Raw genomic sequence first — 222,001 nt, 5'->3', positions numbered from 1 at the left:
ACTCGAGACGATGCGCAAGCGGCTCGATGCCCTGGTTGCGGAACATCATGAGGAACGCGACCGGGCCTGATGGGGACGGTCACGCCCTTTCCAAGCCCGCGCGGCGTTCCGACGCAAATCGGGTTCGAGCGGATCGAACTGACGCGGATCCTCGATTTGTACGGGCGGATGGTTTCGGCGGGGCTGTGGCGCGATTACGCGATCGAGCTTGGGCAGGATGCCGCGATCTTCGCCGCATTCCGCCGCGCCGCCGAACGCCCCGAATTCCGCATCGAAAAGCGCCCCGCCTTGCGCAACCGCCAGGGCATGTGGGCTTTGGTCAACGAAGCGGGGGTGGTGCTGAAGCGCGGCCATGAACTGGGCCCGGTGCTGGCCCCGGTCGAGCGGCGGCTGATGAAGCTGGTCGACTAACGTCCAAGCCCCGCTCGCGGCCGAGCGGGGCTTGGATCAGGGTTAGGCGGCGACCAGCGTGCCGACCGGGGGCAAGCGCTCGCCCAACTGGCCGAGCGTGCCGATCACCATCCGCCGCATGGTGGGCCAGAATGCCGATAGCGTCAGCAGGGCCGAGCCGATCGCGAGCCCGGTGAACGCCCAGGCAAGCTCGATTGCGCCCGCATTCTGGAACAGCGCGTACATCGCGTAGAGGACATAGACGAGGCTCGACACCAGCAGCGCGCGCCGGTCGACTGCAAGCGCGACGAAAGCGAACGCGAGGTACAGGCCCAAAACGATCAGCGCGGTGCCGATGTCGATATTCGCGCCGAACACGCCGAGCATGTGGAAGATCGGATGCGCGATCATCGGCGCGGCGGCGAGGTGCAGCCAGAAGGCGACATCGGCGCGGCGGGTGCGCCGTTCGCGGTCGGACATGTCCCACCACATGGCGAGGGCGAACACCGCGATGCCGCACAGCAAGACCAGCGGGTAGACGAGATCCTGCATCGCCGGGAAGGCTGCATAGGTCAGCCCTACCACGACACCCACGCCCGCCGCTGCCCCCGCGGCGACGGTGATCGGCACCATGAAGCGCCGCCAATGCGTCCATGCCGCCGCTGTGGCGGTGAGCGCTATGCCCGCGCCGATTGCGGCGTTGACCTGGTTGGAGAGGTCAGGATGGAGTTCGACCATCACGCCGATCAAGCTCGCCGCAACCCCGCCGACAAAGGCGAGCAGCAAAAGGATGCTCGGCAACGCCATGCGGCGCACGCGCGTGAAATATTCGGCGAGCGCCCAGGCGGCAACCGCGACCAGCGCGCCCGCCAGCGGCGTGGTGATCGACTTGCCGATCCACGCCACCGCAACCAGCACCAGCGCCAGCGCGATCGATACGAAAATGTCGTTGAACCCGGTCAGCAGTCGGAAATGCTCTTCATCGACCGCAGGCACCGCGCTGCGTGCCGCCACGTGGTTGCGCAGGGCGGCCGCGGCATCGCGCGAGATCGCGCCTGCCGTCACCGCACCGTCAATGTCGCTTTCGCTATACATGATAAGCCTCCTGTTGCTGGCAGGAGGCTATCATGAGTGTATCGCTGTAGCAATACAGCGAGTCTCTGGGCCGATCAGCCGCCCTGGAGCTTCTTGAGGATGCTCATCGACTGTTCCGCGCCATTCTGCGGGGTCAATTCGCCAGTGCGGTCGGTGATCTCCGCCCAATGCGCCGCGATGCCCTCCGGCGACAGATCATCGCCGGTCAGCAGCTTGCCTTGCGTGAGCGTGACATAGGCCGCCTGAAATACGCCTGCGCCCGCGCCGACGATCATGTTGGTCGGGGCTTCTTCGGACACGAGATAGAGCGCGGCGGGGGCGACCTTCTCGGGCGCGAAGGCGGCGAACGCTTCGGCCGGGAACAGATCCTCGGTCATCCGCGTGCCTGCGGTCGGCGCGATCGTGTTGACCTTGATGTTGTTCTTAGCCCCCTCGATCGCCAGCGTCTTGGTGAGACCGGCAAGGCCGAGCTTGGCCGCGCCATAATTGGCCTGGCCGAAATTGCCGTAGAGCCCGGTCGACGATGCGGTCATCAGGATGCGGCCGTAATTTTGCGCGCGCATCGTTTCCCACACCGCCTTGGTGCAGTTGGCCGATCCGTTCAGGTGCACGTCGATGACGAACTTGAAGTCGGCGGGCTCCATCTTGGCAAAGCTCTTGTCGCGCAGCACGCCGGCATTGTTGATCAGGATATGGACGCCGCCCCAGGCTTCCTTGGCCTTGGCGACCATTTCGACCATCTGCTCATATTCGGTGACGCTGCCGCCATTCGAGATGGCTTCGCCACCGGCCGCCTTGATTTCCTCGACCACCTTCAGCGCGGCGTCGGAATGGCCCGTGCCATCGCGCGCGCCACCGAGATCGTTGACCACGACCTTCGCGCCGCGCCGCGCCAGCTCAAGCGCATAAGCACGGCCCAGACCACCGCCAGCGCCGGTAACGATGGCGACCTTATCGTCGAAACGAATGGACATAGCAGGACTCCTCCAAGTGATTTGAGGCGCGTCCTAGGCGATTGCGCGCGCGGTGCAAGCCACGATCGCCATACTGAACTTACGAAACGGCCGACGTGCGGGAGCTGTGCACGTCGGCCGTAACGGAAAGGCTAGGGGTACTTTAGCGCTTCGGGCGCGGGGTGGAATGCAGCCGCGCACCCGCCGCGTTGGAGCGTTCGCGGCAGCCATCGGTGACAGTCCGCGAGCACATCGGATAGCTCTCGGGCGGTGGCGGAGCCGGGTTCGCGGCGGGCGGTGCCATCATCGGAGCAGCCGGGGGCGGGGGAGGCGGCGGCGTCGGTGCGCCGGGCGGCGGCGGCGGCGGCGGAGGGGGCGCGGGCTGCGCCATGGCGGGATCGGGTGCCGGCATCGGCGCTGGCGTGGTCTGGGCCAGAGTCGGCGTCGCGACGGCGGCGGCGAGCGCCGCGATCATCATGAGCTTCATGCGGGGTCTCCTGCAAACGGGCAGCAATCTGTGCTGCTCGTCCGGTCCAACGCACATTCCCCCGCATGGCTCCCGATTTTCTTTACGCTCCCGAATCGAGCGCGTAACCCGCCGATCGCACGGTGCGGATGATGTCGGGCCGGTCGCCGCGATTGATCGCCTTGCGCAGGCGGCGGATGTGGACGTCGACCGTGCGGCTTTCGATGTCGCTGTCATGCCCCCATACCGCATCGAGCAAACGCTCGCGCGAGAACACCCAGCCCGGATGCTCGAGGAAATGCTTGAGCAAGCGGAATTCGGTCGGCCCCAGCGGAATGACCTCACCCGAGCGGCGCACCTTGTGGCCGACGGTATCCATCTCGATGTCGGAATAGGTCAGTTGCTCGCCCGCCAGGGCAGGGCGCACGCGCCGCAGCACCGCCCCGACCCGCGCGACCAGTTCGCGCGGGGAGAAGGGCTTGGTGACATAATCGTCGGCACCCGTCTCCAGCCCGCGCACCCGGTCTTCTTCCTCGCCACGGGCCGTAAGCATGATGATCGGCACGTTCGCCGTCTCGGGCATTCGGCGCAGGCGGCGGCACACTTCGATGCCCGACAGCCCCTCGACCATCCAGTCGAGCAGGACGATATCGGGGGTATTCTCCTTGGCGAGCAGCAGCGCTTCCTCGCCATCGGGGGTCTGCGCGATTTCGAAATCCTCGCGCTTGAAATGCCAGATCAGCAGCTCGGCGAGCGCGGCATCGTCTTCTACCAGCAACATCTTGGCGCGGGCCATATCGTTTACTCCGTTACGAGGTAGGGATGTCGCCGCGGTCGCGTTCGGCCATGTGCGTGCCGGTTGCGGCGAAATAGATCATCTCGGCGATGTTGGTGGCATGGTCACCGACACGTTCGAGATTTTTGGCGATGAACAGCAATTGCGCGACCTGACCGATCGTCTTGGGGTTTTCCATCATGTGCGTCACCAGCACGCGGAACAGGCTGTTGTAGAAATCATCGACTTGCCGATCGCGGTCGCACACTTCGACCGCCGCCGTCGCATCGCGCGCGGCGAAGGCATCAAGCGCGTCATGCACCATCTGCACCGCCAGCGCCGACATGGCGGGCAACACCGAAAGCGGCTCGATCTCGCCATGGCTTTCGATCATCGGAACGCGCTTGGCGATATTCTTGGCGTAATCGCCGATCCGTTCGACCACACCGGCGATCTTCAGCGCAGCGACGACTTCGCGCAGATCATCGGCGAGCGGCGCGCGCAAGGCGATGATCCGCACCGCGAGCTGTTCGACTTCGATCTGCAGCGCGTCGATGCGTTTGTCACCCGCGACAATCTCGCGCGCGCTTTCCAGGTCGTGACGGCGCAGCGCCTCCATCGCAGCCGCGATGGCGTGCTCCGCCAGCCCGCCCATTTGCGCGATCAACCCGCGCAATTGGCCAATATCTTCGTCGAAGGCTTTCACCGTATGATCGTTCAAGGGCATGGTCCTGCGTTCAGCCGTAGCGGCCAGTGATGTAATCCTTGGTGCGCTCCTGCCGAGGATTGGTGAAGATGTCCGAGGTCGCGCCATATTCGACCAGCGTGCCCAGGTGGAAAAAGGCGGTGCGCTGCGACACGCGGGCCGCTTGCTGCATGTTGTGCGTGACGATCACGATGGCGTAGCGCCCCTTGAGCTCGTGGATCAGCTCCTCGATCTTGGCGGTCGCGATCGGGTCGAGTGCCGAGCAGGGCTCGTCCATCAGGATCACTTCGGGATCGACCGCAATTGCGCGTGCGATGCACAGCCGTTGCTGCTGGCCGCCGGACAGCGCGGTGCCGCTTTCGGTCAGGCGATCCTTGACCTCGTCCCACAAGCCGGCACGGCGCAGCGATTTCTCGACGATCTCGGCCAGCTGCGGTTTGTTGGCGGCAAGGCCGTGAATGCGCGGACCATAGGCCACGTTTTCGAAGATCGATTTGGGGAAGGGGTTGGGCTTCTGGAACACCATGCCGACGCGCGCGCGGAGTTGCACCACGTCCATGTCGGGTGAATAGATATTCTCGCCATCGAGCGTGATGTCGCCTTCGACCTTTGCCCCGGCAATCGTGTCGTTCATGCGGTTCAGCGTGCGCAAAAAGGTCGACTTGCCACACCCCGACGGGCCGATCAGCGCGGTGACGTGATCCTGCCCGAAGTCGAGCGACACGTCGGCAATCGCTTGTTTCGCGCCATACCAGACGTTGACGTGCTGCGCGGAGATTTTGGATTGGTTGGGGATGCTCACCAGCGGGTCTCGAATTTGTTGCGGAGGTAAATCGCGAAGCTGTTCATCGCGAGCAGGAAGACGAGCAGCACGATGATCGCGGCGCTGGTCTTTTCGACAAAGCCGCGGTCGATCTGGTCGGACCACAGGAAGATCTGCACGGGCAGGACGGTGGCGGGGTCGGTCAGCCGCGCGGGCGGCGAGGCGATGAAGGCGCGCATCCCGATCATCAGCAGCGGGGCCGTTTCACCGAGCGCGCGCGCCATGCCGATGATCGTGCCGGTCAGGATGCCGGGCAAGGCAAGCGGCAGGACATGGTGGAACACCACCTGGATCGGGCTTGCGCCAATCCCCAATGCGGCATCGCGGATCGACGGCGGCACCGCCTTGATCGCGTTGCGTCCGGCGATGACGATGACCGGCATCGTCATCAACGCGAGCGTCAGCCCGCCGACGATCGAGGCCGAACGCGGCATTCCAAAGGTTCCGAGGAACACCGCCAGCCCGAGCAGACCGAAGATGATCGAGGGCACCGCCGCGAGGTTGTTGATCGACACCTCGATCAAATCGGTCCAGCGGTTCCGTGGGGCATATTCCTCGAGATAGAGCGCGGAGAGCACGCCGATCGGAAAGGCGATCAGCAGCGTCACCAGCATGGTGAACAGCGATCCCTTGAACGCCCCCCAGATCCCCGCCCGGGTCGGATCAGTGGAATCGGACGCGGTGAGGAAGGGGAGGTTGAACCCGGTCGAAATCGCGCCGCGTGCCTGCAATTTGGTGACGATCGCTTCGGCGGCGGGGCCCCCCTGTCGCTTGGCGGCGACATCGATCGTGTCGGCAGCGGGCACCCACACGATGCTGCGCCCGCGCAGGATCGCGGGGTCGCGTTTCACCGCCTCGCGGACGTTGAGCCAGGCACCGTCGGACAGCCACTTGTCCCCGTCTTTGCCAAAGGCGGTGATCGCGGCGGCGTCGGTCGCACGCTCGATCCCGGCACCAGCCAGCGCCAGGTCCGCACCCGGCCCATGCAGGCGGGCCGGATCGAGCATCAGCCCGGCGCTTGGAAAGTCGATGGGCAGCGCGATCCGCGTTTGCAGGAAGCCGCTGGCACCGTTCATCACCATCGTCACGAGCAGCACGGCCAGAAACCCGGCGGAGAGGATCACCGCTGCCAGGCCGAGCAGCCGAAAGCGTTGCTCGGCCCCGTAGCGGCGGCGGATGCGCCGCTGCATCTCTGGGGTACGCCAATCCGTCGGCACGCGGTCAGGGGTGGAGGATGTCGGCGGGGCGACGGCGATGTCACTCATAAGCTTCGCGATACCGTTTCACGACCGTCAGCGCGACGATGTTGAGGAGCAGGGTGATGATGAACAGCGTCAGCCCGAGCGCGAAGGCGGCGAGCGTCTTCGGGCTGTCAAACTCGGCTTCGCCGGTGAGCAAGTCGACGATTTGCTTGGTCACCGTGGTCGCGCTGGCAAAGGGGTTGAGCGTCAGCGTGGCGACGCCCGAGGCGGCCATCACCACGATCATCGTTTCGCCGACCGCGCGGCTGACCGCGAGCAACACGCCGCCGACCACGCCGGGCAGCGCCGCCGGGAGCAACACCCGCTGGATCGTTTCCGACGCGGTCGCGCCCATCGCCAGGCTGCCGTCGCGCATCGCGTCGGGCACGGCGGCAAGCGAATCGTCGGCCATGGAGGAGACGAACGGGATGATCATCACCCCCATCACCAGCCCGGCGGCGAGCGCGCTTTCCGAACTCGCCCAGGTGATCCCGATCGACACCGCGAAATCGCGCACCGCCGGGGCCACCGTCAGCGCGGCGAAATAGCCGTAGACCACGGTCGGAACGCCCGCCAGCACCTCAAGGATCGGCTTCATCCAGCGGCGCGCGGTGGGGGTGGCATATTGGGTGAGGTAGACCGCACTCATCAGCCCGAACGGGATCGCCACCAGCATCGCGATCACCGCGCCGATGAAGAATGTGCCCCAGAACAGCGGCACCGCCCCCAGCGTCTTGCCCGGATCGGCGGGGTCGATCACCTGCGGGCTCCAATGCGTGCCGAACAGGAAGTCCCCGATCGGTACGATATTGAAAAAGCGCCAGGATTCGAACAGGAGCGAGGCGACAATGCCCATCGTCGTCAGGATTGCGATCAGCGAGGCGGCCAGCAGCCCCGCCATCATCAACCGTTCGATCTTGGTGCGCGCGCGAAAATCCGGGCGCACGCGGGTATACGCAAAACCGCCGGTGGCGAAGCTCAGCAACAAGGCAATGGCAGCGCCAATCCAGTCATTGCGCGTCTGCGCCGCCGCGTAAGCCGGGGCGAGCTTCTTCGACAAGGGATTGAACGCGCCAAAGCTGTTTCCGGAGGCGAGGCTACGCGCCTCCGACAAAATGGCCGCGCGGTTGAAGCCCTGTGGCGGCAATTGCGCAGCCGCGGGGTCGTGCAGCACACGGTCGGTAACCAAGGCCGGCGACGTTGCCGACCACACGCAGAGAAACAAGGCAGCGGGGAGGACCGTCCATAAGGCGACGTATCCGCCGAAATGCGAAGGCAGCGAGCTGAAGCGCGCGGTACTGCCACGGCGAAAGCTGACGGCGCGCAACCGCGCCGTCAGCCAGCCGATGAGGCCGAGCCCGGCGATGACCAGGAAAAGAGCGAGCATGGACAAAGCGAGGGTTCGACTTCGCGTAAGAGTGTTGGACTAGAGCAGCTTCTTCGGGTCGAGCAGGGTCTCGTCCTTCAGGATTTGCGCGCTGCGCTTGCGGACGTCGTCTGGAGCCGCAATCAGGCCCTTGGCGACGAGCGGACCCTTGGGATCCCACGAGGTTGCATAGAGCGCGAGGAAATCGCGCAGGCCCTTGATCGCGCTGAGATGGGCTTGCTTGATATACAGGAACAGCGGACGCGATCCCGGATAGGCCCCGCGTGCGATCGTCTCATAGGTCGGCTCGACCCCGTTGATCGGAACGCCGTTCAGCTTGTCCTTATTCTCTTCGAGATAGGAATAGCCGAAGATGCCGATCGCATTGGGGTTGGACTGCAATTTCTGCACGATCAGATTGTCATTCTCGCCCGCATCGACATAGGCACCGTCTTCGCGGATTGCGGTGCAGCCCTTGGCATAGGCCGCCGGATCCTTGTCCTTATGATCGGCCAGTGACGGATTGATCGCGTCGCAGCCCTTGGCCAGGATCAGTTCGGCCAGCGCATCGCGCGTGCCGCTGGTCGAGGGCGGACCATAGACCTGGATCGGCACCGCCGGCAGCGACGGATTGACATCCTTCCACGTCTTGGCGGTGTTCTTCTGGCCCATCGGCGAGGCGGCGAGCGCCTTGTAGATGTCGACGGCCGTCAGTTGCAGCTTGGGGCCGGATTTGGATTCGGCGAAGGCGATACCATCAAGGCCGATCTGCACCTCGATGATGTCGCTGACGCCATTGTCCTTGCAAGTGTTGTATTCGCTGGCCTTCATCCGGCGCGACGCGTCCTCGATGTCGGGATGCGCCGCACCGACGCCGGCGCAAAACAGCTTCATGCCGGCACCCGTACCGGTCGACTCGATCGCAGGAGACTTGGTGCCCGGCGTCTTGTTGACGAACTGTTCAGCAACAATCGTCGTGAACGGAAAGACCGTTGACGACCCGACCACCGTGATGTGGTCGCGCGAGCCCGCGCCGCCGCCATTCGCCTGATCCTGACAGCCCGCCAGCGTCAGCGCTGCAGCACTCGTGGCAAGAGCGAGTATCGCACATTTCCTGATCATGGAATCTCCCCTCGGGCACTGGACGGCCCCGGACTCGGGCTACCACGGCGACCGGCTGCCTGTGTGACATTGACGTTACCGTTTGATGACAGTGGCTTTCGGGTCGGACGTCGATGCTGTTTTGGCCTGATAGGTCTGAACGTGCGCGGGCAGCATGACGGTGACCGTCGTGCCTTTGCCCAAGGTGCTGGTGACGTCGAACCGGCCGCGATGGCGTTCGATGATGTGCTTGACGATGGCGAGACCAAGTCCGGTGCCACCCGCGGCGCGACTGCGGCCCGGATCGACGCGGTAAAACCGTTCGGTCAACCGCGGAAGATGCTCGGGGGCGATCCCGTCGCCTTCGTCGCCGACACTGATGCGCACCGTGCCCGCCGCATCGCGCCACAATTTTACGGTGATCGGCGACCCTGGCCGCCCATATTTCATGGCATTGCCGATCAGATTGTGGAGCACCTGGCTCAATTGGGCACGGTCGCCCGCGACCGGGGGGACGCCAAGGTCGATATCGGTGACAATGTCGCCGCTGCGTTTGTCCTGCGCATCCAGCAATTCGGAGCGGACCTCGCTGATCAACGCGCCCAGATCGACCGCCCGATCGGGCAAGCGGTATTTTTCGGCCTCGATCCGGCTGAGCGAAATGAGATCCTCGACCAGGCGCTGCATACGGCGCGCTTCGTCGAACATGATCTTCAGGAACCGACCGCGAACCTGCGCATCCTCGCCCGCTTTGTCGTCGCCCAGCGTCTCGATATAGCCGAGGATCGACGCGAGCGGGGTGCGCAGTTCGTGGCTGGCATTGGCCACGAAGTCGACTCGCATCCGCTCGGCGGCATAGTTGCCGGTCTGGTCGACCAGTTGGACGATCCGTTGCCCACCGCTGGCGCGGGTGACGTGCATTTCCCAATGCTGGTCCTTCGTGCCCAGCCCGACCAGGTTGATCGGCCCTTGCGGAACCCCGGTGGTGGGGCTGGCCAGACGCTCTGCCGCACCGGGGTGGCGGATGGCGACGCGGACATCCTCGCCGACAATATGCTTGCCGAGCAGCGCCAGGGCGACCGTGTTGGCGTGGGTGACGCGCCCGTCCGCCACGATCAGCACGGGTTGCACGATCGCCTGGATAATCTCCTGCACGTCCGGGGGGCTGGGCTGGCGCACGCTTTCGACCGGACGCAGCATTTCGATCGGTCCGTCGCCGGTGCCCGTTGCCGCCAACGCCGCGGCGATGCCACCGACCAGCGTGATGATCGCGGGCTGCAGATCCCAATCGAGCAAAAAGACCGCGATCGCCGCCACGACCACGAGGGCGATGGCAGTAATCGTTCGAGAGCCGAAACCTTGGAGCATGCGCCGCGCCTTAGCCTAAAGATCGTTAACCCCGATAGCCTTGCTTGCCAGCCTTTTGCGAATGTGAAAGGGCTAGTGCAATGAACGACGATACGCCTGAACTTCCGAACACCACGCGCCGCCGGGCGTTGATGCTTGGCGCGGTCGGTGCAGCGGCGGTGGTGTCGATCCGCCCGGCGCTGGCGTCGACAGCGGCATCGATTTCGACCTGTGAGATTCCGGTGCCGGATTCGGGGCGCGCGGGCAGCTATATCGCCGCCGACGGTACGGTGGTGCCCGCCGGCACGCGGGGTGCGTTCGCGCCGCCTGGCCGACCGTTCAAAGGCGAAGAGGTCAAGACCGCGCTGGCGGGCGGTCAATTGCCCGGCACCAATTACGAGCAGAGCCGCGCCTACACCAATTATATCCGGCGGCTGCAATCGGGGACGAGTGGGTTCACCTGCTTCGCATCGCTGCAAATGCCGCGCGGCTGACGCCGTGGACGATTCCCGTGGCGATATCGTGTATCGCATGGCGCGGCCGGAAACGCTGAAGATCACGCACCTCGACAGCTTCACCGCAGTGTTTCACCGCGCGTCGGGCATCACGCATTTGGTCACGTCGCCCGTACCGGAGATTCTCGCGGCCTTGGGCGAAGCAGGGATGCGGCGGGTCGATTTGATGGCGCGCTTGTCGGTCGATTATCTGCTGGGCGATGCCGACGAAGCGGCGTTGGACGCGCGGCTCGACGAATTGGTGGCAGCCGGTCTGGTCGCGGTCGCATGAGGCATGTGTTTCAGGTACGGATCGGCCCGGTCGGTTTTCGCATCGGCTCCGATTGGCGCGCGCCGATCGCGCAGCTCGAAGCGCTCTATGCCGCTTATCCCAAGCCTGTGGACGGTGTGCCCGATTTCACTGTGCGCCTGTTCGCGGCGCGGTCGTGGCGGCGGGTCGTGCGGCCAGCGGTGATGATTGGCGGCGATTATGTTCTGCCCGAGGCGGCACCGCTTCCGCTCGCGCAAGGGCTGCTCGCCGCCGAAATGGGGATGAATTTGCAGATGGCGCTGGGCCAGCGGCATTTTCTGCTGCTCCACGCTGCCGTGGTCGAGCGCGACGGGCAGGCGCTGATCCTCACCGGCGTGTCGGGCGCGGGCAAATCGACCTTGGCGGCGTTGCTGTCGCTGCGCGGCTGGCGCTTGATGGGCGACGAGTTCGCCTTGCTCGATCCCGCGACAGGCTTGCTGCACGCCTTTCCCCGGCTGGTGAGCCTCAAGAACGCCAGCGTCGCAACCGTCGCTGCCGAAGTGCCGGTCGATCGGCTCGGGCCGGTGCTGGAAGGCACGCCCAAGGGCACTATCCGCCATCTTGTTCCCGATGCGGCGGCGCTGGCGGGGATGGATGTTCCGGCCAGACCCGCGCTGATCCTGTTCCCAAGCTTTGGCTATGAATCGGCGACGCGCGATGTGGCGCAAAGCGAAGTGTTCGTGCGCCTCACCCAGGCCTCGACCAACTATGTCGCAATGGGCGAGCGCGGCTTCGATGCGCTGACCGGGCTGGTGCAAGGCGTACCTGCGCGCGCGATTGACTATCCCGATACCGATGGCGCGATCGCGCTGGTGGAGGCGGCATGGGCCGCGCGCTAGACGGCTGGCTGCTGGCACAGACGCTGCGCGATCCTGGTGGCACGGTGGCGCTGGGTGCGGAGGCATGGACTGCCTTGCTCGCCATTGCCCGCGCCGAACAGATGATCGGGACGCTGGCATGGCGGCTCAATGGCCTGACGGTGCCGCCATCGGTCGCGCATATCCTCGCCGACGCGCGGGCGTCCGCCGAACAAGGGCGGGTGGCGGCTTTGTGGGAGGCGGAGGCGGCGCGGCGCGTGCTGGTGCCGCTCGGCGTGCGTGTCGTTCTGCTCAAGGGCACCGCTTTTGTCGCGGCGGGCTTGCACGCGGGGCAGGGGCGCTCGATCGGCGATCTCGACATTCTCGTGCCGCGCGCGGCGCTGGATGCGGTCGAGGCGGCGCTGCTCGAGGCTGGCTGGGAATGGGTAAAGCCCGATCCCTATGACGATGCCTATTACCGGCAATGGATGCACGAACTGCCACCGCTTATTCACCGCGACCGTGACCGGATGATCGACGTCCACCACACCATCCTGCCGCTGACCGCGCGGATTACCCCGGATGCGGGCGCGCTGCTGGCGGACGCGGTGGAGCTGAAGCCCGGTCTGTGGGCGCTGTCGCCCAATGATATGCTGGCCCATGCAGCAGCGCACCTGTTCGCCGATGGCGATCTGGCGGGCGGCATGCGCAATCTGTGGGACGTGCACTGCCTGATCGCCGAGTTTGGCACCGATGGCCTCGCCGGACGGGCGGCGCAGCATGGCCTGTCGCGCGAAGTGGGGCGGGCGCTGCGGTTGGCGGCGGCGCTGTATGGCGAGGGCGCGCGATTGACTCCGGCTGACCGTCTCTATCTCCGCCGCCTCACCGCGCGCGATGGTTGGGGCAGGGCGACGCGGCCCTTTACGCGCATGGCCTTCTACATCCGTTCGCACTGGCTGCGCATGCCACCCGCGATGCTGGCGCGGCACTTGTGGACCAAGTGGCGCAAAGGCTAGGCTCGCCGGGCGGGGCTGACATAGACCGCCCGCAATTGGGGGATAACGGCATGAAGATGTGGCGTTCTTTGGGTTTCGGCCTCGCTTTGGCGGTCGGGGCGTGCTCGACCGGTAAGGATGTCCCCGCGGCAGAGGCGAGCGTGAAGGCCTTTCACGACCGTTTGGGGGCGGGCCGGATCGACGCGATCGTCGCCAGTTCCGGCCCGGAACTCTCGGCTCCCGAGACCAAGCCACGCTTCACGCAATTGCTGGCGGTGGTCGTCAAAAAACTGGGCCAGCCCAAGGCGGCCAAGCAAGTCGGCTGGAACGACCAGGTGACGACGGGCGGGCATTTCATCACCCTCAACTATGCATCTGACTATGCGCGCGGCAAAGCGGCCGAAACCTTCGCGTTTCGTGTGGTGGACGGCAAGCCGGTGCTGATTGGCTATAACATCAATTCGGACGCGCTTATCCTCAACTGAGGCTGAGTTTTTCGAGCGTCGGCACCAGCGCGTCGAACGAATCGATCACCGCGTCGGCACCCATCTCCTCGACCGGGTGGAGCAGGAAGCCGAAGCTGACCGCGATCCCGGGGATTTCGGCATTCCTCGCGGCCATGATGTCGTAAATCGAATCGCCGACGAAGGCAGCAGTTCCCCCACCGCAGCGCCGGATCATTTCGTCGATCGGGGCGCGGTTGGGCTTGGACAGGCCGGGGCCCAGCGTGTCGCCTCCGATGATCGTCGCGAACCGCTCGCGCAGGCCGAGATCGTCGAGCAGTCGCAACGCGAAGCTTTCGAACTTGTTGGTGACGATCGCCACCGTCACGCCCATCGCGTCAAGCTGGTCCAGAGCGTCGATCACGCCGGGGAAGGGCCGCGTGTGGACCGACAGATGCTCCCCATAATAAGCGAGCATGCGCTTGTAGAGCGGACGGAAGGTGTCGGGCGTACAGCCGCCGGTCGCCTCCAGCCCCTGGGTCAACATGTGCTTGGCCCCGCCGCCGACCATCGTCTTGACTTGCTCGACGCTCAGTAACGGTCGCCCGGCAAAAGCGAGCGTGTGGTTGACCGCGTCGGTCAGATCGCCGCTGCTATCGACCAGGGTGCCGTCGAGATCGAACCCGACGATGGCGAAGGAATTCTTTGTCATGAGCGATTGCCTGACAGCGTTGCTCTGGAAATGGCAAGAGCGTCGTGGCAGGGCAGTCCGCATGGCCACTGCACCCGCACCGAATATCGCCGCCGTCATCCTCGCTGCCGGCAAGGGCACGCGCATGAAATCGGATCTGCACAAGGTGCTGCATCCAATCGCCGGGCACCCGATGTTGCTGCATCTGGCGGAGAGCGTCGCCGCGCTGAAGCCGGAGCGCACCGTCGTCGTGACCGGCGCGGGGCGCGAGCAAGTCGAGGCAGCCGTCGCGCCGCTGGGCATCGTCACGGCATTGCAGGCCGAACAGCTCGGCACCGGCCATGCGGTCGCGCAAGCCGAAGCTGCGCTGGCGGGGTTCGAAGGCGATGTGCTGGTTCTTTATGGCGATGTGCCTTTGGTGTCCTCGGCGACGATGCAGGCGATGGTCGCGCGGCTCCACGCGCCCGATTCGCCCGCCGTGGTGGTGCTCGGCTTCCGCCCTGCCGATCCCGCCGCTTATGGCCGGATCATCGCAGACGAAGCCGGCGTCATCGCCAAGATGGTCGAATATAAGGATGCAAGCGAGGCCGAACGCGCGATTAACCTGTGCAATTCCGGGCTGATGGCGGTGCGCAGCGCCGATCTGTTCGCGCTGCTGGCGCGCGTCGGCAATGATAATGCGGCGGGCGAATATTATCTGCCCGACGTGGTCATGCTCGCCGCCGCCGATGGGCGCGCCTCGGCGGTGATCGAAACGAGCGCGGCGGAAGTCGCCGGAGTCAACAGCCGCGCCGAACTCGCGGGCGTCGAACTGTCCTGGCAACAGGCGCGGCGCACACAGGCGATGGCCGATGGCGCGACGCTGATCGCGCCTGAAACCGTCTGGTTCGCCTTTGATACCGTGCTGGGGCGTGATGTCGTAATCGAGCCCAATGTCGTGTTCGGCCCCGGCGTCAGCGTCGCCGATGGCGTGGTAATCCACGCCTTCTCGCATATCGAAGGCGCGACGATTGGTGCGGGTGCGGAGGTCGGTCCGTTCGCGCGGTTGCGGCCGGGCGCGGTGCTGGGCGAGCATTCCAAGATCGGCAATTTCGTCGAGATGAAGAAGGCTGTGCTTGGCGTGGGTGCAAAGGCCAACCACCTGACCTATCTTGGCGATGCCGAGGTCGGGCCCGGCGTCAATATCGGCGCAGGCACGATCACCTGCAATTATGATGGCTTTTTCAAATACAAAACGGTTATCGGCGCGGGCGCGTTCATCGGGTCTAACTCGGCGCTGGTCGCCCCGGTCACCATCGGTGCGGGCGCGATCGTCGGGGCAGGGTCGGTGATCACCGGCGATGTCGAGGCCGACGCGCTCGCGCTCGCGCGCGGCAAGCAGGAAGCGCGGCCCGGCTGGGGCAAGCGGTTCCGCGACGCAATGATGGCGAAGAAAGCCGCCACCAAGAAATAGCCCGGTCCGGGCAACGGAGAGACGAAACTATGTGCGGTATCGTAGGGATTCTCGGCAAGGGCGCGGTCGCGGACCGGCTGCTCGACGGGCTCAAGCGGCTCGAATATCGCGGCTACGATTCGGCAGGCATGTGCACCGTGCACGATGGCGAATTCGATCGTCGTCGCGCGCCGGGCAAGCTCGTCAATCTCGCCGCCGAACTGGCCAGGGATCCGCTGCCCGGCGACAGCGGCATCGCCCACACCCGCTGGGCGACGCACGGCGCGCCGACCGTCGACAACGCCCACCCGCATATCGTGGGCGACGTGGTGCTGGTCCACAACGGCATCATCGAGAATTTCAAGCCGCTGCGCGATGAGTTGATCGCCGAGGGGCGGCAGTTCAAGTCGCAGACCGACACCGAAGTCGTCGCCCACCTAATCGACCGCGAATTGTCGCGCGGGTTCAAGCCACGTGAAGCGGTCGCCAACGTCCTCCCGCGCCTGCACGGCGCGTTCGCGCTGGGCGTGATGTTCAAATCCGAGCCGGATCTGCTGATCGGCGCGCGGCTCGGCGCGCCGCTCACCGTCGGGTACGGCGATGGCGAGAATTTCATCGGTTCGGACGCGCTCGCGCTTGCACCGCTGACCCAGCGTATCGCCTATCTCGAAGAGGGCGATTGGGCGGTCGTTAAGCGCGAAGCGGTGCAGGTCTATGACAAGGACAACAATCCGGTCACGCGCCCGATCGTCAATTCAGGTGCCTCGGGCCAGTTGATGGACAAGGGCAACCACCGCCACTTCATGCTCAAGGAAATTTACGAGCAACCGGTGGTCGTCGCTCAAACGCTGCGCAGCTATTTACGGCCCTTGGAAGAGCGCGTGGCGTTGCCTGACATGGAGTTCGATCTCGCCTCGGTCGAGCGCGTCGCGATCGTCGCGTGCGGCACCGCGTCTTATGTCGGCATGATCGGCAAATATTGGATCGAGCAGCTCGCGCGCGTGCAGGTCGAAGTCGATGTCGCTTCCGAATTCCGCTATCGTGATCCGGTGCTCACCCCCAACATGCTGGGCGTGGTCATCTCGCAATCGGGCGAGACCGCCGACACCCTGGCGGCGCTGCGCCACATGAAGGCGGCGGGGTTGACCACGGCGGGCATCATCAACGTTCCGACCAGCTCGATGGCGCGCGAAGTCGATCTGCTTTTGCCGACCCATGCCGGCCCCGAAATCGGCGTCGCCTCGACCAAAGCGTTCACCTGCCAGCTTGCCGTCATGGCGGCGCTTGCGGTCAACCTCGCCCGCGCCAAGGGGCAACTGACGCCCGAGGCCGAGCGCGACATCGTCCACCACCTGCAGGAAGTGCCGGAGGCGATGAGCCGCGCGATTGCGCATGACGAAGAAATCGCCGCGATGGCCCCCAAGATCGCGGCGGCGCGCGACGTGCTCTATCTGGGGCGTGGTCCTGATTATCCTCTGGCGCTGGAAGGTGCGCTGAAGCTGAAGGAAATCAGCTACATCCATGCTGAAGGCTATGCCTCGGGCGAGATGAAGCACGGGCCGATCGCCTTGATCGACGATACCGTGCCGCTGATCGTGCTCGCGCCCTCCGGCCCGTTGTTCGACAAGACCGTCAGCAACATGCAGGAAGCCCAGGCGCGCGGCGCGCTGGTCGTGCTCATCTCGGATGCGGACGGGATTGCGCAGGCAGGCGAAAACACTATTGCGACGATCGAAATGCCCAAGGTTCATCCCATCATCGCCCCGCTCGTCTACGCCGTGCCGGTGCAATTGCTCGCTTACCATGTCGCCGTTGCCAAAGGCACCGACGTCGATCAGCCCCGCAACCTCGCCAAGTCGGTGACCGTGGAATGACGGCACCGTTGATTGCCGGGGTCGAACTGGGCGGGACCAAGTGCATTTGCGTGCTCGCCAGCGGCCCCGATGATGTGCGCGATCGCGTCCAGATCCCGACCACCACGCCCGAGGAAACACTTGGTGCTGTGGAAACCGTACTGCGCGGCTGGTCGCACTATGATGCGCTCGGCATTGCCAGTTTCGGCCCGGTCTCGCTCGATCGCACCGCGCCCGATTACGGCTCGATTACCGCGACCACCAAACCGGGCTGGTCGAACACCGATGTCGGCAAACGGCTCGCCAGCATTGGCCTGGTGCCGACCGGTTTCGACAGCGACGTCAACGGCGCGGCCCTGGGGGAGGGGCGTTGGGGCGCGGCGCAAGATGTCGCCGACCATGCCTATATCACTGTCGGCACCGGGGTCGGCGTCGGCCTGGTGCTGGGCAACGCGCCCGTTGCCGGGCTGACCCATGCTGAACTCGGCCATATCCGCCCGGTTCGTCTGGCAGGCGATAGCTGGGGCGGGAGTTGCCCGTTCCACGGCGATTGTATTGAAGGGCTCGTCTCAGGCACCGCGATCCGCGCCCGTACCGGTGCGGGCGCGGAGACGCTGGCCGAGGATGATCCGGTGTGGGAGGGCGTCGCCCATACGCTCGCGCAATTGTGCCACACGCTGGTGCTGACCGGCATCCCGCGGCGGATCGTGATGGGCGGCGGCGTGATCGTCGGCATTCCGCATTTGCTCCCGATGATCCGCACCCGACTGGAAGCGAGCCTTGGGGGCTATGTGGCGGCGCGCGGGCTGCTGCCGATCGACGCCTATGTCGTGCCGGCCGCGCTTGGCGGCATGGCCGGGCCGCTCGGCGCGATCGAACTGGGCGCGCGCGCCCTCGCTGGGGCCTGATGTCGGTAACGTCGTTTACGGCCCTTTAACCGTGTCCGCTTAGGTCGTTGCAGCGGGCTGTTATGCCCGGTGATTTTGCGACTGGCGGTGCTTACATGCGAATTCTGATCGTCGATGACGAACCGGCCATGCACGATAGCTACCGGCGCAGCTTCGCGCCGGTCGCCGCTGCCACGGGCCTGCTCGATGCAATGGCGGCGGAATTGTTCGGCGACGATGAGGATGCGACCGCGCCGGACGAGGCCGGGCCCGATTTCACGCTGGCGCACTGCATGCAGGGGCTGGATGCCGTCGCGGCGGTCGAGGCCGCGATCCGCGACGGGGATCCGTTTGCGGTCGCCTTTATCGACGTACGGATGCCGCCGGGCATCGACGGCAAGGAAACCGCCGTGCGCATCCGCGCGCTCGACCCTAATATCAATCTCGTCATCGTGACCGGCTATTCCGACTTTTCGCCGGTCGAAATCTCCAAGGCGGCGGGGCCGGCCGACAAGATCTTCTACATCGCCAAGCCGTTCGAAGTCGCCGAGGTGACGCAAATGGCGAGCGCGCTGGCGCATCGCTGGCAGGGCGACCGCGAACTGGCCGAAGCGCGCGAAGTGCTCGCGGCGCAAGTCGTGCAGTTGCAGGAGCAGGGCCACGAACTCGCCGCGAATGAAAGCCGTGCGATCCATATGGCGAACCACGATTCGCTGACCGAAGCCCCCAATAGGCTGGCGTTCCGCCGGGCGCTGACCGACCGCGCGCGCACCGATTCGCGCTTTGCGGTGGCGATGGTCGATCTCGATCGTTTTAAGCTGGTCAACGACACGCTCGGCCACCTGGCTGGCGACGAACTGATCCGCAAAATCTGTTCGGTATTGCAGGCCAATGTGCCAGCGGGCGGCATGGTCGCGCGGCTTGGCGGGGACGAATTCGGGCTGATGTTCGATACGCCCGGTGTCCAGGCGGCGGAAATGGATTGTACGCGCGTGCTGAAGGCCTGTTCGGGCACGTTCAAGGTGCTGGGCAATACGGTGCAGGGTGGTGCGTCGATCGGCTTGATCGTGACCGAGGCCGGCGAATCGCGCGACCCGACCGATCTCATGCGCCGCGCCGATTTGGCGCTCAACGACGCCAAGCGCGACGGGCGCGGCGTGGTGCGCGTGTTCGATGAAAGCATGGATGAAAACATCCGCCTCCGCCGCGCGATCGAGGGTGGTCTTTCGCAAGCGATTGCCAAGGGCGAACTGAGCCTCGTTTACCAGCCGATCGTTGGGCGCGAAGCGTTCGAGGTGGTCGGCTTCGAGGCGCTGCTGCGCTGGAACACCGAGGATCACGGGCCGATTTCGCCCGCCGTGTTCATCCCGATCGCCGAGGAATCGAACCTCATTCACGAACTGGGCGATTGGGTGCTGGCCGAATCGCTCAAGGTGCTCGCTGAATGGCCGGGCCAATATGTCTCGGTGAACTTTTCACCGCGTCAGTTCCGCCGCCATAATTTCGTTGGACGGCTGGTCGAGAGCGTACAGCACGCCGGGATCGACCCGCGTCGCGTGCAGATCGAAATTACCGAGACCGCGATTTTCGACGATGCCGATCGCGCTGCCGATACGCTCTACAAGCTGCGCCAGATGGGCTTTCGCATCGCGCTGGATGACTTCGGAACGGGCTATTCGAGCCTGTACAATATCCGCAAATTCGCGCTCGATTGCCTCAAGATCGACCGCAGTTTCATCGACGGCATGGGCCGCGAGCGCGAGAGCGCCGCGATCGTCCATTCGATCATCCACCTGGGCCGCGCGCTCGGGCTTGGTGTGGTTGCCGAAGGCGTCGAGACCGAAACCCAGTTGCAGGCACTGCGGGTTGCGGGCTGCAGCCATATGCAGGGCTATTTCTTCTCGCGTCCGGTCGCGCAAGAGCGCGCGAAAGAGATTGCCGAGGCGCGCTTCATCGCGGTTCCCGGCGTGCTCGACGTGCCGGCCGACATACCCGAGCTGGGTAACGGGACGCACGGATGACGGGCAGCATGATCCGTGCCGCGCGCGGCCGGATCGGACGATGGCGCGGGCGCGGCTCGCTCGGTGTCAAGCTCGTCCTGATCCTGACTGCGGTCGGCCTCGCCGGTTCGCTGGCGCTTACCTTGCTGCTCGCCAGCGTTATTGTCCCGAGCTTCAACCAGCTTGAGGCGAAGTCGATCGATGCCCAAGTCGAGCGCACGCACGCCGCGCTGGGCGATTTCGCGACCAAGGTCGAGAATGCGGTGCGCGATTATGGCGATTGGACCGCAAGCTACACCTATATGGCGCATCCGACGCCGGAATTTGAGCGCGAGAGTTTCTCGACGCTGGCGATGGCCAATCTCAATGTCGATGGCATGGCCTATATCGGGAATGACGGGCGGATCGTGATCGCGCGCTGGCGCGATCTCGCGCGCGGGCTGGACCGGCTCGATCGCCGCGATGCCTTTGCGGCGGCGCTGGTCCGTACCGATTTCAAACGGTTCCTGGGGGCGAAAAGCTCAGGCCATTATTACCTCCGCCTGGGCGATGAACTGGCGGCGATCGGCGTGGCCAAGGTGCGACGCAGCGACGGCACTGGCGATCCGCACGGCTATGTGGTGATGGCGCGGCGCATCACGTCGCGGGCGCTGTCGGAGGTGCTGCAATTGCGCGCCACGATCGATCTGGCCAATACGCCCGACGCCAACCGGATCGTCGCCGCCAACGCGACGATGCGCATCGCCGTGCCAATCCAGGGCGCGGACGGGCATGCCGTCGCCAGCGCCGCCTTCACCGTGCCGCGCGATGTGTCGGTGCTGGGACAGCGGATGCTGCTGCTCGCGGTGACCGGCGCGATCGTCTTGCTGCTGGGCGTGTTGGTGATGCTGCGGCGCATGATCACCCGTTTGGTGCTGCGCCCGCTCGCGCGGGTCGAGGGGCACATGCAGATGGTGCGGTCCTCGGGCACGTTGGGATTGCTGCCCGATGAGGCGCGCCGCGACGAGATCGGCTCGCTTGGCAAGAGTTTCAACGCGATGCTGCAGCAATTGAAGGATCTGCGCGAGCAGTTGGAAGTGCAGAGCTTCGCTCTGGGCAAGAGCGAGAGCGCGGTGGCGGTGATGCACAATGTCCGCAACGCGCTCAATCCGATCAGCACGATCCTGAGCCAGGGCATGGCGCAACCGGCCCCGGTCGATCGCGCGGTGCTGGAGCGCGCGGTGGCGGAACTGGCCAAGGACGATCTGCCCGCGCCGCGCCGCGCGAAGCTGATCGCCTTCGTCTCGGCGGCGATCGAAGCGGAAAGCGCGGATCGCGCGCACCGCCGCGACCAACTCCAGATCGGGCGCGAGGCGATGAGCCATGTGCTGGAAATCATCGGCGAACAGCAAAGCGCCGCGCACGAGCGCCCGGCGGTCGAGCCGTGCGACGTCACCGAAATCATCGCCAAGAACGCGACCATCGCGCGCTATTCGGGCAGCGTCTCGATCGCATTCAGCTTTCCGGCGCAGCCCTGTTACGTGCTCGCCAGCCGCATCATCTTGAGCCAGGTGATCGGCAACCTGTTCTCCAACGCCGCCGATGCGATTGCCGCCAAAGGCACCGCCAGCGGTTCGATCTCGGTTTCGATCGAGGAGCAAGGCGACACCGCGCGAATCGCGATTTGCGACGATGGCGAGGGTTTTGCCGCAGATGCGACGCCGACGCTGTTCCAGCGCGGATTTTCGACGCGCCGCCACAAATCGGGGGGGCTTGGCCTGCATTGGTGTGCCAATTCGATGGCGGCAATGCACGGCACGCTCCGGCTGGAGAGCGAAGGTCCGGGCCGGGGGGCTGTCGCCGTGCTCACGCTGGGGCTCGCCCCGCGCGCTGCGAGCGAGATCGCGGCGTAAGGGCTGACTGCGACGCTGAAGGCCGCAAGGTCACGCGGAACATGGATCGTTTTTGATACCGGTTCCGGGCCGTCAGCGGGTTAGCTCGGAGAAAGTCCGGTCGCCTTTCCTGCAAAGTCGAGTATCGTTGGCAATGCACCGGCCAGTGTCGGGGCGAGAACCACCAATACTTTGCCGAGGGCGGGAAGCAAGCCCGCGTCGAGCAGGGGTGCCGTCTTCCCGTCGCTCGGCGTTTGCGGCGTGCCCGTTGCCCGTGCATCCAGAATCGTGGCTGCGGGGATCGCAAAGAGGGCAATCACGATGGAACCGCTGACTCCAGTAAAGACCGCCCAGGCATCGACCTGATGACTCATTGCGTCCGCCACGGCTGGCGTCGCCGCGATGAGCGTCCAGCGCATCCACGCAATCTGGAACAGGAGCGAAATGACCAGCAGTCCCGCCGCCGCGTTGACATAACTGCGCAAGCGAAGGCGCTGGTGGAGGAGAAACGCATACGCTTCTTCTCCCGTTAGCGGCTTGATGGATTCCACCAGCGAGGAGATGCCGCCGGTCACGACAATACCGGCAGCGACCATGAAGGCTATTCTATCGCACACCGCCAAAACCTGGAACTTGTAAAGCAGACTATTATCGGGGACGCCCTGCATTGACCCGAACAAGCCAACAGCTTTCGGCAAAAGGTCACCTCCCGGCTGGGCGCTGGTTGGCACCAGCAGGTAGCCGCCGGTTACCCAGAGCGCGCCCACCAAGATACCACCGCCATACCAACGCAAAATCCAGCCGAGCATTTCTGGGCCGAACTCGGTGCGGAGATCTTCAATAAAACGCAGCACAATCAGGTAGGACAGGCCAAACCCTGCCAGGGCCGCAGCGATTACGAACAGGCGGCTCGTGGCTTCGGTTTGCTGTCCTGCGGAGTCAAGGGCAGCTAATATCGGTACCTCTCCCTGCCACGCGAAGATCCATCCCAGCATATCGCTAAGAAAGAATACGCCAATCGAAGGCAGTGCCAGTAGCGTTACTGCCAAAGAGATGCGGGTATCGTCGATTTCTTTCATCATGCCCCCCCTGCAGTCAATATTACAGGTTGTCGGGCTGCGGGCAATTATTTCAAAACGGCAAAATACTCTCATAGGTCGCCAGCGGGAGCGCCCCGCGCACGAAGCCGCCGTGGCGCAGCACGAAGGTGTGCCGCACGATCTCCGCCTGCTGCTCGATACCGTAGCGGTGCAGCGGCAGGCCTGGCTGGATGGCATAGTGGTAGCGACAGAAGGGATGACGGCGCAGCGGCAGGAAAATCCCGCACTGGCTTTGCCAGATATGCGTCAATTCGTGGATCAGGAGCCCCTGATCGTCGAGGTCCCCGCACGAGAAGTCCGCACGGTAGCGTGTGCCTGCCGGATGAAAGTGGATCGTGCCGGTCGGGGCCATCACCGTTTCGCGCGGCTGAAAGAACGCCCATTTGCGTTGCTCCAGCCGTATCGGCGCATAGTCGATCGCATCGCCAAACACGCTACGGGCGAGCGCGACCTCGCCCGCCGTCAAGGTACGGCTGGTCACTCGGTCGGGGCAGGGGCCCCTGCGGCGATGGTCGGTGCGTCGTATAGCACGCGCTGGTTGTTGGAGAAGGTGAAGGTCAGCGTGACCGCGCGGCCCGGTTTGATCCCCGGATTCATATCGAACAACATCACATGCTTGCCGCCGGGTTTGAACACGGTGGTGGAGGCAGCGGGGATCGCCAGGTCGCCGATCGGCTTCATCGTCGCCATGTTTCCCGACGTCATCGATTCGTGCAGTTCGCTCTTCACCGAGACATCGCTGCTGACCGAAAGGAGCGTGGTGTCGGCGGGGCCGCCATGGATGGTGAAATAGGCGGCAGCGGGACGGCTGGGAATCGCCGCGAGCCGCACATACCCCTTATCGACCGACAGCACCGGCGGCTGGCTGCAGCCCCCCATGGCAAGCGCGGTCAACACCAGAATTTTTCGCATTTGCAACCACCTTCTCCCGCTTTGGGAACTTATCGCGCCACTCTACGTGCGGCGAAATCTTGCGACAAGCGAAAGCCCCCCTATATCGCCGGAGTGAAGTGTCGCGTCGCTTATCCTAAGGGCGCGGCGGAACGGCAATTTTTTTGACAGACGGGGGCCCCAGAGGACCAATGGCAAAAGTAATCGGAATCGATCTCGGCACCACCAACAGCTGCGTCTCGGTGATGGAGGGCGGCAAGCCCAAGGTCATCGAAAACGCCGAGGGCGCGCGCACCACGCCGTCGATCGTCGCCTTCGCCAAGGATGGCGAGCGACTGGTCGGCCAGCCTGCGAAGCGCCAGGCGGTGACCAACCCTGAAAACACCATCTTCGCGGTGAAGCGCTTGATCGGTCGTCGCTTCGACGATCCCATCACCAAGAAGGATACCGAACTGGTCCCGTACAAGATCGTGCGCGGCAACAATGGCGACGCATGGGTCGGTGCTGGCGGCAAGGAATATTCGCCGTCGCAGATCTCGGCCTTCACGCTCCAGAAGATGAAGGAAACCGCCGAGGCCTATCTCGGAGAGACGGTCACCCAGGCGGTCATCACCGTTCCGGCCTATTTCAACGACGCGCAGCGCCAGGCGACCAAGGACGCCGGGCAGATCGCCGGTCTCGAAGTGCTCCGCATCATCAACGAGCCGACGGCAGCCGCGCTCGCTTATGGGCTCGACAAGGACACTAACAAGACGATCGCGGTCTATGACCTTGGCGGCGGCACCTTCGACATCTCGATCCTCGAGATTGGCGATGGCGTGTTCGAAGTGAAGGCCACCAACGGCGATACCTTCCTCGGCGGCGAAGATTTCGACAACAAGCTGCTGAATTTCCTGTCGGATGACTTCAAGAAGGCTGAAGGAATCGATCTCACCAAGGACAAATTGGCGCTCCAGCGTCTGAAGGAAGCCGCCGAAAAGGCGAAGATCGAGCTGTCCTCGGCCGCCACGACCGAAGTCAATTTGCCGTTCATCACGGCTGACGCGACGGGCCCCAAGCATCTCGTCAAGTCGATCTCGCGCGCCGATCTGGAGCGTCTGGTCGATGACCTCATCCAGCGCACGCTCGAGCCGTGCCGCAAGGCGATGGCCGATGCCGGCGTCAAGGCGGCGGACATCAGCGAAGTGGTGCTGGTCGGCGGCATGACCCGCATGCCCAAGGTGCGCCAGGTGGTGAAGGACTTTTTCGGCAAGGAACCGCATTCGGGCGTCAACCCCGATGAGGTCGTGGCGATGGGTGCCGCCATCCAGGCAGGCGTGCTGCAGGGTGACGTCAAGGACGTGCTGCTGCTCGACGTGACGCCGCTGTCGCTCGGCATTGAGACGCTGGGTGGCGTGTTCACCCGCATGATCGACCGCAACACCACGATCCCGACCAAGAAGTCGCAAACCTATTCGACCGCAGACGACAACCAGCAGGCGGTTACCATCCGCGTGTTCCAGGGCGAGCGCGAAATGGCGGCGGACAACAAGATGCTCGGCCAGTTCGACCTGGTCGGCATTCCGCCGGCACCGCGCGGCGTGCCGCAGATCGAAGTCACCTTCGACATCGACGCTAACGGTCTGGTCAATGTGTCGGCCAAGGACAAGGGCACCGGCAAGGAGCAGCAGATCCGCATCCAGGCCTCGGGTGGTCTGTCGGAGCGCGACATCGAGCAGATGGTGCGCGATGCCGAGCAGTTCGCCGAGGACGACAAGAAGCGCCGCGATGCCGCCGAAGCGAAGAACAACGCCGAGAGCCTGGTTCACACGACCGAGCGCCAGCTCGCCGAAAATGGGGACAAGGTCGACGCCGCGCTGAAGGGCGAGATCGAGGCCGCGATCGCCGCGACCAAGACCGCCGTCGAAGGTGGCGATCCCGAAGCGATGAAGGAAAAGGCAGGCGCACTCGCGCAGGTCGCGATGAAGCTGGGCCAAGCGATCTACGAGAAGCAGGCGCAAGCCGAAGCTTCGCCAAGCGCTGACGCAGCCGAAGCGCCCAAGGAAGACGTGGTCGACGCGGAATTCTCCGAAGTCGACGATCACAAGGCGTAAGATACTATCTCCCTCTCCCCTTATGTGGGGAGAGGGTCGGGGAGAGGGGCCGTGCTGCGATGCAGATCGCACTGCGGCTTCCTCATAATTCCCTCTCCCAAACCCTCTCCCGCTCGGGACAGGGCCTAGAGGCGCAAGATGAGCACTGAAGTCGATTTCTACGAATTGCTGGAATGCGAGCGCGATGCCGATGAAGGCACGCTCAAATCCTCGTATCGTCGCTTGGCAATGCGCTATCACCCCGACAAGAATCCGGGATGCAACGATTCCGAGGCGCGCTTCAAGGCGATCAGCGAAGCCTATGACTGCCTGAAGGACCCGCAAAAGCGCGCGGCCTATGATCGCTATGGCCATGCCGCGTTCAAACAGGGCGGCGGTGGCGGCGGCGGCCCGCAGGATTTCAGCGCCTTTTCGGATATCTTCGAGAATATCTTCGGCGAATTCATGGGTGGCCAGCGTGGCGGTGCCAGCGGCCCAAGGCGTGGTGCCGATTTGCGCTACGACATGGAAATCACGCTGGAGGAAGCGTTCCACGGCAAATCCACCGACATCACCATCGACGTCACCGGTGTGTGCGACGTGTGCAACGGCACCGGCGCGACCAAGGGTACGGCGGCTAAGACCTGCAATACCTGTCACGGCCACGGCAAAGTGCGCGCGCAGCAAGGTTTCTTTGTGGTCGAGCGCACCTGCCCGACCTGCCACGGTGCCGGCCAGACCATTTCCGATCCGTGCGGCAATTGCCGGGGCGAAGGCCGCGTCGAAAAGACCAAGACGCGCACGGTCAACATTCCGCCCGGCGTCGATGAGGGTACGCGCGTGCGCCTCACCGGCGAAGGCGAGGCCGGGATGCGGGGTGCTCCTCCGGGCGACCTCTATATCTTCCTGCACGTCGCGCGGCATCCGCTGTTCCAGCGCGAGGGCACGACGTTGTTTGCGCGTGCGCCGATCAGCTTCACCACGGCAGCACTGGGCGGGGATATCACCATTCCCGGGCCCGATGGTGTGGAGCACACGATCAAGATTCCAGCCGGCACGCAGTCGGGGCGCGAATTGCGGCAGCGTGGTGCCGGGATGCCGGTGCTGCAAGGGCGTGGGCGCGGTGATCTGGTGATTCGCATCGAGGTGGAAACCCCGACCGGCCTGAGCTCGCGTCAGCGCGAATTGCTCGAGGAATTCCGCGCGACCGAAACCGGCAAGGAATGCCCGCAGACCAGCGGCTTCTTCAAGAAGATGAAAAGCGCCTGGGGTTAAGGGGCGAACCCGGCGCTATCACCCGTCACCCCGGGCTTGTCCCGGGGTCCGCCGGGAACACTAACCGCACGCGCAGGATTTGCGGCACGGTGGACCCCGGCACAGGGCCGGGGTGACGGTGGGATGTTTGGCGGACGCCTTCCGCTAAAGATGTGAAAATCTGCTCTCAACCCCACAGCCCTGGCCGCCCCGTCAAGAAGAAGGGGCGGGTGGGCCGATGGGTTAGAGGCTAAGAACCTCAACCACCAGCGCGACGCCTGCAACGGCGATGAGGCCGCTCGCGAGGCTTTGCAGAATGCGCATGGTAGGATCTCCGTGCCGGACCGTTCCGGCAGGGAGGCGTTTGGAGATTGTTACTTATGCGCGCAATATTATTACGCGCATTCGCAAGTGCAGCATTTGCACGTTGAAGCGTGCAAATCTGTCGATCAGTCGTTGTCGAACACCCGCGCAAAGATCGTGTCGACATGCTTCAGGTGGTAGCCAAGGTCGAACTTGTCCTCGATCTCCGCAACCGACAGCGCCGCCGTCACTTCCGGGTCGGCCTTGAGCAATTCCATCAGCGACAATGCGCCGTCCGAATCCCACACCTTCATCGCGTTGCGCTGGACCAGGCGATAGGCGTCCTCGCGGCTGACGCCTGCTTGCGTCAGCGCCAGCAGCACGCGCTGCGAATGGACCAGGCCACCCATCTTGTTGAGGTTCTTGTCCATCCGCGCAGGATAGACGACGAGCTTGTCCATGACCCCGGTCAGCCGCGCCAGCGCGAAGTCGAGCGTGATCGTGGCGTCGGGGCCGATATAGCGCTCGACCGAGGAGTGCGAGATATCGCGCTCATGCCACAGCGCCACATTCTCCAGCGCTGGCGTCACATAACCGCGCACCATCCGCGCAAGGCCGGTCAGGTTTTCGGTCAGCACCGGGTTGCGCTTGTGCGGCATTGCCGAGGAGCCCTTTTGGCCCGGCGAGAAGAACTCTTCGGCCTCCAGCACTTCGGTGCGCTGCAAATGGCGGATCTCGGTCGCGAGCCGCTCGATCGACGAGGCGATCACGCCGAGCGTCGCGAAGAACATCGCGTGGCGGTCGCGCGGGATGACTTGGGTCGAAACCGGCTCGACGGTCAGGCCGAGCTTCTCGGCGACATGCGCTTCCACGAACGGATCGATATTGGCGAAGGTGCCGACCGCGCCCGAAATCGCGCAGGTTGCGATGTCGGCCCGCGCCGCGACCAGACGCGCGCGGTTACGGGCGAATTCGGCATAGGCTTGCGCCAGCTTGAGCCCGAACGTGACCGGCTCGGCGTGAATGCCATGGCTGCGGCCGATCGTCGGGGTCAATTTATGCTCGATCGCCCGGCGCTTGAGCACCGCCAGCAACGCATCGAGATCGGCGATCAGCAAGTCGCTCGCGCGCGCCAGCTGCACCGCAAGGCAGGTATCAAGCACGTCGGACGAGGTCATGCCCTGGTGCATGAAGCGCGCTTCGGGGCCGACATGTTCGGCGACATTGGTCAGGAAGGCGATCACGTCATGCTTGGTCTCGCGCTCGATCTCGTCGATGCGCTCGACCTCGAACGCGCCCTTCGCCCAGATCGCGGCGGCGGCTTCCTTGGGGACGACACCCAGCTCGGCCAGCGCATCGGTCGCATGCGCCTCGATCTCGAACCAGATCTGAAAACGCGCTTCGGGCGTCCAGATCGCGACCATGTCGGGGCGGGAATAGCGGGGGACCATCGGATTTCCTTGAATGCGGCAGAGTCGGGCCATCGCGGAATCGCAACGGGTCCGCGATGACACGCGCGTTAGCAGGGACAAGCCGATGGTTCAAATCGGCGATAAAGGGACCGATCCGGAAGCAAGCGTGTTGATACCGTGAACGCCATTGACGATGCAAAGCGTTGCGTTCGACGAGATTGATGAACACGCTGAAGGAGAAATCCGATGTTGAAATATGCTTTACTTGCTGGCGCAATGACGTTGGCGGCCCCGGCATTTGCCCAGGACGCCCAGATCACTCCGGTTAGCCCGCAAACGTCGCAATCTGTGCCAACGACGACTGATCAAGCGCTTCCCGCTCAGCCTGCTCCGGCGACTCCGCAGAGCGCAGCGCCCGCCGATTCGCCTAATGCCCCAGCCCCAGATTCGGCGGTGGCAGCCCAGCCAGCGACGGGTCCGCAGGTGGCGCAAGTGGTGAACCAGGAATTTGCCACCTATGACAAGGATGGTGACGGCGTGCTGAGCGCCAAGGAGTTCGACACGTGGATGGTTGCGCTGAAAAGCGCGAGCGATCCTTCGGCCAAGGCAACGTCGCCCGCCACCAAGGCATGGCTGAACAAGGCCTTCGCTCAGGCCGATACCGACAAGAACAAGAAGGTCAGCAAATCGGAGCTGACCGGCTTCCTGTCGCAGCAGGGCTAATTCCGCGCCTGCCGCACGCGCCCGCCGCTCTCCACCCCGGAGCGGCCGGGCGCTCCGCGTTTTACAACAGCCCCATCGCGCGCAGGCTGGAATGCCCGCTCGCCCCGATGATGATGTGGTCGTGCACGGCAATGCCGAGGCGCTTGCCCGTTTCGGCGACCTTGCGGGTGACTTCGATGTCGGCGCGGCTGGGGGCGGGGTCTCCGCTCGGGTGATTGTGCACCAGAATGATCGCGGCCGAACCCAGGTCGATCGCGCGGCGAATGACTTCGCGCACATAGAGGGCCGCCTCGTCGATCGAGCCCTCGCTCATCGCCTCGTCGCGAATCAGCATATTGCGGGTGTTGAGATGCAGCACGCGGACCCGTTCGTTGGTGCGGTGCGCCATGTCGGCGTGGAGATAGTCGATCAACGCTTGCCAGCTCGCCAGCACCGGTTGCGCGCTGGCGTGTACGCGCAGCAGCCGAAGCGCGGTCGCTTGCACGATCTTGATCGCCGCGACCGAGGTCTCGCCCATGCCGGGGACGCGCAGCAATGCCTCCGGATCGGCGCTGAACAACCCGCCAACCCCGCCGAATTCGGCAAGCAGGGCCTTGGCCAGCGGTTTGGTGTCGCGCCGGGGAATCGCCAATGCCAGAAGATATTCCACCAATTCATGGTCTAGCAGCGCGTCGCCGCCCTGTTCGATCAAGCGCTGGCGCAGTCGTGCGCGATGTCCGGCATGATCGGGGAGGGGCGTGTTCATCGAAGTAAAGGAGTATCGCGCGCCGAGACGATAGGCAACGCAGAGGGCTGGGCAGAGGGCTGGGCAGCGGTCCGGATCGGCCACAAGAGTTGACACCCCCCGGTCACCTTCCTAAACGGCGCGTGAACGGGGCTCTTTCCCCACGATCCCCGATGTTCACCGTCGCGGTGCCAAAGGCACGGCGGCGTTTTCTTATCAGGATAAGCGCCCCTTGGCCGACGTACACCAGAAGAACGACCTGGATGCCCGCATCGCTTCGGCGAAGGCGGCTGGCCAGGTGCGTGCTGGTGGGGTGGTGCCGCCGGCGAAAGGCTATTCGCAGGGCGCGCGCGTGCTGACTCTGCTGCTGGGTGCCTTGTTTGGCGGTGGGGTCATGGGCTGGGCACTCGACCATTGGTTGGGAACCTCGCCCTGGGCGTTGCTGATCGTCTTGACGCTCGCGGTGATCGGGGCGTTCCTTAACATCATCAAGATTTCGAAGGAGCGCGCGGAGTGAGCGCCGGCAAAATCGATCCGATGGAACAGTTCAAGGTCGAGCCCGTATTGGGTCGGCATCTGGATCTGTTCGGCTATGACGTATCTTTCACCAACTCGGCGCTGTTCATGATCGTCGTGTTCGTGCTGCTCGCTGTGTTCATGGCCGGTGGCCTGAAGCGCCAGCTCGTGCCCGGCCGCTGGCAGGTTGCGGCAGAAGATGCGGTCAGCTTCATCGACAATATGGTGACGGTGAACATCGGCTCGGGCGGCAAGAAATTCGCGCCCTACATCTTCTCGCTGTTCTTCTTCATCCTGTTCGCCAATCTCATCGGCGTGCTGCCGCTCGCGATCCTGCCGGGTCTGCACACCTTCGCGGTCACCAGCCACATCACCGTCACGGCGGTGCTGGCGTTCCTGTCTTTCGGCATCGTGCTGGTGGTCGGATTTGCGACGCATGGCCTGAAGTTCTTCAGCCTGTTCGTGCCGCACGGTGCGCCTGCCTGGCTGATGCCGGTGATCATCCCGGTCGAATTCGTCTCCTTCATGGTGCGCCCGTTCTCGCTCGGTCTGCGACTGTTCGTCGCGATGACGGCGGGGCACATCCTGCTCGAAGTGTTCGGCAGCTTTGTTGTGCAGGGCCTCAATGCGGGCGGCGCGCTTGGGCCCGTCGTCAGCGTGCTCAGCTTTGTGATGATCGTCGGGGTCAGCGCACTGGAGTTGCTGGTGTGTGCGATCCAGGCCTATGTGTTTGCGCTGTTGACGTCGCTGTACCTGCACGACGCGGTGCACCTGCACTAATCTTTTCAATACCCTCACTACGTAATTCTCAAGGAGCCTATCATGGATCATACTTCTGCAATGTACATCGGTGCCGGCCTCGCGGCGATCGGCGTTGGTCTGGCCGCGCTCGGCGTGGGCAACGTGTTCGGTTCGTTCCTCGAAGGCGCGCTGCGCAACCCGGGTGCCGCAGACGGCCAGCAGGGCCGCCTGTTCATTGGCTTCGCGGCTTCGGAACTTCTGGGTCTGATCGCGTTCGTCGTCGCGATCCTCATCCTCTTCGTCGTCAAGTAAGCAAGAGCGAGCGCACCCGATGCCGCAGATTTCCCAGATTGGCGAGATTTACGCCTCGCAGCTGTTCTGGCTCGCGATCGTATTCGCGCTGATCTATGTCGGGATCGGCAAGGCGATGGTCCCCAAGATCGAGGCGACGATCGAAGATCGTAACGGCCGGATCGCGGGGGACATCGCCGCGGCGGAGGCGGCGCGCGCTGCTGCGCTCGCGTCCGAGCGCGATTATCAAACGGGGCTCGAATCCGCGCGTGCCAAGGCGACCGTCGCCCTCGGCGAAGCCAAGGCGCGGGCGGTTGCCGGCACCGAGGCCAAGCTGAAGACCAGCGACGCCGCGCTGGCCGCGCAACTCGATGCCGCCACCGGTCGCATCGGGGCCGCAAAGGTGCAGGCGCTCGCCGAGATCGAGACCAATACGGTCGACGCGGTCGAACAGATCGTGGCTAAGCTTTCGGGCGTGGCGGTCGACCGCGTGACCATCGAAACGCAGGTTAAGGCAGAGCTGGCACATGGCTGACGGTCAAGCAGTCAAGACGATGGAGCATACCGGGGCCACCGAGCTGCATCACGAAATGGCGTTCATGGGCATCACCCCGCCGATGTTCGTCGCGCTGTCGATGCTGGTCGTCATCGCGATCATGATCTGGCAAAAAGTGCCAAAGATGGTGGCGGGCATGCTCGACAGCCGTATTGCCACCATCCGTGGCCAGTTGGAGGAAGCCTCCAAGCTGCGCGCGGAAGCCGAGGCACAGCTTGCCGAGGCCAAGGCGCGTAACGCGGCGAGCGCCGGCGATGCCGCCGCTATCGTCGCCCATGCCGAAGCCGAAGCAGCCGCGATGCTGGCCAAGGCCGAGGCCGATCTCGCCGATTTGATCGCACGCCGCCAGACAATGGCCGAAGACAAGATTGCCGGTGCCGAACGCACCGCCATCGCCGAGGTCCGCGCCCGCGCCGCTGACGCGGCCACCCGCGCCGCCGCGACGATCATCGCGCAGCGTCACGGTGCCGATGCCGACAAGGCGCTGGTCGACCGGACCATTGCCGGGCTGGGCAAGCTCAACTGACGGAAATGGGCCCAGTATCGCGGGTGCATTTCGTTTCGCCACTGATCGGGGTATCGTCGGCCTTGCGGTGATTCGCGCCGCTTACCTTTCGAAAGAGGCTGTCCCCATGAAGTCTGTCGTTATCGCCGCGGCCGTCGCCTTTATTGCAGCGCCGCTCGCCGCCCAGACGGCGCCTGCGCCGGCCGCCGCCTCGGCTCCCGCCGTCGCTGCACCCGCAACGACCACAACCGCAACCGGCGCGGCAAAGTTCGATCTCGACACGCCGATCGAGACGATTGCCGCCAACGCGGCCGGCAAGACCGTGCTCGACACCGACCTGCAGAACATCACCGCGCACCCGATGTACGAATCGTTCAAGGGCATGTCGCTCAACCAGGTCGCACCGCTGTCGCAGGGCGCGCTGACCGACGCGGCGCTGGCCAAGGTCAAGGCTGACCTCGCCGCGATCAAGTAACCTTCTCTAACGCCTCTATCAGCGGCGGTGGGGAAACCCACCGCCGCTTTTTCGTGTGTGGTGGCGTGCGCAGCAACGAAGCCGTGGCGTCCCGGCGCGCGAATGCCTAGATCATCGACAATGTCCGATCCCAACGCCCCGACGCGCTTCAACGAAGACAAGGCCACCTTCACCGTTCGCGGCAGCGATACGCCCGATCTCGATGCCGGGGTCGCCGCGATCCGCAATGTGCTGGCGACGCTGCCGGCGCGGCCTGGCGTCTATCGTATGCTCGATGCGCGCGGGGACGTGCTGTACGTCGGCAAGGCGCGCGCGCTCAAAAATCGCGTCACCAATTATACGCAGGTCGAGCGCCTTTCGCGGCGTTTGCAGCGCATGGTGGCGCAAACGCGCGCGATGACGATCGTTACGACCAATAATGAGGCCGAAGCGCTGCTGCTCGAGGCGCAACTGATCAAACGCTACCGCCCGGCCTATAACGTGTTGCTGCGTGACGATAAATCGTTTCCGTTCATCCTGTTACGCGCCGATCATGACTTTCCGCGGATCCAGAAACATCGCGGTGCGCGCCGTGCCAAGGGCAATTATTACGGCCCCTTCGCCAGCGCGGGCGCGGTCAACAACACCTTGAATGCACTGCAAAAACTGTTCCTGCTGCGCAGCTGCACCGACGGCTTTTTCAAGAACCGCGACCGTCCGTGCCTGCTCTACCAGATCAAGCGCTGCTCCGCCCCCTGTGTCGGTCGGATCGACGCGGCGGGTTATGCCGAACTCGTCGCCGATGCGAAGGCGTTCCTGGCCGGCAAATCGACCGAGGTGCAGGCCAAGCTCGGTGGCCAGATGCAGGAAGCCGCCGAGGCGATGGACTTCGAACTCGCCGCGATCCTCCGCGATCGGCTGCGCGCGCTGACCTTCATCCAGGGCAGCCAGGCGATCAATGCCGAGGGGCTGGGCGATGCCGATATCTTTGCGATGGCCAATAAGAATGGCGTGATCGGCATCCAAGCCTTCTTCATTCGCGGTGGCCAGAATTGGGGGCATCGCAGCTTCTTCCCGGCGCACACGGCCGATGTGCCCGAGGATGAAATTCTGGCGGGTTTCCTCGCGCAATTTTACGAGGAAGTCCCACCGCCGCGCACCGTATTGCTCGACCGCGAGCTGGACGAGGCGGTTCTGCTCGGCGAGGCGCTGGGCGGGCAGGCGGGGTTCAAGGTCACGCTGTCGATGCCGCAGCGCGGCACGCGCCGCAAATTGCTCGATCAGGCCAAGCGCAATGCCGAGGAAGCGCTCGACCGGCGTCTGGCCGAGAGCACCACGCAGGCGAAGCTGCTGCGCGAAGTGGCAGACTTGTTCGATTTGCCCGAACCACCCGACCGCATCGAGATTTACGACAACAGCCATATCCAAGGCACCAATGCGCTGGGCGCGATGGTGGTCGCCGGGCCCGAGGGCTTCCGCAAGGGCCAGTATCGCAAGTTCAATATCAAGAACCCCGACACCATTCCGGGCGACGATTTCGGCATGATGCGCGAGGTGTTCGCCCGTCGCTTTGCGCGCGCGCAGAATGAGGATCCCGATCGCGATGCGGGCGACTGGCCCGATCTGGTGTTGATCGACGGCGGACGCGGGCAGCTTAACGCGGTGAAGGGCGTGCTCGAGGAATTGGGGATCGAGGATGTGTGCCTGGTCGGCATCGCCAAGGGCCCGCACCACGGGCGCGACGGGCGCGAAGTGTTCCACATGCTCGACGGGCGCGAGTTTCAGCTGCCGGTCAACGCGCCGGTGCTGTTCTATCTCCAGCGGTTGCGCGACGAAGTCCACCGCTTCGCGATCGGCGCGCACCGCGCCAAGCGCGCCAAGGCGATCGGCGCGTCACCGCTCGATGACGTGCCCGGCATCGGCCCGGCGCGGAAGAAGGCATTGCTGATGCACTTCGGCACCGCGCGCGCGGTGCGCAACGCCAGCTTGGAGGATCTGCAAAAGGCCCCCGGTGTCAGCGCGGCGGTCGCGCAACAGCTTTACGACTTCTTTCACGCGCGCTGAGAGCGGCCTCAGGGTACTTCTGCCCGTTCGTTTCGACCGAAGGCGATAAACCGGGCACAACGCGTGTGGCTGTTTCTCGACTTCGGTCGAAACGAACGGAGCGGGGGGGCTCGCGTGACGCGATCCCGATCAGCCCTCGGCAGGCGGTGCGAACGACAGCTCTTCGTCGGCGAGCGTCGCGGCGATGCTGCGGTTGGTGACGAGGCGGAAGATCCCGTAAAGCAGTACCAGAGCCGGGAGGATATTGAGATAATCGGGTGCACTCACGATGTGCAAAGCCGAAAACAAGACAAGCGCGGCACCAACGATAAACGACCCAGCACGGTCCATCATCACTCTCCTCGATTTTTTATTCTTGACGACAAGCTGCAATGCACCGTGACGGCCGTCAATCGGAAAGTTGACGGGCGGCGCGCGCTGATGTCGAGCGGTGATGGACATGTCGACCGCGATCCCTTGCGCAGCGTTGCGCACAACCGCAACATCGGTCGAGCGTCGCGATTGGCTTGTCCGCTATTTCGGCTGGGCCACCCATAAGGACCAAGCGATGTCGAAGCGCCCAACCCATCCAGCACACTATCATTCGCGGATGCAGCGCGTGCTGGCCTATATCGACCGTCATCTCGACGAAGATGTGGGATTGGAGACGTTGAGCGCCGTGGCGGCGTTCTCACCCTATCATTTCCATCGGCAGTTCAGTGCCATTTTCGGGTTGTCGCTGCATCGCTACGTGCAATTGGCGCGGATGAAACGGGCGTCTTGGCGGCTCGCCTATCGCAGCGCGGATTCGGTCACGGATATCGCGTTGGATGCTGGCTATGAGGCACCGGACAGCTTTGCCCGCGCCTTTCGCCAGCGGTTGGGGCAAGCGCCGACGGCATTTCGCGAGGATCCGGACTGGGCGGCATGGGCAGCGGCAATGGTGCCGCTGGCCGAAGCACGGAGCCTGATGATGACGCAGAATTTCTCGATCGACGATGTGGTGGTGCAAGAACAAGCCGACATTCCCGTCGCGTTCCTGTCGCATAAGGGGGCACCGGAGCGGCTGGGCGAGACGATCCGTCGTTTCATCGATTGGCGCAAGGCGAGCGGCGTGCGCGCGGCCACCCATGCCACCTATACCATCTTCCATAACGACCCAGACAGCGTAGCGCCCGAGGACTATCAGGTGGACGTGGCCGCTGCCACCGACCGGACGATCACCGCTGCCGACGGTGGTATCGAGGCCGGGCTTATTCCGGCCGGGCGGTGTGCGGTGTTGCGCATCGTTGGCGGGAGCGATGATCTGCGGCCCGCCGCTGCGTTTCTCTATGGCACCTGGCTACCGGCGAGCGGGGAAGAGCTGCGTGATTTTCCGCTTTATGCCCAGCGCGTAAGGTTCTTCCCCGATGTGCCCGAGCACGAAGCGATCACCGATCTGTTCCTGCCGCTGCAGTAAAGCGTCACGCCCACCCTTCCAGCACCTGGTCGGGTGGGCGGTGGCCGTCGGCCCACATGCGGATGTTGGTGATGACCTTTTCGCCCGTCGCGAGGCGGCCTTCGAAGGTGGCGGAGCCCATGTGCGGGGTCATCACGACATTGGGCAAGGCCAGCAGGCGCGGGTCGATTTGCGGTTCGTGCTGCCACACATCGAGGCCAGCCCCGGCCAGTCGCCCACCTTCCAGCGCAGCGATCAACGCCGCTTCGTCGACAATCCCGCCGCGCGAAGTGTTGATGACATAGACATGCGGTCGCAGCAGCGCGATCCGCCCTGCGTCGATCAGCCCTTCGCTATCGGGGTTGCGCGGGGTGTGGATTGTCAGAATGTCGATCGCCGACAGCATCTCGTCAAGATTGGGGTGCCACTGCGCCTGCAGTTCGGCCTCGACCACCTTCGGCAGGCGGTGGCGGTTGTGATAATGGATCGTCAGCCCAAAGGCGCGCGCGCGCCGCGCGACCGCCTGGCCGATCCGCCCCATGCCGAGAATGCCGAGCGCCTTGCCGCCGATGCGGTGGCCGAGCATCCCGCCCGGTGTCCAGCCCTTCCATTCGCCTGACCGCACCAGCTTTTCGCCCTCGGCCAGGCGGCGCGGGACCGACAGGATCAGCGCCATCGTCATGTCGGCGGTGTCCTCGGTCAGCACGCCCGGCGTATTGGTGACGATGATGCCGCGTGCCCGCGCCGCCTTCAGGTCGATATGGTTCACGCCCGCGCCGAAATTGGCGATCAGCTTCAGCGCGGGGCCAGCCCCGGCGATCAGATCGGCATCGATTTCGTCGGTGACGGTCGGCACCAGCACATCGCATTCCGCCATCGCGGCGGCGAGCTCATCGCGCGTGAGCGCGGCGGGGCCGCGGTGGATGCTGGTGTGGAACAATTGCTCCATGCGATCCATTACCGCAGCGGGCAATTCGCGAGTCACCCAAACCTTTGGGTTGGGCACTCTGGGGTTCGCGGCACGTGTCATTTCGGGCATGGTGAAGGCTTGGCGGAGGTGTTTGGCGGCGTCAACGGGTGTTGAAGCGCGCCGCGCTTCCACTGTAAACGACGATGGATTTTGTGGGGGACTGAGATGCGGTTTCGAGCCAGAATTTTGCTGGCGGTGATGGGGATTGCGCTGGCGGTGCCGTCGGTGGCGGGGCTGGTGCAGAAGAAGCCGCCCTTTTTCGCCTCGATCGGCGCGGGCAAGGCCCGGATGCGGACCGGGCCGGCGCGTAGCTATCCCTCAAGCTGGCTGTACCAGCGTGCCGATCTGCCGGTGAAGGTGCTCGACATCTATGGTCGTGGGCAATGGTATAAGGTGGAAGATCCGGACGGCACGCAAGGCTGGATGATGGGCACGCTGATCCGCGAGACGCGGACGGCGCTGGTGATGGGCACGGTGGCCGAGTTACGCGATTCCCCGCGCGATGCCGGGCGGGTGCTGTGGCGTGCAGCGCCGGGCGTGGTCGGTCGGATCAGCAAATGCGCGCAGGGCTGGTGCTATTTCGACGTGCGCGGCCGCGGTGGCTTTGTCGAGGCGGTGCATTTGTGGGGCGTGGAGCCGGGCGAGACGCTGAATTGAGCGAGACCGGGTCAACGTGGCGGATCGTCCAGGATGATCTGACGCATCCCGCTGTGATCGCGCTGATCGAACTGCATTTGCGCGCGGCGCACGAAAATTCACCGCCCGGCAGCGTGTTCGCGCTCGATCTCAGCGGTCTGCGGCATCCTGATGTGACGCTGTGGACGGCATGGGAACAGGACGACCTGCTTGGCATGGCGGCGCTGAAGGAACTCGATATCGAGCATGGCGAGGTTAAGTCGATGCGCACCGCACCGGGACAGGAGCGCCGTGGCGTTGCGGCCACGCTGCTCGATCATGTCATCGCGGCGGCGCGGCAGCGCGGTTATCAGCGGCTGAGTCTGGAAACGGGCTCAAACGCGCCATTCGCGGCGGCACGGGCGCTCTATGCACGCGCTGGCTTTACCGTGTGCGGGCCGTTTAACGGCTATAGCGACGTCGCCTTCTCCACCTATTTCACCCGAGCGTTGTGAGCATGGAGCCAGCCAAGCAGCGGGCGTGGCGGTGCAGGACCGCTATGCCCGGATCCGACGCGATCCCATGACCGACTGGCTTTGGCCGCTTTCATTGGGCGTCCTGGGCGCGCTCGTCGGGAGCTTTCTGGCCACGATCGTCGTGCGCTGGCCGGAGGGGCGATCGGTTGCGCGCGGGCGGTCGCAGTGCGACGCCTGCGGAGTCACGCTGGCCCCGCGCGATTTGGTCCCATTGCTGAGCGCGGCGCTCGCGCGCGGACGGTGTCGCGCCTGCGGTGCCCCGATCGACTCGCGGCACTGGCAAATCGAGCTTGGCTGCGTCGTGATCGGCGTGTTGGCGGGGCTTGCCGTGCCGGGGCCGGAGGGGCTGGCCGGAGCGGTGTTTGGCTGGTTGCTTCTGACGCTGGCGGCGCTCGACATTGCCGCCTTCTGGTTGCCCGATGCGCTGACCGCGACGCTGGCGGGGGCGGGGCTGGCCACCGGGCTGTTGGGGGTTGCGCCGTCTTTGGCCGATCGGCTGATCGGTGGGCTCGGCGGGTTCGCGGCTCTGTGGATGGTCGGGGCTGGGTACAAGGCGATGCGCCACCGCGACGGGCTGGGTGGGGGCGACCCAAAGCTGCTTGGCGCGATCGGGCTGTGGCTCGGCTGGCGGATGTTGCCGGTGGTGGTGTTGCTGGCGGCGCTGACCGGGCTGACGGTGGTGCTGTTGGGGATGATGCGCGGGCGCACCGCCGCGCTTGGCGATCGGTTGCCGTTCGGTGCGCTGCTGGCGATCGCGGCTTACCCGGCGTGGCTGTTCCTGTTAGGCTCTGCTCTATGAAAGCGCTTCTCCCGTTCGCGCCGTTGCTGCTCGCCGCCGCCCCGCAAAGCGCCCCGACACCGACTCCGCTGCCGTCGTCGATCGATGGCCTGCCGCTGGGCGCGATCCCTCGGCAGGATCTCCCGGCCAAGGGCTGTGCCGCCTATCTGTGGACCGTCAGCGGCACGCGCGCCCTGGTGGCGATGGCGCAGGCCGATCCAGGGCGGCTGCGGCTGTCGATTGGCGGGACGATGACCGATCTCGACCGCAGCGGCCAGAGCGGGGCCGGCGGCTTCGGCTTTGGCGAGAGCAATGACTATGGTGCCGCGGGCATATCTGCCAAGCTGACGATGAAGATCGAGACGCGCGAGTCGATCAGCAGTGGCGCGGTGGTAACCGAAGGCTTGCTGCAACTGGATCGCGCCGGGCAGGATACGGTGGTGGTTCCGGTCGGAGGTTTGATCGGCTGCGCGACGTGACACGATAATACTCCAAAAGGGGGATGAGGATGACGATGCAAGATGTGCTGGCGCGGCAACGCGCGGGGTTCATGGCCGAACTCCCGGTTGGGCTGGCGGTGCGCAAGGATCGCCTCGCGCGCGCGGCGGCGATGATCGCCGACAATGCCGATGCCTTTTGCGACGCGCTGAGCGAGGATTTCGGGCATCGCAGCCGCGAACAATCGATGCTGACCGACATCGCTTCGTCGATCGCGCCGATCAAGCACGCCATCAAATCGCTGGATCGCTGGACGCGGCGCGACAATCGCGCCGTGCAATTTCCGCTCGGGCTGCTCGGTGCACGCGCCTGGGTCGAATATCAGCCCAAGGGCGTCGTCGGCGTGATCGCGCCGTGGAATTTCCCGGTCAATCTGGTGATGGGGCCGATCGCGGGCATCTTCGCGGCGGGCAACCGCGCGATGGTCAAGACCAGCGAATTCACCGCGCGCACGGCGGCGTTGTTCGAAGAAGTGAGCCCCAAATATTTCGCAACCGAGGAACTGGCGTTCTTCAGCGGCGGGCCGGAGGTGGGCAAGGCCTTTTCCGAATTGCCCTTCGACCATCTGATCTTCACCGGCGCGACCGGGATCGGGCGGCATATCCTCCACGCCGCGGCCGACAATCTGACACCGGTGACGCTGGAACTCGGCGGCAAGTCGCCCGTCATCATCGGCAAGGACGCCGATATCGCGCGCGCGACCGAGCGCGTTGCGATCGGCAAGATGCTCAACGCCGGGCAAATCTGCTTGGCACCCGATTACATGCTGGTGCCGGAAGCACAGGAACAGGCGGTGGTCGACGGACTGAAAGCCGCGGTGTCGAGCATGTACCCGACTTTGCTCGCCAATCCCGATTACACCGCCATCATCAACGATCGCCACCATCAGCGCCTGCAGGACTGGGTCGCCGATGCGCGCGCCAAGGGCGCGACGGTCGAAACGGTCAACCCGGCGGGCGAGGATTTCGCCGGGTCCAACGCCCGCAAGATGCCGCTCCACATCGTCCGCAACGCGACCGACGACATGATCGTGATGCAGGAGGAACTGTTCGGACCGATCCTGCCGGTGCGGCGCTACACCGGCATCGACAGCGCGATCGCCGAGGTCAATCGCCGCGACCGCCCGCTCGGCCTCTATTATTTCGGGCCGGACGAGACGGAGCGCCGCAAGGTTCTCGATCGCACGATTTCCGGCGGGGTGACGCTCGACGACGTGGTGTTCCATGTCTCGATGGAAGAGCTACCCTTTGGCGGCATCGGGCCATCGGGCATGGGCTCGTATCACGGCTTTGACGGCTTCAAGACCTTCAGCCACGGCAAGGCGGTGTTCAAGCAAGCCAAGCTCGATGTCGCGAAACTGGCAGGCCTCAAGCCGCCTTATGGCAAGGCAACAATGGCGAGCGTGAAGCGGCAAATGAAGTAAGCGGCTCGCCACCGACGCTTGGGCGTCGGCTGGGGTGGGACTGGGAGGGGGCACTCTCCATCCGTTCGTCTCGAGCGAAGTCGAGAAACCAGCGCTGTGACGGGTTTGTAGACTTCGTTCGAAACGAACGGTTGGGGGGACGGCCACTAACTCGGACCCGGGGGTAGCAGGCCCCGGCCACGCCAGTCACTATTCTCGCCCCCCTCAATCCACCCGATAATGGATCGGCTTGAAACTTCCGCCATTGCTTGCCGGGGCCGAGCAGGCGGTGAGGCCGATCACCAGATCCATCGCCGCGCGAAACACGATGTGGTCACCCGCCTGGCTGATCGGCGGCAGCACTTCGAGCTTCCCCGTCGTGCCGTCCACCGGCACATTCATGAAGCAATTGAACGCGACCGGGATCCGATCCTCGGTCACGCCATACGGTGCCAGCGCCTCCGCCAAATTGCCGAAGCACCCGCGATGCGTCGGCAGATCAGGATAGAAATGACGGAAGGTGTCGTGCGAGCAGGGGGTCAGCAGGAAATCGTGCCGCCCGACCGTGTCCGAGATGATCTCGAGCAGCGGGTTCGACCGATTGGAATAGAGCGTGTGCCCGGTGGTGAGGTAGATCGTCTCGGCATAATCGAGCGTCCGGCCCGAGGAGATTACCTCGTCAACATCGGCTGCGTTGAACGCCAGCAAATCGGCGACTTGGCACCCACGCGGGTCGATCACCGTCAGCGTTTGGCCTTCGGCGATGCGGAAGGCCGTTCCGCTGCGCTCGGGAATTTCGATCGTCGCGCTCATTCGGGCGATCCCGAATACTGAAACGGGCATTTCCAGCCGTCTTCGACGGCGCGCCCGCTATATTGCCGCGCTTCGCTGCTATTGCCGTGCCGCGCGAGCATCGGGTTGCGCGATCCGGCCAGGGCTTCGTCGCGCACCAGAATCTTCTCGCGCATGCCTTCATAGCGGCCTTGCGCGCGCAGTGTCTCGAACTGATCGTGCAGGTTGAACACCATGGTCGGTCGCGCAAAGCGGCGCGCCGGGCGGCTGGCGCGCGGGTGCAGCCCGACGATAAAGAAAGCCTCGCCACCAAAGCTCAGCGAAAAATGCGCGCTTTCCGGGTCGGCGCTGACCGCAGTGTCATAGCCCTGGCCGCGCCATACATCCTTGTCGGACAAGGATTGCGCGCGCTCCCACAGCGCCGCTTCGAACGCTTCCTCGGACAAGGCGTCGGGCCCGTCGAAAATCACCGCAAAGCTGCGGAACAGCCCAGGCTCCTCGCGATACGCCTTGGCGAAATGGAGCAACCCGTCATGGATGCGCAGATCGTCCCAAGCACTGTCGATCCGGTCGCAGGCTAGCACGGAGAGTGTGCCCTTAGCGAGCGCCGCCTTGGCACCGACACAGGGAAAGTCCGCCGCCGCGACATGCGCGTCGAGCAGGGCCTGAAAATCTCCCTGCGCGCGGTGCTGCCAGGGGAATAAGGGGGTGATGGGCGTTGGCATGCCCGTCAAGACGAGCAAACCTCCCGCTAAGTTCCCGAAAATCCTACTGATCGGGATCAAGCCATCAGGGAAGGATCGCTTTGGGAAAGCCGCCCCACGCCGCATCGTAATCGGCGTCCAGTGCCCCCGTCTCCAGCGCAAAATCGGTCGGCCGGAACACCCAGCGACTTTCGATCATGAAGGCCATTGTGTCGTTCAGCTTGTGCGGGGCGAGATCAACTGCGCTTGCGCCCTGCCAGCTGGCGACATCCGGCCCGTGCCCGCTCATCTGATTGTGCAGCGACAGCGCGCCCGGAACGAAGCCGCCAACCTTGGCATCATACGCGCCCTGCAACAGCCCCATGCACTCGCTCATCGTGTTGCGGTGGAACCAGGGCGGACGGAACGTGTCTTCCGCCACCAGCCAGCGCGGCGGGAAGATCACGAAATCGACGTTCGCGGTGCCGGGCATGTCGCTGGGCGAGGTCAGCACGGTGAAGATCGAGGGATCGGGGTGATCGAAGCTGATGCTGCCGATCGTGTTGAAGGTCGCCAGATCATATTTCCACGGCGCGTAATTGCCGTGCCAGGCAACGACGTCGAGCGGGGAGCGCCCGAGATCGGTCTGCCAGAGCGTGCCGAGGAATTTCTGGACGAGCTGATAGTCGCCCTCGACATCCTCATACCAGGCGACCGGCGTCTCGAAATCACGCGGATTGGCAAGGCCGTTGGCCCCGATTGGCCCTAGATCGGGCAAGCGGAACGGGGCCCCGAAATTCTCGGCGACATAGCCGCGCGCCGGGCCATCGGGCAGGGTGACGCGGAAGCGCACGCCGCGCGGGATCAGCGCGATCTCGCCCGGCTTGACGTCGATCCGGCCGAGTTCGGTGAGCAGCGTCAGCGCGCCTTGCTCGGGCAGGATCAGCAATTCGCCATCGGCCGACACGAAGGCGCGGTCCACCATGTCCTTGGCGCAGCGATAGAGGTGCATGCCGACGCCGGTCTGCGCGCGCGGGCCATCGCCCGCCACCATCATCGTGGTGAGCGAATCGAGCCAGTCGGCATCCACGCTGTCGAGCGGCCCCCAGCGCAAGCGATTGGGTGCGAGCGGGGCGTCCGAAGGAGCCGTCGCGAACAGCGGGGCACCGTTATAGCGGGTGAAAGCGGGATGCGCGGCGGAAGGCCACAGGCGATAGAACCACGACCGGCGATTTTCGTGGCGCGGCGCGGTGAAGGCGGTGCCGCTCAGTTGCTCGGCATAGAGCCCGAACGCCGGGCGCTGCGGCGAATTGCGCCCGATGGGGAGGGCACCGGGCACCGCCTCGGTGGCGAAATGGTTGCCGAAGCCGGTCATGTAGTGGGTCATCATCTCCCTTTCTCCCTCGCCCCGGCGGGGAGAGGGTAGCGCAGCTTGGCAGCTTGCTGCCTAGCGAAGCTGGGGAGAGGGGCGGCAAAGTGTGCGGCCTCGCGCGATCGACCCCTCTCCCAACCTCCGCTAGGCCCCGCTGAAGAAGCGGGGCCAAGCTGCGGTATCCCTCTCCCCTGTCCAGGGGCGAGGGAGAAGATTTTACGCTTCGACCTTGCCCGGCACCACGCCGCGGCGGATCTGGTCGAGTTCGATGCTCTCGAACAGCGCCTTGAAATTACCCTCGCCAAAGCCATCATTGCCCTTGCGCTGGATGATCTCGAAGAAAATCGGCCCGACCATATTCTCGGTGAAGATCTGCAGCAGCAGGCCTCCGCCTGTCTCAGGCGCGCCGTCGATCAGAATGTCGCGCTTGCGCATTTCGGCGACGTCATGGCCGTGGCCGGGCAAGCGCTTGTCGATCAAGTCGAAATAGGTTTGTGGCGTCGTCTGGAAGCGAATGCCGTTGGCGCGCAGCGCGTCGACCGTGGCGAAGATGTCGTCGGTCGACAGCGCAAGGTGCTGGATGCCTTCGCCCTTATAATCCTTGATGAACTCCTCGATCTGCGAATGCTCGTCCTGGCTTTCGTTGAGCGGGATGCGGATCTTGTCGTCGGGCGCGGTCATCGCCTTGGAGAACAAGCCGGTCGACTGCCCCTCAATGTCGAAATAGCGGATCTGGCGGAAATTGAAGATGCGCTCGTAATAATCCGCCCAATAGTCCATCCGTCCGCGCTGGAGATTGTGCGTCAGATGGTCGAGCGTGTGCAGGCCGACGCTATGGTCTTCAGCGGTCGCGCCGGTCGGCACGAAATCGGTGTCGTAGATCGTCTCGTCGCCATGCTTGTCGACCAGATAGAGGTTGGCCCCGCCAATCCCCTCAATCGCCGGAATGTCGAGTTCGCCCGGACCATGCGCGCCCGACACGGCCGTCGCACCGCGCTCCAGCGCGAGCTTCAACGCAGCCTCGGCATTGGCGACGCGGAACGCCATCGCATTGGCCGAGGGGCCGTGCGCGTTGCGAAAGCCCGCGACCTGGCCGGCCTCGTCCATGTTGAGCAGGAAGTTGATGTCGCCCTGCGCATAGCGGCGGACATTCTTCGATTTGTGCGTGCCGGTGTGGGTGAAGCCCATCTTCACGAACAGATCGGCGAGCGCCTCCGGATCGGGCGAGGTGAATTCGACGAATTCGAAGCCGTTAAGGCCCATCGGGTTTTCGGGCTTGGTCGCAGTGATCGTCATCGGCTTTGCTCCGGGGAAACTGGTAACAAATGAAACTATACCGATGATCGGAAGCGAGGTCCAGCGGGGGATGACGGGGCCGCGCCGGACCGATACACAAAGCCGGTGATCCGTTACGATGCCCGCCAACGCAGCTTTGCCGTCTGCCTGTCCGCCCTGGCGGGCTTTGTCGATGCGATCGGCTTCATTGCGACCGGCGGTTTTTTCGTGTCGTTTATGAGCGGCAACTCGACCCGGCTCGCGGTCGGGGTTGCGCAGCATCACGCGGCGGCGTTGCTGGCGCTGCAATTGATCGCGACCTTTGTCGGCGGCGTGGTGATCGGATCGATGATCGGGCGGATAGCGGGGCGGTATCGTCACCCGCTGATCCTGGCGTGGATGGCGGTGCTGCTCGCGCTGGCGGGAACGGCGGGGGAATCCGGCGCAGTGTGGGCGGCGGCGAGCCTGATGGCGCTGGCGATGGGCGCGGAAAACACCGTGTTCGAGGAGGATGGCGAGGTGCGGCTCGGTTTGACGTATATGACCGGGACGCTGGTCAAATTGGGGCAAAGGCTGGCACTGGCGTTACAGGGCGGTCCCCGCTGGGCATGGCTTCCGCATTTCTATCTGTGGATCGGATTGGTCGGGGGTGCCATCACGGGCGCGGCGACCTTCCCGCTGCTCGGCTTTGGCGGATTGTGGATCGCATCGGCGGTTCTGGTCGCGCTGGCGGTGTTTACGATTTTTCGCGGTGAAGTGCTGTTCGGTGTGGCGACCGCCAAGGACCCGGCATGACCGGCCTGAAGCTCGATCACTTCCTGCCCTATCGCTTGTCGATCGCGTCGAACCGTGTGTCGGCGGCGATCGCCAGCACTTACCAGGCACTGTTCGGACTGAAGATTCCCGAGTGGCGGCTGATCGCGATCATCGCCGAGCATGACGGGATCACGCAGCAGGCGCTGGGCGTGGCGACGCGCATGGACAAGGTGACGGTGAGCCGCGCCGCGACCGCGCTGGTCGAGCGCGGGCTGGTCGCGCGGCGGCCCAATCCGGGCGACCAGCGCTCGCATCTGCTGATGCTGACCAGCACCGGGCGGGCGCTGTACGAGGATGTCGCGCCCAAGGCGCTCGAACTGGAAGCGCAGGTTTTCGAGGGTTTCACGGCGGAGGAAATTGCCAGCTTTCGCGAGATGCTCGACCGGATCGAGGCGTCGGCGGCACCCTTCGATGCGGATCGCGGGTGAACGATGGGGGTTGAAGGGCGGGGGGCTGGTGGCCTAAGCGCAGCATAGCCCTCCCCAGGCCGAGACGCTTTTCAGGAGGATGTTCCCATGACCGCTACGCCTGTCCCCGCCATGCTCGACCGCGCTGGACTCTCGGTTGCAGCGCCGCTGGCTGGTTTCATCGAGGAGCGGGTGTTGCCGGGGCTCGGCATCGAGCCGGGCGGCTGGTGGCAGGGCGTTGCCGCGATCTACGACGCGTTCGCGCCGCAAAACCGTGCGTTGCTGGGCGTGCGCGATGCGCTGCAGGCGCAGATCGACGCGCGCTATCAGGCAGGCGGAGCGGTGGACGAGACGTTTCTGCGCGAGATCGGCTATCTTGTGCCCGAGCCTGCCCCATTCACCATCGGCACCGAAAATGTCGATGCCGAGGTGGCGACGATGGCCGGGCCGCAACTGGTGGTGCCGATCCTCAACGCACGCTTCCTGCTCAACGCCGCCAATGCCCGCTGGGGCAGCCTGTACGATGCCTTTTACGGCACCGATGCGTTGCCGGGCATGGCGGTGCCGGGCGGCTATGATCCGGTGCGCGGTCGCCAAGTGGTCGCAGCGGCAAAGGCGTTTCTCGATGAGGCGGTGCCGCTGGCGGCGGGCTCTTGGGCGGATCTGCACGGTGCGGAGCCTGTGTTGCGCGATCCTGCGCAATTGGTGGGGCGCAAGGGCGCGTCGTGGCTGTTCGTCAATCACGGGCTGCATATCGAGGTGGTGGTCGACCGCGATCATCCGATCGGGCGCGAGGATCGGGCTGGCATCGCCGATGTCATTCTTGAATCCGCGCTGACCACAATTTGCGATCTGGAGGATTCGGTCGCGGCGGTGGATGCGGACGACAAGGTTGCGGCCTATGCCAATTGGCTCGGGCTGATGAAGGGCGATCTGTCCGACACGTTCGAGAAGGGCGGCAAGTCGGTGACGCGGCGGCTCAACCCCGACCGCGTCTATGACGATGGGCTGACGCTGCCCGGGCGCAGCCTGTTGTTCGTGCGCAATGTCGGGCATTTGATGACGACCCCGGCGATCCGCCTCGCCGATGGTAGCGATGCGCACGAGGGGATCCTCGACGCGATCGTCACCAGCACGATCGCGCTGTACGATTTGCGCGGGCTGGGTACCTTCCGCAACAGCCGCACGGGATCGGTCTATATCGTCAAGCCCAAGATGCACGGGCCGACCGAGTGCAGCTTCACCAACGCCGTGTTCGATGCGGTCGAGGATCTGCTGGGTCTGACCCGGCACACGATCAAGGTTGGCGTGATGGATGAGGAGCGCCGTACCTCGGCGAACCTCGCCGCTTGCATCGCGGCGGTGAAGGACCGCATCGTCTTCATCAACACCGGTTTCCTCGATCGCACCGGCGACGAGATGCACACCGCGATGCGTGCGGGCCCGATGATCCCCAAAGCCGAGATGAAGTCGAGCGATTGGATCAAGGCCTATGAGGATCGCAATGTCCGCATCGGTCTGGCGGCGGGGCTGAGCGGCAAGGCGCAGATCGGCAAGGGCATGTGGGCCGCACCCGATCGGATGGCCGACATGATGGCGCAGAAGATCGGCCATCCCATGGCGGGCGCGAACACCGCCTGGGTGCCATCGCCGACGGCGGCTACGCTGCACGCGATCCACTATCACAAGGTCGATGTGTTCGCGCGGCAGCGCGAAATCGCCAAGGAGCCTGTCCCAGGGCTGGGGCCGCTACTGACCGTGCCGGTCGCGGTCGGCCGCAACTGGACGCCTGAGGAAGTGCGCGCTGAACTCGACAATAATGCACAGGGCATTCTCGGCTATGTCGTGCGCTGGATCGATCAGGGAGTGGGGTGTTCGAAAGTGCCCGACATCCACGATATCGGCCTGATGGAGGATCGCGCGACATTGCGGATTTCCTCGCAACATATCGCCAACTGGCTGCTGCACGGTGTCGCGACAACCGAAGACGTCGATGGAGCCTTTGCGCGCATGGCGGCGAAGGTCGATGCGCAAAATGCCGGTGATCCGCTGTACCGGCCGATGAGCGGGCACCCCGAAAGCCTCGCCTGGCAGGCGGCGCGCGCGTTGGTGTTTGAAGGGATTGCCCAGCCCAATGGCTATACGGAGCCGTTGCTGCACGCCTATCGATTGCGGGCGAAGGCGGTTTAGGGAAACCTATTCGCCGTTGCGCGTTAGACAGTAAGGCGGGGGCTGGGATCGCGAGACCCTCTGACATGAAGCGGGGAAGCGCGGGTTTTGGGTTTGCTGCTATTTTCAACGGGACTGATCGCTGTGGCCGCTGGCGGCGTGCAGCAAGCGCCGTCCGCTGTTCCCGTCCCGATGCCGAAGGTGGGGGATCCGCAAACCGCCGAACCGCCGATCGTCCCGGATGACACGTTCAACAAGGCGCTGCCGCCGTTGTCGAACGACATCAACGCCCCGCTGGAACCACTTTCACCCATCGCCATGCCCACTCCGGCTGCTCCAGCGGAAGCGGTGCCGCCCGAATTAACGCAGCCGCTACCGGCGTTGCAGGCATTCGATTCGACGCCGCTTGTGGATGTCACCGTCAAGGACGCGAAGTCCCCGGACATTCGCTACGACACTGTCATACGCGGGCTGGATACGCTGGGGTTGACCGGCAAGTTCAACGGCCTGTCGGCGCTCAGGGGCGGCGACGGCAAGGCGGCCAATGCAACCGTGGTCTCGGCACGCGGGCATGAGGATGAAGATCTGGCGATCCGCCTGATGAAGTCGCTCGGTTATTATGATGGCACCGCCATCTCGACGATCGAACAGATCCCCGGCGACACCGCACGCGTCCGCGCGATCGTCTCCGCCACGCCGGGTAAACAGTATAAGCTCGGCACGATTATGGTGCAGGCGGCACCGACTCTTCCCGCTGGACTGGTCCAAAGCCTGCTCCCGCTGCGCACCGGCGAAGCGATCGAGGCCGAGCGAGTGCAGGGCGCGGAAGCTAATGTTGCGCTGGTGCTGCCGCAGCGCGGCTATCCCTTCGCCAAGGTCGGGCAGCGCGACATCCTGCTCGATGACGTTGCGGGAACGGGCGATTATACCTTGCCGGTCGATGTCGGCCCGCGATCCTCGTTCGGCACCTTCACTACCGAGGGGCGGCTGGCGTTCGGCGCGGCGCATGTCGGCGTGCTGACGCGCTTCAAGCCTGGCGATCTGTATGACAATCGCAAGGTCGACGACCTGCGCGCGGCGTTGGTCGCGACGGGGTTGTTCTCGACCGTGTCGGTGGAGCCGGTCCGCACCGGCAATATCGGTCCCGATGGCACCGAGCAGGTCAATCTGTTGGTCGAGCAAGAGCGCGGGCCGGCGCGGTCGGTGGCGGTCAGCGGCGGGTACAGCACCGGACAGGGCATCCGGCTGGAAGGATCGTTCACCCATCGCAACCTGTTCCCGCCCGAAGGCGCGCTGATCGTGACGGCGGTAGCGGGCACGCAGGAGCAAGGGGCCACTGCCACCTTCCGCCGCTCCAATGCCGGGCGGCGCGACCGGACGGTGACCTTCACGGCTGGGGCCGACCATTCCAATTACGACGCCTTCGACGCCTTCACGACCACGTTTTCGGGGCGGATTTCGTATGACTCCACGCCGATCTGGCAGAAGAAGTTCACCTACGCTTATGGGTTCGAGCTGACCGGCACCAACGAAAGCGTCTATGATTTCGGGCGTGGCGCGCGGCGGCGCGCGACCTATTTTATCGCGGCATTACCCGGGCAGGTGGAATTCGACCGATCGGACAGCCTGCTTAATCCGACCAAGGGCTATCGCCTGAAGCTCAGCCTCAGCCCCGAAACTTCGGTACGCGGCGCGGTGCGCCCCTATGCGCGAACGCTGGTCGAAGCGAGCGGCTATTACCCGATCGGCGACAGTATCGTGCTGGCTGGGCGGGTGCGCGCCGGGTCGATTGCTGGCACCGATCGCGACGATCTCGCCCCGTCGCGGCGTTATTATGGCGGCGGTGGCGGATCGGTGCGTGGCTATGGCTATCAGCGGCTCGGGCCGCTCGATCCCAATGGTGATCCGGTCGGCGGCCGCTCGATCAACGAATTCGCGCTTGAGGCGCGCTACCGCTTCGGCAATTTCGGGATCGTGCCCTTCCTCGATGGCGGCAATGCCTATGAGAGCGTCTTGCCCAAGGCGACGGACTTGCGCTTCGGGGCCGGGATTGGCGGGCGCTTCTATACCAATTTCGGGCCGCTGCGCTTTGACGTCGCGACGCCGCTCAACCCGCGCAAGGGCGACGGCAAGATCGCGCTCTACATTTCCATTGGGCAGGCCTTTTGATGACCGAACAGACTGTCGTCATCGCGCGTGCACCCTTCTGGCAGCGGGCGCTGAAATGGGTTGGGCTCACGCTGTTGGGGCTGATCGTTGTGGCCGGGCTCCTGGTGCTTGGCCTCAACACCGCGCCGGGCCGCCGGATCATCGCCAATTCACTGGGCGGGTACACCACGGCGTCCGGCCTCAACATCAAGGTCGGGCGGATCGAAGGTTCGCTGTACGGCGCAATGGTGTTGACCGATGTGCGCGTCAGCGATCCCAAGGGCGTGTTCCTGACCGCGCCGCGCATCGCGGTGGATTGGCGGCCGTTCGCCTATCTGAACAACCATATTGACGTGCGCTCGGCGCAAGCGGCGCTGGTGACGATGCAACGCTCCCCGGCGTTCAAGGCGGTGCCGACCGACCCCAATGCGCCGATTCTGCCCGATCTGGACATTGATATCGGGCGGTTGACGGTCGCGCGGATGGTGCTCGCGCAACCGGTGACGGGGGCGGTCCACATCCTCAAGATCGACGGCGCGACCCATATTGCCGAGCGGCGCGCGCAAGTGACCGCCAGCGTCTCGGCGCTGGCCGGGCGCGGTATTGCGGGCGGCGATCGGCTGATCTTCAAGCTCGACGCCGTGCCCGATGCGAACCGGCTGGACCTCGATGCGCATCTGGTTGCCCCGGCAACCGGCGTGGTTGCCAGCATGAGCGGGCTGAAGGCCCCGCTCGATTTCAGCATTGGCGGCAAGGGCAGTTGGAAAGCGTGGCAGGGCAAGGCGGCCGGCACGCTGGGCGGCGCGTCCTTCACCGATCTGGCGCTGACCGCGAACAGCGGCACCTTCACCGTGCGCGGCTTCGCCAATCCGGGCCTGTATCCCGGCGGCGCGCCCAAGACGGAGGCGAGTGCGGCCAATCCGCTCGCCCGGCTGACCGCGCCGCGCGTGCAGGTCGCGCTCACCGCCACGCTCGACCAGCGGCGCGTGACGCTGTCGGGGGCGCTGCGCTCCGATGCGCTGGCGCTGAATGCCAAGGGCCTGCTCGACCTTGCCGAGAGCCGTTTCGGGCAGTTCGCGGTCGATGCGAAGTTGCTGACCCCCGGCGCGATCGCCCCCAATTTGCGCGGGCGCGATGTGGCGGCGCGCGTCGTGCTCGACGGCAAATTCGCGACGCCAACCGTCAATTATGTCGTGACCGCCGCCGTGCTGGGCTTTGGCGAGACGCAGGTTGAGAAGCTCTACGCGTCGGGGCTGGCGCGGGTGAATGCCGACCATATCATCGTCCCGCTCGCCGCCCGCGCTGCGCGCGTGACCGGGCTCAATGCGGCGGCAGGTGGCTTGCTCGACACTGTCGCGATCAATGGCGATATTGCCATCACCGGCAATACGCTGCTGTCGGACAATCTGCGGATCCGTTCGAACAAGATCGACGCGACCGCCTTGGTCGTCGCCAATTTGAAGACCGGCCTCTATCGTGGCGCGCTCAACGGGCGAGTGAATGATTACCGGATCGATGGCGTCGGCATCGTTTCGCTGCGCACCGATGCCAAAGTGGTGACGGTGGCGAGCGGCGGCTTCGGCATTACCGGCCATGTTGCGGCCAGGACATCGCAAATCTTCAATGACGGCGCGCGCAGCTTTCTTGGCGGAAATGCGGTGGTGACGGCGGATGTCGGCTATGACCCGAACGGCATCGTCACCTTCCGCAACCTGCATTTGGCCGCGCCTCAATTCCGCGTGACGCGCGGGCAGGGGCGTTATGATCCAAAGGGCCCGTTGCTGGTCGAAGCGGACGCCTATTCGACGCAATATGGCCCGCTCTTTGCCCGCGTCACGGGCACCGCGACCAAGCCGGTCGTGCTGCTGCGCGCGCCGCGCCCCGGCGTTGGGGTGGGGCTGGTCGATCTGGAAGCGACGGTGCGCGGCACGGGGTCGTCTTATGCCGTGCTCGCCAAGGGCGGGACGCAATATGGCCCGTTCACCGCCGACCTAAACGTCACGCCCGGTACGCAATTGGCGGTCGACATCCGCAAAGCGCGTTTCGCCGGGGTCGATTTCACCGGGAAGCTCCAGCAGCTTCCCGCCGGGCCTTTCGCCGGGCGTGTTCAGTTCGCCGGATCGGGCATTAACGGTGCCGCGCTGCTCGCCGCGCAGGGCAAGGTGCAGCGCGTCGATGTCGCCGCCCGCGCGAGCAACGCCAAGGTTCCGGGCGCGGTCGACTTCACGATCGGACGCGCGATCGTCAATGCACAGGCGATCCTCTACCCCAACGCGCCGCAGATCGTTGCCGACGCGCAAGTTGCCGATCTGCGCTACGGCGCGGCAGTGCTGTCGAGCGCGCGCGCGAAGGTCAATTACGTCAATGGCAATGGCACCGCGCAGGCGGTTGCGTCGGGCTCGAACGGCGTGCCGTTCCATATCGCCGCCAATGCGCGGCTGAGCCCAACCTTGTGGCTGGTCGCGGCGCAGGGGCAGGCCAACGGCATCGGCTTCAAGACCGGCACGCCTGCGCGGATCGCGATCGAGCGGGGGACCTATCATCTTCAGCCGACGCGGATCGATTTTGACAAGGGCAGTGCGCGCATTGCCGCCGATTATGGTGCGGGGCTCGTTGCCAAGCTCCGCCTCGATGCGCTCGACCTCTCGGTCGCCAACGCAATCGTTCCGGATCTCGGTCTTGGCGGATCGGCCACCGGCTCGCTCGATTATACCCAGCCGCGCGGGGCTGCTGTGCCGACCATCGCCGGGCAATTCCGCGTCACGCGGTTCACCCGATCGAGCCTGGCGAGCGTCTCCGAACCCGTGGATTTGGTCACGCAGATCGGCTTGAACGCCAATGGCGGCGATCTGCGCGCGTTGGTGCAGCGTGGCGGCACCACGATCGGGCGGTTGGTAGTCACGCTGGGGTCGCTCGGCGGCGGTAGCGATTGGACGCAGCGGCTGATGACGGCCCCCTTGTCGGGCGGCATTCGTTATAATGGTCCGTCGGGCGTGCTGTTCTCCTTTGCGGGCCTGTCGCGGCAGCAACTGTCGGGGCCAATCGCGGTGGCGGCCGATTTTGCAGGCAGGGTCGATGCTCCACAACTGACCGGCCTGCTCCGGGCGGATTCGCTGACCTATGACAATGAAGTTTATGGCACGCGGCTGACCCAGATGAAGCTCGCCGGGCGCTTCACCAATGACCGGCTGGAGATCACGCAGCTGTCGGCGCGGGCGGGCGAGGGGACCGTGCAGGGGCAGGGATCGGTCGGCTTCTCGGCGGCAGCGGGCTTCCCGATTGATGTCCGCGCGACGCTCAACAATGCGCGCCTCGCCAGCAGCGACGCGCTCGGCGCGACTGCGACCGGCACGATCGCGATCACCAACAGCAAGGCCAATGGCGGCCTGATCACGGGGGATTTGCGCATCCCCAATGCGCGCTATGAGATCATTCGCCAGGGCCAGGCCGATGTTGCGGAACTGACCGGCGTGCGCCGCAAGAGCGACCTCATCAAGGCCAATGCGCAGGCGACCGCGCCCGCCGAACCGGTCGGGCTGTTCAAGCTCGACCTGCGCGTGCGTGCGGACAATCAGTTGTTCGTGTCGGGCATGGGGCTCGAATCCGAATGGCAAGCGGATTTGCGCGTCGTCGGCACTTCGCTCGCCCCGCGCGTAACCGGCAATCTCGAGATCGTGCGCGGCACCTACTCCTTCGCCGGCAAGCGCTTCGACGTGACCAAGGGCGACGTCCGGTTCGACGGCGGCGCTTTGGTCGATCCGCAAATCGCGCTGAGTGCCACGACCACCACCAACGGCATCACCGTGGTGATCGATGTCTCGGGCACGGGGCAGAAGCCGCAAATCGCGTTCAACTCCACCCCCGCTTTGCCGCAGGACGAGGTGCTTAGCCGGTTGCTGTTCGGCAGTTCGGTCACCAATCTATCGGCAATCCAGGCGATCCAGCTCGCCGCCGCGCTCAACTCGTTGCGCGGCTCCGGCGGCGGGCTCAACCCGCTTGGCAAATTGCGCTCGGTCGCCGGGATCGATCGCCTGCGCATTCTCGGGGCGGACAGCGCCACCGGGCGCAGCACGTCCCTGGCGGCGGGCAAATACATCACCAACAACATCTACGTGGAGGTGATCACCGATGCGCGCGGCTTCACCGCCACACAGTTGGAGGTTTCGCTGACGAAGGCGCTCAGTGTGCTGTCACAAGCCGGGTCGTTCGGTGGGTCCAACGTCACGGTGCGCTACAAGAAAGATTTCTAATCGCAACGGATCGCTTCCCGTGAGCCCGAAAATCGAATATCGGGTATCCTACGGAGAGCGATTATGAGCATGGAACATTTCGACGTCGTCGTTGTCGGTGCGGGGATTTCCGGGATCGGCGCGGGCTATCATCTGCAAACCCAATGCCCCGACCGAAGCTATGTGATTCTCGAAGGGCGAGCGGCATTGGGCGGGACGTGGGACCTGTTCCGCTATCCCGGCATCCGTTCGGATTCGGACATGTTCACGCTGGGCTATGCGTTCAAGCCGTGGACCGAGGCGAAAGCGATCGCCGATGGTCCCTCGATTTTGAAGTATGTTAGCGACACCGCGCGCGACTATGGTATCGATCGCCACATCCGCTTTGGCCATCACGTCAAGCGCGCGGCCTGGTCGACGGCAGAGGCGCGCTGGACGGTGGAAGCGGAGGGGCCGGACGGGCCCGTCGCTTTCACCTGCAATTTCCTCTTCATGTGCAGCGGCTATTACAATTACGCGCGCGGCCATGCGCCGGAATGGCCGGGCATGGAGGATTTCGGCGGCCGGATCGTCCATCCGCAATTCTGGCCCGCCGATCTCGATTATGCGGCCAAGACCGTGGTGGTGATCGGCAGCGGAGCGACCGCGGTGACGCTGGTGCCCGCCATGGCCGAGAGCGCGGCGCATGTCACGATGCTGCAACGCTCGCCAACCTATGTCGTGTCGCGACCGGCGGAGGATGCGACGGCCAATTGGCTGCGATCCAAATTGCCCGCGAAACTGGCCTATAGCCTCGTGCGCTGGCGCAACGTGCTGTTCCAGATGTTCTTCTTCAACCTTGCCCGCAAGCGCCCGGAAAAGACCAAGGAGCGGCTCATCGAAATGGTGCGGGGCGAGCTTGGTGCCGATTACGACGTCGCGACGCATTTTACCCCACGCTACAACCCGTGGGATCAGCGGCTATGCCTGGTGCCCGATGCCGATCTGTTCGCGGTGATCAAGAGCGGGAAGGCTTCGGTGGTGACCGACACGATCGCGCATTTCACCCGCGACGGCATTACGTTGCAATCGGGCGCGGAGCTGCCCGCCGACCTAGTGGTGACCGCGACCGGGCTGGAATTGCAATTGCTGAGCGACGTCGCGTTCAGCGTGGACGGTGCCCCGGTCGATTTGTCGAAAACCTTCAATTACAAAGGCATGATGTTTTCGGACGTGCCGAACATGGCGACCTCGTTCGGCTATACCAATGCCTCGTGGACGCTGAAGGCGGATCTGACCTGCGCCTATGTGTGTCGGCTGCTCAACACCATGAAGAAGCGCGGGTTGCGACAGGCAACCCCGCGCGTTGGCGATGCCGCGCTAACGCCAGCGCCGTTCCTGGACTTCAGTTCGGGCTATGTGACTCGCGCGATGGAGAAATTCCCGAAGCAGGGCAGCAAGACGCCGTGGCGCGTCCATCAAAATTATGCGCGGGACTTGCTCGCGCTGCGCTACGGATCGGTCGATGACGGGATGGAGTTTTCCAATCCCGCAATTCCCGAAGCCGCCCAAGCGACGCAGCACACGATAGACGCCTGAGCCACGCAACCTAACCGCAGGAGCGGCGTTTTTGCGGCGTTGCACAATTTGCAGATTGCCTTGTTCGTTCGAACGAATTATCGGCGTCACGTGGTCCAGCAACGACTCCTTGAAATCGCGATCGCGGAATTTGCCAGCAAGGGGCTGGACGGCGCGAGCACGCGCAGCATCGCCGCTGCGGCAGGCACGGCGATGTCCTCGATCACCTATCATTTTGGTGGCAAGGAAGGGCTATACCTTGCCGCCGCCGGCCATATCGCCGCGCAAATGGGCGGTACGCTCTCGCCTCTGATTGACGGCGGCGTTCCCGAAGGCATGACGCCAGCGGCCGCCCGCACGCTGATCCACGCCATCCTGGCCAGTCTGGTCGAGAAGATGACGGGTCAAAAAAACACGTCCTACTCGCTGTTCATCATGCGCGAGCAGATGGAGCCGACCGCTGCGTTCGAGCGCATTTATGGCGGTATGCTGGGAACCATGCTCCGCACGCTTGCGCATCTGGTCCAGATCGCAACCGGGCGCGACGATGGCGATACGGCACGCGTTGCCGTTGTCACCTTGATTGGGCAGGTCGTCACGCTGCGGGCTTCGCGCGCGACGGTTCTTAAGCTGATGCAGCGTCCCGACCTTGATGCCTCCGCGATCTCCGCGCTTGGGGGCCGGATCGCCGCCAATACCGATGCCATTCTCGACCGACTGATCGCCGAACGACAGGAGCTTTCATGAGCGACACGCCCCAGCCCGAAGCGAAATCCGGGGAGGCTCCCTCGGCAGCCGAAGAACCCTCAAAGCCGTCGATCTTCAGCAAGCCGCTGTTCTGGATCATTTTCGTCCTGGTGGTCGGCGCGATCGCGATCGCAGCGGTGCTATATTATCTGGACGCACGGCAATATGAGTCGACCGACGATGCCTTTGTCGATGCCCATATCGTGCGGATCGCGCCGAAAGTCGCCGGCACGCTGAAGTCGGTCGCGGACATCGATAACCGCCATGTCGAAGCAGGTCAGGTGCTGGCCGTGATCGAGCCGTCAGGGCCCGAAGCGCAGGTCGCCGAGGCCGACGCCAATGTGAAGCAGGCGCAAGCCCAGTTCGAGCAGGCGCGGGCGCAAGTTCTGGCCTCGGAGGCAACGCGCGATCAGGCGGTCGCACAAGCGCGGGCACCGATCGCCACCGCCGCCAAGGCGCAGCAGGATCTCGCGCGTTACGAAGCGCTACGCCGGATCGACCCTGCCGCCGTTGCCGGGCAGCAGCTTGATGCGGCGCGTGCAACCGCGCGCTCCACTGCGGCAGAGGCGGCGGCGGCACGACAGCAAATCGATAGCGCCGCTGCCAATATCGCCGTCGCGCGCCGCCAGGTTGCGGCTGCACGTGCGGTGATTGAGGCGCGGCAGGCCTCGGTGCGGCAGGCCAATGTAACGCTCGGCGACAACCGGCTGGTCGCGCCGGTCGCGGGGCAAGTGGTCAATCGTCAGGTCAATATCGGATCGTATGTCGGGCCGGGCACGCAGTTGATGGCGATTGTGCCCGATCACATCTGGGTGACCGCCAATTTCAAGGAAACCCAGCTGCGCGACATGACCGCGGGCAAGCCGGTCGACATCAAGGTCGATGCTTATCCCAACGTCAAGTTCAAGGGCCATGTCGACTCGATTCAGCGCGGCGCGGGCCAGGCGTTTGCCTTGCTGCCCCCGCAGAACGCGACCGGAAACTATGTCAAAGTGGTGCAGCGCGTGCCGGTGCGGATCGAGTTCGATACCAAAAATGCGCCCGATCCCCGCAAATATCCGCTGGGGCCTGGCATGTCGGTAATCCCCACGGTCAAGGTTCGCTAAGATGGCGAGCGCCGCAGCGCGCGCGGACGGATGGGATCCGACCCGGTCCGCAGCGGGCAGTTTCAGCCCGTGGCTGATTGTCGCGATCATCTCGATCCCGACCTTCATGGAGGTGCTCGACACGTCGATCGCCAACGTCGCGCTCGATCATATCGCGGGCGGCCTGTCGGTTTCGAACGATCAGGCGACGTGGGTGCTGACCAGTTATCTGGTCGCCAACGCGATCATCATCCCGATCAGCGGCTGGCTGTCCGATGTTATCGGGCGGAAGCGCTATTTCATGATCTCGATCGCGCTGTTCACGCTGTCTTCGCTCATGTGTGGTCTTGCCCCCAATCTCTCGACGCTCGTCATAGCGCGCGTTTTGCAGGGAATTGGCGGCGGGGGACTGGCCCCGGTCGAGCAATCGATGCTCGCCGATACCTTCCCGCCGCGATTGCGCGGGATGGCGTTTGCGGCATTTGCGATTGTGGTGGTGGTGGGGCCAGTGCTCGGGCCGACGCTGGGCGGCTATATCACCGAGAATTCGAGCTGGCATTGGGTGTTTCTCATCAACGTGCCGATCGGCATCGTGTCGCTATTCCTCGTCAACCTGTTCGTCGACGAACCCAAGGCGATCAAGGATGACCGCGCGAAGCTGCTCAAGCGCGGCATTCGGGTCGATTATATCGGCATCATCCTGATCGCATTGGGGCTGGGGTTCTTCGAACTTACGCTCGATCGCGGCGAGCGGGAGGACTGGTTTGCGAGCGGCTTGATTATCGCGACCACAACGATTTCGGCCGTGTCGCTGATCGCGCTCGGCTTCTGGGAAACCCGGCATCCCGAGCCCGTGCTCGATCTCAAGCTCCTGAAAAGCCGGAATTTCTCGCTGACGCTGCTGGTGATGGGCGTGACCGGCATGATCCTGTTCGGCACCACCCAATTGATCCCGCAAATGTTGCAGCAGGTGCTTGGCTATACCTCGTTCCAGGCCGGGTTGGCGCTGACCTTTGGCGGGGTGGCGACGCTGGTGGCGGTGCCGTTTGCCGGGCGGCTGTCGGGCGTCGTCGACGTGCGGTTGCTGCTGTTTCCGGCCTTGCTCGTCCAGGCATTCGCCTTGTGGAACATGACGCATCTGAACGCCGACATCACCTTCCTCGATGCGGGCGTGGCGCGGCTGTATCAGGCGATGGGGCTGCCGTTTCTGTTCGTGCCGATCAGCGCGGTCGCCTATGTCGGCTTGCCGCAGAACAAGACCGCGCAGGCGTCGAGCATGTTGAACGTGGCGCGGAATCTTGGCGGATCGATCGGTATTTCTGCCTCGCAAACGATGCTGGCATCGGGCCTGCAGCGGCATCAGTCGGATCTGGTCAATGGGCTCAATCCGCTCAACCCCAATTATAACGACTGGCTGGCCAAGGCCGGAAGCACCTTTGGCGGGCCGGGCGACACCATCACGCCGCTCGCCGTGCTCTACAGCCAGGTGCAGCGGCAGGCGGCGATGCTTGCCTTTCTCGACGTGTTTCATTCGTTGATGGTCGTGGTGCTGTGCGTCGCGCCCGTCGTTTTCTTGATGCGCTCCGGCAAATCCGGTGGCGGTGGTGGAGGCATGGCGCATTGACCCGCTCTCTCGTTACGGCGGCGCTGCTCGGCGCAACCTTGCTTGGCGGTTGCACCGTCGGCCCCAATTATCATGCGCCGGCAATGGCGGTCCCTACAGCCTTTGCCGAGCCGCAGACCGGTGTGCCGGGTGCCGCGATTGATCCTGCCCGTTGGTGGACCGCCTTTGGCGATTCGACGCTGACGGCGCTGGTCGAGCGGGCGCTGAAGGACAGCCCGACGATCGCGATCGCGGCATCGCGCGTGCGGCAGGCGCGGCTGGACGAGATCGCTGCCCATGCCGTGGGCAAGCCGACCGTCGATGCCAGTGGCAATGTGACGCATGTCGAATTCAGCAAGAATGCCGGCTTTTCATCGCTTGCCAGCCTGTTCTCGGGTGGCAGCAGCGGCGGGAGCTCGAGCGGCGGCATTGCGCTGCCCGGTAGCGGAATTACCACCTACGCCGCCGGGTTTGATGCGAGTTGGGAGATCGATCTGTTCGGCGGCGGGCGGCGCGGTGTCGAGGGTGCGCTGGCACGCACCGACGCGGCGATCTGGTCGCAGCGCGACGCGGCGGTGACGTTGGGGGCTGAAGTCGCCCAGGCGTATTTTGCGCTGCGGCTGGACCAGGCGCAAATTGCCGTGGTCGAGGACGAACTCGGCCAGCAGCGGCGCGCGCTGCAGATCGCGGGCAATGTCGCCAAGGTCGGGCTCAGTCCGCAAATCGACGTGAAACGACAGCAGCAGTCGATTTCCAGCATCGAAGCACGGCTCGAGCCGTTGCGCGCGGATGTGCGGGTGCGGATTCATGCGCTGGGCATTTTGCTCGGGACCGAGCCGGAAAACCTGACCGCAGACTTGACCGGGCCGCTTCCGGCGTTGCAGCCGGTGCCCGTCATTCCCGCAGGTTTGCCGTCGGATCTGCTGCGCCGCCGCCCCGATATTCGCGCGGCCGAGCGCCAATTGGCGGCATCGACCGCAGACATTGGCGTGGCGGTGGCCGACCTCTACCCGAAATTCAAACTGACCGGGATGGCGCAACTCATCTCCACCTCGCTTGGATCGCTCGTGTCCGGCGACAGTATCCAGGCGACCGGGGTAGGGGGGGTAACCTTCCCCTTGCTCGATTGGGGGCGGCGCAAGGCGACCGTCGGCCTGCGCAAGGAAGACCGGGAACAAGCCTATCTGCGCTATCGCACCACCGTGCTCGGGGCGTTGCGCGATGTCGAGGATCCGCTCGCGCGGATCGATGCCGAGCGTCGCCGCAATGCGGCTTTGCAGCGCGCGGTTGCGGATGCGCAAGCGACGGCGCATGCGATCGAGGCGCAGTATCGCACCGGCTTCGTCGCGCAGAACAGCTTGATCGATGCGCAAGTCGCGGTGCTCAGCGCGCGCGAGCAGCTGGTCGCGAGCGACGCGCAATTGCGGCAGGATAGTGCGGCGTTGTTCAAGGCGATTGGCGGCGGATGGGAGGACTCTGCCGCCGGGTGATTGGCAAGCGCACGCAGGCACGCCTAAGGTGCGTTACATGACCACGAGCGATGACTTGAAAAGCGCCGGTCTGCGGCATCTGGAAACGCTGATCGGCTTCGACACCACCTCGCGCGATTCGAACCTTGCGCTGATCGGGTATGTTGAGGACGTTCTGCGTGGGCACGGCGTGACCAGTCGACGTGTAGCGAATGCCGACCAGACCAAGGCCAATCTGTACGCGACGATTGGCCCGGCGGTGGCAGGCGGCGTGGTGCTCTCCGGCCATACCGACGTTGTCCCCGTCGACGGGCAAGCCTGGACCAGCGACCCGTTCGTCCTGACACAACGTGGTGAGCGGCTTTATGGCCGCGGGACGTGCGACATGAAGGCGTTCCTCGCGCTCGCGCTGGCGGTGGTGCCGCGGTTTGCAACCGGCGCTGCCGCGCGGCCGTTGCATCTGGCCTTCTCCTATGACGAAGAAGTGGGGTGCCTGGGTGCGCCGTCGATGATTCGCGAACTCGTCTCCGAGCTTCCCGCACCGCTAGCCGTGATCGTAGGGGAGCCGACCAATATGGAGGTGGTCAGCGGTCACAAGGGCATATCGACCTGGCGGGTGACGGTGAAGGGGCACGAAGCGCACTCGAGCCTGACGCATCTGGGTGTATCGGCCAATATGGTTGCGATCGGGCTCATGGCGCAGTTGCGCGCCTTGGCAGAGGCGCTCGAACAGCATGGCGACCCCGCATCGCTCTATCACCCGCCACATGCGACGTTGACGATCGGGCTGATGCAGGGCGGGACGGCGGTGAATATCCTCGCCCGCGAATGCAGTTTCGTGTTCGATCTGCGCACACCGCCGGGCCAGGACCCCGACCGCATCATCGCCCCGTTTCTCGAGGCATGCACCCGCGAGGACCGCGCGTTGCGCGCGCGTTTTGCCGATGCCGGGGTGTCGGTCGTGCGGCGATCGGCAACGCCCTCCTTTGCGCCCGAAGCGGATGGAGCCGCCGAAACACTTGCCCGCCGCCTGGCTGGCGATAACGGGCCTGCGCGCGCGGTACCCTATGCCGCAGAGGCCGGCCAGTTTCAGGGGGCTGGATTTTCGACGGTGATTTGCGGGCCGGGCTCGATTGAGCAGGCGCATCAGCCGGACGAATATCTGGAGATAGCGCAATTTGAACGCGGCGCGGCGTTTATGGCGCGGCTGGTTGAGGCAATGGCGTAACGATAAACCTGATTACGCTGTCAGGTGCCGCCCTTTTATTTGCATAGCCGTCTTAACCGTATTGGGACAGACTGCCCCAGTCCCGAATCGGGACAGCGAAACCCTGTGCGCGTAATGCCGCTGACAGGAACGTTTCGAGCGGTCTCGGTAAAACACCGACCCGACACGGAGCTAACCCACTCAAATAGCGAACGGATCACCCCCGCATCGGGTCGATAGAACGATTTACCAGGGGCGGCTGCCCTCGCCGTAAACCACATCGAGGATGAAGCTCAACATCACGTTTTCTCCCTTACACACCCAGTTGGGTGCTCGGGGTTATTAATTGAATCTTAACGATAATGCAATCGCGTTTCGGCGACGCAACGAGCCCGGCGGGGACGATTAACGGTTCGTTTAATGCTCCCGTTTACCTCGAAATCTATGGTGCGTGCCGTGCAACCCCCGAATCCGCGTCGTCGCCCTCCGGAGCAGCGAAAGGGTGTGCCCGACGCGCCGGGCAAAATCTTACAGCGCGGTCTGGAAAATGCCCGGCAAGCGAGCGGATCAAGCGCGTGGCAGATCGTTTGCCTGGTCGAAATCGCGAATTTCTCGGCACTGCGACGCAAGATCGGGCGGGTCGGTGCGGACAGCCTGGGCTTTGATCTGGAACGGCGCATTGGCGCGATCCTGCCCGACAGTTCGACGATGGTCGTCAGCCGCACGGTGATTGAGGTGTCGTTCGAGCGGGCGAGTTTTGGCGAGTTCGAAACGGCGTTGGCCGCGCTCCGGAGCGCTGCAGATGGTCCGCCCGATTTGGAGGAGGCGTGCGCCTTTCAAATCGTTATTGGCGGTGCGGCGGCACCGTTCGGAACGATCGAAAATGTGCGGCTGATCGAAGAAGCTGAAGGTGCTTTGGAGGATGCGCGTTCGGCGCATCAGCCGGTGGTGCGCGATCTATCGGTGTGCACCCCGACCTTCGACCGGCAGACGCTCACGCGCGAGATGCCTGCGGCGATCCTGAATGGTGAGATGTTCCTGCAATATCAGCCGAAAGTGCACGTTCGCGAACAACAGATTTCCAGCGCGGAAGCCCTGGTACGCTGGCAGCATCCTAAACGCGGCCTGATCCTCCCGGGGGATTTCATCACGGTGGCAGAGCAGGCGCAGCAAATTGCCGCGCTGACGCTCTGGACGCTCGACGAGGTGATCCGGGATCAAAAGATCCTGGCGGCGGACGGACATGACCTGACGATCTTCATCAATATCTCGGGTCAGCTTCTCAGCGACAAAGACTTTGTCGAAGCGACCTGCGCCAAGATCCACAATTGCGGTGCAAAAATCGGATTTGAAATTACCGAAACGGCGGTGATCCGCGATCCGGAATGCGCGATCGCCAACCTTCAGATTTTTGCGGATCGCGGTATCGTCATCGCGATCGACGATTACGGGGCCGGTCTGTCCTCGCTCGCATATCTCAAGCAACTCCCGGCGCGCGAACTGAAAATCGATAAGATGTTCGTGCTGCAATTGACGAGCAGCAATCGCGATCCGTTGATCGTGCGCTCCACCATCGATCTCGCCCATGCGCTGGATATGGAGGTGACCGCCGAGGGCGTGGAGACCCAAGCCGCAATGGCGCTGCTTTCGGTCATGGGCTGCGACATGGTTCAGGGATATTTGATCAGCCGACCGATCTCGATCGACGCTTTTCGGCGCTTCCTGCTGAGGTGGCCCCCTAAATGACCTGACAGGATCTCGCTCTTATATAAGAGTGAGGCATATGACTGACGGTATGACCAGGCGTTACAATGATGGTGAGGTTCTCTCCGGTGTTCAGCGCCGGAGGCGATGGACACCGGAGGAAAAAGTTCAGATCGTCGAGGAGACGTATTTGCCGGGGATGAGCGTATCGCTCGTCGCGCGCCGGCACGGCATCAGCGGCAGCCAGGTGTTCACCTGGCGCAGGCTGATGAGGCAGGGTGCACTGACCGCTGCTGCAGCCGGTGAGGAAGTAGTGCCGGCGTCGGAGTACCGCGCGCTTGAGGCGCAAGTGCGTGAACTGCACCGGCTGCTCGGCAAGAAGGCCATGGAGAACGAGCTGCTCCGCGAGGCTGTCTCCCGGGCCGCAGGCCCAAAAAAACTGTTGTTGCGCTCGACCTCGTTGCCAGGGGATGGTCTGTGAGCGCGGTGGCAGAGGCGCTCGATATCGCCCGCCCACATCTGTCCGCGATGCGCAACCGACCACCGCCACGACCGCGAGGCCGACCGCCGTTGCCCGATGTCGAGCTGGTCGCCGAGATCCGCCTGCTCGTGGCCGGCTTACCGACCTACGGCTATCGCCGCGTTCATGCCCTGCTCCGCCGTCAGGCCGAAAAGGCCGGGTGCGCAGCGCCCAATCCAAAGCGTGTCTACCGCGTCATGAAGGTGCACGGGCTGTTGCTCCAGCGAGACGGTGAGCGCCGCGAGGAACGCCGCCACGACGGTCGGGTCGCTGTCGATCAGCGCAACACCCGCTGGTGCTCCGACGGACTCGAGATCGCTTGCGACAATGGTGAGAAGGTCCGTGTCGCGTTCGCGCTCGACTGCTGCGATCGCGAGGCGATGGGGCATGTCGCAACGACAGCCGGCATCACCGCCGAAGACGTCCAGGATCTGATGGTCGCCACCGTCGAACATCGCTACGGGCAGGTAAACCGTGTGCCGCAGCCGATCGAATGGCTGACCGACAACGGCAGCTGCTACACTGCACGCGGTACCCGGGCCTTCGCCCGCGATATCGGCCTCGTGCCGCGCACGACACCAGTCAGCTCTCCACAATCAAACGGCATGGCAGAAGCCTTCGTTCGCACCCTCAAACGCGACTATGTCCGCGTAAATCCAAGGCCGGATGCGAAGACTGTCATCGCGCAGATCCCCGACTGGCTCACCCATTATAATGAGGTGCATCCCCACCGCGCTTTGGGCTATCGATCACCCCGCGAATTTATCGCGCAAAACCGCGAGGCCTTGTCAGGCCTTTAGGGGGCACCAACACCTGCACGAATACCGCGCGCGCCCCGCAGAGGATGCGCGGCAATCGATGTTCAAGCGGCCGGCGACGTTTTGGAAAAGCGCCTGAGCGCTATTTTTGACGAATTAGCGCGAATTTAAGGACTGTTCTGACAGGAGTGGTGCCATGAGGCACCTGATGTTCCGTCGGATCGTGATGCTGTTCCTGATCGCGCTTAGCGCGTGGGGGCTTGCTCGGCCGGCATTTGCCCAAACTTCGGCACAATGGGACGTTCGCTACGATGCGCTGGTGGCGGATGCCAAAGCGCAGATGTTTGGCGACCCCTTGATCGCGATTGATCGTGCGCGGGCGGCCGAGGGGATGGCCGCTCACCTAACCGTGGCGCGCCGAAACACGGCCGTGGCAACCGCGCAATGGCTGCAGGGGGAAGCCTATTTGCGGCTGAACGACACGGCCCGTGCCGAGCCGCTGATCGAACGCGCGCTCGCGCTGGTTGCGAAACCTGCCCAGCCGACAAAACTGTACGGCGATCTCTTGCTGTCGCGGGGTGGCTTGAGACTGGCCGAAGCCGATGTGGCGGGCGCTCTCGCGTCCTACCAACAAGCGCATAACATTTTCCGGGACATTGGCGAGGCGCGCAGCCGCGCAATCGCCATCGTCAGCATCGGTTTCCTGTATCAGGAAGCGGGCGATTTTAAGAGCGCCTTGCGATATTTCGATCAGTCGGCGGATATCTACAAAGGCGATCAGCGGCTTTTGTTTTCGATCTACACGAACCGCGGCATCTGCTTGATGGATTTCAATAAAATCGCACAAGCGCAAACAGCGTTTCGAAAGGCGCTGGCGCTGGCGCACGATCTGAAGACGCCAACCCTGGAAGCGAGCACGCTGCGCAATATCGCGCGGGCGCAGCTGTTTGCGGGGCAACGCGCCGCCGCCGAGCGCAGCATCGCGCTTGGGTTGCAGGCCGAACGCGGAGTCGATGCGGCGGCGTCGCGGAACCATTTTCTGGTGCTTTCGGCTTGGGCAGCTCGGCTGCGCGGCAACCTGCCCGAGGCCCAACGCCTGATTGAGCGGGCGTTCGCCAATGTCGACCCCAACGCCTCCACGCTCGACATGCGGGAGGGGCATCTCGTTGCGTACGATATTTACAAAGAGACCCACAACCAAGCCAAGGCCCTGGTCCATTTGGAGGCTTTAAAACAGGTCGACGACAAAACCTCCAAGCTCGCCGCATCGGCCAACACCGCGCTCGCCGCCGCCCGGTTCGATTTCGCGAACCAGGAGCTGAAAATCGAAAAGCTGAAGCGCGCTCAGTTGCTCCGCAACATCGAAGATGCGCGCAATCGTGCGCGGACCCAGCAAACCATCTTTGGCGGGCTGGCCGTGGCGACGGTCATCATCGTCTCTATGCTTGCCTTCGGCTTGATTACGATCCGGCGCAGCCGCAACGAAGTGCGCGCGGCCAACGTCGATCTGGCAAAAACCAACGAAGCGCTGGGGCGTGCCTTGGCCGCCAAAACCGAGTTCCTCGCCACCACCAGCCATGAGATCCGCACGCCGCTCAACGGCATTCTTGGCATGACCCAAGTGATGCTGGCGGATCGCAGCCTGGAGGAACCGCTGCGCGATCGCATCGGCGTGGTGCATAGCGCGGGCGTCACGATGCGCGCGCTGGTGGATGACATTCTGGACGTCGCCAAGATGGAGACGGGCAACCTCACCATCGAACAGGTGCCGTTCGACCTCAAAGCGATGCTGCGCGATGTTTCGCGGATGTGGGAGGAGCAGGCGCGGGGCAAGGGATTGGGCTTTGTCCTTGATCTTGAAACCTGTCCCGATTTTATCGAAGGCGATCCCGCGCGGATGCGGCAGATTGCGTTCAACCTGCTCTCCAACGCCTTGAAATTCACCGAGCGGGGCCAGATCACCGTCCGCGCTTTTAGCGAGGGATCGGCGCTGCGGATCAGCGTCAACGACACCGGGATCGGCATCCCACACGACAAAATCGGCATCATTTTCGAATCGTTTCGCCAAGTTGATGCCGGCACAACGCGCAAATATGGTGGCACCGGGCTTGGTTTGGCGATTTGTCAGAATCTCGCGCGCGCAATGGGCGGCGATGTGACGGTGCAGAGCGTGGTGGGCACGGGAACGACCTTTACGCTTTCGCTGCCATTGGCGCTGGCACCGGCTCCAACCGTCACCATGGCCTCCGCCGAGGCCACGCCAGACGCATTGCTGATCCTGGATCGCAACCCAATCTCGCGCAGCATGTTGCGCGCGGTCCTCGAAGCGCGCGCTGGCGTGGTGCTGTTCGCGGGGAGTGTCGACGAGGCTGTCGCCCGGATCGTGCAGGGCGGCGTTACCCGCGTCCTGATCGACGATGCGACGGCACAAGCGGAGAGCGATGTGGACGCTGGCCTGGCCGCGCTGGGAGCGAGCGATGCGATAACGACCTTGCTATGGCGCGCGCCGAGTGCCGAAGATTGCGCCCGTTTCGCGGCGATGGGGATTGACCGCGTGATCGCCAAGCCTATCGCGGGCGCGGCGTTGGCGGCGGCGATGTTCGGCAACGCGGTACCGGCTGCGAAATCCGCATCGGAGGTGCTTGTAACGCAAGCGGCATGACACGATAGAGATGCACATCATGGCGTATTTTTCCTCTCGTGATTCCATAACGGATTGCCCCCGGTGAACATCCTGTTCATCGAAGACGACCCGATGAATCGGCGCGTCGTGAAAGACATGCTCGACGTGGCTGGCGCGACCATGACGGGCGCGGAAAGCGGGGAAATCGGACTGGCGCTGATCGACGCGCAGGATTTCGAGATTGTCCTGCTCGATTTGCGGATGCCGGGGATGGATGGGTTTGAAACGCTGCGCCACATCCGGGCGCGCAGCGACGCGAAGGCCCATTTGCCGGTGATCGTCGTGACGGCGGATACTGCGGTCGATTTGCGCGAACGGTGCATCGCCCAAGGGGCTGACGAGGTCTTGTTCAAACCCGTCGCGATGGATTCGCTCTTCGATGCGATCGGCCGGATGCTCGCCAAAGGCGCGGGCGACGGGATGATCGGGTGATCTAGCCTGTCTCGGCGGGTTCCTCTTCCCATGAGGCCGACCGCGGCACGCAACAGGACCGTGGACAAGGGGACGCGCCGCCGCGCGCAGTTTCGGACATGGCTATTCGGACAAAGAAGGGTCGCCGCCCTGGCGCTCGATTTCTGCGGTGAGCGCGGAAACGGCGGTGATCAGGAGATCCCTCCCGGTCCGAGCGATCAGGCCAAGCGCGGCCAGTCGTGCAAACTCGCGGCTCACGACTTCGCGTTGCGTTCCCACCAAGACGGCCATTTCGGCATGGGTGGGGATGCCGGTAATGCGGGCCTGGTCCTCCGCGACCCCGCTCGCTCGCGCCATTCGCAGCAATTCCATTTGCAAGCGGCAGGGGGCGGGGATCGCACCCAATCGGAAGACTTGCGCGCTCAGGCTGCGGACCATCGCGGTCAGATCTTCGAGCAACGCTTGGGTGAAGCCCGGACACTCGGACAGCAGCGTCTTGACGAGCGCTTGGGGCAGCCGTCCGATCTCCGCCACGCTCAGCGCGAAAACATTGGCCGATCGCGGGGCACCGTCAATCGCGGCCAGTTCACCGAAGTGCGCCCCCGCTTCCAATCGGCGATACCCGATTTCACGTCCCGCCCGCGAAAATTGATTCGCCAACAGGGTTCCGGCGGCAACGATATAGACGTCTTCGCCGGGTTCCTGCGCCCGCACAACCTGTTCTCCGCGTTGATAAATCCGCCACACAGTGTGCGCTGCCACATGCGCGCGTTCCGCCTGGCTCATGTGGCGGAACAGCGCACAGCGCTCCACGGCCGCCATGGCGGCCGACGAGATTTGTTTCGATCCACCAACATCTTGCATCAAACGCTCAATGCCCTAGGCATTCTGCGTTGGCCAGCCGGGGGGCGAGTACGTGGCACAGTTTGCGGACTATATAGCGTTTATCAGTTACAGCCATAGTGATCATTACTGGGCGGAGTGGCTGCATCGCGCGCTGGAACGATATCGGCCGCCGCGCCGCCTGGGCGCAGATCCGGGCAAGCCGACGCGGCTGCGTCCGATCTTTCGCGATCAGGCCGAACTCTCGGCCGGCCCGGATCTTGGCGATTCGATCCGAAGCGCGCTCGATCGCTCTTCCTATCTGATTTTGCTGTGTTCTCCCGCCGCGCTTGCGTCGCGCTGGGTCAATGCGGAATTGGCGCATTTTCTGACGACGCATTCGCCGGACCGCGTTTTGTGCGTCCTTGTCGGGGAGGCGCAACCGGATCTGTCGCTGCTGGAATGCCTGCCGCAAGCACTGCGCGAGGCGCTGCCGGCCGGGCAGGAGCCGCTCGCCGCAGATTTGCGCCCCGGAGGCGATGGGCGGCGTCTCGCGCGTTTGAAACTGGCGGCGGGATTGCTGGGCGTGGGGCTCGATCTTCTGATCCAGCGCGATGCCCGGCGTCGCACGCGCCTGATGGCGGCGATTACCGCAGCTGCAATGCTGCTCAGCGTCGCCTTTGGCGCGCTGGCGCTCGCCGCGATCGACGCGCGGCGGCTCGCCCAGCGGCAAGCCGCCGAAAGTGAGGACCTGGTGGCGTTCATGCTGGGCGATCTGCGCGGCAAGCTGGAACCGGTTGGGCGGCTGGATGTGCTCGACGGAGTCGGCCGCAAAGTGCTCGATCATTATGCCCGCCTCGACGATGACCGGTTGGATGATCCCGCGCTGGCGCAGCAAGCCAAGGCGCTGACGCTGATCGGTTCGATCCGGGTCAAACGAGCGGACTTGCCAGGTGCCGCGCAGGCCTTCACCGACGCGGCGGCGACGTCGGCGCGGCTCGTCGCGCGTGCGCCGCAGGATGGCACTCGTCTGTTTGACCATGCGCAGAACATCTACTGGCTGGCGTTCGTAGAGTGGAAGCTCGATCATGTCGCGGCCGCAGAGCATGGTTTCGGGGAATATGCCCGGCTTGCCGACATGTTGGTGCAGATCGACCCCAAGCGTGCGGACTGGCGGCTGGAGCCCGCTTATGCGCGGAGCAACCTGGGGACGCTCCTGCTTGAGCAAGGGCGATATCGGGATGGGCTTGCCGCGTTTGAGGTGGCCCGCGCGGGATTTAAGGACGCAAGCCAAAAGGCACCGGGGGACAGCGATCGCTTGGCCGATCTGGTCGACGCGCAAAACTGGGTTGCCGACGCTCAATTCCTGCTTGGCAATGTGCGCGAGGCCTATGTCGAGCGCGCGACCGCCTCGACGATATTGCACACCCAATTCGCAAGCGATTCGGCCAATCGCCCTTTGGAAGAGAAGGTGTATGCGGCCGATCTCGCTTTGGCGCGGCGGGCGCTTGACCTTGGCAAGCTGGACGAGAGTTCAGCCGTATTGGGGCGGGCACGAGCGGGGCTTGCCAAGCTTGTCGCCTTTGATCCCGGCAACGCAGTGTGGCTGGCGGATGCGGCGCTTGCGGATCTCGACGCGGTCGACCTTGCGATCGCCAGGGGAGATGTTGCCGGCGCGCGGGTGGCGCATGACCTGGCCCGGCAACGGATTGCCAGGTTACGGTCGATTGGCGGAGCCACGTGGCGCTGGAAGCCACTGATTGAGGGGCGATGGCAGCGGCAAGCGATTGAGCGGTCACAGCGCGCGGGCGACTCGGGCGGGGCTTCGCGTGCGGCGTCTGTGCTGTTGGTCGAGGCCGCAGCGCATCCGCTGCGTAAGGAGCCCGGGCAAGTCGCCATGTTGGTCGGTTTTGCGCGGCTCGCACGCGGGGAAGCCGATCTGGCGATCGCCACCTTGGCCCCGCTTGAATCCGTTCTGCTACCCGAAGGGCGCGACACTCTCGCGCGGGCATGGCTTAAACGCGGCGATGCGGCCCATGCGCAGCAAACCGCGCGCAGCCTGTATAATTCAGGGTACCGGCGGCCGGAGTTTCTTGCCTTTTGGAAGAAATCCGGTTTAACTGTCAGTCAGTGAAAAGGGGGGATCATTATGACTCAAGTTTGGCCTGCGCTGACGACAGAAATTGTTGTCGGAATCGATTCGACCTATAATTTTATGAATTATATCGATCCGGAAAATCCGGTTCCTTTGGTCCTTTCGTTAGACCAGCCGACGACGATTATCTTTTCTCTGAAAGACGATCTGATCGATGCCGGTTGGATGTTTCAGGATCGGCCATTCGTTGTGGGCGCCGATTACAGTATCAATTTCTCCAGCTATAGCTGGCTTGAAAACAGCGTCGGCGACGCTCCTGCCCCCAAGTCCAAATTTCGTATCGTTTTTCAATGTGCGCGCCTCGGCATCTATGAATATAGCTTGATGTTCGTTGACAGCCATGGCCAAAAAATCGGACTGGACCCCAAGATTGAAAATGGCGGCGGTCAGTAAGACGGCCACGGCGTTTGCGTGATGCAGGTGTTGAGGATGCTCGTCTCGCCGCACTCATCCGGCGCGGCGAGCACCTTGCCGCATACGATCTGGCCTATCGGCGGATCGAGCGGGATGGCGTTTCTCCCACCGTTGCCCATGCGGCGGTTTTGTGTCTGGCGCGATCGGGAGCCACGGATTTTGCGCGGCTTGAATATGCGCGCTGGCGGCTTGGCGGTGACCCGGATGATGCGGAGGCGGTAACGCTTGGCGCGCGCCTGTTGAAGGACGTGGCGTTGGCGTCGTCGGGCGCACGGCGCCGGGCTTTCGCCCGCGCGTCGGCGCTGCGCTACGCGGCGAGCAACGCGCGCCACGGCGGTTTATACAGCGCGATCAATGTCGCCACGATGAGTCTGATCGCGGGCGACGGCGACCGCGCGCGCCGGGCGGCCGAAAACGTGTTGTCGAGCACGGTCGACGAGGGCGATGCCACCGAATCCTATTATGCGTTGGCCAGTCGCGCCGAAGCCCAGGTCTTGCTCGGCGCCCCCGAGGCAGCGGCAGAAACCCTGGCGCAGGCGATCGCGCGATCTCCTCAGGACTATACCGCGCACGCGTCGACGCTTGGCCAGATCGACATTATTTTGCAGGAACTGGGCGGGTCTAACGCGTGGCTGGACCCGCTGCGTCCGCCACGCGTCGCGCATTTCACGGGGCGTATCTTCAACTGGCCTGAATCGCCCGATCAGCGAGCCGATCCCAGCACGCGCCGCACCGCAGCACTTGCTGCGGAAATGCAGAGTGTCTTGAGAAGCAATCGTGTCGGTTTTGCTTATGGCGGCTTGGCGGCAGGCGCGGACATTTTGTGGGCGGAAGCGCTGATTGCGTGTGGTGCCGAACTGCATGTCGTGTTGCCGACTGCCGTGGCATCGTTCGTCGCCACATCGGTCGCGCCCTTTGGCCAGGCCTGGGTGCGGCGCTTCGAGGCGTGTCTGGCGTGCGCCCAGTCGGTTCGCTTGGCCACCAAAGATCCCTATGCCGGGGACGATCAGGTGTTCACCTATTCGAGTCAATTTGCGATCGGCTGTGCCATCCTGCGCGCCGAGGCGCTGGCAACCGAAGCCGTGCAGCTGGCCGTCTCCGGCGGAGACGCGCAATCGACGGTTGCTGCGGATCTGGCATATTGGGCGGGCGCACCGCGACGGCAGATCATCCTGACGCTCGACCGAGCGCCGCTTCGACCAGTGCCGCGGGCGCAGACCGCGCGTCCGCCCACCGTGATGAAAGCGATGCTGTTCGTCGATGTGCGCGGCTTTGGCAGCTTGCGCGACGATCAGATTCCGGCCTTTTTCAGCGTGGTGATGGCGCAGATCGCCCAAGCGGTCATGAAGCTCGCCCACCCCCCTGAACATGTCGAGACATGGGGCGACGGGGTGTTCTTGGTATTTGATCAGCCGGCCGATGCAGCGGAGGCGGCTTTGACGATCCTCGCATCGCATCGCCGGTTGAACTTGCGCGCGCACGGGCTGCCGCGCTGGCTCGCCTTGCGGATTGGCGGGCATTACGGCCCGGTGCACTTGTTGATGAACCCGATCTTGGGCACGCAGGCCGTGGTGGGCGCGCATGTCGTCGTCGCGGCGCGGATCGAACCGAATGTCGCGCCCGGATCGGTCTATGTCAGCGAAGCCTTGGCCGGTGCGCTCGCGACCTTTCACGCGGATCGCTTCCGTTGCGGCTATGTTGGCCGGACCAAAGCACGGCGCGACTTCGACCCGCTTTCGATCTTCAATCTCGTGCGTCGCGAGCGAGGCGATATGCGGAGCTACGCGAGATAGCTGGGAAATCTGTGTGATTTTGCACATCCTTTCGTTGCCGTAACAGGCACGGGGACCCCCAGAAGATCGTGTTCTCGAACGGCCGGTTGCCCGGACGACGGAAGGGGTTCGACATGCATATTTCGCCCGATTCCCCCGTACCTGCTCAACGGGCCGCGCTCCCGCCGATGCTGCAGCGTGACCGCTGTCGGCCATGGGCGTCTGCGGGTCGATGCGGGGAAGCGCGGTGGCGATAGAATTGAATTTCATCAACAATTCCAACGATATGAACAAATCCGCCATTGTTCTCTTCCAGAAGAACCTTGCCAGCGTGGCTGACGACGCGCCCATTGCGTGGAAGGTCATTCCGGACAGCGCGCCGGGCCTGACCCATCGCTTTGTTTTCCCAACCACTATCGACGTGGTCGCCACCGATGCCGAAGGCGCGATCGCCGGCCCGGTGTCCGGCTGGGGCTCGCACTATTTCGTCGTCGGTCCGCAAAGCGCGGAGTCCGCAGCGGCGTTCGGCGCGGCGGAAGCCGCTGCTGGCGAGGTTCAGGTTCGCAACGCCTTGCCGGGCACAAGCATTACGGCAAACATCTTCCGCGACGGCAGGCTGCTGGCCGTCAAGGCAGCCGTCCCGCCGCAGCAAATGGCGGTATTCCAGCTCAAGCCCTCGCTTTGGGTGGGCGCGGCAGCGGCGGTTTCGGAAGGGCAGGCGCTTGACCCCGAAACGCTCTCAAACGTCAAAACGGAGCTGTCGCTCCTCGGGCTGGCCAGTGCCGACATTGTGATGAGCGGCGGCGGCGGGGATGTCCTGGCCACGCCGTTTCGCTTTTCCCTGCAAAATGTCGTGATGGCGTGAGTAGCGATCCACAAATCTCGCGCGGGAAGGGGCTGCCGTTGCTTCGCAACATAACCCGGTTCTGGACCGCAAATGATGGCTGCCTCGTCTTCGAGATCATTTTCGATCGCGCTTGGCGTGCGGGTGATCTCGATCCGCCTGCCGTCGCCATCGTACGCTGCGCCTCATCGCTCGATGAGCGGCATGAGGTCGCGATTTACGAAGATCGGCCAAGCTGGTTCGCGGTCGATTTTTCGTCCGGCTACCATGTGCACGGCACGCTGCGGCAAATCGGCGATATTCGCATCGACGGAACGCCTTGCCTCACGATTTTTGCCGACATCTATTATCGACAGCCGGGGCAGGAGCATCTGTTTCATTTCGACGGTGGCATGGTTGCCTGTCCGAGTGTCGCGCTGACCGAGCAAAGCGAAGATCGGGTGCGTTTCCCGACAAGTGGCCGATCGGACCGTACGGATATGCGTCACGGTGATCCCGTTGTCATCGCTGGAACCAACGTCAATCAATCCTATACCGCTTAAGCTAAGTAATATGCGGATCAATACTGTAAAAATCGTAGAGTTTATGCGATCAGTACTTAATAACGATAATAATGTTATTTTGGGTATTTAAAATGCATTATAGTGGCGTTCAGTTTGTGTCCTACGTTACGAATACGGTCCAGTCCGATTTTGAAAGCGATGACCTTCAAATTCAATCCTCGGACGGTTCCATCCGCGATGTTGAGGCACGCTGTGCCTTGATGGCGCGCGCGATGCAAACTGCCCGCAATGCCTTGGCTGCGACCCCGCCACCGTCGGCGGGCCCGGTGTTGAAGGTGTTCATGGCACCTGAATATTTCTTTTATAGCGCCCGGCAGGCCTATCAGACCGACGATGTTCAGCGCACGATCGCGCGATTGCAGGCGCTGGCGGCGGACGGCGATTGGGTGGACTGGATTTTCAGCTTCGGCACGATCGTCGGCACCTCGGCCCCCATGCTCAATGGCGGGCCACGGGCTTACTACAATTTCGCCTTGATCCAGGAAGGCGGGGCCGCTGGGGCTGGGCCGGCGGGTGCTCGAATCTTGGCAAAACCCTTGATCCGGCGCGTGGAAGCGGCGGGCGGGGTCAGCGGAGGGGACGCGGTCGCCACGGACCCCGCGAGCGAAGCACGCGATGTGCAACTTTCAGTCTATGATGGTGCCGGCATCTTCACCATGCGCGGCCTGACATGGGCGGCGGATGTGTGTCAGGATCCATCGACAGGCTTGATCGTTCGTGCGCCGCAATTGCCCGGTGAGGCGCGGGTTCAGATCCAATTGCACCCGTCAGCCGGGTCGCGCGTTTCGCCCGAGGGCATTGTCGCGGTGCCGGGCGGGTTCGTTTTCAATGTCGATGGGGCGGGGCAGGGCACCGTGTTGCGGCAGGTCGGTGCGCCGGATCCGATCGCGCCCACTGTCCGGGTGGGGGTCTCCGGGGATGCCCTGGCGCTGTCGGCCGAGACGATCGCGGTCGATCGGCTCTATCCGCAGGGCCCGGGCGAGATCATCATTTTTGATCCCCAGCCGCTCCCGCCGGCGACCAACGTTCAGGGCATGCGCCAGACCCTGATTTGGCAGGCGAGCGACGCTTATCAGTTCGCCTTTGATTTGATTTATGACGAATATGGCCGTTTTTCCACGATCCTGGTGGCACCGCGTCGTCTGCCGATCGATATGTTTCACGGCAACAGCTACTTTTTGCCGGTCGACATCGCGACGTACGATCCGCTCGATCAGCGAGTGGAGATTGCCATGAACGTGGGCAGCGGCAGCGATGGGTATGATTTCGCAATATGGTGCAAGATCGCGGTCTCGGGATTTGTCTTTGAGGGCGTCGCGCTTCAGTTTGGGCTGGATTGGGCAGGTCCTCCGCCACAGACAGCCTGGTAAAACGGCGACAATGCTACGCTTTATCGATGGCAATCATCGCGTGCCATCGATGGTCGTGGGGGCGGGAGGACGTTCGCCGAGGCTCTGTCCTGGAGCGTCAAGACCCGGAATCGCCACCGGCGGCGGCACCTGGAGCAGCTGCCAGCCCTGCGGAAGGTAGTCGACCGACATATAGAAATAGAAGACGCACGTGCCGTCGCCGCGATAGCTTGCACCCTTCAGCACGCCGAGCGCCGTGGTGCCGCTGAACACGGGGGACCCGCTGTCGCCACCCTTGCAGGTCGGGCCGGAGACGGTGACCCAGGTTGGCAAGCAGGCCCCGCCGCACAGGTCGCCTGCAGGAGCGAAGTCGGTCAGTTGGACCAGCGCGCAGCTATAGCCGGTACGTTCGCCGCGATGACAGACGAAGTCGCCCGCTCGCGTGCTGGCGCGGCTGCGCTGAGCGGTAACGGGGCGAAGGCGGGTGCGCGCCGTGTCTGCATAAAAGGTCGGGGGTAGTGGCGTGTCGGCGGCATTGATCTGCACGTCGCGATAGCCCCAGCCCCATTGGCCGACAAAGGGCAGTGGCGTCGAACCGGCCTGCGGATCGCGGTACACCAGATCATCGACGCAGTGCGCGGCGGTGGTGACGCCATAGCGCACGCCGTCGGTCACGGTGAAACCGGTGGTGCAAAGGTAGCGGCGGCCATCGGCCGGGCTGATGCCCTCAACGCGTGACCCGCCCTCTGGCGCGAGATTCACATCGACATGGTTGAGCACCCGGATTTGCACTGGAACCCGCGCAATCGCCTCCAGCCGCGTCTTCAGCGCGGCGGTCCCGGCGGGTGCGTCGGCGCTGCCGATCAGGATGGCGAGTTCGCCGGTGCGCGGATCGAGCCCCATGCCCGGCGGTGTCCGCAGCGCCGCGCGCAAGGCGGCTTGGTGATTGGTGATCGCCCAGATCACCTGGTCACGCTTGACCCGCGCGCCCGTGCGGAAGACGATCGGCACCGTGATCCCACCAGCGACGATGCTTTGCGTGGGAACTGGCGCGGTGCCGGTTAGCGAGACCAGGATGCGATAGGCCGGGCGGTGTTCGATCGCAATTCCGGCCAGCCGGTCGCGATACTGCTCGGCGATCGCGTCGGTTACGGGGACGCTGGCATTTTGCGCGGTAAGGCGCGCAAGGGCTTCGGATGGAGCGACACCGAACTGCCGCGCATATTCGGCGGCATCCTCAGCCAGCGCTTCCGCCTCCGTTTCCAGCCTCGCGGTCTCAACGGGCGGTGGCGGGAGCGCTGGCACCGGCACCGCTGGCGCGATCCGATCGGCAGGGCTTGGGGAAGGGGGAGCGGTCTGCGCACGCGCGCCGAGCGGTGCCAGACTCAGCGCGGCGACGAGGAAAAGGATACGCACTCGCGCGCGATATCAGCTTTGCCCCGCCGCCGCGAGCGGTCTCAGTGCGCCCACGCCTCGAACGGCAAGGCGAGCGCCTCTGCGACGGCCTGATGGCGGATCTTGCCGCCCGACACGTTCAGGCCGTTGGCGAGGTGCGGGTCGGCTGCCATCGCTGCCTCTGCGCCGTGCGCCGCAAGCTTCAGCACGAACGGCAGCGTCGCATTGTTGAGCGCGAAGGCCGAGGTGCGTGCGACCGCGCCGGGCATGTTGGCGACACAATAATGAATGACGCCGTCCACCTCGAACACCGGGTCCTCATGCGTTGTCGCGTGGCTGGTCTCGAAACAGCCGCCCTGATCGATCGCGATATCGACCAGCACCGCGCCGCGCTTCATCGTCTTGACCATCTCGCGCGTCACCAATTTGGGGGCAGCCGCCCCGGGCACCAGCACCGCGCCGATCACCAGATGCGCATTCTTGACCGCAGCCGCGATCGCGGCCTTGCTCGCATAAGCAGTCTTGATCTGGCTGCCGAAGAACATGTCGAGCTCGGCCAGCCGCGCATTTGAAATGTCATAGATGGTCACGTCGGCGCGCATGCCGACCGCCATTTGCGCGGCATTGACGCCCGAAACGCCGCCGCCCAGAATCGCAACCTTGGCCGGGGCCACACCCGGCACGCCGCCGAGCAGGATGCCGCGCCCGCCTTGTTCCTTTTCGAGATAATGCGCGCCGACTTGCACCGCCATGCGGCCGGCCACTTCGGACATCGGCTTGAGCAGCGGAAGCGACCGATCATTGGCGGTGACCGTCTCATACGCAATGCACGTCGCGCCGGAGCGCATCAGGCCTTCGGCCTGCGGCTTGTCGGCGGCGAGGTGGAGATAGGTGAAGAGCAGATGGCGGGGCTCCAGCAGCGCGATCTCGCTCGCCTGCGGTTCCTTGACCTTCACGATCATGTCCGCTTGCGCGAACACGCTGGCGGCGTCGGGCAGGATCGTTGCGCCCGCCGCGACATAGTCCGCATCGCTGAAATCGATGCCGAGACCGGCGCCCGTCTGCACGACCACCTGATGGCCCGCAGCGGCGAGTTCGGCGACCGACGGCGGGGTGAGCCCGACGCGATATTCGTGATTCTTGATTTCCTTGGGAACGCCGACGCGCATTGATCTTCTCCTTGATGCGGGCAGTGTACAGGAGCGCGGCGATTCTGTGTTTGCAAAGATCGCGCATCGGCCGCACCAAATGCAATGCAGTTGCGATTTGGTGACGATTTGCGCGATAGCATCCCGGATGGACAGTATCGACCGCAACATCGTCGCGCAGCTTGGACAGGAATCAAGCCTGACGAGCGAAGAATTGGGCGCGAGAGTCGGCCTCTCCCCCTCGGCCGCGCATCGCCGGGTCAAGGCGCTGGAACAGCAGGGTATGATCCTGGGCTATCGCGCACGATTGTCGCCCGCCGCACGCGGCAATCCGTCGACCGTGTTCGTATCGGTGACGCTCACCGACCAGCGACAGGCGACGATGCTGTCTTTCGAACAGGCGCTCGCCAAGACGACCCAGGTCAGCGAGGCGCATTTGATGAGTGGCGAATCGGACTATCTGCTCAAGGTCCTGGTGCGCGACGACGACAGTTATGAGCGAATCCACCGTGAGGTGCTCTCCACCCTGCCGGGTGTGCATCGCCTGGTGACGCAGTTCACGATCCGTACATTGGCGAGCGAGCAATGATATGCGTTTGGGCTTGGCGCGCGCCGTTGCGGGGGGCGGGGACGCGTGCTATTGCGCCGCACCATCGGGGCGTTTGAACAAGTGCCGTCATCCATGATTTCTCAATATGACATCCGGGCAAGAACAGCCTTCGCGTGAGCAGTGATCTGGCCAGCGCGGGCACTGTGCCTGCTGCACCCGACTCGGTAGGCGTCGGGCTTCATCCCCACCGGAAAGACGGTGTCGCCAAGCTCGCGCTCGGCGCGATCGGCATTGTGTTCGGCGATATCGGCACCAGCCCGATCTATGCCTTCCGCGAGACCTTTGCTGGCCATCACAAGCTGCCGCTCGACGCCGTGCATATCATGGGTGTGGTCAGCCTGATCTTCTGGTCGATGATGATCGTGGTGACCTTCAAATATGTCACCATCATCATGCGCGCCGACAATAAGGGCGAGGGCGGCAGCCTGGCGTTGCTCGCTTTGGTCAACGGCCGCACCAAGAACAAGCGCTGGTCACGCGGGATCGTCCTGCTCGGCGTGTTTGCGACGGCGCTGTTCTACGGCGATTCGATGATCACCCCGGCGGTGTCGGTGCTGTCGGCGGTCGAAGGTGTCGCGATCGCCTCGCCTGGCCTCGGCAAATTGGTGCTGCCGCTGGCCATGGCGATCATCATTGCCCTGTTCTCGATCCAGCGCAGCGGAACCGCGCGCGTCGGTTTGTTCTTCGGCCCGGTCATGCTGCTGTATTTTGCGGTGATCGCGACGCTCGGGCTGATCAGCATCGTGCATACCCCGCAAATCCTGTGGGCGTTCTCGCCGCATTACGCGCTGGAATTCTTTGCGCTCGATCCTGCGCGCGCGTTTCTGGCGTTGGGCTCGGTTGTGCTGGCGGTAACCGGGGCGGAAGCGCTCTACGCCGATATGGGGCATTTCGGCCGCAACCCGATCCGCGTCTCCTGGCTGTTCGTCGTGCTGCCGGCGCTGATGCTGAATTATATGGGGCAAGGCGCGCTCTTGTCGCGACTGGGCACGCCCGCGCTCGAAAGCCCGTTTTATCTGCTGGCGTCGGAGCATTTCCGGCTGCCGCTGGTGGCGCTGGCGACGGCGGCTGCCGTGATCGCGTCGCAGGCGGTGATATCGGGCGCTTTCTCGGTGACGCAGCAGGCGATCCAGCTCGGCTTCGTGCCTCGGCTGCGGATCGAACATACCAGCGCGGCGACGGCGGGCCAGATCTACATCCCGCTGGTCAACTGGCTGCTCGGCGTGATGGTGATCCTGCTGGTCATCTTCTTCCGCACCTCGTCCAACCTCACCTCGGCTTATGGCATCGCGGTGACCGGCGCGATGCTGATCGACACCTGCCTGTTGACGATCGTGCTGTTCCGCCTGTGGAACTGGCCGGTTTACCGTTCGGTGCCGTTGCTCGCGCTGTTCTTCATCGTCGATGGGGCCTATTTCACCGCGAACCTGACCAAGGTGCCGTCGGGTGGCTGGTTCCCGCTGCTGGTCGGCTTCATCATCTTCACCATCCTGACGACCTGGTCGAAGGGGCGGCAGTTGATGATCGACCGGATGCGCGAATCGGCGATGCCGATCAAAATCTTCATTCAGTCTGCCGCCACCTCCGCCACACGCGTGCCGGGGACGGCGGTGTTCATGACCGCCTCGCCCGAGGGGGTGCCGCACGCGCTGCTGCACAACCTCAAGCACAACAAGGTGCTGCACGAGCGCATCATCCTGCTCACCGTCAAGATCGCCGACGTGCCCTATATTGCCGAGGGCGAACGCTGCTCGCTCGAGGATCTGGGGGCTGGGTTCCATCGCATGGTCCTGCGCTACGGCTTTATCGACGAGCCTGATGTGCCGCTGGCGCTCGCCAATGTGCATCGTTGCGGCGCGGATTTCCGGATGATCGACACAAGCTTCTTCCTGGCGCGGCAGACGCTGCTGCCCTCGTCGCATCCGGGAATGATGATCTGGCGCGAAAAGCTGTTCGCCTGGATGTTGCGCAACGCCGAGAGCGCGATGGAGTTCTTCCGCTTGCCGACCAACCGCGTGGTCGAACTGGGCAGCCAGCTCGAGATTTGAGCGAGGCCGCGCCCATCATCGTCACCGCGCTGTTCGGGCGCAGCGATGCGGCGTGGTTCGATGCGTTGCGTACGCGACACTTTCCGCCGGAACGCAATCAGTTGTCGGCGCATCTGACGATGTTCCATCATCTCGCGCCAAGCCTTGAGCGGGAGTTGAAGCAGCGACTGACGGCGGAAACGCGGCAAGTGCCCGCACCCGAGGCGCGAGTCGCTGGATTGATGTCGCTGGGCGGTGGCGTCGCCTTCCGAATCGAGTCCCCCGCGCTGGAAGATATCCGCGATTGTCTGGCCGACGCCTTTTCGGCGGTGCTGACGCCGCAGGATCGCGCGGGCTGGCGACCGCACGTCACGGTGCAGAACAAGGTTGAACCCCCCGCGGCAAAGGCCTTGCAGGCGGAATTGGAGCGCGATTTTCGGCCGCGTCGCGTCGAAATCGTCGGCTTGGCGACGTGGTGGTATCGCGGCGGACCGTGGGAAGCGCTTTCGCGGCATATGTTCGCTTGACCGCTTCGCCGCGCATTCCTATAGCCCGCGCCTCGCGAGTGATTAGCGCCTGCGCATGGCGAAGTAGCTCAGTTGGTTAGAGCACGGGAATCATAATCCTGGGGTCGGGGGTTCAAGTCCCTCCTTCGCTACCATCGCTGTCACTCGCGACCTCCCCCTTGTTGGGCCATCAGTGCCGGTCGCCAAGGCGACGACGGACTGAAGGCGGCTGACCACCTCAATTTGCCATTCGCCCGATTCGAGCGGTGTGGCGTAGATCACGTCGATCAGATCGCGGATCTGCGCGGTAACTTCCTCGCTATTCGCATCCCCGGCACCGAGGCTGTCCGCGAGGCCCTGGATGCGGGCCCGATACGCTTCGGCGATTTGCGGGTGCAGCGTCACCACGTTGACCGCAGCGGCTTCGTCCAGCGCTTCGCGCGCCGCGTCGCGTTCGGCGGTCTTGGCCGCCAGTGCCTCGCGAATGTCTGCGAAGTCGGCCGCTCCGGCGGAAATCGCGGCGACGAGGTTTGCGATCGCGCGCTCGGCCGCCTGCAGGCGGCGCGCCAGCGTGGCGCGTTCACGCGCCGATGTTGCGGCACCCTGGCTGCGCTTGGCGTGATACTCGCTCACCACCAGGCGCATCGCCTCTTCCGACAGCAGCTCCTTTTTGAGCCCGTCGACGACGCGGTGCTGCAGCTCGCTCGCGACGATCCGCCGCGTGTTGGCGCAGGTGCCAACCTCGCGGTACCGCGAGCAGCCGAGCCGCCCGCTAACCACCATGATCATGGTCGCGTCGCATAGGCCGCAGCGCACCAGGCCCGACACCAAATGGCGCGGCCGTCGGCGCAGCGGCAGCGGTTGCGTCGCGCGGACATGCCGCGCGTCCTGGACCGCGTGCCACTCCGCGTCGCTGACGATGCGCAGATCCGGCATGTCGATGTGCTGCAGATCCGCCGCCTTGTTCGGCCGCGACACGCGCTTGCGCGATTCGGGATCGCGCACCATCCGCACGCGATTATAGACCAGCCGCCCGGCATAGATCGGATTGTGCAGGACGCCGATCATGCGCGCGCGGTTGCCGACGATCGCCGAGGCGCGCCATTCCCCACCACGCGCCGACGGAATGCCGTCGCGGTTCAGATCCTTGGCGATGGCCTTGGGGCTGCGGCCTGCGGCATATTCTCGGTAGATCCGCCGCACCACTTCGGCCTGCTCGGGATTGACGGCGCGCTTGCCCTTGATCGGCTCGCCCTTGGCGTCGAGCTCGCGCACCACGTCATAGCCGTAGCACAAGCCGCCCGGCATCGACCCGCGCTCGGCCGCGCCGCGCTGGCCGCGCCGGATCTTCTGGCCGAGCTCCTTCAGGAACAGCGCGCCCATCGTGCCCTTCAGGCCGATGTGCAGTTCGTTGACCGCGCCTTCGCTCAGCGTCTCGATGCGCACGTCCGCGAATTCGAGCTGCTGATAGATGGTTGCGATGTCAGCCTGGTTGCGCGCGATGCGGTCCAGCGCTTCCGACAGCACGATTTCAAAGGAGCCGCGCGCCGCGGCCGACAGCATTTCGCTCATCCCGGGCCGCCGGTTCGATGTGCCCGAGATGGCGAGGTCGCTATAGACGTCGACGACGTCCCATCCTTCGCGATCGGCGCGTTCCTGGCAGATGCGGACCTGGTCTTCGGCCGAGGTGGCCGATTGGAGATCGCTGGAATAGCGGGCGTAGATAGCGCAGCGGGGGCGGGACATTGACGACTCCGGGATAAGGTTCGAGCGCGCGCACCATCCTCTTCCGCCATCTGGCGGGCAATCGTGCGCACGAGCTCGGCGATCGCGGGGTGCATCAGTCGCGCTCCTCAAACGGGCGTTGATGCGCGCAGCCAAGGTCGCCGCGCGTGGCACAGACGGGGCATGGTTCGCGGGACCATGCGGGCGGGCGGCGATCCCCAGGAATGGTTGGCATCCTTGGTGCCGGAGGCCGATCAAGGGTCTGCACCAGAGTGGCTTTCATGCCGCCGGCGGAGCGCGCAGCCGCGTGCCGTTGCCCTTCGGTGACAGGGGTTCGCTTCGGGGATATGGCCGGGCTTGGTTCGCGGGATATTGGTCCGCCTGCGATCAAGGCGCGAACCTTCGCGACGGTTCGCTCGGTCGGGTGAAACGCCTTTCTGATTGTGTTCAAGGCAGCGGACGGATTGTCAGGATAGAGCGGCGAGACAAGCGCGCGCGCCGTCACGCAACGTCGCCGAGCCGCAGACTCGATTTCCGCGATCAGCTCGATACCGGTTGGTCGCATGCTGGCGGCCTTCGTTAGAACCGCCTTCATGCCGCCACTCCTGCCAAATACGCCTGCAGCCTGGACTCCCGCACATACAGGCGGTTATTGGTCACCGGATCGACGCCGACACGCGCGAGCGCCTCGGTGCTCCCGTTCGCTGACAGGAGTTCGGCACCGCCCGGCACTTCCAGGATCACGTTCGTGCGGCGTGCATGCTTGAGCAGCCAGGCACGCATCGGCTCACGCTTCCAGGACGCTGGGCGTTCGCAATGGGCGATCACCGTCCCGGCCGCGTTCAAATCGATGACAACGCCAGTGCGATCCGGGCGCATTGCCGCCGGGAGCGCAAGCCGGGCAACCCGCTGCGATCCGAGCCACAGGCATTGGAAACCGCTGCAGGCTTCCGGTCGCTGTTCGTAGATCGCGCAGCCGCCAGCGCTGCAATGCGCGCACATCACCCGCTCGGGCTTAGGCGGTTCCATCGCCACGCGCATGAGCGTGCAGCAGAGCGTGCACGATCCGCACGCGGCGCTCATGCGGCCACCGCCAAAGTGCTGTAGCGCTGGCGGACCAGGGCACGCAGCGCGAGGATCTTGCTTTGCGTGCCCGAAAGCATGCGCAGGTTCGCCCAGTCGGACCATTGTTGCGTGGTGCCGGTCAGCAGCGTCTGGAAGAGGCGATCCGGATCGATCGCTGGCCGTTCGTGGGCGAGCAGCGCCAGAATCGCACCGAGCATTGCCGCCGGTTGCACCAGCACCTCGTCAGGGAAGGCTTCGCCGATCAAGGTCAGAGCCTGACCCAACGCGCGTTCGCCATGTTTGATGAATAGCGTTCGGAGCGACCCGACAATCATAAGTTCGCCCGGCGCGACATGGGCGGGCTGTTCGTGACGGGCGATCTTGAGGCCGGCCGCATCGACCAGGCGCGCGATCGCCAGCGCGTCGGCATCGCCAGCGCCAAGCGCCGCACGGAAGTCGTCGATGCGGCTCATCCGCTTGCGGCCGCGGTTGGAGGCGATGAAGATCCGCGCTTCTTCGGCCGGGCCGGCGCAACGCTTCAGCACGCACGGCAATTGCGTGATGTCGCCGCGCAACTCGGCCGCCGCGCGCCGGTGTTGCCCATCGATGACGAACAATGAATCGTCGGGACGACGTGAGACCTTGAGCACGTCAAACACGTCCCAATCCCATTCGGCTGCGATCGCGCGGATCAACTTGCGCGATGCGTCGGTCTCGATCGAGCGCTGGTAGCTGTCGTCGATGCGAAGCTCGCCGAGTGGCACCCATTCGATCGAGGGCTGTCGGCCCCGCGGCAGAGCGTAGGAGGCTATACCGCCCCCCGCGGCTTTTTTGGAAGTAACGGTCATTGATACCCCCTGCCGGTCTTCAGAACGGCTGCAGCGAGCTTCTGGCTGCCGAGGCGCGCATCTGTCAGGCGCTTCCGGTCAGCGCCGGTGTCGCGCATATAGGCGTGGACGCGACGGACATGATCGAGCCGCACGTCCAGAAACTGCGCGATCTCCTGATCGGAATGGCCGAGATCGGCCATGTCCATCACTGCGGTTTCAAACGAGGTGGTGCGGCCTCCGCCGTGGATGATCGCGCCCATCACTCAGCCGCCTCGAGCATGTCGTCGGCATCGGCCGCGACGGCGGATTCGTTGCCGCGGAAGCGGAGCAGCGGATGCACCCAGTTCGCCGCAGCGTGCGCCATCGATGCGCGGGTCGCGGGATGCTGTCCGGTGACGACCTGCAGGACCTGGCGCGAGATCTCGCTGCTCTTCATCCGCGCCCAGGTGGCGAAGGTCACGCGTTCGACCATCGGCTCGGCGATGGCGAGGCGCTGTTCCTTGCCGAGCAGATCGAGCAACTCGACCGTTGGCTGCCAGAAATCGCGTAGGCCCTCGTCGGTGCCGAGACCGACCATGTCGGCAAGGGCGTCGTGGAGCGGCACGCTGTAATCGCCGTAATTGAGCGACCGTTCGATCGCGAGGCCGGCGGCGATCGTCGCGGCAAGCGATTTGAAGTCTTCGTCCTGGTCGCGATAGGACTGGAACGCGGCCACGAGATCGTCGCTGCTGAAGGCCGGGCACAGGTGCATATCGCGCATGGCGTGGATCCACAGGCGATTGCCCGGCATCGCCTGGACCAGGGCGCGCGCGCTGTCGGGCCCGGCCGAGGCGGGTGCCAAGCGCGCCACACCGATCGCGTTGCCCGGCGTGTTCGGCGCGATCATCTGGCGCAATTGCGACCAGACCAGGAAGTCGCGGCCGACAGTGCCGCCATCGCGCGCATTGCCGACCAGCGCGGCGCGCAGGATTGATCGACGCAGCGCGCGGAAAACGTCGACGCCCTCTTGCGTCAGGCCATCCTCTTGCTTGATCGCGGCATCGGCCGCGCGGCGCGCGTCAAAACCCGCAACCTGGTTGACGGCCGCGCCGATCGCGCGCGGCTTGGGGGCCGGCGCTGCGGCGGCGGCCGGCTTGCGGGCGTCGGTTTTCGCCTTCGCGCTTTCCCACCAGAAGGTGACCTCGGGCGCGCCCGTGGCGTCGATGCGGATATAGCCGACGACATCCCCTTCGGGCAAAGCAATGCTCGAGGCTTCGCCGGGAACGACGGGGCCCGTCGACAGGAACAGGAAATGATCGGGCCCGCCATATGTGGCTTCGGGCGGTTTCGGTACAAAACGCAGATCCGGGCGGTTGGCGCGGGTGCGGATCTCGTCGCGCAGGCCCGCCAATGCGGCGTCGGCCAATTGCCGCAACAGATCCGGGTGGCAGATCAGCGCTCGCGCCGGCGCGGCGTCGGCGGGATCGTCGAACAGATCGAGCTCGAGCGCACCGCCGGCGGCGAGATAGGCCTCCTTCCCGACAAAGCGCAGCAAGCGATTGGCCTCGGCATCGCCGATCTTCAGCCAGGCGCGGATGCGATCGGGCGTCTGCTCGAGCGGGGACAAGAGGCGCAGCGCGTTGAAGGCGGAAAGCTGCAGCGCCTGCTGTTCGGTTGCGCCATAGGCCTCGGCCTGCAGCTGCGAGATCTGCCCCGCCTTCAGCGCGTCGAAGATCGGCGGGGCGAGCATGCCCAGCCGATAGGCGCGATAGGTGAAGCGCGGTTCCTGACCGAGCCGCTCGGCGATCGTCTCGAGCGAATCGCCCGCCACATGCGAGCGCACCACGCCCTGGGCGATCTCATACATTTCGAGATCGAGCCGCATCATGTTCTCGGCCTGGCTTTCCTCGAGCAGCTGCGCCTCGGTCAGCTGATCGCGCTCCACGACGTCGATCGGCCAGTCGGCCGGGAGCGCGCCCGCCTTGATCAGCGCGCCGATCGCGCGGCAGCGGCGGCCGCCGGCGTGCACGCCATAACGATCCTTGCCGTCAGATGTGGTGCCCTTGATCGGATGAACCTTGAGCGCGTTGACCAGGCCGAGCGCGAGGATCGAGCGGCCGAGCGCCTCGATCGTCATTTGCGCTTTGCGATTGGTGCGGACGTTGAAGCGGCTGATCTCGAGCTGATCGAAGGTCACCGCCTTGCGCAGGATAGCGGGCGGGAGTTGCTGAGCCCGCGCGGACGCGATCGTCGCGGGATACTCGGTCGGGGTGCTGGTCATTGGCACGCTCCTTCGGTTAGGACCGAGCGAGCGGGTGCCACCGCTGGACGGCCAGGGGCGGGGGCGAGGTTGGTCACCTCGCCTCCAGAGATCGGCAACGCGCGCAGCGGGCGCGGCGCGGGGCGCCAGCGGGTGCAGCGCTGGGCGAGATCGAGGAAATCCACGGGCGGATGGCCGGGGCGGTTGCCCCACCAGGCGCGCGCCTCGGCCTCGCGCTCAGGCGTGAAATTCTGCACGCAATCGAGCGTGCCGCAGCGGGCCGTACAAAAGCCGCGATCGCCAAAGCCGATCATGCGCGCACCTCGCTGGTCGGGGCGGCGCGGGCGGCGCGCCAGTGTTCGAAGGCGGCGCGATGTTCCGGGCAAAGATCCTTGCCCGGCGCCGGTTGGTGCGCGCAGCGGGCACAAACCGGCGCATCGCATGTGCCGCTCTTCCTGGTCGCGACCTTCCAGTCGCACAGCAGGGTGGCGGGGCGACCGCAGCCGCAGCGCTGGCGGGTGCGGGACGAGCAGACGATGGCGGTAACGCCACCGGGTAGCGCGACGCGCTCGCATGTCATGCGGCACCGCGCGCGTTGACCGCGTCGACGAGCAATTCGGCGATCACGGTCGTTGTCTCGTCGCTCAGATTGCGATTGGTATCGACGACGAAGACTTCCACGCCGTTCGCGTCGATCACAGATCCGGTTTCCTCGTCGCAGAGGCGCAAGGGCAATCTGACGCCGAGCCCGGCCAGCGCGACAAAAAAGCTCGTCATGCCGACACCATCGCCGAGGCCATCAGCCGAAGCGTCGCGGTCTTGGTCCAGTTTTCGAGCAATCCCTTGTCGGGGCTGAAAGTGCAGGTGGACACGACGCCGGCGCAGGACAGTCGGCTGCCATCATAGCGCGTACGGTATGTGGCACCGTGGTTGGCGACGAGGCCGTCGATGATCGTCGCGGCGGGAACGCCTGCCCGGGTGAGTTTGCCGACATAGTCGGCCGCTGCGATCAGCTTTTGCCGTTTGAGATCGATCGCGCTCATCAATGCACCCGATCGAAGGAGAAGGTGGGATGCGACCTGTCGTGATGCGGACCCCTCAGATGGACATTCAGCACGTCCGAAATCCCGTGCACCTCTGTGTGCAAGAGCTCGCGCGCTTCGGACTCCGCCTGTTCAACCGACGATGCTAGGATCGCATAGGAACGCTGATCCTCACTGGTGACTTCAAAATCGATCGTGACGACGATCTCGCGCTCGCCACGATCATCGAACAACGCCCAATGGCGATCGTAATAGCGGCGACATGCTTGCAGCGATGCCGGGTAAGGCATGGCGGCGATTTCCTGGAGGGTGGGCTTGGCCATCAGTCCAACCCCAGCGCGGCTTTGTACATTTCGAGCATCGCCTCGGCCTCGTCACGATGGTGCTTTTCCATCTTGCGTAGGCGCACGATCGTGCGGATCGTCTTGACGTCGAATCCGGTCGATTTGGCCTCGCCGTAGACATCCTTGATGTCGTCAGCGATGCCCTTCTTCTCCTCCTCGAGGCGCTCGATCTGTTCGATGAGCAAGCGGAGCTGGTCCGCCGCAATGACGTCGGACATCATTCGACTCCTGTCAGCTGGGTGACGGTCACGGCGTACGTGTTCTTCGTCTGGCAATGTTCGACGGTCTGGGTGCCAGCAGCGGCATCGACCGAGATCACCCGATAAGTCGGCTCCGGATCAAAGCTGAGCAGGCCGCCGATCCAGCCGAGCAGTTCGTGGGCGTTGCCGGTCACACCCGTGGTCGCCTCGCTCATAGGCCGAACAGCGCGCGCAGCGCCGCTCCCAAATTGCCGGTGGCGGCGACGGCCAGCAGGCCGGCGACCATACCGATCGCGAACAGGCCGGGGCCGCGGTGAAGCAAGCGGTGCAGCAGCGCGCGACGCGGATCGCTGGGGCTGGGTGGGCGGCAACTGGGGCAGCCGCAATCCATGCGGTGCGTGATTTCCGGCCGGGGCCGGACGGCAAGGTCAAGTTTCATCGTGACATCTCCCGCTGGATCATCGCGAAGCCGGTCGCGAGCGCGACTAAAGCGAGCCACAAGGCCGCCTTCGCCAAGGAAGGTTTGCTGAGCAGCAGCACGCTGACGCCGAAACCGGCGGCGGCGATCGCGAGATCGATCGCGCAGCGCGCCAGGCGCGCGCTCCGGGGGTGGCGGTGACCGTCGGTGCTCATTGGACGACGCTCGCCGCAGGCGGCGTGGCGCAGGCCGAGCACAGATCGGGCTCGGCCCAGAAACACGCGCAGCCGAGCGCGTCCATGCAGGCATCGCCATCACTGCACGCGCAGATGCGGCACAGGATCGGCGCGGGAAGATCCGCGCCCTGGGCGATCGCTTCGAGCTGGGCGAGCACGGTCAAATCGAAGCGATAGGCGAGCCGCAGCGCGACGATGGTGGTGAAGGTGGCGGGCATGGCGTCGGCCTCGATCAGCTCGAGCCATTCGCCGCGTAGATGCTCGGGCGTCTGCGGCTCGGTCGAGACGCGCGCGGCGATATCGGCGATGCTGAGCCCGGCGCGCTGGCGGCAGCGCTTTAGGTACGCGCCGGGGGTGAGCGTGCCGGTCATGATGACAGGCCGTCGGTCAGGACGCTGGTCACCGCAGTACCGGTGAGGTCGGTCGGGGCGGGTTCGACCAGGGTGATTTCGATCACCGGATCGACCGCATAGTGCAGGGCGTGCGCCAGCTCGATCTTGGCGAGCGAAATAGCGAGACGTGCGCGCCGGATCCGCGCCAGCGCAGAAAAGGATCCGGTCGACCGCTGGATCGGCCGCAGCGCGTCCTGGATCGCATCCAGGTCGATCATGATCGAGACGATGGCAGCGCGGTTGCTCATGCGGGTTTCCAGGCAGCAGTTTTCCCACCCCGCCAGCGGATGCGGCGAGGGGGCGACGGTTCGGCGATGCAGGTTCGGTCAAGCCCGGGGGCGGGCCGGGCGGATCATGGCGGTTGTTGCTCGTGCGCGATCAGCGACTGGATCACCGCGACGGCGCGGTGGTTGGCCTCGATCGATTCGACGGTTTCCTTCAGCGCCTTTTTCAGCGTGCGGCTGTCGGCACCGGGCAAGCTCGCCTCGATCAGCGCGACGTGCGCGTCGCCGCCTTCCTTGACCACATCGCAGGTGACGCGGCTGATCGCATAGGCGTTGCTGAAAAGCTCGGGCTGGGCCGCGTGCAGGATGGTGGCGACGGCTTCGAAGATCGGCATGCCCGGGAAGCCGGCACGCATATGCGCAACGTCGAGCTTGATCATGTCGATCACGGTCAGTTGCGCGCGCTGGTCGGGATCCGACAGCATGCGGAGATAGCCTGCGGTGCGCCCGGTCGCCTCGACCGCGCCCGACATGGTGAGCGCGCCGAGGACCTTGTAAAGCGCATCCTCGACGGTGAGCGGCTGGCGCAGCTTGGTCATGCCGCCACCGCCTGCGCTGTAAACCATGCGGGCGATGCCAGCAGCATGGCCCCGGTGCGATCGATACAGAGGGGAGGTGGCACCGCCATGGGGGAGAGGGACCCGATGACGGTGCCGGTACGCGAACAGGACGGGTTGGGGGCACGTGCGCCAAGTCGAAACACCGAAACCCCAGGGCAAAGGTTCCGGACGCACGCGATCCGGCCGACCCGTCGGCGGCCGAAACGGGAAAAGGGGGACGTCGACGGCAGGCGGGAGCGCACCCGCCGCCGACGCTCGCCGCCCGGGTGGCGGCAGAGGGAAAGGGATTGTGCTGACCCCGTCACCGCGCGGGCTCCAGGCTGGCGCGGGGGGTGGCCGAGTCGTCGGGGTAGATGTCGGGGCGGAGCACCTCTTTCGGGATGCCGGTTTCGCGCTCCACCAAGAGGACGTACTCTGCGGGGAGTGGTTTTCCCTCGCGCAGCCAGTCATGAATTGTCGACTGGTTGCGACCGATCAAGCGACCGAACGCAGATTGCGATCCAGCGGCTTTGATCGCGGCTGCCAATGGCGATTCGAGGGGCTGTTCCTTGTCCACGCATCGACACCTACCGCCATGTCGGTAGGTGCGTCAACCGCTTCGGCGGAATATTATTCTACCGGACTTTCGGTAGATTGGTGTCCATGACGCTGGGCGCGAGAATCGAGGAGCGAATTAAGGTGCTGCGGCTTTCGCAGTCCGAATTAGCGCGCCGCGCAAAGGTGCCACAAACCACCATCAACAGCCTCATCCGGGGATCTCGGCGCACGACTCCGCATCTACTCAGGCTAGCGCGCGAACTCAGCACCACGCCCGCCTATCTCACGGGTGAAACTGATGATCCGGAGGCGGATGCTCCGACATTACCCGCGCTCGACTTCGAAACGCGCGAGCTCCTGGACGATGTCGCAGATATGGACCCGGCTGACCGCCGCGCGATCGCCCAGATCGCGCGCAGCCTCACGCGGCGCGTGCCCACCGGGCGAGAAGGCCCTGCGACCCTGCACGCGCCCGCCACCAGCTATCGCGGTCCGCCCGTCAGCGAGAACGCGCTGGGGCAAATGATCGAGGGGTTGCTGCGGGCTGTTGATCTGACGGCTCCCGTGCCCGAGCTTGCTCGTGAGCTTGCAGAGCTGTGGCCCACCGCGATCGCGCAAGTGCAAGGTCCTCTCTACGCGTTGGACGATGAGACGTCGGCGGCTCCAGCAAAATCGCCTGCAACTCTCGCCAGCGCCGGTCGCGCACCGCGGTGATGACGGCGCACTGCACATCGCAGCGCGGACAGCGCAATTCGCACGCGGGCGACGCCCGATACACGGTTCCAGTCATTGGTCTTGCTCCCGGCCTGGCCGTCGAGGCTACTTCAACGGCTTCAGGTCGAGCTACAGGCTGGAGGGGAGATGGTTACTTCTATGTTGAAGGAACTCGGCGAGCAGGGGAACAATAAATGGCGACTTTTCGCGTTAAGCTCGGTGGTGTAGAGGATAACCAAGTTGCTATTGAAGCCTGCTATCCGGGCGATTCTGTCAGAGTTTATGGTTCTCGGTCAGATCCACGTTATTGGCTAGTCCGCGACGACCGCGATAATGATTTGGGTACGCTTCCTCGAAGAGGGAAACTGATAGACGAGGTATTGTCGGGCGGCCATATGTGGGATGCCACGGTACACAGCATCGACGACCCGACAGAAGCCAAGCCGTTTTTCGGTCTGTCGATAGAGATCGAAGTGCGATCTGCGCAAGAACAGGCTATCTATCAAGCTGCGACTGAAAAAGTAGACCATATCATTGCTACTGGGCATGATAGAGCGACGTCATATAAAGTCGGCATTGTCGGCGAATCGAACTATCAGCCCGCGATTAAGGCTGCCCGCCGGGGCGAAGCTGTCACCATCCTGCGCGAGCTGGGCAATCCTTACGACAGCGACGCGTTGGTCGTGCGGTGCGCTCGCAACAAGACAATCGGATATGTCGCGCGTGATAGCTGGCTACGCGAGGCGATCCTTGAGGAGGGCAAGGGCTGCACCGCCTCGATCGTGAGCATTGAGCGCAACGGAGCGCCGCATCTTGGTGTTGTGCTCGACGTGATGCTCAACAATGATGGGATCCCCGAGTGCCGATATTCGGCAACGGGAACCTCCGCTATTTCCCAAACCGTTCCCGATGCGGTGCCATATCGGAGCTTTCTCACGCGACTGTTCGGTCGACCATGAGCGGGATAGATGATGGGGGAGGCATGATGTTAGAATTTAGATGGGCGAAGCTCGCAGCATTGATCAGCGCGGTGCTTATGTCCGGAATATCATTTGAGGTACAGGCTGCGGACCGTGGTCCAGTGCAGGTTTGGTTCACTGGGGAGCCCGCAGAAGTCTCTGATAAACTAGCAAACCTTTGCGCCGATCGCCAAGCGGCTGTTGTCGAACAAGATGAGCACCATGTCTTGTGTCAAAGGGAGGTCTCTGGCGCCAAAGGCATTTTTGCACAGGTTCTATTGGGCAACAGTTATTCCACCTCGCCCCAGCTTAATATCCGATTTGCCCTGTTGCGGGACAGGAAAAGCGTTCGGGTTCAAGCCTCGCAATGGATCGAACTACAAATGGCGGGAGGCCAGACACGCCGTACCCCGCTGAACAATCGGGAGCAGGAGGATCAACTTTTAAATCTACTCGTCGGATTGGGCGCAGATGAAAACGCACCAATGGCGCAATGGCTACCGCCCGCCACCCCGGATCAAAACCCTGTACCGGCCACGGCCAAGCCCTGATCGTCGGCGTACGTGGTAGGGTACCGAGGTCACACGCTCAATGCCGATGCTCGATCTCATTGCGCGCGGCCTGGGCGAGGAAGGCGCTCCGAGTAAGGCTGCGCGAGGTCGCGGCCTTGTCGATCGCGTCGAGCATACCGCGATCGAGCGACAGGTTCACGCGCGCGACGGTGCCGCTGTTGCGGATCCACGGCACCGCGATGATGAACGCGCCATCGCGCAGATCGTCGGCGGCAAGCGCCTGGACTTGATCGAGCGGGAGCGGCGCGACCTCGGCGGCATCCTCGAACCATAAGGCGAGCGCATCGCAGGCATTGGGCAGAACCTCGCCGATCTCATCCGCTGCCGAGAAACAGCCTGGAAGATCGGGGAAGGTGACGCCGAAGGCGCTGTCTTCATCCTTGTGCACGATGGCGTAGAAATATTTCATAGTCTTGCTCCCAGGGGGCGGGGGATCACACCCACCCCGCCATTTTCGCGATGCTGCGGGCGGTGCCGAGCGGCAGGTCTTTCTTCGGGTGCGGGACAATCACCGTGATTTCATCCTTGCGGAATTTGTGGTGCGAGCCCTTGACCGACACGAGATCGAACCCTTCCGCCACCAGCCGCTTGACAATTTTCTTGCTGTCCCGTTCCATGCGCAAATATATACACATCATGCGGAGGTCGGTCAATCGCTTTTGCGCAAATACATGCGCAATATGCTGAAATGTTTCGGGCTATGGATGGTTGCCGCAATTCCCGCTATGTTCCGCACCGGGAGCGCGGGCGTAAACAAGTCTATGGTGGCGCAATATCGTCGTTCGCCGAGCATGGTGAGCACGAAGCTGCAGGTGCTGGATTTCGCCAAGGCGTATTTCCTGCGATGGGGCAGCTCACCCAGTTATGGCGAGATCGCCGGCGCGGTCGGCATCGGCCGCTCCCGTGCGCGCGACATGGTGCGCACGCTGACCGCCGAGGGCGAGATCCGGCGCGCGCCAGGCGATCGGCGGCGCATGTCTTTCCCAGGGCTCGAGCAGCACGTCAGCGAGGGCGACGCGATCCTCGCGCTGCGCGCGGCCGGCTGGACGGTGAACCCCGATGGCCAGGTGTTCGAGCGGTCAACGGCCAGCACATTTCCGCCACTGCCGCGCGTGCCCGAACTCGAGCAGACACCCGTGACAGACGACGGGGGTCAGCAAAATGTCGGACAGCAATCCAGCCGAGGCGAAGGTGATGCGCGCGATCATCGCACGCCACCGCAAACAGGCACTGGCTGAGCAGGCCGAGGCGAACGCGGCGTTGCCGAAGCAAGAGGCGAGGGGTGTCGGCTGGTCGACCAAGGCCCCCAGGAAGCGCAAGCCCAGCCCGCTCGAGAAAAGCATCGCCGATGACATCGCGCTCAACCGTCGGCGCTGGGCAGAGAAACATCCAGATCGTGCGGCAGCAGAGCGGTCACTGCGGAAATCCCGAGCGGAAATGCACGAGCGCTGGGATCATAAGGCGCACGGCACGCCGGAAACCCATGAACACCACAAGCACCACCAGGACGGTGCGCTGGCCCAGCTCTACCTTTCCGGCTCGATCGACGCCGAGCAGCTTGCCTCGGCCGTGGAGATCGCCACGGTCGCCGAGCGGATCGGGGCCGATGTCACCGTCAAGACCTCCAGCGTCGAGACGCGCGTCGACCAGACGCGCAGTGGCGATGGGACCTTTTACGAGGCATTGGGCGCGGTGCGGCGCGAAATGGCCTATTCGCGCTGGAGGCGCGAGGTGCGCGGCCCGATCGCCGCGATCCTAGTCATGATCGTTGGCGAGACGGTCGGCTATACCGTGGTGGCGAAGCGGTACGGGATGCACAACCGCCGCGCGAAGCAACTGCTGATCGACGCGCTGGACTTGTGGCCGCGCATCTTTGGGGCGGTGTCGAAAGAAGTGGACGCGGCGACGCTGATCGCCGCGCATGCCGGTATCCTCGGCTGATCGGTATTTTTTTGGGGGTACACAAAAACGCCCCTGCCAAAATGGCCACGTAATGGCCTATTTCGACCCCGCGACAATTGCGCCTGACGCCCACCGCCTTCCCCCGGGCCGGTGGGCTTTTCCGTATCTGGAGCGCTTCCCCATGCCCCAGCCCCGCGCCTCCCGCTCTTCCCCTGGCGGGTCCATTGCCGATCAGCTCGAGCGTTTGACGCCCGACTGGGATCGGCTGGTGCACGACGCGCGGCGGCGGGAAGAGGTCGCGACAGGGCGTCCGGATATGCCTCTCGATGACCTCGAAGAGCGAGCACAGCAGCTCGTCCGCGCAATTGTCGCCCCCTTTCGTGGAGACCGCCGATGACCACGCTCGCGATCCTCCGTGATTTCATCTCGACCATGCCCGGCGAGGAAGCGGTGATTTCGAAGGCGAGCCTGGTCGCGATCGAACGCGAGCTCACCACGGCGAGCGTCGCCGCGGTACAGGTGCATATCGATTCCAGCGTCAACAGCGTCATCGATGGGCTGCTGACGCCGAACGCAGTGCGCGGCTTCGCGTGAATCGCCAGCTGGCATCTCTCCTGGTCGGGAGCCGAACCCGGCAGGAAGTTTCGCCGACCGCGACCGTGCAGGGCACCCTGCCTGCGGGCACCGCCGGGGCATCGCCATCTGTTCGCGGCCGTGCGGCCACGGTTTTCCGCCAGATATTCTGACCGGGGCGGAGGGGGTCTCCGCCCAACTGCCATCATCGGCACGAGGGGACACTGATGTTCGATCCGTCGCACTGGGCATGGCCGCAATGGACCATGGCCATCATGCTTTTCTTGTGGTTGCTGGTGAGCGCCAGCAGTCACGGAAAGCCGCGCGAACCTTACAATGGCTTCACGGCCATCGTAAGGTTCGCCCTGTCGGTTTTTCTGCTCTCCTATGGCGGGTTCTTCAAATGAAGCCGCCCCGCGCCCCGCGCACCGTAGAGCACGCTACCGAGCTGCTCGAGCGCGTCTCACGCCTCGATGGTGAAGCGGCGACGATCGCCGCCAATCGTGACGCGGCGATCGCCGCGACCAATGCCGTCGCCGACGCTTTGCTGGTGCCAGTGATCCAGGAGCGCACCGCAATCGCCGGTGTGCTTGAGGCATGGTGGGCAAAGGACGGCAAGACGTTGCTCAGCGGCAAGCGCAAGACGGTCGAACTCGGCGGGTGTGTGATTGGCACCAAGGCGGCATCGACCTCGCTGACCTTCACGGCCGACGACTTCGACGCCGCGCTCAAGGCGCTGCAGGCGGCGCGCTGGGCGAAGCCGTATGTCAGCGTCAAGTATTCGGTCGATAAGACCGCCACCAAGAAGGCGCTGGAAGGCAAGCACGGCGAGCAGCTGCGCACGCTCGGCTTCGGGACCAGCGGCGGGACGGACGTGTTCGTGCTGACGATCGTCGCCCAGGCCGGGACCGTCACCGCCTGAGCAGGCGATGCGCAAGGTCAAGCGGCTACGCGGCCGGGCAGGGCAGGCACAGCGCCTGCGCCGCCTCAAGCGCACCAATGGCCTCTGCGAGATGTGTTTGGGGCTCGGGCGCGTCACCGAGGCGACCCGCGTTGATCACATCAAGCCGCTCGATCACGGTGGCAGCGACGAGGACAGCAACACCCGCAATCTGTGCCAGCCGCATCACCTCGAGGTGACAGCCGAGCAGTTTGGGCACCAGGTCGCGGCAGGCATGCGCGGCGTCGCGCGCAACGGGCGACCGATCGGCCTCGACCACGCATGGAACCGATCCGGTCCTATCCGGGCTGCCCGGGCCCCGCCGCGGCTGCCGACCCCCCCGGGGGGTCGAAAGTGAGGCCGGCCGACCTCCGGACACCGCGTAGTGCCACCGTACGCATTGAACGCGTTCACAGAGTAAAAAGTTGGGCAGGAGCGGAGCATGGCAAAGGAACCCGCACCGCGCAAGCCCGATGACTCAGTGTTGGCCGAGCCCAATTGGAAGGTGCTCCTTCCCAACGCTGCAGAGCGCAAGGTGGCCGCCGATCACTGGCGGCGCATTACCAATGAGATGAGCAACCGGGAAATCCTCTCGACCTCTAACGGACACGCCCTTCAGCGACTTGTTCTCGCCTATTTGGTTTACGACCGGTGCTCACGCCAACTTGCCGGTGACGGCATTGTCATTGAGCCCAACCCTGACAACCCGAAGGCGATCGCTCGCCTGTCGATCTACTACAAAGCGATGCGTGAAGCCGAAAACACGGCCGAGCGGCTTGAGGCACAGCTAGGGTTATCTCCCGGGCGTCGCGCCAAGGTGGCGAAGGTGACGAAGCCGCGCGACCGGAGCGCCGGCGCCGATGCCTTCCTCGGCACCCGTTCGGGCTGACGCCCCCGGGGAGATCGACCCGACCACCCGCTGGGCACAGGCGGCCGTCCGGGGCGACTTTCCGGTTGGCGACTTCGTGCGTGGGGCAGCAGAGCGCCACCTGCGGGATCTGCGCGAGGCGTCAAAACGGGGATACTTCTTCCGGCCCGAGCTCGCCCAACGCGCGCTAGATTTCTTCCCCTCGGTGTTCACCATCACGGATGGTCCAGCGGCCGGGAAGCCGTTTCATCTGCTGCCGTACCAGGTTTTCGCGGTCGGTTCGTTGATGGGGTGGGTCAACGCCGACGGACGCTGGCGCTTCCGGTCGGCATGGATCGAGACTGGCAAGGGGCAGGCGAAGTCGCCTTTGATGGGCGGCCTCGGGCTCTACGCCATGGGCTGGTGCGGCTTTCCGCGTAGCCAGATCTACGCGATCGGCGGTGACAAGAACACCGCCAACGTCCTGTTCCAGGATGCGGTCGCCATGTGTCGGGCGCAAGTGCCCGGGTATGACGAGGGCGAAACGCTCGAGGGGCTCGGTCACGTCAAGATCGGCGGTATAGGCAAAAACGCCCATACGATCGAGCATCCGGCCAGTCAGTCGTTCTTCCTTCCGCTCGCCAGCGGTGAAAACCAATCGGGGCCGCGCCCCCGCATGGTGCTCGCCGACGAGATCCACGAATTCAAGACCGACGCGCAGATCGAGATCTGGCGTCGCGCCATCACCAAGGTCGCAGGCTCCGCGATGATGGTGCTGGGCACCAACACCGCGGCGATCTCGAGCCACGTTGGGAACGGCTATTCCGAGATCTATCAAGATATCGCGACCGGCAAGAAGCGGGATGACACCGCCTTCAGCCTCGTGTTCCGCGTTGACAAGAAAGACCGCGAGAACGTTTTTACCAACGAGGCCTGCTGGCAGAAATCCCTGCCGGCACTCGGTATTACCTACCCGATCCAGAACATCCGCGAGGAAGTCCAGACCGCCACGACCAGCAAGCTGTCGGCGGCCTCGTCGGTCAAGCGCCTCTATTTCGGCATCCCGACCGGTGCCGCCGATTTCTGGATCGACGAGGAGAAGTTCGCCGCGGTGCTCGGCCCGGTCGACGATGCAGCGATCGCGGCACTGAAGGGCTGCCGGTGTTGGCTTTCGCTCGATCTGTCGAAGAAGAATGACCTTACCGCGCTCACCGCCACCTGGTTGGATGGCGCGGGCGTGCTTTGGCAGAAGACCTGGTACTGGACGACGAAGGACGGCCTGGCCGACCGGGCTAAAACCGACAACGCGCCATATGAGGAATGGGTCGAGGGCTGCCACCTGGTCGCGGTTCCTGGCGCGACGATCGACAAGAGTTTCATCGCCGCCCAAGTCGCGCGGATCTGCGCCGAGCATAATGTCGTTGAGCTCGTCTTCGATCCGGCGCAATTCGCCGACTTTGAGACGGCTTGCGAAGAAATCGGCTTCCCGGCGTGGAAATTCGAGGGGCCGGACAAGCCCGAGGGTACCGGCCTCAAAATGGTGCGGCACGCCCAGGGCGTGAAGGTGATGTTCGAAGACCGCCAGCACTGCATGCCGCGGTCGATCGAGCGGTTCGAGGATCGCATCCTGAAACAGACGATCGTGATCGACGATTCGCCGGTCACCTACAGCTGCGCGGCGAACGCCGCGATGGTCACCGATGGCCAGGCCAACCGGGCCTTCGACAAGAAGCGCTCACGCGGAAAAATCGACGGCATCGTCACCTGCGCGATGGGCGCCGGCGCTGCCGACAATATCGAGCTCGAAGGGACGAAGTACGATGGCAAGTTCTTCGTCGACCTCGATGATGACGATGACGAGGATCCTCTGTGAGCGTTGACGGCTATAAGCTCTCGCCGCGCGCGGCCGAGGCCGAGGCGCGCCGCAACGGCACGGTGCAGAACGCGGTGGAGAGCGCGCCGGTGATCGCCGGCGGCGGCGAGATGTTCGAATGGTTTGGCGGCGGCCAGCGCGCGGCAGGCATGAACGTCACGCCGGAAACGGCAATGCGGTCGACCGCAGTGTGGCGGTGCGTCACGCTGATCGCTGGCGCGCTGATGTCACAAGCGCTTGGTGTGTTCCGCGTCACCGACAAGGGCGAATTGGTTCGCGAATATGGCCACGTTTACGATCGTTTCCTGTCGATCGAGCCCAATGAGGAGATGTCGGGGCCGACCTTCGTCGAGAATCAGGCGATACAGATGCTGCTGCGTGGCAACGGCTACGGCCTGATGCGCCAGGCGCGCAACGGCACCTTGACCGACATCGACTTCTACTTCGCCGCGCGCGTGCTGCCTTTCCGCTCGGTCGACCGCTCGATCTGGTACCGCTTCACCAACGACGACGGCACGACCGAGGATCATCATTCCTCCTACGTGCTGCATTTCAAGGGCCCTGGGCTCAGCGTCGACGGGATCCGCGCGCTGTCGCCGATCTCGCACCACGCCCAGTCGGTCGGCATCAGCCTCGCCACGCGTGATTATGAAGCGGGGCAGTTTGAACGCGGGCTGATGACCAACGACTTCTTCCAGTTCCCCGACGGGGTTTCGAAGGAGCAGCGCGCCGACTTCAAAGAGTATCTGCGCAAGAAGGCGCAGGGTGTCGCCAACGCGCATAATCCGTTGCTGCTCGAGAAGGGTGCCGAGTGGAAGCGGGTCGCGGTCACCGCGAAGGACGCGCAGCTGCTCGAGCTGCTGCAATATTCCGTCGTCGACGTGTGCCGCATCTACGGCGTGCCCCCGAACATGGCCGGAGAGACTTCCGGCACCTCGAATTGGGGCACCGGCGTGGAGCAGCAGACGATCGGCTTCGATCGCTGGACCATGCTGCCGCACAAGAAGCGCATCGCGGCCGAGTACACCCGCAAGCTGTTTCCCGTAGTCGGCGCGCGCGTGTCGCCGTTCGTGGTGTGGTGGGATGACGACTTCCTGCTGTCCGGCGACAGTAAGGCGATCGCCGCCTATCTGCGCGCCGCGCTCGGCGGCAACCAGCTGCCCGGCTGGATCAGCCAGAACGAGGCGCGTCGCAAGGTCAACTTGCCGCCCGTGCCGGACGGGGACGAAATCTATCAACCGACCGGTGCGCCGGCCGCGCCAGGGCAACCGGCCGCCGACACCGAAGAGGAACCGACCGATGCGCAAGCTGCTTAACCTCGCCCAGGACAACCGCGGGAAGGGCTCGGGCCTGCGTTCGGAGGCGACCGGCACCGATACCACGACCGTTTATCTCTATGACGTGATCGACAGCTTCTGGGGGATCTGCGCGTCAGATTTCACGCGCGAGCTCGCGGCGATCACGACGTCGAACGTGGTGCTGCGTATCAATTGCCCGGGCGGCGACGTGTTCGAGGCCCGTGCGATGATGACGGCGATCGCCGAGCATCCGGCGACTTTTACTGCGAAGGTCGACGGCCTGGCTGCGTCGGCGGCAACCGCGATCACGCTGGCCTGCGACACCGTCGAGATCGCCGATGGGGGATTCTACATGATCCACCAGGCGTGGACCTTCGCGATGGGCAATGCCGACGATATGACGGCAACGGCTACGCTGCTCGGCAAGATCGATGACGTACTGGTCGCGGGCTATGCCGGCAAAACCGGCAAACCCAATGACGAGATCGCTGCGCTCATGCGCGCGGAAACCTGGTTCACTGCGCAGGAAGCCGTCGACGCCGGCTTTGCCGACGCGGTGACCGCATCGCCGGCAAAAAAGGCGAAGGCCCAGGCCAGTGCTTTCAATCTCGCGGCCTTCGCCAACGCGCCGAAGGTCCTCACCGAACAGGAGCCCGTCCTGGACGAGACGCTGCGCACGCGCTCGCTCGCCCGTCTCGGTCTGTACGAGCGAACGGCCGCGTAAGCAGCCGCTCAAACCCGGCGCCGGTCCCCCCGGTCGCCTTTCCGAAGCCCCGCCTCATCAGCGGGGCTTTTTCTTTGGAGACGACACATGATCAATATCAAGGCGCTCCGGGACCAGCGCGCCGCTAAGGCAACCGAAGCCCGCAACCTGCTCGACACCAACACCACGACCTATACCGCCGCGATCGGCGTGCAGGTCGACGCGATCTATGAAGAGATCGACCGCATCGACGAGCAGATCGTGCGCGCCGAGCGCCAGGCGAAGATCGACGGCGATGCTGCGGCCGACGAGGGCAACCAGGAGCGCCAGCAACAGGCGCTCAACGTCCTTTCGCCCGACGAGCGCGCGAAAGCGGTCGCCTACAACGCGGCATTCCGCAATTTCCTTGTTCGCGGCGAGCGCGGTCTCACGAATGACGAGATCACCCTGCTCGTCGCTGGTCGCCCACAGAACGCGCAGTCCGGTCAGCAGTCGAACGGCGCGGCTGGCGGCTATCTCGTCCCTACTGGCTGGGGCGGCGAGCTGCTCGAGGCGCTGAAGGCCTTCGGCGGGATGCGATCGGTTGCCACGGTCGTGCAGACCGCCGGCGGTAACTCGCTGCCGTGGCCGACGGTCGATGAAACCGGCCAGGAAGGCGAGTTGGTCGCGGAAAATCAGCCGGCGAGCGCGCAGGACGCCAGCTTCGGCACGATCGACATCGGCGCGTTCAAGTTCAGCTCGAAGATCTTCACGATCCCGTTCGAGCTGCTGCAGGACCAAGGCCCCGGCATCGACATCGAGGCATTCATCCGTCGCGCGGCCGCGACGCGCATCGCGCGTGTCCAGAACCGGTATTACACGGTCGGCACCGGCACCAATCAGCCGCGCGGCATCGTCACCGCGGCGGTCGCCGGCAAGGTCGGTGTGGCCGGGCAGACCGCAACCGTCCTGACCGACGACCTCGTCGACCTCGAGCATTCGGTCGATCCAGCCTATCGCGCGATGCCGGGCGTCGGCTGGATGTTCCACGACAACACGCTGCGCGTCCTCAAGAAGATGAAGGACAGCCAGAACCGGCCGCTCTGGATGCCGGGCTATACCACCAAGGAGCCGGATACCTTCAACGGCTACAAGTACACGATCAACCAGCAGATGCCGACCATGGCGGCAAATGCGAAGTCGATCCTGTTCGGCGACATGTCGCAGTACATGATCCGCGACGTGATGGCGGTCACGCTCTTCCGCTTCGACGACAGCACCTACACCTCGCGCGGCCAGGTCGGCTTCCTCGCCTGGGCGCGTGGTGATGGCGACCTGATGAGCGCCGGCCAGCCGGTCGCTTACTACCAGAATTCGGCCAGCTAAGCCGACCATGCTGGCGCGCTGCGCGCGCCGGCACCCGGGCTGATCGACCGAGCTGCGGCGATCGCCAATCTCACCGAAAGGAACCAAAATGGCTGACAAAATCGAGGACACTCTGGCGTCCGACGTCAAGGTGCGCGTGCTGCTCAAGCATGAGGACCATCTCCCCAATCACGTTATCACCCTCTCGGCCGCTGCGGCCAAGGTGGCCGTGAAGGCCGGCTGGGCAGACGATGATGCCGCCGGCGTCGCGTACGCCGAAGCCAATGAGCCGCAGCCCGAGGCCGAGGCCTAAGCCATGACCGAGCCCGTCGCGCTCTCCGACATCAAGACGCACCTGCGTCTCGACCAGGGCGCGACGGACGAGGATAGCTATCTGACGATCCTGCTCACCGCGGCGCGCCGCGCGTGCGAGGGCCGGATTCACCGCGCCGTTGTCGGCACGTCCGCGATCGCGACCTTCGATCGCTTCCCGCTGGCACCGATAGGTGTGCCGCTTGAGGTGCCGGAGCCGGACGCGCTCTATCTCGAACTCGAGGGCGGCACCGTCGCGTCCATTACCTCCATCCTGTATTACGACGGCACCGGCAGCGTGCAGACGCTGGATCCGGCGAGCTATGTCGTGGACCTCGACCAGATCCCTGCGCGGGTCGCACCGCTCGAGGCCTGGCCAACCACGATGCGTCGCCCCAACGCGATCAAGATTTCCTATGTCCTGTCGCCGCTGCCGCTGGATGATCTGGCGGCCGTAAAACAGGCGATCTTCCTGCTAGTCGAGAATTGGTACAGCAATCGCGGCGCGGCCGTGGTGGATATCAGGGGTGTTCCGACCGAGCTGCCGCTTGCCGTCACGTGGCTGCTTTGGCCTCTCACGCAGTTCGCGACGTCGTGACCATCACCTCAGGCAAGCTCCGCAACCGCGTGGTGCTACTGCGGAAAGTACGGACGCGTGACGCCAATGGCGGGTTCCAGACCAACTGGGCACCCGTCGGGGATCCGATCGCCGCCCAGGTCGAGGGCATCAGCGGCAACGAATCGATTATCGCCCAGGCGCTGCAGGGCGTCAGCTTCTATCGGATCCTGCTGCGATATCGCCCCGACATCACCGATGCCGACCAGCTCAGCTATGGCACGCTGACGCTCAACATTCGCTCCGCTGTCGATCCCGATGGGCGTCGTCGCGAAACGCTCATCCTTGCCGACACCGGCTCCCCGCAAAAGGTGGCTTGAGCATGGTCGAAGCGATCCAGGGCCTCAACCAGGCTATCGCCACGATCGAGGTGTTGCCCAATGCCGCGCGCTGGGAATTCGCCGACATGCTCGGCCGCCTCGGTCGCGATATCCTGGCGATCCAGCGTGCGCACGTCGCGCGCGACACGGGCGCGCTGGCGGCGGGGCTTTCCTCCGAGTTGCACGTCGATGACGCATTGATGCGGCTTAAGGTGGGCTTGCTTGGCGTCGAAGCGCGCAGCAGATCCGCCAAACGGCGCGCGGCGAAGGCCGGGGGCGGGGATCCTCGTAATCTCGGCGATATCTTTTACGGTCGCTTCATCGAATTCGGACGGAAAGCGCAAACTGTCGTGGTCGAACGGCGTCGGCGTGTGGCAGGTCAGCTTCGGACCGAACCGAACAGCCGGGGGCGTCGCAAGCGCATCGAGGACATCGCCGGAACCTACAAGATGAATGTGCGCGCGATGGCACCGCGCCCGTTCATCAATCCCCCCGATGGCAGCGTCGATGCGGTGGTCGACCAGCGCACGACATCATTCTGGGAGCGGACGCTCAGCCGCGCCGGTGCCGTATGACCGATTTGCTGGGTGCCGCACGTGGTGCATTCTTCCGCGCCTTGAACGAAGGCGCATCGGGGCAAATCGCGCCCGTCTTCACCGAGGTGCCGCAGGACACCCAGCCCAATTTCTACAAGATCGGCATGATTGAAAGCGATCCGGGCGACGCAAAGCCTGATGACATGCGCGAAGAGCTGCTGGTCGAGATCATCGTGGTCTATCGCGGCGAGGATCGGGGGCAATTGCTGACGATGATGGAAGCCGCGCGCAGCGATCTTCGCGGCAAACCGATCACCGCACCCGGTGCCAAACTTCGCCCCCCGCGCTGGGCCGGTTCCACCTCGAGCGACGCGATGCCCGACGGCGTGACGTACGTCGGCCTGCTCCACTTCACCCTGCACGCACAACCCGCATAGGCCCCGGAAAGGATCCTCTATGACCGACGCAACCAACGAATATGGCGAGGAATGGCGCATCGAAATCGGCGACAGCGCCACGCCCACGGTATTCCTGCCCATTGCCGGCGAGACGGGCTTCGATTTCAAGCGCAGCGCCTCGAGCATCGACGATAGCGACAAGGACGGCGGCAAATATGGCAGCGGCTCGTTTGGCCAGCAGACGCTGACCATGTCGGTGAAGGGCAATTTGAAATTGCCCGACTTGGGCTTCACCCGCGCCTCCACCGTCTCGAAGACGATGCCCCCGCACACCCCTGCAAAGGTGATGAAGGGCAACATCGTCAAATATTCGGGCAGCGTCGCGGTCGGCCCGATCTCGACCACGCACAACAACAATGCCACGGTCGATTACAGCTTCGACATGGTCAATCGCGGTCAGCCGCTGGTCGATGACCTCGGGGCGACCGCATAATGACGCGCAAGGGCAGTGCGCAGCCTAAACCGCGATCGGCGCGCGCAGCCGCGCCGATTGAGGCACCGGCCAAGCAGCCAACCGCCAACCCATCGCGCGGCGAACATGAGCTGATGCTCGCCGGCATCAGCTATCGCCTGCGCCCATCGCGCACGGCGGTACGCGCGATCGAGGAGAAGACCGACAAGTCGCAGCTCGAGCTCGTGCGCATCGGAAACGCCGGCGGGCTGCGTCTGGCACAGCTTGGCGTCATCGCAGCACAGTTGATCCATGCCGGTGCCGAGGACGATTTGACCCGCATGATAACCGCCGAACGTTTCGAGGAGTTGATCTTCGAGGAAGGCGTAGCCGGGCCGATGGCGCGGATTACGCTGTGCCTGCTCGATGCGGCGACCGGCGGGCGGACCGCGTCGGGAAACGCACAGGCGGCGGCAGCCTAGACCCACAGGCCCGCTGGCGCCGCGAAATGGGCATCATGATGGATGCCTTTGGCTGGACCGCCGATCAATATTGGGCGGCAACCAGCCACGAAATCTGGGCCGTGATCGAAGCGCGCGAAGACGCGAACCGGCAGTAGGAGACGCACATGGGCGCACGCGTCACCAAGGATCTGTTTTTGCAGATCGGGGGCAACGTCGATGGCCTGAGCGCCGCCAGCAAGGCGGGGCGCACCGCACTTCTCAACCTGGGCAACACCGCCGAGAATATCGCGGCCGAGGTGGAAAAGGCTTTTGCCGATCTTGGCAAAACCAACATCGAGGCCAACGCCAAGGATATTGAGCGCACCTATCAGCGCACCTTTGCGGCGATCCGGCAGAATGCGCAGCAGGTGCTGGCCGCGCCCGACAAGGGAAGCGCGGCTCAGATCCTCAATGCCGCGGGGAGCGAGGCGGCGGCCGTCGCGGCCGAGCACCAGGCAGCGCAGCTTCGGCAACTCGCCGCTGCTGCGGCGATCGTCGCGCAGCGCGCTGGTGAGCTCGGGGCGGAAGAACGGATCCTCGCCGTCGGCTTCGAGACCGCTGCCCAGCAGGCTACCCGACAGGCCGAGGCGCTGCGCGCCCAGGCGGGGGTCATGTCCGCAGTCCACGCCGAGCTCGGCGAAGCCGGGGTTGCGCAGGACGAGGTCGAACATGGTGCGCGACGGATGGGGATCGCGCAGATGGAAATGATGCACGTCGTGCGTGCGAGCTCGGACGCCTTCGCCGCCGGCGCGCCGATCGCACAGATCTTCTCGATGGAGATCGGCCGCGTCGCGGAGGCCGCAGCCATGTCAGGAGACTCGCTCGGCCGCGTCGGGGCGTTTCTCGCAGGCCCTTGGGGCGTGGCGCTCACCGTCGGAATCGCGGTGCTCGGCCCGCTGGTGGGCAAGCTGTTCGAAACGGACGATGCCGCCAAGAAGGCGATGGAAGGCCTGCGCGATTTCGAGCAGAAGGAGCTCGATCTCCCCAGTCTCATCGACAAGACAACGGGCAAGCTCAAGGAGCAGGTCGACGTCCTGACCAACCTTGCCCGGGTTGCGCGCGAAGTGCTGCCTGGTCGGATCGCCGATGCGACATCGGATGCCGCGAAGGCTCAAACTGCCGGGTTCGCTGCGGCGCGTGCGAAGCTTGTGGCCCAAGGTAAAAGCCGCGCGGGGCCGAATGACGTCGATCTGTCTCGAGCGATCTTCAATTCAGGCGGCAGCCTCCAGAAGCTCGACATGAATATCCAAGCGATCCTGCCTACGCATCCCGAGCTGGCTGAACTCGCCCGCACCATTGCCGATTATACGGGCCAGGAAGCGCTCGCGATCCAGAAGACGCGGGATCTGAAGGGGCAGCAGGACGCCCTCAACACAGCGCTGCGCGGCGGAGTTGTTGCGACCACCGAGCTCGCGCAGCGCCAAGTCGAACAAGCCATGGCCGTCACGGCCGTGGAGAAGGCGCAGATTGCCCTGAAGTCGGTGCAAGATCGCAAGGCAAGCATCGACGACATGCCGTTTGGACCGGCACAGCAGAAGGCAGTGCAGAAATACAAGGCCGACCTGCTCTCTGCGACGCGTGCGCTCAAATCGGCTCAGCAGGCGGCAAAGAACCCGCAATTTGGCCGAGAGGTCGACGTGGCGCAAGCAACGGCGATCGTCCAAGGGATTGGCGGTCGCGTCACCAGCGGTTATCGCTCACACGCACGCCAGCAGCAGCTATACGACGACAAAGTATCCGGTCGCCATGACGGCCCGGTCGCTGTGCCGGGGACCAGTGCGCATGAAACTGGCGGAGCGATCGATGTCGCGTTCGGGCCAGGCATCTCGATCGCCACTATAAAAAAGGCGTTTGCAGACGCGGGTGTGCAATTGCGCAAGGTGCTGCGCGAGGACGGCCAGAAGGTCTTCCATGTCGAATTCGGCAAGAAGGGGCCGTCGCAGGAGGTGCTCGACAAGCGCGATGAGGCAGCGCGGGAAAAGGCTGCGAATGACGATCGCGCCTATCAGGGCCAGCTCGGCCAGGCGCAGGAGCGCATCAAACGCGACATGGCGGCGCTGGCTGATACGATCGAGCAGCGCGCGGTCAATGAGGGCTTCGGGATCGAGAATGCGAAGGTGCAGCGCAATCTGGAAATCGAGGACCAGTTACAGCAGAAGAAGATCGACAAGCCGCGCGCGCTGATCCTTGAGGGCTTGAATAACAGCGCGGCGGTGCTTGAAACCGAGGCGGTCAAGAAAAAGCTGCGCGAGGCGCAGGACGATCGCACATTGCAGATCGGCCGCGATGATATCCGCGACAAGATCGCGTTGCTCCAGCTCCAGGGCAATCTCGCGACGACAAGCGAGGACCGCAAGCGCATCGCCTTGCAGATCCTCGATTATGAAGAACGCGAGGCGCGCGCGACGCTGGCGAACGCGATCAGTAAAGAGACCGACCCCCAGCGCAAGGCCGGACTGGAGGTTCAGCTCGCCAATCTGACGCCGCAGTACGCTTTGCAGCGACAGGGCGCGGAACGCCAGAATGCCGATCCCCTGGAGGCGTACAAGCTCCATCTCCAGGAGAGCGTGAGCGGCATGAACGATGCGCTTAAGGCCGTGCAGGCCGATGGGCTTCGCGGACTGGAAGACGGTCTCATCGGCATCATTTCCGGCACCGAGAGCGTGGGCTCGGCCTTCAAAAAGATGGCGAACGCGATCATCGCCGATCTGGCGCGGATCGCGGTCGAGCAACTGATCTTCAAGGTGCTTGGTCTATCGCTGCCGGGTCACGCAACGGGACACGTCCCCGGTTATGCCACTGGGCTGGTTCCGGGCTTCGCTACCGGAATGGTCGATAGCGATGGCGTGATCCACGGGCCGGGTACGGGTACTTCCGACAGTATCCTCGCCTTGCTCGGCAATGCGCCAATCCGCATCGCCAATGAAGAATCGATCATGACCGCCCACGCGACCAAGCGCTACGGTCCGGTCCTGAAGGCGATGAACGAAAATACGCTTCCGGGCTTCGCCACCGGGCGCATCCCGGACAGCGCGATCTTCTATCCGCGCCTGCCCGATGCGCAAAAGCTGCGGCCTGCGGCCCCGGCGACGCCGATCGTCTATGATTTGCGCGGGGCCGTGCTGACGCAGGATCTGCTGCAGCAAATGAACGAGATCTCGGCGCGCCACGCGATGGTGTCGATCGTCGCGGGCAGCAACATGGCGATGCAGGAACTCTCCGAGCGCCAGGCACAGGCGATTCCGGCATGATCACAGGCCCGATCCTGTTGCCCGCGCGCCCGGCGCTGAAGGTCGACAAGCCGAGCATGCTCGATTTCGGCGGATCGCTGACGGCGTCCAACGGGGGCGCGACCCAGCGGTTGATGCGGATTGGCACGCGCCATTCGCTCAATTTCACGCCGCCCCCGATCGCGGCGGAGCCGCTCGGCCGAATCTGGTCGGCGAAGCTGCGCCTGGCCAAGCTCTATGGGGCGATGTTGCCCTTTGGGCAGGATGGTTTCAACGCCGGGGCACCGGGCAATCCGGTCGTCGATGGTGCAGGCCAGTCGGGATCGACGCTGGTGCTGCGCGGCTTCACGCCCGGCTATGCGGCGCGGATCGGTCAGGCGTTCAACCTGATCCGGGGTGGCCGGCGCTACCTCCATTTCGTCGCCGATCAGCAGATCGCGTCCGGCGGTGCGATGACGCTGGATATCTTCCCGATGCTCCGGATCATCCCCGGCGACGGTGCCGTGTGCGATTTCGCGCGGCCGATGATCCAGGGGAGCCTCTCGGGCAATGAGGTGGCCTGGGAGCGTCAGACCTCGGGCTTTTTCGATTTCGGCACGCTGACGATCACTGAGGACGAGTGATCGATGGCCGAGCTCAGTGTTCCACTCGCCGCGGCGTTTCGCGGCGAGCGCCCGCTGCTGGTTGGCCTGGTCGAGATCAACCTGCCCGAGCGGGACCTGTTGCTGATCGACGGCGCGGGCGAGCTGATGGTCGGCAACCGGCTCTTCGTCGGCCGCGATGAAACCTATGGCGTGCTCGACAGCATCAAGGGCCTGGCCGACACGATCGGCGACCAGGCCCCGACGCTCACCGTCGGCCTGATCCCAGCCAGCACGGCGGCTCTGGCCGCGTTGCTCGCGGCAAATGTACAGGGATCCGCGATGACCGTTGCGATCGGGTGCGTCGATATCGCGACAGGCCTAGTGGTGCCGAGCCCATACGGATTGTTCGCCGGTGAGCTCGACGTGCCCACGGTCACCTGGGGCGCGAACAACCGTCGCCTCGAATATAAATGCACAAGCGTCGCCGACCGCCTGTTCCTCACCCAGGAGGAATACCGGCTTTCCGACGCCTTCCACCAATCGATCTGGCCGGGCGAGCTGGGTCTCGCCTTCGTCACCGATGTCGAAACGACGGTGCCATGGGGCCAGAAGCTGGACACGAGCGCCGTGCAAACCCGCACCAACCTGCCCTGGGTTGGTGCCAGCACCGGGAACCGCACCTGATGTTTGCCGCACCCGAGGGCATGCCGCCCGTCTCCCACAGCGAGCATATGCTGATCCGCAAGCGCGATGCCGCGCAGGCAACGCTCGACCGCTGGTCGAAGCGCGCGCACAAACTGGGGACCGCGGATTGCGTGCGTATGGCAGCAGCGCACCTGCGCTCGCTCGGCTACACGGTGAAGTTGCCGCCAAGCGGCAGTTATCGCACGGTCAATTCCGCGTTGAAGGCGCTGAAGGCTGCGGGCCATGACTCGATTCCTGCTGCGCTGGACGCGATGGGGCTCGAGCGGATCGCCCCTGCTGAAGCCATCGTCGGGGACATTATCCAGATGCCGGCCGAGCATGCGCTCGGCGCGCTGGTCGTCGTTATGGGCAATGGCCGGGTCGCCGGCTGGCATGACGATTATGCCGATGGCGTAGTGGTGATGCAGCCGCTGACGCCGTTGGCGGCATGGCGGGTGGTCCCGCGATGAAGGTCCTGAAAGTTGCCGCGATCGTCATCGGGGCGGTCGCGCTGGCCGCGACCGGCGTCGGCCTGGCTGCAGGCTTTGGGCTCGGTGCCGGGATCAGCACGCTCGCCGCCGGCGCAGCGACGCTCACCGGGATCAGCGCCAGCGTATTCTCCGCAGTCCTGATCGGCGGGGTGCTGGCGATCGGGATGGGCATCGCCGAGGCGCTAACCCCGAAAACCAGCCAGGGCGGATCGCAAACGAAGTGGAAGGCCGACCCCTATGCCGGGTTGCCCTATCCGATGGGGCGCACACTCGTGGCGGGGAATATCGTCTATCGCCGCGGCCACGGCTCCAACAACACCTATGAGACCTTCGTCACGATCCTGTCGTGCGTGACGGCCGCGTCGATCGACGCGACCTTCATGAACAAAACGACCGTCACGTTCGATGGCGGCGGCAATGCCAACGGCACGTACCGCAACCAAGTCTATCAGCGCACGCAACTGGGCCGAATGCCCGAACCGACCGCGCTGGTGCCGCCGATCGGGAGCCCGACCGGCTGGACCAGCGCCCACAAACTGTCGGGCATGGCGGCCGTGATGAACACCTTCGTGTACGACACGAAGAGTTCGAACCAATTGACCAGCGAGCCCACGCCCGCCTGGATCGGACATTGGGCCAAGGTTTGGGATCCACGGCTCGATTCGACCTATCCCGGTGGCAACGGGACCTGCCGACCCCTGCAGGAAGACACCTATGTGTGGTCGGAGGATCCGCACCTGCACGCGCTGACCTGGTGCCTGGGCCGCTGGGCGAATGGCAAGAAGGTGTGCGGTATCGGCGCGCCGCTTGCCGCGATCGACGTCGGTGCCTTTGTCGAGGGTGCCAATCTCAATGCGGCGCGCGGCTGGACGCTCGGCGGCCAAATCGTCACCCGGCCCGACACCCTGTGGAACAGCCTGAAGGCGATGCTGCAGGCGGGCGGCGCGACGCCGGTGCTGGTTGGCGGCGTATTCTCCTGCGTCAACCGGGCACCGCGCGTCAGCCTCGCGACGATCACGCGGCAGGACATTGTCGGCGACTGCACCTTCTCGGGCACGCAGCCGCGGCGATCGCGCATCAACGGCGTCATTCCGATGTACCGATCCGAAGCCCACGACTGGGAAATCGTCTCGGCGAGTGCGGTAACGGTGCCATCCTTCGCCGCGTTTGACGGCGGCGAGCGGATCAAGGAGATCCAGTACCCGCTGGCGCAGAACGTCAACCAGGTCGCGCAGCTCGCCGCATATGACATTTGCGACGCGCGCGAGGCCGGGCCGGGCTCGGTCCCGCTCAAGCCGTGGTGGCTTAACTATCGCATCGGCGATTGCGTGACCTTCGAGCCCGAGGACGGCCTGTCGGTCAAAACCTTGCTCACGGGCCGCTCGCTCGATGCGCAAACCGGCGTCGTCACGTACACGATCAAGACCGAGACCGATGGCAAACACGCCTTCGCCTTGGGCCAGAGCGGCGTCGCTCCGCCGACGGCCAGCCTGACCTATGACAACAGCGTCGCCACACCCGACAACGACGACTGGACGTTGTCGGGCGTCTCCGTCGGTACGGACGGTTCGTCGATCCCGACATTGACGATCACCGGTTCCTGCGGGAACCCGAGCGCGGACGCCGTGCTGTTCGATTTCAGGCCCTATGCCGAGGGGCTGGGGGCCGAAGATGCTTGGATCATCGGCGGCACCGAGGCTCCCGTCGTTACCACCAAGCTTTTCCCCGCAGTCACGCCCAACACCGCCTATCAGGTGAGTATCCGTTACCGCGTCCGCGGCGTCGTCAGCGATCGCTTGATCCTCGGGCCGGTGACGGCGGGGTCGCTCGGCACTGCTGGCGGTACGCAAAGCGCGATCGCCAACTCCTTCTTCATCGGGCTGTCGCCATCGGCGGCGGCCGACGGTACGGTGACGATCCATGCCGGGTTGCGTCGCTATGCCGATGGCCATGCCGACGTCGCGGTCAATGGCGCGACGATCGCCTCCGGCCTGGCGGCGGGGTCGGTCACCAGCATCGCCTATGACGATTTCGGGCGGGCGGGGGGCGCGGTGACCTATGCGCTCTATGCGGATGATATCGATGCGCACACCGGCCCCGCGCACCCTGGCCGCCACTATGTCGGCTATGTGATCATCCCGGCTGCGGGAAGCCCCCCTGCCAGCGGGGGCGGCACCACGCCACCCGGCGGAGGATACAGGCAGATTTCGCCTGAGCTTTAGCCTGGGAAGCCATGCCGCCGCCCGAGTTCGTCAACGCGCGCTTTGTTGCCCGCTAGTCTCCTGGAGAAACCGATGACCATTCTTCGCGATGTCGTCGCTGCTCGCAACCGCGCGTTCGGAACAACGCTCGAGCTCGATTATGCTGGGCCGCCATTGTCGCTCGAGGGAGCCAGGATTAGCCTGCAGGTGAGGCTGTATGCGGGGGCACCGGGCGCTCCTCTGGCCGCTGATGAGAATGTTTCGTTCGTTGACGGCGTCAACCCGGACGATCCTGGGCGCAGAATCCTTGCCATCTCGCCCGACATTGCGAGGGCAACGCTGGCGGCGATGCCAACCGGGCTCAACCAACCCGAGTTCGGCGAGGCCGACCGCTTCGAATACGAAATTACACTGACTTATGCAGATGGTGACCAAGACACTCTGTGGATTGGCGCTTTCTTCTTGACGCCTGGAGTAGACCGGACATGAAATTTACGGCAATTCGGGATCGCTCAATCGGGCTCCGCGGCCCCAGCTTTGGCGATATTGCTCGGGCGACCGGCGCGTTCGGAGCGGCCCCCACTGACACCGATGCCACCGTCCTCAACAGGTTCGCCGACCATGCGATCACACAAAACCCCGGCTTCCAGAGCACGATTCCCGGCCCAGCCGACAACACCTACACTGACCTGGCATTGTTCCGGGCATCCGACGTAACGCGTAGCGTTGCGTCGCTGACCCGTATCCCCGGCATTCCCGACGCCCGGTATTATTTCAAAACCGACAGCCCTCCTTATCTGGAAAACCTGCCCTTTGTCATTAAGGCTGATAGCACCCCGCTTTCTGTAGGCGCGTGGGTTCGGCAAGGTGGTAGTTCGATCAACTTCCAGCAGGCGTCATCCTCCCACGACCGCGATCTTGAGGATAAAGCGCGCGAATTTGTCTCGGTGACCGATTTCGGTGCGATCGGAGATGGAGTAACCGACAGCACAGCAGCTTTTGCTAAATGCCGCGCTTATGCGCTTACCAATAAAAAAGCCATTTTTGTCCCCGCCGGCGATTACCGCGCTTGGTTTGAGCCGTTCGAACAAGATAATATCTGCATTTTCGGACAAGGGTCTTCAAGTACGAAGATCATGCTACCGGATGGCGCTACGCACACGCTGCAAGTCGATGGAGGCCCGAGCGCCGCATCGGGGCCTCCCTGTATCATCGACTTCGGACATATCGGAAAGGGCAACGAAGCTACAGGATTTAGTAGTGGATACGTCGCTGGATTGACGCTCGACGGAAACGCTGGGGCAACACCTATTCCTACCTCTGACTTATTTGGCTGGGGTATCGCATTCACGAAATACAGCAACGTCGTCTATCAAGATGTCGTGGTGGTAAACTGCCACTGTGGCGGCATAGGGACATTTATTGATTCTAACGGTCACCTCGGGAGAGTTACCGTTATTTCTTGTGGTAATTCTACGATTGAGGGCGCAACGCGCCCCGGTTTCGATGTAAACTCTTCGAAAAATTCGCGGTGGGAGGTCGTGTCAAGGTTGTGCGCCTATGGAGGGAGGCTTTTGGATAATTGTAATAACGCCAAGTTGAATTTGACTGTCGAAGAAGCAACACGCTCTGGCTTTATTTACAACAACCAGACGATCAACGCATCGGATAATCTGGACGTCGAAGTGACGGTGCGCGGTGGTTGTGCTGACTATGGTATATCTGTCGGCGCGAACTGTTCCAGCTCCCGTTTCCACGCGAACATCGCAAATATCATGGGCGTTGGGGTTCGCGAAGTCGGGCAGGATCGTGTGACGGCAGCGGCCCTGCGTCAGCGTGGTAACCACTATCTCGTCATTACCAAAAACTGTGGTCAGCAATCTGCAATCATCGAGGGTGACGATGGCATCTGGACCGTGCTCTCCACCAATGACGGACGGGCGGGAAGCGTCGGGGCGAATTTTGCGGTCGATATCGTCGGCGACCGGAATACCGTCACTGCCAGCATCACGGATAATGCGGTACCTGCCCAAGTCCGTGGATTGGTGCTGCGGAGCGGTGCGACAGACAACGTCATCATTGGCTACCGCGAGACCGGTACGGTCCAGCCTTATAACGATTTTGGCACGCGCACCCTCATTTTGGGCTATGCGCCGAGTGGTTGGTCAAGCGGTACTGGCACCCCGAATACTGGCGCGTTCGCGGCTTATTCTGGGACCACGATAGCTGCTGCTTATAGTCAAGCCCAGGTGCAGGCACTCTCGGATGCTGTGCGTGATGTGTCTCAAAGAGCGTTGGCGCTCGAGCAAGCGGCTCGTCGTGCCGGAGTGATTTCGTAGCTGGGGCAACTTCGGCCTGACAGCAACCGCCACGACCTGCACGTCCTAGCTTCACTCTGTCCTTCGGGAACCGCAATGCACGATATCGACTACACCGGCCCGCAGGGCGGGGCGCTGGCGCTTGCCTTCGGTGCGGGGGCGACGTTCGCCACGGCGGCCCTGATGACGGTTGGTACATTTATCTGGCGCGTCTTCGGCGATGCGCGGATCAAGCAGCTCGAGAAAGAGCGCGACGAGACCGAGGAAAAGCACCGGCTCGAGATCGCGGGCCTCAACAATCGCATCGTCCAGCTCGAAACGATCCTGCTGACCTATGGGCCGCCGCTGCTACGCCGCGAATTGCAGGCGGCAATGGCCAACACGCCCTAACTCCACGGCCTTACCTTCGAAAGGAATCCGATGACGCTGCTCGCAAAGTGGCGCGCCTGGTTGTGCGCGCGTCTCATCGATGACTGGCACCGCGCCTATACCTTCTCCTCGATCCGGCTTGCCGCGATCGGCGCACTGATCGAGGCGTTCGTGCAGGCCTTTCCCGGCACCGCGTCCGACATCTGGAATGCGATGCCGCAGGATCTGCGCGCATTGCTCCCGGCGTGGCTGACCGGATCGTTCCCGATCCTGTTGCTGGTCGCGATCGCCGTCGCGCGCATCACCCGCAAGGTGCCGACCGATGGCCAGTGATGCCGCCGCCCGGCAGCCGGTCGGCAAAGCGAAACTTGCGGCGGTCATCGTCGCAATGATCTCCGGCGTGATCGCGATCGAGGGCGGCTATGTCGATCACTCGGCCGATCCGGGCGGCGAAACCAATATGGGCATCACGCGACGGACGGCGACGCAGAGCGGCTATACCGGCCCGATGCGCACGCTGCCGCGCGCCGTCGCTGAGAGCATCTATTACGATCGCTATCTGGTGCAGCCGGGCTATGCCGCGCTGGTGCCGGTCGACGCGGCCGTCACCGAGGAATTGTTCGATACCACGGTCAATATGGGGCCCGCGCGCCCTTCGACCTGGTTTCAGCAATCGATCAACGCGCTGTGCGGCACGCAGCTGACCGTCGATGGTCGCGTTGGGCCCGGGACGATCGCCGCCTATCGCGCCTGCCAGGCGCGGCGCGGTGCCGGTGCGCTCTGCATCGCCACGCTCGACGCGCTCGATCGCCAGCAGAGCGCCGAATATGTCCGCCTTGTTCGCGCCAATCCGAAGCTGGGCGTGTTCCTCAAAGGCTGGCTTGCGCAGCGCATCGGCAATGTCGATCGCCGCAAATGTCGGGGAGCGCGCGCATGACGATCGTGACGCAGGTCGAGCAACTGGCCGAGGACGCCTTGCCGCAGGTGCGCGCCGCCAACTGGGTTTTCCGGGTGATATTCGGTGTCGTCGTCGCCGTGGCGATCGGCGCGGCCTTCTGGGGGATCCTGATCCGCCCTGGACAGATGGCGGTGAAGGTCGCCCAATCCAAGGTCGACACTTCGCTGGCGCAGGCCAGCGGCGACATTGCCACCGGTGCAATCCCGCAAATCAACGACGCCGCCCGGCAAAAGGTCGAGGTGGACGTGCAGGTCCAGAAAGGACAGATCGATGTTCGACAAGCGCCCGATGCAGGCGTGGCGGTGCATGGCGTCGCTGATGCTCTGCGTCGCAATCTCTGCCTGTATGACGACCTCTACCGTGCTGACCCAGGCTGCCAGCCCGTGCATGAAGATCCTGCTGGCGTCGGGCCTGCTGGATCCGACGCCGGGGGCGCAACTGGCGCTGATCGACGGTAGCGCGGGTGGCGACGGTGCGTTCGGCCTCGCGCAGACGGGGCAGCTCGTGAAGGCAAACATCGACAAGCGCACGGCCAAGGCGATCGGCACGTCGTGCGACGCCCAGTGGTCCGCTGCCCTCAAGGCTGCGCGACCGCGCAAGCGCTTCCTAGGGTTGTTCTGACCGGTCGACGCGTGGCATAGTGGGCCTGCCGCTCTGAGCTTAGCCGTTAGGAGTGGCCCGCGCGCGCGGTTTGAACGCAGGCACCGGTTCGCCGGGTGGCCTGCAAACTAAAAGACCCTTCGGGGGAATATGCAGGGCGTGGTTCCCTGTGTTCCTGCGCGGCTAACCACCCGGTTCGGGTCGGTTGGCCGCGTAGGAATCGCTTACAGCTTTTGCGGCCAGTGGTCGTTCCATCATCCTGGTGCCGATATCATCGGCCAGGTGCTCGCCGATCGCGCCGATCGGCGGCTTACCAGCGCGCGTAGCCGACGTGCTTCTTTCCCCAAAGGACGAAGCCTGAATGAATGCGTCAATCGCTGTTCGCCCACCCCCGCCCTATCTCGGAGGTAAGCGCAACCTCGCTAAGCGGCTCGTCGCTATGATCGCCGACACCCCCCACCGAACGTACGTTGAGCCCTTTGTCGGTATGGGCGGCGTGTTTCTCCGCCGGCCTGCTGCCGCAGCTGTTGAGGTCATCAACGACTTATCCGGCGACGTCGCCAACTTGTTCCGGGTCGTGCGACGCCATTATGAGCCGTTCGTTGCCGAGCTCCGCTGGTTGATCGCCAGTCGGACAGAATTCGAGCGGCAGCGTGCGCTGGATCCTCGGCTGCTCACCGATATCGAGCGCGCGGTCCGCTTCCTCTACCTGCAGCGCCTAGCATTTGGCGGGCGCGTCGTTGGCCGGACGTTCGGCGTGCGCCGCGACCAGGATTCGCGGTTCAACCTCGCCGCGCTGCGCGCCGAGCTCAAACTGCTGCGCGACCGTCTTGCATCCGTCACGATCGAGCAGCTGGACTATGCCGATCTGATCCGGCGGTATGACGGCCCGGCCACGCTGTTCTTCCTCGATCCGCCCTATGACGAGACGACAGGTTATGGGATCGAGTTCGGCCGCGATAATTATCTCGCGATGGCTGAGCAACTCGCCGACATCTCGGGTCGGTTCATTCTGTCGATCAACGATACGCCCTTCATCCGCCAAGCTTTCGCCCGCTTCGCGATCGCCGAGGTGGAGACGACCTGGTCGTTGTCGTCAGCGGCGGCCGGCCGTGGCAAGAAGGTGACGGAACTGATCATCCGCAATTGATCGTGCGGGTATCGGGCTTTTGAGAGTGGGTATCATACCCGTTCTCGATCCCGAAACCCGCAGTTTTCTGCGGGCCGTAGCAACCGGGGCGGAGGGTGCCTCCGGCCGCTCACACATTAAATTATGTGTCTATCCTTTCCTTATGAGCCGCCGACGCCGTTGATCCAAGCGACCAGCCTGCTCGAGCAGTTGCTGCGCGAGCACCGTCTCGCCAATGCCTTCGTCGCTGACCTCATCGGCCGCGCAACGCAGCGCATAGGCGGCTTTGTAAAGCTGCCATGCTCTCGGGCCACCTAGCCGCAACGATCTGCGCAGCACCTCAGATTTCATCTTTCGCATCGTGGGTGCCTCCGTTGCTTCGGCGATTAAGCAGCGCTTTCAACGTCTGGCCGCTGGTGAAGCGGCACCATGCCGTTGTTCCGCCACCGCGCCTGTTCGCCCGCGCAATGTTCGCGCGCCGAAGCGATCACCACCGCCAGATCCGTGCCGTATATGGCGAATGAGCTGACCGAACCGCACGGATAGACGATCACCTCGACCAAACGGTTCGTGGTGATCGCGTTCGTTTTCGCTGGGGGATCCGTCCAGTCCTCGTCGTCAATCTCGCCGTCGGCGACTAACTGGGCGACCGTATCAAAGTTCGAACGATGATTATTCATCATGACGGTGCACTCGAACGCGTGCTCTTCCAGCCAGGCGAGGTCCTCGGCCACAGTGCTCACGGCAGATACGCGAAATTAGAAAAGCGCCAAGCCATGTCGTTCTCACTGATCGGCGGCGGCGGTTCGGTCGACATCGCCTTTTCGATTAGCTCGAGCTCGTCCCGAATCGCTTGAATTTTCCGCGTCCACCACGCTTCGATCCACGTGTGATCGAATAGGGTTGCGCCCTTAGGGTTCGTCCCACCGCGTTCCATCGGGTTTCGGTCAGGCGTCATCACCACGACCTTGATGTCGGCCTTCCCCATCTCTTTCAACTTACGCTCGAGCCGCATCCTTTCGCGCGGGGCGATGACGACAATGACGTCGCCAGCGCGCGCGCGCTGCAGCAACCCTTCAGTTCGGCCGGACCGCCGGCTCGATTGCTCAAACACTATCCGCGCCATCGTCATGGCCGCGCCGAGCCCATGATCTTCCATCGCAAAACTCCAGTCTCCAGGAGCATCATATGCTAACCAACGCTGCGGTGCTAGCCGCGCAGCCGAAGCCGCGCGCCTATAAGAGGACGGATGGGCAGGGGCTCTATCTCCATGTCGCGCCCACCGGCACCAAATCCTTCCGGATGCGCTATCGCGACCAGGACGGGCGCGAGCAGACGTTGACCTTTGGCGCGATCTCGCTTGCCGAAGCTCGCGCCAGGCGCGACGTGGCGCGCGCGGCGATTGCGCGCGGCGAGGATCCTCGGCCGGACGCGTCCGCCGTCACCAGCTTTGAGGGCGCGGCGCGGGCGTGGCATGCGCATCGCGCGTTGGGCTGGTCGCCGGTGCACGCCGTCGACGTGATCGAAAGCCTCGAGCGCGACGCGTTCGCCGCGATCGGCGCGATCGCGCTTGGATCGATCACACGGCCCATGGTGCTCGATGTGCTCGAGCGCGTCGAGGCGCGCGGCGCGATCGAGACGGCGCGGCGGTTGCGCCAGCGGATCGAGGCGGTGTTCGAGTTCGCGCGCGCCAAGGGCTGGACGTCGATCGACAATCCGGCCGACGTCCGCGAAGCGCTCGCGGCCGCGCCAGCAAGCGGCCGCCAGGCCGCGCTGGTCGAGGTTGCCGAGCTGCGCGCGCTCGTCGCCAAAGTCGACGCGCTCGATGCCGCGCCGATCCTGCGACAGGCGTCGCGCTTCCTGGCGCTGACCGCCGTGCGCCTGGCGGCGCTGCGCGGCATGGAATGGTGCGAAGTCGAGGACCTCGAAGGCGATGCGCCGATCTGGCGCGTGCCGGCGGCGCGGATGAAACTCGGTGCGGCAAATAAGCGCGACCCCGCCAATGATCATATCGTGCCGCTTTCCGCGCCCGCCGCTGCGATTTTGCGCGCGGTGCGCGCGAGAATGGCGGTGCCGGGCGAACCATCGAGCTTCGTCTTTCCCGGGCGGGCTGGCGCTCAACCAATTGGTGCCGGCGCGATCGGCGAGCTCTATGTCCGCGCGGGCTTCGGTGGCCGCCACGTCCCACATGGCTGGCGCGCCAGTTTCTCCACCGTCATGAACGAGCGGCGGCCGGAATGTCGCGCCGATATCGACCGCACGCTAGGCCACGTACCAAAGGACATGAAAAAGGTGGAGCGCGCCTATAACCGCGCCGAACATCTCTCGGCGCGTCGCGCGTTGCTTGAGGAATGGGCCGAGGTCCTGATCGGATAATCGTCGTCGGTCTCGAGGATCGCGCCCTTTCCGACCGCGCACAACGCGCCACGCTCCGGGGGCAGGGTGGCACGGTTCGTGCTCTCCCCACTCGATAGCACAAAAGCCCGACAGCCAAGCTAGGCGGTCGGGTTACGGCTGTTCTGGCGCTTTCAGCGCGGGGTGGGGATCAAATTAACGCGTCGCGCAGCGACTCCTTTAAATCTAAAACCTGTAGAGCCAGTGGGCTCCGCCAGAATGTCACCCCGGTATGGTTGCGCGAGCCCATTCGGTGGCAAATGCGATGGCCCTCGCTTCTTCGCTTTCGTAGGTCGCGACTGGATGCATGTGTGCGGCTGCCTCGGCGGCCTTGGCGCGCGCCCAGCCGATGGGGTTCAGCAGCGCCGGGATGCGGCAGTGCGGCCTGTCACGCTTCACCAGCGGCCGCCGGACGCGTGGCTTGCCCTTTTCGCGATCGAGCCACTTTGCCTTGATCCGCGCATGCACCGTGTCGAAGATCTCTTTCACCCACGGCACCAGGTTGGCGGGAGAAAACCAGTACAGATCCGAGATCTGGATATGCTGCTCTACCCCCGGCGCTTTGCCGAGGCCGGTGGGGATCGAGCGATGGACGAATGAGATTAAGCCGAGCGATTCCAGGACCGGTTTCACGCGCTGCCATTGGCGCATGCAAAAGATGCCGTGCTTGGCGATCTGACTGTTCGCCAGGTCGTTTGTCCCGGTGAAATGATCGAAGCCGTGTTTAGGGTTGAAGAGCGTCCGCATGGCGGCTTCGCCGACTCTGGTGATGATGCCCTGGCCGTAGCGCGTGGTCTGTGCGGTCGTTCGGCGCACCTCGGTGACCGTCTCCAGGAGCGCCTGGCGCATCATTTCCGAGCTCTCGAAGGAGCCGTCGTCACCTAGAGGGGCATGCTTCTTCGCCTCTGCGCTGTCGATGTCGAAGGTTCTGCGATGGATGCGGTTCACGCCGCGCTCGTTTTTGCGGACGCGGGTCGGCCCGCTTTTTGATGTTCTGGAACGATGCATCGTTCGGCCCCCAGGCTCGAAATCAAAGGACGCACAAAACCGTCGCCAGAAGCGCACTCGCTTCGACGCCGAACGTGCGGAGGATGTGGCTGGACGGTGGTCCGGCTACGGGGGGCCTCGCGGTAGGCTGGGGGCGGTGGCCGGCCGCCTAGGGGGGCGTGGCGGCCTCAGGTCATTATGGAGCGCGCGGGGTGATTACGTTGGTAGCGGTCCTTCGCTACCACTCGCGACCAGATCTGCACCGATCTACGGTTTCCCAGCCCGAACGAATGCGCTAGCGGCCGACGTGACGCCGCCGATCAAGCGCGGCGCAGCCTGGAAGAGGGAGCAGCTATGTTCAGTCACGTCATGGTCGGATCGAATGATCTGGAAGCCTCGCGCACATTTTACGACGCGACGCTCGGCGCGCTCGGCGCGCGGCACGGTTCCGACAATAATGGTCGTATTTTCTACATGCACAATGGCAGCATGTTCCTGGTCACCAAGCCCATTAACGGCGAGCCAGCGTGCCACGCCAATGGCGGGACGATCGGTTTCGCCGCACAGTCGCCCGAGCAAGTCGATGCGTGGCACGCGGCCGGCATCGCGGCGGGCGGCACGCCGATCGAGGAGGACCCCGGCATCCGCGATGGTGGGGTGGTGAAGCTGTATCTGGCCTATCTGCGCGATCCGGCTGGCAACAAACTGTGCGCCATGTACCGGATTCCGGCCTGATCGATCTGGCGGCGGGCCTCTTGCGCGCCGCCGCCTACCCACCATGTTGCCAGTCGGCCTGTCGCTGCCCTAGAGGCGGCGGGCCGACAGGACGAAAGCGACCATGACCACCCACACGACACGCATGTTGATTCTGGGCTCCGGCCCGGCCGGTCTTTCCGCAGCCATCTATGGCGCGCGGGCCGGGATGAAGCCGATCCTTGTTCAGGGCATTCAGCCCGGCGGCCAGTTGATGACCACCACCGATGTGGAAAATTATCCCGGTTTCGCCGACGTCATCCAGGGCCCCTGGCTGATGGAGCAGATGCAGAAGCAGGCCGAGCATGTCGGCACCACGCTGATGTATGACACGGTGGTGGAGGTCGATTTCAGCCAGCGCCCGTTCCGCCTGGTCGGCGATAGCGGCGATATTTACGAAGGCGATGTGCTCATCATCGCGACGGGGGCACAGGCCAAATGGCTTGGGCTCGACAGCGAAGAGGCGCTGAAGGGCAAGGGCGTCAGCGCTTGCGCCACCTGTGACGGCTTTTTCTATCGCGGCAAGAAGGTCGCGGTGATCGGCGGTGGCAACACTGCGGTTGAGGAAGCTTTATACCTCACCAACCATTCGCCCGACGTGACGCTGATCCATCGTCGTGATTCGCTGCGCGCCGAGAAGATCCTTCAGGAGCGGCTGTTCGCGCACAAGGGCATCACGGTGCTGTGGAACAAGGAAGTCGATTCCTTTGTCGATGGCGGCGGCACCAGCGGCCTCGTCGCGCTCGAACTGATCGATACCGTCACCGGCGAACGGTCACGGCTTGATACGGAGGGCGGTTTCGTCGCGATCGGCCATCATCCGGCGACCGAATTGTTCCGTGGGCATTTGAAGCTCGATGCCGATCATTACATCTGGGTCGAGACCGGCTCGACCCGCACCAGCGTGCCCGGTGTGTTCGCGTGCGGCGATGTGATGGACAAGGTGTATCGCCAGGCCGTGACGGCGGCAGGCACGGGCTGCATGGCGGCACTGGACGCCGAGCGTTTCCTGGCCGAGGCCGAGTTCGAAATGGCCGAGGCGGCGGAGTAAGGTTCAGCCCGCCTCTGGCAGGCGAGACAGGGCGGCAACGATCTGCTGTTCGAGCCACTCGGCATCCTGGGGATGGGCGAAGCTGTGACTGTCGGTTTCACAGAACAGCATTTGCAACGTGCCTTGGTGCGCGCGCGCGGCGTCCGCAAAGGCGAGGGCGGTATTGTCGCGGCGCGCCAGCAGGATCGTTGCGCGACCGCCCCAGGTCGCTAACGCGTCGAGCAGCTCCGTCGCGAGGGGCGTGCTTCCCTTCGGCACATTGTGAAAAACCTTGTTCAATCCCTTGAATAGGTTTTTCAAATTGACCTGCCCTTGGAGCAGCCTGAGCCACTCGCGTGGGTTTCTGAGCTTGGCCGCATAGCGCGCGCGGATCGCGGCGGCGGGGGGAAGGGCGTCATCCTGTTCGATCAGCCACGGATTGGCGAGGATCAGCGTCTCGATTGCAGCCTCCGCTCCGAACAGGGCCAGGGCCGTTGCCGCATCGCAATTGCCGAATGCCACGAGCCGTTCGATCCCGGATAGGGCGCGGAAGGCGGCGGCGGCGCTGGCGATATCGGGGCCTGAAGTGCGGAACCCGCCATTCTCGCCGGTCGAATCGCCGATGCCGCGACGGTCGAAGCGGAACACCGGCACCCCGTGCGCGGCGAGGCGCTGGGCGAGTAGCGCCATGCCGCGATGCGCGCCGATGCGGATTTCATTGCCGCCCGACACGATCAACAAGCCGGTCTCGCCGGCGGCTGTATCCAGCGTGCCGAACAGCGTCTCGCCCGCGCAATCGAAGGTGGTTACCGTTCGCATGTCGCGATCCAGTCGGCGATGTCGTCGGCGAGCAACCGAGCCAGCGTGACGTCATTGCCGGGCTCGGCGCGGCGCCACAGCGCCGTGCCCGGAACATGGCGATCGGCAGGGGCTGGATCGCTGTCGAGACGCACGATGCGCACCGGGCCGCCATCTGCGGGCGTCCACGGGGCATAGACGGATAGGTCGGTCAGCAGCGCGGTGGAGATCAGGTTCCCGGCGATTTCGACCGGAGGGTCGGGGTGATCTGCCGGTGCCTGGAGGTCGAAATACCAGTCCGCATCCGACAGCCTGATATGCGGCTGCGACGCCTGCTTGATCCGCTTCAGGTCGCGCAAGACAGATGGGCCGTCCTGCGGTGCGAAATGCCAGCGCCCGTCGAGCAAGGCGAGCTTGTCGAGCAGCGCGCCACTGCGCAAGGCCACGCCATAAAGCCTGCGATTGGCGTTCCAGGCCTCTTTGGTCGCGCAATCGAACCCATCGGCAATGTCGAGGATGCCGCAGTTTTCCAGCGGCACCAGGCTCTCGCCCTGGCCGGGAAGGTCGGGCAATACCGTTGCTACCCCGCGCGCCGCCAGCGCCCGGCAAATGGCGACCGCAAAGCCACGCACGCGATTGGCGTCTTCGAACAAAGGCAGGGCGACCGCGACGAGCGGCCCTTGATCGGGCCCGAAGCGCAGCATGGCCTCCCGACCGCCGCTTGCCTGATACGAGGCGATCAAGCGGCGCTCATCGAATTGCTAGCGGCGCGTCTTGGTGGCGACGAACCGGACCAGCGCGCCGTAGCTTTCCAGCATCTCGCCATCGATTTCGTCATCCTCGATCAGGATGCCCAGCCGCTCTTCGATTTCGGTCAGCAGCCCGGCCACCGCCATCGAATCCAGCTCGGGCATCGCCCCGAACAGCGGCGTGTCGGCATCTAGCGCTGCCGCACGGGTCTCGCTCAGGCCCAGCACATCGCGCAGGGTTGAACGGAGCGTGGCATCGATACGATCGTAATCTTCAGAAATCACTGCGAGCCCCAAATGGTGGGTTATGGTGCGCTGCGATAGAGACTGGGCGGTCCGCTGCCAAGAGCGGCCCGACAACTCCTCTTCACAGCCGGGCGGTGGCGGCTATCAAGAGGCATGATCGCGCTCGACCCCACAGCACGCCCCATCGACACGCTGCCGCTGAGAGGACGCGCAGCGGATCCGGCTTTGGTCGACCGGCACGGCACGCTCGATTTTGCCGGGCTGGAGCGGTTGACCGGGCAAGTGGCGGCATGGCTGGCCGGGCAGGGGTACCCGCCGGGCGCGCGGGTGGCGAGCTGGTTGCCCAAGACGCGGTTGGCCTGCGTGCTACCCATGGCGGCCCCGCGCGCCGGTCTGGTGCATGTGCCGATCAACCCGATGCTCAAGCGCGCACAGGTCGCGCATATCCTGGCGGATAGCGGCGCGGTCGCACTGGTGACGCAGGCGGGGCGGAGTGCGACGCTGGAACAAGGTGATCTTTCAGAGGATTGCGCCCTTTTCCTGGAAGAAAGCATAAGCCTTGAGGCGGCGCTGCCTGCCAGCAATGCCGATCCGGACACACTCGCGGCGATCCTCTATACCTCCGGATCGACCGGGCGGCCCAAGGGCGTGATGCTCAGCCATGCCAATCTCTGGCTGGGCGCGATCAGCGTCGCGCACTATTTGAAGCTTACCTCTGTGGACCGGGTGCTCGGCGTGCTGCCGCTCAGTTTCGATTATGGACAGAACCAGCTCTTCTCGACCTGGGCCGCCGGGGCAAGCTACGCGCCGCTCGATTATCTGACCGCCAAGGACGTGGTGAAGGCCGTCGATCGCCTCGCGCCCACCACAGTGGCTGGCGTCCCGCCTTTGTGGGTGCAAGTGCTTGAGGCCGAGTGGCCACAAGATACAGCAAATCGTTTGAAACGTTTGACGAATTCGGGGGGCGCGTTGACCGCACCGCTCGTTGCGGGGTTGCGCGCGCGCTTTCCGCAAGCCGATCTGTATCCGATGTACGGGCTGACCGAGGCGTTCCGCTCGACCTATCTCGCGCCCGAGTTGGTCGCGGCCCATCCCGACTCGATCGGCCGCGCGATTCCCTTTGCCGAGATCATGGTCGTGCGATCGGATGGCACTGCAGCGGCGGCGGGGGAGCCGGGCGAGCTCGTCCATGCCGGGCCATTGGTCGCGCAAGGCTATTGGCAGGATGCCGCACGGACCGCTGAGCGCTTCCGTCCGGCACCCGCCTGGTCCCGATCGGGCGGCATGGCAGTGTGGTCGGGCGATACCGTGGTGCGCGATGGCGACGGCCTGCTCCGCTTCGTCGGGCGCGATGATGAGATGATCAAGAGCGCGGGCAACCGCATCAGCCCGACCGAGATCGAGGAAGCCGTGGTCGCGGGCGGCGAAACGGCGGAGGCGGTGGCGCTGGGCGTGCCCGATCCGCGCCTTGGGCAAGCGATCATCGTGGTCGCGCGCGGGGACGGCACGCAAGAGGCCGCTTTGCGCGCGCGGCTGCGGCGCGATTTGCCAAGTTTCCAGCAGCCTGCACGCTATGCATGGCGCACCGAGCTACCGCGCAACGCCAATGGCAAGCTCGATCGCGCGGCGCTGAAAGCGGAGATGACGTCATGAAGCCGATGGGCACGATTCCGGCGGATTTCGAGATCACGCCGCTGCGGATTGGCGGGCAGGAGGCGGCGCATTGGGCCGCAATGGTCGGCGACACTCCCTTGTTCGTCTACGACATGGCGGTGGTGCAGGCCCGCATTCAGCGGTTTCGCGCGGCCTTCCCCACGATCGACCTGCATTATGCGATCAAGGCCAATCCGTTCGCGCCGCTGCTCGCTGCGATCGCGCCATTGGTCGATGGGCTGGATGTCGCGTCGGGGGGCGAATTGGCGATGGCGCTGCCGGTGAAGCCGGGTGCGCGGATCAGCTTTGCCGGGCCGGGCAAGCGCGATGACGAACTGGAGTTTGCAATCCGCTCGGGCGCGACGATCAATCTTGAATCTTCCGGTGAAGCGGCGCGCGCGCTGGCGATCGGCGAGCGGCATGGCGTCACGCCGCGGCTTGCGATCCGGGTGAACCCGGAGATCGAATTGCGCGGATCGGGGATGCGCATGGGCGGGCGTGCGTCGCCTTTCGGTATCGATGCCGATCGTGCCGCCGCTGTGGCCAGGCACGTGATCGACGCCGGAGCGGACTGGCGCGGTTTCCACATCTTTGCCGGATCGCAGGCGCTCGATCCCCGCGCGATCATCGAAACACAGGCCGAAACGCTGGCGCTCGCGGGGCGGCTGGCCGACGCGGTTGGCGTCATGCCGCCGCTGGTCAATCTCGGCGGCGGCTTTGGCATTCCGTATTTCCCGGGCGAGACGCCGCTCGACGTGCAGGCGATCGGCGACGCGCTGGCAGAAGCGCTGGGCAAGCGCGCACTGATCCTCGCGGATACGCGGTTCGCGATCGAGCTGGGGCGCTGGCTGGTGGGCGAGGCGGGCGTGTATCTGACGCGCGTGGTCGATCGCAAGGAAAGCCGGGGCGAAACCTTCCTCGTTACCGATGGCGGCATGAACCACCAGCTTGCCGCCTCCGGGAATCTCGGCACGGTGGTGAAGCGCAATTATCCCGTCGCGATCGCCACTGCTGCCCCCGATGCCCCGACCGAAACCGTCAGTGTCGTCGGGCCCTTATGCACCCCGCTCGACCGATTGGCGGACCGCGTCACGCTGCCGGTCGCCGATGTCGGCGACCTCGTCGCGGTGTTCATGGCGGGCGCTTATGGCCTGTCGGCCAGCCCCACTGCGTTTCTGGGCCATCCCCTGCCGCGCGAGCTGCTGGTGGGCCAAAGCGAGCATTCCTAACGCAATTTTCACCTCTTTCGTCTCATAGCGGCACGATAGCCGTGAACCTGCCCCCTGCGCGTCAGACGTGACGCCATCGGCAGTACCTCGCGGCGGGAGGTAGAGATGGCACGGTTTTTCAAATCTTTCCGCGGGTTGCTGGGTGTTGGCGTCGCGGCGTTGACGCTCGGATCGTGCGTTGGCGGGGGCCGTTCGGAACTGCCGCAGGCATCGTTCGTGGCGACGCAGGAGCAGCCGGGCGAGGAATATGTCATCGGCCCGCTCGACCAGCTCAGCATCTTCGTCTGGCGCAATCCCGAACTGTCGGCGAAGGTCCAGGTGCGGCCGGATGGACGGATCACCACGCCGCTGATCAGCGACATGCCCGCCGTCGGCAAGACGCCGCGGATGCTCGCCGACGACATGAAGATCGCGCTCGGCGAATATATCAAGGATCCGATCGTCTCGGTCATCGTCGAAAATTTCTCGGGTACGTTCAGCCAGCAAGTGCGCATCGTCGGCGCGACCGCCAAGCCCGCTTCGATTCCCTATCGCGCCAATATGACGCTGCTCGACGCGATGATCTCGGTCGGCGGGCTCAGCGAATATGCGGCGGGCAACCGCGCGAAGCTGGTTCGTTACAATCGCGAAACCGGCAAGCAGGTCGAATATAACATCAAGCTGTCGAGCTTGCTCAAGGATGGCGACAGCCGCGCCAACGTCCGGCTTGAGCCGGGGGATGTGATCATCATCCCGCAGAGCATGTTCTGAGCACGGACCGGCGGATGAACGGCTTGCTCGATGAAATACGGGTCGCGCTCCATACGATCTGGATGCGCCGGTGGATCGCGCTGGCGGTTGCCTGGGGCATTGCTGTGCTCGGCTGGGCGGTGGTCGCGCAAATTCCCAACAGCTATGAATCGCGCGCCCGCGTGTCCGTGCAGATGAACACGATCCTGCCCAACGCAGTCGGCATCACCCCTGCCGACCAGCAGAAGGACATGGACATGATCCGCCAGACGCTGACCAGCGCGGTCAGCCTGGAGAAGGTGGTGCGCGGCACTGACCTTGCGAATACGGTAAAGACCGATCGCGATGTGGCCGATCGCGTCGCGGGCCTGGCCAAGGCGATCAAGATCACCGCGCAGCAGGACAATCTGTTCGAAATCGTCGCGACCGGCTCCAGCCCCAAGGTTACCCGGCAAGTCGTGCAGAAGCTGATCGACCTGTTTGTCGAACAGAATCTGTCGGGTGACCGTGACGAGACGAGCACGAGCCTCAGATTCCTCGATGCCCAGCTCGAGCAACGCCAGAAGCAACTCGCCGATGCCGACGCCAAGCGCGCCGATTTCCAGAACCACTATCTCGGCAGCTTGCCGGGTAGCGGATCGCTGACCGATCGCATGGGGGCCGCCCGGACCGCGATGGCGCAAGTCGAGAGCGACCTTGCCGCTGCGCAATCCAGCCTGGCGGCGGTGAACGGCCAGATGGCGGGTGTTCCCGCCAGCGTCGCCGGGGCCACGAGCGCGGCGGGTGTCGGCCCGGCGCGGGCGCGGCTCAATGCGATCCAGGGTCAGCTCGCCGATGTGCGCGCACGGGGCTATACCGAGAACCATCCCGACGTGATCGCGCTGCGCAGCCAATTGGCCGCCGCGCAAGCCGCCGCGCGCGGCGAACCCGTATCGGCTGGGGCCGCGTCCGCCACCAATCCGGCGTATCTTTCGTTGCGGTCGATTCAGGCGGACAAGCAGGCCCAGGTCGCCGCGCTGAACGCACGCAGGGCGCAACTCCAGCGCGATCTCGATACGATCACCGCAAAGCTTGCGGGGGATCCCGGCGTGGCCGCGCAGCAATCCAAGATCGACAATGATTATCAGGTGCTGAAGGACGGCTATGCCAAGCTGCTGGCCGATCGCGAAGCGATCAAGCTGCGCGGACAAGCGCAAAGCCAGACCGATTCGATCAAGTTCAGCGTCATCGATCCGCCAACGGCGCCCCGCGTTCCGACTGCGCCGAACCGGCCCCTGTTGCTGACCGGCGTGCTGATCGCAGCGCTTGGCGGCGGCGTGGCGGCGGCGTTTGTGCTCGGGCAGTTGAAGACCACCTTCGCCACCGCCGCCCGGCTCGAAAAGGCAACCGGAATGCCCGTGCTCGGCTCGATTGGCGAGCTGGTCACCGCCGCACAGACAGCCGCGCGGCGGCGGATGTTGGTCTATTATGGCGGCGGTGTTGCCGGGCTTGGCGTAGCCTATGTGGCGCTGCTGGGCGTGGAAATGCTGCAGCGGGGGTTGGCGGCATGAGCGACCTGACGCCCCGCAAAGTTCGCCCGTCGCTGCTGGAACGCGCTGCTGCGACCTATGATTTCAAGGCGGACGCACGCGCGCCCTATGCTTTGCCAGCGGTCGATCATCCGACCCCGGCGATCGGCGCTGCACAGCCGCGCGCCGATCTGCCCCCTGCGCAGCCAAAGCCCGCGCGACCGGTTGCCCGGCAGGGGCATCTTGCGGGTGCCGCCACGATCGACCGCGTGATGTTGGCTGAGCGCGGTTTGCTCGTGCCCGGGGCTGCGGTCGGGGCGCTGGCGGAGGAGTTCCGCCTGGTAAAGCGGCAATTGCTGGCGACCGCGCGCAGCGTGAGCAAGAGCGATGCCGAGCTTTCGCGCCTGCTGCTGGTCAGCTCGGCGCGGCCGAATGACGGTAAAACCTATTGCGCGGTCAACCTCGCGCTTTCGCTGGCGGCCGAGCGCGACCTCGAAGTGCTGCTGATCGACGCGGACTTCGCCAAGCCCGATGTGATGGCGCAATTCGGCCTCGCCGAACAGGCGGGGCTGTTGGATGCGCTTGCCGACCCGAGCATCGATGTCGAAGCCTGTGTCGTGCGGACGGACATTCCCCATCTGAGCTTGCTGCCATGTGGCACGCGAACGCCGGCTGATACTGAACTCGTCGCCAGCGCGCGCACCGGAACGTTGATCACGCAGCTGCTCACTGCCGATCCCAAACGCCTGCTGATTTTCGATTCTCCGCCCGTGCTCGCGGCATCGCCGGCAAGCGTGCTGGCGGCGCAGGTCGGGCAGATCATGCTCGTCGTCCGCGCCGACCGCACCAGCGAAAGCGATCTGCGCGCGGCGATAAACCTGCTCGATTCGTGCGAGCATATTCAGCTTCTCCTCAACGCCGTGGCGCTGACGCCCGGCGGACGCCGCTTCGGCGATTATTATGGATATGGCCAGGAAGAGGACGCCCTATGACGCGCCCGATCTCATCTTTGTCCCGTGCGCTCGGCGCAGGGATCATCGCCGTGCTTGCGACCGCACCCGCGCATGCGGAAGAGCGCAAGCGCTCGATCACGCCCTATATCGAAATCGGGCAAGTCGTTACCGCTGACCTCAAGAATGACGATGTGCTGACCTATTCGACGGTCGCCGCTGGGGTCGATGCGTCGGTCCAGACCCAGCGCACGCAGCTCCAGGTGAGCTACCGCTACGAGCGGCGCTTTTCGTATAGCAAGAAGGTCGGCGACGACGATGTGCATAGCGGCCTGGCCCGGGCGACCGTGCGTGTCGCCCCCGGCGTGACGCTGGAAGGCGGCGCGATTGCCACACGAGTCCGCTCCGACATTCGCGGTGCGGCTCCGGGCAATCTGGCCGGGAATGTCGACAATATCAGCCAGGTCTATTCGGCCTATGTCGGCCCGACGGTCGCCAGCCATCTCGGCCCGGTCGGCGTAGCGGCAAGCTATCGCTTCGGTTTCACCAAGGCCGAAGCGCCGGGGACGACCGGGGTTGCCCCAGGTAGCCCGAAGCTCGACGTGTTCGACACCTCGCAGAGCCATGTCTTCAACGCGAGCGCCGGCGTGAAAGCGGGGGCGGTGCTGCCGGTCGGCGTCAATGTTTCGGCGGGCTATGAGCGCGATACCGCAGGGCAGCTCGATCAGAAATATGAAAGCAAGGTGGCGCGGGGCGATCTCGTCCTGCCGGTTCTGCCCACGCTCGCGGTGACGGGCGGTGCAGGCTATGAAAAGATCACGGTCAGCCAGAAGGATCCGTTGAAGGACGCGAATGGGGTGCCGGTCACCGACAGTCGCGGCCGCTTCCAGACCGATCCCGCATCGCCGACGCGCATCGCCTATCAGACCGACGGGCTGATCTATGATGCTGGTGTCATCTGGCGGCCAAGCCCGCGCACCACGCTGCAGGCAAGGGCAGGGCGGCGTTATGGTGGGATGACCTATACCGGCTCGTTCAGCTATGCCGCGTCCAAATCGATCGGCATTCAGGTCGGCGTGTACGACAGCGTCGACACCTTCGGGCGGCAATTGCGCGAGGGCATCTCGAACTTGCCGACCAGCTTCATCGATCAACGCGATGCCTTTGCGCAGCAATTCAGCGGCTGCACCTTTGGCACCAGCAGCGCGGCGGCGGGCGGGTGCCTGAACGGTGTGTTCCAGTCGATCTCGACCTCGGCGTATCGCGCGCGCGGTGTCGACGCGGTCATTGCCGCGAAGCGCGGCGCGCTCAGCTTCGGGATTGGCGGAGGCTATGCCCAGCGGCGCTTTTACGCTCCCAGCGGCACCGGCTTCAGCATCGACGGCGTGACCGACGACAGCTATTACGCGCAGGCCTATGTCAGTGCCCCGATCGATCGCAATTCGGGCGTGAGTGGTAACGTCTTCGCCAATTATTACGAAAGCGGCATTTCGGCTGCCCCCGGTGTCTTCAGTACGGGAGCCACCGCTCTGTATTACCATAACTTTGGCCGTATCGCGACGACGGCATCGGCGGGCCTGTATTCCTTCACCCAAAAAGGTACGGAGGACCAGTTGACGGCGCAGGGCCAAGTTGGGGTGCGGTATCAATTCTGAAACGCATCGGTTGCTATGCCGGTTGCGAGGACGACATTATGTACGACGATCATTATGGTTTGACCGGCCGACCGTTTCAGTTGACGCCTGATCCGCGTTTCTGGTTCGATACGGCGACGCATCGCAAGGCGATGGCCTATCTCGGCTATGGCTTGGCGCAGGGCGAGGGTTTCATCGTCATCACGGGCGACGTCGGCGCGGGCAAGACCACGCTTGTCGGCCATTTGATGGATACGATTGACCCGACACGGCTGCATGTCATCAAGATCGTTTCAACGCAGATCGAAGCCGATGACCTGTTGCGCATGGTTGCAACCGGGCTGGACGTCGACAGCGCGGGGCTGACCAAGGCGCAGTTGCTGGTGGCGATCGAACGTGGGCTGCACGCGACCGCGCGCGCCGGACGACGCACGCTGCTGATCGTCGATGAAGCGCAGGCGCTGCCGGTGTCGAGTCTGGAAGAGTTGCGCATGCTCTCGAACTTCCAGACCGGCGGGCATGCGCTGTTGCAGATCTTCCTGCTCGGCCAACCCGAATTTCGCGAACGGCTGCACGGGTCGGACCGGCTGGAGCAATTGCGCCAGCGCGTCATCGCAATGCATCACCTCGATCCGATGGAGCCCGAAGAGGTCGAGCCCTATATGCGGCATCGCCTGTCGGTGGTCGGCTGGCAGGAGCGCCCGCATTTCACGCCCGATGCGTTCGCCGCCCTCTATAGCGGGTCCGATGGCGTACCGCGCCGCCTGAACCAATTGGCGGGGCGCGTGATGCTGTATGGCGCGATCGAGCGGATCGATACGATCGATGCGCGGGCGGTGGCCGCAGTGGTGGCCGATATCGCGGGCGACATGCCGGGCGTGAAGCCGATCGTCCTGCCCGAACCCGCTGTGGCTGCGACACCTGCGGTTGAGCAGCCGATTTCTGAGGTGGCCGCGCCGGACGAACCCCTGGCCAGTCCGCCACCACCACCGCCTGCGCCGGAACCGGAGCCCGGCCCACTGCCGATTTCGATTCTGCCCCCGACGGCCCCGCCGCGCCCGATCCGCGCGCTGCACGAAGAAGCGGTGGCGGTTGTTGAAGCACAGCCGGTGGTTGTTCCCCCAGAGCCCAAACCGGAACCTGAGCCTGAGCCTGAGCCTGAGCCTGAGCCTGAGCCTGAGCCTGCACCGATGGCGGTGGCGGAAGAGGAGCCCGTGCCTGCGCCAGACGCTACTGCGGATGTCGCTACCCGTATTGCCGCGCTTGAGGCACGGGTTGATGAGCAGGATATCGCGCTTCGCCGCGTTCTGAAGCTGCTCGTTGACTGGGCCGAGGGCGAGCACAGTGCCGCGCCGCCGCTCCCCATCACGCGGGATTAAGCCGGTGCGTCATGTCCTTTCGGTCGATGTCGAGGACTGGTTCCAGGTCGGCGCTTTTGAATCGGTGATCGACCGGGCCGATTGGGATTCGCTGCTGCCACGCGTGGAGGCCAATACCGATGCCGTGCTCGCGCTGTTCGCCGAGAGCGGCGTGCAGGCGACCTTTTTCACGCTGGGCTGGGTTGCCGCGCGCTATCCTCGCCTCATCCGGCGGATCGTTGATGCAGGGCATGAACTGGCGAGCCACGGTTGGGGGCACGACCGCGTCTTCACGATGGATCCCGCAACCTTCCGCGCCGATCTTGCGCGTGCGCGCGGCACGCTCGAGGATGCGGGCGGCGTTGCCGTCACCGGCTATCGCGCGCCGAGTTTCTCCATAGATCTGCGCACGCCCTGGGCGCACCGGATTCTGGCGGAGGAGGGCTATGCGTATTCCTCCAGCGTGGCACCGCTGCGGCACGATCATTATGGCTGGCCCGAAGCGCCGCGCTATGCTTTTCGTCCGCTGGCGGACGCGGATCTGGTCGAAGTGCCCGTGACCGTCGCGCAATTCGGGGCGCGGCGCATGGCGACCGGCGGTGGCTTTTTCCGCCTGCTGCCGGCAGTGCTCACCGATTATGCAGTGCGCCAAGTATCGGCGGACGGGCAGCCGGCGATCTTCTACTTTCACCCGTGGGAAATCGATCCTGCCCAGCCGCGCGTCACCAATGCTCCGCTAAAGTCAAAACTGCGCCATTACAGCCGCCTTGGCGCGATGGCGGGGAAGATGCGCGGATTGATCGGTCGGCACGACTGGGGGCGGATGGATGCCGTCGTGCGCGATTTGCCCTCGGTGCAAACGCTTGGGATGGCGGCATGACGATCCAGCCTCTGGCCCCCTTGCTCGCGCTACGATCCATCGATTTGCGTGATGTCGGCGAGCGTCAACGGGTGGAAAGCTACGTGCGTGGCCACAAGCAGGGGACGCCCTTTCATCTGCCAGCCTGGAGCATGGCGGTTGCGCAGGGGTGCGGCCAGATCAGCCATACCCTGATCGCCGAGTGCGGCGACGGATCGATCGCGGGCGTGCTGCCGTTAACCGAAGTACGCTCGCGGTTGTTTGGCAAAGCGCTGGTGTCCAATGGCTTTGCGGTTGGCGGCGGTATTTTGGCGGATGACCCTGCGGCGGTGGCCGCGCTGGCCGATGGCGGATGGGCACTCGCACAGCGATTGGGGTGCCCGACGCTGGAGCTCCGCGGCGGCGCGATGCCCGAGGGGGCATGGGATTTCGACGATCACAGCTATCTCGGCTTCGTGCGGCCGCTGGCGGAGAGCGACGCCGCCGAGCTCGCCGCCATCCCGCGCAAGCAACGCGCCGAAGTGCGCAAGGCGCTTGAGAACGACCTTACCGTCTCGATCGGGCGCGATGCGGGGGACGTGCGCGCGCATTACGCCGTCTATGCCGAATCGGTCCGTAACCTGGGAACGCCGGTCTTCCCGGCGCGGTTGTTCCGCTGCGTGCTGGAACAGTTTGGCACCGCCGCCGACATTGTCACGATCCGGTCCGAAGGGCGCGCGGTGGCGAGCGTGCTCAGCCTCTATTACAACGGCACCGTCTATCCCTATTGGGGCGGGGGCACGCACGCCGCGCGCGGCTTGCGCGCGAATGACCGCATGTATTTCGCGCTGATGAGCCATGCGCGCGCGCGCGGGTGCACGCATTTCGATTTCGGTCGCTCCAAGGTCGGAACCGGACCGGCCTCTTACAAGAAGAACTGGGGTTTCGACGGCGTGCCCTTGCTGTATGGTAAACGCGCGGTGATTGGAGAGTCATCGCGCGACATCAATCCCTTGAACCCACGCTATGCCCAAAAGGTGGCGATGTGGAAAAAGCTGCCATTGGTGGTCGCTAACCTGCTTGGACCGCACATCTCCAAAGGCCTTGGTTAATGGGTGATATTCTCTTCCTCGGGCATCGCGTGCCGTACCCGCCCGATCGGGGGGACAAGATTCGTGGCTTTCACATCCTGAAGTATCTAGCGGCGCGCAAACGCGTGCATCTGATCGCCTTTGCCGACGACACGCGCGACATGAAGCGCAAGAGCGGCCTGTCGAAGCTGACCGCCAATCGCTCGATCATCTGGCGTTCGAAATCGCGCCTCACATCTGCGCTTGAGGCGTTGATCGGGCGCAAGCCGGTCTCGCTGGCGGCGTTTGACAACGCCTCGTTGCGCGCTGCGGTCGACAATCTGCTGTCGCGGCATTCGATCGATACGATTTACGTTTTTTCCAGCCAGATGGCACAATATCTTCCGGCCCGGCCGCGCCAGAAAGTGATTATGGATTTTGTCGACATGGATTCGGCAAAGTTCGGTGCCTATGCCAAGGGTTCTGGCGGAATCATGCGCTGGTTCATGAAGCGCGAAGCGCGGCTGCTGTTCCAGCATGAGCGCGCGGTCGCGCAGCGGGCAGATGCCAGCCTGTTCGTCAGCGCGGCCGAGGCGCAACTGTTCCGCGACAAATCCGGGGCGGAGCGGGTCCATGTGGTCGAGAATGGCATCGACACCGAATTTTTCGATCCGACCGCGCCGTTCAAGCGGATCGACACCACCGGCGCGCTGATCGTGTTCACCGGGCAAATGGACTATCGGCCAAATATCGAAGCCGTGACCTGGTTCGTCGAGACGATCCTGCCGCACATTCGCGTACGCTTTCCGCAGGCCCGCTTCGCCATTGTCGGGCGCGCACCGAGCGATGCGGTCAAGGCGCTGGCCAAGCAACCTGGGGTGATCGTGACCGGGGAAGTCGCCGATGTGCGCGGGTGGATCGCCGCCGCTTCGGTCGTCGTCGCGCCGCTTAAGCTCGCGCGCGGCGTCCAGAACAAAGTGTTGGAAGCGATGGCAATGGCCCGTCCGGTCGTCGCGTCCAGAGCGGCAGCGGAAGGGATCGACCATGGCGGAACGATCCGCATTGGCGAAACCGTTGGCGAGATTGCCGAGGAAGTCATCGCCATCCTGAACGATCCGGTGCGGGGCGCGGAGATCGGTCGCGACGCGCGCGCGCAGGTGCAGGCGCGCTATAGCTGGGAGGCGCGGCTCGCGCCGCTCGATGCGATCCTGGGGATCAGCGTGAAGGCATCCCCGCGCCGCAGCGCGGCCTGAACGCATGACGCTGCCCCTTGGGATGCGCGTCCAGCCGGGACTGCTGGCCGGGGATGGACATGCAGCGCCGGGGCAGGTGTGGCGGCGGCAAACGGTGCTGCTCGGCATCGCCAGTGTCGCGATCCTGTTGCTGTTCGGCAGCGACGTCCGCGCGCTCGCGACGCTGTGGTGGACCAGCACGACCTTTGGGCATTGTCTGTTCATTGCGCCCGTAGTGGCGTGGCTTGTTTGGCAGCGCCGCGCCGGGCTGGCCGAGCTTACCCCCGTCGCCTGGGCACCGGGCTTGGCGCTGGTCGCCATTGGCGGCTTTGGCTGGCTGCTGGGCGATGCGGGCGGCGTGGCGCTTGCCCGGCATCTCGGGATTGTGCTGATGCTGCAGGGGGCGGTGGTGACCCTGCTCGGGCCCAATGTCGCGCGCGCACTACTGTTCCCGCTTGGCTATGCGCTGTTCCTGGTGCCGTTTGGTGAAGGGCTGGAGGGGCCGCTCCAGACCGCCACGGTCGCGCTGACCATGCCGCTGCTGCATCTGTTCGGCGTGCCCGCTGAGGTCGATGGCGTGCTGATCACCATCCCCAATGGCTATTTCGAAGTGGCCGAGGCCTGCTCCGGCGCGAAGTTCGTGATCGCGATGATCGCCTATGGCGTCCTGGTCGCCAATGTCTGCTTCGTGTCCTGGCGTAGACGCGCGGTCTTCATGGTGGTGGCGTTGGTGGTGCCGGTGTTGGCAAACGGTGTGCGGGCGTTCGGAACGATCTATGCCGCCTATCTCACCTCGGTCGAGCGCGCGACCGGGTTTGACCATATCGTCTATGGCTGGCTGTTCTTTGCGGTTGTGATGGCAGCGGTGCTGGCGCTCGGCTGGCGCTGGTTTGACCGTGCGCCCGATGCGCCGCTGTTCGACCCGGCCGCGCTGCAAACGGTGCCGCGCTACCGTCTTGATGCGCCATTGGCGGCGGTGCTGGTGCTGGCGCTGGCCGCGCTGTTCCCGGCCTGGTCGGCAGCGATTGCCGGGCGCGCGCAGACGCTGCCCGAGCGGATTGCCCTGCCGGAGGTGCCGGGCTGGCACCGCGTCGCGCTGAGCGCGCGTGTGCCGTGGGCACCCAATTATCCGGGTGCAGACCATTTTCTGCTCGGTCGCTACGGCAATGCGAAGGGCGATCAGGTCGATCTGGCGATCGCCGTTTATGGCAGCCAGCATGAGGGCAAAGAGGTGGTCGCCTTCGGCGTGGGCGCGCTGCGGGAGGATGATGTATGGGTGCGGGTGGGCGATCTTCCCGATCTGGCGGGCGGATCGGCGATGCGCATCACCGCGCCAGGGCCGGTCGAGCGGCAAGTGGTCACCTGGTATCGCGTTGGGGATACGCTGACCTACAAGGGGCCCGTGGTGAAGCTGGAAACACTGAAGGCCAAGATGCTTGGCGGCCCGCAGCGCGCGGTCGCGGTGCATGTCTCGGCCGAGGCGGTGCCGGGCCATGATCCACGCTTGGCGATGGCGGCGTTTGTCGCGGCGCTGGGACCGATCGAACGGCTGGCCGATCGCAGCGCGGGAATGATCAACTGATGTGCGGTATTGCTGGTCTCTATTATCCCGCGACGCCAAAGCCCGTCGATCCCGCGCGGATCGCGGCGATGGCGGATGCGCAGGCCCATCGCGGGCCCGACGGATCGGGTGTGTGGACCGCGCCAGGGGTGGGGCTGGGCCATCGGCGCTTGTCGATCATCGATGTCGCCGGATCGCCGCAGCCAATGGCGAGCGCTGATGGCGCGCTGACCGTCACCTATAATGGCGAGATCTATAATTTCGCGGCCTTGCGCGCGGAGTTACAGGCACTCGGCACGGTGTTCAGGACTGCGGGCGATACCGAGGTGCTGCTCCACGGCTGGGCGGCCTGGGGACCAGCGCTGCTCGATCGGCTGAACGGGATGTTCGCCTTCGCGCTGCATGATGCGCGGCGCCAATGCCTGTTTCTCGCGCGCGACCGGCTCGGCGTGAAGCCGCTGCATTATGTCGAGCTGTCCGATGGCGGGGTCGCTTTCGCGTCTGAATTGAAGGGCCTGCTCGCGCATCCGCTGCTGCGGCGCGCGCCCGATATTCGCGCGGTCGAGGATTATCTGGCGTTTGGCTATGTGCCCGACGACACCTGCCTCGTCGCGGGCGTGAAGAAGCTGCCCGCCGGGCACAGCCTGCTGATCGAGCGCGGCAAACCGGTGCCCGCGCCGTCGCGCTGGTGGGATGTGGACTTCTCCCGACGTGCGACGGGATCGGCCAAGGCGCTTGAGGAAGAGTTGGTCGCGCTGCTACGCGACGCGGTGACGTCGCGGATGGTGTCGGATGTGCCGCTGGGCGCGTTCCTGTCGGGCGGTGTCGATAGCTCGGCGGTGGTCGCGCTGATGGCGGAGGCCTCGCGCGGCGCGGTGCGCACCTGCACGATCGGGTTTGACGAGAACAGCTTGGACGAACGCCGCTATGCCGATGTGATCGCCGAGCGCTTCGCCACGCAGCACCGCGAGCGCGTGGTCGCAGCGGACGATTTCTCGCTGATCGACACGCTGGTCCATGCCTTTGACGAACCCTTTGCCGATGCGTCGGCGCTGGCGACGTACCGGGTGTGCGAGCTGGCGCGCGAGGATGTGACGGTGGCGCTGTCCGGCGACGGGGCCGACGAGGCCTTTGCCGGATACCGTCGCTATAAGTTTCAGGCAGCGGAGGAGCGCGTGCGCGCCATGGTGCCCGCTTCGATCCGCTCGAACCTGTTCGGCACGCTTGGTCGCTGGTATCCCAAGGCCGATTGGGCCCCGCGCCCGCTCCGCGCCAAGACGACGCTGCTCGCGCTCGCCGAGGATGGGGCGGAGGGCTATGCCCGCTCGGTCGGGGTGACCACACCTGCCTTGCGCGCGGCGCTGTTGACCGATCACGCGCGCACCGCGCTCGGCGGGCATCGCGCCGAGGATCGTTATGTCCGCTCAATGCGCGATGCCCCGGCGCGCGATGCGCTCGACCGCGCGCAATATGCCGATTTCCAGCATTGGTTGCCCGGTGACATTCTGACCAAGGCCGACCGCACCAGTATGGCAGTCGGGCTGGAGGCGCGCGAGCCGCTGCTCGATTACCGCCTGGTCGAGTTCGCCGCCAGGCTACCCGCTGACATGCGGTTGCGCGGCGGGCAGGGGAAGTGGCTGCTCAAAAAGGCGATGGAGCGGTATCTGCCGCGCGATATTCTGTATCGCCCGAAAATGGGCTTCGTCACGCCGATCAGCGTCTGGTTTCGCGGGGCGCTGGCGGATGAGGCGGCGGCGCTCGCTACGTCGCGTGTACTGGTGGGGTCGGGCTGGTTCGATCCCGGCGTGATCGCCCGACTGGCGGCTGACCATCGTGCCGGGCGCGCCGAGCATGGCCGCACGCTGTGGCAATTGGTGATGCTGGACCGCGCGATGGCGCGCCTGTTCGGCTGAGCCCACCGCGCCAGTCAATCCGCCCCGTGCCGGGGAGGATCCGAAGAGCGTCAGAACACTGCCATCGCCGCGTGGAGCGTCAACGCGATCAGCGCCAAGGACGCGCCGAGGAAGAGCAGGAAACGCACCGAAACCTTGTTGACCTTTGCCTGCCACACGCTGTGGGCAATGCGCAGCGCCACATAGGCCCAGGCGATCCACGCATTGACCCCGTTGCCGGTGCCCGTCAGCGCAATCACCCCGCAGACGGCGTAAAACAGCGTCGGCTGCTCCATCAGATGGTTGTGATTGTGCGCCACCCACTGGATCTTGGGCGGCAGGCGGCCGTCGGCGTCGGCCGCCTTTGTGCCGACAAGCTTGGTGATGTCGACCCCAGATGCCCGCATCGCTGGCAGACGCGTCGACAGCATCCACACTAGCATCACCAGCGTCCACGCGATGAGCACGACAACGGGCTTCAGGATCTCGCTATGCATCGGTCATCTCCCCCTCTTTTGGGAAGCGTGCCCGAAATAGTCCGGTCTCGCAATGACGGCGATGCGGCACGCCTAAGGTCGCGGCAGGGCCGCACTCCAGCGCGAGAACAGTTCGGGCCAATCGAGACCCGGTGATCCTGCCGCCAGATGCAGCGCGCCGAAACCATGTCCACCATGCTGGAACAGATGGGCCTCCACCGGCACCCGTTCGATGCGGGCGCGGTCGAGCATCAGCAGCGATTGCGCGATCGGCACGACACCGTCATCCATCGCATGGGCGAGGAACAGCGGTGGTGCGCTGGAATCGAGGCGGCGCGCCGGATCATAGCGATCGAGCAACGCGGCCGACGGCTTGGGCCCCAACAGGCCGTTTACGGGGGCTGTCGGATCGAAACCGGCGGTCTGGAACGATGTCACCGCATATATCAATCCGGCGAAATCGGGCCGGGCGGACAAATGGTCGGCGTGGTCGACAGGCGTATAGACGGGGTCGGCATGGCCGACGGCGAGCATTCCGGCGAGGTGCCCCCCGGCGGAGAAGCCGATCGTACCCAGCCGCGCCGGGTCGATGCCATAGCGTGTCGCATTGGCGCGGATCAGCCGCATGGCGCGCTGCGCGTCCTGCAGCGGCACATCCTCGCGCTTGGCCCAGCCTTCCCCGGGCAAGCGATAAGCGAGCACAAACACGGTAATCCCGCGCGCATTCAGCACGCGCGCGACGTCGATGCCTTCATTGCTGACCGATACGAAGCCGTAGCCACCGCCAGGGATCGACAGAACCGCGCGCCCGTCCGGCCGTTCCGGGCGGAATACGCCAACCGTAGGCACGGCGATGCCGCGCAGCCACAATTCCTTGCCCTGATAGCCATCAAAGCTAGGGGCGGGGATGGGTAAAGTGGCGGGGGCACCCGGCGCTTTGCCGGGCCACAGCGGAAAGGATTCGGCTGGTGGCCATGTCGGTGTGGCCGTCGTGTCCCCTGATTGCGCAAGGGCGACGCTGGGCATCCCCAGCGTCGCCCCAACGGCACCTGCCAATACCAACCGTCTGTCCAACATTGCCGCTCTCCTATGGATTCGCGGCGACGTTAGCGGGTTCAGTCGAAGCTCGCACCCCAGCGACGCTTGGTGCGGGTCTTCCACAGGCCACGATGATAGGCGTCCGATGCCAGCAGTGGCATGACCGAACCGGCTTCGGCGAACACCATCTGTTCGATGCCGGTGTTGACCTTGCCCCACGAGGCCGCTTCCTGCAGCGTCGAGGACGAGCAGGCACCGTCGCGCACGTCGGCGACGGTGATCTGCACGGCGTACTTGTGGACCTGCACGTCGTCATGGCCGAGGATTTCGGCGCAGACCACGGTGTCCTGGATGAAGTTCTTCGGCACGCCGCCGCCGATCATCAGCAAGCCGGTGGTGCCGGCCTTGATCTTGATGTCGGTCAGTTCGCGGAAATCGGCGATCGCGTCGAGCACCATGTACGGCTTGCCCTCCTTGGCGCGGTCGACCTGGTGCTTGACCAGACCGAAGCCTGCCGACGAATCGACAAAGGCCGGGCAGAAGATCGGCACGTCATGCTCGTAAGCGAGCTTGACCAGGCTGTTCTCCTTCTTGCCGTTCTCGACCAGGTATTTGCCCATCTCGCGGATGAACTCGCGGCTCGAATAGGGCCGGGGTTCCAGGCTGTTGGCGATCTCATAGATCGTGTGGTCGCAGTCCTGAAGCTGCTCTTCGTCGATATACGTGTCGTAGATACGGTCGATCAGCAGCGAGCGCAGCGTGTCGTCGTCCGGCACTTCGAGCGCCTGATAATGCTTGTGGCCAAGCCCTTCGAAGAAATCCATGTCGACGATCGACGCGCCCGTCGCGACCACGCCGTCGATCATGTTGTTGCGCAGCAGCTCGGCATAGAGATCCATACAGCCACCCGCCGAGGTCGACCCGGCGATGACGAGGAAGATCGAGCAATCGGGATCGGCGAGCATCTGGTTGTAGATGTCGGTCGCGCGGCCGAGATCGCGGCTGGTGAAGCTCATCTTCTTCATCGCGTCGACGATCGGGCGCGCGTCGAACTTGGTGATGTCGATATGTTCGACGGTGGTCGAGAGCAGCTCGGCCTTGCGGTTGGTGTTGAGGACTTCGGTCATGATCTTCTCCAAATGCCCCTCCCGCTTGGCGGAGGGGTTAGGGGAGGGCCGACTGTCCGCATCCCCAATAGCAAAATGCCCTCCCCCGACCCCTCCCGCAGAGCGGGAGGGGAGGAGGTCAGGCGATAGTGATAGTGCTGTGTTACAGCGTGACGACGTTCGAGGCGACCTCTGGCATGTCCTCGCCATAAAGCGAGACCATCGGTTCGTCGGCGACGATCACCGTCTCGTCCGATCCGAAGCCATTAAAGGCCGTGCGCATCGCCGAACCATAAGCGCCGAGCATCCCGATTTCGAGATAGTCGCCTGCCTTCACGTCCGCCGGCAGATAGAAGGGGCCTGCCATATGGTCCATGTCATCGCAGGTCGGGCCATAGAAGCTGAACGCCATGTCCTTCGAGCGGCTTTCGGGCTCGCGCAGCAATTCGACCGGGAAGCGCCAGCCGATATGCGCCGCATCGAACAACGCGCCATAGGCGCCGTCATTGATGTACAGCTCATCGCCGCGGCGCTTTTCGACGCGCACCACGATCGAGCTGTATTCGGCGCACAGGGCACGGCCCGGCTCGCACCACAGTTCGGACGAATAGCTGACCGGCAGCGATTCGAACGCACGGTGGATCGTCTCGAAATAGCGCTCGAGCGGGGGTGGCTCCATGCCCGGATAGGACGAGGGGAACCCGCCGCCGACATCGATCACGTCGACCGTGACCGCTGCATCGACGATGGCGGCGCGAACGCGCTCCATCGCATTGGCATAGGCTTCGGGCGTCATCGCCTGGCTGCCGACATGGAAGCAGATGCCGAGCGCATCCGCCGCCTGGCGAGCGCGGAACAGCAGTTCCTTGGTCTCACCCGGTGCCGCACCGAATTTCGACGCGAGGCTCAGCTTGCTATGCTCCGACGACACGCGAAGGCGGACGCACAGCGTCAGGTCTTCGGCGTGATCGGTCGCGTCGACGATCTTCTCCAGCTCTTCCACGCTGTCGAGAGAAAACGTCTTCACGCCATAGTCGAAATAGGCCGAGCGGATCGCTTCGGGTGCCTTGACCGGGTGCATGAAGCACAGGGTCGCCTCGGGGAGCGTTTCCGCAACCAGACGCACTTCCGCAATCGACGCGACGTCGAAATGGGTGATGCCCGAATCCCACAGAATCTGCAGGAGCTGAGGCGACGGATTCGCTTTCACGGCATACATTGAACGACCCGGGAACTTCTCTGCGAAGAACCGGGCCGCACGCGATGCCGCATGCGGACGAACCAGCGTGACCGGCTGAACCGGCCGCTGCTTAGCGATGTCGATACCAGTGTTGGTAATCGAAGGGGTGGTCGCTAACCCCAGCGCGCGATGATGCTTGTGCAACTCAAGGGACCTCCAAGTGGCTTGCGCCTACGGTGAAAAAAGCTGCCTTGCGGTTGGAAGTCCCATGGGGCAGCGGATGGGCGAGATAGGGGCGCGTTTTTGCATTGTAAAGCGGTTTTGAACGTGCGGAGATAATTAGTGACAATTTTAAGACAGCCGACCCGCGCCGGGGTACGTGATGCCGCTGCCAAAGTGGCCGCCGTGGTGCCGCAGACACCGCTTTTCGTGCTTGAAATTCATGGGGTTAAGGTCTCTTTCAAGGCGGAGTGCCTGCAGCCGATCGGCGCGTTCAAATTGCGCGGGGCGTGGCACCGCTTGACGGCGATCGAGCCCGTCCAGCGGGAAAAAGGCGTGGTCGCTTTCTCCTCGGGGAATCACGCGCAGGGAGTCGCCTGGGCGGCGCGGCGGCTGGGGATGCCCGCGACGATCGTGATGCCGGCCGATGCGCCCAAGGCCAAGCGCGAGAACACGCTGGCACTGGGTGCCGAAGTGGTGAGCTATGATCGGGCAACCGAGAGCCGCGAGAAGATCGCCGCGCGGCTGGCCGAAGCGCGCGGGGCGGTGCTGGTGCCGAGCTTCGATGATCCCTGGGTGATCGAGGGGCAGGGCAGCGCCGGGATTGAAGCGGCGGCGCAGATGGCGACGCTGGGTTTGGGCGCGCCGAGTCGCGTGGTGGTGCCGTGCGGCGGTGGCGGTCTGGCGGCGGGGCTGACGCTGGCCTTGCCCGAGGCGACGATCACGGTGGCGGAGCCGGAGGGCTGGGATGACATGCGCCGCTCGCTGGAGGCGGGGTGGATCGAGCCGGTCGGCGACGCGCCGCCGCCAACGGCCTGCGATGCGCTGCAGACGTTGCGGGTTTCTCCGCTGACCTTCGACGTGCTTGCCCGGCGCGGGGCGACCGGGGTGGCGGTGAGCGAGGCGGAAATCCGCACGGCACAGCGCTGGGCGGCGGAGAAGCTGCGGCTGGTGGTGGAGCCGGGCGGCGCGGTTGCGCTGGCGGCGGTGCTGACGGGTAAGGTGCCGGTCGAGCCGGGGCTGTTGGTGCTTCTGTCGGGCGGAAATGTGGATCTGGCGGCTTATGGGGCGGTCCTGGCGGGCGCTGGCTGAGAGCGGGCCGCCCTCAACCCGTTCGTTTCGAGCGAAGTCGAGAAACCGGTTCGCGTGCAGGCTTCTCGACTTCGCTCGAAGCGAACGGTTAGGAGGAGATCATGACCTCTCTCGAATCCCTCGCCCCCGCCATCGCCATGCTCGCGGCGATCGCCTGCCTCATCGGCGGCGGAATGCTGATTGCCAAGCGCCAGAACACGCAAAAGGGCGTGCTGATGCTGGTGATGGCGGGGGTGCTGGTGGGGAATGTCGTGATCTGGACGCTGTAACGCTGATCCCGCGCCGCCTGACACGGCAGCGCGGGGCGAGGATCACTTGATCGGCGAGTTGGGATCGAGCCGCATATCCAGATACTTGTCCACCGATCCCATCAGCTGCGGCATTTCGTGCTCGAAGAAATGGTTCGCCTTGGGGATGGTGTCGTGGTGGATCGTGATGTGCTTCTGCGTGCGCAGCTTGTCGACCAGCTTCTGCGTCGCGAGCGGGGGCGAGACTTCGTCATTCTCGGCCTGGATGATGATGCCCGAAGCGGGGCAGGGCGCGAGGAAGGTGAAGTCGTACATGTTGGCGGGCGGTGCGACCGAGATGAAGCCGCGAATTTCCGGGCGGCGCATCAGCAATTGCATGCCGATCCACGCGCCGAAGCTGACGCCGGCGATCCAGGTGGTCGAGGCTTCGGGGTGGAAGCTCTGCACCCAATCGAGCGCGCTGGCGGCATCGGACAGTTCGCCCACGCCATTGTCGAAGGTGCCCTGGCTCTTGCCGACGCCGCGGAAATTGAAGCGCAGCGTTGCGAAACCGCGGCGCTGGAAGGTCTTGTAGAGTTCCATCACGATGTGGTTGTTCATCGTGCCGCCGGCTTGCGGATGCGGATGGAGGATCATCGCGACGGGCGCGCGCGGGCGGGGAGCTGGCGCGAAACGGCCCTCAAGACGACCATCGGGGCCGGGAAAAATGACTTCTGGCATCGGACCTGCTGACGGCAAAGGAGGTGGTTCCATACCCAAGGCTTGGGCAGGATGGATTGCGCGCTATATAGGCTCGCACCCGCACCGCGCAATCATTGCCGAAAGTTGACATCATTTTGCCCGAATCCCCGATCCGCGAGCGGCTGTATCTCGACCATGCCGCGACCACGCCGATGCGCCCCGCCGCCATCGCTGCAGTGGAGGCGGGGATGCGGGCCTGGGCCAATCCATCCTCGCCGCATGCCGAGGGCCGCGCGGCGCGGGCGAAGCTGGAACAGGCGCGCGCCGCGATTGCCGCCGCTTATGGCTGGCGGGGCGAGACGATCCTGACCAGCGGCGCGAGCGAGTCGGTGGCGATTGCTTTGTCGAGGAGCGGGGCGGAGCGGCGGCTGATCTCGGCGGTCGAGCATGATGCGGTGATTCGCGCCGGGGCTGATGCGGGTGTGCTGCCTGTGGATGCGCAGGGGCTGCTCGATCTCGATGCGGTGACCGCTCTGCTGGAAGGCCCGCGCGCAATTGTGGCGGTGCAGTGGTGCAATAGCGAAACGGGCGTGCGGCAGCCGATTGCGGCGATTGCCGAACTGACCCACGCGGCGGGCGGATTGCTGCTGGTCGATGCCGCGCAAATGCCTGCCGGGGCCGATGGCGCGGTGGCGGAACATGCCGATTTCATCGCGATTTCGGGGCATAAGCGCGGCGGGCCGATCGGGATTGGCGCGTTGCTGGTGCGCGACCTTGCTACGTTGGCGCCGACGGGCGGGCAGGAACGGGGGTATCGCGCGGGGACCGAGAATATGCCTGCCGCGCTCGGGTTTGCGGCGGCTTTGGCGGAGCGGGAGGAGGTCGCGCGGCTGGTGCCGCTGCGCGCGCGGCTTGACGATGCGATTGCGCGCTCGGGCGGGGAAGTGGTCGCCGCCGCTGCGCCGCGCCATCCGGCGATCGGGTCGTACCGGATGCCGGGGCTGGCTGCTGCGACGCAGCTGATTCGGTTCGATATGGCGGGGATTGCGGTGTCGGCGGGGAGCGCGTGCTCGTCGGGCAGCATGAAACCCAGCCATGTGCTTGGCGCAATGGGGTGGAGCGTGGAGGCATCGCGCGAGGTGGTTCGCGTGAGCTTCGGGCGCGACACCAGCGCGGCGGATGTCGAGCGCTTCATCACCGAATGGCGCACTGTCGCGCGCTCTGCCCGTGCGTTTGCGGCATGATCTATCTCGATTATCAGGCGACCACACCGCTCGCCCCCGAAGCGCTCGACGCAATGCTGCCGTGGCTGCGTGATCAGCATGCCAATCCGCATTCGGCGCATGCCGCCGGGCGCAAGGCCAAGGCGGTGGTGGAAGTGGCGCGCGATCAGGTGGCGGCGCTGCTGCCGCCGGGGGGGACGCTCGCGTTCACCAGCGGCGCGACCGAGGCGCTCAACTGGGCGATCAAGGGGCTGGGCGGCCCGGTGGTGACGCTGGCGAGCGAACATGCCGCCGTGCTCGACACGGTCGCGGCGCTGCGCTCGGGCGGACAAGAGGTGACGGTGCTGCCGGTCGGGGGCGACGGGCTGGTCGATCTCGATCAGGCGCGCGGGGCGATCATGCCGGGCACGAAACTGGTCGCGGCGATGCTGGTCAATAATGAGATTGGCGTGATCCAACCGATCGCCGCGCTGGCCGAGATCGCGCATACGGCGGGCGCGCTTTTGCTGTGCGATGCGGTGCAGGGGTATGGGCGGGTCGACATTCCTGCCGCCTGCGATCTGGTCGCGGTGTCGGGGCACAAGATCTATGGGCCGAAGGGAATCGGCGCTTTGTGGGTGCGGGGCGGCATTATGCTCGCGCCGCTGCTGCATGGCGGCGGGCAGGAAGCGTTTGGGCGGTCGGGCACGCTGTCCCCGGCCTTGTGCGCGGGGTTCGGAACGGCGGCGGCGCTGATGGCGACGCGGGGTGCGGAGGACGCGGCGCATGTCGAACGGTTGTGGACGCTGGCGACGCAGCGTCTCGGCCCCGACTGGCAAATCAACGGGTCGCGCGACCAGCGCTATCGCGGTAATCTCAACGTCCGGCGCGATGGTCTGGACGTGGCGCGGCTGATGTCGCGCTTGCGCGACGTGGCGTTCTCGGCGGGATCGGCCTGCGCCAGCGGGTCGGGGCGGGCGAGCCATGTGCTGCGCGCGATCGGCCTCGGCGAAGCGCAGGCGCGATCGAGCCTCCGCATCGGCTTCGGGCGCTATACCAGCGAGGCCGAATTGACCGACGCGATCGACCGCATCATGCTGGCCGCCGACGCGCAAAGGATTGCTGCATGACCCTGGTTCGTTTCATCGGCACCGACGGCACGATCCGCGAGGTGACCGCGCAAAGTGGCGCGCGGCTGCTGGAAGTGGCGCAGGCCGATGGACAGCCGCTGGAAGGCACATGCGAGGGGCAGATGGCGTGTTCGACCTGCCATGTGATCGTCGCAGCGGAAGATTTCGCCAAATTGCCGCCCGCAAGCGAGGATGAAGAGGATATGTTGGACCTGGCAGCGGGGGCGACGCGCACCAGTCGTCTGGCCTGCCAGATCTTGCTCGGCGAGCAGCTGGAGCAGCTCACCGTGCGGATTCCGGGCGAAGTGCGGAACATGCAGGGCCGTTGATCATTTGCCTGTGGTGCCACCTCGGCACGATACAGGAGATGATCCCATGAAATTCGCAGCCCTGATCTCGGCGGGCCTGATCGCCGCTGCCGCCATGGCCCCCGCCAGCGCGAGCGCACAGGTCGAGCGCCAGCATGATCGCCGGGTCGAACGCACCGTCGTCCACACCGAGCGCAACCGTGGCTGGCGTCCGCACACCCGCAAAGTGTGCCGCACGGTCTATCGCCATCACAAGCGTATCCGCACCTGCCGGACGGTGCGCCGCTAAGGGCCGGTTTCGACTTCGGTCGAGACAGGCTTGATCCTTTCGCCCGACCCCGCCATAGGCAGCGCGGGAGTCGGGCGGACGTGGTCGTCGCCAACATGGTCAGATCCGGAAGGAAGCAGCCACAACGATTTCGCTGCGGGTCGTTCCGGCTCCCACCCGCGCCGCGCGCATGTACGCAGCAAAGCTGCGCACAAGACGCGCCAGCGCGGCCGGCCGGCAAAGCCCGTCCGACGACCCGGCTTTGCCGGGGCGGCTCCCTTCTTTTATGAGCGCTGCGTGTGTGGCGCACCCCCTCCACCCTTCGCTAAATGCTCAGGGTCCCGCTCCCCGTGCCGGGGAGGATTTTTGAGATGTCGGTATCAGGTATGGGCAGGCCATGATGATCAAAACCTTGCTGGTTGCGGGACGCGATCGCCAGCGGCTGAGCGAAATCGTCCAGATCGCATCGCGCTTCGGGCTTGGTGTGCTGCTAGCGCGGCTCGGGCTGGAACGCGTGCCGAACGACGCCGCCGGCGATGATGACGCCATGACGCTGCCGCGACGCACCCGCCAGGCGCTGGAAGAATTGGGGCCGACCTTCGTCAAGCTCGGGCAGATCCTGGCGACGCGCGGTGACCTGTTGACGCCCGAATGGGTGGCGGAACTGGAGCAACTCCACAGCAGCGCACCGACCCTGCCGTTCGAGACGCTGCGGCCGGCGGTCGAAGCGGCGCTGGGGCAGGCGCCGGAAACCGCGTTCGCCGCCTTCGACCCGGTGCCGCTCGCTGCCGCCTCGATGGCGCAAGTCCACCGGGCGACGCTCGGCGACGGGACGCAGGTGGTGCTCAAGATCCGCCGCCCAGATATCCGCCAGCGGATGGAGGCGGATTTGCGGCTGATCGCCGAACTGGCGGCGCTGGCCGAAACGAGCAGTGCCGAAGCGCGGCGTTTTCGTCCGCGCGAATTGGTGCGGCAATTGGCGCAAGCGGTGCTGGAGGAGCTCGATTTTACCAGCGAGGGGCGCAATGCCGATCGCCTGCGCGCCGATTTCGCGCAGGAGCCGCGCGTCGTCATCCCCGAAATCCACTGGCAATGGACCTCCGAAACACTGCTGGTGATGGATTTTATCGAGGGCGTGCCGCCGCGCGACGCCGCGACCTTGCGGGCGGCCGGGCTCGAGCCTGCGGTGATCGCCGCGCTGGGGGCCGACGCGGTGCTCGATATGGTGATGATCAACGGGCGCTTTCACGGGGACCCGCATCCCGGCAATTTGCTGTGCCTGCCGGGCAATCGCATCGCGTTGCTCGATCTCGGCATGATCGGGCATGTGTCGCCACGGCGGCGCGAGGAAGTGATCGCGTTCGTGCAATCCTTGTCCTCGGCCGATCCCGAGCAATTGGCGGACGTGTTCGGCGCGTGGAGTGCGGGCAGCGGTGTCGCGCGGGACCGGGTGCAGGCGGCGGCCGAGCGGTTGATCGCGCGGCATGGCGGCGGGCCGATCAAACTGAGCGCGATCGTGGCGGATTTGCTGCCGTTGCTGCGCGATGAAGGCATGACGATGCCGCCCGACCTGTTGCTGATGTTCAAGGCGTTGATGACGATCGACGGGGTGCTGCAGGCGATCGAACCCGATTTCGATTTGGCGAGCGCGATGCAGCGGGCATCGCTGCGCATGGCGCGGGCGCGACTCTCGCCCGACCATTGGGCATCGGTGCTGCAAGCGCTGGCATGGGAGCTGAGCAAGATCGGCGGGGATGCGCCCCGGCTGGTGCGCGCGGTAATCCGGCGGCTGGATCAGGAGCCGGTGGACGCGCCGCATGCCGATCCGTCTCGCGCGATCGTGACGGGCGCGCGCTGGATTGCGGGCGCGATCCTGGCGGGGGCGGTGATGCTTGCGGTGGCGATCGTGCTGCGCTGAGGCGCACGTCGCGATCGGCCGGAAATGGTCTTCGCCAACTGGTCAGATCCGGAAGGAAGCCGCCACAAGGATTTCGCCGCGGGTCGTGCCAGCTCCCACCGCGCAGCCAGCGAGAGCGAGGCTGTGCCTCGCCACGCTGACAGGCGCGGCCGGCGGGCAAGGCCCGTCCGACGACCCGGCTTTGCCGGGGTGCTTCACGCCGTCGCTGGCGCAAACACCCGAAGGCGATGCCCATCGGGATCGATTGCAACGAAGGTGGGACCGAAGCTCATCTCGGTCGGTGTTTGAAGGATCGTCACGCCGCGCCGCTGCCAGACGTCGTGCGTCGCGTCCACCGCCGCCGCGTCAGCAACGGCAAACGCGACTTCATTGGCACCGGATTGACCGCTGCTTTGCGGTTCGACCGTGTCGCTGTCCCAAAGGCCCAACATGACGCCATCGCGCAACGGCAGCATCGAAAAGCCCGGTTTCTGTTCGATAATCGGGATGTCGAGCAACGTCGTGTAAAATGTGGCGCTGGCAGCATGGTCCGCGACGTGCAGCAGCAGAAAGCTGAAATCGGGCATTGAAAGTCTCCTCACATCGGCAGCGCGGGGAATTGCGTGCCTGCAGGGACCTTTTACGACCTCATGCTGTCAGCTTATGTCAGCAGTCGATTGCTCGTAGCGTTATCCCTCGAGGACTATTGCTCGGGGATGCCGCGCAGCGTGCGCCACTCTTTGAGCATCGCGCCGCGTCGGCGTGGATAGCGACCGGCCGTCACGGCTAATTCGGTGATTCGGTCGGTTCGGAAATGTCGATAGCCGCCGCGCAACTCGCACCACGCGACGACAACGCGCACGCGATCGTAAAACGCCAACGCAAACGGCCAGATGGTTCGCTGCGTCGCGCTGCCATATTCGTCGGCATAGGCAATATGCAGCATCCGTTCGGACCGGATCGCCTGACGGATGGTAGGAAGCTCCGCGTCCCCGGCGGCAATTGGCGCGCCTGGGCCGATCAACAATCCCGAGGCATCGATGCCGTCCTTCAAATCGGGGGGTAATACTGCGCCGATCTTGGCAAGCACGTTGCGCGCGGCCTTGCCCAAAAGTCCGTCCGCACGTTCCGAAACCCACCGTGATCCCAGCACCAATGCCTCGATCTCCTCCTCGGAGAACATCAGCGGCGGCAGCATGAAGCCCGGGCGAAGGACATAGCCTACGCCGGCTTCGCCGTCGATCTGTGCGCCTTGGGCCTTCAAGGCCTCGATGTCGCGATACACGGTACGCAGCGAGACACCGAGTTCCTCGGCCAGCGCTGCACCCGCCACAGCGCGCCGATGGCGCCGCAAAAGCTGGATCAAGTCGAGCAGCCGCTGTGCGCGAGACATGCTGGTCCTTCCAATATGGTCGTAAGGAGCGATACTGCCATATAATGGCAGTATCGACTGTGCGCGCTTTCGGCAACGGGTCTTGGGCACACCAACCCTTCGACAATTCCCCCCGCTGCCCCTAGATAGACCGCAATGTCCGACTCCCTGTATCCCGCTGACGAGACCCCCGGCTTCGACCTGGGCGAACCGCCCGCTCCGGCGAAGAGCGACGCGTACCGCGTGCTCGCGCGCAAATATCGGCCGCAGACCTTTGCCGAGCTGATCGGCCAGGATGCGATGGTCACCACGCTCGGCAATGCGATCCGGCGCGGGCGGCTGGCGCATGCGTTTCTGCTGACCGGCGTGCGCGGGGTCGGCAAGACCTCGACTGCGCGTCTGCTCGCCAAGGCGCTCAACTGCATCGGGCCGGACGGGCAGGGTGGCCCGACGATCAACCCGTGCGGGGTGTGCGAGCCGTGTGTCGGCATTGCTGAGGGGCGGCATATCGACGTGATCGAGATGGACGCCGCCAGCCATACCGGCGTCGACGACATGCGCGCGGTGATCGATGCCTCGCGGATGACGGCGTTCGTTGCGCGCTACAAGATCTACATCATCGACGAAGTCCACATGCTGTCGAAGAACGCGTTCAACGCGCTGCTGAAGACGCTGGAGGAACCGGCCGAGGGCGTGAAGTTCGTGCTGGCGACGACCGAGGTCAACAAGGTGCCGGTGACGGTGCTGTCGCGCTGCCAGCGCTTCGATCTGCGGCGCATTCCGGCGGATTTGCTGGCCGAGCATTTCGCGCGCGTGGTCGCGGCCGAGGGGGTTGAGGCCGAGCCTGAGGCGCTGGGGCTGATCGCGCGGGCGGCGGAAGGGTCGGCGCGCGACGGGCTGTCGATCCTCGACCAGGCGATCGCCCATGCCGATATGGATGGCGGCGCGGTCAGCGCGGGTGCGGTGCGCGATATGCTCGGCCTGTCCGATCGCGGGGCGATCCGCGATTTGATGATGCTGCTGCTCGCGGGCGACGGGATCGGCGCATTGGCGGCGCTGCGGCGGCAATATGATCTGGGGGTCGATCCGCTCGGCGTGCTGCGCGGGCTGCTGGAGACCGTTCATGCCACCACCTTGGTCAAGCTCGGTGCGCAGCAGGAAGCCGGGCAGGCGACCGAGGAGCGCGAGGCGTTGCTGGACTGGGCGTCGTCGCTGTCCTTCGCCGCATTGCACCGGCTGTGGCAATTGCTGCTCAAGGGCCATGACGAAGTTGCCCGCGCGGCGATGCCGATCGAAGCGTGCGAGATGGCGCTGCTGCGGCTGGTCCATGCCTCGACCTTGCCCGATCCGGGCGAGCTGGCGCGGATGATTAGCACTGGCGTGCCGCTCAACGCGGCGGCCCCGGCCCCCGCCGCAGCGGCGGCTCCGGCTGCCCCCGTAGCGAGCGCGGCGGCCGCGCTGGAGGAGGCAGACTTACCCCGCTCGATCAGCCAGATCGTGGCCTTGCTCGAGGGTTCGGGCGAACTCGCTTTGGCGTCGCGCGTGGTGCATCACGCCAGCATTGTCAGCCTCGATGGCAGCGATCTGGTGCTGAGCTCGGCGCGCCCGATTTCGCCCGATCTGGTCGCAGAATTGGCGATCACGCTGAAGCGCGTCACCGGGCGTGCCTGGAAAGTGACGACCGCGCCGACGCCGGGCGCGCCGACGGTGCGCGAGGCCGAAGCGGCGCAGCGCGAGGCGTTCAAGGCCGAGATTCTGGCAACGCCGGTGATCGCGGCGGCGCTGGAGGCGTTCCCCGACGCCGAGGTTCCGGAGAGTGAAATTGACCGCCTGCTGGCGGCGAAGCGGAGTATGACGGCATGAAGAGTATCGAAGACATCATGGCCATGGCGCAGAACGTCCAGGCCGAATTGACCAAGGCGCAGGACGGGCTCGACAAGATCGAAGTCGAGGGCGTCGCCGGCGGCGGGTTGGTCAAGGTGCGGGCGTCGGCCAAGGGGCGGATCATCGGCATCGAGATCGACGAATCGCTGCTGCAGCCGAGCGAGAAGCAGATGGTCGAGGATCTCGTCGTCGCCGCGTTCAACGATGCCAAGGCCAAGGCTGATGCGGCATCGGGCGCAGAAATGGCCAAGATGACCAGCGGCATCCCGCTGCCGCCGGGGTTCAAGCTGCCCTTCTGATCGGGGGGCGATAACGGAACGATCGCCCGTGCAACCCGTTCCACCCTGCAGATAAAAGCAGGAGGATAGCATGAGCGAGCAAGTAACCGAGACCCCGCACACCACTGTGATCGAACGTCGCAGCGGCGGCGGCGCAATCTTCATCGGCATTGTTCTGTTGATCGCGGTCGCAGTTGGCGCGTTCTATCTGTTCAACAAGAGCCTGAATGACAATGTGCGTACCGACGCGATCGCCGGTGCGGCAAAGGATGTGGGCGACAGCGCGAAGAAGGTCGGCGACAGCGCTTCGAAGGCGGCGGACGACGCGACCAAATAAGGTTTAGCGCAAGCAGCGGTCCAGCCCGTCGTTACGGACGACGCCCACCCGGCGGGTGATAGTGTTGCCGTGGCGGCGGGTGAATCCGCGTGGCGCGATCGCCGCGCGCTTCTTTGGGAGTGGCAGCACAGCGGCGATCCGGCCAGCTTCGTCAGGCGTCAGGTGGCTTGCGTCATGGCCGAAATAGCGCCGTGACGCAGCGTCGACGCCATACGTCCCAATGCCGGTCTCGGCGACATTGAGATAGACCTCCATAATCCGGCGCTTGCCCCAGATGTTTTCAATCAGGACGGTGAAATACGCCTCCAACGCTTTGCGCGCATAGCCGCCGCCCTGAATTAGAAAGACGTTCTTGGCGGTTTGTTGGCTGATGGTCGATCCGCCGCGGATGCGCCCACCGCTTGCATTGCGCAGATAAGCGGTTTCGATCGCGTGCAGATCAAACCCGTTATGCAAGCAGAAGCGCGAATCCTCGCCCGCAATCGCCGCACGCGCCATGTTGGGGTCGATCTTGGATAGCGGCCGCCAGGATTTGTCGATGCCGTGCCCGCCCAGCGCATCGCCGACCATGGTCAACGTGATCGGCGGCGGCACGAAGCGGTAGAGCACCACCATGAAGACCGACACGATCACGAAGGCGATCACCGCGCGGAGCGCCCAGCCGACCACACGTCCGAGCAGGCCGCGTTTCGGACGAGGGCGCGCACGCGGGTTCAGTTCGGACTGTTGCACATGCGTTCCGACATCGGCGTTCCCTGGTCCCATGACATGCTCCCGAGGCTTTGCGTAGCGCGGGAGCAGTGTCGAGGGAAGAAACGCTATGCGATCAGGCGGAGACCAGCATCCGGTTGTCGCCCGCGATGCGCATCATCGCCTTTTGCAGCTTCTCGAACGCGCGCACCTCGATCTGGCGGACGCGCTCGCGCGACACGCCATAGACCTGGCTCAGTTCCTCAAGCGTCTTGGGCTCGTCGGTCAGGCGGCGTTCGGTCAGGATGAACTTTTCGCGCTCGTTGAGGTCGTCCATCGCGGCGGTGAGCATTTCGTGGCGGACATCGGCTTCCTGCGCTTCGGCAACGACGCTGTCCTGCAGGGGCGAGTCGTCGGCGAGCCAATCCTGCCACTGGCCTTCGCCATCTTCGCGCATCGGCACGTTGAGCGAGGTATCGCCGCCCATCGCCATGCGGCGATTCATGCTGGTGACTTCGTCCTCGGTGACCCCCAGATCCTTGGCGATCTTGGCGAGATGCTCAGGCGACAGATCGCCATCCTCGAACGCGTCGAGCTTGGACTTCATCCGGCGCAGGTTGAAGAACAGCTTCTTTTGCGCGGCGGTGGTGCCCATTTTCACCAGGCTCCACGAGCGCAGGATGAATTCCTGGATCGAGGCGCGGATCCACCACATCGCATAGGTCGCCAAGCGGAAGCCGCGATCGGCCTCGAACTTCTTAACGCCTTGCATCAGGCCGATATTGCCCTCCGAGATGAGCTCCGACACGGGGAGGCCATAACCGCGATAGCCCATCGCAATCTTCGCCACGAGGCGCAGATGCGAGGTGACCAATTGCGCGGCGGCATCGGTGTCACCATGCTCTTCGAAGCGCTTGGCGAGCATATATTCCTGCTCGGGCGCGAGGATCGGAAATTTCTTGATCTCCGACAGGTAGCGATTGAGGCTCGCCTCGCCGCCAAGGGCGGGGATCGTCGCGGGGACGTTGCTGCGGGCTGCCATGATCGTGTCTCCCTTTATCGAAGCTGGACCGTGCCAGAGGCACACGCCAGCCGAAACCTATACAAACAGTCTATAGAACAGTTCCTGCATGTCGGCAGGCATTTCGCTATCGAACGCCAAAGCGTTACTTGTCACCGGATGAATGAACCCCAAACGGGCGGCGTGCAACGCCTGACGCCGGAAACCCAAGGTTTCCAAAGTGGCTTTGTGGGCCTGCTTTGTTCTACCGTAAACCGGGTCGCCGAGCAAGGGGTGACCGAGCGAGGCCATATGCACGCGGACCTGGTGCGTCCGTCCGGTTTCCAGCCGACATTCGACCAATGCCGCGTCCTGCAAGCGTTCGATCGTGGTGAAATGCGTGACCGCCCGTTTGCCGCCGGGGACGATCGCGATCTTCTTGCGGTTGGAGGGTGATCGCGCGAGCGGTGCGTCGACGGTTCCGGTAGGCGGGGCGGGCTGCCCTGACACGATCGCCTTATAGCGCCGGTCGATGCTGTGGTCGTGAAATTGCTTGGCCAGGCCCTCATGCGCGCGGTCGGTCTTGGCCGCGACCATCAGGCCTGACGTGTCCTTGTCGATGCGGTGGACGATGCCCGGCCGCGCTACGCCGCCAATCCCGGAAAGGTTGCCCGCGCAGTGGTGGAGCAGCGCGTTGACCAACGTGCCGTCGGCATTCCCCGCCGCCGGATGGACGACCAACCCCGCCTGTTTGTCGATCACGATCAGTTCGTCATCCTCGAACACGACGTTGAGCGCGATGTCCTGCGCGGCGTTATGCGAGGGCGTGGGGGCGGGGACGGCGACCAGATACAGGCCCCCGGCAATCGCCTTGCCCGACGGATCATTGGCGACATGCCCGCGCGGATCGGTAACGGCCCCGCTTGCGATCAACGCCTTCAGCCGTTCGCGCGAGACATCCGGCAGCGCATCGGCCAGCGCGCGGTCGAGGCGCAACCCCTGCGCGGTTGCGGAAACCCGCGCTTCAAGAGTGGCCACCCCCCGGTTCATGGACTAGAATCTGGGCATGACGTTGGAGATTTCAAGCACTCTGTTGGCGCGACTGCTAAACGAAGCCGCAAATATGCCGGACGTGGAGGTGTGCGGCCTGCTGTTCGGCACGGCGGAGCGGTTGGAAGCGGTGCGTGCCTGTCGCAACGTCGCGGCGGAGCCCGCCCACGCGTTCGAGATCGACCCCGCTGCCCTTATCGCGGCGCATCGTGCCGCGCGCGATGGTGGTCCTGCGTTGCTCGGCTACTATCACTCGCACCCCAATGGGGTCGCAACACCCTCGGCGCGCGACGCGGCCGCCGCCGCACCCGATGGGGCATTGTGGATCATCATCGCGGGGCAGACCGTCGCCTGTTATCGCGCCGTTTGCGAGGGCGCGCATGCCGGGCGGTTCGAGGCCGTGCCGTATCGGATCGAGGAAGTCTGACACCAATAGGGATGCAGTGGGTTGCTTCCTCCGCCGTGCATCGCCAGAAGAGCGATCAAGTCATGATCCGAAAGCCAAACAACCAATGACGATCAGCGCCGCCGATTTCGCAAGCCTGCTGTGCTCGCGCCTGTGCCACGATTTGCTGAGCCCGGTGGGCGCACTCAATAACGGACTGGAACTGCTCGCGGATGAGCATGACCCGGAAATGCGCGCGCGCTGCCTGGAACTGCTGAGCGACAGCGCCAAGGCGTCCGCCAACAAGCTGAAATTCTTCCGGCTCGCTTTTGGCGCAGCCGGCGGTTTCGGCGAATCGGTCGATTCGCGCGAAGCGCGCGCGGCGATCGAGGGGCTGTTCGGCGACGGACACAAGGTCAAGCTCGGCTGGCTGGTCGAGGACGCGACGCTGCCCAAGCCGGCCATCAAGGTATTGCTCAATCTCGCGCTGATCGCGGGCGATGCGCTGGTGCGCGGTGGACAGCTCGATGTCGGCGCGGAAAGCAATGATGGTCAGGTCGAAATCGTCGTCCGCGCCGATGGCCCGCGCATCGTGCTCGATGCCGAAATGCGGGCGGCCTTGACCGGAACGCAGGGCGAAGCCGTCATCACCCCGCGGGCGGCAGCCGCGTATCTTGTGCAGGCGTTGGTCGCCGAGGGCGGCGGGATCGTCCAGGTTTCCGACCCCGAGGATTCGGTGCTGTTGTTCGGCGCGGCCTTCAAGGCAGGATAACTCTGCCTTAACCACTGTTCGGCCATGACCGCGTGCAGCGCTACGCGGGGGCCCATGGACGATCTCTTACAGGAATTCATCGCCGAGACGCGCGAGACGCTGGAAGCGCTCTCGGGCGAGATCGTCGCATGGGAATCCGCGCCGGACGATCGCGACCGGCTCGATGCGATCTTTCGCTTCGTCCATACGGTGAAAGGCAGCTGCGGTTTTCTCGATCTGCCGCGCCTTGCGCGACTGAGCCATGCCGCCGAAGACGTCTTGGCGGCGGTGCGATCGGGCGAGCGCGCGCCCGATACCCGGCTTGTCAACGCCGTGCTGGCGATTGTCGACAGGATTGGCGAGATCGTCGAGGCGATCGACGCCGGCCATGCCCTTGACGATTCGGGCGAAGACCTGCTGATCGCAGCGCTGGATACGGGTGCCGAAATGGCGGCACCCCAGGCGGTGTCGGCACCGCGCTCCCCCAGCCGCAGTGTCCGCCTCAACGTCGATTTGCTCGACCGGATGATGAGCGGCATGTCCGACATGGTGCTGGCCCGCAACGAACTGGCGCGGCGCGTGCGCGATGGAGGGGCCGACCCGGTCGTCGAGGCCGCGCTCGAGCGGCTCTCGCTGACCGTCGCCGAAATGCGCGACACGGTCACGCGGACGCGCATGCAGAAGATCGACGCTTTGTTCTCGGCGCTGCCGCGCATGGTGCGCGATACCGCGACCGAACTCGGCAAATCGGTGACGCTGCATATTGAGGGCAGCGACGTCGAGCTTGACCGCGAGATGATCGAGATGATGCGCGATCCGCTCGTTCACATCATCCGCAATTCGATCGACCACGGCATCGAAGCCCCGGCGCTGCGCCGCGCGCTGGGCAAGCGTGAGAATGGCTGGCTCAACGTGGCGGCGCGGCAATCGGGCAACCAGATCGTCATCGAGATCAGCGACGATGGTCAGGGGGTCGATACCGATCGGCTCGTCGCGAAGGTCGCGAACGCAGGGCTGCGCAGCGACGCGCAATTGCGCAGCATGAGCGAGCAGGCAAAGCTCGATCTGATTTTCGAGCCCGGCCTTTCGACCAAGGACATGGCCACCGCCATTTCCGGCCGCGGCGTCGGGATGGATGTGGTGCGCGCCAATGTGGAGCAGATTGGCGGGCGGATCGAATTGCACAATGCGCCCGGCAAGGGGCTGCGAATCTCCATCCATGTGCCACTTACGCTCTCGATCATGTCCACCATCGGCGTTGGTGTGCGCGATCAGCGCTTTGCCATTTCGCGTCAGGTGATCGAGGAAATCGTCCGCGTCGGTGGCGATATGATCCGCATCGATCGCATTGGCGACACGTTGAGCGCAACCGTGCGCGACCGGCGGATGCCGTTGATCGACCTTGGCGATTTGCTCGGCTTCGGGCCGCGGTCGCCGGTGATGCTGGCGATCGTCAGCGCATCGGGCGGCAGCTACGCGCTCGCGGTCGATTCGGTGCTCGATCATGAGGAACTGGTCATCAAGCCGGCCGCGCCAGCCATCATGGCGACCGGGGTCTATGCCGGACAGACGCTGCCCGATAGCGGGCTGCCAATGCTGATGCTCGATTGCGCCGGTATCGCGCATGTCGCGGGCCTGGTGTTCGGGCGTGAGGCGATGGTTGAAGAGATCGAGGCGGAGGCCGTGGTCCCCGGTGTGCAGGCGCTGTTGTTCGACGATCTCGACGGGGTGCGCCGGGTGCTGCCACTGTCGGTGATCGATCGTGTCGAGCCCGTTTCCGCTTCCGCAATTCGCTTTTCGGCGGGCCGATTGCGCTTGTCGGTCGAGGGCGGGATCATCCCGCTCGTCGCCTTGGGCGAATGGGCACCGCAATCGACGGTGTCGGTCGTGCGGCTGCGCGATGGCTCTGTCGAGATTGGTTACGCGATTGGCGAAGCGATCGATATCGTTGAACTCCCGGAAACCGTTGTCCCGGCGCACGATGCCGGGCCGATTGCGGGTGTCGTGGCGATCGATGGCGATCAGATCGAAGTGATCGATCTGCACTGGCTGTTTGCGAGCCATGCCGATGCCGGCACCGTCAGCGATGCGCCGCTGTGCCTGTTCGATGGCCCAGAGACCGCTTGGATGACGACCTTCCTGAAACCCGTGCTGGAAGGCGCGGGGTATCGCGTTGCGACCATGCTGCGACCGGGCGAGACGCCGCGCGTGGTAGTGCGGATGAGCGACGATCCGACCGGGAGCGCCGCGACGGTTCCCGTCGTGCGTCTGCGCCGCGACGCCGACGGCGATGACGGCAGCATTTTCCGCTACGACCGGCCAGCGCTGCTGGCGGCGGTCGCGCGCTCGACGGGAGGTCGATAATGGCGTTGTTCCTGATTGCACAAATCGCCGGGCGGCCGGTGGCGATCGAATCCAGCCAGGTCGAGTCGGTCGTCGACATCGGCAGCATCATCCCGGTCCCACGCGCGGAACGTCAGGTGCGCGGCCTCGCCGCCTTGCGCAGCCGCGTCGTCACCGTCATCGACACGCGCGCGGCGTTGGGTCTTGAAGCGGCGGAGGTCGATGCGGGCCGCGCCATCATCACCATCGTCGAAGGCCATTATTACGCCATTCTCGTCGATGCGCTGGATGACGTCGCCCCCTTCGATCTTACGCCGCTATCGGCCGGCATCCTGTTGGATAAAGGGTGGCTGAAGGTCGGGCGCGGCATTGTCGAGCGCGATGGCGAGCCGATCCTGGCGATCGCGCTCGATGGCTTGATCCCGGGCGCGCTCGCGCTGGCCGCGTAAAAACCTCCAGATTAACGCGACGCTTACGCATTTCGGGCAGGGTTGCCCCAAGCGGACTTTAACAGGGTGAATTCATGAAGACGTGCCTCGTCGTCGACGATTCGAAGGTGATCCGCAAGGTCGCGCGCCACATCCTGGAGACGCTCAACTTTCGCGTGAGCGAAGCGGGGGACGGTCGCGAGGCGCTGGACGCCTGTCTGGTGTCGGCACCCGATGTGGTCCTGCTCGATTGGAACATGCCCGTGATGAGCGGCATGGATTTTCTGCGCGCGCTGCGCGACAGCGCCATCCCGACCCGGCCCAAGGTGGTGTTCTGCACCACCGAGAACGGCATGGCGCATATCCGCGCGGCGATCGAGGCGGGGGCGGACGAATATGTCATGAAGCCGTTCGACCGCGAGACGCTGGAAAGCAAACTTCAGATCGTGGGCATGGCCTGACGGGTCTGTCCCATGCGCACCCGCCCCGCACCAAAGCCGAAGCCAGCAAGGATTGGTGATCCGCGCCCGCTCGTCCTGATCGTCGACGATTCGGCGGTCGCGCGCGCCGTCCTTGCGCGCGCGGTTGAAAGCGATGGGCGTTTCCTTGTCGCCGGTGCCGTCTCCAGTGCGGCAGTGGCGCTGGAATTCGTCAAGCATACCCGTGTCGATGGCATCGTGCTCGATCTCGAAATGCCGGGAGTCTCCGGCTTGGCGGCCTTGCCGGGGCTGATCGCGGCCGGGCAGGGGGCCAAGGTCCTGATCGTCTCCTCGGCAGCCAGCGAGGGGGCTGCGGCCACGGTCGAGGCGTTGGCGCTGGGCGCGGCGGATACGCTGGTGAAGCCCGATATCGGCGAGTTTGCAGGGCGCTTCTCGATCGCGCTCAACGAGAAATTGACTCGCTTGCTCACGAAGGACGATGCCCAGGCGTTGCCCCCGCGCTCCGGTGCGGGAGTCGGAGAGCCGGGGGTGGCCCCTGGCTTTGACATTGTCGCGATCGGGGCATCGACTGGCGGTATTCACGCGCTCAGCCTGTTGCTGCGCGAAATTCCCAAGGATTTTACCGTTCCGATTTTGATTACGCAGCATTTGCCCGAATCGTTCATGCCGTATTTCGCGGCGCAGATCGCCGTGCTGGCCAATCGGCCGTGCGACGTCGCGACCGATTGTATGCGGATCCGCCCCGGGCGCGTGATCGTTGCGCCGGGGAATGCCCATATTCGGGTGGTCAGCACCGGCGATGGCGGCGCGATCCGCTTGACTGCCGATCCCGCGAAAAGCGGCTGTATGCCATCGGTCGATCCGATGTTTGAGAGTTTGGCGGAGGTCTATGGGTCGCGTGTGCTTGGCGTCGTGTTGAGCGGTATGGGCCGCGACGGAAGCGATGGGGCCCGCAGCGTACAAAGCCATGGCGGTACCGTCGTGGTGCAGGACCGCGAGAGCTCGGTGGTGTGGGGGATGCCCGGCGCGATCGCCAATACGGGCGGGGCCAGCGCGGTGTTGGCACCCCGGGAGATCGGTCGCTTGATCGCGGCGCGGCGGCGTCCGGCATGAGCGCGCCCAGCCTTGATTTGGCCCCGGCGCGCGGCTTGCTTCCACGCGCGTCCTCAAAAGGGACGATGGGCGTGCTGACAGCGATTTTGGAGGCGCGGACCGGGCAGCAGCTCGCCGCCAATCGCGAATGGCGCGTGGAGACGGTGTTGAAACCGGTGCTGCGCGATCTTGGTCTTGAAACCCTCGACGCGCTCGCAACGGCGGCGCAGCACTCGACTGCGATCGGTGACCGGGTCGCCGACGCGCTGCTCAACCAGGAAAGCTCGTTTTTCCGGGACGCGGCCGTGTTCGAGATGGTGGCCGATGCGGTCGACAGTCTCCGCGCGACCAAACTCAACCGTCGACCGCGTGTGTGGTCGGCGGGGTGTTCGTTCGGGCAGGAGCCGCTCTCGCTGGCCATGTTGTTTGCCGAGCGTGGGGCCGATCAGCACGATTTGCCGCCCGAAATCATCGCATCCGACGTGTCGGAGGCGGCGCTGGCGCGCGCGCGTAGCGGTCGCTATTCGCAATTCGAGATCCAGCGCGGCTTGCCGATACGGCGCATGGTGCGGTGGTTCGATGGCGACGGCGTGGACTGGGTCGCCAAGACCGAACTGGTACGGCGGATCAACTACCGACGGCTCAACCTGGTCACCGATCCGCCGCCGGTCGGCCGCTTCGATGTCATCCTGTGCCGCAATGTCTTGCTGTATCTGACCATTGAACTGCGCCGGCAGATTCTTGATCGGTTGGCGACAGTCCTGCGTCCGGGCGGCGTGCTGGTGCTGGGCGCGGGCGAAACCGTGATCGGCCAGACCGAGGCCTTCCGGCCGAGCGCGCGCTATCGTGGCCTGTACGAACCGGCGGTGCGGGAGGGGTAATCGCCTGCCAGGCTTCCTAACGCGCCGCGTCCGTGCTTAAGCGGTGTTTCGGCTCGCGGGGAGGGACCATGACCATCATCGATACGCCGTCGCCCAATTACGACGAACGCACGCTGCCCGTCTCGATGATTGTGTTGCATTACACCGGCATGCAGACAGCGCAGGCGGCGATTGACCGGTTGCGTGACCTGGACGCGAAGGTCTCTGCACATTATCTGATCGCCGAGGACGGCACGATTTTGCGCATGGTGGACGAAGAAAAGCGCGCCTGGCACGCCGGAAAGTCGCGCTGGCGCGGGATCGAGGATGTCAATTCCGCGAGCATCGGGATCGAGATCGTCAATCCCGGCCATGAATTCGGTTATCGCCCGTTCCTGGAGGAGCAGATCGACGCGCTCATTCCGCTGGTCGCCGATATCACCGCGCGCCACGGCATCACGCGCGGCAATGTGGTGGGCCATTCGGACATCGCGCCGACGCGCAAGCAGGATCCGGGCGAGCTGTTCCCGTGGAGCCGCCTCGCCAAATTGCGGCTCGCTTTGCCGCGCCCGACCAAGAATCTGATGGACCCTTTGTGGAGCGATGCGGGCTTCCTGATCGCGCTCGAACGCTTCGGCTATGATGTCAGCGACAAGCTCGCCGCCATCGTCGCGTTCCAGCGCCGCTTTCGTCCCGAATTGCTGGATGGGGTGATCGATGGCGAGTGCCGCAGCATCCTGCTCGCGCTGCTGTTGCCAAAGCCGACCGGAGACGACTAAGGCCAGTGTTGCCAGAGGGTCGGGCGGCCGCGGGGTGTGTTAAGCACCGCGAGGAAAGTCCGGGCTCCGCGGAACGACGGTGCCGGGTAACGCCCGGCGGGGGTGACCCCAGGGACAGTGCCACAGAGAGCAGACCGCCGATGTCCTTCGCGAGAAGGAACAGGCAAGGGTGAAAGGGTGCGGCAAGAGCGCACCGCGCGCCTGGTAACAGGGGCGGCATGGCAAACCCCACCGGGAGCAAGATCGAATAGGGATGGCATATGGGCCTCGTTCCGGCTCGTCATCCGGGTTGATTGCTTGAGGCGGCGTGCAAACGTCGTCCTAGAGGAATGGTCGCCTAACCTCGCAAGAGGGGGACAGAACCCGGCTTACAGACCCTCTGGCATTTTTTTGCGGGTCGCCGTTTTTTCATGGTGGTTTCACAAAAGCGTCATGGCGCTATCGCGCTTCGATGCTTAGATGGCCCGCTATGGCGCGTTCCTCCTCCCGATCAGCCGACTGGGGCTTTCCGCGCTGGCGCGCTTATGGCGAGGCCAGCATGGAAGCGGCGACCGTGCGGTTGTGCGACCGTCATGGCTGCACCCAAAAGGGCGATTGCCCGGCCCCAAAATCCCCCAACAGCCCCGAACGCTGGTATTTCTGCCAGGAACATGCGGGCGAATATAATCGCGGCTGGAATTATTTCGAAGGGTTGAGCGCGGAGGAAGCGGCCGAGCGCGAACGCGCCGAGACGCAAACTGCCGAGGGCTATACCGCCTCGCGCCACCATCAATGGGCCGGGCCGGGCGACGGTAGCCGGTCGCGCGACGAAATTCGCGCGCTGGAGGTGCTGGAACTCGATGTCGATGCCGATTTCGAGACGGTGCGGCTGGCATGGCGGCGATTGGCGAAATCGAACCACCCCGATGTGCGCCCCGGCGACAAGGAGGCCGCAGCCCGCTTCCTCGCGATCCAGGCCGCCTATGACGTGCTGAAGGCCGCCGAGGACGCGCGGACTTGGAAGCCGGGTCTTTGAAGACGGTCCATTCGGATTGGGCCAATACGATCCTGGTCTGCAAGAAATGTTCGAAGAAGCTGGGCGGCGGCTTTGGCCCTAAGGGCAAGACGCCGCTGGCCAGGGCGCTGCGGGCGGAGCTTGGCGTGCGCAAGGGGCGCAAAGGCGCGCTTGGCATCGTCGAGGTGAAGTGCTTGGGTGTGTGTCCGCGCGGCAGCGTAACGGTGGTCAACGGCGCGGCTCCGGGTGAATGGGCGCTGGTACGCGAAGGCGTGCCGGTTGCGACGGTGGTGGATGAGCTGGGCCTGAAGCCCGACGGGGAATAAGATGACCTGGCACACATGGTGGTTGTTCACGGGCGCGGTGTTTCTGCTGTCGGGCACGCCGGGCCCGAACATGCTCCACATCCTGTCGCGCAGCGTCGAGCTGGGGATGGCGCGCAGCGTGGCGGCGATGACAGGATGCCTGGCTGCGGTGGTAGCAGTGCTTTCAGCCTCGGCGGCGGGGCTCACCACGCTGCTGCTCGCGCTGCCCGGCGCGTTCGAGGTGTTGCGCTATGCCGGCGTCGCCTATCTCATCTACCTTGGTATCAAGGCATGGCGGACCGAGGTGGCACCGCTGGACGTCGGCGCTGGCCCGCTCTCGCCTGCCGTCTCGCTCGCGGCGCTGTTTCGCGGCGGCTTTGCGATCGGTATCAGCAACCCGAAGCTGATCCTGTTTGCGGCGGCGTTCCTGCCCCAGTTCGTCACGCCGACTCATCCACAGGGGCCACAGTTCGCCCTTCTGGTCGCGACCTTCGCTGTGGTGGAGTCGTTCTGGTACGCGGTTTACGCGCTCGGCGGGCGTTCGCTGGCGCGCTATCTCAGTCGCCCGGCGATCAAGCGCGCCTTCAATCGCGTGACGGGGGTCATCTTCGTTGGGTTCGGGCTGGCCCTGCTCAAGACAAAGCCGTCTTAATCGGGTTGGCGCTCTCCAGAAATCGCGGGGAAGCGGGGCAGGGTTGCACCTGCCCGCTCCCGTGATGCGTCATGCCGAGATGGGTGCCCGATCGTTGTTTTTGGCGTAGGCGTTTTCGACCCCGGTGAGAATTTCCACGACCTCAAAATAGCGGTCCCAGAATGGGGTTTCCCGCAAGTTTTCCACGAGCAATTGATAGGCGTGGTGATCCTTGGCGTCCCACATCCAGATATCAGTCACCCGGGCCGAATAGAATTCGACATCGAAGAAGCGGAGCGAGACGGATTCGGCGTGCTTCCTGAGGATGGGCGCGACGTGCTCGTCCAAGAGCTTGAAGCGCCGATCCACGGTGAAGCCGAGCCATTCGGCGGTGGTCTTCACCAACATGAACACGGTCAGGGTGGGTTCGAACGGCGTTTGCTGTGACATCATTTCATCCTTGCGTCGTTGATCGACGGGCATAAAATGTGAGTAAATCCTCATGATTGGTACTCGCGTTTCGCTCATGTCCCCACCGCCGCTCCAACAGCGTCCATCGCTCAGAAAAGTCCCCGGACAGGCGCGTTCGGCGGAGACGGTTCGCATCATCGTCGAGGCGGCTGCTCGCATTTTGGAAGAGGGCGGACTCGGGGCCTTCACCACCAATGCGGTGGCCGAGCGGGCCGGGGTCAGCATCGGATCGCTGTATCAATATTTCCCCGGCAAGGATGCGCTCGTCGGCGCGTTGATCGTTCGGGAAACGTCGCTGTTGATCGCCGACTGCGAGATGGCGCTGGCCGCACCGACCGGGCGAGCGGCGCTCTCCGGCTTGATTCGCTCTGCGGTAGCGCATCAGCTGCGGCGGCCGGTGCTGGCCCGTCTGCTAGATGTTGAAGAAGCGCGCTTGCCGTTCGACGCCGATACGCAGCGCGTGACCTTGCGGCTGCGCGAGATCCTGCGCGAAGTGCTGATCCGTCCCGATCTGTCGCTTCCGTTCGACGAAGCCGTCGCCGGGCAGGATGTGCTGGCGATCGTCAAGGGGATGGTGGACGCCGCCGGGGAGCGTGGCGAACTGGACCAATCCAGCCTGGTCGAGCGCGTTTCCAGGGCGGTTTATGGATATCTGGATGGCACGAGAGAGTCTGGCGATCAGCCGCCGGCGTAGCGGGCCGCCGTCTCGCGGATCAGCGCGATCATGTTGGGGATGCCCTGGGTGCGGTTGGAGCTGAGTTGCTTGCTCAGGTCGAACGGCGCGAGTGCCTGCGGGATATCGGTTGCCAGGATGGCGGCAGGGGCCTGATCCTGCACCGTCAATAACACCAATGCGATGATGCCCTTGGTGATTGCGGCGTTCGAATCGGCGAGGAAGTGGAGCGTGCCGTCCTCCTGGGCCATCGGATAGACCCAGACGGAGGCGGAACACCCCCGCACCAGCGTGGCGTCGGTTTTCAGCGGACCCGGCATCGCTTCGAGCTCCCGACCGAGATCGATCAGCAGACGGTAACGGTCATCGGCTTCGAGGAAGCTATATTCGGATTCGAGGTCGGCGAGGTTTTGCATAAGCGCGCTATAGTCTCGCGCGATCGGGTTCGTCACCCGTTGCCTTTTCCCTTCCCCGGCGAAGGCCGGGGCCCAGTATTGAGCGGGAGCCATCTTACGCTGCGCTTGGCCCTTTCCACCGTCGCTTCTCGGCCCCGGCCTGCGCCGGGGAAGAGAAAGTCGGCTTTACAGATCCACGCCCGCCGCGATCGCTTCCAGCTTGCGGATGCGCTCCTTCAGATCGGCGATCTCGATCCGCGCGCTGGCATTGGGCAGCGTCGGCCCGGCATTGGGCTCGACAAAGGCGTGGAGCTGCTGCTGCTTGAAGGCGAGCCACCCGCGCCAGCCGGTGAGCGCGGTGCCGCTAAGGATGGCGATGCCGGCGAGCCCGGCGGTGGCCATGGTGATGTAGAAGGTCGGGTCGGTCATCATCCCTGCTCCTGGAAAGACGGACATTATGGGCGGTCGCGGAGCTTCTCGATCTCGCGATCGAGGCGGGCACCGCTGTCATTATTGTCGGTGGCGAGGCGTTCTAGGACGGCGAGGCGGTCCTTCATCGCCTTCAGTTCGTCGCGCAGACGCTGGTTCTCGGCCTGGCTGGCGGCATCGTCGCGGAAGTGGACATCCTCGCCATGCTTGGTGCGGACCACGCCATAGCGCGCCTGCAGAACCTTGCCGATCGTGGCCACAACGACGATCGCGATCACCATTTCATAAACGTTCATGGTAGAAACTCCCTGTTTCTCGTGGGTGGCGGAAGCCTCAGCCCGCGTCTGTGGCGGCTTCGCGAAGGCGGCGGCGGCGCGGGCGGTCGATGCTTTCGGTCGCCCAGCAACATCCCGCCGTGATGACGGCGAGCACGGTGAAGAAGATGATCATGATAGCCTCGAGTAAGAAGATTGGGGGAGGAAAGGGGTGACGTTCAGTTGAGCGGTGTGTCGCGGAGCTGTTCGATTTCGTGCGAGAGATCGACACCGCGATCGGTGATGATGCGTTCCAGCACGCGGACGCGCTGTTCGAGCCGTTCGGTCTGCGCGGCATATTGCGCGGCCTTTTCGGCGACCATCGTGGCTTCAAGCTGCATCCGGCGCTCCTTGTGGGCGAGCCAGGGGCGGACGATGGTGCCGGCGACGAGGGCAACGGAGATCCCCAGGATCGGGATGAGAAGGACAAACTGGAAGCCCATAGCGGTATCCTCCGTTGGAGCAGCGGAATCAGTTGGTTTCGATCCGCAATTGTTCGATTTCGCGCGCGGTGCGGACGGCCGGGTCGATCGTGATCCGTTCGAGCACCGCGAGGCGCTGCCGCAGGGCGTCGACCTCGATCATCCGGCGCTCATCCTCCTCGCGGCGCAGCGTCGCTTCGCGGCGCAGCGCCGGGTCGGCGGCGATCAGTGCCTGGCGGACTTTGCGCCGGGCGAATGCCTGGATCGTCAGCAGGCCACACGAGCCGGTCAGCAGGCCCATGATGAAAGCGGGTTCGGGTGGCATCATCGCTCGTCTCCTTCTTTCAGCGCAGCGCGTCGATTTCGCGCGAGACACGCTCGGCGGGATCGGTGGCGATGCGTTCGAGGACGGCGAGGCGCTCCTCCAACCGGCTGATCTGGCCGTGCAGCTTCTCGTTTTCGGCAACCAGCAACTCGGTCTTGCGGTCGGGGGTCAGCCGGTCGTCCGCACCTGCGTTGGTGCAGAGCGGGTTCCAACCGGTGGAGCGACTTTCCGGTGCAAAGCCGTGGCGTGCCCGGATCGACATTTTGACGAGGGCGTAGCAGGCGGCAATCGCCGTTATCCCCAGTACGAAAACTTGATGGCTCGACATTGCAAATCTTCCCCTTTTAGCCCGAAGCGCTCAGCGCAGCGCGTCGATTTCGCGCGAGACGCGCTCGGCGGGATCGGTGGCGATGCGTTCGAGGACGGCGAGGCGCTCCTCCAACCGGCTGATCTGGCCGTGCAGCTTCTCATTCTCGGCGACCAGCAACTCGGTCTGGCGGGTGGTGCTGAGTTCGCCTTCGCGGCTGATCAACTGGCCCTTCTTGGTTTCGATCGGGTAGCCGTGCTTGGCGCGGACCCAGTTGTTGAAGGCCCAGGCGATCGGCCCGACGGTGATCGCCGCGAGCGGGATCAGAAGTCCGAGAGAATTGCTCATGATAGTGTCCCCTGTTGTGCCCGGATCCGATCAGCGCAGGCTGTCGATCTCGTCGGCAAGGCGGCTGTTGCGGCTGGTGTACATCATTTCGATGTCGGCCAGGCGGCGGTCGATGTCGCGGAACTTGCTGCGAACTTCGGCGGTTGAGCGAGTCGGATTGGTGCGCACACCCTGCCAGAACTTCGCGTCCTCGGCGCTGTCATAGAGGCCGAGCGGCTTCTTTTCGGCGACGCAGGCGATGACGATGTAGGCGAGCAGCGTCCATCCGCTGGTGGCGAAGGTCAACAGGGCGGTGCCCACGCGGACCCAGGTGACGTCAATGCCGGTGTAATCGGCGATCCCGGAGCAAACGCCCAGCCATTTGCTGTTCTGTTTGTCGAGGTAGAATTTGGTGCGGCTGGCGGACATTTCAGTTCCTCCGGGTGATGTCGTAATTGGTGGGGGTCGGCTCGGCGAGTGGCATACTGGCGCGCCATTCGGGATGATCGGCGGCGATGATGCGTTCTACCGTGCCAAGGCGATCTTCGAGGCGGCGGGCGAGCGAGTAGAGCTCATCGAGCAGCTTCTCGTCCTCGTTGGTGATCTTGGGGGCCTGCCGCCATTTGGTGACATAGTGCAGGATCACCCAGGGCATGCCGATGAAGAGCGTGCCACAGACGGCGATGGGGACCAGAATTTCCTCCATCTCAGCCTTCCTTGCCGAAGCGGGCCTTCATCGCGGCGAGTTCGGCTTCCACCTTGTCGCTGGACTTGAGCTCGGCGATTTCCTCTTCGAGCGTCTTGGGCGGCTGGCCCATGCCCATCACATCGGCGCGGCCTTCGGCCAGATCGACGCGGCGTTCCATGATCTCGAAGCGGCTGAACGCGTCCTGGATCTTGGGGCCAGCGTACATTTCGCGCAGCTTGAAGCGGTTCTGCGCGCTTTCGAGCCGGGTCGCGATCGAATTCTGGCGGGTGCGCGCTTCGCGGAGCTTGCCGGTCAGCTTAGCGATGTCTTCCTCCGACGCATGCAGCGCCTCGTCGAGCACGGCGATCTCACGGCCGAGCTGGTCGGCCATGTCGGCGGCCTTCTGCTTTTCGACCAGGGCAGCCTTGGCAAGGTCTTCACGGCCTTTGGACAGCGCGAGCTCGGCCTTTTCGGTCCAGCTTTCCTGCAAGGCACCGAGCTTGCTGATGTGGCGGCGCATTTCCTTCTGGTCGGCGATGGTGCGCGCGGCGGAGGCGCGGACCTCGACCAGTGTTTCCTCCATTTCCAGGATGATCATGCGGATCATCTTGGCGGGGTCTTCGGCCTTGTCGAGCAGGTCGGTAAAGTTGGCGGCGATGATATCGCGGGTGCGGCTGAAGATGCCCATGGTGTAACTCCTTCGAGGGTACGCTGTATTGGTGTGAACAGGTGTGCCGGGGCGGCTGTGAGGGCTCCGCCCCGGCGTCGCCTTACCCGTGGGGCTGGGCGGCGATCTGGACGGGGGCAGCGGTGGCGGGGCCAACCGTGCCGACGAGCGTGACGGAGCCGATCAGAACCGTCGCGACCAGGGCGACGAGGATCTGCGGAAGCGAGTTGCCCGATTTGTATTCGCTGTTCATTGTTAGTCTCCTGAAGCTTGAAATCGTGGTGCCCGGTGGGGCGATGCCAACAGCTTTGCAGGGAGCGTGCCAGTTTCAGAAATGGCGGATTTCCGCGCCTTTCTGGGAGATGAATTAAAATCGCACTTGCCAAGCCTTGGGATTTTACGCCAAGCCTTGGCAATGGAGCGGACAACCCACGTCATCGGCCAATCGGGCGCGTTCCTCGATGCGCTGGAACTCGCCAGCCGCGCGGCGGCGCTCGACCGCCCGGTGCTGGTGATCGGCGAGCGCGGCACCGGCAAGGAACTGGTGGCCGAGCGTTTGCATCGCCTGAGCCCGCGCTGGGACCAGCCGCTGGTCATCATGAATTGCGCGGCGTTGCCCGAGACGCTGATCGAGGCGGAGCTGTTCGGCCATGAAGCGGGTGCGTTCACCGGTGCGACCAAGGCACGGGCGGGGCGGTTCGAAGAGGCACATCGCGGCACGCTGTTCCTTGACGAGCTTGGCACGCTGTCGATGGCGGCGCAGGACCGGCTGCTGCGCGCGGTCGAATATGGTGAGGTCACGCGGATCGGGTCGTCGCGGCCGATGCGCGTCGACGTGCGGATCGTCGCGGCGACCAACGAGCATTTGCCCGACAAGGTCGCGCGGCACCAGTTTCGCGCCGATTTGCTCGACCGGCTGAGTTTTGAAGTCGTGACGCTGCCACCGCTGCGCGCGCGCGTCGGCGACGTGCTGGTGCTGGCCGAGCATTTCGGGCGGCGCATGGCGTCTGAATTGGGGCGCGACGATTGGCCGGGCTTCACCAAGGCGGCGCAGGCGGCGTTGGTGGCCTATCAATGGCCCGGCAACGTCCGCGAATTGCGCAACGTGGTGGAGCGCGCCGTGTATCGCTGGGAGATGGAGGGGCCGATCGATGCGATCCAATTCGATCCGTTCCATTCGCCGCATCGCCCGCCAACGGTGCAACCGCTGGCCGAACCCGTCGCAGACACCGCACCGCCGACCGCAGCGGCACCGCCAAGCGCGGCCAGCGGTCCGATGGATTACAAAACGCGGCTGGCGCGGTTTGAGCGCGAAATGCTGCAGTCGGCATTGGCCGAGAACCGCTTCAACCAGCGCGCCACGGCGGAGGCGTTGGGCCTCAGTTATGATCAATTGCGGCACGCGCTGAAGCGGCACGGGCTGATTTCGGGTACCAATGCGGAATCGGTTGCGTAACGAGCCGCGCGGACCCATTTGCTGGGCCTGACGTTAGCGTCTCGCGAGCTTTTCAAGGAGAAGACCCATGGCTTTCGAACTTCCCCCTTTGCCTTACGCCTATGACGCGCTGGAGCCGACGATCTCGAAAGAGACGATGACCGTCCACCACGACAAGCATCACGCGGCCTATACCGCGAAGCTGAACGAGGGTGTTGCGGCCGACCCGAAACTCGAAGGCAAGACGATCGAGGAGATTTTCGACATCATCTCCACGCTGCCGCCGTTGGTGCGCAACAATGGTGGCGGGTTCTGGAACCATGATTTTTTCTGGAAGATCATGGCCCCGGCAGGCACCACGCAGCCATCGGGCGCGCTGGCTGAGGCGATCGAAGCCTATGGCGGCCTCGAGAAGCTGAAGGAAGATTTCAACGGCAAGGGCGCTGGCCAGTTCGGTTCGGGCTGGGCCTGGGTGATCAAGGATGCGAGCGGCGCGCTGAAGGTCGTCTCGACCCCCAACCAGGACAATCCGCTGATGGACGATGCCAAGGACAAGGGCACGCCGATCCTGGCCAACGACGTTTGGGAACACGCTTATTACCTGACCTACAAGAACGATCGCCCCGGCTATCTGAAGGCGTGGTGGAACGTCGTGAACTGGGACGAAGCGGGCAAGCGGTTCGACGCGGCCTGAGGGCGGACGTCCGGAGAGCAGTTGCGCAATATGCAATCGTAAAATCGTATATTGCAGTTGCGTAAATCTCTGCTGCACTGCACAAAGAGCGTGCCTTTCAGGCATCCTCTCCTAAAACTTTCACGGCCGGTCGCGAGACCGGCCTTTTTTTTGTTTATGCGCCTGCTATACCGCTCGGTGCTGTCGTAGCGCCGCATCAGAACAAAAACGACGGAAGAGGTAGGCCGCCGGGAAGACCGGCATCGGCGACACGATCGTGCGGGGGATCGAGCAGGGCCTGCTCTCCCCCGCGATTTGCTGCAATCGGCTCTTTATTCCGTTCGCCCTGCGCCTGTCGAAGGGCAGTGCTCCACGCGGTACGCCGTTGCAGGACGAGCATAGCCTTCGACAAGCTCAGCCCGAACGGACGGTGAGTGCGCAGCCCGTCAGGGTTAAGCGACGCGCCGCACGCATCATTCCTGCGGCGGAATCGGCGGTTCGTCGTTCATGCTGAAGCCGTGCTTCATCAGCATCGGCACGTTCGCAAACGCAAAAATCAGCGTCAGCGGGATGACGCCCCACAGTTTGAAACCGAGCCAGAAGCTGTAGCTGAATTCATGCCGGACGATCTCGTTCAGCACCGCGAGGAAAGCGAAGAAGATCGCCCAGTTGATCGTCAGCTTGCGCCAGCCGGTTTCGGTCAGGCCGGGATACGCAGCTTCCAGGAACAGGCTGAGCAGCGGCCGCCCGGTCACCAGCCCGAACACCAGGATCGCCGACAGCATCGCGTAGATGACGGTCGGCTTGATCTGGATGAAATCCTTATTGTGGAAATACAGCGTCAGCCCGCCAAACACGAGCACCAGCGTGCCGGTGAGCCACAGCATCGGCGAGATGCGGCCAGCGCGGATAAGCGAATAGATCATCGCCGCGATGCTCGCGATCATGAACGCGGCGGTGCCGGCGATCAGTTTGACCATGTCGAGCCCGGGCGTCAGGAAATTGACGAGGAAGAAGATCGCGATCGGGCCGATGTCGATGGCGAGGCGCTGGCCCGCACCGAGCGGGGCTTTTTTGGTGGGGGTGGTGGTCATTTGCGCACGCCTTCCACGCCGGCGATGATCCGCGCAACTTCATTCGCATCGAACGGGCGCAGATCGCCCATGCCTTCGCCCACCCCGATCGCGTGGATCGGCAGACCATATTTCTCCGCCGCCGCCACCAACATGCCGCCGCGCGCGGTGCCGTCGAGCTTGGTCATGACCAAGCCAGTGACCCCGGCGCTTTCCTTGAACACCTCGATCTGGTTGAGCGCATTCTGCCCGGTGGTGGCGTCCAGCACGAGCAGCACGTCATGCGGGGAGTCGACGTTGAGGCGGCCGAGCACGCGGCGGATCTTGGACAGTTCGTCCATCAATTCGCGCTTGTTCTGCAGGCGGCCCGCAGTGTCGACGATCAGCACGTCGATGCCGGTGGCGGTAGCTTGCTTGACCGCTTCATAGACGATGCCTGCCGCGTCGCCGCCTTCCTTGCCGCTGATGATCGGCACGCCCGCGCGCTCGGCCCAGGTGGCGAGCTGGCCGATCGCGGCGGCACGGAAGGTGTCGCCCGCCGCCAGCATGACGCCATAATCCTGTTCCTTCAGCCAATGCGCGAGCTTGGCGATGGTCGTCGTCTTGCCCGAGCCGTTGACGCCGATGACGAGGATAACGTGCGGACGCGGGAAGCCGGTGATATCGAGCGGGGTCGCAACGGTATCGAGCACTTTCTCGATTTCCTCGGCGACGACTAGGCGGATGCCGAGCTCCTCCATGCCGCGCTCGAACGTGCCGATGGACAGGCGCTGGCGAATGCGCGCGGCGGTTTCGGGCCCGAGATCGGAGGCGATCAGCGCTTCCTCGATCTCGTCGAGCGTCGCCTTGTCGAGCGGGCCGGTGCCCAGCCCGGCCAGATTGCCGATCAGCCGATCCGAGGTGCGTTTGAACCCGCCAAGGAGTTTTTCGTGCCAGGATGTCATGCGGGGATTCCGGTGAGGGTTTTGCCGTCGGTGGCGAGGATATGGATGGTGGATATACTTCCCGGCACTCGTGCTGCCCCCTCCACCGATCGTGCTGAGCTTGTCGAAGCACCGCTCTCTGCGGAGAACGGAGGCTGTTGTGAAGCGCGCCCTTCGACCGGCTCAGGGCGAACGGGGGGCAGGGGGAAGAGCACCTCGGCAAAGCCGGGCGTATGCCCGCGATCGCCGGGCCGTTCGACCAGTACGTCTTGCTTCGTGCCGATCAAGGTCTGCAGCCACGCTGCCTTGCGCCGTGCACCCGCCTCGCGCAGCCGCGTTGCGCGGGCCTTGCGGACCGGCACCGGCACAGCGGGCATGCGCGCGGCGGGGGTGCCGCTGCGTTCGGAATAGGGGAAGATGTGCGCGTGGACCACGTCGCAATCGTCGATCAGCGCCAGCGTGTCGGCGGCCATCGCATCATCCTCGGTCGGGAAGCCCGCGATCAGATCGGCCCCGATCGCAATGTCAGGCCGCGCGGTCTTGAGCCGTTCGACCAGCGCAACGCTCTGTGCGCGGTCATGGCGGCGCTTCATCCGCTTGAGGATCAGGTCGTTGCCCGCCTGAAGCGAGAGGTGGACATGCGGCATCATCCGCTTTTCCTGCGTCAGCAGCGCGAACAGCCGATCGTCGATCTCGATCCCGTCGAGCGACGACAGCCGCAACCGTTCGAGCGCGGGAACATGGTGCAGGATGCGTTCGACCAATTGTCCGAGCGTTGGCGCACCGGGCAGATCGGGGCCATAACTGGTGAGATCGACCCCGGTCAGCACCACTTCGCGGTGGCCCGCTGCGACCAGTGCGGCGATGCGATCGATCGCCGCCCCGGCGGGGACCGAGCGGCTGTTGCCGCGCCCCTGCGGGATGACGCAGAAGGTGCAGCGATGGTCGCAGCCATTCTGCACCTCGACAAAGGCGCGGGCGTGCGCGCTGAACGCGGGGGCGAGGTGGGGGGCGGTTTCGCGAACCATCGCGATATCGCCGACCAGCACGCGATCGGGCGCGGCCCAGGCGTCGCCCGAAAGTTTTTCGGTATTGCCGAGTACACGGTCAACCTCGGCCATCGCAGCAAAGGCTGCGGGGTCGATTTGCGCCGCGCACCCAGTGACGACGATCTCGGCACCGGGCCGGTCGGCGCGGGCGCGGCGGATGGCCTTGCGCGTTTCGGCGACGGCGGTGTTGGTGACCGCGCAACTGTTGATGACGACCATATCCCGCCCCTCAGTAAGCGCGCGGATCGCTTCGCTCTCGGCGATGTTCAGGCGGCAGCCGAGGCTGATGATCTGGGGATCGGGCATTGCGGGCGATCTAGGAGCGGATGCGGGCGAAGTCCATGCACTGCCCCGCCCGACGATGGTGACGACGTCAGCTCGCCCGGCGGTGTTCCTCTGCGGGTTGGAAGGCCGGATCGGCCGTCACCACCTGCAACAGCCGCCGCTCGGCCAACAGCCGCCGGGTAACGGCGATGCTGGTCGGACGGCCGTAAAAATACCCCTGTCCCTTGGCGCAGCCGAGCGCGCGCAACCGTTCCTCGATGCTCGCATCCTCAATGCCCTCGGCAGTGATCGGCAAGTTGAGGCTCTCGCCCAGCCGCGTGATCGCGGTGACGATCGCCGCGCTCTCGCTATTTTCGTTGATCGACATGATGAAGCTCTTGTCGATCTTGATCTGATCGAAGGGCAGCGCGCGCAAATGCGCGAGCGACGAATAACCGGTGCCGAAATCATCGAGCGCGAGGCGCACGCCCTGATTCTTGAGACTCCCGACGATCGATTGCGCGAGCGCGAGATTGTGGAACAGGGAGGTCTCGGTAATCTCGATTTCCAGCCGACTTGCTGGGAAACCGGTCTCGGTCAGCACCTTGATGATCTTCTGGGCGAGCCAGGCATCCTTCAACTGCCACGGCGAGATGTTCACCGATAGCGACAGGCTGGCGTCCCAGTCCTTGGCGGCGAGGAAGGCCTGGCGCATCACCGACAGCGACAGATCGGCGATCATGCCGGTTTCCTCGGCGATCGGGATAAAGGCGTCCGGGCCGATCAGCCCGCGCGTCGGATGGTCCCACCGCGCCAGCACTTCGAAGCCGCTCAGCCGCCCGGTGGCGAGGTGAATCTGCTGCTCGAAATAGGGTACGATTTCGGCACGCGGAATGGCGCTGCGCAGGCCTACTTCCAGATCGTTGCGGACCTGGAGTTCGCGCTCCATCGACTGGTCGAACCAGGCGAAGCGGTTGCGGCCGGAATTTTTGGCCGAATACATCGCGATATCGGCAGCGCGCATCAGCGCATCGATGCTGGTGCAATCGAAGTCCGAACGCGCAATGCCGACCGATACCGAGATGTGCAGCTGCAACCCGCCCGCTTGAAATGGCTGCGCCAGACGGCTGACGAGCTTCTCGGCGATGCGCTCGACGGTGGACGGGTCGGTGGGGTCGAACAGGAAGGCGCAGGCGAATTCGTCGCCCCCGAAGCGCGCGGTCAGCGCGACGCTTGGCATCGCTTCGGCAATTTGCACGGCGACTTGCTGCAACAGGGCATCGCCGGTTGCGTGGCCGTGCATGTCGTTGACGGTCTTGAAATGGTCGAGGTCGAGCATCAGCAACGCCATCGCCTTATGGCGCGCCTGCGCCCGGACGAACATGGCCGCCCCTTCCTCGGCCAAGCTGCGGCGGTTGAGGAAGCCGGTCAGCGGATCCTTGGAGGCGAGCAATTGTGCGCGTTCCTCGGCGGCGGTCCGTATCTGCACTTCATGGGCCAATTCGCGATGGCGGCGCCAGCCGAACAGAATTAGCGCGACGTTGAGCAGCAAGGCGATGACGAGCGTTTGGTCCGGGCCGGGGCCATCGTTGAAATAGCGTTGGATCGTCGATGATAGCGCTGCGCTGCCGGTGCCGACGAACAACAGGATCGCCGCCACGGTGATTGCGCCGTTCAGGATATCGCGGCGTTCGGCGGGCGCGCGCGTGCCTTGCTCGATCGTTTCGCCAATCCTCGACTCGGCCATCATGCTGTCTTTCGCCCCAACGCTTTCCCGGTTGGTGTCCATCCCACGCCAGCCGTGTAGATCGTGTTAAGCCGGATGGTTGCGCAATTGCTTGTGTTGTGGTAGAGGCACGCTCGATCGCTCCTGTTCAGGTGCGTGAAGGCTGCCCCACGGGGCTACGCCGGCCGACGAGGTTTCGTCCGCCGGCGTTCTTTGCGTTACTGGCCAAAAGCGACTTTTGAGAAGGGTTTTTTCGGATGTTCGAGAGCCTGAGCGACCGTCTTGGCGGTGTGTTCGATCGGTTGCGGGGGCGCGGTGCGCTGACCGATGCCGACGTGCGCGCGGCGATGCGCGAAGTGCGCGTGGCGTTGCTCGAAGCCGACGTCGCGCTGCCGGTGGCGCGTGACTTTGTCGACAAGGTGACCGAACAGGCGGTCGGCCAGAACGTGCTGCGTTCGGTCACGCCGGGGCAGCAAGTCGTCAAGATCGTCAACGACGCGCTGGTCGAAATGCTCGGGTCCGAAGCGTCGGATCTCGAACTCGACGTGACGCCGCCTGCGATCGTGATGATGGTCGGTCTGCAAGGCTCGGGCAAGACCACGACGACGGCGAAGATCGCGCTGCGCCTCGCCAAGAAGCAGGGCAAGAAGGTGTTGATGGCGTCGCTCGACGTTAATCGCCCGAATGCGCAGGAGCAGTTGGCGGTGCTCGGCACGCAGGCCGAGGTTGCGACCCTGCCGATCGTCGCCGGGCAGCAGCCGGTCGATATCGCACGGCGCGCACTGCAGGCGGCGAAGCTGCAGGGCTATGATGTCCTGATGCTCGATACCGCCGGTCGCCTGCACGTCGATCAGGCGCTGATGGACGAAATGCGCGCGGTCGCCGAGGTGACCAAGCCGACCGAGATCCTGCTCGTCGTCGATGCGCTGACCGGTCAGGATGCGGTCAACGTCGCCAAGAATTTCTCCGATCAGGTTGCGCTGACCGGTGTCGTGCTGACTCGCATGGACGGCGATGCGCGCGGCGGTGCGGCACTGTCGATGCGCGCGGTCACCGGCAAGCCGATCAAGTTCGCCGGCATGGGCGAAAAGCTCGATGCGCTCGAAGCGTTTGATCCCAAGCGCGTTGCCGGGCGCATCCTCGGCATGGGCGACGTGGTCGGCCTGGTCGAGCGCGCGGCCGAGGCGATCCAGGTCGAAGATGCCGAGAAGATGGCGGCCAAGCTCGCCAAGGGCCTGTTCGACATGGACGATCTGCGCGCGCAGCTTGCGCAGATGCAGCGTATGGGCGGCATCGGCGCGCTGGCGGGCATGATCCCCGGCATGAAGAAGGCACAGGCGCAAGTCGACCAGGTCGGCGGCGAAAAGGTGCTGGTGCGGATGGACGCGATCATCACCTCGATGACGCCGAAGGAACGCCGCAAGCCCGAATTGCTCAACGCCAAGCGCAAGATCCGCATCGCCAAGGGGTCCGGCACCACGGTGCAGGACGTCAACAAGCTCATCAAGATGCATCAGGAAATGGCGAATGCCATGAAGAAGATCAAAAAGATGGGTGGCTTGGCCGGCATGGCCAAGATGTTCGGCGGTGGCGGGGGGCTTGGTGGCCTTGGCGGCGCGCTGGGCGGCGGGATCGATCCGGCCAAGATGCTCAGTGGCGGCGGCGGTGGTCTTCCTGGTCTCGGCGGTGGTCAGACCAAGCTTCCTCCCGGCTTCGAGAATTTGCTCAAGAAGAAATAAGTTCAACCCAATCAACGTATTAAAAGAAGAAGGTATAGAAAATGGCAGTCAGCATTCGTCTCTCCCGCGGTGGTTCCAAGAAGCGCCCTTATTATCGCATCGTCGTTGCCGATGCGCGCAACCCGCGCGACGGCAAGTTCATCGAGAAGATCGGCACCTACAACCCGCTGCTCGCCAAGGATGACGAGAAGCGCATCGTGCTCGACACCGAGCGTGCAAACTATTGGCTGGGCGTCGGCGCGCAGCCGACCGACCGCGTTGCCCGTTTCCTCGACGTCACCGGCGTGCGCGAGCGTGCAGCCCGCAACAACCCGAACAAGGGCAAGCCCGGCGAAAAGGCGACCGAGCGTCTGGAAGAGCGCCAGAAGAAGCTGGACGATGCCGAGGCCGCCAAGGTCGCTGCTGCCGCCGCTGAGGAAGAGGCCAAGGCCGCTGCAGCCGCCGCCGAAGCCGAAGCTGTCATGGCCGCTGAGGTAGAAGCCGCAACCGAAACCCCGACCCCGGAAGCCGAAGCCGTCGCCGAGGCGACCGCTGAAGAAACCCCGGCGAACGGCTGATGCGACCCGATTCCCCCGTCACGCTCGCCGTCATCATCGGCGCGCACGGTGTGACGGGGGAAGTCCGTCTCAAGGTCTTCACCGAGGATCTGAGCAGCTACAAGGTGTTCAATGGCGGCGCACTGACGCTCAAGTCGGTGCGCCACGGCAGCAATGGCGCGATTGCGCGCATTGCCGAAGTGACCGACCGCAACGCTGCCGAGGCGTTGCGCGGCACCGAACTGACCGTACCGCGCTCGGCGTTGCCGCCGCTGGAGCCGGGCGAATATTATCATGCCGATCTGTTGGGCCTGCCCGTCGTCTCGCTGGAAGGCGAGGCGCTGGGGCAGGTGGTCGCGATCGATGATTTCGGCGCGGGCGACGTCATCGAAGTCGAACGGCCCGACAAAAAGCGCTTCATGGTCCCGATGAACGCCGATGCCGTACCCGATTGGAATGCGGAGCGCCTCGTGGTTGACGCGGCCTTCGTGGTTTAGTATATACGTAACGTGTATACGGAGGCTGAGATGCCGGACGACGAATATCAGGGCACAACATTCAAGTCGGGCAATTCGGTCGCGTTGCGGCTGCCCAAGGGCATGGGCATTCCTGAAGGCACCGAAGTGCGCATGGTCAAGGAGGCGCCGATGTCGTTTCGCGTAGAACCCGTCAACGCGCCCCGGCGCACGATCGACATTAGCGGTTTTGCGGGCAAGGCACCCGGCGCACGCTTGATTCCGCATGGCGATTTCGATGAGCGGCCCAGCACGATTGCAAAGCGGCTAGCAGCGCGCGATGCGTGACGCGTGACGCGCTATCTCATCGATGCCGATATGGCGATCTACACCATGTCGGAGCGGTTTTCGGCAGTGAATGATCGCTTGGCGGCGTGCTTTCCGGGCGAGGTGGCGATCTCCGCGATCAGTTTCGCGGAGATCGCTGTCGGCACCTTCGTTGGGAAACCACCGTCCCCGGACGTTCTGGCAAACTTTGTCGCGGTGATCCCGATCCTTCCCTTCGACGACGTCGCCGCGCGTGAATATGCGCGGCTGCCGTTCAAACGCGCCCGTTTCGACCGCTTGCTCGCCGCGCATGCGCTGAGCCTCGGCGCGACAATCGTCACCAATAACGAAGCCGATTTCGCCGATGTGCCAGGCCTGCGCGTGGAAAACTGGTCGGTCAGCGCCTGATCGGGCTTCGTTCGTCGAGCAAGTTGCGAATGGTGGTAGCTGCGACGCCGGCTTCGCCCATGGCATGGCTGATTTGATCGAGCCCTTTCACCACATCGCCGGCTGCGAACAGGCCGGGGATAGAGGTGCGCTGATGATCGTCGACTTCGAGGCAGCCATCGGCGGTCGCCCGCGCGCCGGCTGCAACCGCGAGGCTGGAGCGGATCGTTGATCCCAGCGCTGGATAGACGCTGTCGAAGCGTAGCGCGCCACTGGGCGTGGTCACCTCGATCGCGTCCCCGGCAATGCGGATCGGCGTGCAGGGGCCGTCGACATGAACGATGCCCGCGTCTTCCAGTTTGGCGCGGCAGGACGCGTCGAGCTCATGCGCGGCACCGGGTGCGATCAAAGTAACATCGCGGGTGAAGCCGCGCAGGAACAGCGCTTCCTTCATTCCGTGGTCGCCGGTGCCGATCACGCCGACCCGTTTGTCGGTGACTTCATAGCCGTCGCAGATCGGGCAATAGCGCAGCAGCCCGCGCGCCAGCGCTTCGTCATGCACCTCCGCAGCCATGTCTGGCCGGTTGTTGACCACGCCGGTTGCCAGCAGGACCGAGCGGGTCGCATAGCGCCTGTCGCCCACGCGCACGTCGAACGTGTCGCCTGTTGGGATGATTTCGGTGACGTCCGCCTGTTCGCGCGTCGCGCCGAATTCTTCGGCTTGCTCCAGCATCAAGCGCAGCAATTCCCTGCCTTTCACTCCGCCGGGATAACCGGCATGGTTGTGCGTGCGCGGGATCAATGCGGCACGGCTGCTGCCGCAATCGAACAAGCGGATGCGCAGATGGAAGCGCGCGAGATAGATGGCGGCGGTGAGCCCGGCCGGGCCAGCGCCGATGATGATGCAGTCGTCCACGCGTCTTGCCTTTCGGGGGCGGGCGGGGGAAGGAGCCCAATGTCCTTCGCCGCCACCGTCTTAACGCTTTACCCCGAGATGTTTCCCGGGCCGCTCGGCATTTCTCTTGCCGGGCGGGCGCTGTCCGAGGGGCGCTGGAGCCTCGACGCGCGCAACATCCGGGATTTCGCGACCGACAAGCACAGCACCGTCGACGGAACGCCGGCGGGCGGCGGGGCGGGGATGGTGTTGCGCCCCGATGTGCTGGCGGCCGCGATCGACAGCGTGCCCGCCGGACGCCCGCTGCTCGCCATGACGCCACGGGGCGCCCCGCTGACCCAGGCCCGCGTGCGCAGCCTTGCCGAGGGGCCGGGCGTCACCATCCTGTGCGGCCGGTTCGAGGGGTTTGACGAGCGCATCTTCGCCGCGCGCGACATCGAGGAAGTGTCGATCGGGGATTACATTCTGTCGGGCGGCGAGATGGGGGCGCTGGTGCTGCTCGACGCTTGCATTCGGCTGCTCCCCGGCGTAATGGGCGCGGCTTATAGCGGCGTGGACGAGAGCTTCGAAACGGGGCTTCTCGAATATCCGCAATATACCCGACCATTTGAATGGGAAGGGCGCACGATCCCCGAAGTGTTGCGATCGGGGGATCATGCGAGGATTTCGGCATGGCGCAAGTCGACGGCCGAGACCGAAACACGGCTAAGGCGGCCGGACCTGTGGGAGCGCCATGAGGGTGCTCGGGTCCAGTCGCCCTCTGGCGCGCGACAGACAGACAAGGACGCATGAGATGAATCTCATCCAGACGATCGAAGCCGAGAACATTGCCAAGTTTCTCGAGACCAAGAAGATCCCCGAATTCCGCCCTGGCGATACGCTCAAGGTCGGCGTGAAGGTGGTCGAAGGCGAGCGCACCCGCGTTCAGAATTATGAAGGCGTGTGCATCGCGCGTTCCAACAAGGGCATGGGTTCGAACTTCACCGTGCGGAAGATTTCGTTCGGTGAAGGCGTGGAGCGCGTTTTCCCGCTCTATTCGCCCAACGTCGACAGCATCGAAGTCGTCCGCAAGGGCGCTGTGCGTCGTGCGAAGCTCTATTATCTGCGTGGTCGTACCGGCAAGTCGGCACGCATCGCCGAGCGCCGCGACACCCGTCCGGCCAAGGGCGGCGCTGCCGAGTAATCGGACGGCTGGCCATCAGGCTAACAGGAGGGCGCGGGGGCTTTGGTCCCCTCGCCCTTTTTGTTTGTGCCAAAGCGGCTTGCTATGAACCGATGGCAAAGCGCACCGGTACGGCGGGCGCGAACAGCATCGGCAAGGGGGCACCCGCCTGTACCACAACTTGGTCGAGCGGGACGGCATCCGGCGGCGCATCTGCGGCAAAAATCTGGATCAGGCGACGCCCTGAGGTCGGCACCAGTTCTTTCGGGATTGCGAGTGGCTTGCCGCCCATTTCAACCAGCCATTGGGGACGTCCGTTGCGATACGCTCTGGCCGGGTGGACTACTTGCAGGTCAACCGCACCCGCATAGGTGCCGAGAATGAGCGGATTGCTGCCCTCGAAGAAAACGCTCGGTCGGTTCCCGATACGCGCCGAGGCAGCGGCGTAAGGCGGCCGTTCGTGCGGCGAGAGATCGGTTAAGGTCGTCTGGTCAATGGTAAGGGGATCAATGCCGGTCAGCCGTTTCAGGCGGGTCGCCATCCAGTCGATCTTGCCTGTATGGGACTGAAGCGGAGCTTCGGCGACGTGACTATAACCGACATAAACCAGCGTTTTCTCCGTCGGTTGAGCCGCAAGCACTGCTGCTAGATTCTCGGCTTGCGCTTTCTCGCGCGGAGCAATGCCACCCTCTTTCGGGCGCTGTTTGCTGGTTTCTTCATAGCCAACGGGGCGATATCCTAACGCCATTGCTTCGCGCACAAAGCCCGCAAAAACAGGGTCTCGCGTGTAATAGCCGGTGCTGATCCGGACAAAACCGTCCTGCCTGAGCTTGTCGATTATCGAGGCATGGCCGGGTTCAGCAGGATCGTTATCAAACGTTTCTGCGGCCAGGATCGAGTAACCGAGTGGCTTTAACGCACGCGCCACTTGCAAAGCAAAGGCACGGTCTCGGGGACTATTATGGGCTTCATTCAAGATAACGATGCTGGTGTCGCGCGCGCGTCGGACGATCTCTTCAATCGCATCGTGTGGAGTGGCCGCTGCTACGCGCGTCGCCCAACTGGGGTCGGGAGGTGAGCCAGGTTCTGCGCGGGCCAGTACGGCTGGGTCGAGTTCGTTCGTTATGGTTGGGCTGATCTGTTCCCACATCTGGAAGGCGAAGTCGTCACGGACTTTGCCGTCAGGGCCAAAGGCTGCGGCGGCCAAGGCGTCACTAGCTTCGAGATAACGCCCTTTGGACAAAGCCGTATCTGCGGCATCGATTGCGGGCGATTGGGGTGGACTCTGCGCGCCGAGGAGCAGCGGGGACAAGGCTATAAAAACGAACCGATTTCTTGCCATTGTCCGCTCCCAATCAGAGCGAGGGAGACTGACGACATTCGGCGGACAGTCAAGATAGGGTGCCGAAGATCGCGGCGATCAGCTCAACCAAAGCCGTACATCTTCACCGTATCGGGCAAGGCCAGCGGTGCCGCGTCGGGATGATCGAGATGCGCGACGATCATTTCCAGGATCGCGGCCAGCAACGCGCCATCGGGATGATGGTTGGCCCCCTGGATCACGAGGCTGAACCCCGTGCGCTTCGCCGCGTAAGCGGCCTTGTGCAGTTCCTGTCCCATCGCCGCAGGCACGGTGTCATCGGCGAGGCCGTGGATCAGGAAATAGGGCTCATCCAGTGTCGGCACGGTGGCGAGATTGTCATATCGGTCGCTGACAAACGCGCGGGCGATCTTGGGCACCATCGCACGCAGGCTGGTGAAGGTGCCGATGGTGACCAGCGCATCGAGCTTTTGGCGCGATGCGAGGCCGAGTGCGACGCCGCCGCTAAGGCTGTGGCCGACGACGATCAGCCGCCCGCCGCCGGCCCGTCGCCGAGCCTCGGCATAGAAAGCGTCGGCATCGCGTGCGAGCCCGGCTTCGTCGGCGCGGCCGGGATTGCCCGAATAGCCGCGATATTCCGCAGCCACCACGCCATAGCCCTTGGCGATTGCGGGGGCGAACCAGTCAAGCGTGCTCATCGCGCTCGAGCCATTGCCGTGGAACACCAGCAGCGTCGGCTTGCCCGGCGCTGCGGCGATTGCGGCACCCGTGATCGACAGGCCGTCACTGGTGTGGACGGCGACGCGCTCGGCACCAGCGGGAAGGGTGGCGGTCGCGATCGGCGTGGTCGGCGCTGGATAGATGCGGTCGTGGATCGATTGGCTCAGCACCGGGGTGGCCCCTGCGAGAAGCAGGATCGTCAAAACGATCGCCGCGAAGCCTTTCTGTGTCGGCCCGATCCGTCGCATTCGCTATCCCCGCGCATCCATTCTCGACCTAAGTGTCATGTTTGCACGATACACCACGATTCGCTATGGTCGGCCGCCGACTATTCCGGGGGGAAATATGTCCGACGTCACCATGACCACCGCCGCTGAACCCGATGGCGCGCCGCGCATCGCGGTGCTCGATATTCTGCGCGGGGTGGCGATCCTCGGCATCCTGTTCATGAACATCAACGACATGGGGCAGTCGATTTACGCGTCGTTCGACGATATCCGGCATCTCGGCTGGTCGCAGACCGACCGGATCGCCTGGTGGCTGCGCGAAGTGTTTGCCAATGGCACCGCCCGCTGCATGCTGGAAATGCTGTTCGGCGCGGGGATGGTGATCCTGACCGATCGTGTGGCCGACAAGGCCAATGGCTGGGTGGTGATGCGGCGCTATTATGTCCGCAATCTGATCCTGTTCGCTTTTGGGTTGGTGCATGTCTTCATCCTGCTGTGGCCGGGCGACATCCTCCACACCTATGGCATTGCGGCGCTGGTCGCGTTCCTGTTCCGGCGGTTGCGCCCGCAATGGCTGATCATGATCGGGCTGACGCTCGCCTTGTTTCAATTGGGGGGCGGGGGCTATTTCGGCTATTATCTGACGCTGCAGACGCGCGCGCAGGTCGCCGCGATCGAGGCCAAGGTGGCGGCTGGGGCCAAGCCAACGGCGCAAGAGCGCAAACTGCTGAAGGAAAAAGCCGAAAAGGACAAGAAACGCGCCGAGGCCCGCGCCAAATCGCACAACGACATTGCCGCCGAGGACAAAGCGCGCGAGGGCGATTTCCGGTCCTGGACCAAGGCGCAATGGGCGTCCTTCCTCGATATAGAATCGCAGTTCCTGGAGATTCTGTTCGTATGGGAAGCGGCGAGCGTGATGCTGATCGGTGCCGCGCTTTATAAGCTCGGCATCCTGCAGGGGCGGCGCTCGCGGCGCTTCTACGCCTGGACTGCATTGATCGCCTATGCCGTCGGCATCACGCTCCGTGTCATTGGGGCGTCCGAACAGATGCAGTTTGGCGATGGCCCCTATACCTTTTGGGCGAGTTACGAGTTTGCGCGGCAGGCGATGACGCTGGGGCATGTCGCGCTCATCAACCTGCTCGTCGGCAGCGCCTTCGGGGCGCGACTGTTGCGGCCGTTCGTCGCGGCGGGGCGGACCGCGCTGTCCATCTATATCGCGCAGACGCTGATCTGCCTGTGGGTGCTGTACCCGCCCTTCATGCTTGGCCTGTATGGCAAGATGACATGGGGGCCATTGATGGTGACGGCGTTCTTCATCAACGCGGCCTTGCTGGTCGGAGCGAATCTGTGGGTGCGGCATTTCGATATCGCACCGGTCGAATGGGCGTGGCGGTCGCTGGTGGAACGTCGCGTGCTGCCATGGCGCAAGGGGGCGCGGGTGAAACCGCACGCCGAGGGAAGCCCGGCGCTCGCTTGATCCGAACGGAGCGGATCGCGCGGCGGCCGGACGCTCTTTCATCAGGCCTTTGAGATGGTGCGGATCAGGCCGGCCACGCCGCCACGCGCTTCATTAACGGTGGCGGTGAAGCGATACTCGCCATCGATAAAGTCCATCCGAACTTTGCGCCTATCGTGCATCTCGCGGAACAGAGTTTCGAGATCGGGCAGCGCGTCCGCAGCCGAGCAAATTCTCGTTGCAATCTGTGCGCGATAGGTCGCGGCGCGCTTGCCCTCTTTACGCAGTCACCGCGCGCCGCGATAAGCGCCGACGCCGCCCGCATTCGTCGGGCGAGGAAAAACGCGGGATTGGAGATGCAGGATGCGGGCGAGTTGGGCTTTTGCGGGCGTGATGCTCGCTTGTGCGGCGGTGCCCGTTATGGCGGCTGATGCGCCCGCCAAGCTGACGCTGTCGCGCGTGTTCGGCAGCCCCGATCTGTCGGGCGTGCAACCGCGCGGGGTACGCCTGTCGCCGGACGGGACGCTGCTCACCTCGCTGCGCCCGCGCGCCGACGAGAAGGAGCGCTTTGACCTGTGGGCGCTCGACACGCGCACCGGGCAGGAGCGGATGCTGGTCGATTCCAAAAAGGTCGGTTCCGGCGCGGAATTGTCCGAGGCCGAAAAGATGCAGCGCGAACGCGCCCGCATCGCCGGGTCCAAGGGGATCGTGGCCTATGACTGGGCCCCCGATGGCAAGACCATCCTCGTGCCGCTGGACGGGGACTTGTATCTGGCGACGCTCGACGGCGCGACCCGTCGGCTGACCAATTCGCCGGGCGGCGCGCTCAACCCGATTATCAGCCCCAAGGGCGGGTTCGTCAGCTTCGTGCGCGGGCAGAATCTGTTCGTCCAGCCGCTTGGCGGCGGCGACGCGCGCCAGATCAGCCAAGACGGCGCGGGCACGGTGCATTGGGGCGAGGCCGAGTTCGTCGCGCAGGAAGAAATGGACCGTCGCACCGGCTATTGGTGGTCCCCGCAGGACACCCACATCGCGGTCGAGCGTTTCGACGAAGCCCCGGTCGGCATCGTCACCCGCGCCGCGATCGGCGCGAGCGGCACCAAGGTCTATGACCAGCGCTATCCAGCGGCGGGCACGCCCAATGTCGCGGTCGAACTGTATGTGATGAAGGCCGATGGCTCGGGCAAGGTGAAGGTCGATCTCGGCCAAAACCCCGACATCTATCTCGCCCGGGTTGACTGGACACCCGATGGCAAGACGCTGCTGGTGCAACGCGAAAGCCGCGACCAGAAGACGCTCGACATGCTGACGGTCGACCCGGAAACGGGCAAGAGCAGCATTCTGTTCACCGAAAAATCGGGCACGCGCAGCTGGCTAAACCTCACCGAGGCGTATCGCCCGATGAAGGATGGCAGCTTGATCTGGCGTTCGGAGCGGACCGGCTATGGCCACCTTTACCGCTTCGCCAAGGGCAAGTGGACCGCGCTGACCAAGGGCGACTGGGTCGTCCAGCAACTGATCGGCGTCGACGAAGCCAAGGGGCGGCTGTTCTTCACCGGCAATAAGGATGGCGTGCTGGAACAGCATGTCTATTCGGTCGATATCGCACATCCGGGTGTCGTCACGCGGCTGACCGAGACCGGCTGGTGGAATGGTGCCAGCATGGATCACGCCGCAACGCGGATGATCGTGGGGCGCTCCAACCCGACCCAGCCGACACAAGTCTATCTGGCCGATGCGAGCGGCAAGCGGCTGTCGTGGATCAACGAGAATGCGGTGAAGCCGGGCCACCCTTATTACCCCTATCTGGCGAGCCACCAGCAAACCACCTTCGGCACGATCAAGGCCGAGGACGGCACCGATCTCTATTATGAGATGATCACGCCGCCGCTGGAGCCGGGGAAGAAGTATCCGGTGTTCTTCCAGCATTATGGTGGTCCGGGCACCGGCCAGCAGGTGACGCGCGCCTGGGGCGGGGCGTTGCCGCAATATCTGGTGCAGCATGGCTACATCTTCTTCCAGATCGACAATCGCGGGTCGTACAATCGCGGCAAGGCGTTCGAGGACCATATCTACCGCGCGATGGGCACGGTCGAAGTTGCCGACCAACTGGCGGGCGCGAAGTTCATCAAGAGCCAGCCCTTTGTCGATCCCGCCAAGGTGGCGATTTATGGCTGGTCCTATGGCGGCTATATGACGCTGAAGATGCTGGAGGCGAACCAGGGCGTCTATGCCGCAGGCGTTTCGGGCGCGCCGGTGACGCAGTGGAACCTGTACGACACGCATTATACCGAGCGCTATATGGGTTCGCCGGTGAGCGACGCCAAAGCCTATGCCGCCTCGGCCGCGCTGGAAAACGCGCCCAAGATCAAGGACCCGCTGCTGCTGATCCACGGCATGGCGGACGACAATGTCGTGTTCACCAACTCGACCGCGCTCGCCGCGCGGATGCAGTCGACCGACACGCCGTTCGAGATGATGTTCTATCCCGGCTACACGCACCGCGTTGGCGGGCCCGGCATCAGCGAGCATCTGTGGGGGACGATTTTGACGTTCCTCGACCGGAACGTGAAGGACAAGCCAGTGCGGTAACGCAATGCGCTTCCCCGGCAGAGGTCGGGCTGTCCTATGCCGCTTCCGTCACCCCGGCCTCGTGCCGGGGTCCACTCGGCGGCTATATCAACGCTGGGAGGATGGGATCGCGGTGGACCCCGGGACAAGCCCGGGGTGACGGGTAGTTTAGTGCCGTCTTGCCACCGCCCTCTAGCCTCGGCCACCGCGCTCCCATAAAGCGCGAGCATCATGCGCTTCCTCACCACCTTCCATCTGTGGCCGTTCCTCGACACGGTCGTCAGCTATTTGGCGGCGTTCCTGCTCGGCACGCTGATCGGGGCCGAGCGGCAATATCGGCAGCGCACCGCGGGCCTGCGCACCAATGCGCTGGTCGCATTGGGGTCGGCGGCGTTCGTCGATCTTGGGCAGCGGCTCGGCGGCGACGTCGAGTCGATCCGCATCATCGCGTATGTCGTGTCGGGGATCGGCTTCCTCGGCGCGGGCGTGATCATGAAGGAGGGGATGAACGTCCGCGGGCTTAATACCGCGGCGACCCTGTGGTGCTCGGCCGCGGTCGGCGCGATCGCGGGGAGCGATCTGATCGCCGAAGCGGTGCTGCTGACCGGCTTCGTTATCCTCGCCAACACGATGCTGCGGCCGCTGGTCGATGCGATCAACCGCATCCCGCTCGAAGGGCGCAGCGTCGAGGCGACCTATACTGTGACGATCACCACCGATGCCGATGAAGCCGGGCCGATGGGCGATTTGCTGACCGAGCATCTGGAAGCCGCGCAACTCCCGGTGGCCGAACTCGACGTGGTCGCACGCGGCGAAGATCGCGTGGAGATTGTAGCCAAGCTGGTGCGTACCAATATTGCAGGCAGCGAGCTCGACGCGCTGACCGATCATCTCGCTACCGTTCATGGAATTTCCCATGCGACGTGGCAAGCGCGCACGCACGATTAGCAAAGCGATTGGACGTCCGCGCGTAATGTCGCTACGGGCGCGGTCCGAATTGGAGGATTACATGGGTTACAGGATCGTGGTCGCGGGCGCGACGGGCAATGTCGGGCGCGAGATGCTCAATATTCTGGCGGAGCGCGAATTCCCGCTGGCGGACATTGCGGTGGTGGCATCGTCGCGCAGCCAGGGTGACGAGGTCGATTTCGGTGAGACTGGGCGCAAGCTCAAGGTGCAGAATATCGACAATTTCGATCCCACCGGTTGGGACATGGCGCTGTTCGCCATCGGGTCTGACGCGACCAAGATCCACGCGCCGCGCTTTGCCGCTGCCGGTTGCACGGTGATCGACAATTCGTCGCTCTACCGCATGGACCCGGATGTGCCGCTGATCGTGCCGGAAGTGAACCCCGATGCGATCGCGGGCTATACCAAGCGCAACATCATCGCCAACCCGAACTGCTCGACCGCGCAGATGGTCGTGGCGCTCAAGCCACTGCACGATTTCGCCAAGATCAAGCGCGTCGTCGTCGCGACCTATCAGTCGGTTTCGGGCGCAGGCAAGGCGGGCATGGACGAGCTGTTCGAGCAGTCACGCAACATCTTCGTCGGCGATTCGGCGGAAGCCAAGAAGTTCACCAAGCAGATCGCCTTCAACGTGATCCCGCACATTGACAGCTTCCTCGACGACGGGTCGACCAAGGAAGAGTGGAAGATGGTGGTCGAGACCAAGAAGATCCTCGACACCAAGATCAAGGTCACCGCGACGTGCGTGCGCGTGCCGGTGTTCGTGGGCCACTCGGAAGCGATCAACATCGAGTTCGAGAATGAAATTTCGGCCGACCAGGCGCAGAAGATCCTGCGCGAGGCGCCGGGCGTGATGCTCGTCGACAAGCGCGAAGACGGCGGATACGTGACGCCGGTCGAGTGCGTCGGCGAATATGCGACCTTTATCAGCCGCGTGCGCGAGGATTCGACCGTGGAGAACGGCCTGTCCTTGTGGTGCGTGTCGGACAATCTCCGCAAGGGTGCTGCACTGAACGCGGTGCAGATCGCGGAATTGCTGGGGCGGCGCTATTTGAAGAAGGCGGATTGAGCGACACGTTTGAAGCGATGATAGCAATATGCTATCATCGCCTTCATGGGACAGGTTCTGATCCGCAAGCTCGACGACGATTTGCTGCGCGATTACAAGGTTGCGGCGGAACGGAACGGTCGCTCGCTCGAGGCTGAGTTACGCTCGGCATTGGCGCAGGCTCGGCCTAAAGTGAGGCTATCCGGGGCGGAATTGAGGGCGTTGTCTGAAGAATTGCGCGCGCAAACGCCGACGTCGGCGGCGGCCATCGACAGCACCGACCTCATTCGCGAAGATCGCGACGCGCGCTGATGATCGTGCTCGACGCAAGCGTCGTGATCAAGCTGCTGACGCAGGAACAGGGGTCGGCTGAAGCGGTTGATCGTATCGAGCGAGAGCCAGACCGCGTCGCGCCTGATTGGCTGCACGCCGAGATCGCCAGCGCGCTGTCCAAAAAGGTCCGCTATGGCGGGTTACCCGTCGAACAGGCGTATACGGCGCTAGGGGCGGTAGCCTCAATCATGCCGGATCTGGTGCCCGCCACCGCGCTTCTTGATGCCGCGCTGGAAATGTCGATCACGCTGCGCCATGCCTTGTATGACTGTCTGTATCTGGCACTCGCTATCGAACGGCGCTGTGTAATGCTGACATCCGATCGCAAGTTTGCGAACGTGGTGAGCGAGAGCGCATATCGCGACCATATCGAGTTGCTGGCGTGAGGACCGAGGCGGAACTAAGGACGCTTTGACGCCATGCGGAGCTCAACCTCCGATCGGCGAAACGCAGGATAAAATGCCTTGGCAAACTCCCCGACTGAACCTCAGTTTTTCGACAGTTTCGACGGCATCCGCTTGGCGTGGCGCGAGCTGGGCGAGGGGCAGCCCGTGGTGCTGATCCACGGCTATTTCTCCAACGCGACGATCAACTGGATCAAATACGGCCATGCGGCGCGCATCGCCGAGGCGGGTTTCCGGGTGATCATGCCCGATCTGCGCGCGCACGGTGACAGCGCCAAGCCGCACGATGCTGCTGCCTATCCGCCCGACGTGCTGATGCGCGATGGCTTTGCGTTGATCGCGCATCTTGGCCTCAGCGACTACGATCTCGCTGGCTATTCGCTCGGCGGCCGCACCGCGATGCGGATGCTCGCCAATGGCGCGAGGCCACGCCGCGCGGTCATCTCCGGCATGGGGTTGCAGGGCATTGTCGATACCGCCGGGCGTGGCAGCTATTTCCACAACGTGCTGACCAACCTCGGCAGCTTTGCGCGGGGCAGTAGCGAATGGCTGACCGAGGCGTTCCTCAAGACGACCGGGGGCGATCCGGTCGCGTTGCTGCACATTCTCGACACCTTCGTCGATACGCCGCGCGATGCGCTGGGCCACATCACCACGCCGACGCTGATCCTGACCGGCGAGGACGACGACGACAACGGCTCGGCGCAGGACCTCGCGGCGGCGCTGCCCGATGCGCGCTATCAGGCGATCCCCGGCAACCATATGAGCGCGGTGCTCAAACCCGAATTGGGCATGGCGATTGCAGCGTTTCTAGCGGCTTGACCCCACGCGCGGTGGCGCACAGGTTGCGCCATCGTTGCACACGGGGACTCACATGATCCGCACTGGAATTTCGTCGCTCGCCCTTATTCTGTCGCTGGCGGCGGCACCGGCTTTCGCCAGCCCGGCACCCGCGCCCGCTGCCACCACCGCCGCGCCGACGGCTGCCGAGGCCGACGCCTTTGTCGCGCGTGCCGAAAAGGAATTGGCCGAATTCTCCACCCCCGCGCAGCAGGCGGCGTGGATCAACGCGACCTACATCACCGATGATACCGACGCGATCGCCGCGAAATTCGGTGCCGAGGGGACCGAGATGGGGGTTCGCTTTGCACTGGAGGCCGCGAAATATGCCGGCGTGCCCGGCCTGTCGTTCGATACCAAGCGCAAGATCGATCTGCTGCGCAACGGCCTGACGCTGCCCGCGCCGACGACGCCGGGTGCCGCATCCGAGCTTTCGACGATCGTAACCAAGCTGGGCTCCGATTATGGCAAGGGCAAGGGCACGCTCGATGGCAAGCCGATCAACGGCAGCGACATCGAGGCGGCGATGGGCACGGTGCGCGATCCTGCCAAGTCGAAGGAGATGTGGGTTAGCTGGCATGACTCGGTCGGCGCGCCGATGCGCAAGGATTTCGCACGCGAAGTGGTGATCGCCAATCAGGGCGCCAAGGGCCTTGGCTATGCCGATGTCGGCGCGCTGTGGCGCTCGGGCTATGACATGACCCCTGCGCAGTTCGAGGCCACCACCGATACGCTGTGGAAGCAAGTCGAGCCGCTCTACAAGGCGCTCCACACCTATGTCCGCTGGAAACTCAACGCCCAATATGGCGACGCGGTGCAGCCCAAGACGGGCCCGATCCGTGCCGATCTGCTCGGCAATATGTGGGCGCAGGAATGGGGCAATATTTATGATGTGGTCGCCCCGGCAGGCGCGGGCGATGTCGGCTATGATGTCGGCGATTTGCTCAAGGCCAAGGGCTATGACCCGATCAAGATGTTCAAGACCGGCGAGGGCTTCTATTCCTCGCTCGGCTTCAAGCCGCTGCCCGACACCTTCTGGGCGCGTTCGCAAATCGTGAAGCCGGCCGACCGCGAAGTGGTCTGCCATGCCTCGGCCTGGGACATCGACAGCAAGGATGACGTGCGCATCAAGATGTGCACCAAGGTCAATGGCGATGATTTCGTTACGATCCATCACGAGATGGGCCACAATTACTACCAGCGCGCCTATAAAAATCAGCCTTTCCTGTACGAGAATGGCGCGAATGACGGCTTCCACGAAGCCATCGGCGATTTCGTCGCTTTGTCGATCACGCCCGATTATCTGGTGAAGATCGGCCTGCTCGATCCGGCCAAGGTGCCGAGCCCCGACAAGGATATCGGCCTGCTGCTCAAGCAGGCGATGGACAAGGTCGCCTTCCTGCCGTTTGGCCTGCTGGTCGACAAATGGCGCTGGGGCGTCTTCTCAGGCGCGACGCCTGCGGGGCAATATGAAAAGAGCTGGAACGACCTGCGCCTGAAATATCAGGGGATCGTCCCCCCGGTCGCGCGCGACGAAACGCGCTTCGATCCGGGCGCGAAATACCATGTCGCGGCCAGCGTGCCCTATGCGCGCTACTTCCTCGCGCGGCTCTATCAGTTCCAATTCTATCAGGCGGCGTGCAAGCAATCGGGCTGGACCGGGCCGCTGCATCGCTGCTCCTTCTACGGCAATAAGGAAGTTGGCGCGAAATTGAACGCCATGCTGGAAATGGGCCAGTCCAAGCCCTGGCCCGAGGCGCTGGCCGTGTTCACTGGCTCCCGCGAGATTTCGGGCCAAGCGATGGTCGATTATTTCGCGCCGCTAAAAGCGTGGCTGGACAAGCAGAATGAGGGCAAGCCGCAGGGGTGGTGATGCTTGGGGGGAAGGTCGGTCTGCCTTCCCCCAAACCTTTTGGCCCCCGGCGCGAGGCCGGGCGATAGGTCTCCTCAGTTGGGGATCGTCCCTTCATCGGCGATGCCCGCCTGGAACGAGGCACTCGAATCGCTGCCATCGGCCTGATGCGCATGTTCGCCGGGGTTCAGCGGCTCGGTCTTGGGCGTGCTGCTGCGCAGGGTGAACAGCGCCGCCGCAGCCGCACCGACTGCCGCCACGCCGCCAATGATCGCGGCCAGGCCCCAGCGGTTGCGCGTCGGCGTCGCGGCGGTCTTGGTCGCCGGAGCCTTTTTCGCGGTCGCCTTGCGCGGAGCAGCAGGCTTGCGCGGCGTTGCGGGTTTGCGCGGCGTCGCGGGCTTGGTCGCGGTGTCGGTCGGTTTTTTCGGCGGCGTGGCCATGAGCGGCTCCCTTGTTCGTTGAGCAGGCGTAACGCGCGAGGGGACGGGTGTTTCCCCGGCCCGGTTCAAGCGTTTAGCGGAACGGCGGTTCGTTGAAGGCGCGCAGCTTGCGGCTGTGCAATTTCTTGCCCTCGCGGCGCAGTTCCTCACACGCCTCGATGCCGATCCGCATATGCTCGCTGATCGCGCGTTCGTAGAAGCGGTTGGCCTGACCCGGCAGCTTCAATTCGCCGTGCAGCGGCTTGTCCGACACGCACAGCAACGTGCCGTAGGGCACGCGGAAGCGGTAGCCCTGTGCCGCGATCGTCGCTGATTCCATGTCGATGCCGACCGCACGGCTGAGCGAGAAGCGCAGTGCGGAGCGCGAATATTGCAATTCCCAATTGCGATCGTCGGTGGTGACGATCGTGCCGGTGCGCAGGCGGCGCTTCAGTTCGTCGCCCGACTGGCCCGAAATTGTCTCGGCGGCGCGGGCGAGCGCCAATTGCACTTCGGCAATGGCGGGCACCGGGATTGCCGGGGGCAGAACATCGTCGAGCACATGGTCGTCACGCAGATAGGCGTGGGCGAGGACATAGTCGCCGATCCGCTGGCTCGGGCGCAGGCCACCGCAATGGCCGATCATCAACCACGCCTCGGGGCGCAGCACCGCCAGATGATCGCAAATCGTCTTGGCGTTGGCCGGTCCCACGCCGATATTGACCAGCGTGATGCCGGTGCCGTCTTCGGCCATCAAATGATAGGCCGGCATCTGGTGCCGCCGCCATGCGCTGCTATCGGCGAGCATTGCGTCGACATCGTCGCCTGCGCGCATCACCACGCCGCCGGCACCCGAAACGCCGGTGTAGCGGCTCGGCTTGCCGTCTTCACCGGGCTCCAGTTGCGCGCACGCCCAGCGGACGAACTCGTCAACATAGCGGTGGTAATTGGTGAACAGCACATAGCGCTGAACATGTTCGGGCGGCGTGCCGGTATAATGCCGCAACCGTGCGAGCGAGAAGTCGGTGCGCAAGCCATCGAACAGCGCCAGCGGTCGCGCGCCGTCGGCGACGGTGTAGAGCCCGTCGGCAATCTCGTCGCCAATGTGCGCCAGGTCGGTCGCCGGGAAATGCCGCGCCAGTTCCAGCGCGGAAACCTGGTCCAGGCTCAGCGCATGGCCGGGATCGATGACATAGGGGAAAGGGATTTCTTGGCGGCCCTCGACGGCTTCGACGGTGACGTCATAATCTTCGATCAGCAGCGTCAATTGCTCGGTCAGATAATCCGCGAAAATTGCGGGCTTCGTGACGCTGATCGCATAATCGCCCTCCGTCACCAGCCGCCCGAACGAGCGTCCCGGGGTCGGGCGGTCACTGCCGCCGCGATAGCGCAGGCGGATTTCAGGGTAAGCAAAGCTGCCATCGCTGCGACTTGCGGGCGGGGGCGGGGTGCCGGTGGTGAGATAGGTGGTCAGCGCCGCCTGCAGGCGGTCGACCGAAGCGCGATAAAGCCGGTCGAGCTCGGCGACGATGGCGGCGGCGGGGCTGGAAGCGTGCGTCATGGATAGCCGCTACGCCGCTATCGTTACGCGCGCAAGACCAAGGGGCGTATCGCAGACACGCCCCTTGGGGTGATCAAGCCTTTTTCGGCGTGGTCGCGGTCGCCTCATCCTTCGACAGGATTTTGCTGGCACCAAAGGCGGCACCGGCCACCGCGGCGGCTGCACCGGCCGCAATGCCGACGGCGGCGAGCGGGTGCTCCTTCACCGCCTCGACGGTCGCCTCGAACGCATCGTTGAGCGCGCCCTTAGCTTGCTCGAACAAGCCCTCGGCCTGCTCGATGATCGTGTCGTTAGCCGGGGGAGTGGTCGAATCGCGAGTCGTATCGGTCATGGCTTGGCCCTTTCCTGGAACGTCCTCTTGCAACCGCTTGGGGGCATGGGCGGTTCCACCCTTTCCGCTGCCAATCGCAAGAATCGGTCGGCCCGGCGTGAGCCGGGCCGAACGGATCAGATCTCGCTCAGCAGATGTTCGGCCGAGGACACTTCGAAGGCACCCGGCGCTTCGACGTTGAGCTGTTCCACCACGCCATCATTGACCAGCATCGAATAACGCTGGCTGCGTTCGCCCATGCCGAATTTGGAACCGTCGAAGGTCAGGCCGACCGCCTTGGCGAAATCGGCATTGCCGTCGGCGAGCATGGTGATGGCGTCGGCATTGCTCGCCTTGCTCCACGCGCCCATCACAAAGGCGTCGTTGACCGAGGTGAAGGCGATCTCGTCCACGCCCTTCGCCTTGATCTCATCGGCCTTGTCGACAAACCCAGGCAGATGGCGCGCCGAGCAGGTCGGGGTGAAGGCACCGGGAACCGCGACCAGCGCAACCTTGCGGCCTTTGAAGAACTCGTCCGAGCTGACCTGGCTGGGGCCATCGGCGGTGACTTTGGTGAGCGTGATCGTGGGGATGCGGTCGCCGACGCTGATCGTCATGGGAATCTCTCCTGATGGGGCCGCCCGACTGGAAGGTGCGGCGCGGTGTACCTCGTGCAAGCGCGCTCGAATTTCAAGCGTGGCGACGGACGCGGTCCGCGGTTATGCTGTGAGTATGGACTCCGCGCGCAATCTCACTGGCCAGTTTCTGCTCGCCATGCCGGGCATTGGCGATCCGCGCTTCGATCGCGCGGTGATTGCGATGTGCGCCCATGATGCGGAGGGCGCGCTCGGCATTGGCATCGGCGCGACGATTGCGGGGGTCGGGTTGCACACGGTCCTGCAGCAGTTGGAGATCGAGCTTGGCGTCGCACCCGATGTTCCGGTGCATTTCGGTGGGCCGGTCGAACCTCGGCGCGGTTTCGTCGTCCACGCCCTCGATTGGGCCGGTCAGGATACGATCGAAGTGGTCGGGCATGCGGGCGCGCTCTGGGCGCTGTCGGGGACAACCGATGTGCTGAAGGCGATCGCGGCCGGCCGCGGTCCGTCGCGCTGGCTGGTCGCTTTGGGCTATGCCGGTTGGGGCGAGGGGCAACTCGACGGCGAGATGACGCGGCACGGTTGGCTGAACGTGCCGGGCGACCTGGATTTGCTGTACGGCTGCGATGCCGAAGGGCGTTGGGAGGCGGGCTTCGCCAGCGCAGGCATCGATTCGCGTCTGCTCGCGAACGAGACCGGCTGGGCGTAAGGTCCCCTCGATTAGCTGGCTGTTCGGTAACGATCTAAAAATACGTCGCTTTAAGATGCTGGGTGCTGTGATCGTCTGCGATTGATCAGGATTTTCGCGCTACTTTGCTTGCGTACATTTTGCACATGCAGTCGCGATGCATTGCATTTCTCAGAAAAATATTATCTCCTGCGGTTGTACGAAGAATCGGGGGAGCGAAAACATGTTCGGGTCTGTCGTTCTTGAAGTTGCTTTGGGGGTAATACTGACATTCAGCTTTTTCAGTATTATCATGACATCGGTCCGCGAAGCGATTGAGGCGATGCTCAAGACGCGGGCAAAGCTGCTGGAAAAACGATCAAGGAAATGCTTGGGCGCGACCCGGACGCCCTCCGCGCTTTCTACAAAAATCCCGCTATTAACGCTCTCTTTCCGGGGGATTATGTTGCAAAGGGACGAAATCTTCCATCCTATATTCCGGCAGCCAATTTCGCTGCTGCCCTGATCGACCTTGTTAAGGTGCCGGCGTCGCTGCCACAGCCAGTCCAATCTGCGCTCGCACCGTTTATAGCGGGAGAAAATGAGGAGGCTGATGCTGTTCGCAGCAAGCTTGAGGCGTGGTTCAACAGCGCGATGGACCGCGTGAGCGGGAGCTACAAGCGGCAGTCACAGCTCTGGTTTATCGTGCTCGGTTTTCTCGCCGCAGCCATCATGAACATCAATCCGCTGCTGATCGGCAATCGCCTTGCGAGCGACCAGCAGCTGCGTGCCGATGTCGTCGCGTTTGCTCCCCATATGAATCAAACAGGCACGCTTGATCCGGACGCGGTGAACGCCATCACCGGTCAGTTCAAGGCCGTCGGGCTGCCGATCGGATGGAGCAGCGATTGCAAACCAGCCGATATTTTCGTGTTTTCCACGCCCGACCAGAATAGTTGCTATGATAAGGGGGACGGGCTCCTGAAAAGCCTGGGCGGATGGCTGATTGCGGCATTCGCCGCTATGCTCGGAGCGCCGTTCTGGTTCGATTTGCTGAATCGGGTCGTCAATCTGCGGGCGTCGCTCAAACCGACCGAGCCTGATCGTTCGTCTTAGAAGCGGGATTGGCTGAGGCGCACTCTGCGATGAACATATAAAGACATCTTTATATTTGATTTGCAGGCGAACCCACGGTACGGGCCGCGTCATCAACCAAACCGGAGATACCCGCGTGGCCACCGTTCTTGACCGTCCGACCGACTATGTCGTCGCCGACATCACCCTTGCCGATTTCGGCCGCAAGGAGATCAATATCGCCGAAACCGAAATGCCGGGCCTGATGGCGCTGCGCGAGGAGTTCGGTGCGTCGCAGCCGCTCAAGGGCGCGCGCATCACCGGTTCGCTGCACATGACGATCCAGACCGCAGTGCTGATCGAGACGCTGACCGCGCTCGGCGCGCAAGTGCGCTGGGCGACCTGCAACATCTTCTCGACTCAGGATCATGCCGCGGCCGCGATTGCGGCGACGGGCGTTCCCGTGTTCGCGATCAAGGGCGAGAGCCTGGCTGAGTATTGGGATTATGTTGGTGATATCTTCAACTGGGGTGCGGGCACCTCGGGCGAAACCGCCAACATCATCCTCGACGACGGCGGCGACGCGACGATGTTCGCGCTCTGGGGTGCCAAGCTCGAAGCCGGTCACACGATGGGCGAGCCGGAAAATGACGAGGAAGTCGAATTCCAGCGCGCGTTGAAGGCGTTCGTCGCCAAATATCCGGGCTATCTGACCGAGACCGTCAAGAACCTGAAGGGCGTTTCGGAAGAGACCACCACCGGCGTGCACCGCCTGTATGAGATCGCCAAGAAGGGCGAACTGCCGTTCCCGGCGATCAACGTCAACGACTCGGTGACCAAGTCGAAGTTCGACAACCTCTATGGCTGCAAGGAATCGCTGGTCGACGCGATCCGTCGTGCGACCGACGTGATGCTCGCGGGCAAGGTCGCTGCGGTCGCCGGTTTCGGCGACGTCGGCAAGGGCTCGGCCCAGTCGCTCCGCAACGGCGGCGCGCGCGTGATGGTCACCGAAGTCGATCCGATCTGCGCGCTGCAGGCGGCGATGGAGGGCTTCGAAGTCGTGACGATGGAAGAGGCCGTCACGCGCGCCGACATCTTCGTCACCGCGACCGGTAACGCCGATGTGATCACCGCCGATCACATGAAGGCGATGAAGCCAATGTCGATCGTGTGCAACATTGGCCATTTCGACAGCGAAATCCAGATCTCTGCCTTGTCCAACTATGCATGGGACGAAGTGAAGCCGGGCACCGACCTGGTGACCTTCCCCGATGGCAAACAGATCATCATCCTCGCCAAGGGTCGCCTGGTGAATCTGGGCTGCGCGACGGGCCATCCTTCGTTCGTGATGTCGGCCAGCTTCACCAACCAGACGCTCGCGCAGATCGAGCTGTGGACCAAGGGTGAGAACTACAAGAACGAAGTGTACGTCTTGCCGAAGCACCTCGACGAAAAGGTCGCCGCGCTGCATCTCGAAAAGCTGGGCGTGAAGCTGTCCAAGCTGACGCCGAAGCAGGCGGGGTATATCGGTGTGCCGGTCGAAGGTCCGTTCAAGCCGGATCACTATCGCTACTAAGAGCGACCACGCTTCGCGAAATTTTCGCGCTCGATAAACAGGCCGCTTCGGACCGAAAGGCCCGAAGCGGCTTTTTTGATGCAAAATTGCTACACAACTGCAACATTCAGTCTCAATTCAGAAACACTTGCTTGCAACAGCGACGCATTTCCAATCTCTTGGGTCGGTCAGGTGCATCGCACCGTGTCCAATTTTGGGGGCCCAAATGAAATCGCCATATACCGCGCGAGTGTTGCTTGTTCTTTCCGCATCCGTTTCCGCCTTGACCGTCGGGACGTCGGCTTTCGCCCAAGTTGCTCCGCCAGTGGACGCGCAGAGCAGCAAACCCGCGGCTTCCGCAGCGGAACCGGATACGGACAAAGCTCCGGCCGTGGACATCGTCGTTACCGGGTCGCGCATCGCGCGTCCGAATCTGTCGTCGCCCAACCCCGTTACCAGCATTCAGGGCGAGGAATTTTTTCATAGCGGTTCGGTCTCGATCGGCGATCAGCTCAACCAGCTGCCGCAGCTTGCGTCGACCTTCAGCCAGTCGAACTCGACTCGCTTTCTGGGCACCGCCGGTCTCAACCTGATCGACTTGCGCAACCTTGGGACGCAGCGCACCCTCGTGCTCGTCAACGGTCGTCGCCATGTGGCAGGCGACATTTTGAATTCGGGCACCTCGGTCGACACCAACACGATCCCGACCGATCTGATCGACCGCGTCGATATCGTCACCGGCGGTGAGTCGGCGATTTATGGTTCCGACGCGATTGCGGGTGTGGTCAACTTTGTTCTGAAGGATCACTTCCAGGGTCTGGAAGCGCGCGCGCAGAGCGGCGTCAGCACCTATGGCGACGGTTCGGCACAGTTCGCGAGCGTGCTTGCGGGCAAGAATTTCAGCGAGGGGCGCGGCAACATCGCGGTCAACGCTGAATACGCGCATCAGAGCCAGTATTTCGGCAGCGGCCGCGATTATCTGAACCAGCAAAGCGCCTTCATCCAGGTTAATCCAAACGGCAGCGCGGGCAATCCGGAATATCGCTATTTCAACGACGTACGCAGTGCATCTTATAGCGAAACCGGCGTTATCCGGTTTGGCGGCAACGCTGCGTTCAATGCCGGCACGGCGCCAAATGGCCAGCGTTATTATGTTCCGTATCAGTTCACTCCGGACGGCAACCTCATTCCGATAACCGGGCAACGTGTCGGTTATGGCCCGAACGGATCCTTCATCGGCGGCAACGGCAGCAACTTCCGCAGTGGCGATGAATTCCAAATCCAGCCGCGACTGGACCGAGTCAATGTCAGCTTGGTTGGCCATTACGATATCTCGACGGCGCTGGTGCCTTTTGTCGAGGCAACCTGGTCGCATACAACGGTCTTCGGATCGGGTTCGAGCGGCCCGGCCTTTATCAATGGCACGGCACTCGGTGGTGATTCGCGCGAGTCGTTCCGGTTGGATAACCCGTATCTGTCTGCGCAGGCACGCGGCGTGATCACCGCCAATTTGTTGGCGGCCAATCCTAATGCCGTCATCACCGGTGCGACAACGTTCCGGGTTCGCGAAATTCTCGAAGGGCTTGGCAATCGTTCGGAGCTGTCGCACCGCGACACCTATCGGATCGTCGCTGGTATCAAGGGCGATTTCAACGGCAATTGGCATTACGAACTTTCCGGTAACTATGGGGAATTCCGCGAGAAAACGGAAGTTCTCGGCAACCTGAATATTCAGCGCTTCTTGCTCGCTAACGATGCGGTGAAGAATGGCAGCGGCCAAATCGTGTGCCGCTCGCAAATCGATCCGAATGCTGCCTATGGCTATGACGGCGTCATCAGCCCGGTGAATCAGGCAAAGATCCTGGCCGACGACATCTCGTCGTGCGTTCCGATCAATGTGTTTGGTGGACAATTCACCGACGCGCAGAAGAATTATCTGCTGCAGAATACCACCTCGATTGGCAAAATTACGCAGCTGGACATTAGCGGCTTCGTTTCCGGCGATTCACAGCAGCTGTTTTCGCTTCCGGGTGGTCCGATCGGTTTCTCGCTCGGTGGCGAATACCGTCGTGAGACAAACCAGTATCAGCAAGACGTGCTGGTTTCCGCAGGATATACCTTCTATAACTCCATCCCTGATTTCATCGCTCCGGCCTTGGAAGTTAAGGAAGCCTATGGCGAGTTGCGGATCCCAATCCTGAAAGATATTCCGTTGATCCGCGAATTGACGGTCACGGGTGCCGGGCGGCTTTCGAACTATAATAATAAGACGGGCACCGTTTATTCTTATAACGGCTCGGTTATCTGGCGACCTGTTAACGATCTGACGCTGCGAGCCAGCTACGCCCGCGCAGTTCGTGCTCCGAACCTTGGTGAATTGTACACCCCGGCCGGCACGAATTTCGCAACGGTGAAGGATCCCTGCTCGTCCGATCAGCTCAGCCAGGGTCCGAACCCGGCCAACCGCAAGGCCAATTGCGCGGCTGCCGGCATTCCCGCTGGATATTTCTTCCAATATTCAAATTCGCTGCAGTATCTCAGCGGCGGCAATCCGAACCTGAAGGCCGAGACGTCCGACTCCTATACCTTCGGCGGTGTGTTCCAGCCGCATTGGGTGCCGGGCTTGGCGATCACGGTCGACTATTACAATATCAAGGTGAACCAGGCGATTTCGTCGGTCGATGCCCAGACCATTATCAATCAGTGCTACGATCTCGCCAGCTTGAACAACCAGTTCTGTGGTCTGTTCCAGCGTGCAGGCGCTGCCGGTGGCAAGTCGGAAGTGCCGTATCAGATTTTGGAAGGCTCGCTCCTGTCCGCAGGCGTCAACTACGCCGCGCTGCAGGCGCGCGGTATCGACGCCGAGATCAGCTACACGCACCAGATCGGGAATTATGGAAAACTGTCTGTCCATGGGAATTACACCCATGTCATTCAGCGTGACGACTTCACCGATCCGACCGATCCCACCTATATCACGCGTTATCGTGGAAATCTGGGAACGCCGATCGATCGCTTCCGTATCGCCAGCGAATTCAAAAGCGGTCCGGTTACGTTCGGCTACACGGTGCGCTGGTATGGTCCGCAATATGTTGGCGATTACACCAACTACAATGCTTTGAACGGCAATCCGGCATTGCATCCATATTATGCCGATTATCAAAAGTATCCGGCTGTTGCCTATCATGATCTTCGTGTCGCGATGGACGTTGGCACGAAATACAACATGTACCTCGGCGTGACGAACCTTGCCGACAAGCACCCGCCGCTCGACCTGACGGGCCTGGGCGGTGGCAGCGGCCAATATGACGTGATGGGACGCTTCCTGTACGCGGGTGTCGTCGCCAAGTTCTGAGGCGGCTTTACGTTGAAAGTTTGGGGGCGGTATCGCGAGATACCGCCCCTTTTTTGACCGGTCAGTGGTCAGCGGGGGCTTGCTATCGAAGATAGCCGCCTCCGCGCTTTGACCTTCCTTCCTTGGACCGACTTGGCCTATGCAAGGTGCATGGGTCAGGGCTTTGTACGGTGAGCGAACTTTCGGGACTGAGCGCGGTCTTAATCGGTGCCGGATTCGCCCTGTTGATTGGGGGGGCGTCCTGGAGTCTGTTCGTCGGGATGCGCGCCCGGCGTGAGGCGGGCGCGACATTTGCCGCGAACGCCCGGCTGGAAGCGATGCTGGCCTCGGCTCCCGCGCTGGCGATGACGGTCCGGACGGATGGCCGCGTAGAGTGTCCGCAGCGTTTGGCGGACTGGTTTGGTTTGGCCGGGCTGCCACGCTACCTTGACGATTTGGCCGCAAGCGACGCTGGCCTGTTGCCGGAAGACCTGGCCGCGCTTTCGGCAGACGTGACGGCCGCGCAAAAATCTGGACGGGCGTTCTCGCGCGCGCTGCGGGTGAGGGGTTCAGCGCGCTCGCTCATGATCCGCGGCGCACGCGTTCCCAAGGCGTTTCAGGCACCCGGCGGGGTTATCCTGTGGGTTTTCGACGCGACCGACACGGAGGACGAAATTGCGCGGCTTGGCGAGGCGATCGGCCATGCGACGGCGCTGTATGAGGACTTGAGCGGGGTCATCCAGGCGGCACCGATGCCAATGTGGTATCGCGGGGCCGATTTGCGGTTGGCCATGGTCAATTCGCAATATATTCATGCCGTCGAAGCGAGCTCGGCCGAAGACGTGATCGCGCGCGGGCTGGAGCTGGTGGAGGGATCGGGCGTTGGCGGGCCGCTCGGCAATGCCGTGTTGGCGCGAGACGCGCGATCGGTGCAATCGCAAACGATGCCCGCGACGATCCGCGGTGAGCGACGGATGTTGCGCGTTTACGACGCGCCGCTGTCCACCGGGGGCGTTGCCGGCTTTGCCATCGACATCGAGGATCTGGAGCAAGCCCGCGCACGCTTGAAGCGCTTTGATGATGCGCAGCGCGCGATGCTCGACCGGCTTTCGGCGGGCGTCGTCCAATTTGGCCCCGACCGCTCGCTCGTCTTTTGCAATCAGCCGTTCCGTCGCTTGTTCGCGATGAAGACAGAATGGCTGGCGGACCGCCCCGAGTTCGACCGGGTGCTCGAACGGATGCGCGAAGCCAAGCGCTTGCCCGAGGTGCGCGACTTTCCCGGCTGGAAAGCGGAGCGACGCGACTGGTTCCTGGCGGCCGGGGGCGGGCAGGAAGAGGAATGGCATCTGCCTGGCGGCGCGCATCTGCGCGTCGTGGCGCAGCCCTTGCCCGATGGCGGCCTGTTGCTGATTTTCGAAGATCGGACCGAGCAGGTACAATTGGCCAGCGCCCGCGACACCTTGTTGCGCGTGCGCACCGCGACCTTCGAAAATCTCTATGAGGCATTGGGCGTGTTTGCCGCCGATGGGCGGCTGCAATTGTGGAACAACAAATTCCGGTTGGTATGGGGATTCGAGGAGGAATTCCTCGCGACACATCCTCGCGTCGATGTGCTCGCCGAGGCCGCATCGCGCCAGCTCGCCAACCCGGCGCGGGCCTCGTTGATCGCGGACCTCGTCCGCGCCGCGACCGTCGAGCGGCAGCAGCGCGGCGGGCGCGTTGGGTTCGCCGATGGGCGGCATTTCGAATTTGCAGCGGTTCCCTTGCCCGATGGCAACGGCCTGTTCACGATGCTGGATATTTCCGACAGCCGTCGGATCGAGCGCGCGTTGCGCGACCGCAATGAAGCGCTGGAGGCCGCCGATCGGATCAAGACCTCGTTCGTCGCGACGATGAGTTACGAATTGCGCACGCCGCTCACCTCGATCAGCGGTTTTGCCGAGATGCTCAACGAGGGCTATGCCGGAAAGCTAACCGCTGCCGCATCGGGCTATGTCGAGGCGATTCTGCAATCGGTCGAACGTCTTGGTATGTTGGTGGATGAAGTGCTCGACCTGACCCAGGCCGAGGGCAAGGCCCCCGAACTGGAACGGCAGTCGATCGATCTTGGCGCGGTTGCGCGGGCCGCTGCCGACGTGGTTACGCCCCTGGCAAGCAAGCGAAAACTCGATTTCGCCATCGAGATTGTGCCGACGACGGGTGCGATAACGGGCGACGCCAAGCGGCTGCAGCAGGTGATCGAGCATCTGTTGCGCCACGCAGTGGCGGGGACGCCGGCCGGTGGGCGGGTACTGCTCCATACCGATGGCACCGATACCGCCGCGCGGATCGTGGTGTCCGACGACGGCGCGGGGATGAGCCCGCAGGCGGTGACGCGCGCCTTTGATCGTTTCGCGCAACCGGGGATCACACGCGACGGGGAGCGGGCGTTGGGGCTCGGCCTGCCGCTCGCCAAGCAGTTTGTCGAGGCGCATGGCGGCACGATCGAGCTCGTTTCCGAACCGGGGCAGGGGACGTTGATCACGGCGATCTTGCCGCGTCGCTAAGGCGGATGCGGACGATGTGTTTCTAACGGGATGTTGCGATGATTCTGGCCGATCCTCACGCGAGCGAAGCCTTTGGGGCACGATTGGCGTCGGTGCTCGGCCCCGGCGATGTGGTGACGCTGTCGGGGCCGCTCGGGGCGGGCAAGACCAGCATCGCGCGTGGGCTCCTCGCCGCGCTTGGGTTGCAGGGCGAGGCCCCGAGCCCGAGTTTTGCGATCGTGCAGCCTTATGCGCCGCCGGAGGTGCGCATGCCGGTGCTGCATATCGATCTGTACCGCATCGAGGAGCCCGACGAGATCACCGAATTGGGGCTGGACGATGCCGCCGATGATTCGGTGCTGCTGGTCGAATGGCCGGAACGTGCACCCGGCTGGTGGCCCGATGCTCTGCGGCTCGGCCTGGAGATGCTGCCCGATGGCACCCGCCGCTTGACAGCCGACGTGCCCGCTGGCTGGAAGGATCGATGGCAGCAGATATGATCCCCCCGGCGGCGGCCGCCGCGTTCCTGGCCGCGAATGGGTGGCGCGATGCCACGATCGAACCCGTCGCGGGTGACGCGTCCTTTCGGCGCTATTTCCGTGCGATCAAGGATGGGCGCAGCGCGATCCTGATGGACGCGCCGCCGCCCGAAGAAGACCCGCGGCCGTTTATCGACATTGCGCGCTGGCTTGGCGAACGCGGCTTTGCGGCACCCGCGATCCATGGGATCGACCTGGACCTCGGCCTGGTGCTGCTCGAGGATTTTGGCGACGTGCGGATGCGCGAGACCGTGGATGGCGACGCCTCGCGGGAACTGGCGCTGTACGGGTCTGCGATCGATGTCCTGGTACGCCTGCACCGCGAAGACCCGGCAACGGCGGTGCCGTATGATCGTGCGACACTGCACCGGGAAGCCAATTTGCTGACCGAATGGTATTGCCCGGCGCTTGGGATCGTGCCCGACCAAGCCGCCTATGAGGCCGCGTGGGATGCCGTGTTCGATCATGCTCTCGCCGGTCCTGCGGTTACGGTTTTGCGGGATTACCACTCGGAAAATTTGATGCTCCTCGGCGGCGATACGCTGGGCCTGTTGGATTTCCAGGATGCGCTGGCGGGGCACCCTGCCTACGATCTGGTCTCGCTGTTGCAGGATGCGCGGCGTGACGTCGACGAACGCGTCGAAGCGGCGATGATGACGCGGTACAAGGCGGCGACGGGCGCGGGCGACGCGTTCGACATCGCCTATCACGTGCTGGGCGCGCAGCGGAACGCCAAGATCATCGGCATTTTCACGCGGCTGTGGCAGCGCGACGGCAAGACCCGCTATGCCGCTTTGTGTCCGCGGGTGTGGCGCTATCTCAACCGCGATCTCGAGCATCCCGCGCTTGCCCCGGTCAAGGCCTGGTTCGATGCGACCATTCCGTTCGAGTTGCGCGGCGATCCGATGGTGTTGGCGGCATGATGAAGCCCAAGCGCACGCTCAACATCCGGCCCGAGCCGGGCGGCACTGTGCCCAAGACGGCGATGGTGATGGCGGCCGGCCTTGGCAAGCGGATGCGCCCGTTGACCGCAACGCGCCCCAAACCGTTGATCGAAGTGGCAGGCAAGCCGTTGATTGGACATGTTTTCGATCGGCTGCGCGCAAGCGGAGTCGAGCGGGCTGTGGTGAACGTCCACTATCTTGCCGATGCGCTGGAAGCGTATTTGCACAATCGCGAGACGGGTATCGACATCGTCGTATCCGATGAACGCGGCCGGTTGATGGAAACGGGCGGCGGGCTTGTGCAGGCGCGTGGCTTGCTCGGCGACGAACCGTTTCTGGTGGTGAACAGCGACAATCTGTGGGTCGATGGCCCCTCGGATGCGATCAAGATGCTGGCGGCGCGCTGGGACGATGCGACGATGGATGCGCTCTTGCTGATGGTCCCGCTGGCCCGCGCCAACCATCATGGCGGGCGCGGTGATTTTCGGCTTGCCCCCGATGGTCGTATTTTGGGGCGGCGGCAGCCTGGGCGGCTTGCGCCGTTCGTTTATACCGGGGTGCAAATCCTGTCGCCGCGCGTGATTGCGGATTGGCCAGAAGGGCCGTTCTCGACCATGCTGTTCTGGGAGCGGGCGATTGTGGCCGGGCGCGCTTATGGGCTGGTCCATCAGGGACTGTGGTTTGACGTTGGCACGCCGGGGGCCGTTCCGCTGACGGAGGCGATGCTCGCCGATGGTTGAGGCGAAGGGCCCCAGGCTCTTCACGATCCCGGCGCATCGCGCCTTTGCGGATGCGCTGGCCGCCGGGCTGATCCGGCAATTTGGCGGCGACGATCTTGGTTTGGCGCGCGGGCTGGTGCTGCTGCCCAACAACCGCGCCAAGCGCGCGCTGACCGATGCCTTCGTCCGGGCAAGCGCGGGCGGACTGTTGTTGCCGCGGATGGTCGCGATCGGCGATCCGGCGCTCGACGAGACGGTAGGCGCGGCGTTCGATCCGGCGGATGATCCGGTGCCGGTCCCGCCCGCGGTCGCGCCGTTGCAACGGCGGATGATCCTCGCGCGGCTGGTCTCGGAAGAGCGCGCGCGCGCGGGCCAGGCGATCGATGCGGCGGAGGCGGTGCGGCTGGCGGGCGAATTGGCGCGGACGCTCGACCAATTGCTGGTCGAGGAGATCGCGCCGCGCCGCCTGCGCGAGATTGAGCTCAACGAAGCGATGTCGGCGCATTGGCAGCGCGCGCTCGACCTGTTCGCAGTGGTGCTGGATCGCTGGCCGGCCGAGCTGCAGCGGATCAGCCGGATCGACGCCGCCGAACGGCGCGGGCTGTTGTTGCAGCGGCTTGCGGTGCGTTGGGATCGTGACCCGCCCGCCGGTTTCATATGCGCTGCGGGCATCACCGACAGTGCGCCCGCCGTTGCGCGGCTGCTGCGCTGCGTGGCGGATAGCCCGCGCGGAATGGTGGTGCTGGCGGATCTCGCGACGGGAATGGACGAGGCCGAATGGCAAGCGCTCGGGCCGCACGCCCCCGATCCGGTGACCGGGCTCACCCGGCGCTCGATCGAAACGCACCCGCAATTCCATTTGAAGCTCCTGCTCGAACGGATGAGCGTCAACCGCGGCGAGGTGCGGCTTTGGCGCGACGGTAGCGATCATGACGCCACCGTGGCGCGTGGCAAGGCGGTCGCCAATGCGCTGGCCTCGGCGGAATTTACCGCGAAATGGACGACGCTCGGCCCCGAGCAGCGGCGGCTGGGCGGCATTGCCGCCGCCGAACTGGCGACGCCGGGCGAGGAGGCGCAAGCGATCGCGCTGGCGCTCCGCGAGGTGGCGGAGACGCCCGGGCGCACCGGCGCGCTCGTCACGCCCGATCGCGGCCTTGCGCGGCGCGTCGCGGCGCATTGCGCGCGCTGGGGCATCGCGATCGATGATTCGGCGGGGCGGCCATTATCGATCCTGCCTTCGGGCACTTTGCTGACGGCACTGGCCGAGGCGGCAACGCAGCGTTTTGCGCCGCTCGCGCTGCTGACCTTGCTCAAACATCCGCTGGTGCGCTTTGGCGACGCGCGGCGGGAATGGCTCGATGGGGTGCGGGCGCTCGACCGCGTGTTGCGCGGGCCGCGTCCGGCGGCGGGGCTGGCCGGGATCGACCTGCATCTGCGCACCGCGCGCCGCGCCGAAGCGGCGGCGGCGTGGTGGGGGGAGGCGCGCGCGCTGCTCGAACCGATCGAACGCGTGTTCGATGGTGGCGCGCGACCGATTGCCGACTTGCTCGGCGCGCTGCGCGAGGCGGCGCAGGCCTTGTGTGGCGATGCTTTGTGGGCGGGCCCTGCCGGGCGCGCCGCTGCCGAGCTGCTGCGCGAGGCGGAGGATCATGCCGCGCATGGCCCGGCCATGATCGAGCCTGCCAGCCTTGGCCCGTTGCTCAAGACGCTGATGGACGAAGTGGCAGTCCGTCCGCAGCAAGGCGGGCATCCGCGTCTGGCTATTTATGGCCTGATAGAGGCGCGCTTGCAGACCGCCGACGTCATGATTCTGGGTGGGTTGAACGAAGGAACCTGGCCCGGCCTGCCCGCACCCGACCCGTGGCTGGCACCGCGCATCCGCACCGAATTGGGGCTGCCGGGGCTCGACCGTGGCGTCGGCATGGCGGCGCATGATCTGGCGCAGGCCTTGGGCGCGCCCGCCGCGCTGATGACGCGGGCGCGGCGTGGCGGCACGCAACCGGCGATCGCCTCGCGCTTCTGGCTGCGGCTGCAGGCGCTGGCGGGTGATCGGTTCGAGCGCGCTACCGCGCTGGAAGGCTGGGCGCGGGCGCTTGATGATCCGGGCGAGCATGTGCCCGCCGCCAAGCCGATGCCCGAGCCCCCCGCCGAGCGTCGCCCCAAGGCGATTGCCGTGACCGATGTCGATCGCCTGAAGGCCGATCCTTATGCGTTCTACGCCAAGCGGATCCTCGGCCTGACGCAATTCGATCCGGTCGATGCCGATCCAAGCGCGGCGTGGCGCGGGACGGCGGTGCATGACATTCTGGAGCGCTGGGCGCGCGAAGATGCCTGCGCGCTCGACAAACTCCATGATCGCGCGCGCGCGATGTTCGACGGCGCGCATCCGATGCAGCGCGCGCTCTGGCGACCGCGCCTGATGGAGGCGATCGACTGGATCGTCGCGCAGATGGGCAGGAACATCGACGCGGGGCGCACCGTGCTCGCGGTCGAGCAATCGGGCGAGATCGCGATTGCGGGGGTTACGCTGACGGGCAAGTTCGACCGGATCGACCGGCTGCCCGATGGGGCGCTGGCGGTGATCGATTACAAGACCGGCAAGCCGCCATCGCCCGCAGCGGTGCGCGAGGGGTTCAGCCTGCAATTGGGGCTGCTCGGGCTGATCGCCGAGCGCGGCGGCTATGCCGGGATTGCGGGCAAGGCGCGCGGCTTTGAATATTGGTCGCTGTCCAAAAAAGGGGATGCGTTTGGCTATGTCACCTCGCCCGTGGATGCCGAGGGGAAGGGCGACAAGGTCGTGCCCGAGGATTTCACCACGCTCGCCGCGCGGCATTTCAGCGATGCCGTGGCGGACTGGCTGACGGGCACGCGCGCGTTCGAGGCGAAGCTGCACCCGGACTATGCACCTTATGCCGAATATGACCAGTTGATGCGGCGGGACGAATGGTATGGCCGTGAGTGAGGGCGCTCACACCCGCCGACCGCTCCCGGTCCTGAAGGACGCGCAGGCGCGCGCCAGCGATCCGGGCGGGCATGTCTGGCTGTCGGCTTCGGCTGGCACCGGCAAGACCCAAGTCCTGACCGCGCGCGTCTATCGCTTGCTGCTGCGCGGCGTCGATCCCGGCGCGATCCTGTGTCTGACCTTTACTAAGGCGGGCGCGGCGGAAATGGCGGGGCGGATCGGTGAGCGGCTGGCGGCGTGGGTGCGGATGCCCGAGCCCGATTTGGTCGCCGATCTGGTGGCGCTGGGCGAGGATCCCTCGCCGTCCTTGCGCGCCCGCGCACGCACATTGTTCGCCAAGGTGCTGGATGCGCCGGGGGGCGGCATTCGCATTCAGACGATCCACGGTTTCTGCCAGAGCCTGCTCGCCGCCTTCCCGGTCGAGGCCGGGCTGGTGCCCGGTTTCCGCCCGATCGAGGCGCGCGAAGAAGCGGTAATGGCGCGCGATGCACTGGCCGAAATGCTGGTAACGGCAGAGGCCGAGGGGCGCGATGCGACCGTCACCGCCGTCGGCGCGCTGAGCCTGCGCTTGGGCGAGGGCGAGGCCGAAAAGTTCCTGCTGGCGTGCGCGCGGGCCCCCGCTGCGATGGCGGAATTGCCGATGGGCGCGGGTATCGGCCCGTTCATCCGCCGCGCGCTTGATTTGCCGCTGGGCGAGATCGAGGCGGAAATCGCCGATGCCTGTGGCGACAGCGCCTTTGATGTGGATGCGGTCGCGCGGCTGGCGGCGGCGAACCGTGCGTGGGGCACGGCGACGGGCGGCAACCACGCCGACATCGCCGAATGCTGGATCGAGGCGGCACCCGAGATGCGCGCGCGGATGCTGGGCGATTTGATCGGCGTGCCCTTCACCGCCAAGCGCGAGCCGCGCAAATATTCGGCCAAGCTGCTCGCCGCTGACCCCGATTATGCCGATCTGGCGATCGAAGTGGGCGACGCGTGCGCGCATTTGCTGGGCCTGCGCGAGCGCGTGGCCTATGCCGATCTGCTCGCGGCGGCGCTGTCGGTTGGGCGGGAGTATGCTGCGGCCTATGACCAAGCGAAACGGCGGCTCGGCGCGGTCGATTTCGACGATCTGATCCGCGCGACGATCGCGTTGCTCGGCCAGCCCGGCATGGGCGAATGGGTGCGCTACAAGCTCGATCAGGCGACCGAGCATGTGCTGATCGACGAGGCGCAGGATACCAATCCCGACCAATGGGCGATCATCCGCGCGCTGGTCGAGGAATTCTTCGCGGGCGAGGGAAGCCATGGCGAGCGGCTGCGCACGCTGTTCACCGTCGGCGATTTCAAGCAAGCGATCTTCGGCTTCCAGGGCACCGACCCGCGCTATTTCGCCGCCGCCGAACAGCGCATCGGCACGCTGGCGCGCGAGGCATGGGCGGCTGATGAGGAGCAACGCCGCCAGACCGGCGCAATGCGCGCGCGGCCATGGCACCGGCTGTCGCTGACGCAATCGTTCCGATCGACCCGACCCGTGCTCGAATTCGTCGACGCCGCCATCGAAACGCTGCCCGAGCCGGGGCTGGGGGCTATCGCCGACCGTGAAGTGCATGCGAGCGAAGTGCCGGGGCCGGGCACCGTCACGCTGTGGCCGCTGGTGGTGGCGGGCGGCAGCGAGGAGGATGAGGAAAGCTGGATTTCCGATTCCACCCGCGAACTCGCCCGCAGGATCGCGCGGACGATCAAGGGCTGGATCGGCACGCTGATGCTGGAGAGCAAGGGGCGCACGCTGGCCCCTGAGGACATCATGATCCTGGTCAAGCGGCGCGGCGAACTCGCCTCGCTGATCGTCGCGCGGCTCTATGCCGAGGGCGTGCCGGTGGCGGGGGTCGATCGGTTGCGGTTGAACGCGCCGCTGTCAGTGCAGGATCTGCTCGCCGCGATCCGCTTCGTGCTGCAACCCGATGACGATCTGTCGCTGGCGTCGCTGTTGGTGTCGCCGCTGATCGGCTGGAGCCAGGAGCGGCTGATGCACGCCGCGCCCAAGCGCGCGGTCAGCCTGTGGCGGCACATTGCCCGCGCCGAGCCGCGCGCGGAGATCGCGCCGCTCTTCGCGATGCTCGATCGCGCCGACATCGCCACGCCCTATCAATTTCTGGAGGAATTGCTGTCGGGGCCACTTGGCGGGCGGCGCAAGCTCGTGCGGCGGCTGGGGCAGGAAGCGCGCGACCCGATCGAGGAATTGCTGAGCGCGGCGCTCGATTTCGAGGCGCTCGGTACGCCCTCGCTCCAGCGCTTTCTTGACTGGTTCGATCGCGGCGATGTCGAGATCAAGCGCGACCCTTCCGCCCCGCTCGACGCGGTGCGGGTGATGACCGCGCATGGTGCCAAGGGGTTGCAGGCCCCGCTGGTGATCCTGGCCGATGCCGCCGTCGACCCGACCCGTTCGCCGCGCTCGACGCTCAAATGGCGGGCGGGGGACATGGCGGCGGAACTGCCGGTGATCCGCCCGCGCAAGGGCGAGGCGACCGGGCCGCTGGCGGCGCTGGTCGAGGAGACCGCCGCGCGCGATCTCGAGGAACATTGGCGGCTGTTCTACGTCGCGGCGACGCGCGCCGAGGAACGGCTGGTCATCGCCGGGTCGGTCGGCCCGCGTGCGCAAGGCGAGGCCCCCGCGCAAAGCTGGTACGCCGCCGCTGCGCGCGCGATGGCCGCGCTGGAGGTGCCGGAAAGCGAGGAGCGCAGCTTCACAGGGCGCGTGCCGCAAAAACCGGTCGCGCCAGACCGCAAAGCGGCGCGGGCGGCGTTGGTTGCCGAGCCGGTGCCCGATTGGGCACGCCGCGCGGCACCGGTCGAGGCACGACCGCCGCGTCCGCTGGCGCCATCATCGCTGGGCGATGACGCGGTGGCCGACGCGCCGCCGACCCCGGCGATGCGCGCGGCCGCCGAGCGTGGACGGCTGATCCATGCGCTGTTCGAACGCTTGCCGACGGTTGCGCCCGACGCGCGCGCGACGGCGGCCGAGCGCTGGCTGGCGACTGCCGGGGCAGTGACAGAAGCCGCTGCACGCGCGGACATTGCCGCGCCGGTGCTGGCGGTGCTGGGCGATTCCGATCTGGCAGGGCTGTTCGGGCCAGCGGCGCTGGCCGAGGCACCGATCGCGGCGGTGCTGCCCGATGGCTTTGTGGTGTCGGGGACGGTCGACCGGCTGCTGGTCACGCCCGATCTAGTGCGTGTGGTCGATTTCAAAACCGGGCGCAGCGTGCCCGCCACGCCCGACGCGATCCCGCCCTATCATCTGCGCCAGATGGCGGCGTATGTCGCTGCGCTGGCGGTGATTTTCCCCGGGCGGCGGGTTGAAGCGGCCTTGCTCTACACCAGTGGGCCGGTCCTGCACGTGCTGCCAGCGCCGCTCTTGGGCGCGCACAAGCCGGGCTTTGCCGCCGCAGAGCAAAGCTAGCACGCACCCGCTTGAGTGGACGCGCCCGACACCCTACCTTCGCAGCAACATCAGGAGATTTACCATGGCTACCAAGAAGATCACCGACGCCAGCTGGGCCGCCGACGTCACCAATGCGAGCGGCCCGGTGCTGGTCGATTTCTGGGCGGAATGGTGCGGCCCGTGCAAGATGATCGGGCCGAGCCTCGAAGAGATTTCGGAAGAACTGGGCGAGCAAGTGACGATCGCCAAGCTCAACATCGATGAAAACCCCGACGCGCCGGGCAAATATGGCGTGCGCGGCATTCCGACGATGATCCTGTTCAAGGACGGCGTTCCCGCCGCGACCAAGGTGGGGGCTGAGCCCAAGGGTCGGTTGAAGGCGTGGCTGGAAGGTGCGTTGGGCTGAGGTTGCCTTGTGGTGCCGCGTGGGGTGGGTGAGGGAGCTCATCCCTTGCGCGGCATGAAGCGCGGGTGGTTCGGACGGGTGGAAAGTGGTGGATACCTGCCATTGCATAAACGTTCAAATTCGCTGATCCTCGCCTTATGATCCAGCTGAAGTTCTTTTGGTATGGTAGCCTTACGGTACTTCTCTCGGGGTGTTCCGCCGTTGATGAGCGCTATCCGCTATCTAAGCCGACCTGCGCTATTGCCCTTGGGTACATCAAGAAATTTCAGACTGAGGCTGGACGCCCAATTGCCGTCATCGTTCGTGCGACACATTTAGCGCCATCGAGAGATGAAATTGCGGTGCTGCTCAAACAACAGCCTCAGTTCAAAAGAGATCCTGACATAGCGCGGGCGCTTGCCGAAGCCGATGTGCGCGAGGTCAGCGTCGTCCGAAGTTGCCCCGAAATTCGTAATTGGTTATCCGCAGAAAAAATCTTACACGACGAGGATCGTATTGAAAAACTTACAAGAGGAGACGATTGGCCCGTTGCCGTCTTGGCCATTTCGGCCCCGGTACTGACGAAAGCCGGGGATCGCGCAACGTTTTACGTCTCACGATATTGGGGACCATTGGGCGGAGGAATTGACGCGGTACATTACCGTAGAGACAGCGAAGGCCTATGGCGCTTTGAGAAAGAGCTTATGGTCGAAATCAGCTGACGAACGTCCAAAGTTGGGCGATTGTGGTACTTCACATACAAGTAGTTCATGGCCTGCTATCCCTCTCCCAGCGGGAGAGGGAAGGGGCCCGCCGCGTAAGCGGTGGGAAGGGTGAGGGTGATGGGCATCATCCGTTGGATCACCCTCACCCTTCCGCGGCTTTGCCGCTCCCTCCCTCTCCCGAGGGGAGAGGGATTTGGCGTTCCGCGTTGCCGTGCCGTTTCACGATGCGGAGAGCGACCCACCCCCGGCCCCTCCCTGAAAGGGAGGGGAGACGCGGCCTTTCCCTTCTACCTCCCCTCCCTGAAAGGGAGGGGTTGGGGGTGGGTTGGCCTGCGGCGGCACGGGGCTGCGATTTTCCGAGGCGTACAGCGCCACCGCCACCGATCAGGTCAGCGGGATCATCACCTGCGCGGCATAGCCTGAGCGTTCGGTCAGCCGGGCATACCATGCCTCGACATGCGGCACCGATGGGCGCGCGATGTCGAGGGTGAACCAGCTATGGGCGTAGGTGCCCATCGGGATATCGCCCATGCCGAACGCGGTACCCGACAGCCACGGCGTCTGCGCCAGCGCGTGGTCGAGGATCTGCATCTTGGCGGCACAGGCCGCCGCTGACGCCGCGATCACGGCGGGGTCGCGTTCCGCTAGGGGGCGGCGTACGAGATTGAGGAAGGCCCCGCGCTGCGCGTCGGCAAATTCGAATTGCCAGTCCGTCCAGCGATCGGCCCGCGCGCGCTGCACCGGGTCTTCGGGCCACCAACGTTCGCCGCCGTGGCGCGCCGCCAGATAGCGCAGGATCGCGTTCGATTCCCACAGCACGAAGCCGTCGTCTTCGATCGTCGGGATCAGAGCGTTCGGGTTGAGCGCGAGATAGGCCTCGCTCATGCCGAACTGCCCGCCAACGTCATGGCGGACATACGGAATCCCCAGTTCTTCCGCGAACCACGCGACCTTCTTCACATTGTGCGAATTGAGGCGGCCCCAGAGGGTGAGCATGGGACGGTCAGCTCCGGTAATCGGCGTTGATCGAGATGTAGCCGTGGGTGAGGTCGCAGGTCCAAACCGTCGCCTTGCCTTCGCCCAGGCCGAGATCGACGCCAATCTCGATCTCCTGTCCCTTCAAATGCGCGGCGACCGGGGCTTCGTCATAGCCGGTGACGGCAAGGCCACCGGTGGCGACTTGGGTGTCGCCGAAGCGGATGCTGAGCAAGTCGCGCTCGGCGGGTTCGCCGGCCTTGCCGACCGCCATCACCACGCGGCCCCAATTGGCGTCCTCGCCCGCGATCGCGGTTTTCACCAGGGGCGAATTGGCTATGCTGAGCGCGACCTTGTGGGCGCTGGCGTCGCTCTCGGCACCGGTGACGGCGATTTCGATGAACTTGGAC

At 64.4% G+C, this 222,001-nt stretch carries 238 protein-coding genes, 1 tRNA gene and 2 other RNA genes (2 of these 241 cut by a window edge); 155 read left to right on the top strand and 86 right to left on the bottom strand.

Features of this window, described 5'->3' with window-relative positions; genetic code table 11:
* Positions 1–70, top strand: partial view of a serine O-acetyltransferase EpsC gene (gene epsC / locus ON00_RS03205; protein WP_029622399.1) — the 3' end only. 611 nt of this gene lie to the left of the window's left edge; only the last 70 of its 681 coding nucleotides appear in the window; the start codon falls outside the window, past its left edge; it ends in the stop codon at positions 68–70.
* Positions 70–411 (top strand): DUF2794 domain-containing protein, encoded by a 342-nt coding sequence (locus ON00_RS03200; protein WP_010403114.1) that lies wholly within the window; start codon positions 70–72, stop codon positions 409–411. The genes epsC and ON00_RS03200 overlap by 1 nt, the downstream gene beginning before the upstream one ends.
* A gap of 42 nt (positions 412–453) precedes the next feature.
* Here the strand turns inward: ON00_RS03200 and ON00_RS03195 are convergent, their stop codons facing one another.
* The 10 genes from ON00_RS03195 to ON00_RS03150 form a co-directional block, all read right to left on the bottom strand.
* On the bottom strand, positions 454–1,485 hold the full coding sequence (locus tag ON00_RS03195) for a hypothetical protein (protein WP_010403113.1): 1,032 nt from the start codon (positions 1,483–1,485) through the stop codon (positions 454–456).
* A gap of 74 nt (positions 1,486–1,559) precedes the next feature.
* Positions 1,560–2,459 carry an SDR family NAD(P)-dependent oxidoreductase gene (locus tag ON00_RS03190; RefSeq protein WP_010403112.1) on the bottom strand — a complete coding sequence of 300 codons (900 nt, stop codon included), beginning with the start codon at positions 2,457–2,459 and terminating at the stop codon, positions 1,560–1,562.
* A gap of 142 nt (positions 2,460–2,601) precedes the next feature.
* On the bottom strand, positions 2,602–2,925 hold the full coding sequence (locus tag ON00_RS20500) for a hypothetical protein (RefSeq protein ID WP_010403111.1): 324 nt from the start codon (positions 2,923–2,925) through the stop codon (positions 2,602–2,604).
* An 82-nt stretch (positions 2,926–3,007) separates the two neighbouring features.
* Positions 3,008–3,700: a phosphate regulon transcriptional regulator PhoB gene (gene phoB / locus ON00_RS03180; protein ID WP_010187105.1), complete on the bottom strand. Its 693-nt coding sequence runs from the start codon at positions 3,698–3,700 to the stop codon at positions 3,008–3,010.
* 13 nt (positions 3,701–3,713) lie between these two features.
* Complete coding sequence (phoU, locus tag ON00_RS03175; RefSeq protein WP_010403110.1) at positions 3,714–4,406, bottom strand: phosphate signaling complex protein PhoU; 693 nt, start codon at positions 4,404–4,406, stop codon at positions 3,714–3,716.
* Positions 4,407–4,416: 10 nt separating this feature from the next.
* The gene (gene pstB / locus ON00_RS03170) at positions 4,417–5,187 is read right to left on the bottom strand and encodes a phosphate ABC transporter ATP-binding protein PstB (protein ID WP_010403109.1); all 771 of its coding nucleotides are present in this window, start codon (positions 5,185–5,187) and stop codon (positions 4,417–4,419) included.
* Positions 5,184–6,398: a phosphate ABC transporter permease PstA gene (gene pstA / locus ON00_RS03165; protein WP_010403108.1), complete on the bottom strand. Its 1,215-nt coding sequence runs from the start codon at positions 6,396–6,398 to the stop codon at positions 5,184–5,186. Before pstA ends, pstB begins: the two co-directional genes overlap by 4 nt.
* A 67-nt stretch (positions 6,399–6,465) precedes the next feature.
* Positions 6,466–7,836 carry a phosphate ABC transporter permease subunit PstC gene (gene pstC, locus ON00_RS03160; protein ID WP_010403107.1) on the bottom strand — a complete coding sequence of 457 codons (1,371 nt, stop codon included), beginning with the start codon at positions 7,834–7,836 and terminating at the stop codon, positions 6,466–6,468.
* 39 nt (positions 7,837–7,875) lie between these two features.
* Positions 7,876–8,937, bottom strand: coding sequence for a substrate-binding domain-containing protein (locus ON00_RS03155; protein WP_010403106.1), 1,062 nt, complete (start codon positions 8,935–8,937; stop codon positions 7,876–7,878).
* A gap of 75 nt (positions 8,938–9,012) precedes the next feature.
* On the bottom strand, positions 9,013–10,284 hold the full coding sequence (locus tag ON00_RS03150; RefSeq protein WP_010403105.1) for an ATP-binding protein: 1,272 nt from the start codon (positions 10,282–10,284) through the stop codon (positions 9,013–9,015).
* A gap of 80 nt (positions 10,285–10,364) precedes the next feature.
* On the opposite strand from ON00_RS03150, the gene ON00_RS03145 reads away from it, so the two are divergent.
* The 5 genes from ON00_RS03145 to ON00_RS03125 are packed head-to-tail and all read left to right on the top strand — an operon-like array spanning position 10,365 to position 13,344.
* Complete coding sequence (locus ON00_RS03145; RefSeq protein ID WP_010403104.1) at positions 10,365–10,757, top strand: hypothetical protein; 393 nt, start codon at positions 10,365–10,367, stop codon at positions 10,755–10,757.
* Between the two features lie 4 nt (positions 10,758–10,761).
* Complete coding sequence (locus tag ON00_RS03140) at positions 10,762–11,049, top strand: HPr-rel-A system PqqD family peptide chaperone (protein WP_010403103.1); 288 nt, start codon at positions 10,762–10,764, stop codon at positions 11,047–11,049.
* Positions 11,046–11,906, top strand: a complete 861-nt coding sequence (locus ON00_RS03135; protein WP_029622395.1) for an HprK-related kinase A — start codon at positions 11,046–11,048, stop codon at positions 11,904–11,906. The genes ON00_RS03140 and ON00_RS03135 overlap by 4 nt, the downstream gene beginning before the upstream one ends.
* Positions 11,891–12,880 (top strand): nucleotidyltransferase domain-containing protein, encoded by a 990-nt coding sequence (locus ON00_RS03130; protein ID WP_010403101.1) that lies wholly within the window; start codon positions 11,891–11,893, stop codon positions 12,878–12,880. Before ON00_RS03135 ends, ON00_RS03130 begins: the two co-directional genes overlap by 16 nt.
* Before the next feature lie 50 nt (positions 12,881–12,930).
* Positions 12,931–13,344, top strand: coding sequence for a hypothetical protein (locus ON00_RS03125; protein ID WP_010403100.1), 414 nt, complete (start codon positions 12,931–12,933; stop codon positions 13,342–13,344).
* Here ON00_RS03125 and ON00_RS03120 read toward each other — a convergent pair.
* The gene (locus ON00_RS03120; RefSeq protein WP_010403099.1) at positions 13,337–14,014 is read right to left on the bottom strand and encodes an HAD-IA family hydrolase; all 678 of its coding nucleotides are present in this window, start codon (positions 14,012–14,014) and stop codon (positions 13,337–13,339) included. The genes ON00_RS03125 and ON00_RS03120 overlap by 8 nt on opposite strands.
* Positions 14,015–14,075: 61 nt before the next feature.
* On the opposite strand from ON00_RS03120, the gene glmU reads away from it, so the two are divergent.
* The 5 genes from glmU (at position 14,076) to ON00_RS03095 (ending at position 22,057) form a co-directional block, all read left to right on the top strand.
* A complete protein-coding gene (gene glmU / locus ON00_RS03115; RefSeq protein ID WP_010403098.1) occupies positions 14,076–15,446 on the top strand; it encodes a bifunctional UDP-N-acetylglucosamine diphosphorylase/glucosamine-1-phosphate N-acetyltransferase GlmU in 1,371 nt (456 codons plus the stop codon).
* A 29-nt stretch (positions 15,447–15,475) separates the two neighbouring features.
* The gene (gene glmS, locus ON00_RS03110; protein WP_010403097.1) at positions 15,476–17,299 is read left to right on the top strand and encodes a glutamine--fructose-6-phosphate transaminase (isomerizing); all 1,824 of its coding nucleotides are present in this window, start codon (positions 15,476–15,478) and stop codon (positions 17,297–17,299) included.
* A complete protein-coding gene (locus ON00_RS03105) occupies positions 17,296–18,186 on the top strand; it encodes an ROK family protein (protein ID WP_010403096.1) in 891 nt (296 codons plus the stop codon). The genes glmS and ON00_RS03105 overlap by 4 nt, the downstream gene beginning before the upstream one ends.
* Positions 18,187–18,281: 95 nt before the next feature.
* Complete coding sequence (locus tag ON00_RS03100) at positions 18,282–20,186, top strand: putative bifunctional diguanylate cyclase/phosphodiesterase (protein ID WP_040601845.1); 1,905 nt, start codon at positions 18,282–18,284, stop codon at positions 20,184–20,186.
* Positions 20,183–22,057 carry a sensor histidine kinase gene (locus tag ON00_RS03095; protein ID WP_245535525.1) on the top strand — a complete coding sequence of 625 codons (1,875 nt, stop codon included), beginning with the start codon at positions 20,183–20,185 and terminating at the stop codon, positions 22,055–22,057. The genes ON00_RS03100 and ON00_RS03095 overlap by 4 nt, the downstream gene beginning before the upstream one ends.
* An 80-nt stretch (positions 22,058–22,137) precedes the next feature.
* On the opposite strand, the gene ON00_RS03090 is transcribed toward ON00_RS03095, so the two are convergent.
* Genes ON00_RS03090 through ON00_RS03080 form a run of 3 tightly spaced genes read right to left on the bottom strand, consistent with a single transcriptional unit; the run spans position 22,138 to position 24,048 of the window.
* Positions 22,138–23,118, bottom strand: a complete 981-nt coding sequence (locus ON00_RS03090; protein ID WP_010403093.1) for a hypothetical protein — start codon at positions 23,116–23,118, stop codon at positions 22,138–22,140.
* Positions 23,119–23,167: 49 nt separating this feature from the next.
* Positions 23,168–23,617 carry a hypothetical protein gene (locus ON00_RS03085; protein WP_010403092.1) on the bottom strand — a complete coding sequence of 150 codons (450 nt, stop codon included), beginning with the start codon at positions 23,615–23,617 and terminating at the stop codon, positions 23,168–23,170.
* Complete coding sequence (locus ON00_RS03080) at positions 23,614–24,048, bottom strand: copper chaperone PCu(A)C (protein ID WP_010403091.1); 435 nt, start codon at positions 24,046–24,048, stop codon at positions 23,614–23,616. Before ON00_RS03080 ends, ON00_RS03085 begins: the two co-directional genes overlap by 4 nt.
* Before the next feature lie 170 nt (positions 24,049–24,218).
* On the opposite strand from ON00_RS03080, the gene dnaK reads away from it, so the two are divergent.
* Together dnaK and dnaJ are read left to right on the top strand one after the other, a co-directional pair.
* Positions 24,219–26,120, top strand: a complete 1,902-nt coding sequence (gene dnaK, locus ON00_RS03075) for a molecular chaperone DnaK (protein ID WP_010403090.1) — start codon at positions 24,219–24,221, stop codon at positions 26,118–26,120.
* Between the two features lie 138 nt (positions 26,121–26,258).
* A complete protein-coding gene (gene dnaJ / locus ON00_RS03070) occupies positions 26,259–27,374 on the top strand; it encodes a molecular chaperone DnaJ (RefSeq protein WP_010403088.1) in 1,116 nt (371 codons plus the stop codon).
* A gap of 428 nt (positions 27,375–27,802) precedes the next feature.
* On the opposite strand, the gene purB is transcribed toward dnaJ, so the two are convergent.
* Positions 27,803–29,107: an adenylosuccinate lyase gene (purB, locus tag ON00_RS03065; RefSeq protein WP_010403087.1), complete on the bottom strand. Its 1,305-nt coding sequence runs from the start codon at positions 29,105–29,107 to the stop codon at positions 27,803–27,805.
* A gap of 414 nt (positions 29,108–29,521) precedes the next feature.
* Here purB and ON00_RS21155 point away from each other — a divergent pair, with 414 nt between their 5' ends.
* Positions 29,522–29,791: an EF-hand domain-containing protein gene (locus ON00_RS21155; RefSeq protein ID WP_010403086.1), complete on the top strand. Its 270-nt coding sequence runs from the start codon at positions 29,522–29,524 to the stop codon at positions 29,789–29,791.
* 61 nt (positions 29,792–29,852) lie between these two features.
* Here ON00_RS21155 and radC read toward each other — a convergent pair whose 3' ends face one another.
* Positions 29,853–30,536: a RadC family protein gene (gene radC / locus ON00_RS03055; RefSeq protein WP_010403085.1), complete on the bottom strand. Its 684-nt coding sequence runs from the start codon at positions 30,534–30,536 to the stop codon at positions 29,853–29,855.
* Positions 30,537–30,747: 211 nt separating this feature from the next.
* Between radC and ON00_RS03050 the strand changes: the two genes are divergently transcribed.
* The 7 genes from ON00_RS03050 (at position 30,748) to uvrC (ending at position 35,642) form a co-directional block, all read left to right on the top strand.
* The gene (locus tag ON00_RS03050) at positions 30,748–31,032 is read left to right on the top strand and encodes an AtpZ/AtpI family protein (protein WP_010403084.1); all 285 of its coding nucleotides are present in this window, start codon (positions 30,748–30,750) and stop codon (positions 31,030–31,032) included.
* Between the two features lie 20 nt (positions 31,033–31,052).
* A complete protein-coding gene (locus ON00_RS03045) occupies positions 31,053–31,811 on the top strand; it encodes a F0F1 ATP synthase subunit A (RefSeq protein ID WP_483475662.1) in 759 nt (252 codons plus the stop codon).
* Between the two features lie 42 nt (positions 31,812–31,853).
* Positions 31,854–32,084 carry a F0F1 ATP synthase subunit C gene (locus ON00_RS03040; RefSeq protein ID WP_029622390.1) on the top strand — a complete coding sequence of 77 codons (231 nt, stop codon included), beginning with the start codon at positions 31,854–31,856 and terminating at the stop codon, positions 32,082–32,084.
* Between the two features lie 19 nt (positions 32,085–32,103).
* Positions 32,104–32,598: a F0F1 ATP synthase subunit B family protein gene (locus ON00_RS03035; RefSeq protein ID WP_010403082.1), complete on the top strand. Its 495-nt coding sequence runs from the start codon at positions 32,104–32,106 to the stop codon at positions 32,596–32,598.
* Positions 32,591–33,145, top strand: a complete 555-nt coding sequence (locus ON00_RS03030) for a F0F1 ATP synthase subunit B family protein (protein WP_010403080.1) — start codon at positions 32,591–32,593, stop codon at positions 33,143–33,145. The genes ON00_RS03035 and ON00_RS03030 overlap by 8 nt, the downstream gene beginning before the upstream one ends.
* A gap of 106 nt (positions 33,146–33,251) precedes the next feature.
* On the top strand, positions 33,252–33,599 hold the full coding sequence (locus ON00_RS03025) for a hypothetical protein (protein ID WP_010403079.1): 348 nt from the start codon (positions 33,252–33,254) through the stop codon (positions 33,597–33,599).
* A gap of 120 nt (positions 33,600–33,719) precedes the next feature.
* Complete coding sequence (uvrC, locus tag ON00_RS03020) at positions 33,720–35,642, top strand: excinuclease ABC subunit UvrC (RefSeq protein ID WP_010403077.1); 1,923 nt, start codon at positions 33,720–33,722, stop codon at positions 35,640–35,642.
* Between the two features lie 129 nt (positions 35,643–35,771).
* Here uvrC and ON00_RS20495 read toward each other — a convergent pair whose 3' ends face one another.
* A complete protein-coding gene (locus tag ON00_RS20495) occupies positions 35,772–36,083 on the bottom strand; it encodes a hypothetical protein (protein ID WP_154651269.1) in 312 nt (103 codons plus the stop codon).
* A 106-nt stretch (positions 36,084–36,189) separates the two neighbouring features.
* Here ON00_RS20495 and ON00_RS03010 point away from each other — a divergent pair, with 106 nt between their 5' ends.
* Positions 36,190–37,080 (top strand): AraC family transcriptional regulator, encoded by an 891-nt coding sequence (locus tag ON00_RS03010; protein WP_040601844.1) that lies wholly within the window; start codon positions 36,190–36,192, stop codon positions 37,078–37,080.
* Between the two features lie 4 nt (positions 37,081–37,084).
* Here the strand turns inward: ON00_RS03010 and ON00_RS03005 are convergent, their stop codons facing one another.
* Positions 37,085–38,089, bottom strand: coding sequence for a 2-hydroxyacid dehydrogenase (locus ON00_RS03005; RefSeq protein ID WP_405131470.1), 1,005 nt, complete (start codon positions 38,087–38,089; stop codon positions 37,085–37,087).
* Between the two features lie 105 nt (positions 38,090–38,194).
* On the opposite strand from ON00_RS03005, the gene ON00_RS03000 reads away from it, so the two are divergent.
* From ON00_RS03000 to ON00_RS02980, 5 genes are all read left to right on the top strand, one after another.
* Positions 38,195–38,686: an SH3 domain-containing protein gene (locus ON00_RS03000; RefSeq protein ID WP_029622387.1), complete on the top strand. Its 492-nt coding sequence runs from the start codon at positions 38,195–38,197 to the stop codon at positions 38,684–38,686.
* A complete protein-coding gene (locus ON00_RS02995; protein WP_010403072.1) occupies positions 38,683–39,159 on the top strand; it encodes a GNAT family N-acetyltransferase in 477 nt (158 codons plus the stop codon). The genes ON00_RS03000 and ON00_RS02995 overlap by 4 nt, the downstream gene beginning before the upstream one ends.
* 67 nt (positions 39,160–39,226) lie before the next feature.
* A complete protein-coding gene (locus ON00_RS02990) occupies positions 39,227–39,979 on the top strand; it encodes a prepilin peptidase (protein WP_029622385.1) in 753 nt (250 codons plus the stop codon).
* Entirely contained in the window at positions 39,976–40,437 is a 462-nt protein-coding gene (locus ON00_RS02985) for a hypothetical protein (protein ID WP_010403070.1), read from the top strand. The genes ON00_RS02990 and ON00_RS02985 overlap by 4 nt, the downstream gene beginning before the upstream one ends.
* A gap of 29 nt (positions 40,438–40,466) precedes the next feature.
* Complete coding sequence (locus ON00_RS02980; RefSeq protein WP_010403069.1) at positions 40,467–41,879, top strand: coniferyl aldehyde dehydrogenase; 1,413 nt, start codon at positions 40,467–40,469, stop codon at positions 41,877–41,879.
* 204 nt (positions 41,880–42,083) lie between these two features.
* On the opposite strand, the gene ON00_RS02975 is transcribed toward ON00_RS02980, so the two are convergent.
* The 4 genes from ON00_RS02975 to hppD form a co-directional block, all read right to left on the bottom strand.
* Complete coding sequence (locus tag ON00_RS02975) at positions 42,084–42,671, bottom strand: DUF1989 domain-containing protein (RefSeq protein ID WP_010403068.1); 588 nt, start codon at positions 42,669–42,671, stop codon at positions 42,084–42,086.
* Entirely contained in the window at positions 42,668–43,375 is a 708-nt protein-coding gene (gene gntA / locus ON00_RS02970; protein WP_010403067.1) for a guanitoxin biosynthesis heme-dependent pre-guanitoxin N-hydroxylase GntA, read from the bottom strand. Before gntA ends, ON00_RS02975 begins: the two co-directional genes overlap by 4 nt.
* A 64-nt stretch (positions 43,376–43,439) precedes the next feature.
* Positions 43,440–44,720: a homogentisate 1,2-dioxygenase gene (gene hmgA, locus ON00_RS02965; RefSeq protein WP_029622384.1), complete on the bottom strand. Its 1,281-nt coding sequence runs from the start codon at positions 44,718–44,720 to the stop codon at positions 43,440–43,442.
* Positions 44,721–44,921: 201 nt separating this feature from the next.
* Positions 44,922–46,001, bottom strand: coding sequence for a 4-hydroxyphenylpyruvate dioxygenase (hppD, locus tag ON00_RS02960; protein WP_010403065.1), 1,080 nt, complete (start codon positions 45,999–46,001; stop codon positions 44,922–44,924).
* Positions 46,002–46,106: 105 nt separating this feature from the next.
* Between hppD and ON00_RS02955 the strand changes: the two genes are divergently transcribed.
* The 15 genes from ON00_RS02955 (at position 46,107) to ON00_RS02880 (ending at position 69,514) form a co-directional block, all read left to right on the top strand.
* Complete coding sequence (locus ON00_RS02955; protein WP_010403064.1) at positions 46,107–46,775, top strand: YoaK family protein; 669 nt, start codon at positions 46,107–46,109, stop codon at positions 46,773–46,775.
* Positions 46,772–47,224, top strand: coding sequence for a MarR family winged helix-turn-helix transcriptional regulator (locus ON00_RS02950; protein ID WP_010403063.1), 453 nt, complete (start codon positions 46,772–46,774; stop codon positions 47,222–47,224). The genes ON00_RS02955 and ON00_RS02950 overlap by 4 nt, the downstream gene beginning before the upstream one ends.
* An 87-nt stretch (positions 47,225–47,311) precedes the next feature.
* The gene (locus ON00_RS02945) at positions 47,312–49,393 is read left to right on the top strand and encodes a malate synthase G (protein WP_010403062.1); all 2,082 of its coding nucleotides are present in this window, start codon (positions 47,312–47,314) and stop codon (positions 49,391–49,393) included.
* A gap of 96 nt (positions 49,394–49,489) precedes the next feature.
* Positions 49,490–51,541, top strand: a complete 2,052-nt coding sequence (locus ON00_RS02940) for an autotransporter assembly complex protein TamA (protein WP_029622382.1) — start codon at positions 49,490–49,492, stop codon at positions 51,539–51,541.
* Positions 51,541–55,770, top strand: a complete 4,230-nt coding sequence (locus ON00_RS02935) for a translocation/assembly module TamB domain-containing protein (protein WP_010403060.1) — start codon at positions 51,541–51,543, stop codon at positions 55,768–55,770. The genes ON00_RS02940 and ON00_RS02935 overlap by 1 nt, the downstream gene beginning before the upstream one ends.
* A gap of 63 nt (positions 55,771–55,833) precedes the next feature.
* Entirely contained in the window at positions 55,834–57,327 is a 1,494-nt protein-coding gene (locus ON00_RS02930; protein WP_010403059.1) for a flavin-containing monooxygenase, read from the top strand.
* 60 nt (positions 57,328–57,387) lie between these two features.
* Positions 57,388–58,053, top strand: coding sequence for a CerR family C-terminal domain-containing protein (locus tag ON00_RS02925; RefSeq protein WP_245535524.1), 666 nt, complete (start codon positions 57,388–57,390; stop codon positions 58,051–58,053).
* Positions 58,050–59,159 carry an HlyD family secretion protein gene (locus tag ON00_RS02920; protein ID WP_010403057.1) on the top strand — a complete coding sequence of 370 codons (1,110 nt, stop codon included), beginning with the start codon at positions 58,050–58,052 and terminating at the stop codon, positions 59,157–59,159. Before ON00_RS02925 ends, ON00_RS02920 begins: the two co-directional genes overlap by 4 nt.
* Before the next feature lies 1 nt (position 59,160).
* On the top strand, positions 59,161–60,762 hold the full coding sequence (locus ON00_RS02915; RefSeq protein ID WP_010403056.1) for a DHA2 family efflux MFS transporter permease subunit: 1,602 nt from the start codon (positions 59,161–59,163) through the stop codon (positions 60,760–60,762).
* On the top strand, positions 60,759–62,231 hold the full coding sequence (locus tag ON00_RS02910; protein WP_010403055.1) for an efflux transporter outer membrane subunit: 1,473 nt from the start codon (positions 60,759–60,761) through the stop codon (positions 62,229–62,231). Before ON00_RS02915 ends, ON00_RS02910 begins: the two co-directional genes overlap by 4 nt.
* A 37-nt stretch (positions 62,232–62,268) precedes the next feature.
* Positions 62,269–63,438, top strand: a complete 1,170-nt coding sequence (gene argE / locus ON00_RS02905; RefSeq protein WP_010403054.1) for an acetylornithine deacetylase — start codon at positions 62,269–62,271, stop codon at positions 63,436–63,438.
* Positions 63,439–63,921: 483 nt separating this feature from the next.
* A complete protein-coding gene (locus tag ON00_RS02900) occupies positions 63,922–65,163 on the top strand; it encodes an EAL domain-containing protein (RefSeq protein WP_010403053.1) in 1,242 nt (413 codons plus the stop codon).
* 49 nt (positions 65,164–65,212) lie between these two features.
* A protein-coding gene (locus ON00_RS20070) for an IS3 family transposase (RefSeq protein ID WP_211207151.1) occupies positions 65,213–66,441 on the top strand; the annotation gives its coding sequence in 2 pieces (ribosomal slippage) (positions 65,213–65,545 and positions 65,548–66,441; 1,227 coding nt in all).
* Positions 66,442–66,595: 154 nt separating this feature from the next.
* The gene (locus tag ON00_RS20065; protein ID WP_010403050.1) at positions 66,596–69,061 is read left to right on the top strand and encodes an ATP-binding protein; all 2,466 of its coding nucleotides are present in this window, start codon (positions 66,596–66,598) and stop codon (positions 69,059–69,061) included.
* A gap of 63 nt (positions 69,062–69,124) precedes the next feature.
* Positions 69,125–69,514, top strand: a complete 390-nt coding sequence (locus ON00_RS02880) for a response regulator (RefSeq protein WP_010403049.1) — start codon at positions 69,125–69,127, stop codon at positions 69,512–69,514.
* A 102-nt stretch (positions 69,515–69,616) separates the two neighbouring features.
* On the opposite strand, the gene ON00_RS02875 is transcribed toward ON00_RS02880, so the two are convergent.
* The gene (locus ON00_RS02875) at positions 69,617–70,357 is read right to left on the bottom strand and encodes a Crp/Fnr family transcriptional regulator (RefSeq protein WP_154651267.1); all 741 of its coding nucleotides are present in this window, start codon (positions 70,355–70,357) and stop codon (positions 69,617–69,619) included.
* Between the two features lie 52 nt (positions 70,358–70,409).
* On the opposite strand from ON00_RS02875, the gene ON00_RS02870 reads away from it, so the two are divergent.
* The 6 genes from ON00_RS02870 (at position 70,410) to ON00_RS02845 (ending at position 77,433) form a co-directional block, all read left to right on the top strand.
* Entirely contained in the window at positions 70,410–72,449 is a 2,040-nt protein-coding gene (locus tag ON00_RS02870) for a toll/interleukin-1 receptor domain-containing protein (RefSeq protein WP_010403047.1), read from the top strand.
* Positions 72,450–72,464: 15 nt separating this feature from the next.
* Positions 72,465–72,863, top strand: coding sequence for a hypothetical protein (locus tag ON00_RS02865; RefSeq protein ID WP_010403046.1), 399 nt, complete (start codon positions 72,465–72,467; stop codon positions 72,861–72,863).
* A 14-nt stretch (positions 72,864–72,877) separates the two neighbouring features.
* Positions 72,878–74,677 (top strand): nucleotidyl cyclase domain-containing protein, encoded by a 1,800-nt coding sequence (locus ON00_RS02860; protein ID WP_010403045.1) that lies wholly within the window; start codon positions 72,878–72,880, stop codon positions 74,675–74,677.
* A 226-nt stretch (positions 74,678–74,903) separates the two neighbouring features.
* Positions 74,904–75,521 (top strand): hypothetical protein, encoded by a 618-nt coding sequence (locus ON00_RS02855; protein ID WP_029622378.1) that lies wholly within the window; start codon positions 74,904–74,906, stop codon positions 75,519–75,521.
* 38 nt (positions 75,522–75,559) lie between these two features.
* Positions 75,560–76,042, top strand: a complete 483-nt coding sequence (locus ON00_RS02850) for a hypothetical protein (protein WP_029622377.1) — start codon at positions 75,560–75,562, stop codon at positions 76,040–76,042.
* 233 nt (positions 76,043–76,275) lie between these two features.
* Positions 76,276–77,433 (top strand): hypothetical protein, encoded by a 1,158-nt coding sequence (locus ON00_RS02845; protein WP_154651266.1) that lies wholly within the window; start codon positions 76,276–76,278, stop codon positions 77,431–77,433.
* A 33-nt stretch (positions 77,434–77,466) separates the two neighbouring features.
* Here the strand turns inward: ON00_RS02845 and ON00_RS02840 are convergent, their stop codons facing one another.
* Both ON00_RS02840 and ald read right to left on the bottom strand, forming a co-directional pair.
* The gene (locus ON00_RS02840; RefSeq protein WP_010403041.1) at positions 77,467–78,828 is read right to left on the bottom strand and encodes a chymotrypsin family serine protease; all 1,362 of its coding nucleotides are present in this window, start codon (positions 78,826–78,828) and stop codon (positions 77,467–77,469) included.
* Positions 78,829–78,869: 41 nt separating this feature from the next.
* Positions 78,870–79,976 carry an alanine dehydrogenase gene (gene ald, locus ON00_RS02835; protein WP_010403040.1) on the bottom strand — a complete coding sequence of 369 codons (1,107 nt, stop codon included), beginning with the start codon at positions 79,974–79,976 and terminating at the stop codon, positions 78,870–78,872.
* Positions 79,977–80,103: 127 nt separating this feature from the next.
* Here ald and ON00_RS02830 point away from each other — a divergent pair, with 127 nt between their 5' ends.
* The 4 genes from ON00_RS02830 to ON00_RS02815 all read left to right on the top strand — a co-directional run bounded on the left by ON00_RS02830 (position 80,104) and on the right by ON00_RS02815 (position 83,253).
* Positions 80,104–80,544 (top strand): Lrp/AsnC family transcriptional regulator, encoded by a 441-nt coding sequence (locus ON00_RS02830; protein ID WP_010403039.1) that lies wholly within the window; start codon positions 80,104–80,106, stop codon positions 80,542–80,544.
* 146 nt (positions 80,545–80,690) lie between these two features.
* Positions 80,691–82,613: a potassium transporter Kup gene (locus tag ON00_RS02825; protein WP_086010578.1), complete on the top strand. Its 1,923-nt coding sequence runs from the start codon at positions 80,691–80,693 to the stop codon at positions 82,611–82,613.
* Positions 82,610–83,119, top strand: a complete 510-nt coding sequence (locus ON00_RS02820) for a 2'-5' RNA ligase family protein (protein WP_010403037.1) — start codon at positions 82,610–82,612, stop codon at positions 83,117–83,119. The genes ON00_RS02825 and ON00_RS02820 overlap by 4 nt, the downstream gene beginning before the upstream one ends.
* A gap of 57 nt (positions 83,120–83,176) precedes the next feature.
* A tRNA-Met gene (locus ON00_RS02815) sits at positions 83,177–83,253 on the top strand.
* On the opposite strand, the gene ON00_RS21365 is transcribed toward ON00_RS02815, so the two are convergent.
* The 17 genes from ON00_RS21365 to ON00_RS02725 form a co-directional block, all read right to left on the bottom strand.
* Positions 83,210–84,844, bottom strand: a complete 1,635-nt coding sequence (locus tag ON00_RS21365; RefSeq protein ID WP_010403036.1) for a recombinase family protein — start codon at positions 84,842–84,844, stop codon at positions 83,210–83,212. The genes ON00_RS02815 and ON00_RS21365 overlap by 44 nt on opposite strands.
* 570 nt (positions 84,845–85,414) lie before the next feature.
* A complete protein-coding gene (locus ON00_RS02800; protein ID WP_245535523.1) occupies positions 85,415–85,906 on the bottom strand; it encodes a hypothetical protein in 492 nt (163 codons plus the stop codon).
* A complete protein-coding gene (locus ON00_RS19760; RefSeq protein ID WP_010403034.1) occupies positions 85,903–86,736 on the bottom strand; it encodes a DUF6551 family protein in 834 nt (277 codons plus the stop codon). Before ON00_RS19760 ends, ON00_RS02800 begins: the two co-directional genes overlap by 4 nt.
* A complete protein-coding gene (locus tag ON00_RS02790) occupies positions 86,733–86,978 on the bottom strand; it encodes a hypothetical protein (protein ID WP_010403033.1) in 246 nt (81 codons plus the stop codon). Before ON00_RS02790 ends, ON00_RS19760 begins: the two co-directional genes overlap by 4 nt.
* Entirely contained in the window at positions 86,978–88,978 is a 2,001-nt protein-coding gene (locus tag ON00_RS02785) for a ParB/RepB/Spo0J family partition protein (RefSeq protein WP_010403032.1), read from the bottom strand. Before ON00_RS02785 ends, ON00_RS02790 begins: the two co-directional genes overlap by 1 nt.
* Positions 88,975–89,271: a hypothetical protein gene (locus ON00_RS02780; protein ID WP_010403031.1), complete on the bottom strand. Its 297-nt coding sequence runs from the start codon at positions 89,269–89,271 to the stop codon at positions 88,975–88,977. Before ON00_RS02780 ends, ON00_RS02785 begins: the two co-directional genes overlap by 4 nt.
* A gap of 262 nt (positions 89,272–89,533) precedes the next feature.
* Positions 89,534–89,734, bottom strand: coding sequence for a hypothetical protein (locus ON00_RS02775; protein ID WP_010403030.1), 201 nt, complete (start codon positions 89,732–89,734; stop codon positions 89,534–89,536).
* Positions 89,731–90,000 carry a hypothetical protein gene (locus ON00_RS02770; protein ID WP_010403029.1) on the bottom strand — a complete coding sequence of 90 codons (270 nt, stop codon included), beginning with the start codon at positions 89,998–90,000 and terminating at the stop codon, positions 89,731–89,733. The genes ON00_RS02775 and ON00_RS02770 overlap by 4 nt, the downstream gene beginning before the upstream one ends.
* Positions 90,000–90,323, bottom strand: a complete 324-nt coding sequence (locus tag ON00_RS02765) for a hypothetical protein (RefSeq protein WP_010403028.1) — start codon at positions 90,321–90,323, stop codon at positions 90,000–90,002. Before ON00_RS02765 ends, ON00_RS02770 begins: the two co-directional genes overlap by 1 nt.
* Positions 90,323–90,562 (bottom strand): DUF2312 domain-containing protein, encoded by a 240-nt coding sequence (locus ON00_RS02760; RefSeq protein ID WP_010403027.1) that lies wholly within the window; start codon positions 90,560–90,562, stop codon positions 90,323–90,325. The genes ON00_RS02765 and ON00_RS02760 overlap by 1 nt, the downstream gene beginning before the upstream one ends.
* Positions 90,562–90,738 (bottom strand): hypothetical protein, encoded by a 177-nt coding sequence (locus ON00_RS02755; protein WP_211207102.1) that lies wholly within the window; start codon positions 90,736–90,738, stop codon positions 90,562–90,564. The genes ON00_RS02760 and ON00_RS02755 overlap by 1 nt, the downstream gene beginning before the upstream one ends.
* Positions 90,739–90,755: 17 nt before the next feature.
* The gene (locus tag ON00_RS02750) at positions 90,756–90,983 is read right to left on the bottom strand and encodes a hypothetical protein (protein WP_010403025.1); all 228 of its coding nucleotides are present in this window, start codon (positions 90,981–90,983) and stop codon (positions 90,756–90,758) included.
* Positions 90,980–91,177: a hypothetical protein gene (locus ON00_RS02745; RefSeq protein ID WP_010403024.1), complete on the bottom strand. Its 198-nt coding sequence runs from the start codon at positions 91,175–91,177 to the stop codon at positions 90,980–90,982. The genes ON00_RS02750 and ON00_RS02745 overlap by 4 nt, the downstream gene beginning before the upstream one ends.
* The gene (locus ON00_RS02740) at positions 91,174–91,569 is read right to left on the bottom strand and encodes a helix-turn-helix domain-containing protein (RefSeq protein ID WP_010403023.1); all 396 of its coding nucleotides are present in this window, start codon (positions 91,567–91,569) and stop codon (positions 91,174–91,176) included. Before ON00_RS02740 ends, ON00_RS02745 begins: the two co-directional genes overlap by 4 nt.
* A complete protein-coding gene (locus ON00_RS02735) occupies positions 91,566–91,838 on the bottom strand; it encodes a hypothetical protein (protein WP_010403022.1) in 273 nt (90 codons plus the stop codon). The genes ON00_RS02740 and ON00_RS02735 overlap by 4 nt, the downstream gene beginning before the upstream one ends.
* A 104-nt stretch (positions 91,839–91,942) precedes the next feature.
* Positions 91,943–92,440: a hypothetical protein gene (locus ON00_RS02730; RefSeq protein WP_010403021.1), complete on the bottom strand. Its 498-nt coding sequence runs from the start codon at positions 92,438–92,440 to the stop codon at positions 91,943–91,945.
* Positions 92,441–92,735: 295 nt separating this feature from the next.
* Positions 92,736–92,990, bottom strand: coding sequence for a transcriptional regulator (locus ON00_RS02725; protein WP_083834050.1), 255 nt, complete (start codon positions 92,988–92,990; stop codon positions 92,736–92,738).
* A gap of 86 nt (positions 92,991–93,076) precedes the next feature.
* On the opposite strand from ON00_RS02725, the gene ON00_RS02720 reads away from it, so the two are divergent.
* The 3 genes from ON00_RS02720 (at position 93,077) to ON00_RS20490 (ending at position 95,195) form a co-directional block, all read left to right on the top strand.
* Positions 93,077–93,685 (top strand): helix-turn-helix domain-containing protein, encoded by a 609-nt coding sequence (locus ON00_RS02720; protein ID WP_010403019.1) that lies wholly within the window; start codon positions 93,077–93,079, stop codon positions 93,683–93,685.
* 194 nt (positions 93,686–93,879) lie between these two features.
* Entirely contained in the window at positions 93,880–94,644 is a 765-nt protein-coding gene (locus ON00_RS02715) for an HIRAN domain-containing protein (RefSeq protein WP_154651265.1), read from the top strand.
* Positions 94,645–94,667: 23 nt separating this feature from the next.
* The gene (locus ON00_RS20490; protein WP_154651264.1) at positions 94,668–95,195 is read left to right on the top strand and encodes a hypothetical protein; all 528 of its coding nucleotides are present in this window, start codon (positions 94,668–94,670) and stop codon (positions 95,193–95,195) included.
* A 37-nt stretch (positions 95,196–95,232) separates the two neighbouring features.
* On the opposite strand, the gene ON00_RS02710 is transcribed toward ON00_RS20490, so the two are convergent.
* Together ON00_RS02710 and ON00_RS02705 are read right to left on the bottom strand one after the other, a co-directional pair.
* Complete coding sequence (locus ON00_RS02710) at positions 95,233–95,625, bottom strand: type II toxin-antitoxin system HicB family antitoxin (RefSeq protein WP_010403017.1); 393 nt, start codon at positions 95,623–95,625, stop codon at positions 95,233–95,235.
* 25 nt (positions 95,626–95,650) lie between these two features.
* A complete protein-coding gene (locus ON00_RS02705; protein WP_029622372.1) occupies positions 95,651–95,833 on the bottom strand; it encodes a type II toxin-antitoxin system HicA family toxin in 183 nt (60 codons plus the stop codon).
* Positions 95,834–95,977: 144 nt separating this feature from the next.
* Here ON00_RS02705 and ON00_RS02700 point away from each other — a divergent pair, with 144 nt between their 5' ends.
* The 31 genes from ON00_RS02700 (at position 95,978) to ON00_RS02540 (ending at position 120,417) form a co-directional block, all read left to right on the top strand.
* Positions 95,978–96,454 carry a LexA family transcriptional regulator gene (locus ON00_RS02700; protein ID WP_245535522.1) on the top strand — a complete coding sequence of 159 codons (477 nt, stop codon included), beginning with the start codon at positions 95,978–95,980 and terminating at the stop codon, positions 96,452–96,454.
* A complete protein-coding gene (locus ON00_RS02695; RefSeq protein ID WP_010403014.1) occupies positions 96,411–97,157 on the top strand; it encodes a hypothetical protein in 747 nt (248 codons plus the stop codon). Before ON00_RS02700 ends, ON00_RS02695 begins: the two co-directional genes overlap by 44 nt.
* Positions 97,158–97,511: 354 nt before the next feature.
* Positions 97,512–97,712 (top strand): hypothetical protein, encoded by a 201-nt coding sequence (locus tag ON00_RS02685; RefSeq protein WP_010403012.1) that lies wholly within the window; start codon positions 97,512–97,514, stop codon positions 97,710–97,712.
* Between the two features lie 206 nt (positions 97,713–97,918).
* Positions 97,919–98,098: a hypothetical protein gene (locus ON00_RS02680; protein ID WP_040601573.1), complete on the top strand. Its 180-nt coding sequence runs from the start codon at positions 97,919–97,921 to the stop codon at positions 98,096–98,098.
* Entirely contained in the window at positions 98,095–98,613 is a 519-nt protein-coding gene (locus tag ON00_RS02675) for a host-nuclease inhibitor Gam family protein (protein ID WP_010403011.1), read from the top strand. Before ON00_RS02680 ends, ON00_RS02675 begins: the two co-directional genes overlap by 4 nt.
* Before the next feature lie 7 nt (positions 98,614–98,620).
* Entirely contained in the window at positions 98,621–98,989 is a 369-nt protein-coding gene (locus ON00_RS21390; RefSeq protein ID WP_425358372.1) for an HNH endonuclease, read from the top strand.
* Between the two features lie 84 nt (positions 98,990–99,073).
* Positions 99,074–99,520, top strand: coding sequence for a P27 family phage terminase small subunit (locus ON00_RS02665; RefSeq protein ID WP_010403009.1), 447 nt, complete (start codon positions 99,074–99,076; stop codon positions 99,518–99,520).
* Positions 99,492–101,351 carry a terminase large subunit gene (locus tag ON00_RS02660; RefSeq protein ID WP_010403008.1) on the top strand — a complete coding sequence of 620 codons (1,860 nt, stop codon included), beginning with the start codon at positions 99,492–99,494 and terminating at the stop codon, positions 101,349–101,351. The genes ON00_RS02665 and ON00_RS02660 overlap by 29 nt, the downstream gene beginning before the upstream one ends.
* Complete coding sequence (locus ON00_RS02655) at positions 101,348–102,667, top strand: phage portal protein (RefSeq protein WP_010403007.1); 1,320 nt, start codon at positions 101,348–101,350, stop codon at positions 102,665–102,667. The genes ON00_RS02660 and ON00_RS02655 overlap by 4 nt, the downstream gene beginning before the upstream one ends.
* Positions 102,597–103,373 carry a head maturation protease, ClpP-related gene (locus ON00_RS02650; protein ID WP_245535521.1) on the top strand — a complete coding sequence of 259 codons (777 nt, stop codon included), beginning with the start codon at positions 102,597–102,599 and terminating at the stop codon, positions 103,371–103,373. The genes ON00_RS02655 and ON00_RS02650 overlap by 71 nt, the downstream gene beginning before the upstream one ends.
* 87 nt (positions 103,374–103,460) lie before the next feature.
* Positions 103,461–104,717, top strand: a complete 1,257-nt coding sequence (locus ON00_RS02645) for a phage major capsid protein (protein WP_010403005.1) — start codon at positions 103,461–103,463, stop codon at positions 104,715–104,717.
* 88 nt (positions 104,718–104,805) lie between these two features.
* A complete protein-coding gene (locus tag ON00_RS02640; RefSeq protein WP_010403004.1) occupies positions 104,806–105,009 on the top strand; it encodes a hypothetical protein in 204 nt (67 codons plus the stop codon).
* A 3-nt stretch (positions 105,010–105,012) separates the two neighbouring features.
* Positions 105,013–105,606, top strand: coding sequence for a head-tail connector protein (locus ON00_RS02635; RefSeq protein WP_010403003.1), 594 nt, complete (start codon positions 105,013–105,015; stop codon positions 105,604–105,606).
* Complete coding sequence (locus tag ON00_RS02630; RefSeq protein WP_010403002.1) at positions 105,603–105,944, top strand: phage head closure protein; 342 nt, start codon at positions 105,603–105,605, stop codon at positions 105,942–105,944. The genes ON00_RS02635 and ON00_RS02630 overlap by 4 nt, the downstream gene beginning before the upstream one ends.
* Entirely contained in the window at positions 105,941–106,519 is a 579-nt protein-coding gene (locus ON00_RS02625) for a hypothetical protein (RefSeq protein WP_211207101.1), read from the top strand. Before ON00_RS02630 ends, ON00_RS02625 begins: the two co-directional genes overlap by 4 nt.
* Positions 106,516–106,917, top strand: a complete 402-nt coding sequence (locus ON00_RS02620) for a hypothetical protein (RefSeq protein WP_010403000.1) — start codon at positions 106,516–106,518, stop codon at positions 106,915–106,917. The genes ON00_RS02625 and ON00_RS02620 overlap by 4 nt, the downstream gene beginning before the upstream one ends.
* A gap of 19 nt (positions 106,918–106,936) precedes the next feature.
* The gene (locus ON00_RS02615; protein WP_010402999.1) at positions 106,937–107,371 is read left to right on the top strand and encodes a hypothetical protein; all 435 of its coding nucleotides are present in this window, start codon (positions 106,937–106,939) and stop codon (positions 107,369–107,371) included.
* On the top strand, positions 107,371–107,811 hold the full coding sequence (locus ON00_RS02610; protein WP_010402998.1) for a hypothetical protein: 441 nt from the start codon (positions 107,371–107,373) through the stop codon (positions 107,809–107,811). Before ON00_RS02615 ends, ON00_RS02610 begins: the two co-directional genes overlap by 1 nt.
* Positions 107,812–107,957: 146 nt before the next feature.
* Entirely contained in the window at positions 107,958–111,083 is a 3,126-nt protein-coding gene (locus tag ON00_RS02605; RefSeq protein WP_010402997.1) for a M15 family metallopeptidase, read from the top strand.
* Positions 111,080–111,685, top strand: coding sequence for a hypothetical protein (locus tag ON00_RS02600; protein ID WP_010402996.1), 606 nt, complete (start codon positions 111,080–111,082; stop codon positions 111,683–111,685). The genes ON00_RS02605 and ON00_RS02600 overlap by 4 nt, the downstream gene beginning before the upstream one ends.
* 3 nt (positions 111,686–111,688) lie before the next feature.
* Positions 111,689–112,330, top strand: coding sequence for a hypothetical protein (locus ON00_RS02595; protein ID WP_010402995.1), 642 nt, complete (start codon positions 111,689–111,691; stop codon positions 112,328–112,330).
* The gene (locus ON00_RS02590) at positions 112,330–112,800 is read left to right on the top strand and encodes a DUF6950 family protein (protein WP_010402994.1); all 471 of its coding nucleotides are present in this window, start codon (positions 112,330–112,332) and stop codon (positions 112,798–112,800) included. The genes ON00_RS02595 and ON00_RS02590 overlap by 1 nt, the downstream gene beginning before the upstream one ends.
* The gene (locus ON00_RS02585; protein WP_154651263.1) at positions 112,797–115,043 is read left to right on the top strand and encodes a hypothetical protein; all 2,247 of its coding nucleotides are present in this window, start codon (positions 112,797–112,799) and stop codon (positions 115,041–115,043) included. Before ON00_RS02590 ends, ON00_RS02585 begins: the two co-directional genes overlap by 4 nt.
* 72 nt (positions 115,044–115,115) lie before the next feature.
* Positions 115,116–115,511, top strand: a complete 396-nt coding sequence (locus ON00_RS02580; RefSeq protein WP_010402992.1) for a hypothetical protein — start codon at positions 115,116–115,118, stop codon at positions 115,509–115,511.
* On the top strand, positions 115,508–117,361 hold the full coding sequence (locus tag ON00_RS20050) for a glycosyl hydrolase family 28-related protein (protein WP_083834047.1): 1,854 nt from the start codon (positions 115,508–115,510) through the stop codon (positions 117,359–117,361). The genes ON00_RS02580 and ON00_RS20050 overlap by 4 nt, the downstream gene beginning before the upstream one ends.
* Positions 117,362–117,436: 75 nt before the next feature.
* Positions 117,437–117,730: a hypothetical protein gene (locus tag ON00_RS02565; protein WP_010402989.1), complete on the top strand. Its 294-nt coding sequence runs from the start codon at positions 117,437–117,439 to the stop codon at positions 117,728–117,730.
* A 30-nt stretch (positions 117,731–117,760) separates the two neighbouring features.
* A complete protein-coding gene (locus ON00_RS02560) occupies positions 117,761–118,042 on the top strand; it encodes a DUF7940 domain-containing protein (RefSeq protein ID WP_010402988.1) in 282 nt (93 codons plus the stop codon).
* Positions 118,032–118,646 carry a glycoside hydrolase family 108 protein gene (locus ON00_RS02555; protein ID WP_010402987.1) on the top strand — a complete coding sequence of 205 codons (615 nt, stop codon included), beginning with the start codon at positions 118,032–118,034 and terminating at the stop codon, positions 118,644–118,646. Before ON00_RS02560 ends, ON00_RS02555 begins: the two co-directional genes overlap by 11 nt.
* Positions 118,643–119,125 carry a hypothetical protein gene (locus tag ON00_RS02550; protein ID WP_010402985.1) on the top strand — a complete coding sequence of 161 codons (483 nt, stop codon included), beginning with the start codon at positions 118,643–118,645 and terminating at the stop codon, positions 119,123–119,125. The genes ON00_RS02555 and ON00_RS02550 overlap by 4 nt, the downstream gene beginning before the upstream one ends.
* Positions 119,055–119,288, top strand: coding sequence for a hypothetical protein (locus tag ON00_RS02545; RefSeq protein ID WP_010402983.1), 234 nt, complete (start codon positions 119,055–119,057; stop codon positions 119,286–119,288). The genes ON00_RS02550 and ON00_RS02545 overlap by 71 nt, the downstream gene beginning before the upstream one ends.
* 340 nt (positions 119,289–119,628) lie before the next feature.
* On the top strand, positions 119,629–120,417 hold the full coding sequence (locus tag ON00_RS02540; protein ID WP_029622367.1) for a DNA adenine methylase: 789 nt from the start codon (positions 119,629–119,631) through the stop codon (positions 120,415–120,417).
* Positions 120,418–120,546: 129 nt separating this feature from the next.
* On the opposite strand, the gene ON00_RS02535 is transcribed toward ON00_RS02540, so the two are convergent.
* The 3 genes from ON00_RS02535 to ON00_RS02525 are packed head-to-tail and all read right to left on the bottom strand — an operon-like array spanning position 120,547 to position 121,555.
* Positions 120,547–120,747, bottom strand: a complete 201-nt coding sequence (locus ON00_RS02535) for a hypothetical protein (RefSeq protein ID WP_029622366.1) — start codon at positions 120,745–120,747, stop codon at positions 120,547–120,549.
* Positions 120,748–120,782: 35 nt separating this feature from the next.
* A complete protein-coding gene (locus ON00_RS02530) occupies positions 120,783–121,139 on the bottom strand; it encodes a hypothetical protein (protein WP_029622365.1) in 357 nt (118 codons plus the stop codon).
* Positions 121,136–121,555, bottom strand: coding sequence for a hypothetical protein (locus ON00_RS02525; protein WP_010402977.1), 420 nt, complete (start codon positions 121,553–121,555; stop codon positions 121,136–121,138). The genes ON00_RS02530 and ON00_RS02525 overlap by 4 nt, the downstream gene beginning before the upstream one ends.
* Before the next feature lie 29 nt (positions 121,556–121,584).
* On the opposite strand from ON00_RS02525, the gene ON00_RS02520 reads away from it, so the two are divergent.
* Entirely contained in the window at positions 121,585–122,772 is a 1,188-nt protein-coding gene (locus ON00_RS02520) for a tyrosine-type recombinase/integrase (protein WP_010402976.1), read from the top strand.
* A gap of 240 nt (positions 122,773–123,012) precedes the next feature.
* On the opposite strand, the gene ON00_RS02515 is transcribed toward ON00_RS02520, so the two are convergent.
* Positions 123,013–123,798: a hypothetical protein gene (locus tag ON00_RS02515; protein ID WP_211207100.1), complete on the bottom strand. Its 786-nt coding sequence runs from the start codon at positions 123,796–123,798 to the stop codon at positions 123,013–123,015.
* Between the two features lie 333 nt (positions 123,799–124,131).
* Between ON00_RS02515 and ON00_RS02510 the strand changes: the two genes are divergently transcribed.
* On the top strand, positions 124,132–124,512 hold the full coding sequence (locus ON00_RS02510; protein WP_010402974.1) for a VOC family protein: 381 nt from the start codon (positions 124,132–124,134) through the stop codon (positions 124,510–124,512).
* 103 nt (positions 124,513–124,615) lie between these two features.
* The gene (gene trxB / locus ON00_RS02505) at positions 124,616–125,581 is read left to right on the top strand and encodes a thioredoxin-disulfide reductase (RefSeq protein WP_010402973.1); all 966 of its coding nucleotides are present in this window, start codon (positions 124,616–124,618) and stop codon (positions 125,579–125,581) included.
* A gap of 3 nt (positions 125,582–125,584) precedes the next feature.
* Here trxB and ON00_RS02500 read toward each other — a convergent pair whose 3' ends face one another.
* Genes ON00_RS02500 through ON00_RS02490 form a run of 3 tightly spaced genes read right to left on the bottom strand, consistent with a single transcriptional unit; the run spans position 125,585 to position 127,392 of the window.
* Positions 125,585–126,379 carry a hydrolase 1, exosortase A system-associated gene (locus tag ON00_RS02500; protein WP_010402970.1) on the bottom strand — a complete coding sequence of 265 codons (795 nt, stop codon included), beginning with the start codon at positions 126,377–126,379 and terminating at the stop codon, positions 125,585–125,587.
* Entirely contained in the window at positions 126,367–127,101 is a 735-nt protein-coding gene (locus ON00_RS02495) for a hypothetical protein (RefSeq protein ID WP_029622364.1), read from the bottom strand. The genes ON00_RS02500 and ON00_RS02495 overlap by 13 nt, the downstream gene beginning before the upstream one ends.
* An 18-nt stretch (positions 127,102–127,119) precedes the next feature.
* The gene (locus ON00_RS02490) at positions 127,120–127,392 is read right to left on the bottom strand and encodes an acyl carrier protein (RefSeq protein WP_029622363.1); all 273 of its coding nucleotides are present in this window, start codon (positions 127,390–127,392) and stop codon (positions 127,120–127,122) included.
* Between the two features lie 114 nt (positions 127,393–127,506).
* Here ON00_RS02490 and ON00_RS02485 point away from each other — a divergent pair, with 114 nt between their 5' ends.
* The 12 genes from ON00_RS02485 to ON00_RS02430 all read left to right on the top strand — a co-directional run bounded on the left by ON00_RS02485 (position 127,507) and on the right by ON00_RS02430 (position 143,028).
* Positions 127,507–129,006, top strand: a complete 1,500-nt coding sequence (locus ON00_RS02485; protein WP_010402965.1) for an AMP-binding protein — start codon at positions 127,507–127,509, stop codon at positions 129,004–129,006.
* Entirely contained in the window at positions 129,003–130,235 is a 1,233-nt protein-coding gene (locus ON00_RS02480) for a pyridoxal-dependent decarboxylase, exosortase A system-associated (RefSeq protein ID WP_010402964.1), read from the top strand. Before ON00_RS02485 ends, ON00_RS02480 begins: the two co-directional genes overlap by 4 nt.
* Positions 130,236–130,340: 105 nt before the next feature.
* Positions 130,341–130,985, top strand: coding sequence for an XrtA/PEP-CTERM system exopolysaccharide export protein (locus tag ON00_RS02475; RefSeq protein ID WP_010402963.1), 645 nt, complete (start codon positions 130,341–130,343; stop codon positions 130,983–130,985).
* Positions 130,986–130,999: 14 nt separating this feature from the next.
* The gene (locus tag ON00_RS02470; protein ID WP_010402962.1) at positions 131,000–132,514 is read left to right on the top strand and encodes an XrtA system polysaccharide chain length determinant; all 1,515 of its coding nucleotides are present in this window, start codon (positions 131,000–131,002) and stop codon (positions 132,512–132,514) included.
* Positions 132,511–133,464, top strand: a complete 954-nt coding sequence (locus ON00_RS02465) for a P-loop NTPase family protein (protein WP_010402961.1) — start codon at positions 132,511–132,513, stop codon at positions 133,462–133,464. Before ON00_RS02470 ends, ON00_RS02465 begins: the two co-directional genes overlap by 4 nt.
* A complete protein-coding gene (locus tag ON00_RS02460; protein ID WP_010402960.1) occupies positions 133,461–135,077 on the top strand; it encodes a hypothetical protein in 1,617 nt (538 codons plus the stop codon). Before ON00_RS02465 ends, ON00_RS02460 begins: the two co-directional genes overlap by 4 nt.
* Positions 135,078–135,115: 38 nt before the next feature.
* The gene (locus tag ON00_RS02455) at positions 135,116–136,435 is read left to right on the top strand and encodes an ExeA family protein (protein WP_010402959.1); all 1,320 of its coding nucleotides are present in this window, start codon (positions 135,116–135,118) and stop codon (positions 136,433–136,435) included.
* Between the two features lie 4 nt (positions 136,436–136,439).
* Positions 136,440–137,294, top strand: coding sequence for an XrtA system polysaccharide deacetylase (locus ON00_RS02450; protein ID WP_010402957.1), 855 nt, complete (start codon positions 136,440–136,442; stop codon positions 137,292–137,294).
* On the top strand, positions 137,291–138,364 hold the full coding sequence (locus ON00_RS02445) for a FemAB family XrtA/PEP-CTERM system-associated protein (RefSeq protein ID WP_010402956.1): 1,074 nt from the start codon (positions 137,291–137,293) through the stop codon (positions 138,362–138,364). The genes ON00_RS02450 and ON00_RS02445 overlap by 4 nt, the downstream gene beginning before the upstream one ends.
* Positions 138,364–139,575, top strand: a complete 1,212-nt coding sequence (locus ON00_RS02440) for a TIGR03087 family PEP-CTERM/XrtA system glycosyltransferase (RefSeq protein WP_010402955.1) — start codon at positions 138,364–138,366, stop codon at positions 139,573–139,575. The genes ON00_RS02445 and ON00_RS02440 overlap by 1 nt, the downstream gene beginning before the upstream one ends.
* A gap of 22 nt (positions 139,576–139,597) precedes the next feature.
* Positions 139,598–141,136, top strand: a complete 1,539-nt coding sequence (gene xrtA, locus ON00_RS02435) for an exosortase A (protein WP_050810954.1) — start codon at positions 139,598–139,600, stop codon at positions 141,134–141,136.
* Entirely contained in the window at positions 141,136–143,028 is a 1,893-nt protein-coding gene (locus ON00_RS02430; protein WP_010402953.1) for an XrtA/PEP-CTERM system amidotransferase, read from the top strand. Before xrtA ends, ON00_RS02430 begins: the two co-directional genes overlap by 1 nt.
* Positions 143,029–143,078: 50 nt before the next feature.
* Here the strand turns inward: ON00_RS02430 and ON00_RS02425 are convergent, their stop codons facing one another.
* From ON00_RS02425 to ON00_RS02410, 4 genes are all read right to left on the bottom strand, one after another.
* Positions 143,079–143,504, bottom strand: a complete 426-nt coding sequence (locus tag ON00_RS02425; protein ID WP_010402952.1) for an MAPEG family protein — start codon at positions 143,502–143,504, stop codon at positions 143,079–143,081.
* 72 nt (positions 143,505–143,576) lie between these two features.
* The gene (locus ON00_RS02420) at positions 143,577–144,560 is read right to left on the bottom strand and encodes an alpha/beta hydrolase (protein ID WP_010402951.1); all 984 of its coding nucleotides are present in this window, start codon (positions 144,558–144,560) and stop codon (positions 143,577–143,579) included.
* A 38-nt stretch (positions 144,561–144,598) separates the two neighbouring features.
* Entirely contained in the window at positions 144,599–145,648 is a 1,050-nt protein-coding gene (locus tag ON00_RS02415; protein ID WP_010402950.1) for a 1,9-bis(guanidino)-5-aza-nonane synthase, read from the bottom strand.
* Between the two features lie 142 nt (positions 145,649–145,790).
* A complete protein-coding gene (locus tag ON00_RS02410; protein WP_029622362.1) occupies positions 145,791–147,011 on the bottom strand; it encodes a type III PLP-dependent enzyme in 1,221 nt (406 codons plus the stop codon).
* Positions 147,012–147,149: 138 nt separating this feature from the next.
* Between ON00_RS02410 and ON00_RS02405 the strand changes: the two genes are divergently transcribed.
* The gene (locus tag ON00_RS02405; RefSeq protein ID WP_029622361.1) at positions 147,150–148,118 is read left to right on the top strand and encodes a threonine ammonia-lyase; all 969 of its coding nucleotides are present in this window, start codon (positions 147,150–147,152) and stop codon (positions 148,116–148,118) included.
* Positions 148,119–148,219: 101 nt separating this feature from the next.
* Positions 148,220–148,387, top strand: a complete 168-nt coding sequence (locus ON00_RS20830; RefSeq protein ID WP_029622360.1) for a hypothetical protein — start codon at positions 148,220–148,222, stop codon at positions 148,385–148,387.
* A 42-nt stretch (positions 148,388–148,429) separates the two neighbouring features.
* Here the strand turns inward: ON00_RS20830 and ON00_RS02395 are convergent, their stop codons facing one another.
* Positions 148,430–149,086 carry an alpha/beta hydrolase gene (locus ON00_RS02395; protein ID WP_010402947.1) on the bottom strand — a complete coding sequence of 219 codons (657 nt, stop codon included), beginning with the start codon at positions 149,084–149,086 and terminating at the stop codon, positions 148,430–148,432.
* A 173-nt stretch (positions 149,087–149,259) separates the two neighbouring features.
* On the opposite strand from ON00_RS02395, the gene ON00_RS02390 reads away from it, so the two are divergent.
* The 6 genes from ON00_RS02390 (at position 149,260) to ON00_RS02370 (ending at position 153,873) form a co-directional block, all read left to right on the top strand.
* Positions 149,260–150,291, top strand: a complete 1,032-nt coding sequence (locus tag ON00_RS02390; RefSeq protein ID WP_050810953.1) for a cysteine desulfurase family protein — start codon at positions 149,260–149,262, stop codon at positions 150,289–150,291.
* The gene (locus ON00_RS02385; protein ID WP_010402944.1) at positions 150,288–151,379 is read left to right on the top strand and encodes a cysteine desulfurase family protein; all 1,092 of its coding nucleotides are present in this window, start codon (positions 150,288–150,290) and stop codon (positions 151,377–151,379) included. The genes ON00_RS02390 and ON00_RS02385 overlap by 4 nt, the downstream gene beginning before the upstream one ends.
* Positions 151,376–151,708, top strand: coding sequence for a 2Fe-2S iron-sulfur cluster-binding protein (locus ON00_RS02380; RefSeq protein ID WP_010402943.1), 333 nt, complete (start codon positions 151,376–151,378; stop codon positions 151,706–151,708). Before ON00_RS02385 ends, ON00_RS02380 begins: the two co-directional genes overlap by 4 nt.
* 46 nt (positions 151,709–151,754) lie before the next feature.
* The gene (locus ON00_RS02375; protein ID WP_010402942.1) at positions 151,755–151,976 is read left to right on the top strand and encodes a hypothetical protein; all 222 of its coding nucleotides are present in this window, start codon (positions 151,755–151,757) and stop codon (positions 151,974–151,976) included.
* A 62-nt stretch (positions 151,977–152,038) separates the two neighbouring features.
* Positions 152,039–152,136, top strand: an RNA gene (gene ffs, locus ON00_RS20045) — signal recognition particle sRNA small type.
* Positions 152,137–152,355: 219 nt separating this feature from the next.
* A complete protein-coding gene (locus tag ON00_RS02370; RefSeq protein ID WP_029622359.1) occupies positions 152,356–153,873 on the top strand; it encodes an ABC1 kinase family protein in 1,518 nt (505 codons plus the stop codon).
* A gap of 194 nt (positions 153,874–154,067) precedes the next feature.
* On the opposite strand, the gene ON00_RS02365 is transcribed toward ON00_RS02370, so the two are convergent.
* A complete protein-coding gene (locus ON00_RS02365; protein ID WP_010402940.1) occupies positions 154,068–154,439 on the bottom strand; it encodes a VOC family protein in 372 nt (123 codons plus the stop codon).
* 116 nt (positions 154,440–154,555) lie between these two features.
* Positions 154,556–155,245, bottom strand: a complete 690-nt coding sequence (locus ON00_RS02360) for a helix-turn-helix transcriptional regulator (protein ID WP_010402939.1) — start codon at positions 155,243–155,245, stop codon at positions 154,556–154,558.
* A 135-nt stretch (positions 155,246–155,380) separates the two neighbouring features.
* Here ON00_RS02360 and ON00_RS02355 point away from each other — a divergent pair, with 135 nt between their 5' ends.
* The 3 genes from ON00_RS02355 (at position 155,381) to ON00_RS02345 (ending at position 157,723) form a co-directional block, all read left to right on the top strand.
* The gene (locus tag ON00_RS02355; protein ID WP_010402937.1) at positions 155,381–157,087 is read left to right on the top strand and encodes a DNA polymerase III subunit gamma/tau; all 1,707 of its coding nucleotides are present in this window, start codon (positions 155,381–155,383) and stop codon (positions 157,085–157,087) included.
* Positions 157,084–157,407: a YbaB/EbfC family nucleoid-associated protein gene (locus ON00_RS02350; protein ID WP_010402936.1), complete on the top strand. Its 324-nt coding sequence runs from the start codon at positions 157,084–157,086 to the stop codon at positions 157,405–157,407. The genes ON00_RS02355 and ON00_RS02350 overlap by 4 nt, the downstream gene beginning before the upstream one ends.
* 70 nt (positions 157,408–157,477) lie before the next feature.
* Positions 157,478–157,723, top strand: coding sequence for a hypothetical protein (locus ON00_RS02345; protein WP_010402935.1), 246 nt, complete (start codon positions 157,478–157,480; stop codon positions 157,721–157,723).
* 3 nt (positions 157,724–157,726) lie between these two features.
* On the opposite strand, the gene mtgA is transcribed toward ON00_RS02345, so the two are convergent.
* From mtgA to ON00_RS02330, 3 genes are all read right to left on the bottom strand, one after another.
* Positions 157,727–158,488 (bottom strand): monofunctional biosynthetic peptidoglycan transglycosylase, encoded by a 762-nt coding sequence (gene mtgA / locus ON00_RS02340; RefSeq protein ID WP_010402934.1) that lies wholly within the window; start codon positions 158,486–158,488, stop codon positions 157,727–157,729.
* Positions 158,489–158,549: 61 nt separating this feature from the next.
* A complete protein-coding gene (gene rpoH, locus ON00_RS02335; protein ID WP_010402933.1) occupies positions 158,550–159,455 on the bottom strand; it encodes an RNA polymerase sigma factor RpoH in 906 nt (301 codons plus the stop codon).
* A 57-nt stretch (positions 159,456–159,512) separates the two neighbouring features.
* Entirely contained in the window at positions 159,513–160,463 is a 951-nt protein-coding gene (locus ON00_RS02330) for an RluA family pseudouridine synthase (RefSeq protein WP_010402932.1), read from the bottom strand.
* Positions 160,464–160,479: 16 nt separating this feature from the next.
* On the opposite strand from ON00_RS02330, the gene ON00_RS02325 reads away from it, so the two are divergent.
* From ON00_RS02325 to ON00_RS02275, 12 genes are all read left to right on the top strand, one after another.
* The gene (locus tag ON00_RS02325; protein WP_040601572.1) at positions 160,480–160,890 is read left to right on the top strand and encodes a M67 family metallopeptidase; all 411 of its coding nucleotides are present in this window, start codon (positions 160,480–160,482) and stop codon (positions 160,888–160,890) included.
* An 85-nt stretch (positions 160,891–160,975) separates the two neighbouring features.
* Positions 160,976–161,620: a histidine phosphotransferase family protein gene (locus ON00_RS02320; protein ID WP_010402929.1), complete on the top strand. Its 645-nt coding sequence runs from the start codon at positions 160,976–160,978 to the stop codon at positions 161,618–161,620.
* A 54-nt stretch (positions 161,621–161,674) separates the two neighbouring features.
* Positions 161,675–163,963, top strand: a complete 2,289-nt coding sequence (locus ON00_RS02315) for a chemotaxis protein CheA (RefSeq protein ID WP_010402928.1) — start codon at positions 161,675–161,677, stop codon at positions 163,961–163,963.
* Positions 163,963–164,391: a chemotaxis protein CheW gene (locus tag ON00_RS02310; protein ID WP_010402927.1), complete on the top strand. Its 429-nt coding sequence runs from the start codon at positions 163,963–163,965 to the stop codon at positions 164,389–164,391. The genes ON00_RS02315 and ON00_RS02310 overlap by 1 nt, the downstream gene beginning before the upstream one ends.
* Before the next feature lie 74 nt (positions 164,392–164,465).
* Positions 164,466–164,831: a response regulator gene (locus tag ON00_RS02305; RefSeq protein ID WP_010402926.1), complete on the top strand. Its 366-nt coding sequence runs from the start codon at positions 164,466–164,468 to the stop codon at positions 164,829–164,831.
* Positions 164,832–164,843: 12 nt separating this feature from the next.
* Positions 164,844–165,923 (top strand): chemotaxis protein CheB, encoded by a 1,080-nt coding sequence (locus ON00_RS02300; protein ID WP_010402924.1) that lies wholly within the window; start codon positions 164,844–164,846, stop codon positions 165,921–165,923.
* A gap of 65 nt (positions 165,924–165,988) precedes the next feature.
* The gene (locus ON00_RS02295; protein ID WP_010402922.1) at positions 165,989–166,783 is read left to right on the top strand and encodes a CheR family methyltransferase; all 795 of its coding nucleotides are present in this window, start codon (positions 165,989–165,991) and stop codon (positions 166,781–166,783) included.
* A 68-nt stretch (positions 166,784–166,851) separates the two neighbouring features.
* Positions 166,852–167,541 carry an N-acetylmuramoyl-L-alanine amidase gene (locus ON00_RS02290; protein ID WP_010402920.1) on the top strand — a complete coding sequence of 230 codons (690 nt, stop codon included), beginning with the start codon at positions 166,852–166,854 and terminating at the stop codon, positions 167,539–167,541.
* A gap of 11 nt (positions 167,542–167,552) precedes the next feature.
* An RNA gene (gene rnpB, locus ON00_RS19970) (RNase P RNA component class A) lies at positions 167,553–167,928 on the top strand.
* An 82-nt stretch (positions 167,929–168,010) separates the two neighbouring features.
* Positions 168,011–168,556, top strand: coding sequence for a J domain-containing protein (locus tag ON00_RS02285; protein ID WP_029622356.1), 546 nt, complete (start codon positions 168,011–168,013; stop codon positions 168,554–168,556).
* Positions 168,553–168,861 carry a thioredoxin domain-containing protein gene (locus tag ON00_RS02280; protein ID WP_010402918.1) on the top strand — a complete coding sequence of 103 codons (309 nt, stop codon included), beginning with the start codon at positions 168,553–168,555 and terminating at the stop codon, positions 168,859–168,861. The genes ON00_RS02285 and ON00_RS02280 overlap by 4 nt, the downstream gene beginning before the upstream one ends.
* Position 168,862: 1 nt before the next feature.
* The gene (locus ON00_RS02275) at positions 168,863–169,492 is read left to right on the top strand and encodes a LysE family translocator (RefSeq protein ID WP_010402917.1); all 630 of its coding nucleotides are present in this window, start codon (positions 168,863–168,865) and stop codon (positions 169,490–169,492) included.
* A 69-nt stretch (positions 169,493–169,561) separates the two neighbouring features.
* Here the strand turns inward: ON00_RS02275 and ON00_RS21135 are convergent, their stop codons facing one another.
* The gene (locus ON00_RS21135) at positions 169,562–170,167 is read right to left on the bottom strand and encodes a darcynin family protein (protein WP_245535520.1); all 606 of its coding nucleotides are present in this window, start codon (positions 170,165–170,167) and stop codon (positions 169,562–169,564) included.
* On the opposite strand from ON00_RS21135, the gene ON00_RS02265 reads away from it, so the two are divergent.
* A complete protein-coding gene (locus ON00_RS02265) occupies positions 170,103–170,636 on the top strand; it encodes a TetR/AcrR family transcriptional regulator (protein ID WP_010402915.1) in 534 nt (177 codons plus the stop codon). The genes ON00_RS21135 and ON00_RS02265 overlap by 65 nt on opposite strands.
* Here the strand turns inward: ON00_RS02265 and ON00_RS02260 are convergent.
* From ON00_RS02260 to ON00_RS20485, 11 genes are all read right to left on the bottom strand, one after another.
* Entirely contained in the window at positions 170,621–171,031 is a 411-nt protein-coding gene (locus ON00_RS02260) for a SufE family protein (RefSeq protein ID WP_029622353.1), read from the bottom strand. The genes ON00_RS02265 and ON00_RS02260 overlap by 16 nt on opposite strands.
* Before the next feature lie 165 nt (positions 171,032–171,196).
* Positions 171,197–171,439: a hypothetical protein gene (locus ON00_RS02255; RefSeq protein ID WP_029622352.1), complete on the bottom strand. Its 243-nt coding sequence runs from the start codon at positions 171,437–171,439 to the stop codon at positions 171,197–171,199.
* 26 nt (positions 171,440–171,465) lie between these two features.
* Entirely contained in the window at positions 171,466–171,735 is a 270-nt protein-coding gene (locus tag ON00_RS02250) for a hypothetical protein (protein ID WP_010402911.1), read from the bottom strand.
* Positions 171,736–171,932: 197 nt separating this feature from the next.
* Positions 171,933–172,196 carry a hypothetical protein gene (locus tag ON00_RS02245; RefSeq protein WP_010402910.1) on the bottom strand — a complete coding sequence of 88 codons (264 nt, stop codon included), beginning with the start codon at positions 172,194–172,196 and terminating at the stop codon, positions 171,933–171,935.
* A gap of 28 nt (positions 172,197–172,224) precedes the next feature.
* A complete protein-coding gene (locus ON00_RS02240; RefSeq protein ID WP_010402909.1) occupies positions 172,225–172,503 on the bottom strand; it encodes a hypothetical protein in 279 nt (92 codons plus the stop codon).
* Positions 172,504–172,519: 16 nt separating this feature from the next.
* Positions 172,520–172,828 carry a hypothetical protein gene (locus ON00_RS02235; RefSeq protein WP_010402908.1) on the bottom strand — a complete coding sequence of 103 codons (309 nt, stop codon included), beginning with the start codon at positions 172,826–172,828 and terminating at the stop codon, positions 172,520–172,522.
* A 30-nt stretch (positions 172,829–172,858) separates the two neighbouring features.
* Positions 172,859–173,155 carry a hypothetical protein gene (locus tag ON00_RS02230; RefSeq protein WP_010402907.1) on the bottom strand — a complete coding sequence of 99 codons (297 nt, stop codon included), beginning with the start codon at positions 173,153–173,155 and terminating at the stop codon, positions 172,859–172,861.
* Positions 173,156–173,185: 30 nt separating this feature from the next.
* Positions 173,186–173,563 (bottom strand): envelope stress response membrane protein PspC, encoded by a 378-nt coding sequence (gene pspC, locus ON00_RS02225; protein WP_010402906.1) that lies wholly within the window; start codon positions 173,561–173,563, stop codon positions 173,186–173,188.
* A gap of 1 nt (position 173,564) precedes the next feature.
* Complete coding sequence (pspB, locus tag ON00_RS02220) at positions 173,565–173,840, bottom strand: envelope stress response membrane protein PspB (protein WP_010402905.1); 276 nt, start codon at positions 173,838–173,840, stop codon at positions 173,565–173,567.
* Position 173,841: 1 nt separating this feature from the next.
* Positions 173,842–174,510: a phage shock protein PspA gene (gene pspA / locus ON00_RS02215; protein ID WP_010402904.1), complete on the bottom strand. Its 669-nt coding sequence runs from the start codon at positions 174,508–174,510 to the stop codon at positions 173,842–173,844.
* 82 nt (positions 174,511–174,592) lie between these two features.
* Complete coding sequence (locus tag ON00_RS20485) at positions 174,593–174,742, bottom strand: hypothetical protein (protein ID WP_154651262.1); 150 nt, start codon at positions 174,740–174,742, stop codon at positions 174,593–174,595.
* A gap of 162 nt (positions 174,743–174,904) precedes the next feature.
* Here ON00_RS20485 and pspF point away from each other — a divergent pair, with 162 nt between their 5' ends.
* Together pspF and ON00_RS02205 are read left to right on the top strand one after the other, a co-directional pair.
* Positions 174,905–175,945 (top strand): phage shock protein operon transcriptional activator, encoded by a 1,041-nt coding sequence (pspF, locus tag ON00_RS02210; protein ID WP_010402903.1) that lies wholly within the window; start codon positions 174,905–174,907, stop codon positions 175,943–175,945.
* Between the two features lie 67 nt (positions 175,946–176,012).
* Positions 176,013–176,618 (top strand): superoxide dismutase, encoded by a 606-nt coding sequence (locus ON00_RS02205; RefSeq protein WP_010402901.1) that lies wholly within the window; start codon positions 176,013–176,015, stop codon positions 176,616–176,618.
* A 452-nt stretch (positions 176,619–177,070) separates the two neighbouring features.
* On the opposite strand, the gene ON00_RS02200 is transcribed toward ON00_RS02205, so the two are convergent.
* The 4 genes from ON00_RS02200 to ON00_RS02185 all read right to left on the bottom strand — a co-directional run bounded on the left by ON00_RS02200 (position 177,071) and on the right by ON00_RS02185 (position 181,656).
* Positions 177,071–177,691, bottom strand: a complete 621-nt coding sequence (locus ON00_RS02200) for an inner membrane-spanning protein YciB (RefSeq protein WP_010402899.1) — start codon at positions 177,689–177,691, stop codon at positions 177,071–177,073.
* Positions 177,688–178,614, bottom strand: a complete 927-nt coding sequence (ftsY, locus tag ON00_RS02195) for a signal recognition particle-docking protein FtsY (RefSeq protein WP_010402897.1) — start codon at positions 178,612–178,614, stop codon at positions 177,688–177,690. Before ftsY ends, ON00_RS02200 begins: the two co-directional genes overlap by 4 nt.
* Positions 178,611–179,948, bottom strand: coding sequence for a tRNA (N(6)-L-threonylcarbamoyladenosine(37)-C(2))-methylthiotransferase MtaB (mtaB, locus tag ON00_RS02190; protein WP_010402895.1), 1,338 nt, complete (start codon positions 179,946–179,948; stop codon positions 178,611–178,613). The genes ftsY and mtaB overlap by 4 nt, the downstream gene beginning before the upstream one ends.
* A 67-nt stretch (positions 179,949–180,015) precedes the next feature.
* Complete coding sequence (locus tag ON00_RS02185) at positions 180,016–181,656, bottom strand: putative bifunctional diguanylate cyclase/phosphodiesterase (protein ID WP_010402893.1); 1,641 nt, start codon at positions 181,654–181,656, stop codon at positions 180,016–180,018.
* A 233-nt stretch (positions 181,657–181,889) separates the two neighbouring features.
* Here ON00_RS02185 and ffh point away from each other — a divergent pair, with 233 nt between their 5' ends.
* From ffh to ON00_RS02160, 5 genes are read left to right on the top strand one after another with little or no spacing between them, the layout of a single operon-like run.
* Entirely contained in the window at positions 181,890–183,371 is a 1,482-nt protein-coding gene (gene ffh, locus ON00_RS02180; RefSeq protein ID WP_010402891.1) for a signal recognition particle protein, read from the top strand.
* A 41-nt stretch (positions 183,372–183,412) separates the two neighbouring features.
* Positions 183,413–183,928 (top strand): 30S ribosomal protein S16, encoded by a 516-nt coding sequence (gene rpsP, locus ON00_RS02175; protein WP_010402889.1) that lies wholly within the window; start codon positions 183,413–183,415, stop codon positions 183,926–183,928.
* Positions 183,928–184,404 carry a ribosome maturation factor RimM gene (gene rimM / locus ON00_RS02170; protein ID WP_010402887.1) on the top strand — a complete coding sequence of 159 codons (477 nt, stop codon included), beginning with the start codon at positions 183,928–183,930 and terminating at the stop codon, positions 184,402–184,404. Before rpsP ends, rimM begins: the two co-directional genes overlap by 1 nt.
* Positions 184,405–184,434: 30 nt before the next feature.
* Positions 184,435–184,710, top strand: a complete 276-nt coding sequence (locus tag ON00_RS02165; RefSeq protein WP_010402885.1) for an AbrB/MazE/SpoVT family DNA-binding domain-containing protein — start codon at positions 184,435–184,437, stop codon at positions 184,708–184,710.
* Between the two features lie 3 nt (positions 184,711–184,713).
* Positions 184,714–185,097, top strand: a complete 384-nt coding sequence (locus ON00_RS02160) for a type II toxin-antitoxin system VapC family toxin (protein WP_010402884.1) — start codon at positions 184,714–184,716, stop codon at positions 185,095–185,097.
* Here the strand turns inward: ON00_RS02160 and ON00_RS02155 are convergent.
* Entirely contained in the window at positions 185,087–185,992 is a 906-nt protein-coding gene (locus ON00_RS02155; RefSeq protein WP_010402882.1) for an NAD(P)/FAD-dependent oxidoreductase, read from the bottom strand. The two genes, ON00_RS02160 and ON00_RS02155, sit on opposite strands and share 11 nt — an antisense overlap.
* 39 nt (positions 185,993–186,031) lie before the next feature.
* Between ON00_RS02155 and trmD the strand changes: the two genes are divergently transcribed.
* On the top strand, positions 186,032–186,763 hold the full coding sequence (gene trmD, locus ON00_RS02150) for a tRNA (guanosine(37)-N1)-methyltransferase TrmD (protein ID WP_010402881.1): 732 nt from the start codon (positions 186,032–186,034) through the stop codon (positions 186,761–186,763).
* Position 186,764: 1 nt separating this feature from the next.
* Positions 186,765–187,154, top strand: a complete 390-nt coding sequence (rplS, locus tag ON00_RS02145; protein WP_010402880.1) for a 50S ribosomal protein L19 — start codon at positions 186,765–186,767, stop codon at positions 187,152–187,154.
* 82 nt (positions 187,155–187,236) lie between these two features.
* On the opposite strand, the gene ON00_RS02140 is transcribed toward rplS, so the two are convergent.
* Complete coding sequence (locus tag ON00_RS02140) at positions 187,237–188,475, bottom strand: hypothetical protein (RefSeq protein ID WP_169313312.1); 1,239 nt, start codon at positions 188,473–188,475, stop codon at positions 187,237–187,239.
* A gap of 83 nt (positions 188,476–188,558) precedes the next feature.
* Positions 188,559–189,422 carry an alpha/beta hydrolase gene (locus ON00_RS02135; RefSeq protein WP_010402878.1) on the bottom strand — a complete coding sequence of 288 codons (864 nt, stop codon included), beginning with the start codon at positions 189,420–189,422 and terminating at the stop codon, positions 188,559–188,561.
* 97 nt (positions 189,423–189,519) lie between these two features.
* On the opposite strand from ON00_RS02135, the gene ON00_RS02130 reads away from it, so the two are divergent.
* The 8 genes from ON00_RS02130 to ON00_RS02095 all read left to right on the top strand — a co-directional run bounded on the left by ON00_RS02130 (position 189,520) and on the right by ON00_RS02095 (position 198,898).
* Positions 189,520–190,881, top strand: coding sequence for a DUF418 domain-containing protein (locus tag ON00_RS02130; RefSeq protein ID WP_010402877.1), 1,362 nt, complete (start codon positions 189,520–189,522; stop codon positions 190,879–190,881).
* Positions 190,882–191,223: 342 nt separating this feature from the next.
* Positions 191,224–193,452 carry a S9 family peptidase gene (locus tag ON00_RS02125; protein WP_010402876.1) on the top strand — a complete coding sequence of 743 codons (2,229 nt, stop codon included), beginning with the start codon at positions 191,224–191,226 and terminating at the stop codon, positions 193,450–193,452.
* A gap of 210 nt (positions 193,453–193,662) precedes the next feature.
* On the top strand, positions 193,663–194,379 hold the full coding sequence (locus tag ON00_RS02120; RefSeq protein WP_010402875.1) for an MgtC/SapB family protein: 717 nt from the start codon (positions 193,663–193,665) through the stop codon (positions 194,377–194,379).
* Positions 194,380–194,440: 61 nt separating this feature from the next.
* Complete coding sequence (locus ON00_RS02115) at positions 194,441–195,469, top strand: aspartate-semialdehyde dehydrogenase (RefSeq protein ID WP_010402873.1); 1,029 nt, start codon at positions 194,441–194,443, stop codon at positions 195,467–195,469.
* A 45-nt stretch (positions 195,470–195,514) separates the two neighbouring features.
* The gene (locus tag ON00_RS02110) at positions 195,515–195,760 is read left to right on the top strand and encodes a FitA-like ribbon-helix-helix domain-containing protein (RefSeq protein WP_010402872.1); all 246 of its coding nucleotides are present in this window, start codon (positions 195,515–195,517) and stop codon (positions 195,758–195,760) included.
* Positions 195,760–196,167: a type II toxin-antitoxin system VapC family toxin gene (locus ON00_RS02105; protein ID WP_010402871.1), complete on the top strand. Its 408-nt coding sequence runs from the start codon at positions 195,760–195,762 to the stop codon at positions 196,165–196,167. Before ON00_RS02110 ends, ON00_RS02105 begins: the two co-directional genes overlap by 1 nt.
* A gap of 78 nt (positions 196,168–196,245) precedes the next feature.
* Positions 196,246–197,007, top strand: coding sequence for an alpha/beta fold hydrolase (locus tag ON00_RS02100; protein WP_010402870.1), 762 nt, complete (start codon positions 196,246–196,248; stop codon positions 197,005–197,007).
* 52 nt (positions 197,008–197,059) lie between these two features.
* Positions 197,060–198,898 carry a M2 family metallopeptidase gene (locus tag ON00_RS02095; RefSeq protein ID WP_010402869.1) on the top strand — a complete coding sequence of 613 codons (1,839 nt, stop codon included), beginning with the start codon at positions 197,060–197,062 and terminating at the stop codon, positions 198,896–198,898.
* Between the two features lie 74 nt (positions 198,899–198,972).
* Here ON00_RS02095 and ON00_RS21130 read toward each other — a convergent pair whose 3' ends face one another.
* From ON00_RS21130 to ON00_RS02075, 4 genes are all read right to left on the bottom strand, one after another.
* Positions 198,973–199,317, bottom strand: a complete 345-nt coding sequence (locus ON00_RS21130; protein ID WP_010402868.1) for a hypothetical protein — start codon at positions 199,315–199,317, stop codon at positions 198,973–198,975.
* Positions 199,318–199,390: 73 nt separating this feature from the next.
* Positions 199,391–200,857 (bottom strand): AMP nucleosidase, encoded by a 1,467-nt coding sequence (locus tag ON00_RS02085; RefSeq protein ID WP_010402867.1) that lies wholly within the window; start codon positions 200,855–200,857, stop codon positions 199,391–199,393.
* Between the two features lie 73 nt (positions 200,858–200,930).
* Entirely contained in the window at positions 200,931–201,188 is a 258-nt protein-coding gene (locus tag ON00_RS02080) for a hypothetical protein (protein WP_010402865.1), read from the bottom strand.
* Between the two features lie 116 nt (positions 201,189–201,304).
* The gene (locus tag ON00_RS02075; RefSeq protein WP_010402863.1) at positions 201,305–201,784 is read right to left on the bottom strand and encodes a peroxiredoxin; all 480 of its coding nucleotides are present in this window, start codon (positions 201,782–201,784) and stop codon (positions 201,305–201,307) included.
* 115 nt (positions 201,785–201,899) lie between these two features.
* Between ON00_RS02075 and ON00_RS02070 the strand changes: the two genes are divergently transcribed.
* From ON00_RS02070 to ON00_RS20475, 12 genes are all read left to right on the top strand, one after another.
* The gene (locus tag ON00_RS02070) at positions 201,900–202,472 is read left to right on the top strand and encodes a YqgE/AlgH family protein (RefSeq protein WP_010402861.1); all 573 of its coding nucleotides are present in this window, start codon (positions 201,900–201,902) and stop codon (positions 202,470–202,472) included.
* A 345-nt stretch (positions 202,473–202,817) separates the two neighbouring features.
* On the top strand, positions 202,818–203,546 hold the full coding sequence (locus ON00_RS02065; RefSeq protein ID WP_010402860.1) for a hypothetical protein: 729 nt from the start codon (positions 202,818–202,820) through the stop codon (positions 203,544–203,546).
* A gap of 115 nt (positions 203,547–203,661) precedes the next feature.
* The gene (gene ahcY, locus ON00_RS02060) at positions 203,662–205,080 is read left to right on the top strand and encodes an adenosylhomocysteinase (protein WP_010402859.1); all 1,419 of its coding nucleotides are present in this window, start codon (positions 203,662–203,664) and stop codon (positions 205,078–205,080) included.
* A gap of 205 nt (positions 205,081–205,285) precedes the next feature.
* Complete coding sequence (locus ON00_RS02055) at positions 205,286–208,414, top strand: TonB-dependent receptor domain-containing protein (RefSeq protein ID WP_029622348.1); 3,129 nt, start codon at positions 205,286–205,288, stop codon at positions 208,412–208,414.
* 260 nt (positions 208,415–208,674) lie between these two features.
* On the top strand, positions 208,675–210,939 hold the full coding sequence (locus tag ON00_RS02050; protein ID WP_010402855.1) for a sensor histidine kinase: 2,265 nt from the start codon (positions 208,675–208,677) through the stop codon (positions 210,937–210,939).
* Between the two features lie 38 nt (positions 210,940–210,977).
* Positions 210,978–211,418: a tRNA (adenosine(37)-N6)-threonylcarbamoyltransferase complex ATPase subunit type 1 TsaE gene (tsaE, locus tag ON00_RS02045; RefSeq protein ID WP_010402853.1), complete on the top strand. Its 441-nt coding sequence runs from the start codon at positions 210,978–210,980 to the stop codon at positions 211,416–211,418.
* The gene (locus ON00_RS02040) at positions 211,415–212,380 is read left to right on the top strand and encodes an aminoglycoside phosphotransferase family protein (protein WP_010402852.1); all 966 of its coding nucleotides are present in this window, start codon (positions 211,415–211,417) and stop codon (positions 212,378–212,380) included. Before tsaE ends, ON00_RS02040 begins: the two co-directional genes overlap by 4 nt.
* Positions 212,377–213,141: a nucleotidyltransferase family protein gene (locus ON00_RS02035; protein WP_010402850.1), complete on the top strand. Its 765-nt coding sequence runs from the start codon at positions 212,377–212,379 to the stop codon at positions 213,139–213,141. The genes ON00_RS02040 and ON00_RS02035 overlap by 4 nt, the downstream gene beginning before the upstream one ends.
* Positions 213,134–216,082 (top strand): double-strand break repair protein AddB, encoded by a 2,949-nt coding sequence (gene addB / locus ON00_RS02030; protein WP_010402849.1) that lies wholly within the window; start codon positions 213,134–213,136, stop codon positions 216,080–216,082. Before ON00_RS02035 ends, addB begins: the two co-directional genes overlap by 8 nt.
* Positions 216,069–219,524, top strand: a complete 3,456-nt coding sequence (addA, locus tag ON00_RS02025) for a double-strand break repair helicase AddA (RefSeq protein ID WP_010402848.1) — start codon at positions 216,069–216,071, stop codon at positions 219,522–219,524. Before addB ends, addA begins: the two co-directional genes overlap by 14 nt.
* A 64-nt stretch (positions 219,525–219,588) precedes the next feature.
* Positions 219,589–219,912, top strand: coding sequence for a thioredoxin (gene trxA / locus ON00_RS02020; RefSeq protein ID WP_010402847.1), 324 nt, complete (start codon positions 219,589–219,591; stop codon positions 219,910–219,912).
* Positions 219,913–220,049: 137 nt separating this feature from the next.
* Positions 220,050–220,613: a hypothetical protein gene (locus tag ON00_RS20475; RefSeq protein WP_154651260.1), complete on the top strand. Its 564-nt coding sequence runs from the start codon at positions 220,050–220,052 to the stop codon at positions 220,611–220,613.
* Between the two features lie 387 nt (positions 220,614–221,000).
* On the opposite strand, the gene ON00_RS02015 is transcribed toward ON00_RS20475, so the two are convergent.
* Both ON00_RS02015 and argJ read right to left on the bottom strand, forming a co-directional pair.
* On the bottom strand, positions 221,001–221,612 hold the full coding sequence (locus tag ON00_RS02015; protein WP_010402846.1) for a glutathione S-transferase family protein: 612 nt from the start codon (positions 221,610–221,612) through the stop codon (positions 221,001–221,003).
* Between the two features lie 7 nt (positions 221,613–221,619).
* Positions 221,620–222,001: the final stretch of a bifunctional glutamate N-acetyltransferase/amino-acid acetyltransferase ArgJ gene (gene argJ, locus ON00_RS02010; RefSeq protein WP_010402845.1), read on the bottom strand. Its footprint extends 839 nt past the window's final position; only the last 382 of its 1,221 coding nucleotides appear in the window; the start codon falls outside the window, past its right edge — the gene reads right to left on this strand; it ends in the stop codon at positions 221,620–221,622.

Origin of the sequence: Sphingomonas echinoides ATCC 14820 (assembly GCF_000241465.1) — a bacterium.
Lineage (GTDB): Bacteria > Pseudomonadota > Alphaproteobacteria > Sphingomonadales > Sphingomonadaceae > Sphingomonas > Sphingomonas echinoides.
The sequence above is the reverse complement of the archived record's forward strand: the minus strand, read 5'-3'. Positions and strand labels throughout refer to the sequence as shown.

Excerpts from the sequence above, each read along its gene's own strand:
- ON00_RS21390 (WP_425358372.1), top strand. The coding sequence starts at position 98,621 with ATGCGCAAGGTCAAGCGGCTACGCGGCCGGGCAGGGCAGGCACAGCGC.
- pstC (WP_010403107.1), bottom strand. The coding sequence starts at position 7,836 with ATGCTCGCTCTTTTCCTGGTCATCGCCGGGCTCGGCCTCATCGGCTGG.
- ON00_RS02105 (WP_010402871.1), top strand. The coding sequence starts at position 195,760 with ATGATCGTGCTCGACGCAAGCGTCGTGATCAAGCTGCTGACGCAGGAA.
- dnaK (WP_010403090.1), top strand. The coding sequence starts at position 24,219 with ATGGCAAAAGTAATCGGAATCGATCTCGGCACCACCAACAGCTGCGTC.
- ON00_RS21135 (WP_245535520.1), bottom strand. The coding sequence starts at position 170,167 with ATGCTGACCCCGGCCCGCTCGGCCACCGCATTGGTGGTGAAGGCCCCG.
- trxA (WP_010402847.1), top strand. The coding sequence starts at position 219,589 with ATGGCTACCAAGAAGATCACCGACGCCAGCTGGGCCGCCGACGTCACC.
- ON00_RS02375 (WP_010402942.1), top strand. The coding sequence starts at position 151,755 with ATGAAATTCGCAGCCCTGATCTCGGCGGGCCTGATCGCCGCTGCCGCC.
- hmgA (WP_029622384.1), bottom strand. The coding sequence starts at position 44,720 with ATGACCCACTACATGACCGGCTTCGGCAACCATTTCGCCACCGAGGCG.
- ON00_RS03155 (WP_010403106.1), bottom strand. The coding sequence starts at position 8,937 with ATGATCAGGAAATGTGCGATACTCGCTCTTGCCACGAGTGCTGCAGCG.
- ON00_RS02535 (WP_029622366.1), bottom strand. The coding sequence starts at position 120,747 with ATGAAATCTGAGGTGCTGCGCAGATCGTTGCGGCTAGGTGGCCCGAGA.
- ON00_RS02460 (WP_010402960.1), top strand. The coding sequence starts at position 133,461 with ATGACGCGCCCGATCTCATCTTTGTCCCGTGCGCTCGGCGCAGGGATC.
- ON00_RS02165 (WP_010402885.1), top strand. The coding sequence starts at position 184,435 with ATGCCGGACGACGAATATCAGGGCACAACATTCAAGTCGGGCAATTCG.
- ON00_RS03125 (WP_010403100.1), top strand. The coding sequence starts at position 12,931 with ATGAAGATGTGGCGTTCTTTGGGTTTCGGCCTCGCTTTGGCGGTCGGG.
- ON00_RS02075 (WP_010402863.1), bottom strand. The coding sequence starts at position 201,784 with ATGACGATCAGCGTCGGCGACCGCATCCCCACGATCACGCTCACCAAA.
- ON00_RS02240 (WP_010402909.1), bottom strand. The coding sequence starts at position 172,503 with ATGATGCCACCCGAACCCGCTTTCATCATGGGCCTGCTGACCGGCTCG.
- ON00_RS20495 (WP_154651269.1), bottom strand. The coding sequence starts at position 36,083 with ATGTCCATCACCGCTCGACATCAGCGCGCGCCGCCCGTCAACTTTCCG.
- ON00_RS02230 (WP_010402907.1), bottom strand. The coding sequence starts at position 173,155 with ATGAGCAATTCTCTCGGACTTCTGATCCCGCTCGCGGCGATCACCGTC.
- ON00_RS03040 (WP_029622390.1), top strand. The coding sequence starts at position 31,854 with ATGGATCATACTTCTGCAATGTACATCGGTGCCGGCCTCGCGGCGATC.
- ON00_RS02350 (WP_010402936.1), top strand. The coding sequence starts at position 157,084 with ATGAAGAGTATCGAAGACATCATGGCCATGGCGCAGAACGTCCAGGCC.
- ON00_RS02235 (WP_010402908.1), bottom strand. The coding sequence starts at position 172,828 with ATGTCGAGCCATCAAGTTTTCGTACTGGGGATAACGGCGATTGCCGCC.
- ON00_RS02935 (WP_010403060.1), top strand. The coding sequence starts at position 51,541 with ATGACCGAACAGACTGTCGTCATCGCGCGTGCACCCTTCTGGCAGCGG.
- pspB (WP_010402905.1), bottom strand. The coding sequence starts at position 173,840 with ATGGAGGAAATTCTGGTCCCCATCGCCGTCTGTGGCACGCTCTTCATC.
- ON00_RS02560 (WP_010402988.1), top strand. The coding sequence starts at position 117,761 with ATGACGCTGCTCGCAAAGTGGCGCGCCTGGTTGTGCGCGCGTCTCATC.
- ON00_RS02115 (WP_010402873.1), top strand. The coding sequence starts at position 194,441 with ATGGGTTACAGGATCGTGGTCGCGGGCGCGACGGGCAATGTCGGGCGC.
- ON00_RS02665 (WP_010403009.1), top strand. The coding sequence starts at position 99,074 with ATGGCAAAGGAACCCGCACCGCGCAAGCCCGATGACTCAGTGTTGGCC.
- ON00_RS03030 (WP_010403080.1), top strand. The coding sequence starts at position 32,591 with ATGGCTGACGGTCAAGCAGTCAAGACGATGGAGCATACCGGGGCCACC.
- ON00_RS02590 (WP_010402994.1), top strand. The coding sequence starts at position 112,330 with ATGTTTGCCGCACCCGAGGGCATGCCGCCCGTCTCCCACAGCGAGCAT.
- ON00_RS02355 (WP_010402937.1), top strand. The coding sequence starts at position 155,381 with ATGTCCGACTCCCTGTATCCCGCTGACGAGACCCCCGGCTTCGACCTG.
- ON00_RS03130 (WP_010403101.1), top strand. The coding sequence starts at position 11,891 with ATGGGCCGCGCGCTAGACGGCTGGCTGCTGGCACAGACGCTGCGCGAT.
- ON00_RS02585 (WP_154651263.1), top strand. The coding sequence starts at position 112,797 with ATGAAGGTCCTGAAAGTTGCCGCGATCGTCATCGGGGCGGTCGCGCTG.
- ON00_RS02395 (WP_010402947.1), bottom strand. The coding sequence starts at position 149,086 with ATGCCAGAAGTCATTTTTCCCGGCCCCGATGGTCGTCTTGAGGGCCGT.
- ON00_RS02430 (WP_010402953.1), top strand. The coding sequence starts at position 141,136 with ATGTGCGGTATTGCTGGTCTCTATTATCCCGCGACGCCAAAGCCCGTC.
- ON00_RS02760 (WP_010403027.1), bottom strand. The coding sequence starts at position 90,562 with ATGTCCGACGTCATTGCGGCGGACCAGCTCCGCTTGCTCATCGAACAG.
- ON00_RS02305 (WP_010402926.1), top strand. The coding sequence starts at position 164,466 with ATGAAGACGTGCCTCGTCGTCGACGATTCGAAGGTGATCCGCAAGGTC.
- ON00_RS02185 (WP_010402893.1), bottom strand. The coding sequence starts at position 181,656 with ATGATGGCCGAGTCGAGGATTGGCGAAACGATCGAGCAAGGCACGCGC.
- ON00_RS02485 (WP_010402965.1), top strand. The coding sequence starts at position 127,507 with ATGATCGCGCTCGACCCCACAGCACGCCCCATCGACACGCTGCCGCTG.
- ON00_RS02110 (WP_010402872.1), top strand. The coding sequence starts at position 195,515 with ATGGGACAGGTTCTGATCCGCAAGCTCGACGACGATTTGCTGCGCGAT.
- ON00_RS03195 (WP_010403113.1), bottom strand. The coding sequence starts at position 1,485 with ATGTATAGCGAAAGCGACATTGACGGTGCGGTGACGGCAGGCGCGATC.
- ON00_RS03135 (WP_029622395.1), top strand. The coding sequence starts at position 11,046 with ATGAGGCATGTGTTTCAGGTACGGATCGGCCCGGTCGGTTTTCGCATC.
- ON00_RS02680 (WP_040601573.1), top strand. The coding sequence starts at position 97,919 with ATGTTCGATCCGTCGCACTGGGCATGGCCGCAATGGACCATGGCCATC.
- ON00_RS02320 (WP_010402929.1), top strand. The coding sequence starts at position 160,976 with ATGACGATCAGCGCCGCCGATTTCGCAAGCCTGCTGTGCTCGCGCCTG.
- ON00_RS03010 (WP_040601844.1), top strand. The coding sequence starts at position 36,190 with ATGTCGAAGCGCCCAACCCATCCAGCACACTATCATTCGCGGATGCAG.
- ON00_RS02770 (WP_010403029.1), bottom strand. The coding sequence starts at position 90,000 with ATGAGCGCGATCGATCTCAAACGGCAAAAGCTGATCGCAGCGGCCGAC.
- ON00_RS02315 (WP_010402928.1), top strand. The coding sequence starts at position 161,675 with ATGGACGATCTCTTACAGGAATTCATCGCCGAGACGCGCGAGACGCTG.
- dnaJ (WP_010403088.1), top strand. The coding sequence starts at position 26,259 with ATGAGCACTGAAGTCGATTTCTACGAATTGCTGGAATGCGAGCGCGAT.
- ON00_RS02135 (WP_010402878.1), bottom strand. The coding sequence starts at position 189,422 with ATGCGACGGATCGGGCCGACACAGAAAGGCTTCGCGGCGATCGTTTTG.
- ON00_RS20500 (WP_010403111.1), bottom strand. The coding sequence starts at position 2,925 with ATGAAGCTCATGATGATCGCGGCGCTCGCCGCCGCCGTCGCGACGCCG.
- ON00_RS02380 (WP_010402943.1), top strand. The coding sequence starts at position 151,376 with ATGACCCTGGTTCGTTTCATCGGCACCGACGGCACGATCCGCGAGGTG.
- ald (WP_010403040.1), bottom strand. The coding sequence starts at position 79,976 with ATGCGCGTCGGCGTTCCCAAGGAAATCAAGAATCACGAATATCGCGTC.
- ON00_RS02325 (WP_040601572.1), top strand. The coding sequence starts at position 160,480 with ATGACGTTGGAGATTTCAAGCACTCTGTTGGCGCGACTGCTAAACGAA.
- pspC (WP_010402906.1), bottom strand. The coding sequence starts at position 173,563 with ATGTCCGCCAGCCGCACCAAATTCTACCTCGACAAACAGAACAGCAAA.
- ON00_RS02520 (WP_010402976.1), top strand. The coding sequence starts at position 121,585 with ATGCTAACCAACGCTGCGGTGCTAGCCGCGCAGCCGAAGCCGCGCGCC.
- trmD (WP_010402881.1), top strand. The coding sequence starts at position 186,032 with ATGTCCTTCGCCGCCACCGTCTTAACGCTTTACCCCGAGATGTTTCCC.
- ON00_RS02710 (WP_010403017.1), bottom strand. The coding sequence starts at position 95,625 with ATGAAATATTTCTACGCCATCGTGCACAAGGATGAAGACAGCGCCTTC.
- ON00_RS02800 (WP_245535523.1), bottom strand. The coding sequence starts at position 85,906 with ATGAGCGCCGCGTGCGGATCGTGCACGCTCTGCTGCACGCTCATGCGC.
- ON00_RS02525 (WP_010402977.1), bottom strand. The coding sequence starts at position 121,555 with ATGGAAGATCATGGGCTCGGCGCGGCCATGACGATGGCGCGGATAGTG.
- ON00_RS02715 (WP_154651265.1), top strand. The coding sequence starts at position 93,880 with ATGGCGACTTTTCGCGTTAAGCTCGGTGGTGTAGAGGATAACCAAGTT.
- ON00_RS02080 (WP_010402865.1), bottom strand. The coding sequence starts at position 201,188 with ATGACCGATACGACTCGCGATTCGACCACTCCCCCGGCTAACGACACG.
- ON00_RS20830 (WP_029622360.1), top strand. The coding sequence starts at position 148,220 with ATGACCTCTCTCGAATCCCTCGCCCCCGCCATCGCCATGCTCGCGGCG.
- ON00_RS02015 (WP_010402846.1), bottom strand. The coding sequence starts at position 221,612 with ATGCTCACCCTCTGGGGCCGCCTCAATTCGCACAATGTGAAGAAGGTC.
- ON00_RS02260 (WP_029622353.1), bottom strand. The coding sequence starts at position 171,031 with ATGCAAAACCTCGCCGACCTCGAATCCGAATATAGCTTCCTCGAAGCC.
- ON00_RS02990 (WP_029622385.1), top strand. The coding sequence starts at position 39,227 with ATGACCGACTGGCTTTGGCCGCTTTCATTGGGCGTCCTGGGCGCGCTC.
- ON00_RS02440 (WP_010402955.1), top strand. The coding sequence starts at position 138,364 with ATGGGTGATATTCTCTTCCTCGGGCATCGCGTGCCGTACCCGCCCGAT.
- ON00_RS02055 (WP_029622348.1), top strand. The coding sequence starts at position 205,286 with ATGAAATCGCCATATACCGCGCGAGTGTTGCTTGTTCTTTCCGCATCC.
- uvrC (WP_010403077.1), top strand. The coding sequence starts at position 33,720 with ATGTCCGATCCCAACGCCCCGACGCGCTTCAACGAAGACAAGGCCACC.
- ON00_RS02635 (WP_010403003.1), top strand. The coding sequence starts at position 105,013 with ATGACCGAGCCCGTCGCGCTCTCCGACATCAAGACGCACCTGCGTCTC.
- ON00_RS02295 (WP_010402922.1), top strand. The coding sequence starts at position 165,989 with ATGGGCGTGCTGACAGCGATTTTGGAGGCGCGGACCGGGCAGCAGCTC.
- ON00_RS02200 (WP_010402899.1), bottom strand. The coding sequence starts at position 177,691 with ATGACCACCACCCCCACCAAAAAAGCCCCGCTCGGTGCGGGCCAGCGC.
- ON00_RS02675 (WP_010403011.1), top strand. The coding sequence starts at position 98,095 with ATGAAGCCGCCCCGCGCCCCGCGCACCGTAGAGCACGCTACCGAGCTG.
- ON00_RS20475 (WP_154651260.1), top strand. The coding sequence starts at position 220,050 with ATGATCCAGCTGAAGTTCTTTTGGTATGGTAGCCTTACGGTACTTCTC.
- ON00_RS02785 (WP_010403032.1), bottom strand. The coding sequence starts at position 88,978 with ATGACCAGCACCCCGACCGAGTATCCCGCGACGATCGCGTCCGCGCGG.
- tsaE (WP_010402853.1), top strand. The coding sequence starts at position 210,978 with ATGATTCTGGCCGATCCTCACGCGAGCGAAGCCTTTGGGGCACGATTG.
- ON00_RS02130 (WP_010402877.1), top strand. The coding sequence starts at position 189,520 with ATGTCCGACGTCACCATGACCACCGCCGCTGAACCCGATGGCGCGCCG.
- ON00_RS02700 (WP_245535522.1), top strand. The coding sequence starts at position 95,978 with ATGGTGGCGCAATATCGTCGTTCGCCGAGCATGGTGAGCACGAAGCTG.
- ON00_RS02120 (WP_010402875.1), top strand. The coding sequence starts at position 193,663 with ATGCGCTTCCTCACCACCTTCCATCTGTGGCCGTTCCTCGACACGGTC.
- ON00_RS02425 (WP_010402952.1), bottom strand. The coding sequence starts at position 143,504 with ATGCATAGCGAGATCCTGAAGCCCGTTGTCGTGCTCATCGCGTGGACG.
- ON00_RS03035 (WP_010403082.1), top strand. The coding sequence starts at position 32,104 with ATGCCGCAGATTTCCCAGATTGGCGAGATTTACGCCTCGCAGCTGTTC.
- ON00_RS02300 (WP_010402924.1), top strand. The coding sequence starts at position 164,844 with ATGCGCACCCGCCCCGCACCAAAGCCGAAGCCAGCAAGGATTGGTGAT.
- ON00_RS02475 (WP_010402963.1), top strand. The coding sequence starts at position 130,341 with ATGGCACGGTTTTTCAAATCTTTCCGCGGGTTGCTGGGTGTTGGCGTC.
- ON00_RS02610 (WP_010402998.1), top strand. The coding sequence starts at position 107,371 with ATGACGCGCAAGGGCAGTGCGCAGCCTAAACCGCGATCGGCGCGCGCA.
- ON00_RS02035 (WP_010402850.1), top strand. The coding sequence starts at position 212,377 with ATGATGAAGCCCAAGCGCACGCTCAACATCCGGCCCGAGCCGGGCGGC.
- ON00_RS02695 (WP_010403014.1), top strand. The coding sequence starts at position 96,411 with ATGCGCGCGATCATCGCACGCCACCGCAAACAGGCACTGGCTGAGCAG.
- ON00_RS02480 (WP_010402964.1), top strand. The coding sequence starts at position 129,003 with ATGAAGCCGATGGGCACGATTCCGGCGGATTTCGAGATCACGCCGCTG.
- glmS (WP_010403097.1), top strand. The coding sequence starts at position 15,476 with ATGTGCGGTATCGTAGGGATTCTCGGCAAGGGCGCGGTCGCGGACCGG.
- ON00_RS02345 (WP_010402935.1), top strand. The coding sequence starts at position 157,478 with ATGAGCGAGCAAGTAACCGAGACCCCGCACACCACTGTGATCGAACGT.
- ON00_RS03150 (WP_010403105.1), bottom strand. The coding sequence starts at position 10,284 with ATGCTCCAAGGTTTCGGCTCTCGAACGATTACTGCCATCGCCCTCGTG.
- ON00_RS02470 (WP_010402962.1), top strand. The coding sequence starts at position 131,000 with ATGAACGGCTTGCTCGATGAAATACGGGTCGCGCTCCATACGATCTGG.
- addA (WP_010402848.1), top strand. The coding sequence starts at position 216,069 with ATGGCCGTGAGTGAGGGCGCTCACACCCGCCGACCGCTCCCGGTCCTG.
- ON00_RS02250 (WP_010402911.1), bottom strand. The coding sequence starts at position 171,735 with ATGAACGTTTATGAAATGGTGATCGCGATCGTCGTTGTGGCCACGATC.
- radC (WP_010403085.1), bottom strand. The coding sequence starts at position 30,536 with ATGAACACGCCCCTCCCCGATCATGCCGGACATCGCGCACGACTGCGC.
- ON00_RS02255 (WP_029622352.1), bottom strand. The coding sequence starts at position 171,439 with ATGACCGACCCGACCTTCTACATCACCATGGCCACCGCCGGGCTCGCC.
- ON00_RS03000 (WP_029622387.1), top strand. The coding sequence starts at position 38,195 with ATGCGGTTTCGAGCCAGAATTTTGCTGGCGGTGATGGGGATTGCGCTG.
- ON00_RS02390 (WP_050810953.1), top strand. The coding sequence starts at position 149,260 with ATGCGCCCCGCCGCCATCGCTGCAGTGGAGGCGGGGATGCGGGCCTGG.
- ON00_RS02790 (WP_010403033.1), bottom strand. The coding sequence starts at position 86,978 with ATGGGCGCGATCATCCACGGCGGAGGCCGCACCACCTCGTTTGAAACC.
- mtaB (WP_010402895.1), bottom strand. The coding sequence starts at position 179,948 with ATGCCCGATCCCCAGATCATCAGCCTCGGCTGCCGCCTGAACATCGCC.
- rimM (WP_010402887.1), top strand. The coding sequence starts at position 183,928 with ATGCGACCCGATTCCCCCGTCACGCTCGCCGTCATCATCGGCGCGCAC.
- ON00_RS03045 (WP_483475662.1), top strand. The coding sequence starts at position 31,053 with ATGGAACAGTTCAAGGTCGAGCCCGTATTGGGTCGGCATCTGGATCTG.
- ON00_RS02370 (WP_029622359.1), top strand. The coding sequence starts at position 152,356 with ATGATCAAAACCTTGCTGGTTGCGGGACGCGATCGCCAGCGGCTGAGC.
- ON00_RS02645 (WP_010403005.1), top strand. The coding sequence starts at position 103,461 with ATGATCAATATCAAGGCGCTCCGGGACCAGCGCGCCGCTAAGGCAACC.
- phoU (WP_010403110.1), bottom strand. The coding sequence starts at position 4,406 with ATGCCCTTGAACGATCATACGGTGAAAGCCTTCGACGAAGATATTGGC.
- ON00_RS03105 (WP_010403096.1), top strand. The coding sequence starts at position 17,296 with ATGACGGCACCGTTGATTGCCGGGGTCGAACTGGGCGGGACCAAGTGC.
- ON00_RS03200 (WP_010403114.1), top strand. The coding sequence starts at position 70 with ATGGGGACGGTCACGCCCTTTCCAAGCCCGCGCGGCGTTCCGACGCAA.
- ON00_RS21130 (WP_010402868.1), bottom strand. The coding sequence starts at position 199,317 with ATGGCCACGCCGCCGAAAAAACCGACCGACACCGCGACCAAGCCCGCG.
- phoB (WP_010187105.1), bottom strand. The coding sequence starts at position 3,700 with ATGGCCCGCGCCAAGATGTTGCTGGTAGAAGACGATGCCGCGCTCGCC.
- ON00_RS02950 (WP_010403063.1), top strand. The coding sequence starts at position 46,772 with ATGACCGGCCTGAAGCTCGATCACTTCCTGCCCTATCGCTTGTCGATC.
- ON00_RS02360 (WP_010402939.1), bottom strand. The coding sequence starts at position 155,245 with ATGTCTCGCGCACAGCGGCTGCTCGACTTGATCCAGCTTTTGCGGCGC.
- ON00_RS20490 (WP_154651264.1), top strand. The coding sequence starts at position 94,668 with ATGATGTTAGAATTTAGATGGGCGAAGCTCGCAGCATTGATCAGCGCG.
- ON00_RS02975 (WP_010403068.1), bottom strand. The coding sequence starts at position 42,671 with ATGAGCGCGACGATCGAAATTCCCGAGCGCAGCGGAACGGCCTTCCGC.
- ON00_RS02765 (WP_010403028.1), bottom strand. The coding sequence starts at position 90,323 with ATGGCCAAGCCCACCCTCCAGGAAATCGCCGCCATGCCTTACCCGGCA.
- ON00_RS02945 (WP_010403062.1), top strand. The coding sequence starts at position 47,312 with ATGACCGCTACGCCTGTCCCCGCCATGCTCGACCGCGCTGGACTCTCG.
- ON00_RS21365 (WP_010403036.1), bottom strand. The coding sequence starts at position 84,844 with ATGTCCCGCCCCCGCTGCGCTATCTACGCCCGCTATTCCAGCGATCTC.
- pstA (WP_010403108.1), bottom strand. The coding sequence starts at position 6,398 with ATGCAGCGGCGCATCCGCCGCCGCTACGGGGCCGAGCAACGCTTTCGG.
- ON00_RS02550 (WP_010402985.1), top strand. The coding sequence starts at position 118,643 with ATGACGATCGTGACGCAGGTCGAGCAACTGGCCGAGGACGCCTTGCCG.
- purB (WP_010403087.1), bottom strand. The coding sequence starts at position 29,107 with ATGGTCCCCCGCTATTCCCGCCCCGACATGGTCGCGATCTGGACGCCC.
- ON00_RS03025 (WP_010403079.1), top strand. The coding sequence starts at position 33,252 with ATGAAGTCTGTCGTTATCGCCGCGGCCGTCGCCTTTATTGCAGCGCCG.
- pspA (WP_010402904.1), bottom strand. The coding sequence starts at position 174,510 with ATGGGCATCTTCAGCCGCACCCGCGATATCATCGCCGCCAACTTTACC.
- ON00_RS02540 (WP_029622367.1), top strand. The coding sequence starts at position 119,629 with ATGAATGCGTCAATCGCTGTTCGCCCACCCCCGCCCTATCTCGGAGGT.
- ON00_RS02830 (WP_010403039.1), top strand. The coding sequence starts at position 80,104 with ATGGACAGTATCGACCGCAACATCGTCGCGCAGCTTGGACAGGAATCA.
- ON00_RS02620 (WP_010403000.1), top strand. The coding sequence starts at position 106,516 with ATGACCGATTTGCTGGGTGCCGCACGTGGTGCATTCTTCCGCGCCTTG.
- ON00_RS02660 (WP_010403008.1), top strand. The coding sequence starts at position 99,492 with ATGCCTTCCTCGGCACCCGTTCGGGCTGACGCCCCCGGGGAGATCGAC.
- ON00_RS02780 (WP_010403031.1), bottom strand. The coding sequence starts at position 89,271 with ATGATCGGCTTTGGCGATCGCGGCTTTTGTACGGCCCGCTGCGGCACG.
- ON00_RS03080 (WP_010403091.1), bottom strand. The coding sequence starts at position 24,048 with ATGCGAAAAATTCTGGTGTTGACCGCGCTTGCCATGGGGGGCTGCAGC.
- ON00_RS02140 (WP_169313312.1), bottom strand. The coding sequence starts at position 188,475 with ATGGCAAGAAATCGGTTCGTTTTTATAGCCTTGTCCCCGCTGCTCCTC.
- ftsY (WP_010402897.1), bottom strand. The coding sequence starts at position 178,614 with ATGACATCCTGGCACGAAAAACTCCTTGGCGGGTTCAAACGCACCTCG.
- ON00_RS02420 (WP_010402951.1), bottom strand. The coding sequence starts at position 144,560 with ATGTTGGACAGACGGTTGGTATTGGCAGGTGCCGTTGGGGCGACGCTG.
- ON00_RS20065 (WP_010403050.1), top strand. The coding sequence starts at position 66,596 with ATGAGGCACCTGATGTTCCGTCGGATCGTGATGCTGTTCCTGATCGCG.
- ffh (WP_010402891.1), top strand. The coding sequence starts at position 181,890 with ATGTTCGAGAGCCTGAGCGACCGTCTTGGCGGTGTGTTCGATCGGTTG.
- hppD (WP_010403065.1), bottom strand. The coding sequence starts at position 46,001 with ATGACGATCACTGCGACCAAGCCCGAAAACCCGATGGGCCTTAACGGC.
- ON00_RS02980 (WP_010403069.1), top strand. The coding sequence starts at position 40,467 with ATGACGATGCAAGATGTGCTGGCGCGGCAACGCGCGGGGTTCATGGCC.
- ON00_RS02595 (WP_010402995.1), top strand. The coding sequence starts at position 111,689 with ATGGCCGAGCTCAGTGTTCCACTCGCCGCGGCGTTTCGCGGCGAGCGC.
- ON00_RS03100 (WP_040601845.1), top strand. The coding sequence starts at position 18,282 with ATGCGAATTCTGATCGTCGATGACGAACCGGCCATGCACGATAGCTAC.
- ON00_RS02705 (WP_029622372.1), bottom strand. The coding sequence starts at position 95,833 with ATGGAACGGGACAGCAAGAAAATTGTCAAGCGGCTGGTGGCGGAAGGG.
- ON00_RS02775 (WP_010403030.1), bottom strand. The coding sequence starts at position 89,734 with ATGACGAGCTTTTTTGTCGCGCTGGCCGGGCTCGGCGTCAGATTGCCC.
- glmU (WP_010403098.1), top strand. The coding sequence starts at position 14,076 with ATGGCCACTGCACCCGCACCGAATATCGCCGCCGTCATCCTCGCTGCC.
- ON00_RS02555 (WP_010402987.1), top strand. The coding sequence starts at position 118,032 with ATGGCCAGTGATGCCGCCGCCCGGCAGCCGGTCGGCAAAGCGAAACTT.
- ON00_RS02040 (WP_010402852.1), top strand. The coding sequence starts at position 211,415 with ATGATCCCCCCGGCGGCGGCCGCCGCGTTCCTGGCCGCGAATGGGTGG.
- ON00_RS02740 (WP_010403023.1), bottom strand. The coding sequence starts at position 91,569 with ATGACCGGCACGCTCACCCCCGGCGCGTACCTAAAGCGCTGCCGCCAG.
- ON00_RS02745 (WP_010403024.1), bottom strand. The coding sequence starts at position 91,177 with ATGAGCACCGACGGTCACCGCCACCCCCGGAGCGCGCGCCTGGCGCGC.
- ON00_RS20485 (WP_154651262.1), bottom strand. The coding sequence starts at position 174,742 with ATGAACAGCGAATACAAATCGGGCAACTCGCTTCCGCAGATCCTCGTC.
- ON00_RS02290 (WP_010402920.1), top strand. The coding sequence starts at position 166,852 with ATGACCATCATCGATACGCCGTCGCCCAATTACGACGAACGCACGCTG.
- ON00_RS02875 (WP_154651267.1), bottom strand. The coding sequence starts at position 70,357 with ATGCAAGATGTTGGTGGATCGAAACAAATCTCGTCGGCCGCCATGGCG.
- ON00_RS02095 (WP_010402869.1), top strand. The coding sequence starts at position 197,060 with ATGATCCGCACTGGAATTTCGTCGCTCGCCCTTATTCTGTCGCTGGCG.
- ON00_RS02865 (WP_010403046.1), top strand. The coding sequence starts at position 72,465 with ATGACTCAAGTTTGGCCTGCGCTGACGACAGAAATTGTTGTCGGAATC.
- ON00_RS02245 (WP_010402910.1), bottom strand. The coding sequence starts at position 172,196 with ATGGGCTTCCAGTTTGTCCTTCTCATCCCGATCCTGGGGATCTCCGTT.
- ON00_RS20050 (WP_083834047.1), top strand. The coding sequence starts at position 115,508 with ATGAAATTTACGGCAATTCGGGATCGCTCAATCGGGCTCCGCGGCCCC.
- rpsP (WP_010402889.1), top strand. The coding sequence starts at position 183,413 with ATGGCAGTCAGCATTCGTCTCTCCCGCGGTGGTTCCAAGAAGCGCCCT.
- ON00_RS02915 (WP_010403056.1), top strand. The coding sequence starts at position 59,161 with ATGGCGAGCGCCGCAGCGCGCGCGGACGGATGGGATCCGACCCGGTCC.
- gntA (WP_010403067.1), bottom strand. The coding sequence starts at position 43,375 with ATGCCAACGCCCATCACCCCCTTATTCCCCTGGCAGCACCGCGCGCAG.
- ON00_RS02640 (WP_010403004.1), top strand. The coding sequence starts at position 104,806 with ATGGCTGACAAAATCGAGGACACTCTGGCGTCCGACGTCAAGGTGCGC.
- ON00_RS02385 (WP_010402944.1), top strand. The coding sequence starts at position 150,288 with ATGATCTATCTCGATTATCAGGCGACCACACCGCTCGCCCCCGAAGCG.
- ON00_RS02600 (WP_010402996.1), top strand. The coding sequence starts at position 111,080 with ATGATCACAGGCCCGATCCTGTTGCCCGCGCGCCCGGCGCTGAAGGTC.
- ON00_RS02580 (WP_010402992.1), top strand. The coding sequence starts at position 115,116 with ATGACCATTCTTCGCGATGTCGTCGCTGCTCGCAACCGCGCGTTCGGA.
- ON00_RS02455 (WP_010402959.1), top strand. The coding sequence starts at position 135,116 with ATGTACGACGATCATTATGGTTTGACCGGCCGACCGTTTCAGTTGACG.
- ON00_RS03095 (WP_245535525.1), top strand. The coding sequence starts at position 20,183 with ATGACGGGCAGCATGATCCGTGCCGCGCGCGGCCGGATCGGACGATGG.
- pspF (WP_010402903.1), top strand. The coding sequence starts at position 174,905 with ATGGAGCGGACAACCCACGTCATCGGCCAATCGGGCGCGTTCCTCGAT.
- ON00_RS02735 (WP_010403022.1), bottom strand. The coding sequence starts at position 91,838 with ATGAGCAACCGCGCTGCCATCGTCTCGATCATGATCGACCTGGATGCG.
- ON00_RS02730 (WP_010403021.1), bottom strand. The coding sequence starts at position 92,440 with ATGGTTTACAGCGCAGGCGGTGGCGGCATGACCAAGCTGCGCCAGCCG.
- xrtA (WP_050810954.1), top strand. The coding sequence starts at position 139,598 with ATGCGCGTCCAGCCGGGACTGCTGGCCGGGGATGGACATGCAGCGCCG.
- ON00_RS02125 (WP_010402876.1), top strand. The coding sequence starts at position 191,224 with ATGCGGGCGAGTTGGGCTTTTGCGGGCGTGATGCTCGCTTGTGCGGCG.
- ON00_RS02275 (WP_010402917.1), top strand. The coding sequence starts at position 168,863 with ATGACCTGGCACACATGGTGGTTGTTCACGGGCGCGGTGTTTCTGCTG.
- ON00_RS02445 (WP_010402956.1), top strand. The coding sequence starts at position 137,291 with ATGACGATCCAGCCTCTGGCCCCCTTGCTCGCGCTACGATCCATCGAT.
- ON00_RS19760 (WP_010403034.1), bottom strand. The coding sequence starts at position 86,736 with ATGACCGTTACTTCCAAAAAAGCCGCGGGGGGCGGTATAGCCTCCTAC.
- ON00_RS02845 (WP_154651266.1), top strand. The coding sequence starts at position 76,276 with ATGCAAACTGCCCGCAATGCCTTGGCTGCGACCCCGCCACCGTCGGCG.
- ON00_RS02465 (WP_010402961.1), top strand. The coding sequence starts at position 132,511 with ATGAGCGACCTGACGCCCCGCAAAGTTCGCCCGTCGCTGCTGGAACGC.
- ON00_RS02545 (WP_010402983.1), top strand. The coding sequence starts at position 119,055 with ATGAAGATCCTGCTGGCGTCGGGCCTGCTGGATCCGACGCCGGGGGCG.
- ON00_RS02565 (WP_010402989.1), top strand. The coding sequence starts at position 117,437 with ATGCACGATATCGACTACACCGGCCCGCAGGGCGGGGCGCTGGCGCTT.
- ON00_RS02310 (WP_010402927.1), top strand. The coding sequence starts at position 163,963 with ATGGCGTTGTTCCTGATTGCACAAATCGCCGGGCGGCCGGTGGCGATC.
- ON00_RS02515 (WP_211207100.1), bottom strand. The coding sequence starts at position 123,798 with ATGCATCGTTCCAGAACATCAAAAAGCGGGCCGACCCGCGTCCGCAAA.
- ON00_RS02685 (WP_010403012.1), top strand. The coding sequence starts at position 97,512 with ATGACCACGCTCGCGATCCTCCGTGATTTCATCTCGACCATGCCCGGC.
- ON00_RS02605 (WP_010402997.1), top strand. The coding sequence starts at position 107,958 with ATGGGCGCACGCGTCACCAAGGATCTGTTTTTGCAGATCGGGGGCAAC.
- ON00_RS02085 (WP_010402867.1), bottom strand. The coding sequence starts at position 200,857 with ATGACGCACGCTTCCAGCCCCGCCGCCGCCATCGTCGCCGAGCTCGAC.
- ON00_RS02720 (WP_010403019.1), top strand. The coding sequence starts at position 93,077 with ATGACGCTGGGCGCGAGAATCGAGGAGCGAATTAAGGTGCTGCGGCTT.
- ON00_RS02930 (WP_010403059.1), top strand. The coding sequence starts at position 55,834 with ATGAGCATGGAACATTTCGACGTCGTCGTTGTCGGTGCGGGGATTTCC.
- ON00_RS02415 (WP_010402950.1), bottom strand. The coding sequence starts at position 145,648 with ATGACCGAAGTCCTCAACACCAACCGCAAGGCCGAGCTGCTCTCGACC.
- ON00_RS02500 (WP_010402970.1), bottom strand. The coding sequence starts at position 126,379 with ATGCGAACGGTAACCACCTTCGATTGCGCGGGCGAGACGCTGTTCGGC.
- ON00_RS03145 (WP_010403104.1), top strand. The coding sequence starts at position 10,365 with ATGAACGACGATACGCCTGAACTTCCGAACACCACGCGCCGCCGGGCG.
- ON00_RS03190 (WP_010403112.1), bottom strand. The coding sequence starts at position 2,459 with ATGTCCATTCGTTTCGACGATAAGGTCGCCATCGTTACCGGCGCTGGC.
- ON00_RS02920 (WP_010403057.1), top strand. The coding sequence starts at position 58,050 with ATGAGCGACACGCCCCAGCCCGAAGCGAAATCCGGGGAGGCTCCCTCG.
- ON00_RS02065 (WP_010402860.1), top strand. The coding sequence starts at position 202,818 with ATGCTTGGGCGCGACCCGGACGCCCTCCGCGCTTTCTACAAAAATCCC.
- ON00_RS02070 (WP_010402861.1), top strand. The coding sequence starts at position 201,900 with ATGGACTCCGCGCGCAATCTCACTGGCCAGTTTCTGCTCGCCATGCCG.
- ON00_RS02510 (WP_010402974.1), top strand. The coding sequence starts at position 124,132 with ATGTTCAGTCACGTCATGGTCGGATCGAATGATCTGGAAGCCTCGCGC.
- ON00_RS03120 (WP_010403099.1), bottom strand. The coding sequence starts at position 14,014 with ATGACAAAGAATTCCTTCGCCATCGTCGGGTTCGATCTCGACGGCACC.
- ON00_RS02985 (WP_010403070.1), top strand. The coding sequence starts at position 39,976 with ATGAAAGCGCTTCTCCCGTTCGCGCCGTTGCTGCTCGCCGCCGCCCCG.
- mtgA (WP_010402934.1), bottom strand. The coding sequence starts at position 158,488 with ATGGGACCAGGGAACGCCGATGTCGGAACGCATGTGCAACAGTCCGAA.
- ON00_RS02205 (WP_010402901.1), top strand. The coding sequence starts at position 176,013 with ATGGCTTTCGAACTTCCCCCTTTGCCTTACGCCTATGACGCGCTGGAG.
- ON00_RS03005 (WP_405131470.1), bottom strand. The coding sequence starts at position 38,089 with ATGACACGTGCCGCGAACCCCAGAGTGCCCAACCCAAAGGTTTGGGTG.
- ON00_RS03090 (WP_010403093.1), bottom strand. The coding sequence starts at position 23,118 with ATGATGAAAGAAATCGACGATACCCGCATCTCTTTGGCAGTAACGCTA.
- ON00_RS02285 (WP_029622356.1), top strand. The coding sequence starts at position 168,011 with ATGGCGCGTTCCTCCTCCCGATCAGCCGACTGGGGCTTTCCGCGCTGG.
- addB (WP_010402849.1), top strand. The coding sequence starts at position 213,134 with ATGGTTGAGGCGAAGGGCCCCAGGCTCTTCACGATCCCGGCGCATCGC.
- argE (WP_010403054.1), top strand. The coding sequence starts at position 62,269 with ATGACCACGAGCGATGACTTGAAAAGCGCCGGTCTGCGGCATCTGGAA.
- ON00_RS02050 (WP_010402855.1), top strand. The coding sequence starts at position 208,675 with ATGCGCGCCCGGCGTGAGGCGGGCGCGACATTTGCCGCGAACGCCCGG.
- ON00_RS02615 (WP_010402999.1), top strand. The coding sequence starts at position 106,937 with ATGACCGACGCAACCAACGAATATGGCGAGGAATGGCGCATCGAAATC.
- trxB (WP_010402973.1), top strand. The coding sequence starts at position 124,616 with ATGACCACCCACACGACACGCATGTTGATTCTGGGCTCCGGCCCGGCC.
- rplS (WP_010402880.1), top strand. The coding sequence starts at position 186,765 with ATGAATCTCATCCAGACGATCGAAGCCGAGAACATTGCCAAGTTTCTC.
- ON00_RS02365 (WP_010402940.1), bottom strand. The coding sequence starts at position 154,439 with ATGCCCGATTTCAGCTTTCTGCTGCTGCACGTCGCGGACCATGCTGCC.
- ON00_RS02750 (WP_010403025.1), bottom strand. The coding sequence starts at position 90,983 with ATGAAACTTGACCTTGCCGTCCGGCCCCGGCCGGAAATCACGCACCGC.
- ON00_RS02330 (WP_010402932.1), bottom strand. The coding sequence starts at position 160,463 with ATGAACCGGGGGGTGGCCACTCTTGAAGCGCGGGTTTCCGCAACCGCG.
- rpoH (WP_010402933.1), bottom strand. The coding sequence starts at position 159,455 with ATGGCAGCCCGCAGCAACGTCCCCGCGACGATCCCCGCCCTTGGCGGC.